The sequence below is a fragment of the Rhodanobacter sp. FW104-R8 genome, from assembly GCF_001617365.1.
In the GTDB taxonomy this organism is placed as follows: Bacteria; Pseudomonadota; Gammaproteobacteria; order Xanthomonadales; family Rhodanobacteraceae; genus Rhodanobacter.
The window spans coordinates 1-180,018 of sequence record NZ_LVJR01000028.1 but is presented as its reverse complement, the minus strand read 5'-3'; the positions used below and the strand labels follow the sequence as shown (position 1 = coordinate 180,018).

Sequence of the window (180,018 nt, the reverse complement as noted above, 5' to 3'; positions counted from 1 at the left end):
TCCGCGTCGGCGCGCGGACCAGCATCCAGGACGGCGCCATCGTGCACGTCGCCCATGCCGGCCCGTACGGGCCGGGCTACCCGTGCCTGATCGGCGAGGGCGTCACCATCGGCCACGCCGCGGTGGTGCACGCCTGCAGCATCGGCGACTACTGCCTGATCGGCATGCACGCCAGCGTGCTGGACGGCGCGGTGGTGATGAAACACGGCTTCGTCGGCGCCGGCGCGCTGGTGCCCCCGGGCAAGGTGGTCGGCGAACGCGAGCTGTGGCTGGGCAACCCGGCGAAGTTCGTGCGCCTGCTCAGCGACCGCCAGATCGAGCAATTGCACTACTCGGCCGACCACTACGTGCGGCTGAAGGACGAATACCTGGCGTCCGCCTGATCGCCCGGCGATCACATCCCCCCGCCGTTCGCCCGGCGGATGCGTTCGGCTTCCGCCTCGTGCTGCCGTGCCTCGATTTTGCGCGCGGCGGAAAGCTTGCCGCCGAGCAGGGCCAGCGTGAAATTGTCGCGATCGAACTCGCGCAACAAGTCGATCTCGCGGCGCGCTTCGTCCAGACCCTTCTGGTTGATGGTGCGCTCGATCTCCTCCGAGGCCTGCGGGAACGATTCGCGCAGGGCCTCGTTGGCGGACTTGTTGCTCGGCTCCAGCTGCAGCACGCTGAGGTAGAACTCGAATGCATTGCTGCCGGCCGGCGCGACCAGCCGCCCGTCATGCATCGCGTCGCGGGCCAAGCCGAGCAGGATTGCGGTGCCGCTTTGCGCGTCGTCGCCCGGCGCAGCCGCGGAGCCGGCCGTTGCGGGCCCGGCCACGTTCAATGCGGCATTCGCCGTCGCCCGGGTGTACCAGAAGACCCCACCGGCGGCAGCCAGCAGGAACAGACAGACGAGCGCGATCGCGTATCGGTGCGATACGGCGGAAAGAAAGCGGGGCATGACACCTGCTGCGCAAACCGATGCCGCGCGCTGGAGCTTCCGTCATCGGCGCGCTCCCGGCGGATGGCGGCACCTTAGCGGCGGCACATTGCAGTTATGTGGCGACGCCGCGGCGGCCAACCCCGCGGGCCGGCGCGCTCACGCCGCCCGCTGGCGCAGCGACTGGAACACCGGCTCGGTATCCGGCCGCCGGCCGTGCCACAGTTCGAACGCATCGGCGGCGGTTTCCACCAGCATGCCGAGGCCGTCGACCGCATAGCGGGCGCCGGCCGCCTGGGCCCAGGCCAGGAAGCTGCCGGCCGCCGCGCCGTAGGACAGGTCGTAGCACAGCGCGCGCGCGCCGACCAGCGAGAACGGCAGCTGCAGCGCCATGCCCAGCACGCCGGCCGAGGTGGCGTTGACGATCAGGTCGTAGCTGCCGATATCGGCGAGGTCTTCCCAGTAGCGCGTATGCGCCCGCAGCGGGTCGCCGATCGCGTCGGCCAGCACGTCGGCCGCCACCGGCGAACGGTTGGCGATGGTCAGCGTTTCCACGCCGGCATCCAGCAGGTTCCACGCCACGCCGTGCGCGGCGCCGCCGGCGCCCAGCAGCAACGCGGTATGGCCGCGCAGGTCCAGGTCGTGGCGTTCGGTGATGTCGCGCACCAGGCCGGCGCCATCGGTGTTGTGCGCGGCCAGCCGGCCGGCGGCCAGCGGGGTCAGCACGTTCGCGCTGCCGGCGCGGGTGGCCGCCACGCTGCGCTGGTCGGCCAGCGCGAACGCGGCGGCCTTGTGCGGCAGGGTGACGTTGGCGCCGCGGCCGCCGCCGGCGAAGAAGCGGTGCACCGCCGCGGCGAAATCGGCCGGCGCCGCGTCGATCGCGCGGTACTCCAGATCGATGCCGAACTGCCGCGCGAACGCCTGGTGGATCAGCGGCGACAGCGAGTGGCCGATCGGATGGCCGAACACGGCGAACTGGGCGGCTGGCATGAAGAAAAATTCCCCGGTGGTTGCTGGCGCCCATTCTACGTGGGGGCCTGCCGCAAAGGGGGTCGCAGCCGGTGAGATGGCGGCGCGCCAGCCTGCGCTCACCCATCACGACGAAACCACCGCCATGCGCATTCAAGCCTTGCCTCCCGCCCACCATCAACGCCTGCTCGGCGTCGCCGTGCTGTGGCTGCTGGGCGGCGGCGCCTTGCTGCTGAGCACGCTGGTGCCGGCGCACACCGACCTGCTCGGCTGGACGCCGGCGTTCTGGCTGGTCGGCGCGCCGCTGGTCGTGCTGCTGGCGCTGGAGCCGGCGCTGCCGCGGCAGCTGCTGGCGCTGTGCCGGCCCCGCCGGCGCATGGTCCGCGGCGTGGCCTGGCATTAGAGCAACCCCTCGCCTGAAGGACTCCCTTCGGTCGCCCAGCCCTCCCGCAGCTCTGCCAGGGAGGGCGCAGGCGTGCCGGTCAGTGGGTGGTGCCGACCTGGCGCTTGCGCTCCATCCGGCGCAGGAACTCCTGCATGATGCGCAGGTACAGCTCGTCGCCCAGATGGGCATCCTCGACGCCGGCGTCGACCGACGGGTTGTCGTTCACCTCGATCACCACCGGCTTGCTGCCGACCTGCTTCAGGTCGACGCCGTAGAGGCCGTCGCCGATCGGCTGGGTCGCCCTCAGCGCCAGCTTCACCACCTCGGCCGGCGCATCCTTCAGCGCGATAGTCTCGAAGCCGCCGGACTTCGCGGTGCCCTTGGCGCCGTGGTTGTAGATCTGCCAGTGGCCACGCGACATGTAGTACTTGCAGGCGTACAGCGGCTCGCGGTTGAGCACGCCGACGCGCCAGTCGAACTCGGTGTAGACGTATTCCTGCGCCAGCAGCAGCGCGCTGTGCTGGAACAGGCTGCTGGCCGCCTGCGCCAGCGATTCCTCGTCCTCGACCTTGACCACGCCGCGCGAAAACGAGCCGTCGGGGATCTTCAGCACCAGCGGAAAACCGAGCTTGGCGACGACTTCCTTCATGCCCTTGCTGTCGTCGCGGTAGAGGATCTCGGTGCGTGGCACCGCCAGCTTGCGCGAGACCATCAGGTCGTTGAGGTAGATCTTGTTGGTGCAGCGCAGGATCGAGCTGGGGTCGTCCATCACCACCATGCCTTCCTTCTCCGCGCGGTGGGCGAAGCGGTAGGTGTGGTTGTCGCTGGCGGTGGTCTCGCGGATGAACAGGCCATCGTACTCGGCCAGGCGCTGGTAGTCGTTCTTGCCGATCGGGTCGACCTCGATGCCGAGCTCCTTGCCCGCGGCGATGAAGGACTTCAGCGCCTTGCGGTTCGACGGCGGCATCTGCTCCTTCGGATCGACCAGCATCGCCAGGTCGTAGCGGAATTGCCGCCGCGCGCGCGGCTTGCGCCACAGCTTGCGCGAGAAGCGATCGAGCTCCTCGGCGAAGGCGTCCTCCTGCGCATCGACCAGGGTATGCAGGCCCACTGGCTTGATCGAGCTGACCTGCCACACGCGGTCGCGCTCGAACTCGATGCGCAGCAGCGGGCAGGGGAACATTTCGAACACCTGCCGCGCCAAGTCCTGCAGCGCCGGGTAGGCGGTCTCGCCGAAGTACACCAGGATGCCGAAGTCGGTGGTGTCGCGACCGCCGGCGGGCAGGAAGTGGGTGAGTTTCTGGTTGAGGTCGTCGATGTCCAGGCCGTACAGCGAACGCCGGCGCAGGTCGTTCACCGTGCGCACCGAGGGCATCACGCGGTGCCCGCGCGCTTCGGCCAGCAGCGACACGTAGTAGCCGGTGCCTAGGTACTTGTAGCTGCGGCACAGGTTGATCACCTGGGTGCGCTCATTGTCGCCGCCGACCGGGGTGCGCAGATAATCCATCGCGCTCATCACGTCGACGGAGGGGTAGTACGAAGCCCAGTCGGAGGCTTTTTCAACAACGATGACCAGACGGGCCATGACACCACCCAGACGATGCGGCACTAGCAGGGGAAATCCCGCGCGAAGCGCGGCGGGACAGGCAGGGGTCGAAGTTTGGCACAGCGTGGGCGTGGCACAAGGGAAAGCGCTGAAGCGTGAATGAATGGACCCCGGCGCGCCCGCCCGCGGGCGCCGGCGGCGCTGCGCGAAGGGCGCGCCGGCTGCTAGAGTCCGCGCGTGCCGACCATTCCCATACCCTCGTCCCCCGAGCACGCGCGCCGCCCCGCACCGGAGCCTGCCCGCCTGCCCGCCACGTCCGCCGGCGTGCGCGTACGCCGCGCCGACACCACCGACCTCGACGCCCTGGTCGCGATGGAGCAGCGCAGCTTCAGCAGCGACCTGCTGAGCCGCACGCAATACCGCCGCCACCTGGACAGCGATTCCGCGCTGGTGCTGGTGGCCAGCGACGGCCACCAGCACGTGCTCGGCGCGGCCGTGCTGTTCTTCCGCAAGGGCAGCGGCGTGGCGCGGCTGTACTCGCTGGCCACCCTGCCCGAGGCGCGCGGCCGCGGCATCGCCGCCGCGCTGCTGGAGGCCGCCGTGGCGGCCGCCCGCCGCCGCGGCTGCCGTGCACTGCGGCTGGAAGTGCGCACCGGCAACGCCGCCGCGATCGGCCTGTACGAGCGGCGGGGGTTTCGCCGCACCGGCCACCAACCGGGCTACTACGAGGACGGCGAAGACGCCTGGCGCTACGAGAAGCCGCTGGACTGAGCGCCCGGCTCAGCCGCCCAGCGGCTGTCCGATGCGCCGCTCGGTGGCCTCGTCCGGCCGCGCCACCAGCGCGCCGGTGCGCATCAGGCTGACGCTGTAATGGCCCTGGTCGACCAGCGGCAGGAAGGCGCCGCTGCCGTAGACAGTGTCGACCTCGGGCAGCCAGCGCGGATACTGCTTTTTCAGGTCGAGCAGGTCGAACGCGCCGGCTTGGCCGAAGCCGACCACCGTGCGCGGCGCCGTGGCCTCCTGCGCGGGATCGTCGTAACGGCCGGACAGCCGGTCGAGCCGGTACAGCGGCGGCACGCCGGCCAGCAGGGCGGGCAGTTTCCACTTCAGCACCACTGCCTCGAGGCGCCAGTCGTCGCCGGCCAGCGGCACCTGGCGAGTGCTGCCGTCGGGCCAGTTGAGGGTGAGCACCCAGCGCTGCGGCGACAGGATGCGTGCGTCGATCTCCACCACCGGCGCCTCCTCGCCGAGCAGCCGGTAGCCGCGCAGCGCATAGCCGGCACCGGCCAGCAGCAGGGTCAGCGCGAAACAGGCCAGGCACAGCAGCGCGCGCCAGCCGGCGGCGAGCGGGCGGCCGCCGTGCAGGCGCTGGCGCAAGGCCACCAGCTGCGCCAGGGTGAGCAGCGCGAAGGCCGCCGCCAGTATCAGCAGCACGGTCATCGGCATGCGCAGCAGCGCGCTCCAGTCCATCGCGGTTACCTCATCGCCTCGTCGGGCAATTCATCCGCGCATCATAACGGGCGCTGCCGCAGCCGCGCCGGCGCGGCTCGCTATACTGCGGGCGTCCACAGGAAACCCGCCATGCGCCGATCCCTCTTGCTGCTGCCGTTCTGCCTCGCCATCGCCACGCTCGCCGGTTGCGGCAACAAGGGCCCGCTGGTGCTGCCGACCCAACCCGCCGCAGCCTCGACCACGGCGAAACCCGCCGCGCCAGCGCCGCCGGCCAGCGCCGGCAACCCGCGCTGATCGCCCGGCCATGCCACTGCGATTCTCCAAGATGCACGGCATCGGCAACGACTTCGTCGTGCTGGATTGCCGCCATCGCCCGTTCGCGCTGGACGCCGCGCAGATCCGCGCGCTGGCCGACCGCCACACCGGCGTGGGCTTCGACCAGCTGCTCAGCGTCGAGCCGGCGCGCGACCCGGCCTGCGCGTTCTACTACGGCATCTGGAACGCCGACGGCTCGCCGTCCGGCCAGTGCGGCAACGGCGTGCGCTGCGTGGCGGCGTGGCTGCATCGCGCCGGTGCGCTGGCGATCGGCGACGACGTGCGGATCGAGAGCCCGTCCGGCCCGGTGACGGTGCGCCTGCTCGGCGCCGACGAGGTCACCGTGGACATGGGCGAGCCGGTGTTCGAGCCGGCGCGGATTCCGTTCGCGGCCGACGCGCCGGCGACGCATTACCCGATCGCCGTGGGCGGCGACACGCTGCAGATCGGCGCAGTGTCGATGGGCAACCCGCACGCCGTGATGGCGGTGCACGACTTGGCCGACCCCGCGCTGCAGCGGCTCGGCCCGCTGCTGTCCGGCCACGAGCGTTTCGCGCAGGGCGCGAATGCCGGCTTCGTGCAGCGGCTCGACCGCGGCCACCTGTGCCTGCGCGTGCACGAGCGCGGCGCCGGCTGGACGCTGGCCTGCGGCACCGGCGCCTGCGCCGCGATGGCGGTGCTGCACCAGCGCGGCGACGTCGGCGACACGGTGGCGGTCGAGCTGCCCGGCGGCAGCCTGCGCATCGACTGGGCCGGCCCCGGCCATACGTTGTGGATGACCGGTCCGGCCGCGTTCGCGTTCGAGGGCGAGTGGCCGGTTCCGGCCGCCGCCTGACGGGGCGGTTGAAGCGCGCCCGCGTCCATCGCACACTCCAGCCGGACGGCGCGCCTCCTTCGTGCGCCGCGCAACGGTTCGAGGACATTCGCGCATGACCGCCACCCTGCTCGACGACGCCACCCAGGCCCGCGTGGTTGCCGCCTACCTGAAGCGCCATCCGGAATTCCTCAGCGAATACCCGGAGCTGGCCGCCAAGCTGACCATGCCGCCGCGCGAGCAGGGCGGCGCGGTGTCTTCGCTGGCGGTGTACCAGCTGCAGAGCCTGCGCGACAAGAACGCGGAACTCGAACGCCAGCTGGCCGAGCTGATCGGGATCGCCGCCGAGAACGAGAAACTGATGGAACGCGTGCACGCGCTCACCGTGGCGCTGCTGCGCGCGAGCACGACGGAGGTCACCGCGCGCACCGTGGTCGCCAGGCTCAGTGCGGATTTCCATACCGAACAGGTGCGCCTGCTGCTGTTCGGCGACCAGCCGCCGCTGCCGCGCGCCGACTGGCTGCAGCAGGTCGCCGGCGGCATGGCCGCGCTGCCGGAGTTCGCCGAGTTCCTGCGCAAGAACGAACCGGTCTCCGGCCGGCTCTCCGCCGAGAAGCTCGCCCGCCTGTTCGGCGCCGATGCCGGGCAGATCCGCTCGGCCGCGCTGATGTGCCTCGGCGACTGCGGCATGCTGGCGATCGGCAGCACCGACCCGGACCGCTTCCAGCCCGGCATGGGCACGCTGTTCCTGAAAATGATCGCGGCCACCATCACCGCCGCGCTGGCCCGCTCGCGGGATATCGCCTGAGCCGGCCATGACGCCGGCACAACAGGTCGAGCGCTGGCTCGCCCGCCTCGCCGACGAGCGGCACGCCTCGCCGCACACGGTGGCCGGCTACCGCCGCGACCTGGCCAAGCTGCTGCGCTTCATGCAGGAGCAGCGGCTGGCGGCGTTCGACGCGCTGGACGCGAACCGGATGCGCACGTTCGTCGCCGGCGAGCACCGCGCCGGCCTGGCGCCGAAGAGCCTGCAGCGCCTGCTGTCCTCCTGCCGCAGCCTGTTCCGCCAGCTCGGCCGCGAAGGCGCGCTGGCGAGCGACCCGTTGCTCGGCGTGCGCGGCCCGAAGGTGCGCCGCAAGCTGCCGCAGGTGCTCGACGTGGACGAGGCCACCGCGCTGGTCGAGACCGGCGGCGACGGCGCGCTGGCCACGCGCGACCGCGCGATGCTGGAGCTGTTCTATTCCAGCGGCCTGCGCCTGTCCGAGCTGTGCGGCCTGCGCTGGCTCGCCCTCGACCTCGACGAGGGCGAGGTGCGCGTGCTCGGCAAGGGCGGCAAGACCCGCATCGTGCCGGTCGGCCGCCACGCCGTCGCCGCGCTGCGCGCACTCGGCGCGGAACACGGCATGCCGGCGGACGGCCCGGTGTTCCCCGGCCGCGGCGGTGCGCCGATCAACCCGCGCACGGTGCAGCTGCGCATGAACAAGCTGGCGCTGCAGCAGGGCATCCCCAAGCACATCCACCCGCACCTGCTGCGGCATACCTTCGCCAGCCACATGCTGGAATCCTCCGGCGACCTGCGTGCGGTGCAGGAGCTGCTCGGCCACGCCGACATCGCCACCACCCAGATCTACACCCACCTGGACTTCCAGCACCTGGCCAGGGTGTATGACGCCGCGCATCCGCGGGCGAAACGCAAGCCGTGACCGCCGTGCCCCCTCCCCTGTCATGCAGGGGGAGGAGCCAAAGCCCGCGACATTGAAGCCCCACCCCCGCGGCCCCATCTCCTGCGTTCAGACATCTTCCCGCGGAGCTCCCATGGAATCGTTCCACGCCACCACCATCGTCTGCGTGCGTCGTGAAGGCCGCGTCGTGATCGGCAGCGACGGCCAGGTCACGCTCGGCAACACGGTGATGAAAGGCAATGCGCGCAAGGTGCGCCGGCTGGGCAAGGCGGGCGAGGTGGTGGCCGGGTTCGCCGGCGCCACCGCCGATGCGTTCACCCTGTTCGAGCTGTTCGAGCAGAAGCTCGAGAAGCACAACAACAACCTCACCCGCGCCGCGGTGGAAATGGCCAAGGAATGGCGTACCGACCGCCGCTTCGGCCGGCTCGAGGCGATGCTGGCGGTGGCCGACTGCGAGGCGTCGCTGCTGATCTCCGGCAACGGCGACGTGGTGGAGCCCGAGCACGGCCTGATCGCAATCGGCTCCGGCGGCCCGTTCGCCCAGTCCGCGGCGATGGCTCTGCTCGAGAACACCGAACTGGACGCGCGCACGATCGTCGAGAAGGCGCTGAAGATCGCCGGCGACATCTGCATCTACACCAACCACAACGTGTCGATCGAAGAGCTGTAAACCGCCTCGGTCCATCGTCATCCCGGCGAAAGCCGGGACCCAGCGCCTGTAACCGCGACCACACTGGATCCCGGCTTTCGCCGGGATGACGGCCAAAGCCCCATCTTTCTGGTGAACCCATGTCCGAACTCACCCCCCGCGAAATCGTCAACGAACTCGACCACTACATCATCGGCCAGCACGACGCCAAGCGTGCGGTGGCGGTGGCGCTGCGCAGCCGCTGGCGGCGCATGCAGCTGGCGCCGCAGATGCGCAACGAGATCACGCCGAAGAACATCCTGATGATCGGCCCCACCGGCGTGGGCAAGACCGAGATCGCGCGGCGCCTGGCGACGCTGGCCAACGCGCCGTTCGTGAAGGTGGAGGCGACCAAGTTCACCGAGGTGGGCTACGTGGGCAAGGACGTGGAGTCGATCATCCGCGACCTCGCCGACGTAGCCTACAAGCTCACCCGCGAGCAGGCGGCCAAGCGCGTGCGCTCGCAGGCCGAGGACCGCGCCGAGGACCGCATCCTCGACGCGCTGCTGCCGCGCCGGCAGACGCCGGGCGACTGGAGCCACGACCATGCCGCCGCGCCGGCGATCGACAGCGACACCCGCCAGAAGCTGCGCAAGCAGCTGCGCGAGGGCGCGCTGGACGAGCGCGAGATCGAGCTGGATTTCGCCATGAACGTGGGCGTGGAGATCATGTCGCCGCCGGGCATGGAGGAGATGGGCGCGCAGCTGCGCCAGATGTTCCAGAACCTGGGCGGGGCCAAGACGCAGAGCCGCAAGCTCGCGATCAAGCTGGCGCGGCCGCTGCTGATCGACGAGGAGGCCGGCAAGCTGCTCAACGATGAGGAGGTCCGTGCGCAGGCAGTGGAAGCCGCCGAGCAGAACGGCATCGTCTTCATCGACGAGATCGACAAGGTGGCGCAGCGCTCCGACTACGGCCACTCCGGGGTCAGCCGCGAGGGCGTGCAGCGCGACCTGCTGCCGCTGGTGGAAGGCTCCACCGTGTCGACCAAGTACGGCCCGATCAAGACCGACCACATGCTGTTCATCGCCTCCGGCGCGTTCTCGCTGGCCAAGCCGTCCGACCTGATCCCCGAGCTGCAGGGCCGCCTGCCGATCCGGGTGGAGCTCTCCGCGCTCAGCGTGGACGACTTCAAGCGGATCCTGCGCGAGCCGCACAACGCGCTGACCAAGCAGTACGTGGCCCTGCTCGGCACCGAGGGCGTCACCATCGAATTCACCGACTCGGGCATCGACCGGCTGGCCGAGGTGGCGTTCCAGGTCAACGAGCGCACCGAGAACATCGGCGCCCGCCGGCTGCACACGGTGATGGAGCGGCTGCTGGAGAAGATTTCCTTCGAGGCGGCGGACAAATCCGGCGAAAAATACCTGATCGACGCCGAACAGGTAGACATAAACCTAAGAAAACTGGCCCAGGACGAAGACCTCAGCCGCTACATTCTGTAAACAAGCCGGCGACCCCCGTCTGCTAAAATAGACACCGTGAACAACGTTATTGAACTGAAAAACACCGGCCAGCGCGCCCAGTTGCGCGAGGCGCAGCAGAAGCAGACGCTGGTGCGGTTGTGGCGCGAGGAGCTTGAGCACGGCAGCTTCTGCGGCTACGTGGGCGGCGTGGGACGCGAGTTCTTCCTGCTTTGGGTGGTCGGCGACGGCATCACCTACGACGGCATGTACGTGATGCGCCATCGCGACGTCACCGAACTGGAAGCGCCGGACAAGCACCACGCCTTCATGGAGAAGGCGCTGGCGCTGAAGCGCATCCTGCCGCGGATGCCGCGCGGCTTCCCGCTGGACGGCATCCGCGAGGTAATCCAGGCCGCCGGCGCCCAGGCACCGGTGATCGGCGTACACGTGGACAGCGAGGACGAGTCCGAGGTCTGCTACATCGGCCGCCTGATCGACGTCGAGGAAGACGGCTTCAATCTGCAGGAACTGAGCCCCGACGCGGAGTGGATGCGCGAGCCCTCGTTCTTCGCCTGGGACGAGGTCTCCACCGTCAGCCTCGAGGACAGCTACGCGCAGTCCCTGCTCGCCGTGGCCGGTCCCGCGCCGGCCCTGCTGCCCGGCGACGCCGGCGGCATCGGCCGCGTACCCTCGCCCTGAGCTTCCCCTCTGCTTGAGCTCCGCTCCCTCCCCTGCAACGCAGGGGAGGGCTGGGGCGGGGTCGCTCTTGGCATCAAGCCCGCGTCAAGCGCGGCCCGCCTGCGCACCACATCGACCGTTTCGACCCAGACACGCCAGCGGTTAAGCTCGCACATCCACAGTGAAGCCAGCGCGTCATGGGAGGGGAGCAACAGATGTCGCGCATCGTCGTGGTCGGCAGCATCAACATGGATCTGGTCACCCAGGCGCCGCGCTTCGTCGGCCCCGGCGAGACCATCCTCGGCGAGCGCTTCCTCACCGTGCCCGGCGGCAAGGGTGCCAACCAGGCGGTAGCCGCTGCCCGGCTGGGCGCCGAGGTGGCCCTGGTCGGCGCCACCGGCGGCGACGCCTTCGGGAAACAGCTGCGCGTCGGCCTCGCCGCCGAGGGCATCGGCCTGGATCACGTCGTGCAACTCGCCGACAGCGCCAGCGGCACCGCCTCGATCACCGTCGCCGGCGGCGAGAACCAGATCATCGTGGTGCCCGCCGCCAACGCGCGCGTCACGCCCGCGCAGGTCGAAGCGGCGCAGTCGCTGATCGCTCGCGCCGACGCCGTGCTGGTGCAGATGGAAATCCCGCTTGAAACGGTGGAAGCCACCCTGCGCCTGGGCCACCGCCTCGGCGTGCCGGTGATCCTCAACCCCGCCCCCGCACAGAAGCTGCCGACCGACTGGCTGCAACTCGCCCGCTACCTCACCCCGAACCAGCACGAGCTCGCCATCCTGCTCGGCGCCGATCCGGCCGAGGATTTCCGCAGCCTGATGCAACGTTCGCCCTGTCCCGTCGTGCTCACCCGCGGCGGCGAAGGCGCCTGGTACCGCGAGCAGGGCAAACCGCTCCACCAGCGCGGCTTCAAAGTCGACGTGGTCGACAGCACCGGCGCCGGCGACACCTTCAACGCCGCGCTGGCGGTGTTCCTGCACGAAGGCCTGCCGCAAGCAGTGCGCAAGGCCTGCGCCGCCGCCGCGCTGTCGGTGACCAAGCTGGGCGCGCAGGGCGGTATGCCTCGACTTAGCGAAGTTCAATCGCTGCTGATACAGCAAAAGCTTGGTTGATTGCTTGGCCGCCACCCTGCGCGCCATGTCACCGCAGCAGCTGCTGGAATACCAGAACGCGCTGTCCAGCGTGAATACGTCGAACGATCCCGAGGCGGCCCTGGCCAATCGCGCGACGCTGAACCGCATCACGGGGCGCCTGCAGGGGCTCTCCCGCGGAGATGCCGGCAACGGCATGCCGATGATGGGCGGCATGGGCATGGGCACGGGCGGCGTACCGGGCGCCGCGGGCGGCACGGGCGGCTTCAGCACGAAGGATCTGATTACCCTGCACGGGCAGCAGCAAAAAGCCGGCGTGGACGCGGCGCGGCTCGGTATCGAGAAGGACAATGCGGATCGCGCAGCCGCTGCGCAGAAGCAACAAGCGTTCAAAGATTACGAGGATCAATACACCCGGAACGGGACAATGGACCCGTCAGGCAACCTGGCATCGCGGCAGCTGTTCGGGAGCATGCCCGAGCCCGGCGCGTCCGATGCCGAATGGAAAACCTACCTAGCCAGCGACAAGGGCAAGTTTGCCCAGCAGGCGCTCGATGCACAAATTTCCCAGTCGGACGGCGCGAATAGCGGCGCGTCACTCGGCACACTGCGTTTCGGTAATGATCCCAACAACTTCACGGTCGGCACGCCGAACTCGCTACTCCCCGACGACGAAGCGCGTAAGCCCTGGTATAACGTGAGCGGATGGGCAGGGCGAAACCGCTTCCCCAATCCGTATTACAACACCGCAAATGTCAGTAAGCTGCGGCGGTTGAGCACCCTGGTCGCGCCGTTGGAGGCAGAGAATGAATAGGGGGCTCCATCAGTACCCATAAGGGCTACTGTCGCGCGTCTGCGGGGCTGAATAGTGTTGGGGGAAAACCCAATCAAAAAGAGCGCCCGCCAGCGCAACGAGTAGCATCAAACCCACCAGCACAAGTACGATTTTCTTGGTGCGTCGGAGCCATGTCGCTGCGCAGCTCTTCATCGTATCGCGCGCCAATTCCTGCGCACGCAGTTGGATGTACTTGGCTTGTCGCGCGACGTTGTCGGCCCCGGGCATCTCGGCACCGACCTTGATCCACAGCGCCTGGTCGAGCTGGCCGCCGGCGACTTCGGACGCCGCGGTCTGGTAGTAAACCTTGTCAGTCATCGTGTCGCTCCTTAGTGGCACTCTACAAAGCCGCCGACATCTTGGCACCATTGACCCGTCGCTGCGTTGAACTTTGGTGTCATCTGCGCCGCTTGCTGCGCAGCCTCCTGCTGCATGCGCGCTACCTGCTGCGCAGCATTTCGCTGCCGTAGTTGTTCTTCGTACGCGTTTTGCTGCCGATCCTCTTCGTCTAGCAGCACTCGGTTCTGCGCGCTCAGTTGCGCGTTCCGATCCGCCAAGCCGGCTATGGCGGCTTGGCGGGATTCTTCGGCGTTCGTTACCGCGTCCTGCTGCTGAGCGACATATTGCTGCTGCATGCGCTGGACGCGATTCTGCAGGTTGGGCAGAAGTCCTTTGAGCTTCGCAAAAGACGTTGCGTCACCGAAGCGCCCCTGGCGAAGCAGATAGTTCAGCGTATCAATGTCCTGATGGCGCTGCGCGGCGGCGACTTCGCCTGGCGTTATTTGAAGGACGGGTTTTGATTTATGCCCCGGGCACGGCTCGCTGCTGAATATCGTATCGCCGGACGGGCCCGCGCATTTGTATATGTCAGAGGCGCGGCTTGCAGGAACGAATACCAGCATCGAAACACCTGCAACGAAGCAAATGACGCGCGTACGCATGGTTCCTCCCGTCGCCCCCTGGCTTCTGATATTTCCGGCCGGTAACCCCCCACCGACTTGCGGAGAGTAAACCTATTTCCCGATGCAGAACGAACTGAAGATCGCGCCGAGCAGGTCGTCGCTGCTGTAGCTGCCGGTGATTTCGCCCAGTGCGTGCTGGGCTTGGCGCAGTTCCTCGGCGGCGAGTTCGCCGGCGCGGGTGGTGGCGAGGATGGTGGCGGTGCGATCGAGATGCGCGCCGACCTGCTGCAGCGCGAGCACGTGACGGCGACGCGCGCTGAAGGCACCTTCGCCGCTGCCAGCGCCGGCCAGCTGCTTGAGGTGTTCGCGCAGGGCGTCGAGGCCTTCGCCGGTTTTCGCCGAGGCCCACAGCCAGGTCGCGCCGTCGCGCTCTTCGCGACGCGCAGCGATGCCGGCGAGGTCGATCTTGTTGATCAGCGCCACGCGTTCGGCGCTGGCGGGCAGGGCGTCGAAGAACGCGAGGTCGGCTGCGTAGTCGGCGGCAGTGGTGACCAGCAGGGCGACGTCGGCGCGCTGCAGTTCGCCGTGGGCGCGGCGCACGCCTTCGCGTTCGACTTCGTCTTCGGTGTCGCGCAGGCCGGCGGTGTCGGCCAGTTCCAGCGCGATGCCGTCGAGGCTGAGCGATTCGCGCAGCACGTCGCGGGTGGTGCCGGGAATCGCGGTGACGATGGCGCGGTCGCTGCCGGCCAGCGCATTGAGCAGGCTGGACTTGCCGGCGTTGGGGCGGCCCACGATGGCCACCTTGAGGCCATCATTCAGGCGCAGCCCGCGTTGCGCCTCGCGCAGGAGCTCGGCCAGTTCGGCGCGCAGGCTTTCGAGTCGTGCCGCGATCGCCGGGTCGGCGAGAAAGTCGATTTCCTCCTCCGGAAAGTCGATCGCCGCCTCGATGTGCACGCGCAAGCCGACCAGCGCCTGCAACAGCGTCCCGACCTTGCGCGAGAACACGCCTTCCATCGACTGCAGCGCGGCGCGCGCACCGGCCTGCGAGCGTGCCGCGATCAGGTCGGCGACGGCTTCGGCCTGGGCCAGGTCGAGCTTGCCGTTGAGGAAGGCGCGCTCGGTGAATTCGCCGGGACGCGCCAGCCGTGCGCCGAGCTCGCAGCAGCGTCGCAGCAGCGCGTCGAGCAGCACCGCGCTGCCGTGCCCCTGCAGTTCCAGCACGTGTTCGCCGGTGTACGAGGCGGGGGCGGGGAAGTGCAGCAGCAGGCCGCGATCGAGCAGCGCGCCGGCGGCGTCGCGGAACGCGGCGAAGTGTGCATGGCGCGGCTGCGGCGCGCGGCCGAGCAGGGCCTGCGCGATCGCCGGCACCGCCGGCCCCGACACGCGCAGCACGCCCACACCGGCCGCACCCGGAGCGCTGGCGATGGCGGCGATGGTGTCGGTGGGGCAATTCATGGCATCAGCGTAAACGAAGACGGCCGCGGCGGTTGCCCGGCACGGCCGCTTTAATTGAAAGTGCAGCCAGGGATGGCTGCCCACTTGACTTTCGCGATCAGGATGATCGCAAAGGTTTCCCTTGGGGTGCGGCCAGGGATGGCCGCCCGTTTGATTCTCGCGATCAGGGACGATCGCAGGAATCACGCATCAGGCGGCCTGGGGCTTGGCCGCGTCCTCGCGGTCGACGTGATGGGTGATCCACCACTGCTGGCCCAGACCGACGATGCCGTTGACCGCGTAGTACAGGCACAGGCCGGCGGGGAAGAAGGCGAACATCACCGTGAACAGTAGCGGCATCACCTTCATCATCTTCGCCTGGGTCGGGTCCATGCCCGCGGCGACCGGGTTCAGCCATTGCGTGCCCAGCATCACCAGCGCGTAGATGACCGGCAGGATGTAGAACGGATCGGGTGCGCTGAGGTCGGGGATCCACAGGAACGGCGCGTGGCGCAGCTCCAGGCTGTACTCGAGCACGAAGAACAGGCCGTAGAACACCGGCAGGGTGATCAGCACCGGCAGGCAGCCGCCCATCGGGTTGACCTTCTCCTTCTTGTACAGCTCCATCATCGCCATCTGCATCTTCTGCTTGTCGTCGCCGTAGCGCTCCTTGAGCGCTTGCACGCGCGGCTGCAGCTTGCGCATGCGGGCGCTGGAGCGGTACTGCATGGCGGTGAGCTTCCAGCTCAGGCCCTTGATCAGCAGCACCAGCAGGATGATCGCTACGCCCCAGTTCTTCGTGATGGCGTGGAACTGCGACAGCACCCAGTGCATCGGCACGGCGATGATCTTGAACATGCCGTAGTCGATGGTCAGATCCAGCCCCGGCGCGATCGCGTCCAGCGTGCCCTGCACGTTCGGGCCCACGTACAGGCGCGACTGGCTGGTGAGGCTCTGCCCCGGCGCCACGCTGAGCGCGGGGCCGACGGTGCGGATCAGGTAGCGCGGGTGCGCACTGTCCGGGTTGAGGGTCTGGGTGACGTAGTGTTCGGTCTGCCCGGCCGGCGGAATCCACGCGGTGACGAAGTACAACTTCAGCATCGCCGCCCAGCCGCCCTTGATATCGGCATCGAGCCGGTCCTTCGGCTCGGCGAAGTTCTTGAACGGCAGCTTCTCGAATTTCTCGCCGGTGTACCAGGCCGCGCCCTGGAAGCTGCGCGTCTCCGGATCGGTATAGTTCTTCAGCCAGCTGCCCGCTTTCGGCGGCTCGACCCGCAGCAACTGCTGGTAGGCGTTGCCCTGCCAGGCAGTGGCGCCGCCGTTGTCGATGCGCTGGCTCACCCCGATCACGTAGCTGCCGCGCTTGAACGTATAGGTCTTGGTGACCTTGAGGCCGGCGGCGTCCTGCCAGGTGAGGTCAACCTTCAGTTCGTCCTGGCCGTCGGCCAGCGTATAGGCAGTTTTCTCGGCGTGGAACAGCGCCAAGTGGTTCGGCTGGTCCGCCGAGGCGCTGTCGCTGCTGCTGACCAGGCCGTTCTGGGCCACCGCGTAGTGCGCGTCGTCGCTGGACAGCAGCACGGTCGGCGGCGGGTTCGGCGCCTTGTGCGTGCGCGGCGCCTGCGGGTAGGCGAGCAGGTCGGCGTGCACCAGGCTGCCGCCGCGGGTATCCACCGCGAGCTTCAGCACGTCGGTGGTGACGGTGACCAGCTGCGCCGTCGCCGGCGCGGCCCGACCACTGTCGCCGGCGATCGCCGGGGTGGCGGCGGCTGAAGCGGTTGCGCCCGGGATGGCGCCGGGCACGCTGCCGTCGGCCGGCGTCGCGGCCGTGCCGGCGGCGGCGCTGGCCGCCACGGCCGGCGGCGGGTTGGGCGCGTAGTCCTTCTCCCAGGCCAGGAACAGGAGGTAGGCCACGGCCAGCAGGGCGAACATGAGGAAGGTGCGCGTTTGATTCATCGCGTAGCAGATCCGGGTAACGCCACGACACTTGTCAACGCCGCGGAGACGGGAGGAATGAAGATCAGCGTTCGATTGTGCGGGTGTCGCCGGCGGGCTTCAATGGCCCGGAGGTCGCGGCATGGTTCGCCAGCAACTTCTTCCACAGGCCATCGAGCTCGGCCAGCAGCTGCGGCCCCGGCACGCCGGCGGCCTGCTCGCGCGCCATCACCATCATATCGACCGCCGGCAGCTGGTGACGAATGCGCCGGAATGACTCCCGCAGCAGCCGCTTGATCCGGTTGCGCTCGACCGCACGCTTGGAGACGCGCTTGGATATCGCCAGGCCGAGCCGGGCATGGCCGAGGTCGTTGTCGCGGTAGCGCATATGAAAACAGCGGCCGCCTGCGCGTCCGCTGCTGGTCCGCAAGGCGGCGAAGTCACCCGGCCGACGCAGCCGCGCTTCGCGCGGCAGACCGGCGGTGGACATGGCACCCGTCCCCAATACTGGATCGGTGTTTACGGGATCAGGCGCTTGCGGCCCTTGGCGCGGCGCGCGTTGAGGACTTTGCGGCCGTCGGCGGTGGCCATACGGGCGCGGAAACCGTGCGTGCGTGCGCGCTTGAGCTTGCTGGGCTGGAAGGTCCGCTTCATGGCTTACTCCGAAGGGAATGTGGATAAAAAGGTTGGAAAGTATGTGGGGTAGCCGCCGCCGCTGTCAAATGGCGCCACATGGCGGCCTGTGCATGTCCTGTGGATAGCGGTGTGGATATGTGGACGGCGAGGGCGGTCGGGCTGCTGCTAGACTAGTCCGTCCCGTGCGCGCAAGCGCCCAAAAGCTGTGGCTGATTTTATCCATGAGTGATCTGTGGCGGCGCTGCCTTGAGCGCCTCGAAGGCGAGCTGAGCGCCGAAGACCTGCACACCTGGCTGATGCCGCTGCAGGCGCGCGAGGATGCCGACGGCCTGCAGCTGTTCGCGCCGAACCCTTACACCCTGGACACCGTGCGCGAACGCTACCTGGAGCGGATCGGCGCCGTACTGCAGCAGCTGGGCGGCAAGCCCTGTCCGGTGCGGCTGGAAGTCGGGTCGAATTCGCCACGGCCGGCACCGACGGCCAGGCCGGCCGCCGCGCCCGCGGCCCGGCTTGCCAGCGCCCCGGCGCCGGCGTTCAGCCACAACCTGGACCCGCACTACACTTTCGAGACCTTCGTCGAGGGCAAGTCGAACCAGCTCGGCAAGGCCGCCGCGATGCAGGTGGCGACCAACCCCGGCCGCGCCTACAACCCGCTGCTGCTGTACGGCGGCACCGGCCTGGGCAAGACCCACCTGATGCACGCCGCCGGCAACCTGATGCGCGAGCGCAACCCGGACTGCAAGGTGTTGTACCTGCGCTCGGAGCAGTTCGTCGGCTCGATGATCGAGGCACTGCGCGCCAAGAGCATGGACCAGTTCAAGCAGCGCTTCCGCTCGGTAGACGCACTGCTGATCGACGACATCCAGTTCTTCGCCGGCAAGGACACCACGCAGGAGGAGTTCTTCCACACCTTCAACGCGCTGTTCGAGTCCAAGCAGCAGATCATCCTCACCTGCGACCGCTACCCGAAGGAAGTGGACAAGCTGGAGCCTAGGCTGAAATCGCGGCTGGGCTGGGGCCTGTCGGTGGCGATCGAGCCGCCGGATTTCGAGACGCGCGCGGCGATCCTGCTGGCCAAGGCACACGACAAGGGCGTAGCGGTGGACGAGCACGTGGCGATGCTGCTGGCCAAGCGCATCCGCTCCAACGTGCGCGACCTCGAGGGCGCGCTGAACACGCTGGCGGCGCGGGCCAACTTCTACGGCAAGCCGATCACCACCGACTTCGCCGAGGAGACCCTGCGCGACCTGCTGGCCACGCACGCCCAGGCGATCACCATCCCGAACATCCAGAAGATCACCGCCGAATACTTCAACGTGCGGCTGCAGGACCTGCTGTCCAAGCGGCGCGTGCGTTCGCTGGCGCGGCCGCGGCAGATCGCGATGACCCTGTCCAAGGAACTGACTGAACACAGCTTGCCGGAGATCGGCGAAGCGTTCGGCGGACGTGACCACACCACCGTGATGCACGCCTGCAAGACGATCCGCAAATTCATCGAGACCGACGCGCGGATGCGCCAGGACTGGGAGCAGCTGATCCGCACGCTGACCGGCTGAAACCGGCCGATGCGCAAAGTTTATGGATAAGCGGGAGGCCAAGCTGTGGATAATGGGTGGATGGAATCGCATCGGAAGTTATCCACAAACCGCCCACCGGCAGCCCGCCGTTCCAGACACACCCGTATCATCGTTCAATTATTTGATTATCAAACAAAAAATACGATATAAATCTTATCCACCGAACCAACAACAACCACTAAACTTCTTTTAAAGACAGAACAGCAGGTATAGGGGAAGCACAGCCATGCAATTCAGCATCCAGAGAGAAGCCCTGCTCAAGCCGCTGCAGCAGGTGGTGGGCGTGGTGGAGCGCCGGCAGACCCTGCCCGTGCTGGCCAACCTGCTGGTCAAGGTGGGTCATGGGCGGCTGTCGCTCACCGGCACCGACCTCGAGGTGGAGATGATGGCTACCGCCGAGGCCGAGAAGCCGGCCGACGGCGAGATCACCATCCCCGCGCGCAAGCTGTTCGACATCGTGCGTGCCCTGCCCGACGGCGTGCGGATCGACGTGAAGCTCAACGGTGACCGCGTGGCGCTCAGCGCCGGGCGCAGCCGCTTCACGCTGACCACCCTGCCGGCTGCCGAATTCCCCACCATCGACGAGATCGAGTTGGTGGAAAAGGTGAGCTTGCCGGAGGAGGTGCTGCGCGACCTGATGGAGCGCACCGCCTTCGCGATGGCGAACCAGGACGTGCGCTATTACTTGAACGGCATGCTGCTGGACCTGCAGGAACATACCTTGCGCTGTGTGGCCACCGACGGCCATCGCCTGGCGATGAAGGAAACCCAGCTGCAGAGCTCGGTGAGCACGCGCCGGCAGATCATCATCCCGCGCAAGGGCGTCAACGAGCTGGTCGGCCTGCTGGAGACCGGCGAGGGCCAGGTCGAGCTGGAGTTCGGCCGCAACCACCTGCGCGTGCGCCGTGGCGATGTGGTGTTCACCTCCAAGCTGATCGACGGGCGGTTCCCGGATTACGAGGCAGTGATCCCGCTGGGCGCGGACAAGACCGCCACGATCAATCGCGAGGTGCTGCGCGGGGCCCTGCAGCGGGCTGCGATCCTGTCCAACGAAAAGTACCGCGGCGTGCGGCTGGAACTCTCGCCGGGCAAGCTGCGCATCGTGGCGCATAACCCGGAGCAGGAAGAGGCCGTGGAAGAGGTCGAGGCCGACACCCACGTCTCCGACCTGGCGGTCGGCTTCAACGTGGGCTACCTGCTCGATGCGCTGTCCGCGCTGCGCGGCGACCAGGCCCGGCTCAGCCTGCGCGACGCGCAGTCGAGCTGCCTGGTGCAGGAGCACGACAACGAGCACGCCCGCCACGTGATCATGCCGTTGCGGCTCTGACATTCGCTGCATGGCCTGCGTACGGGGCGGTGGACAAGGGCAACGCCGGGGCGTCCGCGAGGACCCCCGGCGTTGCCGTTTATGGGAACTGCGCCCGTGAGGCTGGAGCAGTTGCGGGTGCGCGGGCTGCGTTGCCTGGGCGAAGTCGGCGTGGCGCTGGATCCGGCGCTCAACGTGTTCACGGGCGCCAACGGTGCAGGCAAGACCAGCGTGCTGGAAGCAGTATTCCTGCTCTCGCACGCCCGCTCGTTCCGCAGTGGCGCGAAAGAGGCGTTGTTGCAGCGGGGCGCTTCACAGCTGTCGATTTTCGCCGAGTTGCGCCATGCGGACGGGCGCGTCGGCCGGGTGGGCCTGGGCCGCGACGGCGTGCGCTGGGAAGCCAAGCTGGACGGCGCGAACGTGGCGATCGGCCAACTGGTGCGCGAGTGCGCGGTGGTCTGCTTCGAGCCGGGGTCGCATGCGCTGATCGCCGGTGCGGCGGAGGAACGCCGCCGCTACCTGGACTGGGGCGTGTTCCACGTGGAACACGAATTCCTGGCCGGCTGGCGTCGCTACCAGCGCGCGCTCAAGCAACGCAACAGCCTGCTGCGTTCCGCCACGCCGGGCGATGACGATTTGTTCGCGCCGTGGGAGATCGAACTCGCCCAGTCCGCGCAGCAGATCGACCAGCAGCGTGGTGCCTACCTGGATCTGCTGAAACCAAAGCTGCTTGCCAGCATCGGCGGCCTGCTGCCGGAACTGGGGGCGCTCGAGCTGCGATATCGCCGCGGCTGGCCGGAGGAGCAGGACCTGGCCCGGCAGCTGCGCGAGCAGCGGGGCAGGGATCTGGCCCGCGGGCATACCACGCTGGGCGCGCACCGGGCCGACTGGTCGATCGCGTTCGAGCATGCGCCGCTGCGCGAGCATTTGTCCCGCGGCCAGGAAAAGCTCACGGCGCTGGCCTGCATGCTGGCCCAGGCCGAGCTGTATGCCGAACACCGCGGCGAATGGCCGATCGTCTGCCTGGACGACCTCGCCTCCGAGCTGGACCAGGCCCATCAGGCGGCAGTGGTCGCCCAGCTGGCTGCAGCCCGGGCGCAGGTTCTGCTGACCGGCACGGAGTTGCCGCAGGCTTTGCAGGGTCTGCCGGCTCGTGTGTTCCACGTGGAACAAGGCGAGCTGACGCGCCTGCTATAATCAGCGGGTTGCATCTCCACCAAAGGGCATAACCCTGTCCGGCCTTTCACGGCGCCGCGTCGGGCGGGTTGCTGGCGCCAGGAAACGGTCGACGCATGAACGAACCCATCAACGAATCGCATTACGACTCCAGCAACATCAAGGTCCTGAAGGGCCTGGAGGCGGTGCGCAAGCGCCCTGGCATGTACATCGGCGACACCGATGACGGCACCGGCCTGCACCACATGGTGTTCGAGGTTGTCGACAACGCGATCGACGAGGCGCTGGCCGGCTACTGCGACAAGGTGGTGGTCACCATCCTCGATGACGGTTCGGTCAGCGTCAGCGACAACGGCCGCGGCATCCCGGTCGACATCCACCCGGAGGAGGGCCGTTCCACCGCCGAGGTGGTGATGACGGTGTTGCACGCCGGCGGCAAGTTCGACGCGAATTCGTACAAGGTCTCCGGCGGCCTGCACGGCGTGGGCGTGTCGGTGGTGAATGCGCTCAGCGATCACCTTTGGCTGACCATCCATCGCGACGGTCACGAATACCTGCAAGAGTACGCGCTCGGCGAGCCGCTGTACCCGTTGAAGCAAGTCGGTCCGTCGTCCAAGCGCGGCACCCTGGTGCGCTTCCTGCCCAGCCCGGCCACGTTCACCAGCAACATCGACTTCCACTACGAGATCCTGGCCAAGCGCCTGCGCGAGCTGGCCTTCCTCAACTCCGGCGTCACCATCGATCTGAAGGACGAGCGCGGCGAAGGACGCCAGGACACGTTTGCCTACGAGGGCGGCATCCGTTCGTTCGTGCAGCACCTGGCCCAGCTGAAGACCGCGCTGCACCCGAACGTGATCAGCCTGACGGCGGAGCAGGACGGCATCGTGGTGGAGGTGGCGATGCAGTGGACCGACTCCTACCAGGAGACGATGTTCTGCTTTACCAACAACATTCCGCAGCGCGACGGCGGCACCCACCTCACCGGCTTCCGCGCCGCGCTGACCCGCTCGCTGCAGAACTACATCGAGAAATCCGGCCTGGCCAAGAACGCCAAGGTGGGCGCGCTGTCCGGCGACGACATGCGCGAAGGCATGATTGCGGTGCTGTCGGTGAAGGTGCCCGACCCGAAGTTCTCCTCGCAGACCAAGGACAAGCTGGTTTCGTCCGAGGTCAAGACCGTGGTCGAGCAGGTCGTCAACGAAAAGCTCGGCGAGTTCCTGCTGGAACACCCGAACGAGGCCAAGGCGATCGCCTCCAAGGTGGTCGATGCCGCGCGCGCGCGCGAAGCTGCGCGCAAGGCCCGCGAGATGACCCGGCGCAAGGGCGCGCTGGACATCGCCGGCCTGCCGGGCAAGCTGGCCGACTGCCAGGAGAAGGACCCGGCGCTGTGCGAGCTGTTCCTGGTCGAGGGTGACTCCGCCGGCGGCTCCGCCAAGCAGGGCCGCAACCGCAAGACCCAGGCCGTGCTGCCGCTGAAGGGCAAGATCCTCAACGTCGAGAAGGCGCGCTTCGACCGCATGCTGGCCTCGGCCGAGGTGGGCACCCTGATCACCGCGCTCGGCACCGGCATCGGCAAGGACGAGTACAACCCCGACAAGCTGCGTTACCACCGCATCATCCTGATGACCGACGCGGACGTCGACGGCTCGCATATCCGCACCCTGCTGCTGACCTTCTTCTACCGGCAGATGCCGGAGCTGATCGAGCGCGGCCACATCTACATCGGCCTGCCGCCGCTGTACAAGGTGAAGCAGGGCAAGCAGGAGCTGTATATCAAGGACGACACTGCGCTGAACGACTACTTGATCTCCAGTGCGGTCGACAACGCCGCGCTGACCTACAACCCGGACGCGCCGCCGATCGCCGGCGAGGCGCTGGAAAAGCTGCTGCGCGGCTACCAGCACGCGCTGGACCAGATTGCCAAGCTGGCACATCGCTTCGATGCCGCCGTGTTGAACGCCCTGCTTGAACACACGCCGATGGCGCCGGCGCTGTGGGCCGATTCGCTTGCGATGCAGGCGTGGCTCGACGGCGCCACCCAGCGCCTGGCCGCCAGCGGACTGGGCAAGCCGCATTACCGCATGTCGCTGCGCCCGGCTCACGGCGAGCAGCCGGCCGCGATCGAGGTGGTGAAGGAACAGCACGGGCTCAGCCATACCTGGTTGCTGCCGCAGCCGTTCTTCGCCAGCAACGAGTTCCGCCCGCTGCTGGCGATCAGCCAGCAGATCGCCGGCATGATCCAGCCCGACGCCGTGGTGCGCCGCGGCAACGCCTCGCGTGGCGTGCTCAGCTTCCTCGACGCCCGCAACTGGTTGCTGGACGAGGCCAAGAAGGGTCGCAGCATCCAGCGCTTCAAGGGCCTGGGCGAAATGAATCCGGAGCAGCTGTGGGATACCACGGTGAACCCGGACACCCGGCGCATGCTGCAGGTCGGCATCGAGGACGCCATCGCGGCCGACCAGATGTTCTCGATGCTGATGGGCGAGGCGGTCGAACCGCGCCGCGATTTCATCGAGGCGAACGCGCTGAAGGTGGCCAACCTGGACATCTGACCATGCACACCGGCGCGCAGGCCGCGCCGATGTCCGGGATGGCGATCAAGTAATTGATTTTTAACGAGCTTTGATGCGGCAGTGCAACTTGTTATCGCTTGCCGGCTCGGGTTATCCTCCACAATTCCCCCGCGTCAATCGATCGATACGCGCAGACAGAAACGAGGATCACCATGAAGCATGCCCGAGGGTTAACCATGCTGGCCGGCGTTGCGCTGTTGCTCGGCGTGGCCAGCAGCCCGGCGCTGGCGCGCAAGAGCGATGACGCCAAACCCAAGAAGGAAGTGCTGTATCCGAACGCGACCCGCGTCGAGCCGAAGCTCGACCTGACCAGCGAGAAGGACCAGAAAAACCTCAACGCCGGCCTGGACGCCGTCAACGAGGGCGACAAGGCCAAGGCCGAGCAAGTGCTGCAGCCGATCATCGACGGCAGCAAGAGCAAGTACGCCCAGGCGCTTGCCCTGCAGGGCATGGCCAGCCTGCATTACAACGACGGCGACACCAAGGGTGCGATCGCCTCGCTGCAGCGCTCGCTGGCGCTCGGCGTGATGCCGAACGATACCTATTTCCAGCTGATGTACATGCTGGCGCAGTTCCAGATGGCCGACGAGCAGTACCAGCCCGCGCTGGACACGATCACCAAATGGCGCGCCGAGGGCAAGAAGGAAACCGCCGACTCCTACGCGCTCGAGGGCAACGCCGACTATCGCCTCAACAAGTATCCCGAGGCGATCGCCGCGATCACCAAGGCCAAGTCGCTGACCGACAAGCCGCAGCCGACCTGGGACCAGATCCTGATGGCCAGCTACTCCGAGTCCGGCCAGAACGACAAGGCCGCCGCGCTGGCGCAGAGCCAGCTCGGTGCCAACCCGGATGACCCGAACGCGCTCAACAATGCGGTGGCGGTGCTGACCCAGGCGCAGAAGTACCCGCAGGCGATCCAGATGCTGGAAAGTGCCCGCGCCGCCGGCAAGCTCACCAAGGACACGCAGTACGTGAACCTGGCCAAGCTGTACCTGATCACCGGCCAGGACAGTGCCGACCCGGCGCCGAATGCGACCAAGGCCGGCCAGGTGCTCGAGGAAGGCATCAGCAAGGGCGTGGTCAAGGCCGACGCGGATACCTACGTGCTGCTCGGCCAGTCGGCCGAACTGGCCAACAACACCGGCAAGGCGATCGACTACTACAACAAGGCCGAGCCGACCGCCACCGACGGCGAGCCCGCGTTGCGCAGCGGCCGCCTTCTGCTGAGCGAGAACAAGTACAGCCAGGCCAAGACCCTGATCCAGCGGGGCATCGACAAGGGCGTCAAGCACAAGGGCACGGCATACATGCTGCTGGCCGAGGCCGAGCGCGGGCTGAAGAACAAGCCGGGCGCGATCGACGCCATGAAGAAGGCGGCCCAGGATCCCGAGACGGCCGCGAAGGCCAAGGCATGGCTGCAGAAGAGCGGTGCGGGTTGATCCGCACCGCTGCGGCGTGCGCCACGGTGCGGATGGACGTCCATATTTCCTCCCCCTCGGTGCTATACAAATGCCATGCTCTGTTGTAACGTTGAAAACCTTTCCCTGCGTATCCCCAGCGGCAAGTTCTTTCCGGGTTCCGTCCATGCATCGGACGGTTTCGGGTCAAGCCCTGCGGCAACGTTCTCTTCCGTTGATCAGCTTCAGACAGTGACAGATGGCCTCAAGTAACGAAGATATCGGGCGCGAGCCGTTTAGCTGGAAGCGCACCTGGGCATTGGCAGTTGCCATCGGACTGCATGCGTTTGCGTTCCTGTTGATCGTGGCGCCAATGGCGCCCCCGCATCAGGACCACAAGGAAAAGGAACGCATCGTCCAGGTGAACTTCATCGAACCGCCGCCGCCGCCGCCGCCACCACCGCCGCCGCCGCCGGAGCCGCCGAAGCAGCCGCCGCCGAAGATCATCCAGCAGATCAAGCCGCCACCGACCCCGCCGCCGCCGACTCCGCCGCCGCCGGTGGAAGAGGTGTCGAGCAATGCAGTGGCCGCTGCGCCGCCTGCGCCGCCGGCACCGCCTGCGCCGCCGGCGGACATCACGGCCAGCTCGGATCTCAGCTACAACAGCCGGCTTCAGCCGAAGTATCCGCCGCAGGCCATTCGCCAGCGGCACGAGGGTACGGTCGTGCTGATGATCCTGGTGGGTGTGGATGGCTCGCCCAAGGACATCCAGATCGACCGGTCCAGCGGCTACCATGAACTTGATCGTGCCGCCATGGATGCCGCACGCCGTTGGCGCTTCAATCCAACGATTCGAAATGGACAAAAAGTTGAAGGGTACGCACGCGTTCCGGTCAACTTCAATCTCAGCCAGCTGTAATCGGGTTCGCCCGGTTACAGTTACAGTTCACGCTTGACTTCCCTAGGGTAGCGTTATGTTCCTACAGACTCCTGATACGACCGGTGCCGCGCAGGCGATGGGTGGCAACACCAATGCCGAAGCCATGAAGCAGATGGGCTTCGACAACCTGATCCAGAACTTCGACTGGCTAGGCTGGGTGGTCTTCGTGACCCTGGTCGCGATGTCGTTCCTGTCGTGGTACTTCATCATCGCCAACGGCATCCGCAATGCGACCGTGAAGGCTCGCGCCGACAAGGTCATCAACGGCTTCTGGGGCAACGGCTCCACCCAGGACGCGATTCGCGAACTGGAAGCCCAGCCGCGCAGCGAGCCGTTCTCCAAGATCGCGCTCGACGCCGCCTCGGCGGTCGCCCACCACCAGCAGGCCACCACGGCGGCAGGCACCACCGGCCGCCTGGCCGAATCGCTGAGCCGTTCGGAGTTCATCGACCGCGCCCTGCGCCAGGCCGTGGCCCGCGAGAGCCTGCGTCTGGAAGGCGGCATGACCCTGCTCGCCACGGTGGGTTCGGCGGCGCCGTTCGTCGGCCTGCTCGGTACCGTGTGGGGCATCTACCACGCCCTGATCCGCATCGCCGCTTCCGGCAACGCGTCGATGAACGCGGTGGCTGGCCCGGTCGGCGAGGCGCTGATCATGACCGCGTTCGGTCTATTCGCCGCGATCCCGGCGCTGTTCGCTTACAACTTCTTCAGCCGCTCGAACCGCGTGGTGTACGCCCGTTTCGACGAATTCGCGCACGACCTGCACGACTTCTTCGCCACCGGTTCGCGCGTCGAAAGCCAGAAGTGAGGGATTGACCCATGGCAGTCAGCCTAGGTGGCAATTCCGGCGGTCCGATGTCGGAAATCAACGTCACGCCGCTGGTCGACGTGATGTTGGTACTGCTGATCATCTTCATGATCACGGCGCCGCTGATGTCGCACTCCATCACGATCGACCTGCCCACCGCGAATCCCAAGACGCCGGATTCCGAGATGGCGGTGCCGCCGCTGGATCTGGCGGTCAAGCAGGACGGCAGCATGTACTTCAACGACCACCTGGTCACCGAAGCCGAGTTGCGGGCGCAGTTCGCGGTGAATGCACAGAAGTCGCCCCAGCCGGAGCTGCAGATCCGCGCGGACAAGGGTACCGAGTTCAAGATCGTGAAGAAGATCATCGGCGACGCCAAGGATTCGGGCATGGTGCATGTCGCGTTCATGACCACTGACGCGCCGAAGGGGTGACGAGATGGCTTTCACTACCAACACCAGTGGACCGATGTCGGAAATCAACGTCACGCCGCTCGTCGACGTGATGCTGGTACTGCTGATCATCTTCATGATCACGGCGCCGGTGCTCGCGCACCGGATCCAGGTCGACCTGCCGCAGCCGAATCCGAACGTGGTTCCGCCGACCAACCCGCCGGATCCGATCCACCTGAAGATCGACCAGGGCGGCGCGCTGTACTGGAACGATACGCCGGTGGACGAGCTGGGCCTGAAGGCGCAGTTTGCGGTGATCGCCCAGCAGAGCAACCAGCCGGAAATCCAGATCGCCGCGGCCGACGCGGTGGCCTACGAGCACGTGGCGCGCGTACTGGCTGACGCGAAGAGCTACAAGCTGGTGAAGATCGGGTTCACCGAAAACCTCTGATCCGGCATTCCGGGGCAGTATCAAGCACGAAACCCCCGCCTTGCGCGGGGGTTTTCGTATGCATGGGAAACGTCGCTCAGCGCAGGATCTGCAGGTACTTGTGCACTGTGGTGGCCAGCCCCTCGTACAGCGCTTCGCCGATCAGCGCGTGGCCGATCGAGACCTCGGCCAGGCCGGGGATCGCCGCCTTGAACGTGCCCAGGTTCGCCTGGCTGAGATCGTGCCCCGCGTTCACCGCGAGCCCGGCCTGCTGCGCGTGCCGCGCGGTATCGGCGCAGGCGGCCAGCGCGGCCTGGGGCTGGCCTTCGGCAAAGGCGTGGGCGTAAGGTCCGGTGTAGATCTCGATGCGTTCCACGCCGATCGAGGCGGCCAGCTCGAAACCCCGGCAGCCGGCGTCCACGAACAGGCTGACCCGGCAGCCGAGCGCACGCAGTTCATCGACCAGCGGCTGCAGCCGCGGGAGATCGCGCTGCAGGTCGAAGCCGTGGTCGGAGGTGATCTGGCCGTCGCCGTCGGGCACCAGGGTGACCTGGGCAGGGCGTACCTCGCGGGCCAATGCGAGCAGCCCAGGGTAGGCGCCGCGGGCGGCGGCGAACGGATTGCCCTCGATGTTGTACTCGACCCGGCCGCGCAGGGTCGCGGCCAGTGCGCGCACGTCGTCCGGACGCACGTGGCGCAGGTCGGGGCGCGGGTGCACGGTGATGCCGCCGCAGCCGGCCTCGATGCAGGTCTGCGCGGCGCGGCAGATGTCGGGTTCGTCGCCGCCGCGCGAATTGCGCAGCACGGCGATCTTGTTGAGGTTGACGCTGAGCAGGGTCATCGCGGACGGCGCTCCCGGGTAGAGCCGTGGACAGGGCAACGCCGGCGGCGATGCCGGCGGGGTCGGAAACAGTGCGCCGATCAGCCGCGGCTGGCAAGCGTGCCGAAGCGGACCTGCCGTTCGCCGCCACGCCACGCCAGCGTCGCGACCAGTCCGGGCGCGATGGCCAGCCGCCGCAACTGCCAGGCTGCGGCGTCGTCGCCCTCGAGACGCTGCAGGCTGGGCCGCTCGGTGGTGCCGGCGATGCTGAGGCGGTCCAGCCCGAACGCGAGGCCGCGTCCCAGAGCCTTGAGCACCGCCTCCTTGGCCGTCCACAGTTCGAGGAAGGCGGCGCTGCGCGCGGCCGGCGGCAGCGCGGCGAGCGCGGCGGCCTCCTCGGCGCTGAAGTAGCGCTCGGCGATCGCCAGCGCGCGTGGCCGCGGGCGCAGGCATTCGAGGTCGACGCCGGGGGCGACGTGCCGGCCCACCGCCACCAGCGCATCGGCGCCACTGTGCGACCAGTTGAAGTCGAGCGAGGGATCGTGCCCGCCGGCCAGCACCGGCCGGCCGTAGGCGCCTTCCGCCAGCACGACCCGATCCGCCGGCAAGCCGAGGTAGGCGGCCAACACCGCGCGCAGCGGTCCGCGTCCGTCCCGCGGGTGATAGTCCAGTCGCCACACGTGAATCTCGTCATCGCGCAGGTGCTCTGCTACGTTGGCAAGCGTCGGTAGGCGCGCGGCGGTCATCCGCGCATGGTGCCGCCCGCGCCGGCACCGCACAAGCGCATGCCCGGCTCCGGCGCAGAGCAGGAACGGCTTCGAGTGAGAGGGGTGAGGGCTTGATTCAGGGCTGGCTGCTGTTGCTGGTGTCGCTGCTGTACGTCGGGCTGCTGTTCGTGGTGGCCTACGCCGGCGACCGGCGGCCGCTGTACCCGCGCCAGCCGCGGCTGCGCCCGATCGTCTACAGCCTGGCGCTGGCGGTGTACTGCTCGTCGTGGACGTTCTACGGCGCGGTCGGCACGGCCGCGCGCGACGGCCTGGCCTACCTGCCGATCTATCTCGGCCCGATCCTGCTGTACGTGTTCGGCTTCGGCCTGCTGCGCCGGCTGGTGCAGGTGGTGAGGCAGCGCAACATCACCTCGATCGCGGACTTCATCGGCGCGCGCTTCGGCAAGTCGCACGGCCTGGCCGCGCTGGTGGCGGTGATCGCGGTGGTCGCGGTGGTGCCGTACATCGCGCTGCAGTTCAAGGCGGTGGCGATGTCGTTCGGCGTGCTCGGCGGAACCGCGCTGGGCGCGGTCAGGAGCGGCGGCATCGACAGCGCGATGTGGTGCGCGGTGCTGCTGGCGGTGTTCGCGATCCTGTTCGGCACGCGCAGCATCGACGCCACCGAGCACCACCACGGCATGATGCTGGCGATCGCGCTGGAGTCGCTGATCAAGCTGCTGGCATTCGTGGTATTGGCAGGCTACGCGCTGTGGCGGGGGCCGGGGCTGGTCGGCACCGTGCAACTGCCGGTTGCCCAGCTGAGCCACGGCCTGTCGCCCGGCTTCCTCGCGCAGACCATGCTGGCGTTCTGCGCGATGTTCTGCCTGCCGCGGCAGTTCCAGATCGGCATGGTCGAGTGCGAGGACGCCGGCGACCTCACCCGCGCGCGCTGGATGGTGCCGCTGTACCTGATCGTCGTCAGCGTGGCGGTGCTGCCGATCGTGGCGGCCGGCGCGCGCATGCCGCTGCTGCACTCGAGCGGTGCCGATGCGTGGGTGCTGACCCTGCCGATGGCGCACGGCGACCGCGGCATGGCGCTGCTGGCCTTCATCGGCGGCTTTTCGGCGGCCACCGGCATGGTGATCGTGGCCTCGGTGGCGCTGTCGACGATGATCAGCAACGACCTGGCGATGCCCGCGCTGCTGCGCATCCGCCGGCTGCGGCTGGAGCAGCGCAGCGATCTGTCGCAGCTGGTGCTGGGCGTGCGCCGGATCGCGATCATCGCGCTGGCGCTGATGGCCTACGCCTACTACCGGGTGGCCGCGAACGCGGAGAACCTGGCCGCCACCGGCCTGCTCGCATTCGCCGCGGTGGCACAGTTCGCGCCCGCGCTGATCGCCGCACTGTACTGGCGCGGCGCCAGCCGCCGCGGCGTGGTGACGGGTCTGGCCGGCGGTTTCGTGGTGTGGCTGTACACCATGCTGCTGCCTGCGGTGGTGCGCACGGACCAGTGGCTGCACCACGGACCGTTCGGCTGGGACTGGCTGCGCCCGCAGGCGCTGTTCTACCTGAGCGGCTGGGATCCGGTGATGCACGGCACGTTCTGGTCGCTGCTGGTCAATGCGGGCTGCCTGGTGTTCGTCTCGCTGCGCTTCCGGCCCAGCCTGGAGGAACGCCTGCACGCGGCGGTGTTCATGGACGCCGACCCGGCCAGCCGCGGCGGCGCCGGCGACTGGCGCGGTCGCGTGGCGGTGGCCGACCTGCGCACCATCGCCGAGCGCATCGTGGGCGAGCGCAGCAGCGTGCGCGCGTTCGAGGAGTACGCGCAGCGGCGCGACAAGCCGCTGCTGCCCGGCGAGGCGGCCGACCGCGCGCTGATCCAGTACACCGAGCGCCTGCTCGCCTCGGCGGTGGGCGCGGCCAACGCGCGGCGCATCCTGATCAGCGCGCTGTCCGGCAGCGGCCTCGACCTGGCCGAGTCGGTGGCGCTGCTGGACGAGGCCTCGCAGGAACTGCGCTTCAACCGCGAGCTGCTCTCCACCACGCTGGAAAACGTCTCGCAGGGCATCAGCGTGGTCGACGCGCAGATGCGGCTGGTGGCGTGGAACCGCCGCTACCTGGAGCTGTTCGACTACCCCGACGGCATGGTCCACGTGGGGGTGCCGGTGGCCGAGCTGATCCGCTGGAACGCCGAGCGCGGCGAGTGCGGCCCGGGCGAGGTCGAGGCGCACGTGGCCAAGCGCATCCAGTACATGCGCGCCGGTTCGCCGCACCTGTTCCAGCGCGTGCGCCCCGACGGCACGGTGATCGAGATGCGCGGCCGCGCGCTGCCCGGCGGCGGCTACGTCACCACCTACACCGACGTCACCGCGTACAAGCATGCCGAGCAGGCGCTGATCGAGGTGAACGAGACGCTGGAGCAGCGCGTCGAACAGCGCACCGCCGAGCTGTCCGAGGCGCTGGCCGCCACCGCGCAGGCGCGCCGCGCGGCGGAAACCGCGAACATCTCCAAGACGCGCTTCCTCGCCGCCGCCAGCCACGACCTGCTGCAGCCGCTGAACGCGGCGCGCCTGTTCACCTCGGCGCTGCGCCAGCATTCCGGGCTGGACGCCGAAGCGAGCGGGCTGGCCGAGCGCATCGACGCCTCGTTTCGGGCTGCCGAGGACCTGCTCGACGCGCTGCTCGACATCTCGCGGCTGGACGCCGGCAGCTACCATCCCGAAGTCGGCGGCTTCGCGCTGGCCGAACTGTTCGATTCGCTGAAGGCGCAGTTCGCGGTGGTCGCCGAGCAGCGCGATCTGCGCCTGCGCGTGGTGCCGACCACGCTCGCCGTGCGCAGCGATCCGCAGCTGTTGCGCCGGATCCTGCAGAACTTCCTTTCCAACGCGCTGCGCTATACCAGCCGGGGTGGCGTGCTGCTGGGCGCGCGGCGGGTGGGGGGCGAGGTGCGCATCGAGGTATGGGATTCCGGCCCCGGCGTCGCGGCAGAGCAGCGCGCGCGCATCTTCGATGAGTTCCAGCGGCTGGAACACCCGTCGCCGTGGGGCGAGAAAGGGCTGGGCCTGGGCCTGTCGATCTGCGACCGCCTCGCCGGCATGCTCGGCCACCGGCTCGACCTGCATTCGCGGGTCGAGCACGGCAGCTGCTTCGCGGTGACCGTGCCGCGCAGCGAGGCGGTGCCGGTGCGGCGCCAGCGGGTGGAGCGCGCCGGCCCGGACAAGCAGCTGCCGCTGACCGTGCTGTGCCTGGACAACGACGCCAGCATCCTCGACGGCATGCGCGCCCTGCTCAGCCGCTGGGGGGTCGATTGCCGCACCGCGCTGGACGTGGCGCAGGCCCGCGCCGAACTGAGGCGCGGGCCCATCGACCTGATCCTGGCCGACTACCACCTAACCGACAGTGTCGACGGCCTGCAGGCATTGCAGCAGCTGCGCGACGCGCTGGGCGAACTGCCGCCGGTGGCGATGATCACCGCCGACGGCAGCAGCGAGCTGAAGCAGCGCGCCCGTGCGCGCGGCTACCCGGTGCTGCACAAGCCGGTGCGCCCGGCCGCGTTGCGTGCGCTGCTGACCGCGCTGGTGCGGCGCCAAGGCGAGGACCGGCCCGCCTGAGCCGGCGGGCGGGTCAGCGCGGCAGGCTGGAATGGCCCATCAGGAACTCGTCCACCGCGTGCGCACACTGGCGCCCTTCGCGGATCGCCCAGACCACCAGCGACTGGCCGCGGCGCATGTCGCCGGCGGCGAAGACCTTGTCCACGCTGGTGCGATAGCCGCCGCGGGCCTCGGTACCGGCCCTGGCGTTGCCGCGTGCATCCTTGGCCACGCCGAACGCGTCCAGCACGCCCTGCGCGGGCGCGACGAAGCCCATGGCCAGCAGCACCAGGTCCGCCTGGATCTCGAACTCGCTGCCGGCCACCTCGTGCATCTTGCCGTCCTTCCACTCCAGCCGGACAGCGGTGAGGCTTTTGACCCGGCCCTTGCCGTCGTCGTTGAAGCACTTGGTGGCCACCGCCCAGTCGCGCTGGCAGCCTTCCTCGTGCGAGCTGGAGGTGCGCAGGCGGATCGGCCAGTACGGCCACACCAGCGGCTTGTCCTCCTGCCTGGGCGGCCGCGGCAGCAGCTCGAACTGGGTCACCGCCACGGCGCCTTGCCGGTTCGAAGTGCCCACGCAGTCGGAACCGGTGTCGCCGCCGCCGATGACGACGACCTGCTTGCCGGTGGCGACCAGCTGGTCGTTCAGCGCGTCGCCGGCCGCCACGCGGTTCGCCTGCGGCAGGAACTCCATCGCGAAATGCACGCCCTGCAGCGCGCGGCCGGGCACCGGCAGGTCGCGCGGGGTTTCCGCGCCGCCGGTGAGCGCCACCGCGTCGAATTCCCGCAGCAGCAGTTCGGGCGCGATCACGCTGACCTTGCCGTGGTGCCCGGCGTCGGCCGCGGCGCCCACGAACACGCCGGTGCGGAACTGCACGCCTTCGCCGCGCATCTGCTCCAGGCGCCGGTCGATGTGGCCCTTGTCCAGCTTGAAGTCGGGGATGCCGTAGCGCAGCAGGCCGCCGATGCGGTCGCTCTTCTCGAATACGGTCACCGCGTGGCCGGCGCGGGCCAGCTGCTGCGCGGCGGCCAGCCCGGCCGGGCCGGAGCCGACCACGGCCACCTTCCAGCCGGTTTTGCGCGCGGCCGGCTGCGCCACCACCCAGCCTTCCTCCCACGCCTTGTCGATGATCTTGTGCTCGATCGACTTGATGCCCACGGCATCGTCGTTGATGTTCAGCGTGCAGGCGGCCTCGCAGGGAGCGGGGCAGATGCGGCCGGTGAACTCGGGGAAGTTGTTGGTCGAATGCAGCACGTCGATCGCGCGCTTCCAGTCCTGCCGGTACACCAGGTCGTTGAAGTCCGGAATGATGTTGTTGACCGGGCAGCCCTGGTGGCAGAACGGCGTGCCGCAGTCCATGCAGCGCGCGGCCTGCAATTTGGCCTGGTCGTCGGACAGCTGCTGGGTGAACTCGTGCCAGTGCTTCTTGCGCTGCGCGGGCGCCTCGCTGGTTTCCTGCAGGCGCGGGTACTCGAGAAAGCCGGTGATCTTGCCCATCTGTGGTGTTCCCCCTGGACTCAGGCCGTGGCCTTCTCGGTGGATGCGGTCGCGGTTTCCCGCGGCGGTTGGGCCAGCGCGCGCTTGTACTCGTGCGGCATCACCTTGACGAAATGCGTGCGCGCATTGATCCAGTCGTGCAGGATCGCCCTGGCGCGGAAACTGCCGGTGTAGCGGAAATGCGCCTCGAGCAGCCGGCGCAGGATCGCCTCGTCGGTTTCGCCGGCGCCGCCGCGGGTGGGCGGATGCCACAGCGCCCGCGGCACCCGCAGCTCCTGCTCGACGCCGGAGAGCAGCGGTTCCAGGCCGACCATGGAAAGATTGCAGCGCGGCTGGAAGTGCAGCTCGGGGTCGTAGACGTAGGCCACCCCGCCGGACATGCCGGCGGCGAAATTCCGCCCGGTCTCGCCGAGCAGGACCACGGTGCCGCCGGTCATGTATTCGCAGCCGTGGTCGCCGACGCCTTCCACCACGGCCGTGGCGCCGGAGTTGCGCACGGCGAAGCGTTCGCCGGCGACGCCATTGAAGTAGGCCTCGCCTTCGGTGGCGCCGTACAGCACCGTGTTGCCGGCGATGATGTGCTCCGGGCCGAAGCCGTGGAAGTCGTTCGGCGAGCGCACCACGATGCGTCCGCCGGACAGGCCCTTGCCCACGTAGTCGTTCGCCTCGCCGACCAGGTCGAGCGTGATGCCGCGGGCCAGGAACGCGCCGAAGCTCTGTCCGGCGGTGCCGTCCATCTGGATGTGGATGCTGTCGTCGGGCAGGCCGGCGTGGCCGTGGCGGCGCGCCACCTCGCCGGAAAGCATGGTGCCCACGGTGCGGTTCACGTTGCGCACGCTGACGATGAAGCTGGTTCGTTCGCCGCGCTCCAGCGCGGGCCGGGCCTTCTCGATCAGGGTGTGGTCGAGCGCCTTGCCGGCCTGGTCGAGGCCGTGGTCCTGTGCGGACACGTGCCGCCGCGCCACCTCCGCCGGCACCTCGGGGCGGTAAAACACGCGGGCGAAATCCAGCCCGCGCGTCTTCCAGTGCGCGATGCCCTGGCGGATGTCGAGCAGGTCGGCGCGGCCGACCAGTTCGTCGAAGCGGCGGATGCCCAGCTGCGCCATGATCCGGCGCGCCTCCTCGGCCACGAAGAAGAAGTAGTTCACCACGTGCTCGGGCTTGCCGCTGAACTTCCTGCGCAGTACCGGATCCTGCGTGGCCACGCCGGTGGGGCAGGTGTTGAGGTGGCACTTGCGCATCATGATGCAGCCTTCCACCACCAGCGGCGCGGTGGCGAAGCCGAATTCGTCGGCGCCGAGCAGGGCGCCGATCACCACGTCGCGGCCGGTCTTCATCTGGCCGTCCGCCTGCACCCGGATGCGGCCGCGCAGGCGGTTCAGCACCAGGGTCTGCTGGGTTTCGGCCAGGCCCAGTTCCCACGGCGTGCCGGCGTGCTTGATCGACGACCACGGCGAGGCGCCGGTGCCGCCGTCGTGGCCGGCGATCACCACGTGGTCGGCCTTGGCCTTGGCCACGCCGGCCGCCACCGTGCCCACGCCCACCTCGGACACCAGCTTCACCGAGATCGACGCCTGCGGGTTGCAGTTCTTCAGGTCGTGGATGAGCTGGGCCAGGTCCTCGATCGAGTAGATGTCGTGGTGCGGCGGCGGCGAGATCAGGCCCACCCCCGGCACCGAGAAGCGCAGCCGGGCGATGTAGTCGGAGACCTTGTGGCCGGGCAGCTGGCCGCCCTCGCCGGGCTTGGCGCCCTGCGAGATCTTGATCTGGATCTGGTCGGCCGAGACCAGGTAGGCCGCGGTGACGCCGAAGCGGCCCGAGGCCACCTGCTTGATGCGCGAGCGCAGCGAGTCGCCGGCCTCGAGTTCGAGATCGCGTTCGATGTGCGCCTCGCCGAGCAGGCCGGCGACGGTGTCGCCCTGCTTGATCGCCACGCCGCGCAGCTCGCCCTGGTAGCGCGCCTCGTCCTCGCCGCCTTCGCCCGTGTTGGACTTGCCGCCGATGCGGTTCATCGCGATGGCCAGCGTGGTGTGCGCCTCGGTCGAGATCGAGCCCAGCGACATCGCGCCGGTGACGAAGCGCTTGACGATCTCGGCGGCCGGTTCCACTTCGTCCAGCGGAATCGCCGCGGCCGGGTCGAGGCGGAACTCGAACAGCCCGCGCAGCGTCATCAGGCGCCGGCTCTGGTCGTTGACCAGCTGTGAATACTCCTGGTAGGTCTGCGCGTTGTTGGCGCGGGTGGCGTGCTGCAGCTTGGCCACCATGTCCGGCGTCCACATGTGTTCCTCGCCGCGCACGCGCCAGGCGTACTCGCCGCCCACGTCCAGCGCGTCGGCCAGCACCGGGTCGTCGCCGTAGGCGGCGGCGTGCAGGCGCAGCGCTTCCTCGGCCACCTCGAACAGGCCGATGCCCTCGATGTTGGAGGTGGTGCCGGTGAAGTACTTGTCCACCAGCTCGCGGCTCAGGCCCACAGCCTCGAAGATCTGCGCACCGGTGTAGGACATGTAGGTGGAGATGCCCATCTTGGACATCACCTTCTGTAGGCCCTTGTCGATCGCCTTGATGTAGTTGCGGATCGCCTTGTCCGCGCCGATCCCGTCGCTGCCCGCGGCGAAGTGCTGCGCCAGCACTTCCATCGCCAGGTAGGGGTGGATCGCCTCGGCCCCGTAGCCGGCGAGCAGGGCGAAGTGGTGCACCTCGCGCGCCGAGCCGGTCTCCACCACCAGGCCGGTGCTGGTGCGCAGGCCCTTGGTGACCAGGTGCTGGTGGACGGCCGAGGTGGCCAGCAGGGCCGGGATCGCCACGCGCTCGCGGTCGCTGCGCCGGTCGGACACGATCAGGATGTTGTGGCCCTGGCGGATCGCGTCGGTGGCTTGCGCGCACAGCGAGGCGAGGCGCGCCTCGATGCCCGCCTTGCCCCAGGCCGCCGGATACGTGATGTCCAGCTCGAAGCTGCGGAACTTGCTCTTGGAGTAGCGCCCGATCTTGCGGATCTTGGCCATCTCGGCGAAGTCCAGCACCGGCTGGGCCACCTCCAGCCGCAGCGGCGGGTTGATGTTGTTGATGTCCAGCAGGTTGGGCTTGGGCCCGATGAAGGACACCAGCGACATCACCAGCTGCTCGCGGATCGGGTCGATCGACGGGTTGGTGACCTGCGCGAACAGCTGGCGGAAATAGTTGTACAGCGACTTGCTGCGCTCCGACAGCACCGCCATCGGCGAGTCGTTGCCCATCGCGCCGATCGCCTCCTCGCCGGCCTGCGCCATCGGCAGCAGCTGGAACTTCAGGTCCTCCTGGGTGTAGCCGAAGGCCTGCTGGCGGTCGAGCAGGCTGTCGACGGCGCGCGCTTCGGCGCGCGGCTCCGGCAGCGCGTCCAGCTTGATCCGGATGTGCTCGATCCACTGCTTGTACGGCCGGGCGTTGGCCAGCTGGTCCTTCAGCTCCTTGTCGTCGATGATGCGGCCCGCTTCCATGTCGATCAGCAGCATCCTGCCCGGCTGCAGCCGCCACTTCTTCACGATGCGCGATTCGGCGACGGGCAGCACGCCGGCCTCGGAGGCCAGGATCACCAGATCGTCGTCGGTGATCAGGTAGCGCGCCGGGCGCAGGCCGTTGCGGTCGAGCGTGGCGCCGACCTGGCGGCCGTCGGTGAAGGCGATCGCGGCGGGGCCGTCCCAGGGTTCCATCATCGCGGCGTGGTATTCGTAGAACGCGCGGCGGTTGTCGTCCATCAGCGTGTGGCGTTCCCAGGCCTCGGGAATCATCATCATCATCGCGTGCGACAGCGGGTAGCCCGCCATGGTCAGCAGCTCGAGGCAGTTGTCGAACGAGGCGGTGTCGGACTGGCCGGGGTAGATCAGCGGCCACAGCTTCGCCAGGTCGTCGCCGAGCACCGGCGAGGAGATCGCGCCGGTGCGCGCGTTGATCCAGTTCACGTTGCCCTTGACCGTGTTGATCTCGCCGTTGTGCGCGATCATGCGGTAGGGGTGGGCCAGTTCCCACGCGGGGAAGGTGTTGGTGGAGAAGCGCTGGTGCACCAGCGCCAGCGCCGACACGGTGCGCGGGTCGGCCAGGTCGAGGTAGTACTGGCCGACCTGGCCGGCCAGCAGCAGGCCCTTGTAGACCACTGTGCGGCTGGACATCGAGGGGACGAAGTATTCCTTGCTGTGCTTCAGGCCCAGCGCGCGGATCGCGTGGCTGGAGGTCTTGCGGATGACATACAGCTTGCGCTCCAGCGCGTCGGGCACCATGACGTCGGGCCCGCGCCCGATGAAGAGCTGTCGCACCACCGGTTCGGTCGCCTTGACCGCCGGCGACATCGGCATCCCGGCGTCGACGCGCACGTCGCGCCAGCCCAGCACCACCTGGCCCTCGGCCCGCACGGTGCGCTCCAGCTCCTGTTCGCAGGCCAGCCGCGAGGCGTGCTCCTTGGGCAGGAAGATCATGCCCACGCCGTATTCGCCCGGCGGCGGCAGCTGCACGCCCTGCTGCGCCATGTCCTCGCGGTAGAGCAGGTCGGGGATCTGGATCAGGATGCCGGCGCCGTCGCCCATCAGCGGATCGGCGCCGACCGCGCCGCGGTGATCCAGGTTGCGCAGGATCAGCAGGCCCTGCTGGACGATGTCGTGGCTTTTCCTGCCCTTGATGTGGGCGACGAAACCCACGCCGCAGGCGTCGTGTTCGTTGGATGGGCTGTACAAACCCTGCGCGCGCGGCTGAGCCATGTTCTCCACTCCCGGCATGGGGAGAATCGACTATAGTGCGCCGCAACAAAAGAAAGCAAGAAAATCAAATAGCCGTATATAAGGCTGATTGACGGCGTGCCCCGGCGCCGAAGAAACCGCGTCCGGGCCGCATCGGCGCAGGCGATACGGCGGGCGGCTCGGGATGTCCGGCCCAACCCAGGCCCGATCCGCTCGCCCGCAAGGGCTCAGTCGGGATCGTCCGCTATGGCCGGCAGGCTTTCCTGGTCGACCGCGAGCTGGCTGGCGAGCAGGGCCACCTGGGTGCGGTTGTTGACGCCGAGCTTGCGCATGATCGCGGTCATGTGCGCCTTCACGGTGGCCTCGGAGACGCCCAGCTCCCATGCGATCTGCTTGTTCAGCAGGCCCTCGGCGATCATCGTCATCACGCGGAACTGCTGCGGCGTCAGCGCGGCGACCTGCGCGGCGGCGGCCGCTTCGTCGGGCTTGAGCTCGGCGGGGTTGCCGAGCAGGGCCGGCGGCAGCCAGACGTCGCCGTCCAGCACGGCGCGGATCGCCGCCACGATGTCGGCGCCGGCGGTGGACTTGGGGATGTACGCCGAGGCGCCGTGCGCCAGCGCGCGGCGCGCCACCTGCGCCTCCTCGTGGCCGGAGACCACGATGGTCGGCAGCCCCGGGTACTGGCCGCGGATGTGCGCCAGCGCGGAGTAGCCGCGCGCGCCGGGCATGTGCAGGTCGAGCAGCAGCAGCTCGGCGTCGGGGAACTGCTCGATCAGGCCGAGCAGGGTGTGCACGCTGTCGGCCGTATGCACGCGCGCCTGCGGCAGCGCGGCCAGCACCGCGCGCTGCAGGGCATCGCGGAACAGCGGATGGTCGTCGGCGATCAGGATGTCGGGCATGGGCTTCGTCGGGAGTGCAGGAGCGCACCCTGTGCGCGATGCTTTTGTCCGGTGGTGGGGAAAGAGCATCGCGCACAGGGTGCGCTCCTACAGTTACCTCATTTGATCAATCGCTCGTCGACCAGGTTCTTCACCACGCCCGGGTCGGCCAGGGTGGTGATGTCGCCGAGCTGGTCGGGCAGATTCTCGCCGATCTTGCGCAGGATGCGGCGCATGATCTTGCCCGAACGGGTCTTCGGCAGGCCGGGCGCCCACTGCAGGTAGTCCGGCGTGGCGATCGGGCCGATCTCCTTGCGCACCCAGGCGATCAGTTCCGCGCGCAGCGCATCGCTGCCGGTCTCGCCGGCGACCAGGGTGACGTAGGCGTAGATGCCCTGGCCCTTGATCTCGTGCGGGCAGCCGACCACGGCGGCCTCGGCCACCTTCGGATGCGCCACCAGCGCGCTCTCCACCTCGGCGGTGCCGAGGCGGTGGCCGGACACGTTGATCACGTCGTCGACGCGGCCGGTGATCCAGTAGTAGCCGTCCTCGTCGCGGCGCGCGCCGTCGCCGCTGAAGTAGTTGCCGGGATAGGCGCTGAAGTAGGTGTCGATGAAGCGCTGGTGGTCGCCGTAGATGGTGCGCACCTGGCCGGGCCAGGAATCGGTGATCAGCAGGTTGCCCTCGGCCACGCCTTCCAGCACCTGGCCGTCGGCGTCGACGATGGCCGGCTTGACGCCGAAGAACGGCAGCGTGGCCGAGCCGGGCTTGGTGGCGATCGCGCCGGGCAGTGGCGAGATCATGATGCCGCCGGTCTCGGTCTGCCACCAAGTGTCGACGATCGGGCAGCGGCCCTCGCCCACCACGTGGTAGTACCACTCCCACGCCTCCGGGTTGATCGGCTCGCCGACCGAGCCGAGCAGGCGCAGCGACGCGCGGGAGGTCTTCTTCACCGGGCCCTCGCCCTCGCGCATCAGCGCGCGGATCGCGGTGGGCGCGGTGTAGAACAGCGTCACCTTGTGCTTGTCGATCACCTGCCAGAAGCGGCTGTGGTCGGGATAGTTCGGCACGCCCTCGAACATCACCGTGGTGGCGCCGTTGCAGAGCGGGCCGTACACCACGTAGCTGTGGCCGGTGACCCAGCCGACGTCGGCGGTGCACCAGTAGACGTCGTCCTCGCGCAGGTCGAACACCAGCTCGTGGGTGTAGCTGATGAACACCAGGTAGCCGCCGGTCGAGTGCTGCACGCCCTTCGGCTTGCCGGTGGAGCCGGAGGTGTACAGCACGAACAGCGGGTGTTCGGCGTCGACCGGGACCGGCGGGCAGTCGGCGGACTGGCCTTCCATCAGGGTGTGGTAATAACGGTCGCGCGGCGACTGCATGTTCACCGCGCCGCCGGTATGGCGCACCACGATCACGGTTTCCACGCTGTTGGTGCCGGGGCGCTCCAGCGCCGCGTCCACGTTGACCTTGAGCGGGATGTGCTTGCCCGCGCGCAGGCCCTCGTCGGCGGTGACCACCACCTTGGCCTGCGAGTCGGCGATGCGCCCGGCCAGCGAGTCGGGCGAGAAGCCGCCGAACACCACCGAGTGGGTGGCGCCGAGGCGGGCGCAGGCCAGCATCGCCACCGCCGCCTCGGGGATCATCGGCAGGTAGATCGCCACGCGGTCGCCCTTGGCCACGCCGAGGTGCTTCAGCGTGTTGGCGAACTTGCACACTTCGGCGTGCAGCTCGCGGTAGGTGATCCTGCGCGAATCCTTCGGGTCGTCGCCCTCGAAGATGATCGCGACCTTGTCGCCGCGCTTCTCCAGGTGGCGGTCGAGGCAGTTCGCCGACACGTTGAGCTCGCCGTCCTCGTACCAGCGGATGTGCAGGTCGTCGCGCCTGAACGAGACGTCCTTGATCCGGGTCGGCGCGCGGGTCCAGTCCAGCCGCTGGCCGACGCGGCCCCAGAAGCCCTCCGCATCGCGCACCGACTCGGCGTAGAGGCGCGTGTAATCGTCGTGGCGCAGGCGCGCGGCGGCGGCGAACGAGGGATCGACCGGGTAGAGCTTGGACATGGCTGGGCTCCTGCTGGCTGGGTGCCGGGAACGGCGAGGGGGATGCCGCGGCAGGCGACGGCGCCCGGCGGCATGCGGGCTTCGAGTGTAGCCCGATCGTTGCGGCGGAGGCGGCGCGGCGGCGTCTCGACTTTGGTCGAACTTCGACCAATGGCGAATAGTCGCCCGCGCCGCAGCATGGCCATGCTCGGCCCGTCATCGACCTTGGGGAGACGCACGCATGACGACGCGATACACGAACCGTTACAAGGCGCTCGCCCTGAGCATGGCCTGCGCGCTGGCCCTGCCGCTGGCCGCGCATGCGCAGAGCGACGCGCGCGAACAGCAGCTCGAGCAGCGCGTGGCGCAGCTGGAGCAGCAGTTGAACGAACTGAAGGCGATGATCAAGGCGCAGAAGGCCGCGCCGGCGCCGCAGGCTCCGGCCGCGCAGAGCGTGGCCGCCACGCCCGCGCCCACGCCGACCTTCAGCAGCGCGCCCGGCGTGTCGGTGGCGCTGCACGGCTTCATCAGCGCCAGCGCGTTCAGCCAGAACAAGAGCTTCACCTACGGCAACGGCCAGAACGCGCTGTTCCCGATACCCGGATCGAAGGGTTCGCTCAGCGGCGTCGACGTGCGCAACACGCGCTTCTGGCTCGACTTCAAGGGCGCCAAGTTTGCCGGCGACTGGAACGGCGGCGGCCGCATCGAGATGGACTTCTTCGGCGGCTTCAACGGCACCGGCGCCTACAGCCAGCAGCAGGCGACGCCGCGCCTGCGCCAGGCCTACATGGACCTGACCAACCCTGAAACCGGTACCACGGTGCGCATCGGCCAGCAGTGGGACCTGATGTTCCCGATCGACAACTCGCCCACCTCGCTGGCGCACATCGCGTTCCCGCTGGGCTTCGGTTCCGGCTACGGCGGCTGGCGCTTCCCCGGCGTGGTGGTGATGCAGGACATCAACCACGGCAGCACCGGTGCGCAGTGGCGTATCGACGTGGCGGCGTTCGAGGGCAACTGGAGCGGTCCCGGCAACAACATCAACTACCTCACCGCCGGCAACGCCGGTTTCCGGCCGCAGATCGAGGCGCGGCTGCACGTGCAGGACAAGAACTGGCTGGCGTACTTCGCCGCTCACTACAGCAAGGTCGACCTGCGCGGCGTGGATGGCAACGCGCCCACGCCGATCCGTTCCGAGGTGACCAGCGTGGGCTACGAGGTCGGCGGCCAGTGGAAACCCGGTCCGTGGACGTTCAAGGGGCTGGCCTATGCCGGCAATGGCCTCGGCGAGATCTTCGGCGCGATGTCGCAGTTCGGCGACATCAGCGAGCGCGGCGGCTTCGTGCAGGCCGGCTACAGCTTCACGCCGAACTGGAGCCTGTACGCGTTCTACGCGTACAGCAAGCCCGACAGCAAGGACGTGATCACCTGGATGGGCCATGGCGCGACCGGCCTGCTGCGCAACCGCCAGGCCGCATTGAGCCTGCAGTACACCGCCGGCTCCTACGACCTCAGCGCCGAATGGATGCACGACAAGATCGACTCCACCAGCAACGGCACCGACCGCAAGACCACCACCGGCAACCAGGTCAGCCTCAACGCGCTGTATCGCTTCTGAGGTTCATGGCGGCGTGCCTCGGCACGCCGCCGCCCAACCTCCCGCGAGACCGGGAGGATGACGAGGTGCGGCCCGGGGCAAGGGACGGTCCGCACCTTCCGACTTCTCCCCAGGGTTCCGGGCAGAGGCAATTCACTTATTTCGGGAGGGGAAACACATGGCCACCAATGCCATCGACGCCATCGGCAGCCGTGCCGACAACGCGCTCGACGTCAGCCACAAGCGGGTGATCCTGGCATCCAGCCTGGGCACCGTGTTCGAGTGGTACGACTTCTACCTGTACGGCTCGCTCGCCGTGATCATCGGCCACCAGTTCTTCTCGGGGTTGAACGAGGCGAGCCAGCTGGTGTTCGCCCTGCTCGCGTTCGCCGCCGGCTTCGCGGTGCGCCCGTTCGGTGCGCTGGTGTTCGGCCGGGTCGGCGACCTGGTCGGGCGCAAGTACACGTTCCTGATCACCATCGTGATCATGGGCCTGTCCACGTTCTTCGTGGGCCTGCTGCCCAGTTACGGCTCGATCGGCATGGCCGCGCCGGTGATCCTGATCGCGTTGCGCATGCTGCAGGGCCTGGCGCTGGGCGGCGAGTACGGCGGCGCGGCCACCTACGTGGCCGAACACGCACCGAAGGGCAAGCGCGGCCTGTACACCAGCTTCATCCAGATCACCGCCACCTTCGGCCTGTTCCTGTCGCTGCTGGTGATCCTGGGCTGCAAGTGGATGCTCGGCGACAAGTTCGACGACTGGGGCTGGCGCATTCCGTTCCTGCTGTCGTCGCTGCTGCTGGCGGTGTCGGTGTACATCCGCCTGCAACTAGCCGAGTCGCCGGTGTTCAAGCAGATGAAGGCCGAGGGCAAGCAGTCGAAGGCGCCGCTGACCGAGTCGTTCGCGCGCTGGGGCAACCTCAAGCTGGTGATCCTGGCCCTGCTCGGCGCCACCGCCGGCCAGGCCGTGGTGTGGTACTGCGGCCAGTTCTACGCGATGTACTTCCTCGGCAGCACGCTGAAGATCGATGCCACCACTACCCAGCTGATGATCGCCGCGGCGCTCGTGATCGGCACGCCGTTCTTCGTGTTCTTCGGCTGGCTGTCGGACAAGATCGGGCGCAAGCCGGTGGTGCTGGCCGGCTGCCTGCTCGCCGCGCTGACCTACTTCCCGATCTTCAAGGCGATCACCCACTACGGCAACCCGGCGATCGAGGCGGCCAGCGTGACGGCGCCGGTGCGGGTGCAGGCCGATCCCGCCGGCTGCAGCGTGCAGATCGACCTGATCGGCAAGAAGGTCTTCACCAGCTCCTGCGACGTGGCCAAGAGCTACCTGGCCAAGCGCGGCGTGCCGTACGAGAACGTCGTCGCCGCGGCGGGCACGCCGGCGGTCGTCTCGATCGGCGGCCAGCAGTTCCCCTCGTTCGAGGGCGGCGCCCTGTCCAAGGCCGATTTCACCGCCCGCAGCAAGGCCTTCGGCGACAGCGTCGGCAAGGCGCTTGCCGCGGCCGGCTATCCGGCCAAGGCCGATCCGGCGCAGACCAACAAGCCGATGCTGGTGCTGCTGCTGACGATCCTGGTGCTCTACGTGACGATGGTCTACGGGCCGATCGCCGCGTGGCTGGTGGAGATGTTCCCCACCAAGATCCGCTACACCTCGATGAGCCTGCCATACCACATCGGCAACGGCTGGTTCGGCGGCTTCCTGCCCTCGGTGTCGTTCGGCATCGTCGCGGCCACCGGCAATTTCTACGCCGGCCTGTGGTATCCGGTGGCGATCGCCGCGATGACGTTCGTGATCGGCATGCTGTTCGTGCGCGAAACCAAGGACGTGAACCTGCACGACTGAACCCGCGTGTGCCACGGGGAAACGCAGCGGCCCGCGCCGCTGCGTTTTCCTTTGCCGCCATGGGCAGGATGAACCGTCAGGCGCGCTTGACCAGGCCGATCACCACCAGCAGCACGATCGCGCCAATCATCGCGTAGACGATGCTGGTGAGGATCGGGCCGCCGAGGCTGAAGCCGACGCCCAGCGTCGGCAGCAGCCAGCCGGCAAGAAACGCACCGATGATGCCGACCACGATGTTGCCGAGCAGGCCGAAGCCGAAACCACGGACGATCATGCCGGCGAGCCAGCCGGCGATCGCGCCGATGACGAGGAATATGATCAGGCCACTTGCCGTCATCGTGAACTCCCGTTTGGACAAAGGGGCAGGGTCGACGCGTTGTCCACCCAGGTCGCGGCCAGCGTGGGGGAGCCGGTGTGCAGCGATCGTGACGGATATGGAGGCATGATGTCGGTGGCCACGTGGCAAGCGACGGATATGGGAAAACCTGCGTGAAGGCGGCAGCAAGCTATGTCCATGGTGCCAGCCCGCAACCGTTGCTGGGCGACACCGTGGGTGCGCTGATCGACCGCATCGCCGCCGCCTATCCCGAGCGGCCGGCGCTGGTGGTGCGCGCGCAGGGCGTGCGGCTGAACTACCGCGCGTTCCATGCCGCGGTGGAGCGCGCGGCCGCCGGCCTGCTGGCGCTGGGCCTCGAGCGCGGCGACCGCGTCGGCATCTGGTCGCCGAACCGCGCCGAATGGGTGCTGCTGCAGTTCGCCGCGCCGAAGGCCGGGCTGATCCTGGTCAACATCAATCCGGCCTACCGTACGCATGAGCTGGAGTATTCACTGAACAAGGTGGCTTGCCGCGCGCTGGTGCTGCCGCGCCGCTTCAAGACCTCGCACTACCTGGACATCCTCGCCGAACTGGCGCCGGAACTGGCCGCCGGCGCGCCGGGCGAGTTGCACGCGGCGCGGCTGCCGGCGCTGCGCGAGGTGATCCTGCTCGACGACGAGCCGGCGCCCGGGACGCGCGGCTGGCGGCAGCTGGTGGAGCTTGGCGACGCCGCGGCGCTGGCGCATCTGCACGCGACCGAACGCGAACTGGGCTTCGACGACCCGGTCAACATCCAGTTCACCTCCGGCACCACCGGCGCGCCGAAGGGCGCCACCCTGACCCACCACAATATCGTCAACAACGGCTGGTTCATCGGCGAGGCGATGCGCCTCACCGAGCACGACCGGCTGTGCATCCCGGTGCCGTTCTACCACTGCTTCGGCATGGTGCTGGGCAACCTCGCCTGCGTCACCCATGGCGCCTGCATGGTGATTCCCGGCGAGGGCTTCGACGCGCTGGCCACGCTGGAGACCGTGGCGGCGGAAAAGTGCACCGGCCTGCACGGCGTGCCCACCATGTTCATTGCCGAACTCGAGCACCCGCGCTTCGCCGAGTTCGACCTGTCCAGCCTGCGTACCGGCATCATGGCCGGCTCGCCGTGCCCGATCGAGGTGATGCGGCGGGTGGTCGGCGAGATGCACCTGGGCGAGATCACCATCGCCTACGGCATGACCGAGACCAGCCCGGTGAGCTTCCAGACCGTGCCCGACGATCCGCTGGAACGCCGCGTCGACAGCGTGGGCCGGATCCATCCGCAGCTGGAGGTGAAGCTGGTCGACGAGCGTGGGCGCATCGTGCCGCGCGGCATGCCGGGCGAACTGTGCACGCGCGGCTACTCGGTGATGCTGGGCTACTGGGAGGACGAGGCGCGCACCCGCGAGGTGATCGACGAGGCGCGCTGGATGCACACCGGCGACCTCGCGGTGATCGACGCGGACGGCTACTGCCGCATCGTCGGCCGGCTCAAGGACATGATCATCCGCGGCGGCGAGAACGTGTACCCGCGCGAGATCGAGGAGTTCCTGTACGCCCACCCGAAGGTGCTCGACGTGCAGGTGTTCGGCGTGCCCGACGCGAAGTTCGGCGAGCAGGTGTGCGCGTGGATCCGACTGCGCGAAGGCGTCAGCGCCAGCGTGGCCGAGATCCAGGATTACTGCCGCCACCACCTCGCCTACTACAAGGTGCCGCACTACGTGCGCTTCGTCGATGCCTTCCCGATGACGGTGACCGGCAAGGTGCAGAAGTACCTGATGCGCGAGGCGATGGCCGCCGAGCTGGGGCTGTAGGAGCGCACCCTGTGCGCGATGCTTTGAGGCCAATCGGGCCAGGAGCATCGCGCACAGGGTGCGCTCCTACCCGTCAGTACCTTACCGATCCGGGCGTTCGTGCTTCAGCGGCACCTTGCCCTCGCGCAGCCGCTTCAGGTCGTACTCGGACAGGCTGTCCCCGCGTGCGCTGCCGGCGATGCGCGCCTGCACGAAGGCCAGCGTGGTGGCGAAGACGCCGATCAGCCCGACCAGCAGCCAGAAGCCCCAGGCGCCGGCGCCGTGGCGGGTGAAGCACAGCATGAACGCGAACACGGTAAAGGCGAGCAGCAGCCAGCGCATGAAGTAAGCCCCGACAGGTGAAAGCGCGCCGCCGGCAGCGGCGGACGGCCGCATCATAGCGTCGCCATGGCGCGTCCGGCGCGCGCCGGATCACGCCGCGAAAAGATGTCGCGGCGACTGAGACGTCGCCGCGCGACACTGCTCCGATGGATCGCTCCTCGCCATTGCCGACCTCCCCGGAACAGCTCCCCGCGACGCGCCCGCTCAAGGGCCGCGGCGCCGCCTCCAATCCGGAAGGCCGCTTCGAGAATATCCGCCACCAGGCCGAGGACGACGGCTGGCAGAGCGCGCTGCTGGACGGGGATGCGCCACGCCCGCGCACCGAGGTCACCGAGGAACGCGCCAAGAGCGTGATCACCCGCAACGACTCGCCCGACATCGCCTTCGAGCAGGCGATGAACCCGTATCGCGGCTGCGAGCACGGTTGCATTTATTGCTTCGCGCGGCCCACGCACAGCTACCTCAACCTCTCGCCCGGGCTGGACTTCGAGACGAAGATCCGCGCCAAAGGCAACCTCGCCGAGGTGCTGCGCGTGGAACTGGCCAGGCCGGGCTACCGGGTCAGCCCCATCAATATCGGCAGCAACACCGACCCCTACCAGCCGATCGAGAAGAAGTGGCGGCTGACCCGCGCCGCGCTGGAACTGCTCGCCGAATGCCACCACCCGTGCACCATCGTGACCAAGAACGCGCTGGTCGAGCGCGACCTCGACATCCTGCAGCCGATGGCGCGCGAGAAGCTGGTGCAGGTGTTCGTCTCGGTCAACTCGCTGGACAACCACCTCGCCGCGAAACTCGAGCCGCGCGCCAGCGCGCCGCACCGGCGGATCCAGGCCATCGCCGCGCTCGCCGCTGCCGGCGTGCCGGTGGGCGTGCTGGCGGCGCCGATCATCCCGGCGCTGAACGACAAGGACATGGAAGCGGTACTCGAACGCGCGCACGAAGCGGGTGCGCGCTGCGCCGGCTACACCACGCTGCGCCTGCCGTGGGAACTGAAAGCCTTGTTCCGCGAATGGCTGGCCCTGCACGTGCCGCAGCGCGCCGAACACGTGATGAGCCTGGTGCGGCAGATGAACGGCGGCCGCGACTACGACAGCGACTTCCGCACCCGCATGCACGGCCAGGGCGTGTTCGCCGACCTGCTGCGCCGCCGCTTCGAAGTCGCCTGCCGCAAGCACGGCTTCATCCGCGCCCGCGAACTCACCCTCGAAACCTCGCGCTTCGTGCCGCCGCGCAAACCGTCGCCGCAAGGCGAGTTGTTTTGACGCGGTGGCCGCGGATGGACATCCCTCCGCGGCTTCGGCTCAGGGCTGCGCCAGGAACGGATGCGGCAGTCGCTGCATGCCACGCCAGCCGCGTCGGCCGAGCCAGACCATTGCCGCGCCGAACAGCAGCCAGCTCAGCACCAGCGGTGGCAGTGTCGAGGCCGCGCCATGCAACGGGTGGCGACCCAAGGCCAGCACGGGCAGCAGCATACTGAGCAGGGTCAGCGCGATCGCGATCGTCAGCAGCAGGCCGGCGCCCCAGATCGGCAGCGCGCGGCCACCGAACAGGTTGAGCACGGCGGCCATGGTGATCGTGGCCGCACCCAGCTGCGCCAACAATAGGAACGACAGCATCGCCGCATGGTCGTGCCAGCACAACATGGCCACGCCGACCAGGAGCAGTACCAGCGCATGCATCAGCAGCGGCAGGCCGAGCGCGGCGCGCAGCAATTGCCAGCGGACGTGGGCGTGCCCGCCCAGCCCGGGCAGCAGTGCCAGCAGGGGCAGTTCGCCGTTCACCCGCTGCCAGCGCTTGCCCAGTCACAGCAGGCTCAGCGCGCTGATCATTGGCCCGGCCATCACGCCGAGCGTGCCGAGGCCGCCGACCAGGCTACCCTTCAGTAGATCCGTATTGTCGCGATCGTGCGGGCCGAGATAATCCAGCAGCAGGATCGACAGTACGGGTACCGCGACAATGCCAAGCAGCAGCGCCAGCTGCCGGACGTGGCTGCTCAGGGTCAGCGGCAGGTACCAGCCGCCCAGCGCAACCCGCAGTGCGCGGTGCGGCCGCGTCGGGCCAACATCATCCAGATCGACGGCCGGCTGCAGCCAGCCCGGCCGCTGGCACAGCAAGCGCTGCTCGCCGACCTGGCTCCAGAGGCCCCAGCTGCCGTTGCGGAACTGCAGCACCATCGGCGAGCTCCAGCCGCTTGCCTGGCCGTTGCTCACGCGCAGCAGCTGTCGCCAGCGCCAGGCACAGCACAGCAACAGCACCGGGATCAGCAGCAGCATCACCTCGACCGTGCGTGGATCGGTGAAGCCGGGCAGGTCGAAATGGCGCCACAGCCCGTTGAGCAGCGAGGGCGTCAGGCCGATCACGATGGCGAGATAGCGCGGCATCAGCGCGAACAGCAGTCCGCCGGTGCCGAGCAGGGCCAGCAACGCGGTGGCGGGCAGCAGCGGCTGCCCGGCCCGTGCCAGCACGGCCAGCGGCAAGCCGAGACCCAGCGCGCCGTACAGGCACAGGCTGGCGAGGATCGGGCACTGCACCCCCGGCACGCGCAGCAGCCGGGCGTCGATCGCCAGCAGCAGGCTGAGCGGCAGGAAGAACGCCCACACGAAGAACAGGCCGATGCCATACAGCATCGCCGCGCCCCGCCAGGCATCCGGCCGACCGGCGAGCAGGCCGAGCGCGAGCGCGCCTGCACTGCACAGCGCGAACACCAGTACAGTCATCCAGCGCAGCTGGCGGTGCGCCGAGTACCAGGGTATCTGCAAAAGCTGTGCGAGATTCATCCAGCGATCTCCACGAACAGGTCTTCCAGGCCCAGCGCGTCGATGCGCGCGCCGGCCAGCTCGGCGGCTTCCGGCCAGCAGCCGCGGGAGTCGCGTTCGACGACCAAGCTAAGGCTGCCGTCGTCGTGGCGGTGTCGGCTGAGGCTTTGCGCGGGTGCGGCCGCGCTCATCCGCGCCGGCAGCCACAGTCGCGCATAACGTTCCTTGGTGTCGTCCACGCCGCAGCGGAACAGCAGCCTGCCCTGGTGCAAGAACGCCACCTCCGAGGCGGCGCGTTCCAGGTCCGACACGATGTGGGTGGAGAACAGCACGGTGGTGCCCGCGTCGCCGGCGCGCAGCGCCACCTCGCGCAACAGCTCGCGGCGCGCCACCGGGTCGAGCGCCGCGGCCGGCTCGTCCAACACCAGCAGCTCCGGCTGCGAGGCGAGTGCGCGGATCAGGTCCACTCGCTGGCGCTCGCCCGGCGACAGTTTGGCCAGCAGCTTGTTTTCCGGGATCTGCCAGCGCTCCAACATGTGCTTCGCGAACACCTTGTCCCAGCGCGGGTAGAAGCGGCCGACAAAATCGAGCATCTGACGCGCGCTGAGCCAGGCCAGCGCCTCCGGCTGCTGAGGCACGTAGGCGATACGCGCCTTGGCGGCGTCGGACAGCGTCAGCGCCGGCTCACCGAACACGCGCGCCTCGCCAGCACGCGGCTCGAGCAGGCCGAGCATGACGCGGATCAATGTGGACTTGCCGGCGCCGTTGCGGCCGACCAGGCCGAGCACGCTGCCCGGTTCCAGGACCAGGTCGACCCCGTCGAGCGCGTTGCAGCCGTCGTAGCGATGGACAAGGCCACGCACGGCGAGTGGGGCGGTGGCGGATTCCGTTTCACGCAGCATGGCGTTCATCTCACTCTCCCAGCAGTTTGGTCAGTCGCCGCAGCACCGGCTCGGCGGGCAGTTCGAGTTCACCGACGTGACGCGCCAGTGCCTGCAGTTGCGGTTCGAGCAGGGCGAGGCGCTGGTGTTCGGTCCGGTTGGCGAGGCGCGTGGCGGCCACCGTCATGCCCTTGCCGCGCAGGCGTTCAAGCAGGCCCTCGCTTTCGGCAATGCCATAGGCACGCGACACGGTCATCGGATTGATCGCGTGGAATGCGGCCACCTCGCGTACCGACGGCAGAAGCTCTCCCGGCACTAGCTGGCCGCCGGCGATCAGCCGGCGCAGCTGTTCCGCGATCTGCCGGTAGATAGGCTCGCTGGCGGCGGGTTGTATGTTGAGCAGTGATGCATCCATGTGTATCAGTACAGCAATACACTTGGCGCTTGTCAAGCATGATTTGCGGCGGCTGCCGCAACCCAGGCGAGTCCGGCATGAAAAGCCGCCGGTTGCGTTGGCCAGGCTTGCGCCGTGGATCGGCTAGTTAGTGGCCGGCAGGTACTTTCCGAACCACGCCAGCGCCCGCTGCAGCACGTCGCGCTGGTGCGCCGGGTTGACGAAGTGGTGGCCTTCGTTCGGGTACACCACCAGAGAGGTCGGCACGCCCTGCGCGCGCAGCGCGTGCCACATCTCGAACGATTGCGGCGCCGGGCATTCGGCGTCGCGGTCGCCGACCACGATCAGCATCGGCGTCTTCACCTGCTTGATGAAGTTGATCGCTGAACTCTTCGCGTACACCGCCGGGTCGTCGTAGACGCTGGCGCCGAAGAACGGCGGCATCCACTGGTCGATCAGGTTCTGGCCGTAGTAGCTCTGCCAGTTCGAGATGCCGGCGCCGGCCACCACGGCGCGGAAGCGCTGCGTCTGCGTGGGCGCGAACATGCTCATGAAGCCGCCGTAGCTCCAGCCGGTGAGGCCGAGCCGCTGGTCGTCCACCGGGACCTTCTTCTCCACCGCGTCGACGCCGGCGAGGAGGTCGCGCAGGTCGCCGTGGCCGAAGTCCTTGCGGTTCGCCTGCACGAACCGCTCGCCCTGGCCGAAGCTGCCGCGCGGATTCGGCATGAACACGAAATAGCCCAAGGCCGCCAGCGGCGCGCCGCCGTAACCGACGCCGGGCCAGCGCGGGATCACCGCGCTGGACGGGCCGCCATGCACCACCACGATCATCGGGTAGCGCTTCTTCGCGTCGTAGTTGGCCGGGTACAGCAGCCAGCCCTGCACGTGGAAGCCCTCGTTGTTCCACTCCACCGATTCGGCCTTGCCCCAGGCCGGTTTCAGCGCGGCGTTGAGCGCGGTGACCGCCGGCGGCGGCGTGCGGTCGAACGCGCCGGCGTGCACTTCGGCGGCGGTCGCGTAGGAGCTTTGCACGAACGCGATGCGCTTGAGGTCGGCCGACAGCGACATCGCCATCGACGCGCTGCCGTCGCCGATGCTGGCCGGCACCGTGAAGTGCACACCTTGCTGCTGCGCGCGGTCGCCGGTGACGGCGTAATCCGCCAGCTGGCTCTGGCCGTTGCTGACCTGGCTGACCAGCAGCGATTGCGGCCCGCTCCAACGCAGCCACACGGGCGTGACGCGGATGCCGGGGGTGAGTTCGACCGGCGTGCCGCCATCGGTGGCTGCCGCGTAGATGTCGCCGCCGGTGGCGCCCTGGTCGCTCATCAGGCCGCCGATGAAGGCGATCCGCGACGCATCCGGCGACCAGCGCGGCAGGGCGATCTGCAGGCCATGCAGCGAGCCGCTGGCGGCGTCGGCGGGATCGACCAGCACGCGGGCGTCGGCGCCGGACTGCGCCGGCTGCACGTAGAGCTTGGCGATCCACCAGTTGTTGTCGCCCGGCGGCGGCGCGGCGGTGTAGGCGATGCGCGAGCCGTCCGGCGACCAGTCGAATTCGTAGGCGTACAGGCTGGCCGGCGTGAGTTCGTGCAGCGCGCCGCTGGCCACGTCGAGACTCGCCACGCGCTGCACTTCCACCCCGCTCACGCCGATCTCGCCGGCGGCCGGCTTGGCCGCGGCCACCGCGCTGGCGTGGCGGGTGGCGCCGGACACGTAGAGGAAGCCGAGCGACTTGCCGTCGGCAGTCCACTGCAGCGAACGCACGTAGCCTTGCAGCTCGGCCAGCCGCGCCGGCGCGCCGTTGCCGCGCGTATCGGCGAGATAAATGGCGTTCTGCATGACCCTGGTGCTGGTGAGGTCGACATGGCAGTTGGCGATGAAGGCGAGGTGGCGCGAATCGGGCGCCCAGGCGATGCCGGATTCGGCGCATTCGCCCGGCTTGGCCGCGGCGCTCACGCGATGCGCATGGCGGCCGTCGGCGTCGGCCCGCTCGATCGCCGGCTTGCCGTCGCGCTCGATCACCCACGCCAGCTGCTTGCCGTCCGGCGAGATCGCCACCGCCTGGATCGACTGCGCCTTGCCCAGCTGGGCCAGCACCTGCTCGATGCGCGGGTCGACCGCAGGTGCGGCGGCGAAGGCGGGCGGCGCCAGCGCAAGGGCCAGCAGCAGCAAGGGAGCGGGCAGGTACGCGCGTTTCGGCATGGGGGGATTCCGGCGTGGGGAAAACCCGACGCTACAGCCCGGGCATCACCCGCGCCAAGTGCGGGAAGGCACGGCCGGCCGCGCTCAGCGCGCGGCGGTGGCGGCGGCCTGGCGCGTTGCCGTCAGCGCGGCGAGCTTGGCGCGGATCGCGGGGATCGCCGCCAGTGCGGCCTTCTCGCCGGCCAGGATGGCCTGGTTCTTCTGTTCGAAATCGGTGGGCCCGATGCCGCGCAGGTCGGGCCGGATCACCACGTCGGCGCGCGCGCTTTCCTGCGCGGCCAGCTGCCGGCCCATGATGGCGATGGACTGGCCGACGATGCCCACCATGCCTTGCGGGTTGCTGCCGTCCGGCGCGGCGGAGATGTCCACCGCGATCACGAAGTCGGCGCCGAGCTGGCGCGCCGCATCGATCGGGATCGGGCTGACCACACCGCCGTCGACGTAGTGCTTGCCGCGGATCTCGACCGGCTCGAACACGCCGGGAACCGCGGACGACGCGCGCACCGCGCGGCCGGTGTCGCCGCGCACGAACATCGTGCGCGCGCCGGTTTCCAGCTCGGTGGCCACTGCGGCGAACGGCAGCTTCAGCTGCTCGATCGGCTGCCTGTGCAGCAGCTGGTTGACGTAGTCCTGCAGCGCCTGGCCCCGCACCAGGCCGCCGGAAAACAGCCGCACGTCGCGGATCTTCGCCTCGTCCAGGCCGAACGCGGTCTGCTGCAGCGCGAACGGATCCATGCCGCTGGCGTACAGCGCGCCGACCACGCTGCCGGCGCTGGTGCCGGCGACCACGTCCGGGTGGATGCCACTGGCCTCCAGCATCTTGATCACGCCGATGTGCGCGAAGCCCTTCGCCGCGCCGCCGCCGAGCGCCAGGCCGATCTTCAGCTTCACCGGCGCCGGCGCCACGACCGGCGGTGGCGCGGGCTTGCTGGCGTGGAAACAGGCGCTCAACAGGAGCGCGGCAAGCACCGGCAGCAGGCGATGGAAGGGCATGTGGTGGTCTATTGGGAAGAGAGTGGTTGCGAGTCTATGGCTGGAACGTGGCGCTGACAGGGCACAGGACAGGCCGCGTTGTTGCTTTGGCTCCTGCCCCTGCTTGCCCCAAAGGGACTTCCTTAGGTCGCAGGGGGAGGCAGGCGACTGAAGGGAGTCCTTCAGGTGAGGGGGTGAAGCTTTTGATCTTGGCTCGAGGCGAAGAGCGACCCCACCCCAACCCTCCCCTGCTTGCAGGGGAGGGAGCAGAACTAGAGAGCAAAACGTCAGCCCAGCGCGCCGTCGGCCTCCCGGTGGTAGTGCGTGGCCAGCTCGACCTCCTGCTTCGAGCCGAGGAACACCGGCACGCGCTGGTGCAGGCCGGTCGGCTGCAGTCCCATGATGCGCTGGCGGCCGGTGGTGGCGGCGCCGCCGGCCTGTTCGACGATGAAGGCCATCGGGTTGGCCTCGTACATAAGGCGCAGCTTGCCGCCCTTGTCGACGATCTTCGCGTCCAGCGGGTAATAGAACACGCCGCCGCGGGTCACGATGCGGTGCACGTCGGCCACCATCGAGGCAACCCAGCGCATGTTGAAGTCCTTGCCGCGCGGGCCTTCCTTGCCGGCCAGCAGCTCGCCGATGTAGCGCTGCATCGGCGCCTGCCAGTGGCGCTGGTTCGACATGTTGATGGCGAACTCGGCGGTCTGCTCGGGAATGCGGATGCCGCGGCGGCTGAGGATGAAGCTGCCGACCTCGCGGTCCAGCGTGAACTCGTGGGTGCCGTGGCCGAAGGTGAGCACCAATACGGTGGACGGGCCGTACACCACGTAGCCGGCGGCGAGCTGGGTGGTGCCCGGCTGCAGGAAGTGCTCGGCCTTCGGTTCGGTCACGCCGTCCGGGCAGCGCAGCACCGAGAAGATGGTGCCGACCGAGATGTTCACGTCGATGTTCGAACTGCCGTCCAGCGGGTCGAACAGCAGCAGGTGCTGGCCCTTCGGGTAGCCGTCCGGGATCTGCTGCGGGTCTTCCATCTCCTCCGAGGCGCAGGCGGCGAGGTGGCCACCCCAGGCGTTCGCCTCCAGCAGGATCTCGTTGGAGATCACGTCCAGCTTCTTCTGCGCCTCGCCCTGGATGTTCATGCTGACGGAATCGGCGGTGCCGGCCATGCCCAGCACGCCGCCCAGCGCGCCCTTGCCGGTGGCCACGCCGATGCGCTTGCAGGCGCGCGCGACCACTTCGATCAGCAGCGAAAGTTCGGCGTTGATGTGGCCGGCGCGGCGTTCCTCGATCAGGAACTGGATCAGCGAGACGGGTTTCATGTCGGGTCCATGGCAAGAGGAAGCGCCATTGTCCCGGCTCCGGCTGAACGGTGCCAGCCCGGCGGCCCGCGCGCCCGCATCCGGCCCGGCTGCTGACATCACGTTGGCAGCAAGAGGTGGGCAAGCTGTACCTCCATAGCGGAGGGACACGACATGCGCGACACGGTTTATTTCCTGGTGTTCGACGGCTTCGCCGACTGGCAGGCCGCGCTGGCACTGTGCGAGATCCGCCGGCCCGGCGACTGGCAGGTGCAGGCGGCGGGCTTCTCGATGGCGCCGGTGGTCTCGATGGGCGGCCTGAGCGTGCAGCCCGAGCTGTCGCTGGCCCAGCTCGACCCCCGGCGCGCGGCCTTGCTGATCGTGCCCGGCGGCCACCTGTGGCAGCGCGGCGAGGGTGCGCCGGCGGTGGCGGCGATCCGCCAACTGCACGCCGCGGGCGCGCCGGTGGCGGCGATCGACAGCGGCGTGCTGGCGCTGGCCCGCGCCGGCCTGCTCGACCATTGCCGCCACACCGGCAACTGGAACGGCCAGATCGCGGCCCAGGTGCCGGGCTACGCCGGCGCCGACCAGTACGACAGCGAGGTGCTGGCGGTCAGCGACGGCGGCGTGATCAGCGCCAGCCATCTGGGCAGCGTGGAGTTCGCGCGCGAGGTGATCCGTACGCTGGACCTGTACAGCCCCGGCGACCGCGAGCACTGGTACCGCCTGTTCAAGCACGCCCAGCTGCCGCCGTGGTGCGTCGGCGAAGCCGTGGCGACGGCATGAGGAGCCCATCATGAAACCGATGCTGCAACGCGTACTCATGGCCTACCGCCCGCTCTATCTCAACGGCCTGCTGCTGGACGGGCAGTACAAGCTGCCCAAGGCGGCCCCGGCGGATGCCGCCGGCACCCCGCGTGCGCGCCGGCGCAGCCTGCTGGCCGCGCTGACCCACATCGTCTTCCACCCCCGCGGCCAGTGACGCCCGGGACCCGCCACGACGACCGGGTGCCGGCGCCGTACCTCCGATTCCGACCACGCCGACCCGCGGGGTTTTCATGATCATCGACCACATCAGCCTGCCGGGCAGCGACCTCGCCCGCAGCCACGCCTTCTTCGGCCAGGCGCTGGCCCCGCTGGGCATCGCCGTGGTGAAGGAATACCCCGGCACGATCGGGATGGGCCGCGACGAGCCGGAGTTCTGGCTGGTCGAGGGTCCGGCTGCACCGACCCCGCTGCACGTGGCCTTCGTCGCCAGCAACCGCGCACAGGTGGATGCATTCCACACGGCCGCGCTGCTCGCCGGCGCCAGCGACAACGGCGCGCCGGGCCTGCGCACGCACTATCACGCGAACTACTACGCCGCCTTCGTGATCGGCCCGGACGGGCACAACATCGAGGCGGTCTGCCAGCTTCCGCAGGACTGAACCTCCACCTCGACCAGGAGTACCCGGCATGGACACGACACCCCGCGTCACCTTCTTCCATTCGCCACAGAGCCGCTCCGCCGGCACCCGCGCGCTGCTCGAGGAACTCGGCGTCGACTACGACCTGCACGTGCTCAACCTGAAGGCCGGCGAGCAGCGTGGGCCGGCGTATCTCGCGGTCAACCCGATGGGCAAGGTGCCGGCGATCCATCACAGCGGCGCGCTGATCACCGAACAGCCGGCGGTGTTCATCTACCTGGCCGATCTCTACCCTTCGGCAAAACTGGCACCGCCGCTCGGCGACCCGCTGCGCGGGCCGTACCTGCGCTGGCTGGTGTTCTACGGCTCGTGCTTCGAGCCGGCAGTGCTCGACAAGGCGATGCAGCGCGAACCGGCACCGCCCTCGACCTGCGGCTACGGCGACTACGGCACCATGCTGAAGACGCTCACCGACCAGCTCGAACGCGGTCCCTGGCTGCTCGGCGACACGTTCAGCGCGGCCGACGTGCTGTGGGGTACCGCGCTGAACTGGACGGTGATGTTCAAGCTGGTGCCGGAGTTGCCGGTGATCCGTGCGTATATCGATCGGGTGCTCGCGCGCCCGGCGATGCAGCGCGCCGCGTCGAAGGATGCCGAACTGGCGGCCACGCAGGCAGCCTGATGCCGATCGGGCTCGGTGCGATGAGTCGTGACATTCGGCGCTGTTCGCCGCCGCCGGTCTCGGCGATGATGCACGAATGCGTCGAGCCGATCGCCTGTTCCTCATCATCCACGCCCTGCGTGGCCGGCGCACCGCGCTGCAGGCGCGCTCGCTGGCGCAGACGCTGGGCGTGTCGCTGCGCACGGTGTACCGCGACGTCGCCGACCTGCAGTTGTCCGGCGTGCCGATCGAGGGCGAGGCCGGCGTGGGCTACGTGCTGCGCAAGGGTTCGGACATCCCGCCGCTGATGTTCACCGCGAACGAACTCGAGGCGCTGGTGGTCGGCACGCGATTCGTGCAGGCCTTCGCCGGCGACAGGCTGGCCGGCGATGCCCGGGCGGCGCTGCTGAAGATCGAGGCGGTGCTGCCGCCGGAGCTGCGCGAGCGCGCCGCGCGCACGCGCATCTATGCGCCGGTCTGGCGCGACGAGTACAAGCTCGCGTTCGCCGCCCGCATCGACCGGCTGCATGCGGCCATCGAGGCGCGCCGGGTGCTGCAGCTGACCTACAGCGATGAAGGCGGCAACGTCAGCCGGCGCGAGGTCGAGCCGCTGTGCCTGGCCTTCTGGGGCGGCAAGTGGACGCTCGGCACGTGGTGCCGGCTGCGCGAGAATTTCCGCAATTTCCGCCCCGACCGCATCGACGAACTCGCCGAGACCGGCGAGGTGTTCGCCGACCGGACCGGCCGCAACCTGGACGCCTACCTGCAATCGATGCGCGGCTACTACGCCGGCATGGAATAGCCGTCCGTCCGCGCAGAAACTTGCGCGGCGCAGCGGGCTCTTATCGGCACGACCCGGCTCGGGTACGCTCGGCGGCACGGCATCTGCCCGGAGGAGTCATGCCATGTCGTCAGGCCTGCGTCACCCGTTGTTGTCGATCGCCCCGACCAAGCTGCGGCCGACCCAGCTCACCGTGGGCCAGGCCGAGGTCGCGGGCAAGCGCGCGGAGTGGGAAAAGCTCGGCAGGAAGAAGCGCAAGGAGCTGATCCAGCAGCACTGGTTCCCCGGCGTGCTGGGGCCGAAGCAGCGTGTCTACATCGTCGATCACCATCACCTCGGGCTGGCCCTGCTGGAAGAGGGGGTGAACAGCGTGCCGGTGATGATCCAGCGCGATTTCTCCTGGCTGGAGCCGGACGTGTTCTGGCGCACGATGGAGTTCAACCGCTGGGCGCATCCGTACGACCAGCACGGCACCCGCGTCGACTACGCCGCGATCCCGGCCAGCCTCGCCGAGATGGCCGACGATCCCTACCGCACCCTCGCCGCGCGGGTGCGCACGGCCGGCGGCTGCGCGAAGGACGCCACGCCCTACGCGGAGTTCCTGTGGGCGGATTTCTACCGCCGCCGCCTCAAACTGCCGGGCGGCAAGGTCGGCGCGAAGGTGCTGCAGCAGGCCTTGCTGCTGGCGCATAGCCATGACACGGCGTACCTGCCGGGCTGGAGCGGGCTGATCGAATGAACGTGGGCCCGGCACCTGCGTCCGCGGCGGGTTCCACTTTCGGCGTCGATGTCTTGGCCGGCGTGTCGATCGCCGGCCTGCTGCTGCCCGAGGCGGTGGCGTACTCCGGCATCGCCGGGCTGCCGCCGCAGGCCGGCGTGATCGGCCTGTTCGCCGGCCTGGCCTGCTACGGCCTGATCGGCCGCAGCCGCTACGCGGTCGTCTCGGCGACCTCGTCCTCGGCAGCGGTGCTGGCGGCTGCGACGCTGGCGCTGGCCGGCGGCGACGGCGCGCAGCGCCTCGCCACCGCGGCGATGCTGGTGGTACTGGCCGGCGCCAGCTTCCTGCTGGCTGGGGCGGCCCGGCTGGGTGCGCTGTCGAACCTGATCGCGCGGCCGGTGCTACGCGGCTACGCGTTCGGCCTGGCCTGGGTGATCGCGGTGAAGCAGCTGCCGCACGTGTTCGGGGTGTCCACCCGGCACGGCGATGTCGCGCGGGTGCTGGTCGAACTGGTCGAACAGTTCCGGCAGTGGCAACCGGCCGCGATCGCCGCCGGCGCGGCCGCCCTCGGCCTGCTGTTCCTGTGCGGGCGGCTGCGGCGGCTGCCGGGCAGCCTGCTGGTGATCGTGCTCGGCATCGCCGCCTCCGGCTGGCTGGCCGGGCAGGGCGTGGCGCTGGTCGGGCCGGTGCATCTGGCCCTGGCGTGGACGGCACCGGCCTGGCCGGACTCGTCGCAGTGGCTGCCGAACGTCGAGCTGGCGGCGGCGCTGATGCTGATCCTGTACGCCGAGTCGTACAGCGCCATCCGCAGCTTCGCGCTGAAACACGGAGACGAGGTACGGCCGAACCGCGACCTGGTCGCGCTCGGCGTGGCGAATGTCGTCTCGGGCCTGTTCCACGGCATGCCGGTCGGCGCGGGCTACTCGGCCACCTCGGCGAACGAGGCGGCCGGCGCGCAGTCGCGGCTGGCCGGGCTGGTGGCGGCGGCCACCGTGCTGCTGCTGGTGTTGCTGTTCCTGCGCTGGATCGAGCGCATCCCCGAGCCGGTGCTGGCGGCGATCGTGATCCACGCGGTGAGCAAGTCGTGGCGGCTGGCGGTGTTCCGGCCGTACCTGCAATGGCGGCGCGACCGGCTGGTGGCGCTGGCCGCCGTGCTGGCCGTGCTTGCCCTGGGCGTGCTGAACGGCCTGCTGTCCGCGATCGCGTTCAGCCTGGTGCTGCTGCTGCGCCAGCTGGCGACGCCGCGGATCAGCGTGCTCGGCCGGCTCGCCGACAGCCACGATTTCATCGACACGAAGCAGCACCAGGCGGCGCGCGAGCAGCCCGGCATGGTGATCCTGCGGCCGGAGGAACCGCTGTTCTTCGCCAATGCGGAACCGACGCTGGCGCTGGCGCGCGAGCGGGTCGGCGAGCGCGGCGGCATCCGGGTGGTGGTGCTCAGCCTGGAGGAGTCGCCGGACCTGGACGGCACCACCGTGGAGGCGCTGGCGGATTTCGCCGCCTGGCTGGAGGCTCGTGGGATCGCCCTGCGCGTGGCACGATTGAAGGATGCCGTGCACGCGCTGCTGCTGCGCGCGGCCTTGCCCCAGCTGCCGCCCGCGGCGCTGGCCTATTGGAGCGTGGCGGATGCGGCCAAGCCGCCTGCCACGCCGTCACCGGCGGAAGGAACGGATTCGTGAGCATGGCAACGAGAATGGCGTGGCTGGGCCTGGCCGCGCTGGTCCTGGCGGCGCCGGCATGGGCCGGGCAGGACGCGGCGGCCCGCTTCCGGCAGATCTACCAGCAGGAATGGAGCTGGCGCAGCGCGCAGTCCGGCGTGCTCGCCTCCGGCGAGGCGCAGCCGAACGATGGCCGGCTGGACAACGTCGACGCGGCCAGCCAGCAGCGCCGGCTGGACTACTGGCAAAAGGTGATGGAGCGGCTCGACGCGATCGATCCGCAGCAGCTCTCCGCCGAAGACCAGGTCAACTACGCGGTGTACCGCGCGCAGATCCGCAACCTGCTCGCCGCGCAGCGGTTCAAGGCGTGGCAGATGCCGTTCAACAGCGACTCGGCGTTCTGGTCGGACATCGGCTACGTGCTGGGTGGTGACCGCCTGCGCACGGCCGACGACTACCAGCGCTACCTCGACCGACTGGACCAGATCCCGGCCTATTTCGACCAGCAGATCGCCAACATGCGCGCCGGCCTCAAGCGCGGCTTCAGCGTGCCGCGCGCGGTGCTGCGCGGGCGCGACGCGTCGATCGTCGCGGTGGCCGAGCTGAAGGATCCGACCCGGAGCAGTTTCTACGCGCCGTTCAAGCAGTTGCCGGCGACGATCCCCGCCGACCAGGCGCAGGCGCTGCAAGGCCGGGCGCTGCAGCGCATCCGCGACGAGGTGATCCCCGCCTACGCGAAGCTGCTGGCGTTCTTCCGCAACGAGTACGTGCCGCGGGCGCGCACCACGCTGGCGGCCGAGGCGCTGCCCGACGGCAAGGCCTACTACCGCCAGCAGATCCGCGAGTACACCACGCTCGAACTCGACCCGGACGAGATCCACCGCATCGGCCTCGAACAGGTGGCGAAGATCCACGCGCAGATGCTGGAGGCGATGCAGGACACCGGCTACAAGGGCAGCTTCGCCGGCTTCCTGAAATTCCTGCGCACCGACCCGCAGTTCCACGCGAAGACGCCGGACGAACTGCTGATGCGCAGCGCCTGGGTGGCCAAGCAGGTGGACGGCCAGATGCCGCGCTACTTCGGCCACCTGCCGCGCGCGCACTTCACCATCCAGCCGGTGCCGGCCGACATCGCGCCGTACTACACCTCCGGCCGCGGCGGCGCCGACGTCTACCTGGTCAACACCTACGACCTCGGCTCGCGGCCGCTGTTCAACGTGCCGGCGCTGACCCTGCACGAGAGCTATCCCGGCCACGCGCTGCAGCTGGAACTGGCCGACGAGCAGCACGACCAGCCCGGGTTCCGTCGCAACGGCTACATTTCCGCCTACGGCGAAGGCTGGGGGCTGTACTCGGAATACCTCGGCAACGAGATGGGCATCTACCACACGCCATACGAGCGCTTCGGCTACCTCACCTACCAGATGTGGCGCGCCTGCCGGCTGGTGGTCGACACCGGCGTGCACCACCTCGGCTGGACCCGCGCGCAGGCGATCGACTACCTCACCGTCAATACCGCGCTGTCCGCGCGGGAGATCGCCAACGAGGTGGACCGCTACATCAGCTGGCCGGGCCAGGCGCTGTCGTACGAGCTGGGCTACCTGAAGCTCCGCGAGCTGCGCGCGAAGGCGGAGCAGGCGCTGGGCGCGAAGTTCGACCTCCGCCACTTCCACGACACCGTGCTGCAGCTGGGCTCGGTGCCGCTGCCGGTGCTGGAGCAGCGCATCGGTCGCTTCATCGCCGAGGGTGGCCCGGAGCCGGACTACGGCTGCGACTGCGCGAAGGCGAGGGGCGTTTCAGGGCATTGAACCCGAAGCGGCGGCTCGCTGGCTTTTACTACATCTATGAAGTAATATTTCACACAACTTCACAGGGAGAGCGAGTGCCATGGCTGCTCATTCGACCCGCATCACCGAAGCCGCGCCACGGTATGCAGCGCCGGATACGCTCGCCGACCCGGCGCTGCGCGCGTTCTTCAAGCTTGCCGAGCACTGGAAGCTGCGCATCGCCGACCAGCGCAAGCTGCTCGGCGACCCGCCGGAATCGACCTTCTACAAGTGGAAGCGCCAGCAGGGCGGCGCCCTGGGGCGCGACACGCTGGAGCGGATCAGCTACCTGCTCGGCATCTGGAAGTCGCTGCAGATCCTGTTCCCCGACCCGGCCCAGGCCGATGCCTGGCTGCACAAGCCGAGCACGGCGCCGCTGTTCGGCGGCCACTCCGCGCTGGAGCGCATGCTGTCGGGCAACGTGGCCGACCTCTACGTGGTGCGCCAGTACCTGGACGCGCAGCGCGGCTGAGCGGCGCTGTGCCGCGCGTCGCGGTGAGCGAGACAGGAAAGCCACACGCTTTGCTCCTCCCCCTGCAAGCCCCAACGGGACAAGCAGGGGAGGGCGTTCGCCTTGCCCGATTCGGAATCTCGATGCCAACCGAGTTGCCACCCGTCAAACGCATCCGCTGGAGCCACGCCTACCGCATCGTGCCCAGCCGCTTTCCGCCGGTGGGCGTGTACGACCGCATCGCCGATCCGGCCGATCTCGACGCGGTGTTCGCGATCGAGGCGCTGACCAACCCGCGCCTGCGCGAGGAGGCCGGCGCGCTGGCACTGGTGCCGAAGGAGCACCGCATCAGCGGACCGGGCTCCACCCCGGTGATGGCTGCCTTCACCCACCTGAACCCGGAAGGCAGCCGCTACTCCGACGGCAGCTGGGGCGTGTTCTACGCCGCGCACAGCGTGGCCACCGCGGTCGAGGAAACCGTGTACCACCGCGAGCGCTTCCTCGCCGCCACCGCCGAGCCGGCCTGCGAGATCCAGATGCGCTGCTACCGCACCGGCGTCGACAGCCGGCTGCACGACATCCGCGGCGGCTGGGTCGCCGCGCACGATCCGGACAGCTACGCCGCCAGCGTCATGCTGGCCCGTGAACTGCGGGGCGCCGACTCCAACGGCATCGTCTACGACAGCGCACGGCATCGCGGCGGCGAATGCCTGGCCGCGTTCCATCCCGACGTGGTGGCGCCGTGCGTGCAGGCGCAGCATTTGGTCTATCGCTGGAACGGCGCGCGCATCGCGCAGGTGCTGTCGGTTTCGGAATTGCCGCGGCCGCGCTAGCCTGCGGGCGGAACCGACGAGGCGAGCCGATGAAGATCCCGCGCAAACTGCTGCTGATCCTGTTGCTGTGGCCGTTGCTGGCGGCGGCGCGCGACAACCGCGAGAACGACCACGCGCAGTGGAACGCGGAGATCGCCGCGTTCCAGGCCGGCGACCGCATGCATCCGCCGCCGGCCGGCGCGGTGCTGTTCATCGGCAGCTCCTCGATCCGCATGTGGACCTCGCTGGCCGCGGATTTCCCGCGGGTGCGCACGATCAACCGCGGCTTCGGCGGCTCCGAGATCGACGACGCCACCTTTTTCGCCCAGCGCATCGTGGCGCCGTACCACCCGCGCGCGATCGTGATGTATGCCGGCGACAACGACCTGCAGGATGGCGACAGCCCGACGCACGTGCGCGATGACTTTGCCGCCTTCGTGCGCAAGGCGCGCTCATTCGATCCCGGCGTGCCGATCGCGTTCATCGCGATCAAGCCCAGCGTGGCGCGCCGGGCGCTGCTGCCGAGGATCCGCGAGGCGAATGCGCTGGTGCGCCAGTATGCGGCCACCCAGCGCGGTGTCGCCTATCTGGATGTGTTCACGCCGATGCTCGGCAAGGACGGCAGGCCGCAGTCGCAGTGGTTCATCGCCGACGGCCTGCACATGAACCGCCAGGGCTATGCGCTGTGGGTCGAGGTGGTGAAACCGTGGCTGGACGCGACGCTGCGCTGACCCGGCGGCTCAGGTATCCGCGTTGGTGGCCCAGCCCACGCGATCGCCGCGAGTGAACACGCGATCGCCGCCCAGCACGTCGCCGGCCGCATGCACGGGCTGTTGCCTGAGCTTCGCGTAGATCGGCGTGAAGTCGGGATGCGTCGCCTCGAACAGCTGCTCGAAGCTGTCGATCACGAAGTAGGTCTGCTGGTAGGTGTCGATGCGGTAGCGCGTGCTCATCACGCGCTCCAGGCCGAAGCCGATGCGGTTCGGCGAGGGCGAGTCCAGGCAGTAGATCGACTCACCCTTGGAGCTGACGATGCCGGCGCCGTAGATGCGCATGCCTTCGCTGGTGTTGATCAGGCCGAACTCCACCGTGTACCAGTACAGCCGGGTGAGGTTCATCAGCGCCTCGGGGCCGATCGCGAACGCCTTCATGCCGCCGCGGCCGTAGGCCTGCATGTAGTCGGCGAACACCGGGTTGAGCAGCAGCGGCACGTGGCCGAACAGGTCGTGGAACAGGTCCGGTTCGCTGAGGTAGTCGAGCTGGTCGGGCTTGCGGATCCACCAGCTGACCGGGAAGCGGCGGTTGGCCAGGTGGTCGAAGAACACCTCGTCCGGCAGCAGGCCTTCCACCGCGACCAGCTCCCAGCCGGTGCTGGCGCCGAGCACCTTGTTCAGCTCGGCGAACTTCGGGATGCCGCCGTCGCCGAGGCCGAAGCGCTCCGCGCCGGCCATGAACTCCTTGCAGGCACGCCCGGGCAGCAGCTCGCGTTGGCGCTTGAACAAGGTGTCCCACACCTCGTGGTCGGTCTTGCTATAGCTGGCCCATGGCTGCTCGACCACGCCGGTGGCGTACACCGGCACGTAGCCGCGGTCGGTCTGCTGATGTTCGACTTTGCGTGGCGTGTCCATGGGCTCGACTCCGGTGCGGCTTGGGGCAAGCCACAGCATACGGCGGTTTCGTCGCAGCAGGGTTGTTTTATTGCCTTGATTCGCCGGTTTAATGCACTATTCTTGCATCTGATAACGAAGCAATTGAGGTTTATTGCGCATGACGATGCTCGACCGTACCGACCTGCGCATGCTGGCCGTGCTGCAGGGCGAGGGCCGCATCACCAATGCCGAGCTGGCCGAACGGGTCAGCCTGTCGCCATCGGCGTGCCTGCGCCGGCTGCAGCGGCTGGAGGCGGACGGAGTGATCACCGGCTATGCCGCCCAGGTCGACCCGCAGGCGGTGGGGCTGGGCCTGCAGGCCTTCGTGCGCGTGCAGCTGGTGAAGCACGAGGCAGCGGTGATCGAGCGTTTCGTCGAGCGCGTCAACGGCTGGGACGAAGTGGTGGCCTGCCACGCGCTCACCGGCGACATGGACTACCTGTTGCACGTCCACGTGGCCGACCTCAAGGATTTCTCGCGCTTCCTGCTCGACCACCTGCTGAACGCGGCGGGGGTGGCCGATGTCAACTCCAGCTTCGTGCTGCGCACGGTGAAGCGCTCGCCGTCGCTGCCATTGGCGCAGCTGGAGCGCTGAAGCTCAGGCGGCCTCGACGACCGGGATCAGCGGCGCGCCGTCGTGGCGCCGACGGATGCGCAGGGCGAGGAAGGCGGCAACGACGCCGGTGGCGCCGGCAATCACGAAGGGCGCGAGATAGCTGCCCAGCTGCACGCGCAGCACGCCGGCCATGAACGCGGCCACGGCGGCGCCGACCTGATGGCCGGCCACCACCCAGCCGAACACCACTGGCGCGTCGCGCTCGCCGAACGCATCGGTGGTGAGGCGCAGCGTGGGTGGCACGGTGGCGATCCAGTCCAGCCCGTAGAACACGCCGAACAGCGACAGGCTGTACAGCGAGAAATCGGAGTACGGCAGATAGATGAGCGATAGCCCGCGCAGGCCGTAATAGGCGAACAGCAGCTTGCGCGGATCGACGCGATCGGTGAGCCAGCCCGAGGCGGTCGTGCCGAACAGGTCGAAGATGCCCATCATCGCCAGCAATCCGGCCGCGCGCACCTCCGGAATGCCGTGGTCGCCGCACAACGCGATGAAGTGCGTGCCGATCAGGCCGTTGGTGGTGAAGCCGCAGACGAAGAAGGTGGCGAACAGGTACCAGAACGCGCCGCGCCGGCTGGCCCGCCGCAAGGTACCCAGGGTCAGCGCCAGCAGGTTGCCGCCTGGCGCCCCGGCGTCGGCCGGCTCGTCCGGACCGGCGCCGTAGCGGGTCAGGCCGATGTCGGCAGGCCGCTCCGGCAACAGCCACAGCACCAGCGGCACCAGCGCGGCACAGCAGGCGGCGATGGTCAGCACCACCGTGTGCCAGCCGGCGTACTCGGCGATGGCGGCCAGGCCCGGCAGGAAGATCAGGGTGCCGGTGGCGGTGCTGGCGGTCAGCAGGCCCATCATCAGGCCGCGATGGCTGCTGAACCAGCGGCCGACCACGGTGGCGCCGAGCACCACCGCGACGCAGCCGGTGCCGGTGCCGGACAATACGCCCCAGCTCAGCAGCAACTGCCATGGCCGGGTCATCGCGGCGCTGCCGGCGGCCGCCAGCGCCATCATCGACAGCGCGCCGAGCAACACGCGGCGGATGCCGAAGCGCTGCATCAGCGCCGCGGCGAATGGGCCCACCAGCCCGTACAGCAGGATGCCGACCGCGGCGGCGGTCGAGATGCTGTCCCGGCTCCAGCCGAAGGCACGGCCCAGCGGCAGCATCAGCACGCCCGGCGTGGCGCGCATGCCGGCCGAGACGAGCAGGGCGAGGAACACCACGGCGACCACCACGAACGCGTAGTTTTGGCCGAAGGGCCGTGAGCGGGGTATAGTCATGTTACCGACCGGTACGGGTAAGCGCGCAGCGTACGTACCGATCGGTAACATTGTCAACAGGCCAGGCCATGTCCCGTCGTTCCAAATCCGCCGCGGCACCTTCCGCCGACGCGCCGCGCCGCGCGGCGGACCGCATCCGTGATACCGCTTTCGAGCTGTTCTACCGCGAGGGTATCCGCGCCATCGGGGTGGAGGAGATCGTCAACCGCGCCGGCGTCACCAAGCCCAGCCTGTACCGCGCCTTCGAATCGAAGGACGAGTTGGCGGCGACCTACCTGCGCGATTACGACCTGCGCTTCTGCCAGCGCTTCGAGGCCGCGGTGGCCGACCATCCCGGCGACCCGCGCGGCCAGCTGATGGCCTACCTGGAGGGTCTTTCTACGCGCGCCGGCCGCGACGGCTACCGCGGCTGCGGGCTGACCAATGCGGTGATCGAGTATCCCGACCCCGGGCATCCGGCGCACCGGGTCGCGGTGGACAGCAAGCGCGCCCTGCGCGAACGCCTGCGCCGGATGAGCGAGGCGATCGGCGCACACGACCCGGCGGCGCTGGCCGACGGCCTGCTGTTGCTGATCGAGGGCAGTTACGTCTCCGGGCAGACCTTCGGCGAAGGGGGGCCGGCGCGCGCCCTGGCCGGCGCGGCGCGGTGCCTGATCGACGCCAGCCTCGAAGGCTGAGCCGCGGGGTTCCGGGCGCCGGTTCCGCTGTCCGGCACGAGAATGCGCACGCGTACTGCCGAAGCGGAGTCGCATTGACGCTAAACTTGCCGGACTGATGAGCACCGATACTGCTTCCGTCCCCGAGCGCGACCCGCTGCGCCCGCTGCGTTACCTGTGGCGGGTGCCGCTGGTGCTGCTGCACATCGTGCTTGGCGTCGCGCTGTGCGCGCTGGTCCTCAGCTGGAACCAGCAGGCGGTGATGAAGGACGGCCGCGAGCCGTTCGCGCATCGCATGATCCGCTGGTGGTCGGTCAGCCTGCTGCGCATCATAGGCCTGCGCTCGGTGCGCTTCGGCCAGCCGCTGCGCGACCCGGTGCTGTTCGTCGCCAACCACACCTCGTGGATCGACATCGTGATGCTGCACAGCCAGCGCGCGGCCTGCTTCGTGGCCAAGGCGGAGATCGCCGGCTGGCCGCTGGTCGGCTGGCTGGCCAGCAACGGCGGCACCATCTTCCATCGCCGCGGCAGCAACCATTCGCTGTCCACGGTGATGCAGGCGATGGTCGAGCGGCTGCGCGCCGGACGTTCGGTGGCGGTGTTCCCGGAGGGCGGCACCGGCTACAACGGCGTGCTCAAGGTCTTCCACGCGCGCATCTTCCAGGCCGCGCTGGATGCCGAGGTGCCGGTGCAGCCGGTGGCGCTGCGCTTCGCCCGCGCCGGGCGCCGGGTGATCGACGCCGGCTTCCGCGAGAACGAGAGTTTCGTGCACAACATCGTGCGCATGCTGGGCGAGGCGCCGCTGGACGCCGAGGTGCGCTTCCTGGCGCCGGTGCCGGCCACCCCGGAGGCACGCCGGCGCATGGCCGAGCTGTCGCGCGAGCGTATCGCCGCCGCGCTGGAAGTTCACCCCGGATGAACCTGCTGCACGGAAAGGATTTCCGGCCACCCTGGCCGCTCACCAGCGGCCACATCCAGACCATGCTGTCCTCCAGCGGCGTGCGCCGCATGCTGCTGCCGCGCGCGGCAACGGCCGTGCAGCGCGGCGCCGAGGCGGTGGTGGTGGACGGCGGCGGCGGCGTGCGCCTCACCGGCGCGTATACCGCGCAGCAAACCCGGCCGCAGCCGCGCGGGCTGGCCGTGCTGTTCCACGGCTGGGAAGGCAGCGTCGATTCCACCTACGTGCTGCAGACCGGCAGCCGCCTGCTCGCCGACGGCTGGGACATCTTCCGGCTGAACTTCCGCGACCACGGCGACAGCCACGGGCTCAACGAGGCGCTGTTCCATTCCTGCCGCCTCGACGAGGTGGTGCACGCGCTGGGCGACGTCGCCGCGCGCTGGCCGGCGCGGCCGATGGCGCTGGCCGGCTTCTCGCTGGGCGGCAACTTCGCGCTGCGCGCCGCGATGCAGACCTCGCGGGTGGGCATCCCGCTGAGCTATGTGCTGGCGGTGTGCCCGATCATCGACCCCGGCGAGGGCCTGTTCTCGCTGGAGGAATCCGCGCCGTGGTTCTACCAGGCGTATTTCATGCGCAAGTGGCGCCACTCGCTGCTGGCCAAGCAGAAGGCGTTCCCGCAGTACCGGTACTTCGAGATGTCCGAACTGAAGCAGCACCTGCGCGGGCTGACCGAGTCGCTGGTGCTGCGGCATACCGACTTCAACACCCTGCAGCAGTATCTGGACGGCTATTCGGTGGCCGGCGGCATTATGCAGGCGATGCAGATTCCCGCCACCATCCTCACCGCGAAGGACGATCCGGTGATCCCGGTCAGCAGCTTCGAGAAGCTCGAGCTGCCGCCGAACGTCGAGCTGGACATCGCGCCGTACGGCGGCCACTGCGGCTTCATCCGCGGCTGGGGCATGACCAGCTATACCGACGACTACATCGCCACGCGCTTCAACGCGGCGGCGGGCGCCGGCACCATCGCTGGCTGAATCGGTGCGGCCCGCGCCGGCCGGGCATGTTGCGACGCGGTTTGACAGGTTCGGTTTAGATCGATACAAATCGTGCCATACCGGCGTTCCTCCTTCCCGTTCCCGTCGCGTCGGCATCCGGCGCGAACGGCATGAAACGCCGCCACCGCCGCACCGAGGCAGAGGGCTGGCCGTGTCCGGATCGCCGTTGACGAAATTCGCGCATGCCGGCCGGAGCCTGCGGCGCGGGCTGTGGCTGGCTTGCCTGCTGCCGGCGCTGGCGATCGCGGCCGCGCCGGCGAGCTTCCAGAGCTCGTTCGAACCCGGGCAACCGATGCCCCCGGCCATGCCGGCCACGGCGCCGTTCTCCGTCGACGTGGCCGGCGGCCCCGGCGCGGCGGCGGCGCTCACCGCCATGCCCGGGGTCGGCTTCAGCGGGCTGCATTCGCTGCACTACCGCGGCGCGACGGACGGGCGGCAGACGCTGGCGCTGTACACGGTGAACCTGCCGGTGCAGGCGGATACCCGGCTGTCGTACCTGCTGTTCCCGGTCTCGAACGCGGGCGACCTGCGCAACCCGGCCAACTACGTGGCGGTGGACCTGCTGTTCGACGACGGCAGCCGGCTGTCCGCCCGCGGCGCGCTCGACCAGCACCGGGTCGGCGCCGCGGCGCGCGCGCAGGGCGAGGGCCGCACGCTGTATCCGGACCAGTGGAACTACCTTTCGATCGACGTGGGCGCGGTCGCCGCCGGGCGCACGATCCGGCGCATCGAGCTGAGCCACGACGGCCCCGCCGCCCGCTTCGAGGGTTACCTGGACGACCTGCGCATCGGCGCCGCGCCCGCCGACGCGCGCCGGCGCCCCAGCGATTTCGTCGACACCCGCCGCGGCACGAATTCCAACGCGCGCTTCTCGCGCGGCAACAACTTTCCCGCGGTGGCCGTGCCGCACGGCTTCAATTTCTGGACGCCGGTGAGCGACGCCGGCTCGAACTGGATCTACCAGTACCAGCAGCGCAACGGCGCCGACAACCGGCCGCGGCTGGAGGCGCTGGCGCTGTCGCACGAGCCGAGCCCGTGGATGGGCGACCGGCAGACCTTCCAGCTGATGCCGGCCGCCGTGGCGCAGGGCGCGCCCAGCGCGAACCGCGCGGCGCGCTCTCTCAGCTTCAGCCATGCCAACGAGACCGCGCACGCGCACGCCTACCGCGTGGCGTTCGACGACGGCATCGTCGCCGAAGTGGCGCCGACCGACCACGCCGCGATGTTCCGCTTCACCTTCGCGGGCAACCGCTCGCAGCTGGTGTTCGACAACCGCGACGACCACGGCGGCATCGTGCTCGATCCCTCCGGCCGCCGCTTCAGCGGCTGGTCCGACGTGAAGAGCCGGCTTTCCGCCGGCGCCACGCGGCTGTTCTTCTACGGCACGGTGGACCAGCCGGTGCGCGAAAGCGGCCGGTTGACGGGCGAAGGCCGCGACCACGTGGCCGCCTGGTTCGGCTTCGACACCACGCGGCAGAGAGTGGTGCACTTGCGCATCGCCACCTCGCTGATCAGCCTGGAACAGGCACAGCGCAACCTGGCGCTGGAGATCGCGCCGGGAGACACGTTCGACGACGTGCGCGAGCGCGCGCAGGAACAGTGGGACGCACAGCTCGGCATCGTGCAGGTGCGCGGCGCCAGCCGCGACGAGCTGACCACGCTGTATTCCAGCCTGTACCGGTTGTTCCTGTACCCGAATTCCGCTCACGAGAACACCGGCACGGCGGCGCTGCCGCACTGGCGCTACGCCAGCCCGTTCTCCGCGCCGGCCGGCCCGGACACGCCCACGCAGACCGGCGCGCGCGTGGTCGACGGCAAGCCCTACGTCAACAACGGCTTCTGGGATACCTACCGCACCGCGTGGCCGGCCTACGTCCTGCTCACGCCGACGCAGGCCGGCGAGATGATCGACGGCTTCGTGCAGCAGTACCGCGACGGCGGCTGGATCGCGCGCTGGTCGTCGCCCGGCTACGCCGACCTGATGGTCGGCACCAGCGCCGACGTGGCGTTCGCCGACGTGTGGCTGAAGGGCGTGCGCCACTTCGACGTGCGCGCGTTCTACCAGGCCGCGCTGAAGGACGCCACCGTGGTCAGCCCGCTCGCCGGCACCGGCCGCAAGGGGCTGCAGCGCTCGATCTTCAACGGCTACACCGATACCGGCGTGGACGAAGGGCTGTCGTGGTCGATGGACGGCTACATCAACGACTTCGCGATCGGCAACCTCGCTGCCGCGCTGGCGCGGCAACCCGCCGCGGACGACCCGTATGCCGCGCACTACGCCGACGACGCGGCGTACTTCCGCCGCCGCGCGCTCGGCTACGCCAACCTGTTCGACCCCGCCGTCGGCTTCTTCGTGGGCCGCGACGCGGCGGGCAGGTGGCGCTACGACGCGAAGGATTTCGATCCGCTGCGCTGGGGCGGCGACTACACCGAGACCAATGCGTGGAACATGGCCTTCCACGCGCCGCAGGACGGCGCCGGCCTGGCCGCGCTGTACGGCGGCCGCGCCGGGCTGGCGGCGAAGCTCGACGCGTTCTTCGCCACGCCGGGCGAGTTCCACGTCGGCAGCTACGGCGAGCCGATCCACGAGATGCTGGAGGCACGCGACGTGCGCATGGGCCAGTACGGCCACAGCAACCAGCCCTCGCACCACATCATCTACATGTACGACGTCGCGGGCCAGCCGTGGAAGGCGCAGGACAAGGTGCGCGACGTGCTGAGCCGCCTCTACACCGGCAGCGAGATCGGCCAGGGCTACCCGGGCGACGAGGACAACGGCGAGATGTCCGCCTGGTACCTGTTCAGCGCCGCCGGCTTCTATCCGCTGCGCATGGGCACGCCTGAGTACGTGATCGGCGCGCCGTATTTCCCGCACATGGACATCGCGCTGGAGAACGGCAAGCACCTGGTGATCGACGCGCCCGCGGTGAGCGACGCCAACCGCTACGTGCAGGGCCTGCGCGTCAACGGCCAGCCGTGGAACCGGCTGACCCTGCCGCACGCGCTGCTGGCGCAGGGCGCCACGCTGGAGTTCGCCATGGGGCCGCGGCCATCACGCTGGGCTGGAGATGAGGACGCGCTGCCGCCGCCGCTCACCGTGCGGGACAGGCCGCAGCCGCTGCACGACTTCACCGATGGCGGGCGGGGCAGCGCCCGCAGCGCGCCGGCCATCGCACGGCTGTCCGCGTTGTCCGACAACGATTCCGCTACCGAAGCCGCGCTGCCCGCCGCGGCGACCACGATCCGCTGGCATTTCGCGCAACCGCGCGAGGTCGCGGTGCTCACGCTCACCTCGGGCGCCGGCGCCGCGGCGCCATCCGGCTGGCAACTGCAGGCCTCCCGCGACGGCCGGCACTGGCGCACGCTGGATGCGCGGCAGCACGAGCGCTTCGCATGGCCGCAGCAGACGCGTGCCTTTGCCGTGCCTGCACCGGGCAGCTACACGCATTACCGGTTGCGTCTCGAACCAGCGACGGATGGCACGCCGCGGGCCCTTGCCGAAATCGAGCTGCTCGGAGCGGCGCCGCCGTAGGAGCGCACCCTGTGCGCGAATGCTCTTGGCTTCGCTCGACATCAGAGCATCGCGCACAAGGTGCGCTCCTACATGCGGCAACCGAGCGCCCGCTGGCGCATCCAGCAGGCGATGCTCATGCGGTTGCGCGTGGCCGGCAGCACCTCGTGCTCGAACTGCGCGGAGAGGAACAGCAGCAGGCTGCCGGCGTGCGGAAGGATGTCGCGGTGCGAGCCGCCCTCCAGGTACAGCCGCAGCGCGCCGCCATCGGCCTCCTGCCAGTCCGCGTTGAGGTAGAACACCGCCGACACCACCCGCGCGTCGCTGTCGCGCAGGCGGTCGAGATGGCGGGTGTAACCGGCGCCCGGCGGGTACACCGCGTAGTGCGCCTCGCATTCGACCAGGCCCAGCATCAGCTCGCGGTTGAGCGCGGCCCGCAGCGCGTCGAGGCGATCCATGAACGCCTGTTGCGCCGCGCTCATCGCCCCGGCCTGGAACCATTGCGTGCTGTCGCCGCGCAAGGGCGTGGCCGTGCGCGCGGCGCCCACCCGCGCCGGCGTCAGCCGGCGCGCCTCGTGCAGGGCGCGGCATTCGGCGGCCAGCGCCTGCGTCTGCACGCCCGGCAACAGGTCCGGAAGCACGCACCAGCCAGCCGCGGCCAGCGCGTCCGCCGCGCGCCTGAATGCATCCGGGTCATCGTTCATCGCGCCAGTGTAACCGTGGAGGATCGCGCTATCGCTTGCGCAGCGGGTCGAGCAGCGCGGACAGCCCGTTGTGGTCCAGCTCCAGCATCAGCGCCAGCAACCGGCCCAGCTCGCCCGGCGGGAAGCCCTTGCGCGCGAACCAGGCGAGGTAGGCGCCGGGCAGGTCGGCGATCAGCCGGCCCTGGTACTTGCCATACGGCATGCGCACGCTCACCAGCTTCGGCAGGTCATCCGCTTCCATCGTCGCCGCTCCCGCCGCGCTGCATCGCGGACAACTGCGCGGTCCGCGAACGGCTTGAACTCCGGCGTGTTGCCGCAGGAACCCGGCAGGAACATCGTGGCCTGTTCGCCCGGCCGGCCCTTGAAGTGGATATGCGGTTCCGCCATGTAACCACCCCTCACGGCTTCACGAACCTCAACGTCATCCGGTCCGATTCGCCGATCGCCTTCATCTTCGCGTGCTCGCTGTCGGGCCCGGCCAGGTCCGGCGGCAGGCGGTGCACGTTGATGTCTTCCGGGTCGTTCGGGTTGGCATTGATCTGCGACACGCCGGCCACGCGGAAGCCGGTCTGGAGGGCGAGCGCGATCAGGTAATCCTCGGGCAGGCGGTGCAGGGCCTTGCTGCTGTCCGCGGCATCGGCGAACGGCTTGGCGCGGTGTTCGGTGACGCCGAACACGCCGCCGGGCTTGAGCACGTTGAACGCGGCCTGGAATACCGCGGCCAGGGTGGCCGGGCCGTGGTTGAGCCAGTCGTGCGTGTTGCGGAAGGTGAGCACCATGTCGGCGGAGTTGTCGGCACCGAGGTTCACCGGGTCCGGCGGCGCGAACGGGATGATTTTCGCGATGTGCCCGTATACCGCCGGGTCGGCCTTGAGCTTGGCGCTGAATTTCGCGGCCGTCGGCGGCGCTGCTTCGATCAGGTGGCCCCGCGCGTGGAGGAAGGGCGCGAGGATCTCGGTATACCAGCCGCCGCCGGGCGACAGTTCGATCACCGTCATGTCCGGCCTGATGCCGAAGAACTGCAGGGTCTCGACCGGATGGCGATATCGATCGCGCGCCTGGTTGGCGGCCGAGCGCCAGTGGCCGTTCACCGCCTGCTGCAGCGCCGCGGTGGTGCTCTCGGGTGCGCTGGCAGGCGCGGCACCGGCGACGGCGGGAAGCAGCAGGGCAACAGCCAGCGGGACAAGCAGCTTGCAGGTGCGGCGAAGCATGGTTCGACCCTCCTGACGATGGGCGTCCAAGACTACGCCGAAACGCGCGGGGCGGGCGTGTGGGCCAGGCGTGCCTCCCGACGCCCGGGCGATGCGGCGCCCCTTCGTGCTTCGCGCGCGCCGGTATACGCTGTGCGTTCCCCACGGTTGCGGAGCCTTGCCATGCGCCTGCTGCTGCCGTTGCTGCTGGCCCTGTCCCCGCTGCCGGCGCTGGCCGCGCCGCCGCTGGGCCGGCTGACCCTGCCTGAGGGTTTCCACATCGCGGTGTACTCCGGCCAGGTGCCGGATGCGCGCGAGATCGCGCTGGGCGCGAAGGGCACGGTGTTCGTCGGCTCCAACGATGCCGGCAAGGTCTATGCGCTGACCGACAGCAACGGCGACGGCGTGGCGGACAAGGTGCGGGTGATCGCCAGCGGGTTGCAGCTGCCGGTGGGCGTGGCGTTCAAGGGCGGCGACCTGTACGTCTCCGCGGTGAGCCGCATCCTGGTGCTGCGCGACATCGAGAACCACCTGGATGATCCGCCAAAGCCCGCCGTGGTCACCGACCGGCTGCCCACCGAGACCTACCACGGCTGGAAGTTCATCGCGTTCGGCCCGGACGGCAAGCTGTATGTGCCGATCGGCGCGCCGTGCAACATCTGCGATCCGGGCCCGGACCACGGCAAGCTGATCCGCATGAACGCCGACGGCAGCGGCTGGCAGGACGTGGCGCGCGGCATCCGCAACTCGGTCGGCTTCGACTGGCAGCCGGGCGCCCACCGCCTGTGGTTCACCGACAACGGCCGCGACATGATGGGCGACGACATGCCCAGCGACGAGCTGAACGAGATCACCCGCCCCGGCGAGCATTTCGGCTATCCGTACTGCCACCAGGGCGACACGCTCGACCCCGAGTTCGGCAAGGGCAAAAGCTGCAAGGATTACGTGCCGCCGGTGCTGAAGCTCGGCGCGCACGTGGCCGCGCTGGGCATGCGCTTCTACGAGGGCGGCCAGTTTCCTGCCGGTTACAAGGGCGCGATCCTCGTCGCCGAGCACGGCTCGTGGAACCGCACGAAGAAATCCGGCTACCGCGTGATGACCGTGCGCCTGAACGGCAGCAAGGTGGTCTCCTACGAGCCGCTGGTCACCGGCTTCGAGCAGGACGAGCAGGCCTGGGGCCGCCCCGTCGACGTACAGCCGCTGCCCGACGGCAGCGTGCTGGTCAGCGACGACCTGGCCGGGGCGGTGTATCGGGTGACGTACGAGCCATGAGCCCCATGTCATTCCTGCGCGAAGTGCGATTCCTGCTTTCGCAGGAATGACGAAAAAGGAGAGTGGCATACCCGTGAATCACCTACACCGCCGTCATTCCTGCGAAAGCAGGAATCGCATTACAACACTGGAGAAAACGCTATGGACAGGCGACAACCTTGCGTCTACATGCTGGCGAGCAAGAAGAACGGTGTTCTCTATATCGGCGTCACCAGCGATCTGATCAAGCGCATCTGGCAGCACAAGAACGACGTGGTGGAGGGCTACACCAACCGCTACGGTGTGCACACGCTGGTCTGGTACGAGCTTCACCCGACGATGGAGTCGGCGATCCTGCGCGAGAAGATGCTCAAGCGGTGGAAGCGCGACTGGAAGATGCGCTTGATCGACGAGGGCAATGCCGGGTGGCGGGACTTGTATCCGACTATTCTGTAGCCGTTGAAGTGCGATTCCTGCCTTCGCAGGAATGACGAAGGTGGGCGCAAGTCGCATCTTTTACCGTCATTCCTGCGAAGGCAGGAATCGCACTTCGTACGCAACATGCAACCCGAGCGGAGACACACCATGCAACTGCGTAGCGACAATTTCGAGAACGGCCGGACGATCCCCGCCGAGTTCGCCTTCGGCAGGCGCGCCGATCCGGTCGCGCTGTCGGACAACCGCAGCCCGCACCTGGCGTGGAAGGACGCGCCGCCGGCCACCCGCTCGTTCGTGCTCACCTGCATCGACGCCGACGTGCCCAGCCGCGGCGACGACGTGAACCAGGCCGGCCGCACGGTGCCGGCGGATCTGCCGCGCGTCGAGTTCGTGCACTGGCTGATGGCGAACATCCCCGCGGAATGCGGCGAGCTGGCCGCAGGCAGCTGCAGCGACGGGATCACCGCGCGCGGCAAGCGCGAGCCGTTCGGGCCGCCGGGCAGCGTGCAGGGCGTCAACGACTACACCGGCTGGTTCGCCGGCGACGCCGACATGGGCGGCGACTACCTCGGTTACGACGGCCCATGCCCGCCGTGGAACGACTCGCTGCTGCATCACTACCGCTTCAAGGTGCACGCACTCAACGTGGCCGCGCTGCCGCTGGCCGGCGGTTTTTCGTTGGCCGAGCTGCGTGCGGCGATGGCCGGCCACGTGCTGGCCGAGGCGGAGCTGGTCGGCACCTACAGCCTCAATCCCGTGCTCGCCGGTTGAATGCAGGCCGGCGCATGCGTCGGCGTCGCGTGCACGATGAGGCGGGCACCCTTCACGTTTGCGTGCCGCGGGCTATGGATGAATGGCGACATGCGGCTTCCCCTGCAGCCGCCGTTCATCGCAAGAGGTCGTCCCCATGCTTCACTACGCCCTGGTTTTCCTGATCATTGCCATCATTGCCGCCGTGTTCGGTTTCGGCGGCATCGCGGGCGCCGCCACGGGGATCGCGAAGATCCTGTTCATCATCTTCCTGGTCCTGGCGGGCATCGCGTTCTTCCGTCGTGCCGGTTGACGGTCGTCGCGGCAACGCGGTTTCGCCATACTGAAGTCCTTCCGGAGCAAGCCATGAACAAGCAGGTCCAGACCCCTGAACAGTCCGCCGGCGATCGCATCGACGAACGCGCCGAACGGATCAAGCAGGCCACCTCCAGCGCCGTCGACAGCACCAGGGAAGCGGTGGAACGAGCTGCCGACCGCGTCGAGGAAAGCCTGCACCACGCCACCGACAAGGCTGCCGGCGCGGCGCACAAGGCCAGCGACAAGGCCGCACAGGTCGGCGAGCGCAGCCGCGAGGTCTACGACGAGACGATCGATCGCGCCGACGCGTGGCTGGAGCAGGTGCGCGACTACGTGCGCGAGAAGCCGGTGCAGTCGGTCGCCATTGCGATCGGCGCCGGCTGGCTGCTCGGCCGCATCCTGCGACGTTGAGCGTCGCGGCGCAGGGGTCGGGCATGCATGACGAGGGTGAACCACCTCGCGCCGCGACGGCGCCGGAACCGGCGCCGTCATCGTCCGGGCTGCTGAAGGAAATCGGCCAGCTCGGCCATGCGGTCAGGCGTCTGTTCGGCGCGCAGATGCATTTGCTGGCGGCTGAACTGGGACTGGCGCGCAGCGCGGTGTCGTGGATGCTGCTGGCGGGACTGGCTGCGACGGTGGCCGGTGTCGGTTTCGGTCTGACCGTACTTGGACTGCTCGGCGTGGTGCTGGCGGCGTGGTTCGGCTCGTGGATCTGGTCGCTGCTGGTGCTGGCGATGCTGCAGGTGCTGTTCCTGTTCGGTTCGATCCTGCTGTTTCGTCGCTGCATGCACTGGATGAGCCTGCCGGCCACGCGTGGCGAATGGCATGCGATGATGCGCGACACCTTGCGCAAGGCCGAGAGCGAGGTCGCGGCGGAGAGCCGGCAGGGCAACGGGGAGGAAGGTCGCTCGTGAGCGTTTTCGATCAGTTCGCCAAGGTGCAGGCGGCGCAATTGCGCATGAGCGCAGCGCGGCAGGAGTTGAGTACGCCCGCGGCGGCCCTGCTGGCACGCGGGCATACGCATCCGTTGGCCACGGTGGGCGCGGCGGCCGGTGCCGGCTTCGTGCTGGGCAGTCTCAAGGTGCATCCGTTGCGGGTGCCGGGCATGGGTCCGCTGCTCGGCGGCGGACTGGCCGATGCGGTGGCCTTCGGCACGCGCCTGATCGCCGAGCTGGGCGCGGCGGGTCTCGCCGGTGCCGGACGAGACACCCGCGCACCCGATGCGGAAGATGACGAGCGCTCATGAGCGAGCCCGAACCGTTCCGGCCGCAGGGTGATGCCGTGGGTGACGGCGGCGACGTCACGTCGCCGATCCGGGTCGAGGAAGTCGCGCCGGGGTGCCCGCCGCGGCAGCTGGCGCGCGGACTGCAGGCGACGCGTGGCATCCGCCGGCACCTGCGGGCGATTCGCGGGTTGTTGAACGTGTTGCTGTTCCTGGCGTTGATGTACACCATCACGCTGACCAAGGCGCTGCTGATTCCGCTGGTGCTGGCGGCTTTCCTCGGGCTGGCCCTGAATCCGATCGTCGCCGCCGGGACACGCATCCGCCTGCCGCGCTGGCTGACCGCGAGCGTGCTGATGGTCGGCCTGATCGTCGGTATCGGCAGCGGCGTCGGCCTGCTGGCGCAACCGGCGGTGGGCTGGTTCCATGGCGCGCCGCAGGCGATCAGGAATTTCGTGCCGAAGCTGAAGCACCTGACCCAGCCGCTGGAAGCGGCGAACCGCGCCACCCAGACCCTGGTCGGCGGCAACACCGGCACCATCCACGCGCCGGCCACGCCAGCTCCGCCGATGGCGATCAGCGCCTGGGACGTGGTCTCCACCACGCCCAAGGTGCTGGCCGCGGTACTCAGCGTGGTGCTGCTGGTGTTCTTCTTTCTGATCTATGGCGACACGATGTTGCGCCGGCTGGTGGAGATCACCCCGAGCTTCGGCTACAAGCGGCATGCAGTGGTGATTGTGCGCGGCATCCAGACCCAGGTATCGCGCTACCTGCTGACCGCATTGCTGATCAACGCGGGGCTCGGCGCGGTCACCGCCGGCATGCTGTGGCTGTACAAGGTGCCCGACCCGCTGCTGTGGGGCACGGTGGCGATGTTCGCGAACTTCATTCCGTACGTCGGGGCGATCGTCACCACCGCGGTGCTGGCGGTGGTGTGCATGCTCTATGCGAACGAGATGAGCCTGCACGTGTTCCTGCCGGTGCTGACCTTCGCCGGCATCGTCGCGCTGGAAGGCAACCTGATCACGCCGATGATCCAGGGTCGCAGCATGCAGCTGAGCCCGATCGCGATCCTGCTGTGGCTGCTGGTATGGAGCTGGCTGTGGGGCATTCCCGGTGCATTGCTGGCGGTGCCGATGCTGACCTGCACCAAGCTGATCGCCGAGCGCGTGCACAGCTGGCACTGGTTCGCGCTGATCGTGCAGCGCTGAGCAGCCACGATCGGGGTAACCTCACCGTGATGTGGCCTCACCGTCGCGGATGAACCGTGCGGTTGCCGCCGGGATGGCTCGAATCGCTGCCACGAGCAGCTGTACACAGACAGGGGGAACAACGATGGAAACCAGCAATACGATCCACCTTGGCCGCCGGCGCTTCCTGCAGGCTTCGGCCATGGGTGCGGCGGCGTTGTCGACGAGCCTGCTGGCAGGCGAGGCCGTGGCCCGGCAGGGCGCCGACTGCGCCGGCTTGCCGCCTTCGATCATGGCGCTGCAGCCGGTGCAGTCGCAGATCGTCCCCATCACCGACGCCGAACGCAGGGCCCGCCTGAACCGGGCGCAGCAGCTCATGGCCGAGAACAAGATGGATGCCATCTTCATGGATGGCGGTGCCTCGCTGAACTATTTCACCGGCATGCACTGGTTCACCAGTGAGCGGACCATGGGCATGCTGCTGCCCCGGTCGGGGGACCCGATCTACATCACACCCGCATTCGAACAGAGCCGCGCGCTGGAGCAGATCAGGTTCGGTCACGACGTGCGTGCCTGGCAGGAGCACGAGAGCCCCTACGAGAAGATCGCGCAGATCATGGCCGAGCTGCACGCGTCCACCGGAACGCTGGGCGTCGAAGACCAGGTACCGTTTTCCCGCGCCACCAACATCGGCAACGCGATGCCGCACGTGCGGCTCGTGTCCGCCATGCCGGTCACCGCCGGCTGCCGTTCGGTCAAGAGTCCGGCCGAACTGGCCCTGATGCAGGTCGCCAACAACGCGACGCTGGCGGTGTACCACGCCGTGTGGAAGGCGCTCGAACCCGGCATGACGCAGCAACAGGTGCTGGACTGGATCGGCGCCGCCTACGGACGCCAGGGGCTGGTAGGCGAGGCGATCGTCAACGTCGGAAAATACACCGCCCAGCCGCACGGCTCGATCGCTCCGCAGAAAATCGTCGAAGGTACGGCAGTGCTGATCGACGAGGGCTGTTTCGTGGAAGGCTATCAGAGCGACATCACCCGTACCTTTGTCCTGGGCAAGGCCTCCGACAAGATGAAGAAGGTATTCGGCATCGTGCAGAAGGCGCAGCAGGCGGCACTTAAGGCGGCGCATCCGGGCGCCACGATGGAGTCGGTGGATGCCGCCGCCCGCAAGGTGATTGTCGACGGTGGCTATGGACCGGACTACAAGTATTTCTCGCACCGCCTCGGTCACGGCATCGGCATGGACATGCACGAGTGGTACTACCTGGTGCGCGGCAACAAGCGGAAGATCCTGGCAAACATGACCTTCAGCGATGAACCGGGCATCTACATTCCCGGCGAGTTCGGCGTGCGGCTCGAGGACATCATGTATGTCACCGATGACGGTGCGCGCTGGTTCACGCCACAGAGCCCGTCCATCGAGCAGCCTTTTGGCTAGGCGTTCCGCCGGACGATCCCCCTTTGATCAAAACCGGGAGGGCAGGCGCCAGCCGGTACCAGCCACGGCAGCGCCACGCCGATCGCGATGAGGCAATCGCGAACGCGCTGGCGCTGGTTCGCGGTGATCGTGACGCACCGAGGTTCACCATGGGATCGCTTCGCCGTCGCGGAAGAAGCGTCCGGTCGGTGCCGGCACCGGCAGGCTGGCGGCCCACACGATGCCGGCGGCGCCGACGCTCACCGGCCGGCCGCCGGGGCCGCCGAGCTCGGTGGCGACCCAGCCCGGACATACCGCGTTGACCGCGATGCCGCTGCCCTCCAGCTCCGCCGCCAGCGTGCGGGTGTACGCGTTGAGCGCGGACTTGGAGGTGCGGTAGCCCACGCAGTGGCCGCCGTTCGAATCGCTGGCGCCGCAGCCGCTGGAGACATTGACGATGCGGCCGTAGCCGTGCCGGCGCATCAGCGGCAGCATCGCGCTGCTCAGCCGCCAGGTGCCGAACAGGTGGGTCTGCATCGCGTCCAGCGCCGGCGCGAGGTCGGCATTGCTGGCGCGCGCGTCGTGGTCGTAGTGGCCGCCGGCGTTGTTGACCAGCACGTCGAGCCGGCCGTAGGTCACCTCGATCCAGCGCGCCAGCGTGTCGACCTGGTCCTGGCGGGTCACGTCCAGTTGCACCGCGATCACCTCGCCGGGCGTGCCGGCCAGCTTGCGCGCCGCGTGCAGGCCCTTGTCCGGGTCGCGTGCGCCGAGCAGCACGGTCATGCCGTATTCGCTGAGCTGGCGCGCCACCTCGAAGCCGAGGCCGCGGTTGGCGCCGCTGACCAGCGCCACGCGATAGACCGGCGTCGCCGCCGGCAGGCGACGGGCCGGGCGGCTCATGGCGCGTCGGCCCGGGCCACCGCGCTGCAGCGCTCGTCGCCGCAGGCCTGCCAGCCGCCGCCGAGCGCCTTGTACAAGGCCACGGCGCGGGTGTTGATGGCCGCCTCGGCCTGGGCCAGGTCATCCTCGGCGACAAGCTGGGTGCGCTCGGCGTCCAGCAGTTCGAGGAAACCGGTGGCGCCTTCCTGGTAGCGGATGCGGGCCAGGTCGGCGGCGCGCTTGCTCTGCGCGCCCTGCTCGATCAAATGGTCGACGCGGATGCGCTGCTGGTTGAACCCGGTGACCGCGTTGTCGATGTCCTCGATCGCTTCCAGCACGCTGCGCTGGTAGTTCGCCTGCGCCGCATCGGTGCGCGCCTCGCTGGCGTGCAGGTTGGCGCGCACGCGCTGCACGTTGAGGCCGGCCCAGCTGATGCTCGGCGCCAGCGACCACGCGCGCGTCGCCGGGCTGCCGAAATCGTTGCTGCGCCCCGACAGGAAACCGAGGAAGCCGCCCAGCATGATGTGCGGGAAGAAGTCCGCCTTGGCCACGCCGATGCGCGCGGTGGCGGCGGCGTATTCGCGTTCGGCAATGCGCACATCGGGTCGGCGCGACAGCACGTCGCCGGCGTCGCCGATCGGCAGGTTCGCCGCGATCGGGGTGAAGCTCTTCGGCGACACGTCGACGTCGAGTTCGCCGGGACGTTCGCCCAGCAGCACGGCGAGACGGTATTCGCTGGCGCTGGCCTGGGTCTGCAGCAACGGCAGCTGCGCCTGCACCGCGGCGAGGCGGGCCTTGGCGCTGGCCACGTCCTGCTCCGCGCCGGAGCCGAGCTGCTGGCGCACCTCGGTGAGGTGCACGGTCTGCTGCTGGTTGTCGATGTCGCGACGGGCGATGTCCAGCCGCAGCTGACTGCCGCGCAGTTCGAAATAGTTGCGTGCGACCTCGGCCAGCAGGCTGACCTGGGCGTCGTGCAGCGCCGCCTCGCTGGCGTCGAGATCGGCGCCGGCCGCTTCCACCGAACGGCGCACGCCGCCGAACAGGTCCAGTTCCCATGATGCGTCGAAGCCGGCCTGGTAGGTCGTCACCGTCCGGCGCTGGGTACCGAAACCGGGCTGCTGGCCGCGGCTGCGGGTGTAGTTGACGTCGGTATCGATGGTCGGCAGCTGATCGGACTTTGCGCCGCTGAGCAGCGCGCGCGCTTGATGCAGCCGCGCCACCGCGATGCGCAGGTCCAGGTTGTTCGCCGCGGTGCGCCGGATCAGCGCGTCCAGCGTGGGGTCGTTGAACTGCTTCCACCATTCGGCCTGGAACTGCGCGTTGTTCTCCTGCGCCGCGTCCAGTCCCTGCAATTGCGGTGCGGCGGGTTTCGCTTCGTGGTAGTTCGGGCCGACGCTGGCGCAGCCGGCCAGTGCGAGGGCGGCGGTCAGCAGTGCGCCTCGAACCACTATCGTCATCCCAGCGAAAGCTGGGACCCAGCGACTTTCGCCACCACCCATTGCAGTCACTGGATTCCTGCTTTCGCAGGAATGACGGTCAAGAGCATCCAGCGCGTTCTTGCGAGTGAAAATTTTCATCAGTGGTTCTCCAGCGCCGGCAGCGCATGCGCGGCGGCGCGTTCGGCCGCGCGCGCCTCGCGGCGCTCGACCAGGGCGCGAATGACGACGTAGAACAGCGGCGTATAGATCAGCCCGAAGATGGTCACGCCGAGCATGCCGGCGAACACCGCCACGCCCATCGCGTGGCGCATCTCGGCGCCGGCGCCGTGCGAGGTGACCAGCGGCACTACGCCCATGATGAAGGCGAACGAGGTCATCAGGATCGGGCGCAGCCGCAGGTGCGCCGCTTCCAGCACCGCCTCGTGGCGGCTCATGCCTTCGTGCTGGCGTTCGCGGGCGAACTCCACGATCAGGATCGCGTTCTTGCACGCCAGCCCGACCAGCACGATCAATCCGATCTGGGTGAAGATGTTGTTGTCGCCGCCGGACAGCCACACGCCGGCGATCGCGGACAGCAGCACCATCGGCACGATCAGGATCACCGCCAGCGGTAGCGACCAGCTCTCGTACAGCGACGACAGCACCAGGAACACCAGCAGCACGCACAGCGGGAACACCAGGATCGCGGTGTTGCCGGCGAGGATCTGCTGGTAGGTCAGCTCGGTCCACTCGAAGCTGATGCCGTTCGGCAGGTTGTCCTTCGCCAGTTTTTCCATCGCCGCCTGCGCCTGGCCCGAGCTGAAGCCCGGCGCGGGGCCGCCGTTGATCTCGGCGGTGGCGTAGCCGTTGTAGTGCTGCACGCGATCCGGGCCGGCGCCCTGCTGCACGGTGACGAACGAACCCAGCGGCACCATCTGGCCCTGCGCGTTGCGCGTCTTCAGCGCAAGGATGTCCTGCGGCGAATGGCGGAACGCCGGGTCGGCCGACACGTTCACCTGGTAGGTGCGGCCGAAGCGGTTGAAGTCGTTGACGTAGAGCGAGCCCAGGTAGGCCTGCATGGTCTGGTACACGTCGCCCAGGTTCACGCCGACGGTCTTGGCCTTCTCGCGGTCCACGTCGGCGTCCACCTGCGGCACGCTGATCTGGAAGCTGGAGAACAGCCCGGCGAGTGCCGGATCCTTGCGGCTGGCGGCGATCAGGTTCTGGGTCTGCTGGTACAGCTCGGCGAAGCCGCGGTCGCCGCGGTCCTCGATCTGCATGCGGAAACCGCCGATCGTACCCAGCCCCATCACCGGCGGCGGCGGGAACACCGCGATGTACGCATCCTGGATCGCGGCAAACTTCTGGTTCAGCGCACCGGCGATCGCGCCGGCCGACAGCGATGCGTCACGGCGTTCCTCGAACGGCTTCAGCGTGACGAACACGATGCCGGAGTTGGTGGAGTTGGTGAAGCCGTTGATCGACAGACCCGGGAACGCCACCGCGTGCTCCACGCCCGGCTGCTTCAGCGCGATCGCGCCCATGCGTTGGATCACGTCTTCGGAGCGATCCAGCGAGGCCGCGTCGGGCAGTTGCGCGAACGCCACCAGGTACTGCTTGTCCTGTCCCGGCACGAAACCGGTCGGCACGTGCGAGAAGCCGAACCAGGTCAGCGCGATCAGGCCGGCATACATCACCAGCGCCAGCTTGCCCTTGCCGACGATGCGCTTCACGCCGCCGACGTAGCGTTCGGAGCCGCGATGGAACAGCTTGTTGAACGGACGGAACAGCCAGCCGAACGCGCGGTCGATCCCGCGCGTGAGGCGGTCCTTCGGCGCGTCGTGGCCCTTCAGCAGCACGGCGGCCAGCGCCGGGCTCAGGGTCAGCGAATTGAACGCGGAGATCACCGTGGAGATCGCGATGGTCAGCGCGAACTGGCGGTAGAACTGGCCGGTGAGGCCGCTGACGAAGGCGGTGGGAATGAACACCGCGCACAGCACCAGCGCGGTGGCCACGATCGGCCCGGTGACCTCGTGCATCGCCTTGCGCGTGGCTTCGCGCGGCGTCTGGCCGAGCTCGATGTGCCGCTCGACATTCTCCACCACCACGATGGCGTCGTCGACCACGATGCCGATCGCCAGCACCAGGCCGAACAGCGACAGCGCATTGAGCGAGAAGCCGGCCAGGTGCATCACGGCGAACGTGCCGATCAGCGACACCGGCACCGCCACCAGCGGGATGATCGAGGCGCGCCAGGTCTGCAGGAACAGGATCACCACCAGCACTACCAGCAGGATCGCTTCCAGCAGCGTGTGCGCCACCGCCTCGATCGAGCCGCGCACGAACACGGTGGGGTCGTACACGATCTGGTAGTCGACGCCCTGCGGGAACTCCTGCTTCAGCTGCGCCATGGTGGCGCGCACCTCGTCGGAGATCTGGATCGCGTTGGAGCCCGGCCGCGCGAAGATCGGCAGCGCCACCGCCGGCTTGTTGTCGAGCAGGCTGCGCAGCGCGTAGTTGTTCGAGCCCAGGTCGACCTTGGCCACGTCGCCCAGGTGCGTCACGCCGCCGTTCGCGTCGGTGCGCACGATGATGTTGCGGAAGTCGTTCTCGCTGACCAGCCGGCCGCGGGTGTTGATGTTGAGCTGGAACGCCGAGTTGCCCGGGCCGGGCGGCGCGTTCAGCGCGCCGGCGGCGACCTGCACGTTCTGCTCGCGGATCGCGTTGACCACGTCGCCGGTGGTGAGCGAGCGCTGCGCCAGCTTCCGCGGGTCCAGCCACACGCGCATCGAGTATTCGCCGGCGCCGAAGATCTGCACGTCGCCGACGCCGTCGAGCCGGCCCAGCACGTCCTTCACGTGGAGCCGCGCGTAGTTCGACAGGTACAGCATGTCGTAGCGCTGGTCGGGCGAGGTGAGGTGCACCACCATCGTGAGGTCCGGCGAACTCTTCTGCGTGGTGACGCCGAGCCGCTGCACTTCCTCGGGCAGTTTCGGCAGCGCCTGCGCCACGCGGTTCTGCACGTCGACCTGGGCGGTGTCGAGGTTGGTGCCGAGTGCGAACGTCACGGTCAGCGTCATCGCGCCGTCGCTGGTCGCCTGCGAGGAGGTGTAGAGCATGCCTTCGACGCCGTTGATCTGTTCCTCCAGCGGTGTGGCGACGGTCTCGGCGATGACCTTGGGATTGGCGCCGGGATAGGCAGCACGCACCACCACGGTGGGCGGTACCACTTCCGGGTATTCGCTGATCGGCAGCTGGAACACCGCGATGGAGCCGGTGATCACGAACAGCAGCGACAGCACGGCGGCCATGATCGGCCGGTCGACGAAGAACTGGGCGATGTTTTTCATGGAGTGAATCCTCGACGAAGCCGTTTCGCGGCCTCGGCCTGCTTTGCTCCTCCCCCTGCATCGCAGGGAGAGGTGGGGAGGGGATGACGCTCTTGCTCTTGGCTTCGCCGGAGGGCTTCACCCCTCCCCAGCTGCACGTCCCGCAAGGGGACTTCCTTCGGTCGCAGGGGAGGGAGCGGTGTTCAGCCTTGCGGGCGATTCTGCGGAGCTGTCGTGCCGGCTTGCGCGGTGCGCGCATCGGCATCCGGCGCATTGCCCCGCTCGACCAGCGCCCTGTCGGCGGCGTCGAGGCGGTAGCTCATCGCCACCTGCTGCGGATTCACCTGGGCGCCGGGACGCACGCGCTGCAGGCCGTTGACGATCACCACGTCGTTGGCGTCCAGGCCGCTGTCGATCACGCGCAGGCCATGGAACAGCGCGCCGGTGTCGACCTTGCGGTATTGCACTTTGTGCGCCTTGTCGACCACATAGACGAACTGGTTGCCGAGGTCGGTGCCGACCGCGCGGTCGTCTACCAGCACACGCGGGCGGGCCTGACCGCTCTGCAGCTGCACGCGGGCGTACAGGCCGGGCGTGTACAGGCCGTCGGCGTTGTCGAACACCGCGCGCAGGCGCATCGTGCCGGAGCCGGCATGCAGCTGGTTGTCGACGAAGTCGAGGCGGCCCGCGTGCGGGTAGCCGGTCTCGTCGGCCAGGCCCATCGCGGCCTCGATCCGCGCGTCGTGGCCGGCCTGCTTCGCACCGGCGCGCAGGTGGTCGAGCTTGAGCCAGGTCTGTTCGTCCACGTCGAAGTAGACGTAGACCGGGTTCACCGAGACCACGCTGGTCAGCACGTCGTTGCTGGTGACCAGGTTGCCCGGGGTGACGCGGGCGTTGCTGACGCGGCCGTCGATCGGCGAGCGCACCCGAGTGAAATCCAGGTTCAGCCGCGCGGCGGCGAGCGCGGCGGTGGCGGCGTCCAGCTGGGCCCGCGCACTTTGCGCGGTGGTAGCCTGGCGATCGGCTTCCTGCTGCGCGATGGCATGCTGGGCCAGCAGCATCTCGGCGCGGCGCTGGTTGGTTTGGGCCAGGCTCAGCTCGGCGCGGGCCTGCGCCTGGTTGGCGACCAGCCGGTCCACTTCCGCCTGGTACGGGCGGGCGTCGAGCTGGAACAGCACGTCGCCCTTGTGCACCAGCGCGCCTTCCTGGAAGTGCACCGATTCCACGAAGCCGCCGACCCGCGGCTGCACCTGTGACGTGTTGACCGCTTCCAGCCGCCCGGTGAATTCGGCGCTGTCGCTGACCTTGCGGGTCAACGCCTGCGCCACCGTCACTTCCGGCGGGGCGCCAGCGGCGGGGCCTTGCGCACGGCTGTCACCGCCGTGCAGCAGCATCCAGCTGCCGAGTGCGCCGGCCGCGACCAGGGGAACCAGCATCCATTGTTTTTTCATCACGCGCTCCCAAAACCTTGTAGACCAGGCACGGACTCCCGGCGAAGGGTCGAGAGAATAAGTGCACTTTCCGGTATAGAAAATCCGTTTCTTGCGCACTACACTCGTGCGCCGCAGTCACGAATCGACGAGGAATTGAAACAATGGAAGACTTTTCCGCCATTTCGACCTTCGTCCGCGTGGTCGAGGCCAAGAGCTTCGCCGCTGCCGCCAGCCAGCTGGGCATGACCCCGTCCGGGGTCAGCCGCGCCGTGTCGCGGCTGGAGAGCCAGCTCGGCGCGCGGTTGCTGTTCCGTTCCACCCGGTCGCTGCGTTTGACCGACGATGGGGCCGCTTTCCATGCACGTTGCAAGGAGATTCTCGCCGACCTGAGCGAGGCGACCGAGGCGCTGAACTTCGCCAACAGCAAGCCGACCGGCAAGTTGCGCGTAGGCATCTCGCTGTCGGTGGGCCGCGCGGCGGTGATCCCACGGCTGACCGAGTTCGAGCAGCGCTATCCGGATATCCGGCTGGAGCTGTCGATGAGCGACTCGCCGGCAGATCTCAACGGCGAGGGCCTGGATTGCGCGATCCGGGTCGGCCAGCTGGAGGATTCCAGCCTGATCGCGCGCAAGATCGGCTACCTCAGCAACGTGGTGTGCGCCTCGCCCGAGTACCTGCGCAAATACGGCGCGCCGCGCAGCATCGAGGATCTCAAGGATCATCGCTGCATCAACTACGTCTACCCGAACGGCCGTCCGCGCCAGTGGCAGTTCGACACGCCGGGCGGGCAGATGAGCGTGGACATCGACGCGCACATGCTGATCAACGACGGCGAGTCGGTGTTGCAGGCGGTGGCGGCCGGCCTGGGCATCACCCAGGTGCCGCGCATGCTGGCCGCGTGCATGCTGGAGAAGGGCATGCTCGAACTGGTGATGACCGATACCAACTCGACCGGCAAGCCGGTGTGGATCGTCTACCCGCAGAAAAAGCATCTGTCGGCCCGCGTGCAGGCCTTCATCGAGTGGGTGCGCGAGCTGTTCGACCGCACCAACCAGCCGGGCCAACACGCGGTCGGCGCGCTGAAGGCCGTGCCGAAGCCGGCGCCCAGGATGGCGCCGGTCGAGGCGGCGTAGACGCCGCGCCTGGCCGCTTCCGCCTCAGCCGCCGGCCGGCACCAGCAACAGCAATGCCGCGCCGAGCGCGATGCGGTAGACCGCGAACGGGGTGAAGCGGTGGCTGCGGATGTAGCCGAGCAGCCACTTCACCGCGACGAAGGCGACGACCGCCGAGACCACGAAGCCCACGAGCAGCGCGGTCCAGTCCTCGTGCGCGGCGCCGCCGCCCTTCACCACCTTGAGCAGCTCGTAGCCGGTGGCTGCATACATGGTGGGGATGCCGACCAGGAAGGCGAACTCGGTGGCCGCCGCGCGGTTGCTGGTACCGAACAGCATCGCCGCGAAGATCGTCGCGGCCGAGCGCGAGGTACCGGGGAAGATGCCGGCGACCATCTGCGCGACGCCGACCAGGATCGCCACCTTCCACGTCACCTCGCTGCGCTCGGGCTGGCGCGCGGCCAGCCGCTCGGCGGCGATCATCCAGAAGCCGCCGATCACCAGCGCCCAGGCGACCGGCGTCACCGTCTCCGGCAGCTTGAAGCCCAGTTTCACCGCCGCGAAGCCGATCCCGGCGGTGATCAGGAACGCCACCGCCAGCTTCAGCAGGTAGTCGCGGTTGGCCGGGTCGCGCCACTGCGTGAACAGCTGCCAGATGCGTTTCCAGTAGATCAGCGTGACCGCCAGGATCGCGCCGGCCTGGATGCCGATGTTGAACAGGTCCGAGCGCGCGCCCAGCCCGAACTTCTCGGCGATCAGCAGGTGGCCGGTCGAGGAGATCGGCAGGAACTCGGTGATGCCTTCGATGATGCCGAGCAGGATGACGTGGAGCAGGTCGGTCACGGGCGGGTCCGTTGAAGGTGGAAACGGGCCGGCGGAAAGGTTCGCCGGCATGAAGCGCCATAGCTTACGGGTTTTGCCGCCGCAGGGAACGGTCGCCGCCGCGACGCACTGGAACAGTGCAAACCGGCCATGGCGGCGGGTGCCGATGGTGCTAACGCCGCCGCGCCGGCGCGGCGGCCGGCTGGCCGGGGCTGCTGCAGCAACGGTTGCGGCCCGTGGCACGTGCATTGCTGAGATGGCTTGGGCGCCATGCATGCGCACGGCCCCGCGGCGACGGCATGCGGACGTCTGGACGTCTGGATGGCCATTGCCGAAACGCCACGCCACGAGGGGAACCAGTCACATGAGACGAAGCTCGATATCCGTGGTTGTCCTGCTGCTCGGCGTTTCCGGCCTGGTCCGCGCAGGCGGGGCCCCGGCCGGCACTTGGGTCGGCAACGCCGGCGCGGTCAGCGATTACCTGTTCCGCGGTCTCTCGCAGACCAATCGCCAGCCGGCGGTGCAGGCCGGCCTCGAATACGACCACGCCGGCGGCTGGTACGCCGGCGGCTGGGGCAGCAACGTGAGCTGGCTGTCGGATGCCTCGACCTCCGCCGCGCCGATCTCCAGCAGCGTGGAACTGGACCTCTACACGGGCTGCCGCGGCAGCTTCGGCGGCGGCTGGAGCTGGGACGCGGGCCTGTACCGCTACCAGTATCCGGGCAGCTATCCACGGGGGTTCACCCGGCCGCACACCACCGAGGGCTATGCCGCGCTGGCCTGGAAAAGCGTGTCGCTGAAGTACTCGTACGCGTTCACCAACCTGTTCGGTTATGCCGGCAGCAGGCACAGCAGCTACGTGGACCTGTCGTGGAACCAGGAGTTCGCGCCGGGCTGGCTGCTCAACGCGCATGCAGGGCACCAGCACGTGGCGAACGTGCCGGGTGCGTCGTACAGCGACTGGAAGCTGGGCGTGACGCGCAACTTCGCCGGGCAGTGGTCGGTGGCGCTGGCCTATGGCGACACCGACGCACGCCGCGCCGCCTACACCAACGCCGAGGGTCACTACTTGGGCCGCGCCACCGCGGTGCTGGGCGTGACCCGGTCGTTCTGATCCACCGCATCACCGTCATCACCTCCGGGAGTCACCCATGAAAATGGTCACCAGCATCATCCGTCCGTACAAGCTCGACGAGGTCCGCGATGCGCTCGCGCACGCCGGCGTCTCGGGCATCACGGTGACGGAAGTCCGCGGCTTCGGCCGCCAGAAAGGCCACACCGAGCTGTACCGCGGCGCCGAGTACGTGGTCGATTTCCTGCCCAAGCTCAAGGTCGAGGTGGTGGTGCCCGACGACCAGCTCGACACCGTGCTGGAGGAGATCCAGCGTGCGGCCCGCACCGGCAACGTGGGCGACGGCAAGCTCTTCGTCACCGGCGTGGACCAGGTGATCCGCATCCGCACCGGCGAACTCGACGCCGACGCCCTCTGACCCGAATCCCGCGAGGTAGGCCATGAAAGATCTGATGTTGTTGCGCGGCATCCGCAGGTGGCTGCCGCTGTTGTTGCTGGGCCTGACCGCGCCGGCGCTGCACGCCGCCACGCCCGCGCCGGTGGTCGACAAGGGCGACGTGGCGTGGATGCTCACCTCCACCTTGCTGGTGCTGCTGATGACGGTGCCGGGGCTGGCGCTGTTCTACGGCGGCCTGGTGCGCTCGAAGAACGTGCTGTCGGTGCTGATGCAGGTGATGACGGTGTTCTCGCTGCTGCTGCTGTTGTGGGTGGCGTACGGCTACAGCCTCGCGTTCAGCGGCGGCGGCGCGGTCATCGGCAATTTTGACAAGCTGTTCCTGCGCGGGGTGACGAAAGACACGCTGGCGGCGACGTTCACCGCAGGCGTGTCATTGCCCGAGTACGTGTTCGTGGCGTTCCAGGCCACCTTCGCCGGCATCACCGGCGCGCTGATCGTGGGCTCGTTCGCCGAGCGGATGCGCTTCCGCGCGGTGCTGCTGTTCGCGGCGATCTGGTTCACCTTCGCCTACCTGCCGATCGCGCACATGGTGTGGGCCGGCCCCGGCGGCTACCTGTTCGCCAAGGGCGCGCTGGATTTCGCCGGCGGCACCGTGGTGCATATCAACGCCGGCGTCGCCGGCCTGGTCGGCGCCTACCTGGTCGGGCCGCGGCTGGGCATCGGCCGCGAGCCGATGAAGCCGCACAACGTCAGCTTCACCATGGTCGGCGCGGCGCTGCTGTGGGTGGGCTGGTTCGGCTTCAACGCCGGCTCCAACCTGGAGGCGAACGCGGGTGCGGGGCTGGCCTTCATCAACACCCTGCTGGCCACCGCGGCGGCGGTGCTGGCGTGGCTGGCGGCGGAGGCGGTGATGCGCGGGCACGCCTCGATGGTGGGCGGCGCCTCCGGCGCGGTGGCCGGCTTGGTCGGAATCACCCCGGCCTGCGGCACGGTGGGGCCGATGGGCGCGATCGTGATCGGCGCGCTGGCCAGCTTGTGCTGCGTGTGGGGCGTGACCGGGCTGAAGAAGCTGCTGCGCGCGGACGACGCGCTGGACGTGTTCGGCGTGCACGGCGTCGGCGGCATCGTGGGCGCGTTGCTGACCGGCGTGTTCACCGCGCCGGGGCTGGGCGGCACCGGTGCGGCGGACTATTCGGTGCTTCACCAGCTCGGCGTGCAGGCGCTGGGCGTGGGCATCACCGTGCTCTGGAGCGGCGTGGTTTCGGTGCTGGCCTACCTGGCGGTGAAGGCGGTGTTCGGCCTGCGCGTGCCGTACGAGGCCGAACGTGAGGGACTGGACATTACCTCGCATGGCGAAAGCGCCTACGATGCGTGAGGCGGGCGGTCGCCGGGTGTGATAGGCGACCCATGATGGTGCAATGCGCCAGACATCTTGCACCATCATGCTGCTCGCGGCGCCTGTCACCGCCGCCGTGGCATCCGCCAGGCCCTTGTCGGGCAAGGGTTCTGTCCGCTGGCATGGACCTTGCCAAAGACCAGTCACCATCCACCTTCGAGGTTGTCCCATGTCCGCCAACAAAGTGCTCGACCTGATCCAGGAGCATGAGGTCGAGTTCGTCGACTTCCGCTTCGCCGACATGCTCGGTACGCATCACCACGTCACCTTCCCGGCCCACGCGATCGACGAGTCGACGTTCGAGGACGGCAAGATGTTCGACGGCTCCTCGATCACCGGCTGGAAGGGCATCAACGAGTCGGACATGATCCTGCTGCCCGACCCGGATACCGCCCACCTCGATCCGTTCAGCTCGCACACCCAGCTGATCCTGCATTGCGACGTGCTGGAGCCGAGCACCATGCAGGCCTACGGCCGCGACCCGCGCTCGATCGCCAAGCGCGGCGAGGCGTACCTGAAATCCACCGGCATCGCCGACACCGCGTTCTTCGGTCCGGAGCCGGAGTTCTTCATCTTCGATTCGGCACGCTGGCAGAACGACCCGGGCCGGGTGTTCTACGAGATCGGTTCGGAAGAGGCGGCGTGGTCGTCGCGCTACAAGTACGACGGCAACAACAGCGGCCATCGACCGGGCGTGAAGGGCGGCTACTTCCCGGTCAGCCCGGTCGATTCGCTGGGTGACCTGCGCGCGGACATGTGCAAGGTACTGGAATCGCTGGGCCAGAAGGTCGAGGTGCACCACCATGAAGTGGCCAACGCCGGCCAGTGCGAGATCGGCGTGAAGTTCAACACGCTGGTGAAGAAGGCCGACGAGCTGCTGACGATGAAGTACGTCATCAAGAACGTGGCGCACCAGAACGGCAAGACCGTCACCTTCATGCCGAAGCCGCTGGTCGGCGACAACGGAAGCGGCATGCACGTGCACCAGTCGCTGGCCAAGAACGGCGAAAACCTGTTCGCCGGCGATCTCTACGGTGGCCTGTCGCAGACCGCGCTGTGGTACATCGGCGGCATCTTCAAGCACGCCCGCGCGATCAACGCGTTCGCCAACTCCACCACCAACAGCTACAAGCGCCTGGTGCCGGGCTTCGAAGCGCCGGTGATGCTGGCGTATTCCGCGCGCAACCGCTCGGCGAGCTGCCGCATCCCGTACGTGGCCAGCCCCAAGGGCCGCCGCATCGAGGTGCGCTTCCCCGACCCGATGAACTCCGGCTACCTGGTGTTCACCGCGCTGATGATGGCCGGCCTCGACGGCATCATCAACAAGATCGACCCCGGCGCGCCGGCCGACAAGGACCTGTACGACCTGCCGCCGGAAGAGGAGAAGAACATCCCGCAGGTGTGCTCCAGCCTCGATGCCGCGCTGGAAGCGCTGGACAAGGACCGCGACTTCCTCAAGGCCGGCGGCGTGTTCACCGACGACTTCATCGACGCCTACATCGAGGTGAAGATGAAGGAAGTGACCAAGTACCGCGCCAGCACGCATCCGCTGGAGTTCCAGATGTACTACTCGCTCTGATCAAGGCCGGCTGCAAGCGCGCTGTCCGTGTGAACAAAGCAACGGGCGCCTCGGCGCCCGTTGTCGTTGGTGCAGCGGCGGGATCGCATTCAGAACGTCACCTGCGTGTACAGGCCGATCACGAAGGCGTCGGGGATCTTGCCGGTGCCGTTGGGGCGGATGATGTACTGCAGGTTGGGGCGCAGCATGAGCCACGGTGCGATCTTCGCGCCGTAGTCCACTTCCAGCACGGTCTCGTAGGTCTGGATCGGCACGGCGCCGGGCTTCACGCTGTCGCGGTCGCGCTGGTAGCGGGTCAGCCGCGGGTTGATCCGCGCCGAGGCCGCCATGAACGAGACCACGTCGTTGTCGCGGCCCGGGAAGGTGCCCTGGTAGTGGCCGCCGACGACCCAGAAGTAGCGGAAGCGTGCGGTGGCTTCGTCGCCCACGCCGGCCATCGCGCCGAGGGTGAGCCCGCGGTTGGTGTCGGGCCCTTCGCGATAGACCATCTTGTCGGCGATGAAGTAGCCGCCCGAGCGGCCGTCGTGATGTTCGAACGCCGCGCCGGTGAGGCCGGCGGGCTGGCCGTTGACGTCGCTGGACACGTCCGGCGTGCCGGAGGTGTTGTAGTACGCGCCGAGCTTGAGATTGCCGGGCAGCTGTCCGCTGCCGCCGCCGGTGGCCCAGCCCACTTCGACCGGCACGAACACGCCGCGGTGCTTGAGGCTGAGGTTCCAGCCCTGGTCGCGGTTGCCGCCGTTGGGGTTGTCGAGGTAGGCGCCGACGGTGGCGTAGAAGTCCGGCGTGACGTGCCACTTCACGTGTCCACCCCATTGCGCGGTGGGGAAGTTGTGTGCGCCGCTGTTGGTGGTCATCGCGTTGGCATGGCCGCAGATGATGCCGTTCTGGAAATTGCAGAACGCCGGCAGCCGTGCGAAGTCGTCGCCCACCGGCGACCAGCCCAACTGCAGGAAAATCCGGTGGTCGAGGAAATCCTGCTGCCAGTTCAGCTCGGCCAGGCGGAAGTTCTGGCCGGCGCCGTAGAGTTCCTGCACCGAGAACTGGTTGCCCAGCGCGTCATTGCTGAGGCTGCGGCCGCGGCGGTCGGTGACGGTGAACTGGATCTTCGCGTCGGGCACGCCCCACAGCTTGTCGAGGTCGAAGTCCGCGCCGAGGTCGAGCTGCTGGGTGTAGCGCGCGGTCTGGCGATGGCCGCCGGAAACGTTGCCCGCGCTCTCGGTGGTCCAGTGCGCGCGCAGGGCGATGCCGTCGTCCTGCAGCTGCGTGCGCGTGCCGCCCCAGTCGCCGGTCAGCGTGGGCCGCCCGAGCCAGCCGCCGGCCTGCTGCGCCAGGGCCGGCAACGTGCACAGCCACAACGCGCTGCCGAGCACCAGGCCGGGGATGGTGCAGGGTGGATGGCGCATGAGGGTCAGGCCTGGCCGGAGGAAGTCCGGCGCCGCTTGCGCCGGCGCCACAGAACGAGGATGGCGAGGATCAGCACCACCACCACGACCATCGCCAGCCGGACCAGCGCGGCCAGGTGCGATGGCGCGCCGCCGGCGCGCAGGCTGGCGACCTGGGTCGCCGTGATCCGCGCGACGGGATTGCCGTAGCGCAGCGTCAGGTAGTTGGCCAGGCTGGCGACCTGGTGGTCGGACAGCGCGTGTGCGAAGCCCGGCATGTGCACGCCGGAATCGTTGGTCCAGCGGATGCCCTCGAGGATCACCATCACCAGGTTGCCGGTATCGGCGCGCCCGGTGGCGGTGTTGTGGAACAGCGGCGGCAGGCCGCCGTCGAAGCTGCCCTCGCCGCTGGCCTGGTGGCAACTGGCGCAGTGGGCGTCGTACAGCTGCGCGCCGGTCCACTGCGCCGTGTCGTCGGGCAGGGCGGTGCCGCGCTGGTCGGCCATCCCGTTGAACGCGGCGCCCCAGCTGCCGACGGCGCGGGTGTCGGCCGGGTCGTGTTGCGCGGGCACCGTCTTCAGGTAGGTGGCGATCGCCTGCAGGTCGGCGGGTTCGAGGTACTGCAGGCTGTGGTCGACTGCCTCGGCCATCGGTCCGGCCGCCTGCGCCTTGCCGCGGGCATGGCCGAGCTTCAGGTAGTCGACCAGGTCCTGTTCGCTCCAGCCGCCGATGCCGCTGTTCACGTCGGAGGTGATGTTCGGCGCCCGCCAGGTGCCGACGGCGCCGCCTGCCAGTTCGCGCGACGACTGTTCGGCCATCAGCAGGTTGCGCGGCGTGTGGCAGGTGCTGCAGTGGGCCAGCCCGCGCACCAGGTAGGCGCCGCGGTTCCATGCCGCGCCCTTGGCCGGGTCGGGCGTGAACGGCTTGCCGTCGAGGAACAGCAGGTTCCACGCCGCCATCGACAGGCGGAGGTTGAACGGGAACGGCAGCCGGGTCGGCGCCGGCTTGCTGTCCACCGGCGCCACGCCGTGCATGAAGTACGTGTACAACGCATGCACGTCGTCGTCGGTGACCTGCGCGTACGACGTATACGGCATCGCTGGGTACAGCCGCGCGCCGTCCGCGCGGATGCCCCGGCGCAAGGCATCGCGGAACTGCTGCTCGGTGTAGTTGCCGATGCCGGCGTTGGTCGACGGTGTGATGTTGGTGCTGATGATGTTGCCGACCGGCGTGGGCACCGTCAGCCCGCCGGCGTACGGCTTGCCGCCGGGCGCGGTATGGCAGGCCACGCAGTCGCCCGCCGTGGCGAGGTACTGGCCGCGTTGCAGCAGCGCGGCATCGGTGGCGTCGGCGGCATGGGCCGGCGCGGCGACGAGCAGGCCGAGCAGCAGAAGGCAGTGGATCGATGCGTTCATGCCAGGCTCGCTTCGTGGCTGCTATGCGCGGTGGCTGCGTGTGCGTTTTTCGCCGGCAGGATATGCTCGGCAGTGCGCAGCGCCAGCGCCACGCCGGTGAGCGTGGAATTCATCGTGGCCGCAGTGGGCATCACGCCGGTGCTGCAGACGAACAGGTTCTCGTGGTCATGCGTGCGGCCGAACGCGTCGACCACCGAGCTCGCCGGATCGTTGCCCATGCTCATGGTGCCGGTGATGTGCTGGTTGTTGGCGAACTGGCCCTCCGCGCTGTAGCGCAGGCCGGTGCCGCCCATCAGTTCGGCGATGCGGGCGAAGTCGGCCTTGGACACTTCCGCGGCGCGGCGCGTGTAGTCGTCGATCGCGTAGTGCGCCTCCGGTTTCGGGATGCCCATGGCATCCTTCTCCGCGCTGAGCGTGATGCGGTTGTCGGGATTGGGCAGCACCTCCAGCACGTTCTTCACGTTGACCTGGCGCGCGGCGCGCCAGCGCAGCTGCTTCTCGAACTCCGCGCCGTACACGCCCTCCTTGATCAGGTCGCCGGTGACGTTGAGCACCTGCGAGATGTTGGTGAAGTCCAGCCGGTACGGCGCGTGCTGCGAGCGGAACGCGCCGTCGCGCAGGGTGTTGATCGAACTGGGGCTCTGCGGGCCGCGGCCCAGCCACAGTTCCTCGTCGGCGTAGAAGGTGAGCGAGGTGCTGGGGTGGTCCATCAGGTGGCGGCCGACCATGCCGGAGCTGTTGGCCAGCCCGTTCGGATACTTGTCGCTGGCCGACAGCAGCAGCAGCTTCGGGCTCTCGATGCCGTTCGCGGCGAGGATGAAGGTGGCGCCGGTGACACGGTGTTCGCTCTTGTCCGGCGCGTAGTAGTGCACCGCCGCGATGCGCCCCTTGGCGTCGTGCTCGATGCGGAAGACCACCGCATTGGGCACCACCTTCGCGCCGGCGGCCTCGGCCGCCTCCACCGCGTTGATGCCGAGGTACTGCGCGTTGACCGGGCAGATCGGCTGGCAGCTGTTGTTGCCCACGCAGGCGGGGCGGCCGTCGTAGCCGCGGCTGTTGCGCGCCACGGTGTTGGCGACCACCGGATAGGCCGGCGCCAGCCGTTCGCGGAAACGGCGCATCGACCACGGCTCGGCCACCGGTTCCATCGGGAACGGATGCTGGCGCGGCGAGCCGGTGTTGTCGGCGCCGGCCACGCCGAGGATCTCCTCCGCCTCCTGGTACCACGGATCGAGTTCCTCGTAGCTCAGCGGCCAGTCCACGCCGACGCCGTACAGGCTCTTGATGCGCACGTCGTTCGGCACCAGCCGCCACGCCTGCGCGGCCCAGTGCCAGGTGGTGCCGCCCACGGCACGGATGTACTCGGCCGGGTAGGGATACGGCCCGGCCTGCTTCAGGTAGCCGTTGTCCTGCGGCACGTAGATAGGATGCGGCGCCCACGGCGAGGGCGGGTACGGCGCCATCCAGTTGCCCTTGATCGGCGAGTTGCGGAACGCGGCGACGACGCGGGCCCGTTCAAGTCGCGGTCCCGCCTCGAGGATCAGTACCGAGGCGCCTTGCTGCGCCAGCCGCCGCGCCGCCAGCGAGCCGATGATGCCCGAGCCGATCACCACGATGTCAGCCGATAGCTGTCCGGACATCGGATTGCACTCCTGACTAAAGAGGTTTGCTGGCCCAGCTGCCGTACGCGCCGTAGGCGTAGGTCGGCGGCTTCAGCACGTCGGCCACGATCACCGCGTTGAGCGCGGTCTCGTAGGCGACGCAGCGCGCGCCTTCGCCGCTGCCGACCACGCCGAGGGTCCAGGCGCCGAGGATCTGCCGCGGCAACGGCGCCAGCGGCGAATGCTCGCCGTCCAGCACGCCTTGCAGCTGTTGCGGATCGATGTGGCGTTCGTTGAGCAGGGTCAGCAGCGCCTGCACGTCGGCCGGAAAGTTCGGGTGCGCGGCAGCGAGGGCGTCGTAGAGGCGGGTTGCCTGTGCGGCATCCAGCGCCTGCCGGCCGACCAGGATCGCGGAGAGCGCGGTGAACGCGCCGCGGTCGGCATGCGGTGCGGGTTGCGCCAGCGCCCAGGGAATCAGCGAGGCGGTGTACGCGGTGAGCAGGCCCGCCAGCAGGCGGCGACGCGAGGGGTCGACGGGGCCGTTGCGGCGCGCGGCGACGCTGTCGGGTTCTTCCGGTGCCATGACCCTCCCCCTTGCGGATTGCCGTGCAGCTGGCGACTGGGACAGTCGCCAAGGCGGGCCGACCTTACTCTGGTTACGGTGCAAGGCGACGTGAAGATTCGAGATGGTTGGGGGAACGTGGCGGAACGCATTGCCGCAAGAAATAACGGGATGCTGTCGACAGGCGTGGAGAGTGCCGAACCCTCGGCGGGTGTCGACCGCATTCGATGGCTATTCAGTGGGCGCACCGGCCGATGAATGAAGAAAAGACCATCCCGCAGGTGTGCTCCAGCCTCGACGCCGAGCTGGAAGCGCCGGACAAGGATCGTGATTTCCTCAAGACCGGCGGCGCGTTCACGGACGCCTGCATCGAGGTGAAGATGAAGGCGGCCACCACGCGCCGCGCCAGTACGCATCTGCCGGAGTTCCAGATGTATTGCCCGCCCCGATCGCGGAGACATCGGGGGATTGAAAACGACGGGCGCTGCGGCACCCGTCGTCATTGGCGGTCGCGCGATAGGCGCCCCGTGGACCGGGGCGGCGGCCGGTCGCGTGTCTGCATGCTGAATCGGCGCGAGGCCTTGCGCGGCACCTAGGCGGGCCGTTGAAAGTCGATTTGCACGGCGAGGCCGGGTTCGCCATCGCCCAGGCTTACCGTGATCTCGTGCAGCTGGGCGACTGCGGTCACGAGCGCGAGTCCGAGGCCGCTCCCGGGCGTGCTTCGAGAGGAATCCAGGCGGACGAAGCGTTGCAGTACGCGTTCGCGCTCGTGCTTCGGGATGCCTGGTCCCGTGTCGCGAACAATCGCCCGGACACATCCGGGCATCGGCAGCAACGACAGAAATACGGGCGTGTGGGGCGGGGTGTGATGCAGCGCGTTTTCGACCAGGTTGGCGAACATCTGCGTCAACAGCATCGCATCGCCGCGCACAATCGCGCCCGGATGGACTCGGGCATGAAGACTGCGGCCCTGATCCTCGAATACGGGTGCGAAATCGCCGACCAGCACGCCAAGCAAGCCCGAGAGATCAACATCAGTGAAGTTTTCCTGCTGCTTCTGGTTCTCGATTTGCGCGATCCTGAGCAAAGCCGCAAAGGTAGCCAGCACATGGTCGACATCGGCCAAAGCCGTCGTGCAGGATTCCCGGTAGCCTTCGACGCTGGTGACCTGAAGCGTCGTGGCTTCAAGCTTGTGGCGCAAGTGCGTCAAAGGTGTACGCAGATCGTGGGCGATGTCGTTGGAGACCTGGCGCATGCCCTCCATCAGTGACTGAAGTCGGGCCAGCATTCGGTTCAGCGAGCGGGCGAGGCGGTCGAATTCGTCGTCGCGATCCGTTATCACGATTCGCGTGCCCAGATCGCCCTTGACGATGTTCGAGGCGGCCTGAGTGATCGTCTCGACCTTGCTCAGGTAACTTCTGGCCGTAAGCACGCCACCGGCCAGTGCCAGCACCACGGCCGCGAGCCCGGCCCAGATGAAGGACTGCAACAGGAGTTCATTCAGTTGGTCCGCCTGCAACGTCCCGTGGGCCACCGCCAGGATGTTGCCGTCCTCGAGACGGGACGAATTGATCAGAAGGTGGCCGGGCACGGAGTGCTTGCTATCGATGTGGCGAAGTTCGTGCAACCTGGTCCAACCGAGTGACGGCGGCATCTTTGTCAGACTGCCCGCGATGCGATCGCCACGGGGGGAAAACAGTCCGTAGAAGAACGTTCCCTTTTGCGCATGAGCAACGGCTTTGTTGATCGAGGCCACGCGAATGCTGCCGGGCACGGCGGCCATTTCGCTCGATTCGTCGCTGATTTCCTGACGGAGTTGTGCGGTGACATAGCCGCTTACGGAAACCCAGGTAATCGCAAACAGCACGAGTGCCGCGAAGGCGAACGATGCGGCTTGCAGAACGCCGAGTCGAAATGCGGCGCTGTGCAACAGCCGGGAGATCTGCTCCTTGGTGCGGATGTTCACGATTCAGTGTCTGTCCGGCAAGCGCAGTATGTAACCTGCGCCCCGCACCGTATCAATGAGTTCGCCGCCGGGGAAGCCGCGGTCGATCTTGGCGCGAAGCCGGCTCATGTGCGTCTCCACGACGCTGGTCCGTGGATCGAATTGATATTCCCACACGTTTTCGAGCAGCATTGCGCGGGTGACGATGTGGCCGGCATGACGCATGAGGTATTCGAGCAGGCGGATTTCACGCGCCTGCAGGTCGATGACGTGACCGCCCCGGCAGGCCTCGCGCTTGAGCAGGTCCAGTTCGAGATCGGCCACGCGCAGCAACGTCTCCGAAGGCGCCACCATTTGCATCCGCCTTGCCAGTGAACTGACGCGAGCCGCCAGTTCGCTGAATGCGAAGGGTTTCGAAAGATAGTCGTCGGCGCCGGCGTCGATGCCTTCGACGCGCTGATCCACGTCGCCCAACGCCGTCAGCATCAAGACCGGCGTAACCACGCGCGCCGACCGCAACGCTCTCACCAGGCTCATGCCGTCAAGTCCCGGCAACATGCGATCGATGACGAGTACGTCGTGTTCCTGCGATGAGGCGCGTTGCAACCCTTCCCGGCCGTCCATCGTCTGTTCGACCACATGGCCAAGTTTCGTCAGCTCCCTGGTGATATAGGCCTGGGTCTCGGCGTCGTCTTCGATCAGCAGGATGTTCATGAGGCGATTGCTTCGCTGCGTCGGGCACGGCTATCCAAAGTGCGCTCAAGGGCCAGCCGGCGTGGAAGCCGACTCCAATCAGACCGGCACGGCATGTGGAAGGATCGCCACACGCCCGTGGACCGGCCCGTTGAAGTTGGCGCGGTCCACGATGGCTGGCGCGGCCGGATACCGGCATGTCGTCCCGAATCCGATCAGAACTCGAAGCGCACACCTGCCATGTAGGTTATCCCATAGAACTCGCGCTGGATCGGACGGTCCGGAGTGCCCTGATAGAATGCATGGGGCGTATCGAGCAGGTTCTTGGCGTAGAAATAGATCGACCAGTCTGCCGGAAACTCGTAGCTGGCGCTGAAGTCCATCGATGTGCGGCGTGCGTTGTAGATGTCGCTGGTGCGATCGGTGCCGATACCGAACAGGTCGGACGATACCGAATAGGCCGCCAGGTTCAGCGAGAGACCAGCGCGCTTGTAGAAGATCGAGGCGTTCCAGGTGTTCTTCGATGTCGACGGGAGCAGCGAATACTCGCCGGGACGGATCTGGATGCGCGAATTGACCCAAGTGTAGTTGGCGCTGGCACCCAGGCCATCGAGCCATCCCGGCAGGTTGCGGAACTGTTGAACCCAGTTCAGCTCCAGGCCGCGTGCGTATGCGGAGTCGATGTTTTCGAACGTGAAGATATGGAACGGCTGCGGGCTGCCCGGGTACAGGTTGTCGTTCGGCAGTGTCTGGGTCGTCTCGATTGGGATGATGTAGTTGGAGATTTCCTTGTCGAACACCCCGGCGGACATGATGCCGCCACCGTCCAGGTAGTGCTCGACGCTGAAATCGAAGCTGTTGGCCGTCGCTGGTTTCAGCGACGGGTTGCCGGTGGTGACGATGCCCGAGCCAACGTCGATCGCCAGCGCCGGATTGGCCTGGTTGAAGCCCGGACGGCCAATGGTCGACGAATAAGCCGCGCGCAGGATCGTGTCGGGCGCCAGTTCATAGCGAAACTGGAGGCTTGGGAAGAAATTGTCGTAGTTGTGCTTGATGTTGATCGGATACGCGAATGGATTGCCGGCGGCGTCCATGCCGGCGGAGAATGCGCCGCTTCGATCATGCGTCTGTTCGAAACGAACGCCGGCGAGTATGCCGAGGTTGCCGTAGCTGCCCGTGTATTCGCCGTAGGCCGCGGAAATGTCCTCATGCGCGTCGAGGTACTGCTGCTGGGCGCTCAATACATCGCCGGCCTCGATCGTGCCTTGGCCAAAGATGCCCCGCAAGGCGCCGGGGGCGATATCCACGCCGTTCTGGTAGAGCCCGTCGTAGTAGGTTTCGTTGGAGCCGCTTGAGACGGCGGTCAAAGGCAGGGCAGTGGGATTGAGCGTGTACGGTTGTGCCGTCGTCCGTTTATGCCGCTGGCGCACGCTCAGGCCGAACCGCAGGTTTTGATCCGTCAGGCTCCCCCAATTCACCGGCGTATCGGAATTGATGGCGTACGACATTTCACGGTCGAAGTTGTACGCCTTGCTGTTGCTGAGGCTGGTCAGTGCGTAGTTGGCCGGATCGAGGTAGCCCGGCGCGTTCGAGAGCGTGTAGACCGGAACGTGGCCGGGACCCGTCGGGCTGTACGTGATTTGCCCCGCTGGCGTGGAGGGGGAGTTGTACGTGAACGTGGAGCTGTAGTCGAAGGGCTTCTTGTACGTGCCCTCGACGTAGGCGACGTGATAGTCCACGGTCGTGTCGCCCAGGATGTTCTTGCCGCCCAGCATGTAGAGTCGCTCGGTGGACGTTTCCTGCTCGTCGCGCAGCGATTTGGTGATCGCGCCAGGGAAAGAGAGGGTGTCCTGCAGCGTTCCGTTCGACAGCACCGTGGTGTTGCCGTCAGGCAGGATGTCCATGAACTGGCGCTTGTATCTTTCCGTGTAGCCCGCATCGAAGGCACGGAAATACCAGTCGTTGTTGTCATCGGGCTGATAGTCGATATCCATCGCGTAGCCGTGGCGCCGGCGATGCAGCTCGTAATCGCGCTGCTCGATATCGTTCACCGCCTGGTACGGATGCGCCGAATCGTTGAAATAGGCGGGCTCGACGTCATCGATGCCGCGTGAATCGTTGTGGCCCGATGCCGTCAGGACGATCGAGAAGGGACCGAATCGGCCACCCCCCACCAGCGAGAATTCGCTGATCGGCGTGCCGCGCAGCGGCTCGTAACCACCGCCCGCGCTGCCCTCGAAAAACGCGCCCTGCTCATCGGGGGCCCGTTTCGGCAGCACTTCGATCGTGCCGCCGAGGGCCTCCGCATCCTGGCTCGGCAGGTTCGACTTCGTCACCTTGACGGCGCCGATGAAGCCCACCGGGATGGAATCCAGGGCCACGCCGCGATAACCGCCGAACGGCGAGGCATTGTTGGTGGGAAGAAGCCGGACACCAGCGTAGGTGGTGCTGTTCAGATCGGCGTCGAATCCGCGGATATTGACGTAACGACCTTCGCCCTCGTCGGTTTCCAGCGAGATGCCGGGAATGCGGCGAACGGCTTCGGCGGCACTCACGTCGGGCAGCGCCCGGATTTGTTCCTCGGTACGGATATTGATCAGGTTGGGCGCGTTTTCCTGCGTCTTGCGGGCAATGTCATCGGACGTGCGTGGGGCTACAACACTGACTCCCTGCAGGTCTTTTACTTCCTGCTTGGACTTCTGCCTGCGCTGGCGATCGGCGCCACTTGCGTTGGCAGTGTCGCCCGCTATCGAGCCGTCATGCGCCGGGGCCGGCGTATCCGACGCCGTAGTCGCAAAAGCAAGCACATCCGTCGGCGCGCTCAGTGCCCCGAGACACGAGAGGATGGTGCAACTAAGCAGGGCAACGCGTAATTTTGAACGGTGCATCGAGCTGGCCTCAATCGGGGAAAAACCATCCGTTCCACCGCGCGGAGCGTGGTGGGGCTGGGGAGTGGGAAGTCCCTCGAAGCTAGGTGGGGGCTGTGACAGACAAGTTGCTGCGCACTTACCGATCCGTAAGCTGCCGATGCGTGGTCCTTCTGGCTAGACTCGCCACCGGCGTGTCAGTCAACTTGCGTAGCTGAGGATGATCAATTGAAGACAATGGCATGGGTTCTGGCCCTCGCGTGCATGGTCGTGGCTCCGTCATGGGCTGCCGCACCACCGTCGGGCAACTACCGGGTTACGCATCAGTACGCGCTGGGAGGATCGGGTGGCTGGGACTATTTGACGCTCGACCCTTCCACCAATCATCTCTTCGTCGCTCGCGACAATCGGGTCATGGTTGTCGACACGAAAAGCGGCAAGGTGGTCAAGGAGATCCCGGGGATGAAACACGCACATGGCGTTGCGCTGGTGCCGGATCTGCAGCGTGCCTACGTCACCAACGGGGACGCGAACGATGTCAGCGTCGTGGATCTCAAGACACTCGCCGTGGCAGGCAGCATTCCCGTTGGCGGAAAAGATCCCGACGCCATCATTTACGACAGCGCGACGTCGCACGTCCTGACGATGAACGGGGACAGCAACAGCATAAGCGTGATCGATCCCAGGCTCGGCAAAGAGCTGCAGACCATCGCCCTTGCGGGCAACCCCGAATTCGCCACAAGCGATGGGCATGGAAACGTGTACGTCAATCTCGAGGACAAGGGCGAGCTGGCGCATATCGATACAAGGGCCAATGCCGTAAAGCAGACCTGGTCCCTGTCGCCATGCGAAGGCCCGACCGGTCTCGCACTGGACACGGTGAACCAGCGGCTGTTTTCCGTGTGCGCGAACGGATGGCTGATCGTCACGGATGCCGGCTCCGGCCATCAGGTCGCCAGGCTGCCGATCGGCAAGGCCCCCGATGCGGTCGCCTACGATGCTCGGACCCACACTGTTTTCAGTTCGAGCCGGGAAGGCGTGCTGGACGTGATCCACCAGGTGGACAAAGACCACTACTCCTCCGCAAAGGCCGTCCCGACGCTGAAAAGCGCGCGTACCTTGGCACTTGACCCCGCAGCGCACGAGATTTTCCTGGTGGGCGCGAAGAGTGCGGTAAAGGGCAAGCCGGTAAGCGGATTCACGATGCTCGTTGTGGAACCGCATTGATCGACAAGTTTGCCGCATGACCGTTCTGCCCACCTGCCGGCCATCACACGGTCGCTTCACGGATGGGGGCTGGCGTCCGGTGCGGGTCCGGGCAAGGCATGCCGGGTGACCTGGCGCGCGAACCAGGGCATCCCTGGCTCGCGTCCCAAAAACAAGTTTGAACAAGGTTGGCCGTTGCCCGCGCAAGCTTGGCGAGAATCGTGCCGGCGCTCTTGTGCCGGACGAAAGGCCTGGGATCGGCGTTGCGCCGGTCGACGTACTCGCGAATGTATTGCTCCAGATCTGCCCGCGGGTGCGTGTGCTGCGCCTGATCCTTTGCTCGCTGATCTTGCCGGGAGAACGTTCGACCCGAGTGAGCCAAGGGGCACAGGCGGAGATGAAGTTCGCATGGAAACGCAGGCGCCTTGCGGATCGCCAGCCGTGCCATCAGCTCCGCGCGCCCCGCGTCGGTCACCACCAGTTCCGTTCATTCCCCAATCTGGTGCCACCTGTTTTTGAGACACCCCGCCAGGGGGCTTGCTGGTCCAACTGCCGTACGCGCCGCAGGCGAAGGTGGGCGGCTTCAGCACGTCGGCCACGCGAGGGGTCGGCCGGGCTCTCGCGGCGCGCGGCAACGCTGTCGAGGTCCTCCGGTGCCGTGGGTTTCCCCGTGGATGGGCGTGCGGCCGGCGACCGGGCGGGCTGCCGGTTCGGAAAAACCATGCCACCGGCGGTACAAGAAAGGTGATGGTCCGGAGCGGCCAGGGGCAAGGCGCGGACGGGGTGCCTTGCCGCAGGAAATAGCGGAAGGCCTTCCCTCATCGGAACCCGCGGAACACCCGCAACCGTGGGCAACCGCGTTTACCGTCCGGGCCTGCGGATGGATTGCGTGCCGTCGTCTCCAGGGTGATGATCGCAGCCGGATGACGTGTGTGACCGCTGGTCATCCGGCCATGTTGATGTTGCGAGGTTCAAGCCCAATCCCGGCATGCCGCCCGTCCTGGACGAGCCGGGATATTCAATCTGACGAGATCCGAGGAGAACGTCGTGGACAAGTTGATCAGCGTAGTGGCACGCCTCCTGATGGCGCAGCTTTTCATCATCTCCGGCTGGCAGAAGCTGACCGGGTTCAGCGGCACGGAAGGCTATTTGGCCTCGATGGGCATCCCCATGGTCGGCCTGGTGACGCCCCTGGTGATCCTGATCGAACTGGGTGGCGGGCTGGCCCTGCTGTTCGGTTTCAAGACCCGTTGGGTGGCGGCCGTGATCGCGTTGTTCAGCGTGGGCTCGGCGCTGGTCGCGCACACGCATTTCGCCGACCAGGCGCAGGCGATCAATTTCATGAAAAACCTCTCGATCGCCGGCGGCCTGCTGTGGTTCGTCAGGAATGGCGGCGGCACGGCAAGCGTCGACGCACAGATCGGAAGCAAATAGGGCGCAAGCCGGAGGAGCACGATGACCGTCGCCCGGCCTTCGCCGGGCGGCGGTCATCCGGTTTCCGGAGGCTCGCCTGCCCGGCGGTGGACGCTTTCCCGGAAAGCCCGGTGGGTCTGCGGCTTCACGAACAGTGCCACGACCTCCGGGTGGAGCCGGCGAATCCGCAGTTCGAGCGTGCGCACCAGTTCCTCGATGTCGGAAGCGCGGATGTCGTCGGCAAACGCCAGGCTGAGTGCGGCGACGATCTGGTTGGGCGCGAGCTGCACGGTGAGCAGCCCGTTGGCGCGGGAGACCGGGCCCTGCGCTTCCGCGATGCGCATGATCGAAGCGCTGAGGCGGCGATCGGCACGCTCGCCGATCAGCAGGCTCTTGCTTTCACGCGCGAGCAGGGCGGCGGTACCGGCGAGCACCAGGCCGATCAGGATCGAGGCGATGCCGTCGAATACGGGCGCGTCGAGCGTGGTGGCCGCGAACGTGCCGAGGGCGGCGATCGCGATGCCGAGCAGGGCCGCGCTGTCCTCGAACAGCACCATGAAGGACGGCGGATCCTTGCTGCGGCGGAAGGCTTCGTAGTAACCGAGCGGACCCTTGGCAGCCTTGAACTGGCGCAACGAGAGCAGCCACGACGTGCCCTCGAACAGGAAGCACAGGCCGAACACCGCGTAGCTCGCCAGCGGGTGGCTGATCGGCCGCGGCTGGCGGACATGCAGGATGCCCTGGTAGAGCGACACGCCCGCGCCGAGCGCGAACACCAGCAGCGCCACGATGAAGCTCCAGAAATACAGCTCGCGGCCGTAGCCCAGCGGATGCTCCGGGTCGGCCCGGCGTCGCGAGCGGCGCATGCCGTACAGCAGCAGGATCTCGTTGCCGGTGTCGACGAAGGAATGCACCGCCTCGCTGAGCATGGCCGAACTGCCGGTCCATGCCGCCGCCACGGTCTTGGTGGCGGCGACCAGCAGGTTGCCGGCCAGGGCGGCATGCACGGTCAGGCGCGTGGACGGAGTCCCTGCCATGGCGGATCCGGCCATGCGCCCGCCGCGGTTTCGCTCAGCCCTCGCGCGGCAGCACGGTCAGCACGCGCTCGATGAACAGGTGCAGCTCCTTCATGTAGTTGCTCAGGAACTCGGCAGTGGATTCGTCGCTGACCGTGCCGTCCTCCGCGATCAGCCCCGGCTTGAACTGGATGTACGCCTCCATCGTGTTCATCAGCGGCGAGTTGCAGAAGCACAGCACGCCGCGCAGCTGCTGCTGGGCCACTGCGGTGCCGATCGCGCCGGGCGAGGTACCGATCACGCCGGATGGCTTGCGCGCGAACGAGTTCTTGCCCCACGGGCGGCTGGCCCAGTCGATCGCGTTCTTCAGCGCACCGGGGATCGAGCGGTTGTATTCCGGCGTGACGAACAGCACCGCGTCGACGTCGGCGATCGCCTGCTTGAACGCGCGCGCCACCGGCGGGTAGTCGGCGTCGTAGTCGTAGCTGTACAGCGGCAGGTCGCGGATCGGGATCTCCACCAGCGCCAGCCCCGGCGGCGCGAGGCGGGTGAGCGCCTTGGACAACAGGCGGTTGATCGAGCCCTTGGCGAGGCTGCCGACGAGATAGCCGACTTTGTAGGTCTTCATGGGGATTCCTTGGAGTGGGTGGTGTTGCCGCGGAAGTGCGGAGGGGCCTTTCAGTGGCCGGTCGAATCGCCGCGACGGGCGGTCTCGAACAGGAACCAGGTGCGCCGCTCGGTCTCGTCGATCCAGTTCTCGATCAGGCTGGCGGTGGCGACGTCATGGCGCTCGTCGCAGACTTCATGGGCTTCGCGCAGGCGCGCGGCCAGCGCCTGGTTGTCCTCGCGCAGCTCGGCCAGCATGTCCTCCGGCTCGACGTACTCGGCGTCGTTGTTGGCGACCCGCTGCAGCCGAGCGACGTGCCCGATCGAGCGCAGCGTGGTGCCGCCGATCTTGCGGACGCGCTCGGCGATCGGGTCGGTCATCGCGAACAGCTGGTCGCCCTGCTCGTCGAGCATCAGGTGGTAGTCGCGGAAGTTCGGGCCGCTCATGTGCCAGTGGAAGTTCTTGGTCTTCAGGTACAGCGCGAACACGTCGGCGAGGATCGCGTTCATCGCGCCGGACACGTCGCGGGTGGCGCGCGCATCGAGATCGGTGGGCGTGGTCAGCGGCGCGCGCTGCCTGCGCAGCAGGGTGGCCTTGTCGGCGGCGGGTTTCTTCTTCATGGCGGGATCCTTGGGGTGGTGGGCTTGCCGAGGGACGGGTCCGGTACGGGATGGGATGTCAGTAGCCGACGGTGAAGCGCTGCCGGGAATGCTTCGATGCCTCCAGTTCGTCGACCATGGCGATCGCGAAGTCCTCCATCGAGATCCAGCTGTGGCCGTTCGCGTCGGTGAGCAGCATGTCGCCGCCGAGGCGGAACCTGCCGGTGCGATCGCCGGGCACGAACTCGGCCGAGGGCGACAGGAAGGTCCAGTCGAGATGCGGCTCCTTGCGCAGCGTGTCGAGGAAGTGGCGCCCGGCCTCCGCCTCCGGCTTGTAGGCCGCCGGGAAGCCGGGGGTGTCGATCAGCGCCTGGCCCGGCGCCATCTCCAGGCTGCCGGCGCCGCCGACTACCAGCAGCCGGGGCACGCCGGCCTGCTTCATGGCGGCGATCAGCGCCGCCGCATCGGACGTGGCGAATTTCGTGGCGCTGATGGTCGCGTCATGGCCGGCCAGCAGCGGCGCCAGTTGCGCCGGCCGGGTGGCATCGCCGTTCTTCAGCAGCAAATGCGGCCGTGCGGCCACGCCGCGGGTGTCGCGGGCGATGCCGGTGACCTCGTGCCCGCGCCGGAGCAGTTCCGCCAGCAGGCGCGAGCCGACGAGTCCGCTGACGCCGATCAGTGCGACTTTCATGTTTGTCTCCGCCTGGGCCGTGTCCGCCCCCGCAAGGTGATGTGCGCGTTGCCGAGCGCTGGTGCCGGGGTGCGACGGACCGGCGTGCGGGTTCCGGCAGGGCAGGTCTGAGGAATGGATGTCCGTTCGTCGACACCGGCGCTCACGTCAAGCTAACGCGTCGAATGTCATCACAGCGTGGATGCGTATGCTCGCGAGTATGCGCACGGGAATGCATGCAGGAGATGCCATGAATGCACGTATGCCGACGGTCTTCCTCGGGCACGGCAACCCGATGAACGCGCTGCACGACAACGACTGGAGCCGGGCCTGGGCGGCGCTCGGCCGGCGCCTGCCGCGGCCGCGTGCGGTGCTGTCGGTATCGGCGCACTGGTACCTGCCGGTCACCGCGGTCACTGCGATGGCGGCGCCGCGCACGATCCACGATTTCGGCGGCTTCCCGCGCGCGTTGTTCGAGGTGCAATATCCTGCGCCTGGCGACCCGGGCCTGGTGCGCCGCGTGCGCGAACTGCTGCAGCCGCTGGACGTGCGCGCGGATCTCTCGTGGGGGCTGGACCACGGCACCTGGTCGGTATTGCGCCACGTGTTTCCCGCCGCCGACGTGCCGGTGGTGCAGCTCTCCATCGACGAGTCGCAGCCGCCGGCGTTCCACTACGGGCTGGGCCGGCGGCTGCGGCCGTTGCGCGACGAGGGCATCCTGCTGCTCGGCAGCGGCGACATCGTGCACAACCTGCATACCTACGCCTGGGGCCGGCACCCGGCGGAGCCCTTCGACTGGGCGCTGCGCTTCGAGACGCGAGCGCGCGAGCTGATGTTGCGGGGCGACCACGAACCGCTGGTGAACTACGAGTCGCTGGGTGAGGACGCGGAGCTGTCGGTGCCGACGCCCGAGCACTACCTGCCGCTGCTGTATGTGCTCGGCGCCTGCCACGAAAGCGAAGCATTGACGTTCCCGGTCGAGGGTATGGACGGCGGTTCGATATCGATGCTGTCCGTGCAGTTCGGCTAAACGCGCGCGGTCTGGTCACACCTGCCGCAAAATTTCCTAGATCAGTGGGCCGTGCGCGCGCCGTCGATGGGGTAGACGGCACCGGTTATGACGCTGGCCAGGTCGGATGCCAGGAACAGCACGAGGCCTGCGATGTCGTCGGGTTCGGCTGCGCGCCGGATCGGCGAGTCCGCGAGGACCTTTTCCCGCATCTCCGGATCGTTGAGCCAGCGCTCGGTCATGGGCGTGCGCACCAGGCCGGGCGCAATCGCGTTGATCCGGATACCCGCGGTGGCGTAATCGATAGCAGCGGCCTTGGTCAGCCCCACCACCGCATGCTTCGCGGCGACGTACGGAGCCATGCCCGGATCAGCGCGAAGTCCTGCCACGGAAGCTGTGTTCACGATCACGCCGCGACCGGCCTTGTTCATCTGGGCAAGTTCGTGCTTCAGGCACAGGAACACGCCGGTGACATCGACGCTCATGATGCGTGCCCAGTCCGCTTCGGTCTGCTCGGCAAGCGGTGCAGTGGGCGGCAGCAGGCCGGCATTGTTGAACGCCATGTCGAGCGAGCCGAACTCCGCTACCGCCCGCGCCACCAGGGCCTCGACCTGCGCGCTGTCGGACACGTCCGTTTTCTGGAATACGGCCTTGCCGCCACCGGCGATGATGTCGCGAACGGTGTGCTCTGCCCGCGCATCCACGTCGCCAATCAGGACCGCCGCACCCGCCGCCGCAAAAGCCAGCGCGGTGGCCCGGCCGATGCCCGTCGCAGCGCCTGTGATAAGCACGGCACGGCCGTCAAAATCGAGTTTGAGACGTTTCATGAGAATCATCCTGCATGCAGAAAAAGTCGGAACGCACAATCGGTGTGTTTAAGCGAACCTTCCGGCTGACTACTTCGGCGCCAATTCCACCGCGCTCATGCGCCGCCAGGCGAGGTGCGAGTTGACGATCTTTCCGCCTGACGAAATCGGACTCGCCGTGCTCAGGAAGAGCTGGTCACCTTCGATCCGAACGACCCGCGGTTGCGTCTGGCCGATCCAGTTCGGGAACAGCGACACGAACATCGAATGCGTCAGGGTTTGCGCCTCTTCGTTCGTGTGGAACGGGCCGGAGTAGGCGATATAGCCTGACGCTTCCTCCCTGATCTCCTCGTCGGTGCCGCGGAACCAGTCACCGGAGGCGAACGCAGGCCGACCGGGGCGCATGAGTTGCGCCGACATGTAGCCGTCGGGCGTGTACATGATGATGCCCCGCGGTTCCTCACCCATCGGATAGAACGGCTCGGAGCCATCGACGGGTTTCTCGATGTAGGAAACCAGTTTCCAAGCGCCCACCAGTTGTTCGCGCAATGTCCTTGCCATCAGTGTCTCTCCCGGTCCGGTGTGGTCAGCGCTGTCAGTAAGCCGAGGTCTGGGCGTCGTTGTCGATCGGAATGACCTGTCCGGAAATCGACTTGCCCGCGTCCGATACCAGGAACACGATCAGGCTGGCGATGTCCTTCGGGTCGACGAAACGCTTGAGGGACTGGACGCCCATCATGGCCGCCCGCTCTTCTTCCAGCGTCTTGTGGTCCGCGTCGGCGCGGCCCTGCAGAACGCGCTCCATGCGCTCACCGCCGACGGCGCCCGGCGCGATCGCGTTGCAGCGGATGTTGTACGGGCCCAGTTCGCGCGACAGCGTCTTGGCGAAGCCGATCAATCCCATCTTCGCGACGCAGTAGGCGCTGCGATTCGGGTAGCCGTAGCGCCCGCCGAGCGACGACATCACCACGATGCTGCCGGCCGCCGATTTCTTCAGGTGCGGGATGGCCAGGCGCGTGACGTGGAAGGTGCCGATGACGTCGACGGCCATGACCGCCTCCCACTGGTCGGGATCCGCCGTCTCGACCGGTGCAGTAGGACCGGCGATGCCGGCGTTGTTCACCAGCACGTCGAGTCCGCCCAGCGCTTCGGCGGCGGCGCCGACCATGCGTTCAACGTCCGACCGCTTCGACACGTCGCAGACGAGGGTCACCAGACCGGCGATGTCCTATGCCGCCGTTTCCAGCGCCTGCGCATTGATGTCGCAGACGCAGACCATGGCACCGTTCGCCACGAACGCCTTGGCGATCTCCTTGCCGATGCCGCTCGCGCCGGCAGTTATCAAGACACGTTGGGTCATGTTCGTTCTCCCGGGTTTAAAGACTTGTTGCCGGGGTGCGTTGCGGACTGCGGTAGATACGGCCGCTCTTCATCACGAAATCCACCCTGGCGGTGACGCCGATGTCGGCCAGCGGGTCGCCCGGCATGGCCACGATGTCGGCGTGCTTGCCGGCCGCGAGTACGCCGATGTCGTCCTGCCCGAGCAGTTCCGCCGCGACGCTGGTGGCGGCCTTCAGCGCGCGCAGCGGCGTAAGGCCCGCCGCCACCATCGCCTGGAATTCGAGGATGCCGTGGCTGAAGGGGAACATGCCGCAGTCGGTGCCGTAGGCGATCTTCACCCGGCTCTGTGCGATCAGCCGCTGCGATTCGACGATCGAGCCGCTGTCGCGGCTGAATTTCCAGATCGCCTGGCACGGCAGGGTGTGCTCGTGCAGGGCGTGCAGGTCTTCCTGGGTCATCTGCATCGTCGGCACCAGCCAGGCACCGGCCCGCTCCGCCATCGCCAGTGCCTCGGCATCGATCAGGTAGGCGTGTTCCAGGCTGCGGGCGCCGGCGCGGATGGCCTGCCGGCAACCATCGGCGGCGCCGGTGTGCACCGCCACCGGCATGCCCAGCTGCCGCGCGGTGGCGGCCAGCAGGTTCATCTCGTCGTCGAACCAGGTCACGCGGGCCGGGTCGTCGCCAGGGCTGAAGTAGCCGCCGGTGTTGGTGGTCTTGATCCAGTCGCTGCCAAAGGCGTGCTCGCGGCGCACCAGCGCTTTGATCGCGCCCGCATCGTCGGCGATGGCGGAGACGGGGATGTCCCAGCGCGGTCCGTAGAATCCGCGCAGGTCGCCGTGCCCGGCTGACGAGCTGATGATGTGCGCGGCGACGACCAGCCGCGGCCCCTCGACGAGGCCGGCGGCGAGCGCGTTGCGCAGGTCCACGGTGGGGAAGTCCGGATCGACGCAGCCCATGTCGCGCAGGGTGGTGAAGCCGTAGCGCATGTACTCGCGGGCGATGCTCAGCCCCTTCAGCGCCTTGGTTGCGGACGAGGCCAGCGTCTGCCGCGCCAGGTCGGCGGCATCCATGGTCAGGTGGACGTGGCAGTCGATGAAGCCGGGGCTCACCGTGTGCCCGGACAGGTCGATCGTCTGCACATCGGGCGGGTGGCGCACCGTGGGTCCGATCTGGGCAATGCGATCGTCTTCCACGAGGATCTCGACCGGGCCGCTCAAATGGTCGGCCACGCCATCGAACATGCCGCCGCACAGCAAGACGCAGGCTCCCATGTCAGTTCTCCTCGTCGTGGCGTCCGCGCTGCGGCGCGTCCGCTGCTTCGGCCTCTGCCGGCCGTGCCGTGGGCAGGTGCCAGCCGTGGCGGATGGCCATGAAACGCAGCGCGAAGCACACGCCGCCGCCAGCCAGCGCGGCCGCCATCGGCGACAGGTGCAGCAGATGGGCACTGACCACCACGCTGGCGCCGGCCAGCGCCGCCAGCGCATATAGGTCGGTGCGCAGCACGCTGGGGATGCCGGACACCAGCACGTCGCGCAGCATGCCGCCGCCGATGCCGGTGAGCATGCCGAGCAGGGCCGCCATCACCGGGTCGATGCCGTGCAGCAGCGCCTTCTGGGCGCCGGCCACCGCGAAGAAAGCCAGCCCCACGGCATCCAGCCACAGCACGTCGCGGCGCAACCGGTTCGTCACCGGATACCAGAAGAAGGTGAGCAACCCGGCCAGCGCGGACATGCCGGCGTACGTCAGGTCGGCGATCGCCGCCGGCGGCACCGCGCCGATCAGCAGGTCGCGCGTGATACCGCCCGCGTTGCCTGCCGCGAACGCCAGCACCAGCACGCCGAACACGTCGAGCCGATGCCTGACCGCCACCACCGCGCCGCTGATGGCGAACACGAAGGTGCCGCCGAGGTCCAGCACCAGCGGCAGCACGTGCAGCACGGCCCGGGTGGCTTCGACCGGCTGTTCCATGGGTTCAGGGCGCCGCCGCCAGCCACGCCCGCGCGGCCACCATCAGCGTCTCCACGCCGGTCTCCAGCGTGGGGTGCAGTACCGGCAGGAAGCGCGGATTGTGGTTGGTGGGGATCTCGTTGAGCCGGTTCGCCGCCTTGGCCTTGGCGTAGGTGCCGGGATCGGTGCCGCCGACGAACCAGAATACCGACGGCACGCCCCATTCGGCGCCGAAAGAGCCGAAGTCCTCGCTGGCCGAGGTCGGCCCGGTCTGCCGGATGCGCTCGGCTGGGAAGTGCCGGCGGAAGGCCTCGACCACGGTCGTAGTCGCCGCCTCGTCGTTGCTCACCAGCGAGTAGCGGTCCAGCGGCGTGATCTCCGGCGGCTTCGGCGCGCCCGAGGCGGCCGCCTCGGCGTTGACGATGCGGGTGATCGCGGCGAGCACACGCGCGCGCACGCCCTCGTCGAAGGTGCGCACGTTGAGCTTGATGACGGCCTCGTCGGGAATCACGTTTTCCTTGGTGCCGGCCTGCAGCGAGCCGATCGTGAGTACCGCCGCCTCGGTCGGCGCCAGCTCGCGGGCGACGATGGTCTGCAGCCGCAGCACCGTCGCCGCCGCCATCACCACCGGATCGATGCTGGCCTGCGGCATCGAGCCGTGCGCACCGCGCCCGAACAGACGGATCTGCAGGCTGTCGGCGGCCGAGGTGATCACCCCCTTGCGCCCGCCGACGGCGCCGGCCGGGCCCACCATGACATGCTGCCCCAGCACCACGTCGGGTTTGGGGAAGCGCTTGAACAGCCCGTCGTCGATCATCGCCTGGGCGCCTTGGGCCGTCTCTTCCGCCGGCTGGAACACCGCCATCAGCGTGCCTCGCCAGCTGTCGCGGGTCTGCGCCAGCAGTGTCGCGGCGCCGACCAGCCAGGTGACGTGCATGTCGTGGCCGCAGGCGTGCATCACCGGCACCGTGTTGCCCCCGTGGTCGGTCGCGGTGACCTTGCTGGCGTACGGCGCGCCGGTGGCTTCCTCGACCGGCAGCGCGTCCATGTCGGCGCGCAGCATCACGGTCGGCCCCTCGCCGTTGCGCAGCAGGCCGACCACGCCGGTCTTGCCGACGCCGGTAGTCACTTCGTAGCCGGCCGCGCGCAGGTGGTCGGCCGCCAGCTTGGCGGTGCGGGTCTCCTGCATCGACAGTTCGGGATGGGCGTGGATGTCGGTGTACAGCGCTTCGAGTTGCGGCAGCAGCGCCTGGAGATTTCCCGGCAATGGTTCGATGGAGGGCATGGTCTTCTCGTTCGTGGTGGTTGGCGTTTCGGGTGCCGGCCGCATGCTGTCACTGCTGCCGCGCGATCACCCGGCCGATGGCGTGTACCAGCGAATCGAAGTCGCCCTGGTACAGGTAGCCGTTGACGTAGAAGCTGGGCGTGCCGTTGACGCCGCTGTGCACGCCGCCCATGAAGTCGCGGCGGATGCGGGCGTCGATGTCGGGGTCGCGCAGCGTGGCGGCGATCGTGGCCTCGTCCAGGTCCAGCGCGCGCACACCGGCCTCCAGGCCGGCGGCGCCACGCGGGGCCCAGGCCGCCTGGTTCTCGTACAGCCAGTCGTGCATGGCCCAGAACCGGCCCTCGACCGCCGCGGCCTCGGCCAGCTCGGCCGCCAGTTGGGCGTACGGGTGGGCCTGAGCCAGCGGGAAGTGGCGGAACACGAACCGCAGGTTGCCGGCGTAGCGGTGCTGGATCTGCTTCACCAGCGGGTAGGCGCTGCCGCAGGCGGGGCACTGGAAATCGCCGTACTCCAGCAGGGTCACCACCGCGTGGGCGTTGCCCTGGACGTGGTCGTGTGCGGAGACCGGCACGGCCAGGATCGCATCCTCGTGCAGCATCACGGGGCCTCCTGCGCGCCGTCGGCGGGCAGCGTCTTCTGGATGTTGTTCGAGGGCAGCGCCTCGAGCGCCTTGACGATGCCGGCGGCGCCGGGGTTCACGCCCATCGGCGACAGGTAGCTCCAGCGGATCACGCCCTCGCCGTCGATCACGAACAGCGCGCGCTGCGCCAGGCCGTGCTGCTCGTCGTACACGCCGTACGCGCGGGCCACCCGGCCCTTGGGCTCGAAGTCGGACAGCAGCGGGAAGTGGTACTTGCGCTCGCGCGCCAGCGCGGCGTGGCTCCACACGCCGTCGACCGAGATCGCCAGCAATTGCGCGTTGAGGCGGGCGAACTCGTCGAGCAACTCGTTGTAGAGAGCCAGCTGGTCGCTGCACACCGGGCTCCAGTCAGCGGGGTAAAACGCCAGGATCACGTTGCGGCCGCGGAATTCCTTCAGCGCCACGCTCTGGTCGGGAGTGGCGTGCAGGGTGAATTCCGGGGCGGCGGTGCCGGCGGCAAGCAGGCTCATGGCGGGCTCGTTTCGGGCGTTGTCGATGGATGGGTCATCCGCGGGCTTCGCGATCGCGCTCTTCTTGCACGGTGAGCACGGCTTCGGGCGTGGTCTCCAGCCGGGCCTTCGGGATCGGCTTGCCGCTGAGGTCGGACAGGCCGTAACTGCCCTCGTCGATCTTCTGCAAGGCGCGCTCGATGTTCGCCACGCGGTGATCGTCCACGTCGTGCAGGGCCTGGTCGACTTCGCGCTGCGACAGATCCTGTGCGTCGTCCTCTTCTTCCTCGGCCTCGTCGCCGTGCTGCAGCCGGAATGCCCGCTTGCCGGCCAGGTCGGCCTCCTCGCCGCCCAGCAGCTGCTTGCGCAACGCCAGCAGGCGCAGGCGTTGCTGCTCGACGAACCCCCGGCTCAGGCCGGTGTGCCCCTTCGACGACATGGAATGCTCCTGACCGCGGCCCCGCTCATGGGCGCCCGGCTACATTGCGATCAGTCGGGTGAATGCGCTGTAAAAAATCGACTGGCGAACGGCCGCACGGTGTTGCGACGCCGGATCAGCGGGTGGCTTCCCGCATGCTGCGCAGATCCGCCACGGCCGACGCGGCGTTCACCTGGAGGACCCCGCCGGAAACCTTGCTGCTGCGTAGCAGGAGATCATGGACCGTGCGCGTCTCCAGTCCGGGCACGAGGGACAGCAGCAAGGCGGCGATCCCGCTCACGTGCGGCGCGGCCATGGACGGCCCGGAAGTGAAGTCGTAGCTGCCCCCGGGCTGGGTGGTCAGGATGTCGTTTCCAGGGGCGCTAAGCACGCCGGGCGGCGCCGTCGACGGGCCGCTCACGCGCACGAGGATGACCCCCGGCGTGGCGTCGGGGAATCCGTCGACGTTTCCCTCCGGCGGGATCGCGGCGACCACGATGCGGCCCTGTTCCAGGATCTGCACCAGCAGCAGGCTGAGCAGCGGGTCCGCGGGGCCGCCCAGGCTCAGGTTGACGATGCGCGCGTCGGTGTCGAGGATCGCCGCCAGCGCCTTGGCCAGCGTGAAGGAGTTGCAGCGTGCGCCGGCATGCGGCGCGGGCGGATACCAGCAGGCCTTGTAGACGCTGAGCGTGGCCTTGGGCGCCATCCCCACGATGCCCTGATGGTTGTCGCCCACCGCGGCGATGACGCCGGCGACTTCCGTGCCGTGGCTGTCGCGGTTGAACGCTGCCGCGTCGTCGTCGACCATGTTGTGCGCATCGTGGATGCGCCCCTGCAGATCGGGATGCACCAGGTCGACGCCGGTGTCGACGATCGCGATGCGCACCCCGCTGCCCTGGCTGAAGTCGTGCGCGCGGGCGGCATCGGTTTCGACGAAACCGCGCTGCAGGCTGACGTAGGGATCGTTGTACCGGTGTCCGCCGCCGGGTCCCTTTGCATAGACGGCGTAGTCATGCAGCGGCTGCGCGAGCCGCACCCGGCGGTCCCCGGCGAGCACCTTGAGCAGGCTGTCGCGGCTCGCGCCGGGCGGCGGCTGCAGCACGATACAGTACAGGCCGAGGGTCTTGATCGGCCAGCCGGCGACCTCGCTGAACCGGTAGTTTTTCTTCAACGCGGCCAGGGTGGATGCCGCCTGCTGGCCGGCGCCGTAGTACCTGGAAGGGGCATAGCCGAGCAGGCTGGAGCCGGCATGCAGCGGCGGCGGCTCCAGCGGATTGGCGACGGCCAGGATGATGTCGCGCCGGCTGTCCATCGCGGACGCGCTGGCGACCGCCATGCGGCCGCCGCCGGCGCGGTTGTCCGGGGTTGCCATCGGGCGCGTGCGCGCACATGCGCCCAGGGCAGCCGCCATCACGACCAGGAGGAGGGTGCCGTGCTTCATGGCGTGGCGGCGACGGGCTCCGCCAGCAGGATGCCTCGCGTGGTGCGCAACTGCTGCAGCGCGTGTTGCGCGGTCGAGGCAGGGCTCACCGGGGCGACCATGTAGGCGCCGACGTCGTTGGGACCGCCCACCACCTGCAGCCGCAGGGCATGCAGCAGCGCGTTCCAGTCGGCCAGCGTCATGCACGCATCGGGCACGACGCGGATCGCCCCCGGGGTCGCCGCCGGCAAGATCTCCCGGGGTTCCTGGCTGAGCGTGCGATACGCGGGGTTGTCGCCCGCCGACCACAGCTTCACGCCCAGGATGCCGATGCCGAGCGCCTGCACCAGCACCGCGGCGACCAGTGCCCGGCTCAGCCAGTTTCCCGCCCGCGAACGCGGGCGGGCTTCCTGCGGCTCGGGCGTGTCGAGGCGGGCCAGCAGGCGCCCCAGTCCGGCCTCGACGTCGACCGGAACCTCCGCCGGCAGCGACAGGGCGAGTCGCAGGCGGCTTTGCTGAGCGAACTCCGCACGGCACGCTTCGCATTGCGCCAGGTGGTCTTCCAGCCAGGCGCCCTGTTCCCGCGTGGCGCTGTCCTGCAGCACCCACGGCATCATTTCCCAGGCGCGGACGCAGTCCTTGCCCGAATCCATCGGGAACGTCATGGTGCGCTCTCCGTGTGTCTGGCGGAGTCGCCCGCCAGGCCCGGCAGCACGTTGCGCAGCTTGACCCGCGCGTGGAACAGGCGCGCCTTCACCGTACCCACCGGGCACTGCATGATGACGGCGACGTCGTCCAGGGTATGCCCCACGCCGTAGACCAGCTCGATCACGACGCGCTGGTCCGCCGACAGGCGTTCCAGCCCCTTGCTCAGCCAGTCGCGCAGCTCGCGATCCTCGTCGAGGTCGTGCGCCGGGGTGCGTTCTTCATGCCGGGGGTCATCTTCGACGGGTTCGTCGCCGTGCTGGCGCAGCGCCTTCAGTCCGCAGCGATAGGCAATGCCCATCAGCCAGGTGGAGACGCGCGAATCCCCGTGGAAGCTGCCGGCTTTCTGCCAGGCGATCCAGAAACAGTCGTTGATGACTTCCTCGATGACGTCGGCGCGCCGCGTCAGGCGGGTCAGGAAGCGGCACAGCCTGCCGTGGTAGCTGTGGTACAGGATCCCCAGCGCGACGCGGTCACCCGCCGACATGCGTTGCAGCAGCATGCGGTCGGTGACGTCGGAGTCGGTATCGTCGTCGTTCATGGCCTGGAGGAAGTACGCAGGACCGGACCCGGTCGCGAGGTAAGTACCGCAGCAGTGCAAAAAGGTTGCCTCCGGATCAGAAGGACCGCGAGACGGTGGCGACCCAGGGCGAGGCGTCCATGGCGTCCCATTGCCAGCGCGTCTCGGGGTCGGCCAGGATGCGGTCGAGCTCGATCCGCCAGGGTCCGTCGCTCCACGACAACCCCACGTGGCCATAAGTCCGGATGCCCGTGCCGACACGTTCATAGGCACCGGCATGATCGTACTCCCGTCGGCTCGCGTGACCGTAGCCGTAGGCGTCGTAGGGTGCAATCGGGAATTGCGCGGCACCCGCTCCGGCGGACAGGGAGACATGGTGCGCCAACGGCCAGTGGAAACTGATGTCCGCGGCGCCGCGCAGCCGGTGCCGCCCCTCGCTGCCGATGACATGGATGGCCGACAGGCCGAAGGTCAGCACGTCCCGATAGGTCCAGCCGAGTCCCGCTTCGGCGCGGTCGAAGGCCCTGGAGCGGGACGTGCCGGCATAGCGGTAGTAGAGCAGGTTGGCCTGCATCTGCCAGTCGCCGGCAAGCGACCAGTGGCGGGACGCCTGGGCGAGGGCCGCCACCAGGCGACCTGGCGAGCGCACCTCGGCGCTGCCCGACAGGCCCAGCGACCAGCCGGCCGGAAAAGTCCACGAGGCAGCGCCCTGCCATAGGGGTGTCTGGCGGGTGATCGCCTGACCCCGGTCCACCAGCTGCGAGCTGAGGGCCACGGTGCCATTGAAGGTGGCCGACTGGGCATGCAGGGCCGGCGGCAGGCACGCGCCGACGAGCAGTGCCGCGAAGCCGGCCCGGATGGTCTGGCCGAAGCGGGCAGGGCGGCGCCGCGCCTGCGCCGCGGGCGGGTCAGGCGCCTGCGGCCCGCGCCCGCGGAACCGTGCCGGCCACGGCGCGGAGCGATCCGGTAACGCATGCCAGTGAGTCGTTGGACGCATCGGTTCGTGGTGGAACGGCCAGGGTAGACGGCGGCGGCGTTCGCGCTTTCCCGGGTGGGACGGCGCGGGGAGCTTCAGGCGGTCGGCACGGGCTGCAGCATGTCACGGATGGAGGGTGCCCAGGTACGAGACAAGATCGTCCGGATCCACGGAGCCGGCAAGTCCGTCGCGTGACGCTCCGCAGGTGCCTGCCGCCGCCGAGGCAACCTTTCGTTCGCCGGGCGGCACACAGACAGGTCGGTTCTCCTCGATGTCACCGCCGGGCCCGGAACATGGAAATCGAACGCATCCCGTTGCAGAAGCACGGCGACAGCCGCGGCATGCTGGTCGCCCTGGAACAGGGTCGCAACGTGCCCTTCGTGATCCGGCGCGTGTATTACCTGTTCGCCACCCACGGCGGCGTGCATCGGGGCCGGCATGCGCATCGCCACCTCAACCAGCTGGCGGTGGCGGTGCGCGGCTCCGTCACCTTCCTGCTGGACGACGGCAGCGGGCCGGTGCAGGTGGTGCTCGACGACCCCTCGTACGGCCTGCACCTCGGCAGCATGGTGTGGCGCGAGCTGTACGACTTCAGCGAGGATTGCGTGCTGATGGTGCTGGCCGACCATCTGTACGACCCGGCCGACTACATCACCGACTACGCCGCGTTCCTGCGCGAGGTCCGCGGCCCGGTGTACCAGGAGGGCATGGCGGCATGCCAAAGCCTCTAGTCCTCGTCGGCGCGGGCGAGTTCGCGCAGATCGCCTGCGAGTACTTCGAACACGACAGCGACCATGACGTGGTCGCCTTCAGCGTCGAGCGCGACTACCTCGCGCAGCCGCTGCTGGCCGGCCGTCCGGTGGTGGCCTACGAGTCGCTGGAGGCGCACTACCCGCCGGGCGAAGTCGACGTGTTCGTCGCCGTGCCGGCCAGCCAGCTCAACCGCCTGCGCACGCGCCTTTACCAGGACGCGAAGCGCCGCGGCTACCGGCTCGCCACCTACGTCAGCTCGCGCGCCTTCGTGTGGCGCAACGCCGAGGTGGGCGAGAACAGCTTCATCTTCGAAGGCAACGTGGTGCAGCCGTTCGTGCGCATCGGCAACAACTGCGTGCTGTGGAGCGGCAACCACGTGGGGCATCGCACGGTCGTGCACGACAATGTGTTCGTCGCCTCGCATGCGGTCATCTCCGGCTACTGCGAGATCGGCGAGAGCAGCTTCGTCGGCGTGAACAGCACCTTCAACGATCACGTGAAGGTCGCCCCCGACAACGTGATCGGCGCCGGCGCGCTGGTCACCCGCGATACGGAACCGGGCCGGGTCTACGTCGGCTCGCCGGCGCATGCGGTGCCCGACCGGTCCAGCCTCGACGTGAGGCTTTGACGAGCGCATGTTCGCCTGGACCAAACGGGGGCTGGTCTTCGACACCGCGCGGCAGGGCGTGGGCGGCTGGATGCGCCACTCGGCGCTCACGCCGACGCCGTATCGCCTCGACGATGAGCTCATCCGCGTCTACGCGGGGTTTCGCGATGCCGACGGTGTCAGCCGGATCGGCTACGTCGACGTGCGGGCGGATGACCCCGCGGCGGTCGTGCGGGTCAGCGCCGAGCCGGTGCTGGACATCGGCCGGGGCGGCTGCTTCGACGACAACGGCGTGATCCTGGGCGACCTCGTCGATGCGCCGGGCGGCCTGCACCTGTTCTACGTCGGCTTCCAGCGCGTGGCCAGGGCCAAGTTCCTGGCCTTCAGCGGCCTGGCCGTTTCCGGCGACGGCGGCAACAGCTTCCGGCGCACGCAGGAAACCCCCATCATGGATCGCGCGCCCGGCCGCAGCACCATCGGCGCGGTGCATTCGGCCATGTACGACAACGGCCGCTGGCGCCTGTGGTACGCCGTGGGCGACGACTGGGAGACCATCGGCGGCCAGCCGTTTCCGCGCTACCACATCCGCTATGCGGAGACGGCCGATCTCGCCGCGATTCCGCGCGCGGATCATGTCTGCCTGCGGCCGCGGGGCAGCGAGTACCGCATCGGCCGGCCGCGCGTGTACCGGCGTGGCGGCCGCTACGTCATGGTCTTCACGCGGGGCAACGTCACCGGCGAATACTTTCCCGGCGTCGCCAGCAGTGATGACGGCATCGCCTGGGAACGCCACGACGAGGTGCTGGGCATCGCGCTGTCCGCCAGCGGCTGGGACTCGCGCATGCTCTGCTATCCCGCGCTGATCCGCGGACGCGACAAGCTGCTGATGTTCTACAACGGCAACGACATGGGCGTGGACGGCTTCGGCGTAGCCGAGGCCGACTACGGCGACGGTGGTGCCGATGTGCAGCGTTAGGCCCTACGCCCCCGCCGACGTGAATGCGTGGGATGCGCTGGTCGGGCGTTCCCGCAACGGCAACCTGCTGCATCGGCGCGGCTACATGGATTACCACGCCGACCGCTTCGTCGACCAGTCGCTGATCGTCGAACGGCACGGCGAGGCCGTGGCGGTGTTCCCCGCGAACATCCGGGATAACGTGGTGACCAGCCACGGCGGCCTTACTTATGCCGGGCTGATCACCACGCACGCGTTGCGCGCCGAGTCGACGCTGGCCGTGTTCGAGCAGATCGCCAGCCACTATCGCGCGCTGGGCGTGCAACGGGTGATCTACAAGGCGGTGCCGCACATCTTCCATGCCTATCCGGCCGAGGAGGATCTGTATGCCCTGCATCGGCTGGGTGCGCGGCTGCAGCGCCGCGACCTCTCTTCGGTCATCGCGCTGCGCGAAGCGTTCCACTTCACCCAGGGCCGCCAGCGCGCCGTCGACAAGGCCAGGAAAGCCGGCATCGGCCTGCAGACCAGCACCGATCCGGCGGACTTCCACGCGCTGCTGACCGAGGTGCTGCACAAGCACGGCACCCGGCCGACCCACAGCCTGGCGGAGCTGCGCCTGCTGCAGACGCGCTTCCCGCGGCACATCGTGCTGCACGAGGCGCGCCGCGAGGGCGCCCTGCTGGCGGGCGTGCTTGTCTACGATTTCGGCAGGACCGTGCACACCCAGTACATGGCCGTCTCGGAGGAAGGACGGCGGCTGGGCGCGCTGAGCTTCCTGCTGGCGCAGCTGATCGGCGGCGTCTATGCGGGACGGACGTATTTCAGCTTCGGCGTCTCGACCGAACAGGAAGGGCGGGTGCTCAACGGCGGCCTGGTCACGCAGAAGGAATACTTCGGCGCCCGCGCCGTGGTGCACGATTTCTACGAGTGGCCGCTGTGATGGGGAGCGCGCTGATGGAAGCTGGCCTGGTGGACGTCCCGTTTCTCGACGTCAGGGCGATCAACGCGCGCCATGCCGACGAGCTGAAGGCGGCGGCCGCACGGGTGATCGACTCGGGCTGGTACATCATGGGCGAGGAGCTGGCGGGCTTCGAGCGCGAGTTCGCCGCCTATTGCGGCGTGCGCCATGCCGTGGGCGTGGGCAACGGGCTGGACGCGCTGTCGCTGATCCTGCGCGGCTACCGGCAGCTCGGCGCGCTCGGCGAGGGCGACGAGGTCATCGTGCCCGGCAACACCTTCATCGCCAGCTTCCTCGCCGTCAGCGAGAACCGGCTGGTGCCGGTGCCGGTGGAACCCGATCCGCTGAGCTTCAACCTCGACCCGGCCCGCGTGGAGGCGGCGATCGGGCCGCACACGCGCGCGATCATGGCGGTGCACCTGTACGGCCAGCTGGCCGACATGCCGGCGCTGGCGGCGCTGGCCCGGCGGCACCAGCTGCTGCTGATCGAGGATGCGGCGCAGGCGCACGGCGCCGGCAGCGATGGCTGCAAGGCCGGCGCGTTCGGCGACGCGGCGGCCTTCAGCTTTTTCCCCGTCAAGAACCTGGGCGCGCTGGGCGACGGCGGCGCGGTGGCGACCGGCGACGCCCGGCTGGCGCAGCGGATCGCGGCGCTGCGCAACTACGGTTCCGAGGTGAAGTACCGCCACCTGTATCAGGGCGTCAACTCGCGGCTCGACGAGATCCAGGCGGCGATGCTGCGGGTGAAGCTGCGCCATCTCGACGAGGACGTCGCCTGGCGCCGCCGCGTGGCGCGCCGCTATCGCGACGGCATCCGCCATCCGCAGATCCAGCTGCCGCAGGTGGCGCACGAGGAGCAGCATGCCTGGCATCTGTTCGTGGTGCGCTGCCTCTGCCGCGACGCGCTGCAGCGGCATCTGCTGGTGCACGGCATCCACAGCCAGGTGCACTACCCGGTGCCGCCGCATCGGCAGCCGGCCTACCCGGCCCTGCACGATCTCCAGCTGCCGCTGACCGAGCGCCTGCACGAGGAAGTGCTGAGCCTGCCGATGGGGCCGACGCTGGGCGAGGACGCGGTGGAGCGCGTGATCGCCGCCTGCAACGCGTTTGCGTGTCCGGCATGAACATCGTCCGCGCCGGCTTCTATTCCGCGCTCGCCACCGGGGCGCGGCTGCTGGCGGCGCTGGTAGCGGTCAAGCTGGTGGCGTGGTTCGCCGGACCCGAGGGCGTGGGCAAGCTGGGCCAGTTCATGAGCCTGATGTCGCTGCTGGCCGTGCTCGCCGGCGGCGGCATCGGCGCCGGCATCGTGAAGTACGTTGCCGAATACCGCCACGATCCGCCGCGCCTGGCGCGCCTGCTGGCCGCGGCGCTGTGGTACGCGCTGTGCGCCTCCGTCCTGATGGGTTGCCTGGCGCTGCTGTTCAGCCGGCAGCTTGCCCTGTGGCTGCTGGACGATCCCGCCTACGCGGGCCTGATCCGCGTGCTCGCGGTGGCCCAGCTCGGCATCGCGCTGGTCAACTACATCCTGGCCGTGATCAACGGTTTCATGGACGTGCGCCGGCTGGCGCTGATCCAGGTGCTGGGCTCGCTGCTCGGCATCGTGATGGTGGTCTGGCTGGCGCGCTGGCTGCATCTGTACGGCGCCCTGCTGGCGCTGATCGTGGGCCAGCTGCTGTGGCTCGTGATCGGCCTGCCGGCGTGGTGGCGCAGCCCGTACTTCCAGCGCAGCATGCTGCGGCTGCGCTTCGACCGCGAGATGACCCTGCGGCTGGCGGCCTTTTCGGTGATGACGCTCACCGCCGCCCTGGTCTCGCCGCTGGTGAATATCGCGGTGCGCGACCATCTCGCGCTGCAGCTCGGCTGGCAGCAGGTCGGCTACTGGCAGGCGGTGAGCAAGGTGTCGGACGCCTACCTGCTGTTCCTCACCGCGGCCATCAACATCTACTACCTGCCCAAGCTCGCGTCGATCCAGGGACGCGCCGCGCTGATGGCCGAGCTGCGCAACGCGTACCGCTACATTCTGCCCGTGGTGGTCGCGCTGGCGGCGGCGGTGTACGTGCTGCGGGAATGGGTGACGCGCCTGCTGTTCAGCGCGGACTTCGCGCCTGCCAATGCGCTGTATGGGCCGCAGCTGGCGGGCGACGTCATCAAGATCGCCTCCTTCATCCTTTCCTACGTGATGCTGGCCAAGGCCATGACGCGGCTGTTCGTGATCTCCGAGTGCGTGTTCGCGGCCAGCTACCTGGCGCTGGTCTACGCGTTCACCGCGCACTTCGGCCTGGTCGGCGCGATGTACGCCTTCGCCGCCAACTACCTCGCCTACCTCGCGTTCAACGTGCTGGTCGTGCGGCGCTACCTGGGAGGGCAGTGACGATGGCGCACGACGTATCGAAAGGCGCGGCGCCGCCGCTGGTCTCGGTGCTCATCCCGGCGTTCAACCACGAGCGCTTCGTGCGGCGTTGCCTGGACAGCGTGCTGGAAGATCCCTATCCGGCGAAGGAGCTGATCGTCATCGACGACGGCTCGACCGACCGCACCGGCGCGCGGATCGCCGACTGGGTGGCCACGCATTGCATGGACATCCCCATCGAGTACGTGCGGCGGGATAACCGCGGCATTGCCGCGACCCTCAACGAGCTGGCGGCGCGCGCGAACGGCGAGTTCCTGCGCCCCGGCGCCAGCGACGACTACCTGCTGCCCGGCGGCCTCGATGCCCAGGTCCGCTACCTGCAGGCGCACCCGGGCAAGGGCGCGGTGATCGGCGATTCGGTGGTGGTCGACCAGGACGGCAGGAAGCTGCACGACAGCGGCATGTGCGACCTGCACGGCGCCGACAAGAGCCTGTACCGCTCCGACGACGGCATCCGCCGCGCGGTGATCCGGCAGTGGGCGGTCGGCGGGCCGGTCGCGCTGATCAGGAAGAGCGCGCTCGACACCGTCGACCGCTGGAGCGAGGGGCTGCGCATCGAGGACTGGGACCTGTTCCTGCGCCTGGCCGCGCGCGACGCGCTCGGCTTCGTCGACGTCGGCGTCTGCGCGTACCGCATGCACGAGGCGAACCTGAGCCGGACGCGGCACATCGAGACCCGCCTCGGCAACCTCGTCGAGTCGAGGCACATCGCGCTGCGCCGGGTCGGCCTGTTCGACGAGCCGTACCGGACCCTGCTGCGCGCGCAGTCGCATTACATCGGCGCCAAGATCTCGTTCCTGGAACGCAGGCCGGGGCCGTTGCTGCTGCACATGACGGCCTACCTGTCGCTGGTCGTGGCCGCCAGGGCCAGGCAGCCGCCGACGGTCCACGGCGCGGAGGGAACATGAAGCGGCTGCTGCGCCTTCCCTCCATCTGGCTGGGCCCGCCGATCCTGCTCGCCTGCGGGCTGACCTGGCTCACCTACGATCTTTCCGCCGACTACCTGCAGGGCCTGCTGCTGCTGGCCGTGCTCGCGGCGGCCATCATCCTGTTCGACGTGCAGGCGGGGGTGCGGTTGCCGGAGCTGGCCCGGTTCCGCGTGCGCCATTACGCCGGCACCCGCGAGGCGTTCCTCGCGCTGGCGCTGGCCGGGCTGATCGTGGTGTTCTGCCTGCTCGACCTCGCGCTGTTCCCGATCCCGCTGTTCGACAAGCCGTCGGCCTATGCCTCGATGGACGGCGGCCGCGCGCACATCCGGCATGTTTCGGACATGTGCTGGGTGCTGCCGCCGATCGGACTGCTTTGCGCCAGGAGCCGGCGGCTGCGCATCGCGCTCATCGCCATCGGCTTCGTGTTTCCGGTGCTGGTGATCGACCGCAACCGGCTGTTCGCCACCTTCTTCTCGTTCGGGCTGGTGCTCGTGCTGCGCCGTGACGAGGCCAGGCCGCTGCCGTGGAGGACCCTGCTTGGCCTGGCGCTTGCCGGCAGCAGCATCTTCTCGATCCTCGGCATGCTGCGCTCCGGGCCGCTGGAGCACATCACGCTGCCGTTCAGCGCGACGTACCACGCCGCCCCGCAAGGCATCAAATGGCTGCTCCTGTACGCCAGCGCGGGTCCCTACAACTTCAGCGCGATCCTGGCCAAGGGCTACCGCAACGCCGACTTCCTGATCAACCAGCTGGTGCCGCTGCACGGCTCGGTGGCGACGGCCGGCACGGGCATCCCGCTGGATGCGCCGAACATCAACGTGGGCACCGAGTTCTTTCCTTTCCTGATGGCGTTCGGCCCGTTCGGCGCCGCGCTGGCGGTGTTCGCGCTGTACGCGATGCTGCTGTGGAGCGTGCAGCGGCTGCGCCCGGCGGTGCCGCTGTTTTCCCTGCTGATTTTCCTGCGCGTCGCCTACGTCTGCGTGATGTCGCCGTTCGGGCCGCAGGCCTTCACCTGGACCAACGCCGGCTTCATCGGTATCTGCCTGTTGCTGCCGGCCATGGCGACATGGCTGCCGAACCGGAGGGTGCCGGCCGTCGCGCCCACCCCGTCTCCACCTTCTCTCCAGCGAGTAGCGGACCATGGAACACGATGAAATCTATCTGATCGACCTGTGGCGGATCTTCACCCGCGAGTGGAAGTGGTTCGTGCTCGTGCTGGTGCTGACCCTGGCCAGCACCTACGCCTTCGCGCACCTGGTGAAGCGCCAGTGGGAGGCGACCGCGTGGATCCAGATCGGCCAGGTCGGGCAGGTGCCGCCGGGCCAGGACCCGAAGGTCGAGCCGCTGCAGCGCGTGATCGAGCGGCTGCAGCTGGTGCCGTTCGAAAACGAGATCCTGCACGGCGCCGGCTATGCGAAGACGTCGTCGGTGGCCCAGCTTTACCGCAAGAGCCTGAAACTGGAGCCGCTGCTCTACGCGGGCTCGCTGGTCAAGCTGAGCGTGCGGGGCTACTCCCGGCAGCAGGCCAGCGAGCTCGCCGCGGCGACGGTCGCCCGGCTGCGCATGGTCCACCAGGGCCTGGAGGAGGCGCCGCTGCGGGCGGCGCGCGCGCGGCTGGCCCAGGTCGAGGTCGACCTGCAGACCGCCGAGGCCGACCGCGCCCACTATGAGCAGGCCGCCGCGCCGGGACACAGGGGCGGGACGGGCGGCAAGGACATCGCGGATCCGGTGCTCGCCAGCCTGCTGCTGGCCAACAAGAACGAGGAGATCCGCGGCCTGCGCCAGCTGCGGATCGATCTCGTCGAGCGCCTCGGACCTACCTACACCTACCAGACATCGATGATGTGGCCGGTCTATGTCCCCGACAAACAGGCGTTTCCGAACCCGGAGCTGACCTGGGGGATCGGCCTGCTGCTGGCGGTCTTCCTGGGTTCGTCCGCGGCCCTGGCGAGGAACGTCGCGCGGCGCCCTGCGCGGGGGTAGCCCGCTTTCGCCTGCGCCGGCCGGGCATTCAACCAAAGCGGCCCGTACCGGCACTCACCACGGTGGGCCATGGAGACCCGGGCCGACCGGCGGCTGGCCCGGTCGTGGCGGCGAATCGCTGGCGGCATGGCGGTGGACGAGAGATCGGCATGAACGGGCAGCACACACTTGAATGCGGGAGCACGGCCGGACCCGCCCCGGACGCTCGCCGGCCGTGTGCCGACCTGTCCCTGGACGAGGCGCAACTGCTCGACACGCAGCGCGCCTTCGACAGCGTCGCCGCCGATTACGACGGCCCGCGCGGCAACAACGAGCTGGTCCAGCGCATGCGGCTGGCCCTGTGGGACGCCGTGCAGGGCGAGTTCCCGAGCGCCTCGCGCCTGCTCGACCTGGGCTGCGGCACCGGCATCGACGCCCTCGAATTCGCCCGGCGCGGCCACCAGGTCGTCGCCAGCGACTGGTCGCCGCGGATGGTCGCGCGCACCTGGGCACGCGCGGTCGCCGAGGATCAGCAGGCCCGCGTCAGCGCGATCCATCTCGGCATCCAGCAGCTCGACCGGCTCGACGACGCGTTCGACGGCATCTACTCGAACTTCGGCCCGCTGAACTGCGCGCCGGATCTCGGCAGCGTGGCGGGCGAATGCGCGCGCCTGCTGCGGCCCGGCGGCCGGCTGGTCTTTTCGGTGATGGGCCGGATCTGCCCGTGGGAGCTGGGGCACTACGCGCTGCGCGGCCGCTTCCGGCGCGCCGGCGTGCGCGCCGCGCGCGGCGCCACCGCGGTGGGCATGAACCGCCACACGATCTGGACCCGCTACTACCTGCCGCGCGAGTTCTACCGCGCATTCGCCGGGCACTTCTCGTTGGCGGGCTACCGCGCGCTGAGCCTGTTCATGCCGCCGCCCTACCTGGTGGACTACTACCGCCGCCACCGCCGCTGGTGCGAGCGGCTGGGCTGGCTCGACGACCGCTTGGGCGCGCTGCCGCTGCTGCGCGACATGGGCGATCACTTCCTGATCGTGATGCGGCGGCGCTGAGCGATGGACGTACTCCAGGCCGCGTTGGACGTCAGCCTGTGCCGCGCGGTGTCGATCGCGCCCGCAGGCGCCTCGCGCGCGCCGTTGCCGATCCGGGCCGGGCGGATCGGCTCCTCGCTGGCCGCGCGGGCCTGGCGGATCGACCTGCACGACCACCTGATCTTCCCCGGCATGATCAACGCGCACGAGCATCTGCACGTCAACGCCGTGCCGCCGCTGCCCACGGCGGCGCCGTTTCCCAACAGCTACGCCTGGATCGCGGCGTTCCAGGCGCACTTCAAGGAGCCTGCCGTGGCCGCCGCGCTGCAGGTGCCGAAGGCGCTGCGGCTGCGCCACGGCGCGCTGAAGAACCTGCTCGCCGGCACCACCTGCGTGGCGCATCACGATCCCTGGCACCCGGCGCTCGACGCGATGGATTTTCCGGTGGCGCTGCTGCGCGATTACGGCTGGAGCTACGCGCTGGGCTGGCCCGGTTATGGTCCGCCGGTGCAGTCGAGCTTCGCCGCCACGGCCGCCGATCGCCCGTGGCTGATCCACCTGGCCGAAGGCACCGACGCGACGGCGCAGGCGGAACTCGATCAGCTGGACCGGCTGGGTTGCCTGGCGGCGAACAGCGTGCTGGTTCACGGCGTGGGCCTGCGCAAGCGCGACGTCGACCGGGTGATCGCCAGCGGTGCGGCGGTGGTCTGGTGCCCGACCAGCAACCGCACCCTGCTCGGGCGCTCGCTGGACCCGCGGCGGCTGTGCGCGGCCGGGCGCCTCGCGCTGGGCAGCGACTCGCGGCTCAGCGGTGCGCGCGACCTGCTCGACGAGATGCGCGGGGTGGTCGCCCGCGGCGAGCTCGGCCCCGCGCAGCTGCTGGAACTGGTGACCACCGCGGCCGCGCGCATCCTGCGCCTGCCCGGGCGCGGCAGCCTCGCGCCGGGCGCGCGGGCGGACCTGGTGATCGTCGAGGACCGCGGCGGCGACGCGGAAAGCAGCCTGGCGGGCATCCGGCGCAGCGACATCCGCGCCGTGGTGCGCGACGGCGTTCCGCGCATCGCCGATCCGGATTTCGCCGAATGGTTCGCGGCCGCCGGCGTGGACGCCGTGCCGGTAACGCTGGACGGCAAGCCGAAACTGCTGGCCGGGCCGCTGGCCGAGCCGGCGCTGCTCGCGCTCGAGCCCGGGCTCGAGTGTGAGCGGGTCGCCGGGCACAGCGGGCGCGCGTGTGGTGCCACCGTCGAAGCCGGGTGCTACTGATGTCCGGCCCCTCGATGCTCGAACCGCGCGCGGCCTACGCACTGTGGGCGCCCAGCTATCCGGCGCATGCGCACAATCCGGTGATGCAGGCCGAGGAGCGCGCGATGCTCGGGCTGATGCCCGCCGCATTGCACGGACAGGCGGTGCTCGACGTCGGCTGCGGCAGCGGGCGCTACATGCTGCATGCGCTGCGCCGCGGCGCGGCACGCGTGGCCGGCGTGGATCTATCGCCGCAGATGCTGGAACGTGCCGGCTCGGAGCTGGCCGCGCTGCACGCCGACGCGCCGGTCGTGCTGGTGCAGGGCAGCCTGACCGCGCTGCCGCTGCCGGATGCCCGGGCGAACCTGACGGTGTGCGGCCTGGTCGTCGGACACCTCGACGACCTTGAGCAGTCGCTGGCCGAGCTGCGCCGGGTGACCCGGCCCGACGGCACGCTGCTGTGCAGCGACGTGCATCCGATCGGGCATGCGCTGGGCTGGCGGCGCGATTTCAAGTCCGGCGGCCTGAGCTACGCCGTGCGGCACACGCCGCATCTGTACAGCCACTGGCATCGCGCCTGCGCGGTGCTCGGGCTGCGCATCGAGCGCGTGCTGGAACCCATGCTCGACCCGGCCGACATCCCCGCCGGTGCGCACTTCGACCGCAGGGCGCTGGAGGTTCCCGTCGCGCTGGTGTTCCAGCTGCGACGGACGCCTGACGCCGCCTGCCTGCAGGCCTGCCCATGACCCGGCCGCGCACCTTGCTGATCAATCCCACCATCACCTCGCGTACCAGCGCGCGGTTCCCGCTGGCGCTGCTGCACCTGGCGGTGGCGCTAGACCGCAGCGGCAGCAGCCGGATCATTGACGGCAACGTGGACCGCGACTTCGTCAACGACACCCTGCGCGCGATGGAACAGGAGCGCTTCGACGCCGTCGGCATCGGCGTGATGGGCGGCCCGCAGGTGGCGCCGGCGATCGCCGTGTCGCAGGCGATCCGCGAACGCTTTCCTGCGCTGCCGATCATCTGGGGCGGCTACTTCCCCACCCTGCACACGGAGGCGACGCTGGCCGCGCCCTACGTCGACTACGCGGTCCGCGCGCAGGGCGAGGACACCCTGTCGGAGCTGGTCGCCACGCTTGGCGGCAGCGGCCCCGCACTGGAACGGATCGCCGGGCTGTCCTGGAAGAACGCCGGCACGGTGGTGCACAACCCGGCCCGCCGCATCATGCGCAACGACCCCGCGGGGTTGCTGCCCTACGACAAGCTCGGCGATCCGCGCCGCTACCTGGCGCGCACCTACCTCGGCCAGCGCACCGTCGCGCACCAGGCGGCGATCGGCTGCCGCTACCACTGCACCTTCTGCGGCGTGGCGGCGATGTTCGGCGGCGCCACCTTCCTGCCGGCGGCCGCGCGGCTCGAGCGCGAGCTGAGCTATCTCAAGCACGAGCTGGGCGCCGATGCGGTGCAGTACTTCGACCACAACTTCTTCGACCGCGAGGCGGACATGGTGCCGCTGCTCGAAGTGATGGCCCGGTTCGAACTGCCGTGGTGGTGCTTTGCCCGCGCGGACGCGTTGCTGAAGCTGTCGGAGCGCTCGTGGGAACTGGTGCGCAAGAGCCGGCTGCGGATGGCCTACATCGGCGCGGAATCGCCCAGCGAGCAGATGCTGCACGACATCCGCAAGGGCACGCGCCCGGACCAGACCCTGGCGGTGGTCGAGCAGTGCCGCCGCTACGGCGTGATCCCCGAGCTGTCGTTCATGGTCGCGCCGCCGGAGAACACCGAGGAAGAGACCGAGCGCACTTTCGAGTTCATCCGCGAGCTGAAGCGGATCAATCCGCAGACGGAGATCGTCATCTACATCTACACGCCGCTGCCGGAGCACAGCCGCCACGAAAAGGACCGCAGCAAGCGGCCGGGCGTGCCGCTGCTCGACCTCAACGGCGAACCGGTGGTGTTCCCCACCACGCCGGACGAGTGGACCCGGCCGCGCTGGGTCGACTACGCCTGCCACGTCGATGCGCCCTGGCTCACCGACCGGCTGCGCCATCGCATCAACGACTTCGTCACCGTGCTGCGCTGCCGCTATCCCACGGTGCAGGACCTGCGAGCGCCGCCGTGGGCCAAGCGCAACCTGAGCGCGATGGCCGGGTGGCGCTACCGCTTGCGCAAGTACGACCGGCCGTGGGAACTGAACCTGGCGAACCGGCTGGTGCGCCTGCGCATGCCGCAGGTGTCGGGCCTCTAGGCGTGGGGACCACAGAAATGTTCGAGGCGAAAAGTTCTGGCTGCGAGGACAGTTTTTCGACGATTCGCCGGCCCATGGTGGTTCCATGGGCCAAGAGGCGGCGGAAAAATGGACCGTAGGCAGGACTTTGCAGCCCGGACAGTTTCTGTGGCCCGCGCGCCTAGGCCGGTGCCGGCCGTGCACGTGGCGCAGATCAATTTCCTGCCGCTGCCGGCGGGCCTCGCCTCGGCCGACGTCTTCGAGCAGTGGCCTTCGCTGGCCGATATCGCCGAAGCGGTGGCCAGCGCCGGCACCCGCGTCTCGGTGATCCAGCTGGCGACGCGCCCGGAGCGCGTGCTGCGCAACGGCATCGACTACCGTTTCGTCGCGGTGCCCGGCGCGGAGTGGACGCGCCGCCTCGCCGAGGTGCTGGGCGAGATCGGGCCCGACGTGCTGCACGTGCATAGCCTGGGTTTTGCCGCCGATGCGTTCGCCCTGGCGCGACACCTTCCGTTGCTGCCGATCGTGATCCAGGACCACGCCGACCGGCCGCCGCGCCGGTGGCGGCGGCCGTGGTGGCGGCGCTGGTACGGGGCTGCCGCAGGCGTCGCCTTCACCGCGGTCGAACTGGCGCAACCGTTCACCCGCGCCGGCCTGTTCGCGCCGCGCACGCGGCTGTTCGCGATACCCGAATCCAGCAGCCGCTTCATGCCGGGCGATCGCGCCCGCGCCCGCGCCGAGACCGGCCTGCACGGCGATCCCGGCGTGCTGTGGGTCGGCCATCTGAACTCCGGCAAGGATCCGCTGGTGGTGCTCGACGGCGTAGCCCAGGCCGCGTTGCGCCTGCCTGGCCTGCAGCTGTGGTGCGCGTTCGGCAACGCGCCACTGCTCGACGCAGTGCAGCAGCGCGTCGCGCGCGACCCGCGGCTGGCCGGGCGCGTGCATCTGCTCGGCAAGGTGGCGCACGCGCAGGTCGAGACGCTGCTGCAGGCCGCGGACCTGTTCGTCGCGGGCAGCCATGCCGAGAGCTGCGGCTATGCGTTGCTGGAGGCGCTGGCCTGCGGCGTGGCGCCGGTGGTCACCGAGATCCCCGCGTTCCGCGCGCTGACCGGCGACGGCCGCGTCGGTCGCCTGTGGCCCTGCGGCGATGCCGCAGCACTGGCCGAGGCGCTGGTCGATGTCGCGGCGAACCGGCCATCGCCGGCACAGGTGCGCGCCCACTTCGACGCCACGCTGTCGTTCGCCGCGCTGGGCCGCCGCTGGGCGGATGCCTATGCGCAGCTGCTCGACGACCGGCGGCGGAGGGCGGGATGAAACTCGCGCTGGTGGTGCCGGGCGGGGTGGATCGCAGCGGCGAGTTCCGCGTGATCCCGGTCTTGCTGGCGCTGATAGGGCGGCTGGCGCGCGCGCACGACGTGCATGTCTTCGCGCTGCGCCAGGAAGCAGCCGCGGGTCGCTGGCAACTCGCCGGCGCCACCGTGCACAACATCGGCGACGGCTGGACCCGGCTGCGCGCGATCGCGGCGATCCGCGCCGAGCATCGCCGCGCACCGTTCGATGTGATCCAGGCGATCTTCTCCGGCTCCTGCAGCCTGGTCGCCGTCGCCGCGGCGAAATGGCTGCGACGGCCGAGCCTGGTGCATGTCGCCGGCGGCGAGCTGGTCACGCTGTACGCGATCGGCTACGGCGGCCGGCGCAAATGGAAAGGGCGGCTGCGCGAGGCGGTGGTGCTGCGCGGCGCCGATGTCATCACCGCGGCCAGCGCGCCGATCATCGATTCGCTGCAGACGCTCGGCCTCAAGGCCCGGCGCGTGCCGCTCGGCGTCGACCTGCGGACATGGCCGCCGCTCGCGCCGCGCGAGCGCAGCGCGAAGCAGGCGCGGCTGATCCACGTCGCCAGCCTCAATCGCGTCAAGGATCAATCGACCCTGCTGCAGGCGCTGGCCGTTCTGGCGGAGGCAGGACTGGACTTCCGGATGGATATCGTGGGCGAGGACACGCTGCAGGGTGAAATGCAGCAGCTGGCGCGCCGGCTTGGACTGGAACAGCACGTGCGCTTTCATGGGTTCAAGACCCAGCGCGAGTTGCGCCCGCTCATGGAGTCCGCCGATCTGTTGGTGATGTCGTCGTTGCACGAGGCCGGGCCGCTGGTGGCGCTTGAAGCCGCGGCGGCCGGCGTACCCACCGTGGGCACGGCGGTCGGACACATCGCGGAGTGGGCGCCGTCGGCGGCGTTGGCCGTACCCATCGGAGAGGCGCCGGCGCTCGCGGACGCCATCCGCCGGCTGCTTGGCGACGAGGAGCTGCGGCTGCGATTGGCCGCGACGGCGCAGTGCCGAGCGATCCGCGAGGACGCCGATCACACCGCCCTCGCGTTTGAAGCGATTTATCTACGGTTGCTCGCCGCATGCGAATGAAAGGCGCCCCGGGCTCGTCGGACCGCCGGGCCGGCATGCTCGGCGATACCCCGCAACGCGATTACGCGGAGAAGCTGCGGCTGTTCAACGCCTTCGCCCGACCCGAGCTGTGCGAGGCGATCGACGCGTTGTCGCTGCCGGCGGGTTCGCGCGTGCTCGACGCCGGTTGCGGCACGGGCGAGGCGGTCGCCTGGTTCCACGCGTCGATGCGGGGCCGCGCGATGGTGGTGGGGATGGATCTGGCGACCGCGCATGTCCTTGCCGCTCGCCGTAGCGCGCCGGCCGGCGCGCCGATCCTGCAGGCCGACATGATGCAGCCGCCCCTGGCGGACGGCAGCTTCGATCTCGTCTGGGCCGTCAATGCCATCAATCATCTGCGCGATCCCGTCGCCGGCGTGCGGGTCCTCTCGAAGCTGCTGCGCCCGGGTGGGCGCCTCGTGCTGGGGCAAAGCTCGCTGGTGCCGGACATGTACTTCGCGTGGGACGCGCGCCTCGAAAAATGCGTCAACGAGGCGGTACGGGCGTATTACCGGGAGCGTTACGGCCGCAGCGAGCGCGAATTCGCCGCGGTCCGTTCGCTCGTCGGATGGTTGCAGCAGGCCGGACTGCGGGACGCGACCGTGCGAACGCGGATGATCGAGCGCACGCATCCGCTCACGGACGCAGACGAGCGTTATTTGCTGGAGTGCATCTTCCGCGATTCGTGGGGGGAGCGCCTGCGAAAGTACATGGACGCGGAGGATTTCGACGAACTCGGGCGCCTGTGTACGCCCGACGATGAACGCTACGCGCTGCGACGCCGGGATTTCCATTTCCTGCAAAGCCTCACGATCGCGGTGGCGACGAAATAGGAAGCCGTACCTTCCCATTCGCCGCCATCGCTCCTCCCGGGCGGCGCGGGCTAGACCTCCGTAAACGGCATGCCCTGCCGGCGGCGATAGGCTTGATGAAAGCCTGCCGTGTGATGCAGCTGGGCGCCTTCCGCCAGGTTTTCGTCGGAAGCGATACGGCAAAGGAAAAACGTGTGCGAGCCGATCTCCTGGCTGTGCACGATGGCCAATTCCCGGATGCGCAACGCCGCGGCCACCGCGGGAATGCCGAACTCCCGCGACGGGCGAACCGGGAACGGGAATTCGTTCCAGTCCGGCAGCGGCTGCTTGTGATGCTCGCTGAGCTTGTACACGGCCGCCTTCATCGTCGCGGGGACGCCGGACAGGGCAACCCTGCGCACGTCTCGCATGACCGGTACGGAGACGTTGGTGCTGCGCAACGCGAGCGAAAAAAGTCCGCTCCGCTGCAGCGGGCCGATCAGGTCCATCGGGAAGATGTTCCGGTGGCCCGGCGCATCGACCGAGACCAGGACGACCGGCCGCGGGCACAGGTAGGCGATCATCAGCTGCTGTACCGCGGCAGGCTCCAGCGCGGAGTGGGGCGACGAGCGGTTCTTCCGCATCAGGCGGTTCTGCAGCCATGCGTTCCACGGGCGCCGCGGCCAGCCCAGACAGCGGTGTTCGCCGGCGGCGACGCGGTAGAGGGCGAGCGAGGCCGTTCCGGCCGCGACGGATACTGTCTGCTCCAGGTGCAAGACGCCGAGCAGCCTTCCCGTGGCGCTGTCGACGTACTCGAGCAGGGGGTGCGGGCCGGCCTCGACACTGGTCGCGATCATGAGCGGCTTGAGCGAGGCCACGGTATGGTCCGCCGTGACGTCCGCCGCGTTGCCGCCCCAGCGCAAGCTGGCGCTGACCGCCTGCTGCGGGGGCGCAACGGCCACCACCGACCATTGCGGCAGGGGGCGTACGAACGGCCTTATCCAATCCTTCCACATTTCAGATCCGCCGAAAGAGCAGGAACGTGTAGAGCTGGGTGATCCATCCGAAACCGCGCGGCACGAGCCGTTCCAGCCGGAAATACGGCGCCGCCGCCTGCGCCACGACACGCGGCGCAAAACGGTGGATGCGGCTTTCGCTGGGGATGGCGTAGCGACCGGTTCGCGCGAGGTTCATGACGTTCGCCCGCCACCAGCGGTAGCGCGCATCACCGAGGTAGTAAGGGTTGAGCATGCTGGCCAGGACGAAACCGCCCGGGCGGACCACGCGCGACAACTCTTCGAAAAGCGCTGCGTGATCCGCGAAATGGTTGAGTACCGCGAAGTCCGCCGTGACCGCGTGCACCTTGCACGCGAGCGGCGACGCCACCGCGATGATGCTCCTGCGGGCGAGTTCGCCGTGGCAGTACTGCGCCAGGTACTCGCGCATCGCTTCCGCAGGTTCGTACACGAAAGTCAGGTGTCCGCTGGCGGCATATGCCTTGGCGTCGATGCCGGTGCCGGCACCGAAATCCAGCACGTCGGCTCCCGCGGGCAGCAGGTCCAGCGCCATCTTCTGGAACCGGTCGCGCACCGCCCGGTCCCGCTGCGAGGCCAGGATGACTTGGTGGTACTGCTCTCCGCTGTGCACGTCGTCGACCGCCTTGCTGACCCACCCACTGGCTGATGCCTGTCGCCGAAGCCCGGGCGTCGGGCAGGCGCCCACTCGCACAAGCTTCCAGACCCTATCTCGAAATGACCAGGGTGAGTTTCTTGCTCGTCTTTGGAGCGAGAGGTTCCAATGCCGCGCGTACCACGTACATGGTGTCCATCCGCGGCACCGGCCGGGTGAGCCAGGTCAGGATGCGCCGGCGGTGCGGCGAGGTGACCCAGCTTTGCCCCTGCAGCCAGAGCTGGGTGCGCACCATGTCGGCGCGCTCCTTGCGTGCTTCGTCCGGAGGGCTCACGCGGTTCCTGAGGTAGCGTCCGGCTTCGCGGACGGAGCGCGACCACTCGATGCCGGGCAGCGCGTGCAGCCACAGTTCCGAGCACGAAACCCGGGTCAGCGTCTGCCGGCGCGAGATCGCCCGCAGCAGCGACGGGCAGTCGCGTGCGAGCCGGGCCAGCACGGCGGCGGGAATCACTTTCGGGTAGTGGCGCGCGACCAGCCGCAGCGGTGGCAGCGCCCACCACGGCGGCTCGGCGGCATCGCCATGCCACAGCACGTTCCAGTCGTCGTCGGTCATGCGCGCCGCCAGCAGCGCGATGTCGTGCAGGTGCAGCAGGCGCAGGCTGCGCCCGCACATGTTGCCCGCCGCGTGCAGCAGCAGGTGGCTCATCAGGGCGCCGCTCGACGGATAGGGATTCAGGCCGGGCCGCGGCTCGCGCGGTTGGATCCGCGCGGTGATGTCGACCGCGGATACCGGCAGCCGCTCGCGGATGCGGGTATGCAGCTCGATGTTGACCGGCGTGTCGCGGTGCTCGCCCAGTCCGGCGTAGGGCCGGCCGGTGGCCGGCTTGAACACCCGGTGCTTCCACTGCGCGAACGACTCCACGTAGCCGAGTTCCAGCAGCAGCTCGATCGCCGCGGCGGCATCGTCCTCGCGCACCAGCAGGTCGATGTCGGCCATCGGCCGTTCGCCCGGCGCGTAGATCCCCAGCGCGTGCAGCGCGGAGCCCTTCAGCGGCACCATCGCCAGCCCGGCGGCGCGGGCGTCGGCGTCGATGCGCTGCAGCAGCGCCGCGATGCGCCGGTGGCGCTGCTCGACGTGTTTGCGCTGGCTTTCCAGGAAGCGCCGCCACGGCGGGTTCTCCCACGCGCAGCATCGGCACAGCAGTGGCGATACGCCATGCGCGACGGCGACGGCCGCCGCCAGCCGCCAGTCGAGCTCGCTCCACGCCGGCGTCGCGCCGCCCGGTCGCGCCAGTTCCGCCGCGAGTGCCTCGGTGGTTCGGCGCAAGCCGTGCCGGACGATCCTGAGTGGCGGCAGCATGGCGCGGTCAGTGCAGCTGCAGGGCGATGTGCCGCGCCGCGGGCGGCGGCGACGCGGCGTTCGGGTTGCGGTGCGCGCCCTCGCCGGCGATCAGCGCCTGCCACTGCGCATCGAGCGCGGCGCGGCGCGCCGCCTGTTCGGCGGGCTCCGCCCGCCGGATGGCGACCTGCTCGTGCAGCAGGTCGCGCACGCTACGGTAGAAGTCCGTGTCGTAGGCGCCGCGGAACATCATGGCCAGGTCGCCGCTGTCCTGCCAGTGCGTCTTCGGGCCCAGCTGGGCCTTCACCTGCTCGTAGAACTTCGTGCCCGGCAGCGGGTAGGACACGCTCACGCCGATGTCGTCCGGCGCGGTCTGCGCAATCAGCTCGCGGGTCGCCAGCAGGTCGTCCAACTGCTCGCCGAGATAGCCGAGCTGGATGAAGAAGCCCACGCGGATGCCGTGTTTGCCCAGACGGGCGCGGGCGGTGGCGAGGTCGGCGACCTTGGTGCCCTTGTTCATCGCGTCCAGCACGCGCTGGCTGCCGCTCTCCGCGCCGAGCCACGCCTCCGCGCAGCCGGCCTGGCCGAGCGCGGCGGCCATGCGCTCGCTGATCAGGTCGGCGCGGGTCTGGATGGTGAACGGCACCGGCCCGTCGGCGGCGTGCAGCTGCGCGGCGAACTCCGCCACCCAGTCGACGCGGAAGCCGAAGATGTCGTCCGCCAGCCAGACGTGGTCCGGCTTGAACGTCCGTTTCAGGTAGCTCATTTCCGCGGCCACGTCCTCGGCGCTGCGCTGGTTGTAGTGGTTGCCCCAGATCGGCTTGGCGCACCAGTGGCAGCGGAACGGACAGCCGCGCGACGCCGCCATGTTGAGGCTGAAGTAGCCGTGCCGCTCGTGCCACATCGCGCGGTAGCGCTCGATGTCGACCAGGTCCCAGGCGGGGTGGCCGGCCAGCCGCGGGTCCGGCGGCAGCGCGCCGAGCCGGGTCAGTCGGGTCTGCCCATTCGTCAGCGTGGCGACGCCGCCGAGGCCGTCCGTCCAGTCGTCGCCGGCCTCCGGGTGGCGCTGCAATCGTTCGATCAGTTCGACCAGGGCGGCGATGCCTTCGCCCACCAGCACCGCGTGCGCACCTGCGGCGAGGAAGGCGTCCGGGCGGTCGGAGGCGTCGGAGCCGGCGACGATCACCCGGGCGCCGCCGGCGCGCGCGGCGGCGATCATCCGGCAGGCCGCTTCGCGCATGCGGCCCAGGCACATCTTGGTCAGGAAGTTGAAGTTGTCCTCGTACAGCACCACCACGTCCGGCCGGGTAGCGCGCAGGGAAGCCTCGAAGTCGCCGACGCCGTCGGCGAGCATCGCGTCGAACAGGCTGACCGCGTGCCCCATCTGCCGCAGCAGGGCGGCGACCTGGATCGTGGCGAGCGGCGGATACGGCTTGCCGCGCTCCCACTGCTTCGGGTCGAACCGCAGGAAGTAGGAGTGGCCGACGTGAATCCTCAGCATCTCGGGGTAGCCTCGATCGTAGCCATGGGACCGACGCGCGGCGCCATCGCTCGACGCTGCCGGGACGTAAGTGCCCCGGCGCGCGCCTTCGGTTGCCTGGTGCGGCAAAAAACATCCGGCCGCATGCGTGACGGCAGGCGCGCAGGCACAACCTTTGTCGCCGGAAGCCGCACTTACCGGCCAGCGTGTCGGCACGCACTGCCGCGCCACCGACGACAGTGGAAACCCGCGATCGGCGACGATGACCCCGAACCCACAGCGCAGTACCCCCGACGCCGCTTCCGACCCGTTCGGCGAGCGCACGCGCGGGCAGGTTTCGCTGCGCCGGCAGATCATGGGCGGCCGCTTCCGCTTCGAGAGCGCCAGCGCGGCGCTGCTGGACCTGGTCGAGGCCGCCTATGCCGGCCTGCCGTCGCACCGCTTCCCGATGGTCGCGCCGGAGTTCCACATCGAATTGCGCCTGCTGCCGCGCCGGGTGTCGCCGCCTGCCGCCGAGCCGCCGCCGGTGCGGATGCAGTCCGGCGCCGGCCTGCTCTGCGGCGTGATGGACGTGTCGAACTACGTGGTGCTGGCGCCCGCGCAGCGGCAGGCCCTGGTGGTGGCTTCCGAGGACATGCTCGAGCGCCCCTATTACCTGCGCTACGAACTCATCGAGTTCGCCGTGTTCACCCTGGCCACGCGCGGGCTGGGCCTGGTTCCGCTGCACGGCGCCTGCGTCGGCCGGCAGGGGCGCGGCCTGCTGCTGCTGGGGGGCAGCGGTTCAGGCAAGTCGACCCTCGCCTTGCACAGCCTGTTGCAGGGCCTGGATTTCCTCGCCGAAGACGCGGTCTTCGTGCAGCCGGACAGCTTGCTCGCCACCGGCGTCGCCAACTACGTGCACGTGCAGGCCGATGCGCTGCGCTTCGTCGACGACGAGGCGGTCCGCCGCTGGATCGGCGGGGCACCGCGCATCCGCCGCCGCAGCGGCGTCGAGAAGTTCGAGGCCGACCTGCGCCAGGGCCCCGGCCGGCTGGCCGCGGCGCCGCTGCAGCTGGCTGGCGCGGTGTTCGTTTCCGGCCGGCCGGCCGACGATCCCGACATCTTGTTGAGCCCGATCCCGCGGGGCGAAATCGCCGCACGGCTGGCGGCCGATCAGCCGTATGCGGCCGGCCAGCCGGGCTGGCATCGCTTCGAACAGCAGCTGGCCCGGCAGGGGGTTCATCAATTGCGCCGCGGGCGCCATCCGCGGGCCGCCGTGGACGCGCTGCGGCAGTTGCTCGACTGACGCATTCGCGTGCCCGCGGCGACGGTGCAGGCACAACCTTTTCGGCCGCGCATCGCACTTACCGGCATGCCAAATTCCGGGTCGGCAGAAGCGGCAGGTGATGGTGCGCAGGGTCTGCTGCGTTCGCTGGCGCGCACGCTTACCGGCGTCGAGCGGGTGGAAACGGTCGCGTACGTGGTGCTGTCGCTGGGCGCGGCGTTCGCCGGCAGCCTTGCGGCCCTGCTGCTGGTGCCGCTGGTGCAGCCGGGACAGGCGTTGCCGTTCGGCGGCGTGCTGCTCGACCCGCGCCGCAGCGTCGAGACGCAGGCCGCCGCCTTCGCCGCCGCGACCGGCGCCTTCGCGCTGCTGCGCTGGCAGGCGGCGCGGATGGGCGCGCGCCTGGTCGGCCGCTACGGCATGCACCTGCGCCGCGCGGTGCATGCGCGCCTGATCGAGGCGCCGCTGACCTCGCTGGCGGATGCGACGTCGGCGGAAATCGCCAACGTGCTCACCCACAACGTCGAACTCATCGTGCAGGGTTTCAGCGCCCTGCAGCAATTGCTGATCGCCGGCGTCAGCGCCGCCGTCAGTCTGGGCTTCGCGTTCTGGGTCTCGCCGCCGCTGATGCTGGCGACGCCGTTGCTGGTGGGCCTCGGACTGCTGGCGTCGCGCGCCTACGGCCGCGAGCAAGCGCTGGTCGGCCGCCAGTACGTCGCCGACATGACCCGATTGTTCTGGCACAGCGAGGATTTTCCGCGGCGCCTGCGTCATGTCCGCTCGTTCGAGCGCGAGGCGGCGGAGCAGGCGAGTTACGGCGCCATCTCCGCCCGGCTGTGCGATGGCTACCGGCGCCAGCTGGAGCTGGTGGCCTCCGGCCGGTTGATGCTCGAACTGCTGGCGGCGGCCGGGATCGCCGCGCTGTTCGTGCTCGCGCACCGCTGGCACGGGGTCGAGCAGTCCGCGCTGATCGCGGTGTGCCTGCTGCTCGGGCGCCTGCTGCCCTACCTGGTGACCACGCGGCAGAGCTTCCAGCAGCTGCGCTCGGCCGCGCCGGCCTTCGAACTGTGGCGGCGCTACGTGAGCCTGGAGTCCGTTCGCCCGTCTGCAGTGCCCTCGCCCACGGGCACGTCGAGCGCTGCGCTGCACATCGAGCGGATGCGTCTGACGCCGCCGCCCGGCGGGCTCGAGGTTGGCGAGCTGGTGCTGGCGCCCGGCGAACTGACCCTGATCAGCGGCGACTCCGGCATCGGCAAGAGCAGCCTGGTCGACGTGCTGGCCGGCATGATGGCGCCCGAAGTTTTCTTGGCGCGCCGCGACGGCCGGTCGATCGGTTTCGACGCGTACCGCGAGCTGGTGCGCCACGGCGCCTACGTCAGCCAGAACGTGCGGCCGTGGCAGCAGTCCGTGCGCGAATGCCTGCGGTGGGCGGCGCCCGAAGCCACCGACACGATGTTGCGCAGCGCGCTGGCCGACGTCGGTCTCGACCGGCGGCTGGCCGATTCGCCGCACGGCCTCGACACCGCGCTGCACAGTGCGTCGAGCCGGCTTTCCGGCGGCGAACTGCAGCGCCTGCTGCTGGCCCAGGTCATCCTGCGCCGGCCGTTCCTGGCCGTGCTGGACGAGGCCACCAGCGCACTCGACGCCGTCGCCGAGACTGCGGTTCTCGCGGCGATGCGGCGCCGCCTGCCGCAGACGATCCTGATCGTCGTGTCGCACCGGCCCGGCGTGGCGGCGATCGCCGACCAGTGCCTGACCATCGGCACCGACCTCGTCACCACGGTGGCCGGAAGGCCGGCCTGTGCCGTAGTGGCGGCCGGCTCATTGGGTCGCAGCGAATGAGCGCCGCCGGTGATCCCGAACTCGAAGACCGCGCAGGGAAATCACCCATGCAGTCGGTGCGGTCAGGCATCGATCTGCTCGAGCGGGATGAAGAAAGGCCAAACGTTGGTACAAAACCCGAGGAAAAGGCTACTGGAGCTACCTGTCATACATGCAGAACTGGGGCGCGCAGCGAAGTTTATCCATCAGCGTGACACGGGCGCCTGTTGATTCGACGGGGGTCTCGGAATGCCAGCCATGAATGGATGGGCTAGTGGCGATATCGGCGTATCAGTCAGCATGCAGCGAAGCGATCAACGGGCATGAAACGCTGCCACGCTGCGTGCAGCACTGCTCGACCAGGGCCGATAGTGCTGTCTTCATGCGGGTGAGGTCGGCCAGGCGTGCACGCACGTCAGCCAGCCGCAATGCAGCCAGTTCGGCAGCTTCGCTGCAGTGGGTGCCGTCGTCCAGCTTCAGCAACTGCGACACTTCCTCCAGGTTGAACCCGAGGCGTTGCGCTGATTTGATGAACTTCACCCGGGCTACGTCCGCGCTCCCGTAGCGGCGAATGCCGCCCAGCGGCCGGTCCGGCTCAAGCAGCAGGCCCTTGCGCTGGTAGAACCGGATCGTCTCGACGGTGACCCCGGCGGACTTGGCGAAGGCGCCGATCGGCAGGTTGTTCCGCTCCGACTTCATGCGCTTGACTCCGTACTTGACTACGGGAATACGGTATCGCATCGACGACAAACCCGAAAGGAGGGAGCTGCATGTCCGAATCCGCACACCGCAAGGGCGCGCTGGCCTTGGGCGGCCTGGCCGCGATCCTGGCCTCCACGTGCTGCCTTGGCCCCCTGATCCTGGTCCTGCTGGGCTTTTCGGGCGCATGGATCGGCAATTTGACCGTACTGGAGCCGTATCGGCCGCTCTTCATTGCCGTGGCGGTAGGGCTGCTGTTCTTTGCGTACCGCCGCATCTTTCGTCCCACCGCTGCCTGCCGGCCGGGTGAGGTGTGTGCCATCCCCCAAGTACGGGCAACCTACAAAATCGTCTTCTGGGTCGTCGTCGCGCTGGTGCTGGTCGCGCTGGCGTTTCCCTACGTTCTGCCACTGTTCTACTGAAGGAGACATCTCATGAAAATGCTTTCTAAGCTCATCGTCCTTGCCGCCGCCGTCAGTGCGCCTGCATGGGCGGCCACGCGGACCGCCACCCTGTCGGTGCCGGGCATGACGTGCCCCGCCTGTCCGGTTACGGTCAAGAAGGCGCTGTCCAAGGTACCCGGTGTCGAAAAGACCCAGATCCTTCTCGAACAGCGCCAGGCCGTCGTTACCTATGACGATGCCAAGACCGGCCTCGCCGATTTGACCAGGGCGACCACGGATGCCGGCTACCCGTCGACGCAGGTGCGCTGATGGCCTTAGCTCGCGCGCGTGGCCGACAAGGCTGGCCTGATCGGCAGCGTCGTTTCGGCGGCATCCTGCGTGAGCTGTTTCCCGGCAGTGGCAAGCCTGGGGGTGGCGGCGGGACTGGGTTCGCTGCGTCCATCGGGCCACCGCTCCGGCTAGCTGCTGTATCCGGGGCTGGCGCTGATGGCGGGGGTATCGATCTTCGACCTGTTGCGGCCAGCAAGAGTCTGCGTGGTACCCCGGGCCGGCAAGTGCTGATTTCCATGTGCGGCCCCCAAACACGGGAGCGACCCACCAGGGCTGAATTTGCATGACTGAAACATACGGTTTGAACAAACAGGCGCTCGAGGTCAGTGGCATGACCTGCCAGGCGTGCGCTCGCCACGTGCAGGAGGCGCTGTCCAGCGTGGATGGCGTGACCAGCGCAAGCGTGGACTATCCGGCGGCTACCGCCCAGGTGGTGGCCGGTGCGGCTCTGTCCGTCGCCGCGCTCAATGCCGCACTGCCGCCACCCTATCGCGTACGAGCGCTGGCGCCGTCGCCGGCCGCGGATCACGCGGCAAGGCATGGCGGGCCCGTGGCCGGCCATGACGCTCGTCTGCGTGTGGCGGTGATCGGCACCGGCGGCGCGGCCATGGCTGCGGCGCTCACGGCCGCCGAGCGCGGCGCGCAGGTGACGGTGATCGAACGCGGCATCGTCGGCGGCACCTGCGTCAACATCGGCTGTGTGCCTTCCAAGATCATGATCCGCGCTGCTCACGTCGCTCATACCCGCCGTCACAGCGCGTTTGACGGCGGCATCGACGCCCACGCACCGGCGATCCGCCGCGACGTGCTGCTGGCCCAGCAGCAGGCGCGGGTGGAGGAGCTGCGCCACGCCAAGTACGAGCGCATCCTCGACGGCAATCCGGACATCACTCTGTTGCGCGGCGAAGCGCGCTTCGTCGACGGCCACACGTTGGGCGTGCGCCTGGCCGAAGGCGGCGAGCGTACGCTGGCGTTCGACCGTTGCCTGATCGCCGTCGGCGCGCGGCCGGCCGTGCCGCCGATCCCGGGCCTGGCCGGTACGCCGTACTGGACCTCCACCGACGCGCTGGCAGCCGATCACATTCCCAGGCGCCTGCTGGTACTCGGCGCGGCGGTGGTCGCCGCGGAGCTGGGCCAGGCTTATGCGCGGCTGGGCAGTGACGTGACGGTGATCGCCCGCAGCGAGCTGTTCTTCCGCGAGGACCCGGCCGTCGGCGAGGCGATCGGCCGGATCTTTGCCGACGAGGGTATCCGCGTGCTGCGTCAGACCCAGACCCGCGCGGTGCGCCATGAAAACGGCGAGTTCATCCTCGACACCAGCGCCGGCCAGCTGCGCGGCGATGCGCTGCTGGTGGCAACCGGCCGCACGCCCAACGGCGACACGCTGGAGTTGGCCAAGGCCGGCGTGCGCGCGGCGGAAAGCGGTGCCATCGAAGTCGATGCGCAGCTGCGCACTTCGGCGGCGCACATCTACGCCGCCGGCGACTGTACAAACCAGCCGCAGTTCGTCTATGTCGCCGCCGCCGCCGGCACCCGCGCTGCCATCAACATGACGGGGGGCGATGCCCGTCTGGATCTTTCTGCCATGCCGGCCGTGGTGTTCACCGAACCGCAGATCGCCACGGTGGGGCTGAGCGAGGCCGAGGCGCGCCTCAAGGGTATCGAAACCGATAGCCGCACGCTGAGCCTGGACAACGTGCCGCGGGCGCTGGCCAACTTCGACACGCGAGGCTTCATCAAGATCGTGGTGGAGGCGGCCAGCGGCCGGCTGATCGGCGTGCAGGCGGTGGCCGACGGGGCCGGCGAGCTGATCCAGACCGCGGCCATCGCGTTGCGCGCAGGCATGACGGCAGCCCAGCTGGCCGACCAGCTGTTCCCGTACCTGACCATGGTGGAAGGACTGAAACTGGCCGCGCAGACCTTCAGCAAGGACGTCAGGCAGCTGTCCTGCTGTGCAGGTTGATGGAGACCATCGCATGAAAGATCTTCTCAAGCAGCTTGGCAGCCTGCTTGGCGCGCTGTTGGCGGCGGCCTGTTGCCTGGGCCTGCCGCTGCTGCTCAGCGCACTGTCGGTGGCCGGCCTGGGCTTTCTCATCCATGACGCGATCTTGATCCCGCTGCTGGCAGCCTTCGTGGCACTGAACCTGTGGCTGCTATGGCGGGCCACCGGCCGTCATGCCAAGCGGCAGCCATTCGTGCTCGGTGTATTCGGCGGCGTACTGGCCGTGGTCGGCCTGTACATCCACCCGCTGGCGGCGACGCTGGGCCTGCTGATGTTGGTGGTCGCCAGTTTATGGGATTTTGCCAACGGCCGGCGTGCGAGGACCTGCGCGCACTGAATGCGCTTTGTCGCCGCTGCCCTCATCGCCAGGAGTCCTGCGTGAGCCAACAAAACTACGACCTCGTCGTCATCGGCAGTGGCACCGCTGCCAACGTCACCGCCTTCAATTGCCGCAAAGCCGGCTGGTCGGTGGCGATCATCGATCATCGGCCGTTCGGCGGTACTTGCGCACTGCGCGGTTGCGATCCGAAGAAAATGCTGATCGCCGCCACCGAAGTGATCGACGGCTTTACGCGTATGGGCGCCATAGGCACCGTGCAAGGCGAGTTGCACATCGACTGGGCTGCGCTGCAGCGGCACAAGCGTTCGTTCACCGACCCGGTGCCGGGTCATCGCGAACAGGCCTACGCCAAACTGGGCATTGATGCGTATCACGGCCGCGCCCGTTTCATTGGACGCAACACCGTTACGGGGAGCGATCGGACGCTCAGTGCAAAGCACATCGTCATCGCCGCCGGCGCGGAACCGGTTAGGCTGCCGATCGAGGGCGCCGCGCACCTGGCTTTGAGCGACGACTTTCTGAATCTTGAATCGCTGCCCAGGCGCATCGTGCTGGTCGGTGGCGGCTACATCGGTTTCGAGTTCGCCCATATCGCCGCGCGCGCCGGGGCCGATGTCTTGATCCTCAACCGAGGCATGCAGCCGCTGGCCGGCTTCGATCCAGATCTGGTCGGCCTGTTGGTTGAACGCACCCGCGCGCTCGGCGTGGCGGTACATGTCGGCCACGAGGTGAAAGCGGTGCGCAAGCACAGCGACGGCTTTGAAGTCGAGGCGCAGGGCCCGGACGGCCGCGTGGTATTTGCCGCCGATCTGGTGATCCACAGTGGCGGGCGCGCGCCCGTGCTGGAAGCGTTGGACCTGGACGCGGCCGGCATCGCGCACGACCACGGCCGGCTGACGCTGGACAAGACCTTCCGCAGCACCTCCAATCCTGCGGTATATGCCGCGGGCGATGCGTCCGGCGGCCCGTTGCCGCTGACCCCGGTGGCCGCACTGGAGGCCCACGCCGTGGTCGACAACCTCTTGCATGACAAGCGCGCCACGGTCGACTACACCGGTATTCCCAGTGCCGTGTTCACCCTGCCGGTGCTGGCCCGCGTCGGTCTGCTCGAAGCCGAAGCCAGGGCGCAGGGTCTGCGCTTCAAGCTAAGCCACGCCAGCGTGCCGGGCTGGTTCACTGCACGCCGTGTCAACGAATCATGCTACGGCTACAAGGTGTTGGTGGAGGAGGGCAGCGATCGCATCCTCGGCGCCCACCTGATCGGTCCGGATGCGGCCGAGGTGATCAACCTGTTCGGTTTCGCCATGCGTAGTGGGCGCGGCGCCGACGCGATCCGGCACGCCACCTTTGCCTACCCCACCGCGGCATCGGATATTGAATCCATGCTGCCGTGACTCAGGAGCCTCAGCGTCGGTCGCCGTCCAGTGATTCGAGAATCGGACAACCGTCTTCGCTGCCGGCGCACAGGTTCAACAGCAGTCGCAGCTCGTTGCGCAGCAGGCGCAGCGACTTCAGCCGGGTTTCCACCTGGGCCAGTTTTTCTCCGGCCACGCGGCGCACATCGGCTCGCGTCTGCTGCGGGCGTTCGCGCAAATGCAGCAGGTTGCCGATCTCGGTCAGCGAAAAATTCATCGCCTGCGCGCGCTGAATGAACTGCAGGCGTGCCAGATCGGCATCGCCGTAACGACGACGTCCGCCGCCGTCGCGCAGCGCCCGCGGCAGCAGGCCGATCTTCTCGTAATAGCGCAGCGTATCCGTCGGCATGTCGACGCGCGCAGCCAGCTCACCGATGCTCCAGCTGCTCATGACGCGCACATGCGGCGCAGCTTGACCACCGCCGCATGGCCTTGTCCGAACAGGCGGCCGTCAATGACTACCGCCGGTGGCCGGGTGATGCCGAGGCGAGCGGCGTGCTCGAGATGCTCCAGCACATCCTTCACTTCGGTATCGGCATCGAACTGGCGACCCATGTCGATCAGCTCGGCGGATACGCGCCGGCACACCGGGCAATACGTCGATTGGTAGACCACAATGTGCATGTGCGGGGATCCCGGTACGACCAGGAGTTTACGCCGGACGGCAAGGGCATGTACGACGAGCGGCGGCTTACGGAGCCTGCGTCTCCCGCTCCAAAAATTCGCAAGGCCCGGGTTCATGGCTCATGATCCTGGGGAAGGTTCTTGCGATCCAGTTGGTGCGTTGGGTTCGGCAGCGATGACCCGCTGAGCGGGTTCGCCAGCGCCCGGCACCAGATTTGGCGCGGCCGCCGTCGGTGTATAGGCAGCAGCCTTTGGCGCATCGGGGCTGCGCGAAATCCGGCCCAACCGTCGTGCACCCGCCCGGTGCTGTAGCGCGGGCGATGGCCGTCATGCGCAAAAGCTTGCTGAGTCGCTGCTGGGCAGGTGGCTGCGGGTGCTCACTGAAAGTGCGCCCTGAAGCCGATGTGGAAGATGTAGCGATCGCGCAAGGCGTGGCCGTTCATGTCCTGCGCGATCGGAATCTGCACGGCGGTTTCCAGTATGTAGTTCATGGTGACGAACTGCAGCCCCGGACTGACGAACCATTGGGTGCCTCCGCTATCGGGGACATCGAGGCCGTCCGTGCGGTCGCGATCCGTGCGGATCAGGTTGGTTTCCAGCACGCCGTAGAGGAACCGCGGGACACCGGCTCCCAACCGGCTCGGCCATAGCCGGTACTGGAACGAACCGTCGAGTTGGCTCACGGCGCCGGCCTGGTAGCCGTCATGCGTACCGGTAGCCTGGTAAGTGGCGCCGGCGTCGAACTCCCACGCCAAGGTCTGGTAGGTCGCGACGACCCCGGCCAAACCGCCCCAGGCGCCGGTACCGTTCTGGAATGGGCGCGGCAACGGGCCGAAACGATCAACCGTATGACTGCTGCCCGTGGGCGCGATGACGCCGGCCAGCGGTGCGATGCGAAAGGACCGTCCCGGTGCGTCGAGCTGGAACAGCGTGTAGCGCGCAAACAGCTGCGTGTCGCCAATCCCCGAGGCGGTAAGCCGCATACGGCCCATCGGGGTGGCCGCGTTCAGCGTCTTGTTGAGATACCAAGGGGCCATGGCAAACAGCGTCAGCCTGCTGGTGACACCATAGGCCAGCACGTTGCCCAGAACTCCGGCGTGCACGTCGAGCCCCGGGCCCGCTGTGTCATCGCTGCGATAAAGCTGAATGTACTGCTCACGCATCAGCCATTGGCCTTTGGCCACCGGTAACGCGGTATTGAAGGTGATCGGGCCGGCCGCGGCCAGAGCCGGCAGCAGGCAGGCCATCAGCCCGGCCAGTCTTCGTGTCACGCGGTGGCGCGTCAGTGTGATCGATGTCATGTGGGCGACTCCATCAGTGAGGTTCAAATCGGCAGCGCATCTCAGTGGGATGCCCATTCGCCAGGACTTCGAGAACCACGGTAGTTCTTGGAGTCAACTCCATGTCAAGTTTTTTGCAGACAGCTGTTGACATGGAGTTGACTCCAAGTGACACGCTTCCCATGCCTCGTCCTTTGACAGGCGTTGATCCCAGGAGAATTTCAATGAGCAGCAACCTGCGTCACCGCGTTTTGAACATGCCCAGGATCGCTTTCGCCTCGGCGCTGCTGGTGCTTGCCATGACTTTTGGCGCGGCCTTCCCGGCTCAGGCGGCGACATCGACTCCGGCGCAACAGGCCTGGCCCGCCGACGCCTACGTCGTGAGCGTGGACGGATTGGCCTGCCCGTTCTGTGCCTACGGCATCGAGAAGCAGTTCAGCCATCTTCCGGGCGTCACCGGCACCGACGTCAACCTCGCCAGCGGGGTGATCATGGTCCACGTCAAACCCGGCACGCGTTTCGATCAGGCGCAGATTACCCAGACCGTGAAACAGGCCGGCTTCACGTTGAAGGCGGTCATGTCGCAACCCGCCGGAGGGTACTGAGATGCGTCGCATCGTCAGGTGGGTCGCGATCTTCGGCGCGGGATTGGTCGGGTTGCTCGCCGTCGCCGCGCTGGTCATCGGGTTCGGCTTTGTACCCAGCGCGAAACAGCCGCCGTACCGGCGGGTTGCCAGTTGGGGCGGCCCCGGCTCGGCACCGGGACAATTCGACGGCCCCAACGGCATCGCGGTTGCCGATCATCGTGTCTATGTAGCCGATTCGCTGAACCACCGGATCCAGATCTTTGACTTGCAGGGACACTTCCTGAGCGCCATCGCGGTCGGTCCACAGGGTCTGCTGCCGCAGGCACGACCCATGAACTTGAACATCGCCGGCGACAAGCTCTACGTCGGCGACTACTGGAACGACGCGGTGCAGGTGTTCACGCTCGACGGGCGCCTGCTGCGCACCTTGGGCGGCCAACAGGGATCGGCACCGGGGCAGTTCCGCGCGCCCGGCGGTGCCAGCGCCGAGCCCGACGGCACCATCGCCGTGGCCGATTTCTATAACCAGCGCGTGCAGATGCTGTCGCCGCAAGGACGTTTTATTCGCCAGATCGGCATCACGGGACACAAGGGCTATGTGGCCGGCGGCAGCTTCAATTATCCGATGGATGTGGCTGTCTCTCCCTCGAACGGCCATGTCTACGTCGCCGATGGCTACAACGACCGCATCCAGGTGTTCGATCGGGATGGCCGCTTCTTGCGGATGTGGGGCGGCCCGTTCGGCCTGCATCTGCCCGCGTCGATCAACTTTCTCGGCGGACTGCGTGGCTGGTTCCGGACGCCGACTTCCGTAGCCATCGGCCCGCAAGGCGATGTGTTCGTGGCTGACCAGGAAAACAACCGGATTCAGAAGTTCACCGCCGATGGCCGCTTCCTGACCGCCTTCGACCAGCCGCCGCGGGCACCGGGGTATGGCGTCGGTGCGGTAGCCGTGACGGCGGACGGCGATGTCTATGTCACCGACCTAGCAGACCAGCACGTGGAGCGGTGGCAGCAGGGCATGCCCGCTCATCGTTGAACTCCTGACGGAGACGGGTCTCGGACGGTATCAGGCGCACGCAATCGGATCTGCTGAGTCGGGTATTGAACGCCGTGCTGATGTCGACTACGGCTTATGCATACCGTCGGTGCGCTCTGGCCGGGCATTGATCGGATAGCTGTGCACCGGCCCGCGAAATGGCTGCCAAAGCATGCGGTCCAACCGCAGCTCGCACGGGTCGCGGAACTGATTGATACCTATCGTCATACCGATCTGGCCGTCCCGCGGCTGGGCGCAGTAGGTGCCGAAGAGGCGATCCCACCAGGGCAGGTTGAAGCCGAAGTTGGAGTTGGTCTCGTGCGGATACCAGGAATGGTGCACGCGGTGCATGTCCGGCGTGACGAGAAGCCAGCGCAGCACGCCGTCCAGCCGCTGCGGCAGGCGAACATTGCCGTGGTTGAACATGGAGGTGGCATTGAGCAGCACTTCAAAAGCCAGCACGGCTACTGCCGGCGCGCCCAGCGCCGCGATCACACCTAGCTTGATGACCAAGGAAAGCACGATCTCGAACGGGTGGAAACGTGCGCCGGTGGTCAGGTCGAATTCGAGGTCGGTGTGGTGCACCCGGTGCAGTCGCCACAACAGCGGCACTGCGTGAAACATCACGTGCTGCAGATAGACGGCCAGATCCAACAGCAGTACGGACGAGACCAGAGCCAGCCCGTCGGTTACTCCCAGCGCCTGAAGCAACCCTCCGCCATGGGCGGCGGCAAACAAGGCGACACCGACCGCCGCGGTGGGGAAAATCAGCCGCACGAGCACGCTGTCGAGCACGACGATGCCCAGATTGCCGGGCCAGCGCTTCCATCGGCCGATGGCTTGGCGTCGCCTTGGCGCCAGCACTTCCCATAGCGCCATCACGGCGAAAATGCCGGAAAAGGCGCCGAGCCGGATCGCGGGTTCGTGGATGAGTAGAAACCGGGTCATGGTTGGGAGCTCCGATCAGAAGGTCCGGCGAATCGGTTTCGCCCCGATTGGATCCGGCGTCTCGCCTGCCGGCTGGATAGGGTGGATGGCATGTGCCGTGCGGCCAGCCCTGTGCATGTGGATCCCGATTTTCGCGACGAGGTCACCCGGCCTCGTCAGAGTCTGATCCGACCTGTCGAGAGATCAGGCCGAGGTTGGCCACGGTAAACGGGGTCAATACATTCATGGCGATCTTGATCGCCAACGGCAGATCCCAAGGCCCGGCCAGCAGCTGCCCACCGACATTGAAAGCGCTCAGCCAGATCCCCACGAGCAGAGCCACCATGCAGGTTCGTTTCAGATGGGGCGGATGCAGCACGATTGCCCGGGTTCGGCGCAGGGTGATCATGATCCTGTTCATCCGGCGATCCGACATGGAACGATGCGCGATGGCACGACGTGGGCGAGCGGCCATGGCGGCGACGGAACCGGAAGGCGGTCGGACATCATGCAGTATTCCTCCGGATCGACATGTCGTTTGCGGAACATTTTCCGTGTTCCGGGCCACAGCCGCCAGCTCAGGGCGGGGCGTGCCGATCGGGGAGCGGTGCGCCCCGCGGGGCATCATGGGTCCGTGCACCGGCGGCGGGCGATTCTCTCATCTGGCGTAACCTGCAACCTCTTGCGCGTCGGCTTCGACGCCCAAACCCAACGCGATCCGGTTGACGAAATTGAAATAGGCGGTGACCAGGTTGATGCGCAGTATTTCCGCGTCGGTTAGACCTTCGGCGCGCAACGCGCCTACCTGTTCCTCGTCCATCGTCGAGGGAGAGACGGTGAGCCTGCGCGCGTAAAGCAGCATCGCGCGCAGCCGCGGCGCAGCGAGCCGGTCCGGCGCGTCGCGCACCGTAGCCAGCATCCCTTCGTCCTTCTCGTAGCATCGAAGCGCCTCCAGATGGTGCGCCACGCAGTAGGCGCAGCCGTTGGCGGCCGAAACCGTGACCGCGATGGCCTCACGCTCGCGCCGGCTCAACGGACCGGCCGAGAACATCAGGTGCATGTAGAGATCGAGATGATGCTGCAGCCCACCCGGGTCGAGGCTGTGCGCGCCGAGGATACGTGCCACCTTGCCGCGCTGCGCCTTCACGGCATCATAGATCTGCCGCAGCGGGCCTTGCGCTTCGCTGTCGGGGATTTCGCTGATCCAGCCCATTCAGGCGCCCTTTTGTCCGGTGTTGCGGATGGCATCGACGGCGGTCGAGGCTTCGATACGTGCCAATGCCTGACCAAGGCCGGACACCGCCGGTACATCCATCCAGGGGTATTCCCGCGGCAGTCCGGCGCGGTTGATCCAGAGTGTGCGCCATCCGCACGATGCGGCACCGGCCGCGTCCCAGCCGTTGGACGAATGGAACGCGATGGATGACGGGACTGCCCCGAACGCCTTCGCGGCTGCGGCGTAGACCCGTACATCGGGCTTGAACATCTCCAGTGCATGCACCGAGTAAACGATGTCGACCAGATCATCGAGACCGGCCGCAGTCAGCGCCGTGTTCAGCATGGCCGTGGTGGCATTGGAAAATACCGCCACGGGCAACCCCAGGCGACGACAGGCGCCAAGCGCCTCGCGCACGTCCGGATAAGCATCCAGCTTCCGGTAGGCGTCGAGCAAAGCTTGCCGAACCACGCTGTCGCGGCGACCGAACGAGGCCAATGCATGGTCGAGCGCCTCCTCGGTGACCTGCCAGAAATCGGCGTACCGCCCCATCAGGCTACGCGTCCAGCTGTATTCAAGCTGCTTCTGTCGCCACAACGTTGATATGCGTTCGGCGTCCGGGCCAACGATCCCGGCCAGGCGGGCCATGGCCGAATGCACGTCGAACAGGGTTCCGTAGGCGTCGAAGACCGCGATGGCCGGAGGTGCTGTGTTCACCCTCTGTACGTCAGGAATATCGTGGTCATGGATGGGCATGGCGGACACCGTCGACGGTAAACCCATCGCTGTCGCGCAGCAGGTACAGCGCCACGCACGCTGCCAGCATGGGCCATGCCGTGAAGAACAGCAGGTTGGCGCCTTCGTGGGGATGCAGGTACTGGTGCCACGACGACAGCGTGGAGCCCGCGTGCAAGAGCACTACGGCGCCATAGGAGAAACGGCGCAAAATCCCCATGACGAAGGCCAGCAGGAGCAACAGTTCAAGCGCGCCCAGGATGGTGAACGCCGAGGCACCTAGTCCTGCCACGGCGTAGAAGCGCTCGAATACACCGGCGGCGTGCCCGGGCCGGATGAACTTGTCCAGGGCCCACATCAGCATCACCAGGAACACCGTCAGCCGCAACCCAAGCAGGGACAGGCTCAGACGATTCGTGAAGTTCATGGGATGGCTCCTCGGCAGGTAGATGTATCGGTAGAGTGCGGCGGAGCACGGCTTCGTTGCCGGGCACCTCGAATAACCGTTTTTGCGCGTCATGCCTGATTCCACCGGGTGGAACGGTCCTCCTAGCCCCGCTCCACCAGGACTTCGCTGATCTGGATCACCGGGGCAACATCGGTGAAGTTGCGCAGATCTTCCAGCAGTTCGGCGGCGTGCGGCCCGAAGCCGTCCTGGAACGCCTCCACCGAGTCGCAGAAGATGTGGCTCATGCCGAGATAGGTCGGTGCCGTATCGGGCGATCCGCCGGCCAGCCCTTTGTCGATCGAGTAGTACCTGCAGCTCTCGCCCATGCGGCGCTTCACGAGGGGCATGTGTGTCTCGCGGTAGTACGCATGGTCGAACCTGGCTCCAGGGGCGTACGGGTACATCACGCTTGCTTTGATCATTCGTGCTTCCTAGGAAGGGCGGGCAGTGCGGCACGCGCGGATGGCACTGCCCAATCGGAGTGGTGGCGATCGGGTTGACCGACCTGTCCACATAACGGCGTTCGGGTACCGCGCTTACGCTGGGCGATGCCAGGCTTCGCTGGAGAATTCCTTGTTGGTCAAGGTCCCGGTCAAGTGGTTGGCGTAGTTGCTCAGCGTCTTCATGCTGACGCCCAGCACGACTTCCAGCGCCTGCTGATGGGTGAACCCGGCCTTGAGAAAGGCTTCCAGCGGCGCCCCCGCGACCCAGCCGCGCTCCTTCACCATGCTGCGGGTGAACGAGGACAGCGCCTGCAGCCGCGCGTCCGGCACCGTGGTGCGGTTTCGCAACGCATCGACGACGCCATCGGGAGCCTTGGCCACCTTGCGCGCGATCATCGAGTGGGCGGCGACGCAGAATTCACAGCCGTTCTCCACGCTGGCGGTCAACAGCACCACCTGGCGTTCCACCGGGTTGAATGACGTCTTGTCGAACTGCGAAGACAGGCCGAAATAGGCCTCCAGCGCCGCTGGCGCATTGGCGAGGTTGGCATACAGGTTGGGCACGAAGCCCATCTGCTTTTGCACGCCCTGCAGCAGCGCGCGCGCCGCCCCGGGAGCCGTGTCGGGAGTTTGCAAGGTGAATTCGCTCATGGGTCATACTCCTTGGTGGTTGGATGTGCGGCCGATCGGATGTCGCGTCGGCCCCGGGCATACTTTGACAACCGGCCGGGGCGGCAGCCATGCCCGCAGCGCGCGCATGCTTGTCCCTGCGTCTTGATCTGGAGCTGCCGTGGACGAACTGAGCGAATTGATGCGCCATCTGCGCCTGCAGACACGCGTGTTTCATCGGACTGCCCACTGCGGGCAGTGGACCCTCGACGGTGAGTACGAGCGCAAGGCGATGTTCCATCTGGTGGCTGGTGGCTCCTGTGTGCTGCGCACGGACGATGGCGCGGCCGACGTGGCGCTGCAGGCCGGCGACGCGGTGTTGTTCATCCGCCCGCAGGACCACTGCCTGATCGCTCCGCGTGACGCTGACGACACCGTCGGCACGCTGCTGTTGTGCGGTTACTTCGAGTTTGACTCGCCACTGGCCGAAGTGTTGCTGGCTTCATTGCCGGCGCAGATGCTGCTTCGACACAACCCGACGCCGGAGAATATGGCGTCCGGAGCGCCGGCGGCGCTGCTGCAGTTGATCATCGCCGAGGCCGAGCAGAACGGCCCCGGCGCCATGCTGCTGATGGACAAGCTGTCCGATGCGCTGTTCATGTACGCACTGCGACAGTGCGTGACCTCGGGCACCGTGGAACGGGGGTTGTTGAGCGCGATGTCCGATCCTTCCCTGGGTGCGTCGCTGCTGGCCTTGCATCATGATCCGCAGCATCCCTGGACGGTTGCCGCCCTCGCCGACACCGCACATTTGTCGCGGGCCGCGTTCGCGCGACGGTTTGTCCAGGCGGTCGGGGTCACTCCCATGGACTACGTCACCGGCCTGCGCATGCAGCAGGCACAGTCGGCGCTGGCCGAGCGTGGCGTCAGCGTGGCCGAGGCGGCGGTGATCGCCGGCTATGCGACGGAGGCCGCGTTCAGTCGCGCCTTCAAGCGCATTCACGGGCGTTCGCCGGGCGCCTCGCGGTCGTCGTGAGGCGCCAATGAATCCGATGGGTGGTTTGCCTGCTCTATGCGGGTGAGGGCGTTGCACAGCGGCAGAGGGAGTTCACCGCCATCCCCCCGTGCTCACGGACTGTGAATTCCGAGCCTACCGGACCCGCTGTGCGCGCCCTCGCCCATCGTCGGTCGTCTGATCGCGCTGGCGGGGCCGGATACTCGATGCACGATGGACTGGGTACCACGCGCTCATGGAAAGGCCTCGAAGTGCAGCCCGACATGGGACTCTCCTACGTGGCGGCCCGCCGGCACCAGGGAGGAGATTTCGACCGCAGTGTCTGGGTTGCTGCGGCAGGCATTCGTCTGCCGGAGCTCTGGCACCACATGTTTTTCAGCTTTCAGCTGGGGGCAGCGGCGCCACGGACGAAAGCCTTGAGCAGCACTCAGCAATTTGTGAGTTCGTTGGGCTGGTCCCGGCACGGCTTCGCCATCCTGATAAGGCATGTCTCCAACGGCGGCACCCGGAAGCCGAATCTCGGCGAGACGATGCTGCTGGTCGGCGTGGACATGAAGACGCCATGACGAAGCGCATGAACCGTCGCGGCGCCGATACGTGAAGATTCTTCGTGATCTGCCCGCCGTGGTGAATCCTTTTGCTTGCCCGTCGACTCTACGAAGCAGGCTTCGCCTCTTGGCCGGGTGGCGAGGGCCATCCTTCGGATTACTCGCCTGCCGGCCGGTATGCTGCCGGCGCGGGAATCTTCCGATCTGATTTGAGGTGGTTGCGTTCGTTGGAAGTACGAGTGCGCCTGGCGTTGCCGGGAAGGATCAAGGTGCATATGCCATCCAGCAGTGGACCGTGGGCGCCGAATGGTGCGCCGTCAGCGAGGAGAAGTGTCATGCGTGCAGTGTGGAAAGACACCGTCATTGCAGAAAGCGCCCATACGATCGTGGTCGAGGGCAACCACTACTTCCCGCGCGAATCGCTCAAGCGGGAGAACTTTCGCGAAAGCGACCACCATTCGGTGTGTCACTGGAAAGGTACGGCCAGTTACCTGGATGTCATCGTCGAGGGTGACATCAACTCCGACGCGGCCTGGTACTACCCGGATCCGAAACCGGCGGCTGCCGAAATCCGCGGTCACGTCGCGTTCTGGCGAGGGGTCAAGGTGCAGTCCTGAAAGGGGACATGCGCAAGAGGGCATCATGGCGGATTCAGGTGAAGGGCCTGCCAGGAGGGACGCGACGCATGACTTGTTGCGCGGCCTGTCCAGACTCTTGTTGCTCGGCTTGCTCCTGGCCGGGCCGACGGGTTGTGCGACGCGCACGTGGAATACCCGGATCAAGCCGGTCGGAGTGGAGGATCGCTACGAGTTCGGGACGCGCTTTCCACACGCCATCCGCGATACCTTCGTCGTACTCGCTTTTTCCGGCGGTGGTACCCGTGCGGCCGCCTTCAGCTATGGCGTGCTGGAAAAATTGCGCGATACCGAGGTGATGGCAGGAGGGCAACGGACGCCCCTGCTGAATCTGGTGGACGTGATCACGTCGGTTTCCGGCGGGAGCTATACGGCGGCCTACTACGGCCTGTTCGGCGACCGCATCTTCCGTGACTTCCGGTTCCGGTTTCTGTACCGCGACTGGCAGGGCGAACTGCTGGGCCTGTTGTGGCGCCCCGATCACCTGCTATCGATCGCCGGTCGCCATTACAGTCGCAGCGACCTGATGGCCGCCTACCTCGATCGTACTTTGCTCGAAGGGAAGACCTTCGCCGATATGTCGCCGGCCGGATTGCCGATGATCATCCTCAACGCGAGCGACCTGAACAACGCCACGACGTTTTCCTTCATCCAGCAGCAGTTTGATTTCCTGTGCTCGGACCTGTCCACCTATCCGGTGGCCAACGCGGTGATGGCGTCGGCCGCCGTACCGGGGCCGTTTGCGCCGATCGCCCTGCGCAATTACCCCGATTGCCCGCAACGCCACCAGTCGTGGGTGACCGAGTCACTGGCGCATGACGACATGCTGGACCGTCGCTACGCCGTAGCCCGCGCGCTTTCGCGCTACGACGATCCGCAGCAGATGCCGATCCTGCGCCTCGTCGATGGCGGCGTGACCGACAACCTCGGCGTGCGTGGTTCGATGATGAGCCCTGTCGCGCAATATGGTGATGTGCCGAACATGGCGGGTGCGTTCACGCCGGAACAACTGCACCGCGTGCGGCACGTCCTGGTCATCGTCGCCAACGCGCAGGTCTACGCGCCCTATGCGTGGTCGGTGGAGGGTCGCGCACCGGGTCTGATCAATACGGTGCGCGCCTCATTCGATGCGTCACTGGGCATCCTCAACACCGAAACCGTCTCCCTCGCCAAGAATGGCTTCCTGATGTGGGCCCGGCACGTCAGTGCCATGCGCCCACCGGGCGAACCCGGGGTCAAGGTCGATTTCGCCGTACTGACGTTCAACCAGATCGCCGACCCCGCCGAGCGGCAGCGCTTCAATGCGATGCCGACCGCCTTTCATCTGCGCTCCGCCCAGGTGGATGCCCTGCGCGCCCTGGCGGGGCAGTTGCTCGGAGAGTCACCGGAATTCCAGTCGTTCCTGCGGGATATGCGGCGCGATGAGCATTGATGTTCGTTCGAGGTTTGAATCTTTTCGTCGCAAGGCCGCCTCTCTCCTTCGAGACCAAAAAGTCTCTGCCTTGTTTCGACACCTCAACCTGGAGATCCCTATGAAAAATTCCTTGAAGCTGGCTTCGCTGGCCGCCTTGACCGCCGCCATCGTCGCCCTTCCTGTTGCGGCGACCAGCATGGGCGGCGCCCAGGAAACCTGCCATCCCGCGTCTGGCATGGCCGCGTGCGGCGCGAAGTGCGCAGGCAAGTGTGCTCCGAACAAGCGCCACGCCATCAAGAAGCATGCCTCCATGCACGCGAAGTGCGGTGCCCAAAAATGTGCGCCGAAGTGCGGTGCCCAAAAGTGTGCGCCGAAGTGTGCGGCCCAGCACTGATGGCCTCCGCGCCTGGCCGGCGATCGCCGAACCCGGCCGCGCGCCGGACAGGGCTCGCCGGCCGGCGCTTGCTCGACACGTACGCGGTACTCGCGACGCGCGGCGAACACCTGCTGCACGATCTGCTCGGGGGCCAGGTGCCTCGCCAGTGGCAGCATTATCCCGAGGACGATTCGATCGACCCGGACGGCGGCTACCAGTGGTTCTACCACTCGCATTCGCCGGAGGATCGGCCGGCGGCTGCCGAGCACGGCCATTTCCACCTGTTCGCCCGCCGCCCACTCTGGTCCCGGCGCATGCAGTCAAAGGCGGAGCGGACCTTTGCGGCCTTGACAGGCAACCCCGGCAGGCAGGTCGCCACGCGGCACTTGCTGGCCATCGGGATGGATGCCAAGGGGCTTCCGGTCAGCCTGTTCACGGTCAACAGCTGGGTCACCGGCGACCTGATGCTCAGCGCATCCGCCACCGCGCGGATCCTCGCCGACATGCGCCTGCGCACCGGCCATGATGCGATCGACACCGTGCTGGAGTGCGTCGTCGCGCTCTGCATGGACGAGATCCGCATGATCCTCGGAGCGCGTGACACGATGCTGTCCGCCTGGAAAGGGCGTGCGGTACTCGAGGACACCCGGCTGGAAATCCTCTCTCACCAGGCCATCGCGCTTGACGCGAAGCTCAACGCGTAGCGCCGTCGGACCAAGGCGACGAGGGGTGGATTGCCGCGGGCAGCGGAATCACTTCGATCGTTTGCGGCGTCCGCGGGGACCGTCGCGATGGAACCCCATGGGTCGACTTGCGGCTCCCGCAAAGTGCGCGGCATTCGAACCGATGCATCCGATTCACGAATGCACGGCGAACCGGGTTCCGGGCGAATGAATCCTTTCGCCTGATCAGGTGCTCTATGGGTTGCCGGAAAGATCCGGTTCACTCTACGGAGATGCGCATCATGAACAGCCAGAACCTGCTGAAAACGGCCCTGGTCGGCGCCCTGACGCTCGGCGTCGCCGCGATGGCCACTGCTGCGCCGGCACCTGCCGGTGCCGGCGGCGCGAAAGCCGGCGACATGGGCATGACCAAGTGCTACGGCATCAATGCGGCCCACAAGAACGACTGCAAGTCGCCGGGGCATTCCTGCGCCGGCCAGGACAGCAAGGCGCGCGACCCGAGCGCGTTCGTCGCGGTACCGGCCGGCCTGTGCGAGAAGATCGACGGCGGCTCGACCAGTCCGGCCGACAAGGGCTGAGCAACGCGATGAACCCTGTGCTGCCCTTCGTGCAGCGACCGGTCCCGGCGGCTGCCGGGATCGGGTTGCGCGCCCCGCACATTGAACGCGTGCTGGCCGAGCGGCCACCCGTACCCTGGTTCGAGGTGCACAGCGAGAACTATTTCGGCGCAGGTGGCGCCATGCACGCCGCGTTGGAGCGCATTCGTGCCGACTATCCGCTGAGCCTGCACGGCGTCGGCTTGTCATTGGGCTCGGCCGATGCCCTCGACCAGGCGCATCTCGCCACCTTGCGCAGACTGGTTGATCGCTACGAACCGGCGCTGGTTTCCGACCATATTTGCTGGGGGGCGTTCGGCGGCGCGCACATGAACGAACTGCTGCCATTGCCCTTCACCGAGGAAGCGCTGGCGCTGATGGTTTCGCGGGTGTCGCAGGTACAGGAGGCGCTGGGGCGCGAGTTCCTGGTAGAGAACGTGTCGAGCTATCTGGGCTTTCGCGACGCGGACATGCCGGAGTCCGCGTTTGTGGCGGAATTGGTCCGTCGCAGCGGTTGCGGGCTGTTGCTGGACGTGAACAACATCTACGTCAACAGTATCAACCACGGGTTCGACCCCCATGACTATCTGCGTGCCATGCCGCATGCGTCAGTGCGCGAAATACACCTGGCCGGCTTCATCCGGAAGGGACATCTGCCCGTTCCCATGCTGATCGACAGCCATAGCCGGCCGGTGGCCGACGAAGTCTGGGCCCTTTACGGCGAGGCGCTGGAGCTGTGCGGTGCGCAGCCTACGTTGATCGAATGGGATCAGGACATTCCCGAGCTGGAAGTTCTGCTGGCCGAAGCCGGCCGGGCCGAGGAGAGGCTGCATGCCTGCCGCACCGCGATTGCGTGAGCTGCAGCGAGGTTTCGTCGACGCCCTGCTGGGGCGAGGCGACGCCGCGGCAACGTGGGTCGATGGTGCCGGACTCGAGCCTTCGGCGCGATTGCGTATCTACCGGCACGCGGTGGCCGGAACCCTGACGGCGGCCTTGCGCGACAGCTATCCCACCGTGCTGGCCCTGGTCGGCGAGGCGTTTTTCGAGGCCATGGCGGAGCGCTATCGACTGCAGCACCCTTCGACCTGCGGCAACCTGCAGCAGTTCGGCGGCTCGCTGGCCGGGTTCATCGCCACCATGCCGGAGGTGCGGGCGCTGGGCTATCTGGCGGATGTGGCGCGCCTGGACTGGTTGCGCCAGGTCGCTGCCCTGGCACCCGATGCCGTGTCCGTCAGTGCCGCCATGGGTGCCGACGCGGCCGCGGTGGCGCCGGACCGGCTGCGCGTCCGCCTGCATCCGAGCCTGCAGAGGCTGCGCAGCGATCACGCCGTACTGACGATCTGGCACTGGTGCCGGATGCCGGATGGACCAGCACTGAAACTCGAGGGCAACGGCGAACATGTGCTGCTGTGGCGCGACGGCGGCGACGTGGCGATGACGACCGTCGATCCGGCCACCTTCCGCTGCATCGAGGCGCTGGCCGATGGGCGTGATATGGCGTCGGCTTGTCGGGTGGCATCCGAGGTGGACGACGGCTTCGATCCGGAACCCTGCCTGCGGGATCTGCTTGCGCAGGGGTTGATCGTGGCATTTATCGACGAGGAGAGCGGGACATGAACAAGTTTCTTGCCTGGACAGGGGATCGCTATGAGCGACTCGTCCACGTGTTTTCGGGGCTGGGGCCGCTCGCCCTGCTGCTGTTCCGGGTCTGGGTGGCGTTGGCGTTCTGGCGGGCCGGCGTGGTGAAGTTCGAAGATCCCTCCGGCACGTCCTACCTGTTCAACAACGAGTATCACGTGCCGCTGCTGTCCGGCGACGCTGCGGCATTCCTCGGCACCTGGATCGAGTTGATCCTGCCCTGGTTCCTCCTGTTGGGGCTGGGCGGGCGACTCACCGCCGCGTTCTTGTTCATCTACAACATCATGGCGGTGACTTCCTATCCCGATCTGTGGCCGCACGGTTTCTGGACCGGGCTGATGGGTAGCGATTTCAACGACCACAAGATATGGGCCCTGATGCTGCTGGCCCTCGTGGCATGGGGGCCGGGCAGCCTGTCGCTCGATCGGTGGCTGGTGAGGTTCTGGCCCATCGGTCGCCGCCCGGCCCTTTAGGCCAGACCCGGATGTGTTTCACCGCGGCGTGGCGGCTCGACGCCGATTTTGAATCCTTTCGGGTATTGGTTCCCTCTATAGGGTGAATGTGGTAGGGCCATTCCTGCACCACATCATCGAGCTGCCATCGCGAGGTGCCCCATGCAACATGACCCCATACTGCTGGAATCCGCACGTCAGGGCGACCTCGCTGCCGTGGAGAAGCTGTTGATTTTGTGCCGTCCCGGCCTGCGCCGTATCGCCCAGTCGCAATGCGCGAGCAGCGTGGATCCGGACGATGCGGTGCAGGAATCACTGCTGTTGATCTACCGACGCATTGGCGCGTTGCGCACGATCTCTGCGTTCCCGGCGTGGACGTTTTCGATCGTACGACGGGAATGCCAGCGGTTGCTGCGTTCGATGCGCGGGCAGGTCGAACTGCCGGAGTCGGATCACCCCATTTTCACTTACACCGACCGCTTCGATCTGCGCCGCGATCTGGCGGCCGCCATCCAGTCGTTGCCGGACAAGTATCGCGAAGCGATAATCCTGCGCGATTTCGAGGAATTTTCGATTACCGAGATCGCCGACCGGCTGCTGCTGACGCGCCAGGCAGTGAAGAGCCGCATTCACCGCGGTCGCCAGATGGTCCAGGAGTATCTGAAGGATTGAGTTGCCCCGCGCCGCCCCAGCGCATGGCGGAGAACTCCATGAGCGCCGGTCGGTCGTGTTGACGCCATTCGGTTTCCTTCGGTCATTCGACGCATGAAAAACAAGACCACGCTCATCCGGTCACTGATTCTCGTCGGGCTGCTTGGCGTGGTAGTCGCCTTCTTCGCGCTGGGTCTGCAGCATCAGTTCAGTCTGGAGGCGCTGAAGGGCCGGCAGCACGCGCTGGATGGCTATCGCCAGGCCCATCCGGTATCCCTCGCGGCAGCCTTCTTTCTTGTGTATGTGGCGTTTGCGGCCTTTTCGCTCCCCGCCGCGACGTTGCTGACGCTCGCGGGCGGCGCCTTGTTCGGGCTGCTGGAGGGCACGTTGCTCGTATCTTTTGCCTCCAGCATCGGGGCGACACTGGCGTTCCTGGCCAGCCGCCTCGTATTCCGCGATGCCGTGCAGCAGCACTTCGGCAAACGCCTGCATGCGATCAACGAAGGCATCCGGCGCGAAGGCGGGTTGTACCTGTTCACGCTGCGGCTGGTTCCGGTGATTCCCTTCTTCGCGGTCAACCTGCTGATGGGGCTGACCATGTTGCCAACGCGCACGTTCTACCTGGTCAGTCAGGTCGGCATGCTGGCGGCGACGGTGGTCTTCGTCAATGCGGGTACGCAGTTGGCTGCGCTGCAATCCATGTCGGGTGTCCTGTCGCCCCGGATGCTCGGATCGCTTGCGCTGCTTGGCGTATTTCCGCTGCTGTCACGATGGATCGTCGCCCGCATGAAAGCCTGCCGGGCCTATGGGCGCTGGCCGAAACCGAAGCGGTTCGACCGCAACCTGGTAGTGATCGGCGCGGGTTCGGCGGGGCTGGTCAGTGCCTACATTGCCGCGACGGTGCGCGCGAAGGTCACGCTGGTCGAAGAGCAGGCGATGGGGGGCGATTGCCTCAACACCGGCTGCGTGCCGTCCAAAGCGCTGATCCATGCCGCCCGGATGGCGGCGCAGGCACGTGGTGCCGCGCGGGCCGGTGTGGAGACGGGCCAGGTGCGGATCGATTTCCGGGCGGTCATGGAGCGCGTGCGGAAGGCGGTGGCCACGGTGGTGCCGCACGATTCGATCGAGCGGTACCGTGCACTGGGTGTCGACGTGCGGCGCGGCCACGCGCGCATCGTGTCGCCCTGGGTGGTGGAAATCGACGGCGAGCCGATCAGCACGCGCGCCATCGTGATCGCTTCCGGTGCCGAGCCGCTGGTGCCTCCGATTCCAGGCCTGGCCACTTCGGGCTATCTGACCTCGGAGACGCTGTGGCAGTTGCGTGAACTGCCCCGGCATCTGCTGGTACTCGGCGGCGGGCCCATCGGTTGCGAGCTGGCGCAGGCCTTTGCGCGGCTGGGGTCGGCCGTGATCCAGGTCGAGGCCTTCGACCGTCTGCTGCTGCGCGAGGACGACGAAGTCTCCGCCTTCGTGCAGGCCCGACTGAGCGCCGATGGGGTGGACGTGCGCATCGGCCACAAGGCCGTAGCCGTCGAGCCGCTCGGCGATGGGCATGTGCTGGTGTGTGAGGCCGGAGACCAGCGCGCACAACTGTATTTCGACACGTTGCTGGTGGCGGTGGGTCGCAAACCACGCACGGCTGGCCTCGGCCTGGAGGCACTGGGCATCGCTGCCGCGCCCACGGTGCCGACCGACGCGTACCTGGCCACGCTGTATCCCAACATCCATGCCTGCGGCGATGTCGCCGGCCCGTACCAGTTCACGCACACCGCCGCGCATCAGGCCTGGTATGCCACCGTCAACGCGCTATTTGGCCAGTTTCGTCGCTTCCGCGCCGACTACTCGGTCATTCCGGCCGTCACCTTCGTCGATCCCGAGGTGGCGCGCGTCGGCATCAACGAGCGCGAGGCGCGGGAACGGGCGACCGCTTACGAAGTCACCCGCTACGAACTGGACGAGCTGGATCGCGCCATTACCGAGGATCAGGCGCACGGCTTCGTGAAAATCCTGACCCCGCCCGGCAAGGACCGCATCCTCGGCGCGACCATCGTCGGCCAGCATGCCGGCGAGATGCTGGCCGAGTTCGTGCTGGCCATGCGCCACGGGCTTGGCCTGAACAAGATCCTGGGCACCATCCACGCCTATCCGACCTGGGCGGAGGCGAACAAGTACGCCGCCGGCAACTGGAAGAAGGCGCATGCGCCCGAGCGGGTACTGGGCTGGCTGGCGCGCTATCACGCCTGGCGGCTGAAGTGAGCCTGCCGTGATGTGTCGAAGGGTCCACCTCCACATGTTCGCCGTTCCGATGCTGCCCGGCGTAGTGGCGGTGACTGAGCCGATGCCGTCGAGCGCGTCGACATCGTTGCTCCAGCGTCTTGTGGCGGCGTCGACGCGACTCGTGCAGGACACCATCGACCCGGATCGTTGGCGAATGGCCCAAGCATACTCAGTGAGGCATATCTAACGTGAACGCTGTTCTTGCTTTGTCACTGCCATCGTTTGCCCGCACCCTGCGGGAGCATGGGCTGGCGTTGCCGCGCCTGCCGCTGGAAATCCTGCAGGTCAACGTCGGCAAGCTGTGCGACCTGGCCTGCCAGCACTGCCACGTCGAGGCGGGCCCCAAACGCACTGAAATCATGCAGGCGGCAACCGTTGATCGCATCCTTGAACTGATGGCTCATGCGCCTGCGGTGCACACGCTGGATCTGACTGGCGGCGCGCCCGAGCTCAACCCGCATTTCCGCACCCTGGTGCGCGAGGCGCGCGCGCTGGGCAGGACCGTGATCGACCGTTGCAACCTGACCGTACTGTTTCGCCCGGGACAGGAGGACACCGCGGAATTCCTGGCCGCGCAGGGCGTCAAGGTGGTCGCTTCGCTGCCGTGCTACAGCAAGGCCAACGTTGAAAGGCAGCGCGGTCAGCATGTGTTCGATCCCAGCCTGCGCGCCCTGCGCCAGCTCAATGCGCTCGGCTACGGCCACGCTGGCTCCGGGCTGGAACTGGATCTGGTCTACAACCCGTTGGGCGCCAGCTTGCCCCCGGCGCAGGCGGTACTGGAGACAACCTACCGGCGCGAACTGGCCGAGCACTTCGGCATCGTGTTCAACCGCCTGTTCACCATCACCAATATGCCGATCAAGCGTTTCCTGCATCTGCTGGAACGCGAGGGTCGTTACGAAACCTACATGCACACCCTGCTCGATGCGTTCAACCCGCAGGCCGCGCCGGGCGTAATGTGCCGCAACCTGCTGTCGGTGAGCTGGGACGGCCAGTTGTACGACTGCGATTTCAACCAGGCGCTGGACCTGCCGCAGGGTGGCCGGCGGCGCAGCATCTGGGACATCGCGGGGCTGACGGACATAGAACGCGAGCCGATCGCTTTTGCCAATCATTGTTATGGCTGCACCGCCGGTGCGGGCAGCTCCTGTGGAGGATCGTTGACATGAACATGGACCTGGAACACGAAATCGGCGGCGCTGCCGAAGAGCAGCAATCGGCGGTGCGCCGCTATTACGGCGAAACCCTGCAGTCCAGCAACGACTTGCGCACCGCGGCGTGCTGCAGCATCGATGCGATACCCGTACACCTGCGCGCGATCCTGGCCCAGTTGCACCCGGAAGTACGCGACCGTTTCTACGGTTGTGGCTCGCCACTGCCGCCGGCGCTGGACGGCATGACGGTGCTGGATCTGGGGTGCGGCAGTGGTCGCGATGCTTACCTGATGTCGAAGCTGGTCGGCGAGCGGGGTCATGTCATCGGCGTCGACATGACGGCGCAGCAGCTGGTCGTCGCCGAGCGGCATCGCGACTTTCACGCGCAGGCCTTTGGACATGCCCGTTCCAATGTCACGTTTCGTCTGGGCGATCTGACCGACCTCGCGGCAATCGGCGTTGCTGACGCGTCGGTCGATGTGGTGGTATCCAATTGCGTGCTGAACCTGGTGCCGGACAAGCGCCGCGCATTTGCCGAGATCCTGCGTGTGCTCAAACCCGGCGGCGAGCTGTATTTCTCCGACGTCTACAGCGACCGCCGGCTGCCGCGCGAGCTGCTGGCCGATCCGGTATTGCTCGGTGAATGCCTGGCCGGCGCGCTGTACGTGGAGGATTTTCGCCGCCTGCTGGGCGAACTCGGCGTGGCCGACGCACGGGTGTGCGTGCGCAGCCCGATCGCACTGACCGACGAGGCGATCGAGCAAAAGATCGGTTTTGCCCATTTCGAGTCGATCACCTGGCGGGTTTTCAAGCTGTCGCTGGAGGATCGCTGCGAGGACTACGGCCAGTCTGCGACCTACCTCGGCACAATACCGGCGCATCCGCACCGGTTCGCGCTGGACGACCATCACCTGTTCGAAAGCGGCAAGCCGTTGCGGGTCTGCGGCAACAGTGCCGACATGCTGGCCGGCAGTCGTTACGCGGCCCATTTCCGCATCGACGGCAACAAGCGCCGGCACTTCGGCCTGTTCGACTGCGCACCGGCCGCGTCAGCGAACACATCGACCTGTTGCTGACGCGATGCCGATGAACACTCGTCATCGCGGTGATCGACGCTCGCTGTCGGTGGTGGTGCCGTTGGCCCCCGGGGAGACCGAGTGGCAGGGCCTGCTGCTGCAGCTGGCGGCCTTGCCGGCCGGCAGTGAAGTGATCGTGGTGTGCGCCGACGACGAATCCCGGCCGCCGCCGAAAAGCTGGCCTGCACGGCTACGCTATCGCGAGTGTCGTACCGCACCGGGCCGCGCGCGGCAGCAGAATCTGGGCGCGCGCCTGGCCAGTGGCTACTGGTTATGGTTCCTGCATGCCGATTCTCGCCTGCGCTCCGACACGCTATGCGAACTGCAACGGTTCATGGCCGAGGATGCCGACGCGCTGGGCTGGTTCAAGTTGGCCTTTCGCCGCGATGGCCCACGGTGGACCGTATTGAACGCCATCGGCGCGAATTGTCGTGCCCGCTGGCTCGGACTCCCGTTCGGCGACCAGGGGCTGGTATTGCCCCGGCATCGGTTTCAGGCCCTGCATGGGTTCGATGAGCTGGCCCGCTATGGCGAAGATCACCTGCTGGTATGGGCAGCACGCCATGCTGCCATCCCGTTGCGCCGGATTCCCGCCTCACTGGAAACCAGCGCGCGCAAATACGCCCGGCAAGGTTGGCTGTCCACCACCCTCAGGCACTGGCGGCTGACTGCGGCCCAGGCATGGCCGGCATGGCGCGAGCTGCGCAGAAGGCGGGCATGACACCGGCGCTGGCCATTTTCGTCAAGACGCCCGGGTTCTCGCCGGTGAAGACGCGCCTGGCCGCCACGATCGGCGCGGCGCAAGCCACGCATTTTCATCGGCTGGCTGCTGCAGCCACGGCTGCCGTGGCGCGCAGTTGCCGGCCGGCGCTGGTTCCGTATTGGGCGGTTGCCGAAATCGAACCGGCGGCGCACCGGATGTGGTCGGGTTTTGCGCATGTCTGGCAGGGAGAGGGCGGCCTTGGCGAACGCCTGCACCATGTCTATAGCGAGCTCCAGGCTCGCCACGGGCGCGTACTGCTGATTGGCGCCGATGCGCCGCAGCTGACGCCGGCCTTGCTCGGGCGTGCGCTGGCCGTACTGAATGCCGGGGACAGTCCGTTCGTGCTGGGCGATGCCGCTGACGGCGGTTTCTGGCTATTCGGCGGCCGCGAACCAGTCGACCGCAACGCCTGGCTCAGCGTGCTCTATTCACGGCCGGATACCGCCATGCAGTTGCGCGATGCATTGGCGGCGCGCGGCCATCTCGGCACTTTGCCCATGCTCGCGGATACCGACGACGCAGCGGATTTGCCCGTACTGATCCAGGCACTGGCGGCGCTGCCCGACCTGCTGCCGGCACAGCGCACGCTGCACGCCTGGCTGCTCGCCATCACAGATGAAACCTCGTTGGCGGGAGTCCATGCATGACCGTTGCCCTGTTCATTACCGTACTGCTGCTGGCCGCGACCAACGGCGCCAACGACAACTTCAAGGGCGTAGCCACCTTGTATGGCAGCCGCACCGTGGGTTATTGGGCCAGCCTTGGTTGGGCCAGTATCACCACGCTGGCTGGTTCGTTGGGTTCGCTCTACCTCGCCCAGACGCTGCTCAAGACATTTACGGGTGTCGGCTTGGTATCCCCCGACATCGCCGCGCAAACCGGCTTCGCCTTCGCGGTAGCAGGCGGTGCCGGCCTGACCATCACACTGGCATCCTGGCGCGGACTGCCCATCTCGACCACGCATGCGTTGATCGGTGCGATGAGCGGTGCCGGCCTGGTCGCCGCCGGGATGGACGTGCATTTCGCCTCGTTGGGCAAGAGTTTCCTGCTCCCGTTGCTGGCCAGTCCGCTGATCGCAATCGTTCCCGCGTTCCTCATCGCTCCGCTGACGCGCTGGCTGGCGGCACACGCGGCGAAGAAACGTGTCGATTGCCTGTGCGTCGAGCAGGGCGCGATCACCACATCCGAAGGCGTGATGGTGCGGGACACAGTCGTTCTGCGTGCCGGAAGCACGACGGAATGCGTCAACGACGGCACGCGCGTCTTCGTGCGCTTCGATGCCACCGGGGTGGTCAACGCGCTGCATTTCCTTCTCGCGGGCGCCGTAGGCTTCGCTCGCGGGCTCAACGACACACCGAAGATTGCCGCCCTGTTGCTGCCCATCGCATTGCTCGACAGCCACACGGCAGTGTTTGCCGTGGCGATCGCGATGCTGTTGGGGGGCCTGCTCGGCGCACGCAGGGTGGCTCGTACCATGAGCGACAAGATCACCCATCTGGACCTTGGCGCTTCGCTCGCGGCGAGCATGACGACCAGCCTGCTGGTCAGCACGGCGAGCTTCAATGGCCTGCCGGTATCAACCACGCATGTCGCCGTTGGTGCATTGGCCGGCGCGGGGGCCAGCGGGCCGAGCGGGGTGAATCGCAAGGTGGTTGCCGGTATCGCGCTCGCATGGGTGGTCACCTTGCCGAGCGGAGCCCTGTTCGGCGCGCTCCTCTATATGTGGGTGCGATAAACGCACTGGGCGCGTCGGTCGCGGGAGACGCTTTCAGCGTTGCCATGAAGCGGCTGTCGCTCGGCTCCGACTGCGCGTGGGGACACACAGCCGGAACCGGGACATGCGCCCTACTTCATATCTTGGCCTTGAAGCCGATGAAGTACGTGCGTCCCACGACATCGTAGGTCGCTGCATCCGTCAGCAGTGGTGCGCCCGCGATCCGCGGCGGGGCCTTGTCGGTCAGGTTTGTAACGCCCGCTGTGAGCATGATGTTGTGCGTCGCCTGCCAGTGAGCATCCAGGTCGAAGTAGTTGTAGGCCGGCACGCCCGGATAGCCGCTACCTGCACCGCCCATCAGGTCGGCCATCCCAGAGATGTAGCGCCAGTGCAGCGCCGCCGATACCGGCCCAATGGAGTAACCGAACGTCGTGTTCGCCTTCCACCTCGGATGCGACAGATCGGAGATGCTCGAGCCATCGGCGGCCAACGCCGTACTGGTATCGGCGATCGAGCCCGCGTAGTTGCTGGCCGCAACGCCGGGCACGCCGGAGATCGTCAGCGAGTGCACGTACGATAGGAACGTCTGCAGCTTCACCCGGCCACCGAGGGGTAGCCCCAGATCATGCAGCGGGAACCCCCAGTGAGCCTCCATGTCCACGCCTGTCGTGACATACGAACCGATGTTCTCCGAGGACTCCCGGCCAAGCGTGATAGCTCCGGTGTTCGGATCACGCGTGATCCGCTGGCAGAAGGCGTTGCTCTCCGAGTAGATCGGATTGGAGTTGTTTGCGTTGTAGCAGTTCTGCAGGACCGTATCGAGGGTCACGCCCGCGATCGCGCCCTTGATCGAGGTGTGGTAGTAGTCAAGGGACATGCCGATGTCACGCGCCATCGGCGCCTCGAAGTGCGGCGTCAGCACCCAGCCCAACGTGTAGGTATCGGACTTCTCCGGCTGCAGGCCGGTGTTGCCGGTGATGATGCCGTTCGCCGAATTGAGACCGTAGGTGAACGACGGATACACCGACGCGGGCACGCCCTGCGCCTGGCACAGTGCCGCCACCTGGCCGGCGTTCGGACCGCTGCGCTGCAGACTGCCGACTTCGCATGGATCGCCATTGATGCTGTCTTGCGCCTGCACGGTCGGGTTGTACAGCTCCTGCAGGCTTGGCGCGCGAATCGCGCGGTTGAACCCTCCACGAAACATCAACGCATCGTCAACCTGCCAGCGCAGACTCGCCTTCCAGGTGTTCTCGCCGCCGAACAGATCGTAATGCGAATAACGTTCGCCGAGGTCGAGCGAAAGGTTCTTCACGAACGGCTTTTCGCTCAGCAGCGGCACACTCAGCTCGCCGAACACCTCGCCCACATTCATCGAGCCACCCGTCGAACCGATCAGGTCGTATGACGGGGAAATGATGTCCGGAGGGATCGGCGAAGGCATCACGTTGAACGCCGGATTCAGAGCCGAATCGGCCTGGTAGTTGAACCGGTCAGCGCGGTAATCGACGCCGAATGCGGCCTCAACAGTCCCTGCCCACAGGTCCCCGAGGTCCCCGCTGACGGTGCCCTGGAAGTAATCCTGCGTGAGCACCATGTTGTTATGCGCGGTGCCCGTGACGTACGCCAGACAGCCGGGACTCAGCTGGTGGTTACCGAGTGGATTCCAGGCGTAACCGACGCAGTTGTTGCCATTGGAACCAACGTAGTTCGCCGTGCCGTACAAGACATTCTCGAGCGCCGGCAGATTGACGTTGTTCTGCTGATCGTTGTTGAAGTTGGTCTGGCCGTACGACGCGAACGCGTTCCACTTCCAGCTCGACCAGCCGAACCAGCCATTAAGTCCGGCGGTCAGCTGGTAGTTGTTGTAACGGAAGCTCTCGATGCGCGGCCCGAGCCCGGTCAACCAGGCTTCCATCTCGAGCGGCCCGGTGCTCGGGGAGCCGCCAGCGGTCGTCGCGGTGCGGGCATTGAGTAGGGACATCAGCGCCGCATTGCCCGTCACGAATGGATTGTTCTGCGGCACGTAGACGAACTTGCCAGGACCGGCGAACGCAGGGCCGTTGTTATCCGTGGCAGTCGATCTCATGAAGTTTATCTGCGCATAGGCCTCAAGGCCTTCGTTGATTTTGTAGGTGACCTTCGAGAACAGATTGAGGCGATGCGACGGGACCTGCACGAAGAAGTATTTCCCGAGGTAGTTCTTGATCGTCGTGCAGTTCGGGGAAATCGCGAGCCCCGGGATCTTGCCCACCGGCCCTTGGTAGTTCTGCACGCAGTTGCCCGGGGCGCGCGTGGTGAACAGGGTGCCGTTACTATTCAGACCGATGTAGCCACCGTAGTTGCCGGTGCCGGCGATCGGCGTCGTGCCCGGGTAGCCGGCCAGGATGGCGTTGACCGCGGAAACCGGAATATTTCCACCAAGCTCGCCGGCGCTGAAGATACCTTCCGGCGCGCGCGGCACGGCACGATTGAAATTCAAGGGGTCGGAAAAGAAGGTGCGGTCCGCACCGGTGATCGCATCGCGCTGGTTGTACTCGAGGTCGATGACCGCGTTGCCCTTGTTGTCCGCGAACTTGCTGCCCATGAGGACGCTGGCGCTGTTTTCCTGGCCACCGCCTTTGGTGCTCCCCCCAGTCTGGGCGGAGAGCTGGATGCCCTGGAAGTCCTGACGCAGGCGGAAGTTGACGACACCTGCTACGGCGTCCGAGCCGTACGTGGCCGAGGCGCCGCCGGTGATCACGTCGACGTTCTCGAGCAGCGCCATCGGAATCAAGTTCAGGTCGACGGCGCCGTTCGGGTTGGTCGGCACCAGGCGCTGCCCGTCGAGCAGTACCAAGGTGCGCTCGGCGCCGAGGCCGCGCAGGTCGGCGTAGGACTGGCCGCCCTGAAAGCCGGTGGCACCCTGTACGTCGCCGACCTCGCTCTGGCCCTGTGCGGCCGCGAACTGCGGCATCCGGCCGATCGCCGAATCGAGCGAGACCTGGCCGGCGGCGGCGATCTGGTCGATGCCGATCGTCGCCAGCGGGCTGGAAGATTCTTCGCTGCGGCTGTGGACCTGGATCAGGCTACCGGTGACCGTGACGGCTTCTAGCCGCTTGACTTTTGGCTGCTCGACGGGCGGCGCGACCGAGCCCGCCGCAGCGGGCGGCTGCGCGGCATCGGCAGCCTGAGGGACCGTCCCGCCCGCGGCCGCGGCGGCCAGGGAATCGCTGGTGAGGTCCGCGGCGTGCGCAGCGGCGGCGGTGGCCATGAGCCCCGCCACGATCATGAATATGGCGCGCGCGAGCGGCCGTTGTAGGAATGGTCGGGTGTGGGTACCCATACCCGATAGCGACTCTGGATCATCCACGAACTTAGGCACCGAGACAGACCGTGACGAAAATGCCGTCACAACCGGCAGCATCGCAGATGCGACGGTATGCTTGCTTTTCATGATTTAACCCCTTCCACGGTATGTCCGAATGGTTCCAGACGGGACACTACGATCAAAGATTCCGGTCGCCCGACAACGACAATCTGCTCCCCCGGTAACTTCGACTACACGAAACCAGTCGCCACCTAATAGCCGCTCGACCTAAAAGCAACCTGAAAATAAAATGAATTTTCGTTAAGGGAATTCGCCGGCATCCCATTTCGGGGCATCTTGATTTTTGTGCAATTTGTGGCGACCTGGCAGGCTGTTGAGAAGCACCGTCCTGCGTCAGACTTCATAGCCATGATCTATGGATGGTCGGCTTTGCGGCAGCC

Annotated in this window: 175 protein-coding genes and 2 pseudogenes; 102 read left to right on the top strand and 75 right to left on the bottom strand. The window is 68.0% G+C overall.

The features are described from left to right. A partial coding sequence (locus RHOFW104R8_RS09690) for a gamma carbonic anhydrase family protein (protein WP_068205430.1) occupies nucleotides 1-383 on the top strand: 383 nt, incomplete at its 5' end. An 11-nt stretch (nucleotides 384-394) separates the two neighbouring features. On the opposite strand, the gene RHOFW104R8_RS09685 is transcribed toward RHOFW104R8_RS09690, so the two are convergent. Further along, a complete protein-coding gene (locus tag RHOFW104R8_RS09685) occupies nucleotides 395-937 on the bottom strand; it encodes an energy transducer TonB (protein ID WP_068093600.1) in 543 nt (180 codons plus the stop codon). Nucleotides 938-1,075: 138 nt separating this feature from the next. After that, nucleotides 1,076-1,906, bottom strand: coding sequence for a shikimate dehydrogenase (gene aroE, locus RHOFW104R8_RS09680; protein ID WP_068093605.1), 831 nt, complete (start codon nucleotides 1,904-1,906; stop codon nucleotides 1,076-1,078). Nucleotides 1,907-2,030: 124 nt separating this feature from the next. Here aroE and RHOFW104R8_RS09675 point away from each other — a divergent pair, with 124 nt between their 5' ends. Beyond that, nucleotides 2,031-2,288 carry a hypothetical protein gene (locus RHOFW104R8_RS09675; protein WP_068094023.1) on the top strand — a complete coding sequence of 86 codons (258 nt, stop codon included), beginning with the start codon at nucleotides 2,031-2,033 and terminating at the stop codon, nucleotides 2,286-2,288. 79 nt (nucleotides 2,289-2,367) lie between these two features. On the opposite strand, the gene RHOFW104R8_RS09670 is transcribed toward RHOFW104R8_RS09675, so the two are convergent. Next, nucleotides 2,368-3,855 carry a RimK family protein gene (locus RHOFW104R8_RS09670; protein WP_068093608.1) on the bottom strand — a complete coding sequence of 496 codons (1,488 nt, stop codon included), beginning with the start codon at nucleotides 3,853-3,855 and terminating at the stop codon, nucleotides 2,368-2,370. 198 nt (nucleotides 3,856-4,053) lie between these two features. On the opposite strand from RHOFW104R8_RS09670, the gene RHOFW104R8_RS09665 reads away from it, so the two are divergent. Further along, the gene (locus tag RHOFW104R8_RS09665; RefSeq protein WP_068093611.1) at nucleotides 4,054-4,587 is read left to right on the top strand and encodes a GNAT family N-acetyltransferase; all 534 of its coding nucleotides are present in this window, start codon (nucleotides 4,054-4,056) and stop codon (nucleotides 4,585-4,587) included. Between the two features lie 9 nt (nucleotides 4,588-4,596). Here the strand turns inward: RHOFW104R8_RS09665 and RHOFW104R8_RS09660 are convergent, their stop codons facing one another. Continuing rightward, a complete protein-coding gene (locus RHOFW104R8_RS09660; protein ID WP_068093615.1) occupies nucleotides 4,597-5,286 on the bottom strand; it encodes a hypothetical protein in 690 nt (229 codons plus the stop codon). A 111-nt stretch (nucleotides 5,287-5,397) separates the two neighbouring features. Between RHOFW104R8_RS09660 and RHOFW104R8_RS09655 the strand changes: the two genes are divergently transcribed. The 9 genes from RHOFW104R8_RS09655 to RHOFW104R8_RS09615 all read left to right on the top strand — a co-directional run bounded on the left by RHOFW104R8_RS09655 (nucleotide 5,398) and on the right by RHOFW104R8_RS09615 (nucleotide 12,756). Further along, nucleotides 5,398-5,562 carry an LPS translocon maturation chaperone LptM gene (locus tag RHOFW104R8_RS09655; RefSeq protein WP_068093616.1) on the top strand — a complete coding sequence of 55 codons (165 nt, stop codon included), beginning with the start codon at nucleotides 5,398-5,400 and terminating at the stop codon, nucleotides 5,560-5,562. Between the two features lie 10 nt (nucleotides 5,563-5,572). After that, on the top strand, nucleotides 5,573-6,418 hold the full coding sequence (gene dapF, locus RHOFW104R8_RS09650; protein ID WP_068093617.1) for a diaminopimelate epimerase: 846 nt from the start codon (nucleotides 5,573-5,575) through the stop codon (nucleotides 6,416-6,418). A 94-nt stretch (nucleotides 6,419-6,512) separates the two neighbouring features. Next, on the top strand, nucleotides 6,513-7,205 hold the full coding sequence (locus RHOFW104R8_RS09645; protein ID WP_068093619.1) for a DUF484 family protein: 693 nt from the start codon (nucleotides 6,513-6,515) through the stop codon (nucleotides 7,203-7,205). A 7-nt stretch (nucleotides 7,206-7,212) separates the two neighbouring features. Continuing rightward, nucleotides 7,213-8,100: a tyrosine recombinase XerC gene (gene xerC / locus RHOFW104R8_RS09640; protein WP_068093621.1), complete on the top strand. Its 888-nt coding sequence runs from the start codon at nucleotides 7,213-7,215 to the stop codon at nucleotides 8,098-8,100. A gap of 112 nt (nucleotides 8,101-8,212) precedes the next feature. After that, complete coding sequence (hslV, locus tag RHOFW104R8_RS09635) at nucleotides 8,213-8,749, top strand: ATP-dependent protease subunit HslV (RefSeq protein WP_068093625.1); 537 nt, start codon at nucleotides 8,213-8,215, stop codon at nucleotides 8,747-8,749. A 119-nt stretch (nucleotides 8,750-8,868) separates the two neighbouring features. Then, a complete protein-coding gene (gene hslU, locus RHOFW104R8_RS09630) occupies nucleotides 8,869-10,209 on the top strand; it encodes an ATP-dependent protease ATPase subunit HslU (RefSeq protein ID WP_068093630.1) in 1,341 nt (446 codons plus the stop codon). Between the two features lie 36 nt (nucleotides 10,210-10,245). Beyond that, complete coding sequence (locus RHOFW104R8_RS09625) at nucleotides 10,246-10,869, top strand: hypothetical protein (protein ID WP_068093635.1); 624 nt, start codon at nucleotides 10,246-10,248, stop codon at nucleotides 10,867-10,869. A gap of 194 nt (nucleotides 10,870-11,063) precedes the next feature. Further along, entirely contained in the window at nucleotides 11,064-11,963 is a 900-nt protein-coding gene (rbsK, locus tag RHOFW104R8_RS09620; protein WP_068093638.1) for a ribokinase, read from the top strand. Between the two features lie 4 nt (nucleotides 11,964-11,967). Continuing rightward, nucleotides 11,968-12,756 carry a hypothetical protein gene (locus RHOFW104R8_RS09615; RefSeq protein ID WP_068093641.1) on the top strand — a complete coding sequence of 263 codons (789 nt, stop codon included), beginning with the start codon at nucleotides 11,968-11,970 and terminating at the stop codon, nucleotides 12,754-12,756. A gap of 9 nt (nucleotides 12,757-12,765) precedes the next feature. Here the strand turns inward: RHOFW104R8_RS09615 and RHOFW104R8_RS09610 are convergent, their stop codons facing one another. The 6 genes from RHOFW104R8_RS09610 to rpmH form a co-directional block, all read right to left on the bottom strand. Then, entirely contained in the window at nucleotides 12,766-13,095 is a 330-nt protein-coding gene (locus RHOFW104R8_RS09610; RefSeq protein ID WP_068093645.1) for a hypothetical protein, read from the bottom strand. 11 nt (nucleotides 13,096-13,106) lie between these two features. Then, nucleotides 13,107-13,718 carry a DUF4124 domain-containing protein gene (locus tag RHOFW104R8_RS17360; RefSeq protein ID WP_153021685.1) on the bottom strand — a complete coding sequence of 204 codons (612 nt, stop codon included), beginning with the start codon at nucleotides 13,716-13,718 and terminating at the stop codon, nucleotides 13,107-13,109. Nucleotides 13,719-13,790: 72 nt separating this feature from the next. Continuing rightward, nucleotides 13,791-15,134, bottom strand: coding sequence for a tRNA uridine-5-carboxymethylaminomethyl(34) synthesis GTPase MnmE (gene mnmE / locus RHOFW104R8_RS09600; protein ID WP_068093652.1), 1,344 nt, complete (start codon nucleotides 15,132-15,134; stop codon nucleotides 13,791-13,793). Nucleotides 15,135-15,323: 189 nt separating this feature from the next. Beyond that, a complete protein-coding gene (yidC, locus tag RHOFW104R8_RS09595) occupies nucleotides 15,324-17,066 on the bottom strand; it encodes a membrane protein insertase YidC (protein ID WP_068093654.1) in 1,743 nt (580 codons plus the stop codon). Between the two features lie 64 nt (nucleotides 17,067-17,130). Continuing rightward, complete coding sequence (rnpA, locus tag RHOFW104R8_RS09590; RefSeq protein WP_082823581.1) at nucleotides 17,131-17,535, bottom strand: ribonuclease P protein component; 405 nt, start codon at nucleotides 17,533-17,535, stop codon at nucleotides 17,131-17,133. A 29-nt stretch (nucleotides 17,536-17,564) separates the two neighbouring features. Further along, entirely contained in the window at nucleotides 17,565-17,699 is a 135-nt protein-coding gene (gene rpmH, locus RHOFW104R8_RS09585) for a 50S ribosomal protein L34 (protein ID WP_007510029.1), read from the bottom strand. 203 nt (nucleotides 17,700-17,902) lie between these two features. On the opposite strand from rpmH, the gene dnaA reads away from it, so the two are divergent. The 9 genes from dnaA (at nucleotide 17,903) to RHOFW104R8_RS09540 (ending at nucleotide 28,304) form a co-directional block, all read left to right on the top strand. Beyond that, nucleotides 17,903-19,237: a chromosomal replication initiator protein DnaA gene (gene dnaA / locus RHOFW104R8_RS09580; protein WP_068093655.1), complete on the top strand. Its 1,335-nt coding sequence runs from the start codon at nucleotides 17,903-17,905 to the stop codon at nucleotides 19,235-19,237. Between the two features lie 247 nt (nucleotides 19,238-19,484). After that, nucleotides 19,485-20,585: a DNA polymerase III subunit beta gene (gene dnaN, locus RHOFW104R8_RS09575; protein ID WP_068093660.1), complete on the top strand. Its 1,101-nt coding sequence runs from the start codon at nucleotides 19,485-19,487 to the stop codon at nucleotides 20,583-20,585. An 81-nt stretch (nucleotides 20,586-20,666) separates the two neighbouring features. After that, a complete protein-coding gene (recF, locus tag RHOFW104R8_RS09570; protein ID WP_153021686.1) occupies nucleotides 20,667-21,761 on the top strand; it encodes a DNA replication/repair protein RecF in 1,095 nt (364 codons plus the stop codon). A gap of 95 nt (nucleotides 21,762-21,856) precedes the next feature. After that, nucleotides 21,857-24,292 carry a DNA topoisomerase (ATP-hydrolyzing) subunit B gene (gene gyrB / locus RHOFW104R8_RS09565; RefSeq protein ID WP_068093665.1) on the top strand — a complete coding sequence of 812 codons (2,436 nt, stop codon included), beginning with the start codon at nucleotides 21,857-21,859 and terminating at the stop codon, nucleotides 24,290-24,292. Between the two features lie 173 nt (nucleotides 24,293-24,465). Next, nucleotides 24,466-25,755 carry a tetratricopeptide repeat protein gene (locus RHOFW104R8_RS09560; RefSeq protein ID WP_407071436.1) on the top strand — a complete coding sequence of 430 codons (1,290 nt, stop codon included), beginning with the start codon at nucleotides 24,466-24,468 and terminating at the stop codon, nucleotides 25,753-25,755. 217 nt (nucleotides 25,756-25,972) lie between these two features. Next, nucleotides 25,973-26,632, top strand: coding sequence for an energy transducer TonB (locus RHOFW104R8_RS09555; protein WP_068093672.1), 660 nt, complete (start codon nucleotides 25,973-25,975; stop codon nucleotides 26,630-26,632). A 55-nt stretch (nucleotides 26,633-26,687) separates the two neighbouring features. Further along, nucleotides 26,688-27,461 (top strand): MotA/TolQ/ExbB proton channel family protein, encoded by a 774-nt coding sequence (locus RHOFW104R8_RS09550; RefSeq protein WP_201028733.1) that lies wholly within the window; start codon nucleotides 26,688-26,690, stop codon nucleotides 27,459-27,461. Between the two features lie 11 nt (nucleotides 27,462-27,472). Continuing rightward, complete coding sequence (locus RHOFW104R8_RS09545; protein ID WP_068093678.1) at nucleotides 27,473-27,895, top strand: biopolymer transporter ExbD; 423 nt, start codon at nucleotides 27,473-27,475, stop codon at nucleotides 27,893-27,895. Nucleotides 27,896-27,899: 4 nt separating this feature from the next. After that, nucleotides 27,900-28,304 carry a biopolymer transporter ExbD gene (locus RHOFW104R8_RS09540; protein ID WP_068093679.1) on the top strand — a complete coding sequence of 135 codons (405 nt, stop codon included), beginning with the start codon at nucleotides 27,900-27,902 and terminating at the stop codon, nucleotides 28,302-28,304. Between the two features lie 76 nt (nucleotides 28,305-28,380). On the opposite strand, the gene RHOFW104R8_RS09535 is transcribed toward RHOFW104R8_RS09540, so the two are convergent. Continuing rightward, on the bottom strand, nucleotides 28,381-29,124 hold the full coding sequence (locus tag RHOFW104R8_RS09535; protein WP_068093683.1) for a pyridoxine 5'-phosphate synthase: 744 nt from the start codon (nucleotides 29,122-29,124) through the stop codon (nucleotides 28,381-28,383). Between the two features lie 80 nt (nucleotides 29,125-29,204). Next, on the bottom strand, nucleotides 29,205-29,783 hold the full coding sequence (locus RHOFW104R8_RS09530) for a 4'-phosphopantetheinyl transferase family protein (protein ID WP_407071435.1): 579 nt from the start codon (nucleotides 29,781-29,783) through the stop codon (nucleotides 29,205-29,207). A 158-nt stretch (nucleotides 29,784-29,941) separates the two neighbouring features. Here RHOFW104R8_RS09530 and RHOFW104R8_RS09525 point away from each other — a divergent pair, with 158 nt between their 5' ends. After that, nucleotides 29,942-33,421, top strand: a complete 3,480-nt coding sequence (locus RHOFW104R8_RS09525) for a PAS domain-containing hybrid sensor histidine kinase/response regulator (RefSeq protein WP_068093689.1) — start codon at nucleotides 29,942-29,944, stop codon at nucleotides 33,419-33,421. A 13-nt stretch (nucleotides 33,422-33,434) separates the two neighbouring features. Here the strand turns inward: RHOFW104R8_RS09525 and RHOFW104R8_RS09520 are convergent, their stop codons facing one another. The 4 genes from RHOFW104R8_RS09520 to acs all read right to left on the bottom strand — a co-directional run bounded on the left by RHOFW104R8_RS09520 (nucleotide 33,435) and on the right by acs (nucleotide 42,539). Beyond that, nucleotides 33,435-34,898 carry a glutamate synthase subunit beta gene (locus RHOFW104R8_RS09520; RefSeq protein ID WP_068093693.1) on the bottom strand — a complete coding sequence of 488 codons (1,464 nt, stop codon included), beginning with the start codon at nucleotides 34,896-34,898 and terminating at the stop codon, nucleotides 33,435-33,437. 20 nt (nucleotides 34,899-34,918) lie between these two features. Next, nucleotides 34,919-39,622 carry a glutamate synthase-related protein gene (locus RHOFW104R8_RS09515; RefSeq protein ID WP_082823583.1) on the bottom strand — a complete coding sequence of 1,568 codons (4,704 nt, stop codon included), beginning with the start codon at nucleotides 39,620-39,622 and terminating at the stop codon, nucleotides 34,919-34,921. Nucleotides 39,623-39,828: 206 nt separating this feature from the next. Then, nucleotides 39,829-40,500 carry a response regulator transcription factor gene (locus RHOFW104R8_RS09510; RefSeq protein ID WP_068093699.1) on the bottom strand — a complete coding sequence of 224 codons (672 nt, stop codon included), beginning with the start codon at nucleotides 40,498-40,500 and terminating at the stop codon, nucleotides 39,829-39,831. A gap of 98 nt (nucleotides 40,501-40,598) precedes the next feature. Continuing rightward, the gene (gene acs, locus RHOFW104R8_RS09505) at nucleotides 40,599-42,539 is read right to left on the bottom strand and encodes an acetate--CoA ligase (RefSeq protein WP_068093702.1); all 1,941 of its coding nucleotides are present in this window, start codon (nucleotides 42,537-42,539) and stop codon (nucleotides 40,599-40,601) included. Between the two features lie 220 nt (nucleotides 42,540-42,759). Between acs and RHOFW104R8_RS09500 the strand changes: the two genes are divergently transcribed. Further along, the gene (locus RHOFW104R8_RS09500) at nucleotides 42,760-44,136 is read left to right on the top strand and encodes a hypothetical protein (RefSeq protein ID WP_068093705.1); all 1,377 of its coding nucleotides are present in this window, start codon (nucleotides 42,760-42,762) and stop codon (nucleotides 44,134-44,136) included. A gap of 157 nt (nucleotides 44,137-44,293) precedes the next feature. Further along, the gene (locus RHOFW104R8_RS09495) at nucleotides 44,294-45,964 is read left to right on the top strand and encodes an MFS transporter (protein ID WP_068093708.1); all 1,671 of its coding nucleotides are present in this window, start codon (nucleotides 44,294-44,296) and stop codon (nucleotides 45,962-45,964) included. Nucleotides 45,965-46,040: 76 nt separating this feature from the next. Here RHOFW104R8_RS09495 and RHOFW104R8_RS09490 read toward each other — a convergent pair whose 3' ends face one another. Beyond that, nucleotides 46,041-46,301, bottom strand: coding sequence for a GlsB/YeaQ/YmgE family stress response membrane protein (locus RHOFW104R8_RS09490; protein ID WP_068093710.1), 261 nt, complete (start codon nucleotides 46,299-46,301; stop codon nucleotides 46,041-46,043). A 152-nt stretch (nucleotides 46,302-46,453) separates the two neighbouring features. Here RHOFW104R8_RS09490 and RHOFW104R8_RS09485 point away from each other — a divergent pair, with 152 nt between their 5' ends. Further along, nucleotides 46,454-48,127, top strand: a complete 1,674-nt coding sequence (locus RHOFW104R8_RS09485; protein WP_068093712.1) for an AMP-binding protein — start codon at nucleotides 46,454-46,456, stop codon at nucleotides 48,125-48,127. Nucleotides 48,128-48,208: 81 nt separating this feature from the next. On the opposite strand, the gene RHOFW104R8_RS09480 is transcribed toward RHOFW104R8_RS09485, so the two are convergent. Continuing rightward, nucleotides 48,209-48,448: a hypothetical protein gene (locus RHOFW104R8_RS09480; protein WP_068093713.1), complete on the bottom strand. Its 240-nt coding sequence runs from the start codon at nucleotides 48,446-48,448 to the stop codon at nucleotides 48,209-48,211. Between the two features lie 146 nt (nucleotides 48,449-48,594). On the opposite strand from RHOFW104R8_RS09480, the gene RHOFW104R8_RS09475 reads away from it, so the two are divergent. Beyond that, nucleotides 48,595-49,713 (top strand): PA0069 family radical SAM protein, encoded by a 1,119-nt coding sequence (locus tag RHOFW104R8_RS09475; RefSeq protein ID WP_068093716.1) that lies wholly within the window; start codon nucleotides 48,595-48,597, stop codon nucleotides 49,711-49,713. Between the two features lie 39 nt (nucleotides 49,714-49,752). Here the strand turns inward: RHOFW104R8_RS09475 and RHOFW104R8_RS17810 are convergent, their stop codons facing one another. The 7 genes from RHOFW104R8_RS17810 to RHOFW104R8_RS09445 form a co-directional block, all read right to left on the bottom strand. Beyond that, on the bottom strand, nucleotides 49,753-50,232 hold the full coding sequence (locus tag RHOFW104R8_RS17810) for a hypothetical protein (protein ID WP_235604378.1): 480 nt from the start codon (nucleotides 50,230-50,232) through the stop codon (nucleotides 49,753-49,755). A gap of 21 nt (nucleotides 50,233-50,253) precedes the next feature. Continuing rightward, nucleotides 50,254-51,228, bottom strand: a complete 975-nt coding sequence (locus tag RHOFW104R8_RS09470) for a hypothetical protein (RefSeq protein WP_235604377.1) — start codon at nucleotides 51,226-51,228, stop codon at nucleotides 50,254-50,256. Further along, the gene (locus RHOFW104R8_RS09465; protein WP_068093719.1) at nucleotides 51,225-52,118 is read right to left on the bottom strand and encodes an ABC transporter ATP-binding protein; all 894 of its coding nucleotides are present in this window, start codon (nucleotides 52,116-52,118) and stop codon (nucleotides 51,225-51,227) included. Before RHOFW104R8_RS09465 ends, RHOFW104R8_RS09470 begins: the two co-directional genes overlap by 4 nt. Nucleotide 52,119: 1 nt before the next feature. Beyond that, the gene (locus RHOFW104R8_RS09460) at nucleotides 52,120-52,503 is read right to left on the bottom strand and encodes a GntR family transcriptional regulator (protein ID WP_063089723.1); all 384 of its coding nucleotides are present in this window, start codon (nucleotides 52,501-52,503) and stop codon (nucleotides 52,120-52,122) included. A 123-nt stretch (nucleotides 52,504-52,626) separates the two neighbouring features. Continuing rightward, nucleotides 52,627-54,684 carry a S9 family peptidase gene (locus RHOFW104R8_RS09455; protein WP_068093723.1) on the bottom strand — a complete coding sequence of 686 codons (2,058 nt, stop codon included), beginning with the start codon at nucleotides 54,682-54,684 and terminating at the stop codon, nucleotides 52,627-52,629. A gap of 84 nt (nucleotides 54,685-54,768) precedes the next feature. Continuing rightward, complete coding sequence (locus RHOFW104R8_RS09450; RefSeq protein WP_068093729.1) at nucleotides 54,769-55,677, bottom strand: patatin-like phospholipase family protein; 909 nt, start codon at nucleotides 55,675-55,677, stop codon at nucleotides 54,769-54,771. Between the two features lie 266 nt (nucleotides 55,678-55,943). Further along, nucleotides 55,944-56,975 carry a class 1 fructose-bisphosphatase gene (locus tag RHOFW104R8_RS09445; protein ID WP_068093732.1) on the bottom strand — a complete coding sequence of 344 codons (1,032 nt, stop codon included), beginning with the start codon at nucleotides 56,973-56,975 and terminating at the stop codon, nucleotides 55,944-55,946. A gap of 153 nt (nucleotides 56,976-57,128) precedes the next feature. Between RHOFW104R8_RS09445 and RHOFW104R8_RS09440 the strand changes: the two genes are divergently transcribed. The 11 genes from RHOFW104R8_RS09440 to RHOFW104R8_RS09390 all read left to right on the top strand — a co-directional run bounded on the left by RHOFW104R8_RS09440 (nucleotide 57,129) and on the right by RHOFW104R8_RS09390 (nucleotide 65,998). Then, entirely contained in the window at nucleotides 57,129-57,740 is a 612-nt protein-coding gene (locus RHOFW104R8_RS09440) for a DJ-1/PfpI family protein (protein ID WP_068093734.1), read from the top strand. Between the two features lie 10 nt (nucleotides 57,741-57,750). After that, entirely contained in the window at nucleotides 57,751-57,936 is a 186-nt protein-coding gene (locus RHOFW104R8_RS09435; RefSeq protein ID WP_068093736.1) for a hypothetical protein, read from the top strand. Between the two features lie 76 nt (nucleotides 57,937-58,012). Further along, complete coding sequence (locus tag RHOFW104R8_RS09430) at nucleotides 58,013-58,381, top strand: VOC family protein (RefSeq protein ID WP_153021687.1); 369 nt, start codon at nucleotides 58,013-58,015, stop codon at nucleotides 58,379-58,381. A gap of 28 nt (nucleotides 58,382-58,409) precedes the next feature. After that, on the top strand, nucleotides 58,410-59,042 hold the full coding sequence (locus RHOFW104R8_RS09425; RefSeq protein ID WP_068093740.1) for a glutathione S-transferase family protein: 633 nt from the start codon (nucleotides 58,410-58,412) through the stop codon (nucleotides 59,040-59,042). 76 nt (nucleotides 59,043-59,118) lie between these two features. After that, nucleotides 59,119-59,823 carry a YafY family protein gene (locus RHOFW104R8_RS09420; RefSeq protein WP_068093742.1) on the top strand — a complete coding sequence of 235 codons (705 nt, stop codon included), beginning with the start codon at nucleotides 59,119-59,121 and terminating at the stop codon, nucleotides 59,821-59,823. Nucleotides 59,824-59,926: 103 nt separating this feature from the next. Further along, nucleotides 59,927-60,541, top strand: coding sequence for a ParB-like protein (locus RHOFW104R8_RS09415; protein ID WP_068093745.1), 615 nt, complete (start codon nucleotides 59,927-59,929; stop codon nucleotides 60,539-60,541). After that, on the top strand, nucleotides 60,538-62,199 hold the full coding sequence (locus RHOFW104R8_RS09410) for a SulP family inorganic anion transporter (protein WP_068093750.1): 1,662 nt from the start codon (nucleotides 60,538-60,540) through the stop codon (nucleotides 62,197-62,199). Before RHOFW104R8_RS09415 ends, RHOFW104R8_RS09410 begins: the two co-directional genes overlap by 4 nt. A gap of 2 nt (nucleotides 62,200-62,201) precedes the next feature. Beyond that, entirely contained in the window at nucleotides 62,202-63,986 is a 1,785-nt protein-coding gene (locus RHOFW104R8_RS09405) for a DUF885 family protein (protein WP_068093753.1), read from the top strand. A gap of 79 nt (nucleotides 63,987-64,065) precedes the next feature. Next, entirely contained in the window at nucleotides 64,066-64,476 is a 411-nt protein-coding gene (locus RHOFW104R8_RS09400) for an MbcA/ParS/Xre antitoxin family protein (protein ID WP_068093755.1), read from the top strand. A 122-nt stretch (nucleotides 64,477-64,598) separates the two neighbouring features. Beyond that, a complete protein-coding gene (locus tag RHOFW104R8_RS09395) occupies nucleotides 64,599-65,288 on the top strand; it encodes an RES family NAD+ phosphorylase (protein ID WP_068093756.1) in 690 nt (229 codons plus the stop codon). Nucleotides 65,289-65,317: 29 nt separating this feature from the next. Beyond that, nucleotides 65,318-65,998 carry an SGNH/GDSL hydrolase family protein gene (locus RHOFW104R8_RS09390; RefSeq protein WP_068093757.1) on the top strand — a complete coding sequence of 227 codons (681 nt, stop codon included), beginning with the start codon at nucleotides 65,318-65,320 and terminating at the stop codon, nucleotides 65,996-65,998. 9 nt (nucleotides 65,999-66,007) lie between these two features. On the opposite strand, the gene phhA is transcribed toward RHOFW104R8_RS09390, so the two are convergent. Then, nucleotides 66,008-66,895 carry a phenylalanine 4-monooxygenase gene (gene phhA, locus RHOFW104R8_RS09385; protein WP_068093765.1) on the bottom strand — a complete coding sequence of 296 codons (888 nt, stop codon included), beginning with the start codon at nucleotides 66,893-66,895 and terminating at the stop codon, nucleotides 66,008-66,010. A gap of 139 nt (nucleotides 66,896-67,034) precedes the next feature. Between phhA and RHOFW104R8_RS09380 the strand changes: the two genes are divergently transcribed. Then, nucleotides 67,035-67,511 carry an Lrp/AsnC family transcriptional regulator gene (locus tag RHOFW104R8_RS09380; RefSeq protein ID WP_068093767.1) on the top strand — a complete coding sequence of 159 codons (477 nt, stop codon included), beginning with the start codon at nucleotides 67,035-67,037 and terminating at the stop codon, nucleotides 67,509-67,511. 3 nt (nucleotides 67,512-67,514) lie between these two features. On the opposite strand, the gene RHOFW104R8_RS09375 is transcribed toward RHOFW104R8_RS09380, so the two are convergent. Beyond that, nucleotides 67,515-68,804 (bottom strand): MFS transporter, encoded by a 1,290-nt coding sequence (locus tag RHOFW104R8_RS09375; protein ID WP_068093770.1) that lies wholly within the window; start codon nucleotides 68,802-68,804, stop codon nucleotides 67,515-67,517. Nucleotides 68,805-68,872: 68 nt separating this feature from the next. Here RHOFW104R8_RS09375 and RHOFW104R8_RS09370 point away from each other — a divergent pair, with 68 nt between their 5' ends. The 4 genes from RHOFW104R8_RS09370 to RHOFW104R8_RS09355 all read left to right on the top strand — a co-directional run bounded on the left by RHOFW104R8_RS09370 (nucleotide 68,873) and on the right by RHOFW104R8_RS09355 (nucleotide 74,948). Then, a complete protein-coding gene (locus RHOFW104R8_RS09370) occupies nucleotides 68,873-69,481 on the top strand; it encodes a TetR/AcrR family transcriptional regulator (protein WP_068093772.1) in 609 nt (202 codons plus the stop codon). Between the two features lie 97 nt (nucleotides 69,482-69,578). Further along, nucleotides 69,579-70,379, top strand: coding sequence for a 1-acyl-sn-glycerol-3-phosphate acyltransferase (locus tag RHOFW104R8_RS09365; protein WP_068093773.1), 801 nt, complete (start codon nucleotides 69,579-69,581; stop codon nucleotides 70,377-70,379). Continuing rightward, nucleotides 70,376-71,395 carry a YheT family hydrolase gene (locus tag RHOFW104R8_RS09360; RefSeq protein WP_068093774.1) on the top strand — a complete coding sequence of 340 codons (1,020 nt, stop codon included), beginning with the start codon at nucleotides 70,376-70,378 and terminating at the stop codon, nucleotides 71,393-71,395. The genes RHOFW104R8_RS09365 and RHOFW104R8_RS09360 overlap by 4 nt, the downstream gene beginning before the upstream one ends. A 313-nt stretch (nucleotides 71,396-71,708) precedes the next feature. Then, a complete protein-coding gene (locus RHOFW104R8_RS09355) occupies nucleotides 71,709-74,948 on the top strand; it encodes a GH92 family glycosyl hydrolase (protein WP_235604381.1) in 3,240 nt (1,079 codons plus the stop codon). Nucleotides 74,949-75,016: 68 nt separating this feature from the next. Here RHOFW104R8_RS09355 and RHOFW104R8_RS09350 read toward each other — a convergent pair whose 3' ends face one another. From RHOFW104R8_RS09350 to RHOFW104R8_RS09340, 3 genes are all read right to left on the bottom strand, one after another. Then, nucleotides 75,017-75,631: a 2OG-Fe(II) oxygenase gene (locus RHOFW104R8_RS09350; RefSeq protein WP_068093775.1), complete on the bottom strand. Its 615-nt coding sequence runs from the start codon at nucleotides 75,629-75,631 to the stop codon at nucleotides 75,017-75,019. Nucleotides 75,632-75,659: 28 nt separating this feature from the next. Then, entirely contained in the window at nucleotides 75,660-75,872 is a 213-nt protein-coding gene (locus RHOFW104R8_RS09345; RefSeq protein WP_068093777.1) for a DUF3820 family protein, read from the bottom strand. Nucleotides 75,873-76,029: 157 nt separating this feature from the next. Further along, the gene (locus RHOFW104R8_RS09340) at nucleotides 76,030-76,842 is read right to left on the bottom strand and encodes a class I SAM-dependent methyltransferase (protein ID WP_068093779.1); all 813 of its coding nucleotides are present in this window, start codon (nucleotides 76,840-76,842) and stop codon (nucleotides 76,030-76,032) included. Between the two features lie 162 nt (nucleotides 76,843-77,004). On the opposite strand from RHOFW104R8_RS09340, the gene RHOFW104R8_RS09335 reads away from it, so the two are divergent. The 9 genes from RHOFW104R8_RS09335 to RHOFW104R8_RS09300 all read left to right on the top strand — a co-directional run bounded on the left by RHOFW104R8_RS09335 (nucleotide 77,005) and on the right by RHOFW104R8_RS09300 (nucleotide 83,434). Beyond that, nucleotides 77,005-78,093: a sorbosone dehydrogenase family protein gene (locus RHOFW104R8_RS09335; RefSeq protein WP_068093782.1), complete on the top strand. Its 1,089-nt coding sequence runs from the start codon at nucleotides 77,005-77,007 to the stop codon at nucleotides 78,091-78,093. Between the two features lie 141 nt (nucleotides 78,094-78,234). After that, the gene (locus RHOFW104R8_RS09330) at nucleotides 78,235-78,528 is read left to right on the top strand and encodes a GIY-YIG nuclease family protein (RefSeq protein ID WP_068093784.1); all 294 of its coding nucleotides are present in this window, start codon (nucleotides 78,235-78,237) and stop codon (nucleotides 78,526-78,528) included. Between the two features lie 129 nt (nucleotides 78,529-78,657). Then, nucleotides 78,658-79,281 (top strand): YbhB/YbcL family Raf kinase inhibitor-like protein, encoded by a 624-nt coding sequence (locus tag RHOFW104R8_RS09325; protein ID WP_068093787.1) that lies wholly within the window; start codon nucleotides 78,658-78,660, stop codon nucleotides 79,279-79,281. Nucleotides 79,282-79,417: 136 nt separating this feature from the next. Then, on the top strand, nucleotides 79,418-79,573 hold the full coding sequence (locus RHOFW104R8_RS16945; RefSeq protein WP_082823579.1) for a DUF1328 domain-containing protein: 156 nt from the start codon (nucleotides 79,418-79,420) through the stop codon (nucleotides 79,571-79,573). A 53-nt stretch (nucleotides 79,574-79,626) separates the two neighbouring features. Further along, on the top strand, nucleotides 79,627-79,989 hold the full coding sequence (locus RHOFW104R8_RS09320) for a YqjD family protein (protein WP_068093790.1): 363 nt from the start codon (nucleotides 79,627-79,629) through the stop codon (nucleotides 79,987-79,989). Between the two features lie 23 nt (nucleotides 79,990-80,012). Next, entirely contained in the window at nucleotides 80,013-80,492 is a 480-nt protein-coding gene (locus RHOFW104R8_RS09315) for a hypothetical protein (RefSeq protein ID WP_068093792.1), read from the top strand. Further along, entirely contained in the window at nucleotides 80,489-80,824 is a 336-nt protein-coding gene (locus tag RHOFW104R8_RS09310; protein WP_068093794.1) for a hypothetical protein, read from the top strand. Before RHOFW104R8_RS09315 ends, RHOFW104R8_RS09310 begins: the two co-directional genes overlap by 4 nt. Then, nucleotides 80,821-82,011, top strand: coding sequence for an AI-2E family transporter (locus RHOFW104R8_RS09305; protein WP_068093796.1), 1,191 nt, complete (start codon nucleotides 80,821-80,823; stop codon nucleotides 82,009-82,011). The genes RHOFW104R8_RS09310 and RHOFW104R8_RS09305 overlap by 4 nt, the downstream gene beginning before the upstream one ends. A gap of 49 nt (nucleotides 82,012-82,060) precedes the next feature. After that, nucleotides 82,061-83,434 carry a Xaa-Pro peptidase family protein gene (locus RHOFW104R8_RS09300; protein WP_201029460.1) on the top strand — a complete coding sequence of 458 codons (1,374 nt, stop codon included), beginning with the start codon at nucleotides 82,061-82,063 and terminating at the stop codon, nucleotides 83,432-83,434. Between the two features lie 144 nt (nucleotides 83,435-83,578). Here RHOFW104R8_RS09300 and RHOFW104R8_RS09295 read toward each other — a convergent pair whose 3' ends face one another. The 4 genes from RHOFW104R8_RS09295 to RHOFW104R8_RS09280 all read right to left on the bottom strand — a co-directional run bounded on the left by RHOFW104R8_RS09295 (nucleotide 83,579) and on the right by RHOFW104R8_RS09280 (nucleotide 90,490). Next, nucleotides 83,579-84,313 (bottom strand): SDR family NAD(P)-dependent oxidoreductase, encoded by a 735-nt coding sequence (locus RHOFW104R8_RS09295; protein WP_068093802.1) that lies wholly within the window; start codon nucleotides 84,311-84,313, stop codon nucleotides 83,579-83,581. Next, entirely contained in the window at nucleotides 84,310-85,749 is a 1,440-nt protein-coding gene (locus tag RHOFW104R8_RS09290) for an efflux transporter outer membrane subunit (RefSeq protein WP_068093804.1), read from the bottom strand. Before RHOFW104R8_RS09290 ends, RHOFW104R8_RS09295 begins: the two co-directional genes overlap by 4 nt. A 119-nt stretch (nucleotides 85,750-85,868) precedes the next feature. Beyond that, nucleotides 85,869-89,060: an efflux RND transporter permease subunit gene (locus RHOFW104R8_RS09285; protein WP_068093807.1), complete on the bottom strand. Its 3,192-nt coding sequence runs from the start codon at nucleotides 89,058-89,060 to the stop codon at nucleotides 85,869-85,871. A 182-nt stretch (nucleotides 89,061-89,242) separates the two neighbouring features. Next, nucleotides 89,243-90,490, bottom strand: a complete 1,248-nt coding sequence (locus RHOFW104R8_RS09280) for an efflux RND transporter periplasmic adaptor subunit (RefSeq protein ID WP_153021688.1) — start codon at nucleotides 90,488-90,490, stop codon at nucleotides 89,243-89,245. A 143-nt stretch (nucleotides 90,491-90,633) separates the two neighbouring features. Between RHOFW104R8_RS09280 and RHOFW104R8_RS09275 the strand changes: the two genes are divergently transcribed. After that, nucleotides 90,634-91,605 carry a LysR family transcriptional regulator gene (locus RHOFW104R8_RS09275; RefSeq protein ID WP_068093814.1) on the top strand — a complete coding sequence of 324 codons (972 nt, stop codon included), beginning with the start codon at nucleotides 90,634-90,636 and terminating at the stop codon, nucleotides 91,603-91,605. A 24-nt stretch (nucleotides 91,606-91,629) separates the two neighbouring features. Here RHOFW104R8_RS09275 and RHOFW104R8_RS09270 read toward each other — a convergent pair whose 3' ends face one another. Next, on the bottom strand, nucleotides 91,630-92,427 hold the full coding sequence (locus tag RHOFW104R8_RS09270) for an undecaprenyl-diphosphate phosphatase (protein ID WP_082823578.1): 798 nt from the start codon (nucleotides 92,425-92,427) through the stop codon (nucleotides 91,630-91,632). 343 nt (nucleotides 92,428-92,770) lie between these two features. Between RHOFW104R8_RS09270 and RHOFW104R8_RS09265 the strand changes: the two genes are divergently transcribed. The 4 genes from RHOFW104R8_RS09265 (at nucleotide 92,771) to glnA (RHOFW104R8_RS09250) (ending at nucleotide 96,850) form a co-directional block, all read left to right on the top strand. Then, on the top strand, nucleotides 92,771-93,520 hold the full coding sequence (locus tag RHOFW104R8_RS09265) for a TorF family putative porin (RefSeq protein WP_068093822.1): 750 nt from the start codon (nucleotides 92,771-92,773) through the stop codon (nucleotides 93,518-93,520). 37 nt (nucleotides 93,521-93,557) lie between these two features. After that, complete coding sequence (locus tag RHOFW104R8_RS09260) at nucleotides 93,558-93,896, top strand: P-II family nitrogen regulator (protein WP_068093825.1); 339 nt, start codon at nucleotides 93,558-93,560, stop codon at nucleotides 93,894-93,896. A 22-nt stretch (nucleotides 93,897-93,918) separates the two neighbouring features. Continuing rightward, the gene (locus RHOFW104R8_RS09255; RefSeq protein ID WP_068093829.1) at nucleotides 93,919-95,250 is read left to right on the top strand and encodes an ammonium transporter; all 1,332 of its coding nucleotides are present in this window, start codon (nucleotides 93,919-93,921) and stop codon (nucleotides 95,248-95,250) included. A gap of 190 nt (nucleotides 95,251-95,440) precedes the next feature. Continuing rightward, nucleotides 95,441-96,850, top strand: coding sequence for a type I glutamate--ammonia ligase (glnA, locus tag RHOFW104R8_RS09250; RefSeq protein WP_068093831.1), 1,410 nt, complete (start codon nucleotides 95,441-95,443; stop codon nucleotides 96,848-96,850). Between the two features lie 89 nt (nucleotides 96,851-96,939). On the opposite strand, the gene RHOFW104R8_RS09245 is transcribed toward glnA (RHOFW104R8_RS09250), so the two are convergent. The 4 genes from RHOFW104R8_RS09245 to RHOFW104R8_RS09230 are packed head-to-tail and all read right to left on the bottom strand — an operon-like array spanning nucleotide 96,940 to nucleotide 101,831. Next, on the bottom strand, nucleotides 96,940-98,253 hold the full coding sequence (locus tag RHOFW104R8_RS09245; protein ID WP_068094034.1) for a carbohydrate porin: 1,314 nt from the start codon (nucleotides 98,251-98,253) through the stop codon (nucleotides 96,940-96,942). A 5-nt stretch (nucleotides 98,254-98,258) separates the two neighbouring features. Continuing rightward, on the bottom strand, nucleotides 98,259-99,647 hold the full coding sequence (locus RHOFW104R8_RS09240) for a cytochrome c (protein ID WP_068093832.1): 1,389 nt from the start codon (nucleotides 99,645-99,647) through the stop codon (nucleotides 98,259-98,261). Next, nucleotides 99,644-101,287, bottom strand: coding sequence for a GMC family oxidoreductase (locus tag RHOFW104R8_RS09235; protein ID WP_068093834.1), 1,644 nt, complete (start codon nucleotides 101,285-101,287; stop codon nucleotides 99,644-99,646). Before RHOFW104R8_RS09235 ends, RHOFW104R8_RS09240 begins: the two co-directional genes overlap by 4 nt. Before the next feature lie 16 nt (nucleotides 101,288-101,303). Continuing rightward, nucleotides 101,304-101,831, bottom strand: coding sequence for a sugar dehydrogenase complex small subunit (locus RHOFW104R8_RS09230; RefSeq protein WP_068093844.1), 528 nt, complete (start codon nucleotides 101,829-101,831; stop codon nucleotides 101,304-101,306). A 230-nt stretch (nucleotides 101,832-102,061) separates the two neighbouring features. Between RHOFW104R8_RS09230 and glnA (RHOFW104R8_RS17355) the strand changes: the two are divergent. Beyond that, nucleotides 102,062-102,247, top strand: a pseudogene (glnA, locus tag RHOFW104R8_RS17355) (glutamine synthetase); the annotation flags it as partial. 155 nt (nucleotides 102,248-102,402) lie between these two features. Here glnA (RHOFW104R8_RS17355) and RHOFW104R8_RS09220 read toward each other — a convergent pair. The 3 genes from RHOFW104R8_RS09220 to RHOFW104R8_RS09210 form a co-directional block, all read right to left on the bottom strand. Next, entirely contained in the window at nucleotides 102,403-103,776 is a 1,374-nt protein-coding gene (locus tag RHOFW104R8_RS09220; RefSeq protein WP_068093849.1) for a HAMP domain-containing sensor histidine kinase, read from the bottom strand. 3 nt (nucleotides 103,777-103,779) lie between these two features. Next, nucleotides 103,780-104,469, bottom strand: a complete 690-nt coding sequence (locus RHOFW104R8_RS09215; RefSeq protein ID WP_068093852.1) for a response regulator transcription factor — start codon at nucleotides 104,467-104,469, stop codon at nucleotides 103,780-103,782. A gap of 194 nt (nucleotides 104,470-104,663) precedes the next feature. Continuing rightward, nucleotides 104,664-107,336 (bottom strand): TonB-dependent receptor, encoded by a 2,673-nt coding sequence (locus RHOFW104R8_RS09210; RefSeq protein WP_068093856.1) that lies wholly within the window; start codon nucleotides 107,334-107,336, stop codon nucleotides 104,664-104,666. 216 nt (nucleotides 107,337-107,552) lie between these two features. Between RHOFW104R8_RS09210 and RHOFW104R8_RS09205 the strand changes: the two genes are divergently transcribed. Together RHOFW104R8_RS09205 and RHOFW104R8_RS09200 are read left to right on the top strand one after the other, a co-directional pair. Then, nucleotides 107,553-108,542, top strand: coding sequence for a YncE family protein (locus RHOFW104R8_RS09205; RefSeq protein WP_235604380.1), 990 nt, complete (start codon nucleotides 107,553-107,555; stop codon nucleotides 108,540-108,542). Nucleotides 108,543-109,568: 1,026 nt separating this feature from the next. Continuing rightward, complete coding sequence (locus RHOFW104R8_RS09200) at nucleotides 109,569-109,955, top strand: DoxX family protein (protein ID WP_068093857.1); 387 nt, start codon at nucleotides 109,569-109,571, stop codon at nucleotides 109,953-109,955. A gap of 53 nt (nucleotides 109,956-110,008) precedes the next feature. Here the strand turns inward: RHOFW104R8_RS09200 and RHOFW104R8_RS09195 are convergent, their stop codons facing one another. From RHOFW104R8_RS09195 to RHOFW104R8_RS09180, 4 genes are read right to left on the bottom strand one after another with little or no spacing between them, the layout of a single operon-like run. Next, nucleotides 110,009-110,971: a cation diffusion facilitator family transporter gene (locus tag RHOFW104R8_RS09195; protein ID WP_068093858.1), complete on the bottom strand. Its 963-nt coding sequence runs from the start codon at nucleotides 110,969-110,971 to the stop codon at nucleotides 110,009-110,011. Nucleotides 110,972-111,005: 34 nt separating this feature from the next. Next, entirely contained in the window at nucleotides 111,006-111,578 is a 573-nt protein-coding gene (locus RHOFW104R8_RS09190) for an NADPH-dependent FMN reductase (RefSeq protein WP_068093859.1), read from the bottom strand. Nucleotides 111,579-111,628: 50 nt separating this feature from the next. Continuing rightward, nucleotides 111,629-112,177 carry a Dps family protein gene (locus RHOFW104R8_RS09185; protein WP_068093862.1) on the bottom strand — a complete coding sequence of 183 codons (549 nt, stop codon included), beginning with the start codon at nucleotides 112,175-112,177 and terminating at the stop codon, nucleotides 111,629-111,631. Nucleotides 112,178-112,235: 58 nt separating this feature from the next. Beyond that, complete coding sequence (locus tag RHOFW104R8_RS09180; protein WP_068093863.1) at nucleotides 112,236-112,847, bottom strand: NAD(P)-dependent oxidoreductase; 612 nt, start codon at nucleotides 112,845-112,847, stop codon at nucleotides 112,236-112,238. 229 nt (nucleotides 112,848-113,076) lie between these two features. Here RHOFW104R8_RS09180 and ygiD point away from each other — a divergent pair, with 229 nt between their 5' ends. After that, a complete protein-coding gene (gene ygiD / locus RHOFW104R8_RS09175; protein ID WP_068093866.1) occupies nucleotides 113,077-113,856 on the top strand; it encodes a 4,5-DOPA dioxygenase extradiol in 780 nt (259 codons plus the stop codon). 41 nt (nucleotides 113,857-113,897) lie between these two features. Here ygiD and RHOFW104R8_RS09170 read toward each other — a convergent pair whose 3' ends face one another. The 13 genes and pseudogenes from RHOFW104R8_RS09170 to RHOFW104R8_RS09110 form a co-directional block, all read right to left on the bottom strand. Beyond that, a complete protein-coding gene (locus RHOFW104R8_RS09170; RefSeq protein WP_153021690.1) occupies nucleotides 113,898-114,662 on the bottom strand; it encodes an SDR family NAD(P)-dependent oxidoreductase in 765 nt (254 codons plus the stop codon). Nucleotides 114,663-114,731: 69 nt separating this feature from the next. Beyond that, nucleotides 114,732-115,202 carry a lipocalin-like domain-containing protein gene (locus tag RHOFW104R8_RS09165; RefSeq protein WP_068093876.1) on the bottom strand — a complete coding sequence of 157 codons (471 nt, stop codon included), beginning with the start codon at nucleotides 115,200-115,202 and terminating at the stop codon, nucleotides 114,732-114,734. A 34-nt stretch (nucleotides 115,203-115,236) separates the two neighbouring features. Next, nucleotides 115,237-116,001: pseudogene (locus RHOFW104R8_RS09160) on the bottom strand (SDR family oxidoreductase). Between the two features lie 16 nt (nucleotides 116,002-116,017). Next, nucleotides 116,018-117,253 (bottom strand): amidohydrolase family protein, encoded by a 1,236-nt coding sequence (locus RHOFW104R8_RS09155; RefSeq protein WP_068093879.1) that lies wholly within the window; start codon nucleotides 117,251-117,253, stop codon nucleotides 116,018-116,020. Between the two features lies 1 nt (nucleotide 117,254). Continuing rightward, on the bottom strand, nucleotides 117,255-117,917 hold the full coding sequence (locus RHOFW104R8_RS09150; RefSeq protein ID WP_407071437.1) for a trimeric intracellular cation channel family protein: 663 nt from the start codon (nucleotides 117,915-117,917) through the stop codon (nucleotides 117,255-117,257). Between the two features lie 37 nt (nucleotides 117,918-117,954). Then, the gene (locus RHOFW104R8_RS09145; protein ID WP_068094039.1) at nucleotides 117,955-119,214 is read right to left on the bottom strand and encodes a M20 family metallopeptidase; all 1,260 of its coding nucleotides are present in this window, start codon (nucleotides 119,212-119,214) and stop codon (nucleotides 117,955-117,957) included. A 49-nt stretch (nucleotides 119,215-119,263) separates the two neighbouring features. Next, nucleotides 119,264-119,812: a DsbA family protein gene (locus tag RHOFW104R8_RS09140; protein ID WP_068093883.1), complete on the bottom strand. Its 549-nt coding sequence runs from the start codon at nucleotides 119,810-119,812 to the stop codon at nucleotides 119,264-119,266. Beyond that, nucleotides 119,812-120,324, bottom strand: a complete 513-nt coding sequence (locus RHOFW104R8_RS09135; protein ID WP_068093885.1) for a redoxin domain-containing protein — start codon at nucleotides 120,322-120,324, stop codon at nucleotides 119,812-119,814. The genes RHOFW104R8_RS09140 and RHOFW104R8_RS09135 overlap by 1 nt, the downstream gene beginning before the upstream one ends. 34 nt (nucleotides 120,325-120,358) lie before the next feature. After that, on the bottom strand, nucleotides 120,359-120,742 hold the full coding sequence (locus RHOFW104R8_RS09130; protein WP_068093888.1) for a conjugal transfer protein TraR: 384 nt from the start codon (nucleotides 120,740-120,742) through the stop codon (nucleotides 120,359-120,361). 115 nt (nucleotides 120,743-120,857) lie between these two features. After that, nucleotides 120,858-122,162 (bottom strand): S8 family serine peptidase, encoded by a 1,305-nt coding sequence (locus RHOFW104R8_RS09125; protein WP_068093892.1) that lies wholly within the window; start codon nucleotides 122,160-122,162, stop codon nucleotides 120,858-120,860. Further along, nucleotides 122,159-122,806, bottom strand: coding sequence for a hypothetical protein (locus RHOFW104R8_RS09120; RefSeq protein WP_068093894.1), 648 nt, complete (start codon nucleotides 122,804-122,806; stop codon nucleotides 122,159-122,161). Before RHOFW104R8_RS09120 ends, RHOFW104R8_RS09125 begins: the two co-directional genes overlap by 4 nt. Further along, nucleotides 122,803-123,387, bottom strand: coding sequence for an RNA polymerase sigma factor (locus tag RHOFW104R8_RS09115; RefSeq protein WP_068093898.1), 585 nt, complete (start codon nucleotides 123,385-123,387; stop codon nucleotides 122,803-122,805). The genes RHOFW104R8_RS09120 and RHOFW104R8_RS09115 overlap by 4 nt, the downstream gene beginning before the upstream one ends. 76 nt (nucleotides 123,388-123,463) lie before the next feature. Further along, nucleotides 123,464-124,363 (bottom strand): hypothetical protein, encoded by a 900-nt coding sequence (locus RHOFW104R8_RS09110; protein ID WP_235604376.1) that lies wholly within the window; start codon nucleotides 124,361-124,363, stop codon nucleotides 123,464-123,466. A 272-nt stretch (nucleotides 124,364-124,635) separates the two neighbouring features. On the opposite strand from RHOFW104R8_RS09110, the gene RHOFW104R8_RS09105 reads away from it, so the two are divergent. The 16 genes from RHOFW104R8_RS09105 (at nucleotide 124,636) to RHOFW104R8_RS09030 (ending at nucleotide 140,690) form a co-directional block, all read left to right on the top strand. Beyond that, nucleotides 124,636-125,073 carry an FdtA/QdtA family cupin domain-containing protein gene (locus tag RHOFW104R8_RS09105; protein WP_068093900.1) on the top strand — a complete coding sequence of 146 codons (438 nt, stop codon included), beginning with the start codon at nucleotides 124,636-124,638 and terminating at the stop codon, nucleotides 125,071-125,073. Continuing rightward, nucleotides 125,058-125,723, top strand: a complete 666-nt coding sequence (locus RHOFW104R8_RS09100) for an acetyltransferase (protein ID WP_063089809.1) — start codon at nucleotides 125,058-125,060, stop codon at nucleotides 125,721-125,723. Before RHOFW104R8_RS09105 ends, RHOFW104R8_RS09100 begins: the two co-directional genes overlap by 16 nt. Before the next feature lie 7 nt (nucleotides 125,724-125,730). Next, the gene (locus tag RHOFW104R8_RS09095) at nucleotides 125,731-126,678 is read left to right on the top strand and encodes a hypothetical protein (protein ID WP_068093903.1); all 948 of its coding nucleotides are present in this window, start codon (nucleotides 125,731-125,733) and stop codon (nucleotides 126,676-126,678) included. Beyond that, the gene (locus tag RHOFW104R8_RS09090) at nucleotides 126,665-127,597 is read left to right on the top strand and encodes a GNAT family N-acetyltransferase (protein ID WP_068094045.1); all 933 of its coding nucleotides are present in this window, start codon (nucleotides 126,665-126,667) and stop codon (nucleotides 127,595-127,597) included. The genes RHOFW104R8_RS09095 and RHOFW104R8_RS09090 overlap by 14 nt, the downstream gene beginning before the upstream one ends. Nucleotides 127,598-127,611: 14 nt before the next feature. Next, nucleotides 127,612-128,739, top strand: coding sequence for a DegT/DnrJ/EryC1/StrS aminotransferase family protein (locus tag RHOFW104R8_RS09085; RefSeq protein WP_153021691.1), 1,128 nt, complete (start codon nucleotides 127,612-127,614; stop codon nucleotides 128,737-128,739). Then, on the top strand, nucleotides 128,736-129,986 hold the full coding sequence (locus RHOFW104R8_RS09080; protein WP_068093907.1) for an O-antigen translocase: 1,251 nt from the start codon (nucleotides 128,736-128,738) through the stop codon (nucleotides 129,984-129,986). The genes RHOFW104R8_RS09085 and RHOFW104R8_RS09080 overlap by 4 nt, the downstream gene beginning before the upstream one ends. A 2-nt stretch (nucleotides 129,987-129,988) precedes the next feature. Continuing rightward, nucleotides 129,989-130,933 (top strand): glycosyltransferase family 2 protein, encoded by a 945-nt coding sequence (locus RHOFW104R8_RS09075; RefSeq protein ID WP_068093908.1) that lies wholly within the window; start codon nucleotides 129,989-129,991, stop codon nucleotides 130,931-130,933. Next, nucleotides 130,930-132,108, top strand: coding sequence for a hypothetical protein (locus tag RHOFW104R8_RS09070; protein WP_068093909.1), 1,179 nt, complete (start codon nucleotides 130,930-130,932; stop codon nucleotides 132,106-132,108). Before RHOFW104R8_RS09075 ends, RHOFW104R8_RS09070 begins: the two co-directional genes overlap by 4 nt. Further along, entirely contained in the window at nucleotides 132,095-132,937 is an 843-nt protein-coding gene (locus tag RHOFW104R8_RS09065) for a Wzz/FepE/Etk N-terminal domain-containing protein (protein ID WP_068093910.1), read from the top strand. Before RHOFW104R8_RS09070 ends, RHOFW104R8_RS09065 begins: the two co-directional genes overlap by 14 nt. Before the next feature lie 149 nt (nucleotides 132,938-133,086). After that, the gene (locus RHOFW104R8_RS09060; RefSeq protein ID WP_082823577.1) at nucleotides 133,087-133,971 is read left to right on the top strand and encodes a class I SAM-dependent methyltransferase; all 885 of its coding nucleotides are present in this window, start codon (nucleotides 133,087-133,089) and stop codon (nucleotides 133,969-133,971) included. Nucleotides 133,972-133,974: 3 nt separating this feature from the next. Further along, nucleotides 133,975-135,213, top strand: coding sequence for an amidohydrolase family protein (locus RHOFW104R8_RS09055; protein WP_068093913.1), 1,239 nt, complete (start codon nucleotides 133,975-133,977; stop codon nucleotides 135,211-135,213). Beyond that, nucleotides 135,213-135,938: a class I SAM-dependent methyltransferase gene (locus RHOFW104R8_RS09050; protein WP_068093915.1), complete on the top strand. Its 726-nt coding sequence runs from the start codon at nucleotides 135,213-135,215 to the stop codon at nucleotides 135,936-135,938. The genes RHOFW104R8_RS09055 and RHOFW104R8_RS09050 overlap by 1 nt, the downstream gene beginning before the upstream one ends. Next, entirely contained in the window at nucleotides 135,935-137,443 is a 1,509-nt protein-coding gene (locus RHOFW104R8_RS09045) for a B12-binding domain-containing radical SAM protein (protein ID WP_068093918.1), read from the top strand. The genes RHOFW104R8_RS09050 and RHOFW104R8_RS09045 overlap by 4 nt, the downstream gene beginning before the upstream one ends. A 177-nt stretch (nucleotides 137,444-137,620) precedes the next feature. Beyond that, nucleotides 137,621-138,736, top strand: a complete 1,116-nt coding sequence (locus RHOFW104R8_RS09040) for a glycosyltransferase family 4 protein (RefSeq protein WP_068094049.1) — start codon at nucleotides 137,621-137,623, stop codon at nucleotides 138,734-138,736. Continuing rightward, nucleotides 138,733-139,839: a glycosyltransferase family 4 protein gene (locus RHOFW104R8_RS09035; protein ID WP_068093920.1), complete on the top strand. Its 1,107-nt coding sequence runs from the start codon at nucleotides 138,733-138,735 to the stop codon at nucleotides 139,837-139,839. Before RHOFW104R8_RS09040 ends, RHOFW104R8_RS09035 begins: the two co-directional genes overlap by 4 nt. Nucleotides 139,840-139,874: 35 nt before the next feature. Beyond that, nucleotides 139,875-140,690, top strand: coding sequence for a class I SAM-dependent methyltransferase (locus RHOFW104R8_RS09030; protein WP_161487797.1), 816 nt, complete (start codon nucleotides 139,875-139,877; stop codon nucleotides 140,688-140,690). A 50-nt stretch (nucleotides 140,691-140,740) separates the two neighbouring features. Here RHOFW104R8_RS09030 and RHOFW104R8_RS09025 read toward each other — a convergent pair whose 3' ends face one another. From RHOFW104R8_RS09025 to RHOFW104R8_RS09010, 4 genes are read right to left on the bottom strand one after another with little or no spacing between them, the layout of a single operon-like run. Then, entirely contained in the window at nucleotides 140,741-141,664 is a 924-nt protein-coding gene (locus RHOFW104R8_RS09025) for a flavin reductase (protein ID WP_068093923.1), read from the bottom strand. 1 nt (nucleotide 141,665) lies between these two features. Next, the gene (locus RHOFW104R8_RS09020) at nucleotides 141,666-142,370 is read right to left on the bottom strand and encodes a class I SAM-dependent methyltransferase (protein ID WP_235604375.1); all 705 of its coding nucleotides are present in this window, start codon (nucleotides 142,368-142,370) and stop codon (nucleotides 141,666-141,668) included. A 19-nt stretch (nucleotides 142,371-142,389) separates the two neighbouring features. Further along, the gene (locus RHOFW104R8_RS09015) at nucleotides 142,390-143,637 is read right to left on the bottom strand and encodes a nucleotidyltransferase family protein (RefSeq protein WP_068093925.1); all 1,248 of its coding nucleotides are present in this window, start codon (nucleotides 143,635-143,637) and stop codon (nucleotides 142,390-142,392) included. Nucleotides 143,638-143,644: 7 nt separating this feature from the next. Beyond that, complete coding sequence (locus RHOFW104R8_RS09010; RefSeq protein WP_068093926.1) at nucleotides 143,645-145,117, bottom strand: B12-binding domain-containing radical SAM protein; 1,473 nt, start codon at nucleotides 145,115-145,117, stop codon at nucleotides 143,645-143,647. A 241-nt stretch (nucleotides 145,118-145,358) separates the two neighbouring features. On the opposite strand from RHOFW104R8_RS09010, the gene RHOFW104R8_RS09005 reads away from it, so the two are divergent. Further along, on the top strand, nucleotides 145,359-146,381 hold the full coding sequence (locus tag RHOFW104R8_RS09005; RefSeq protein WP_153021693.1) for a serine kinase: 1,023 nt from the start codon (nucleotides 145,359-145,361) through the stop codon (nucleotides 146,379-146,381). A gap of 66 nt (nucleotides 146,382-146,447) precedes the next feature. Continuing rightward, nucleotides 146,448-148,199 carry an ABC transporter ATP-binding protein gene (locus RHOFW104R8_RS09000; RefSeq protein ID WP_068093928.1) on the top strand — a complete coding sequence of 584 codons (1,752 nt, stop codon included), beginning with the start codon at nucleotides 146,448-146,450 and terminating at the stop codon, nucleotides 148,197-148,199. Nucleotides 148,200-148,469: 270 nt separating this feature from the next. On the opposite strand, the gene merR is transcribed toward RHOFW104R8_RS09000, so the two are convergent. Then, the gene (gene merR / locus RHOFW104R8_RS08995) at nucleotides 148,470-148,877 is read right to left on the bottom strand and encodes an Hg(II)-responsive transcriptional regulator (protein WP_068093930.1); all 408 of its coding nucleotides are present in this window, start codon (nucleotides 148,875-148,877) and stop codon (nucleotides 148,470-148,472) included. A gap of 71 nt (nucleotides 148,878-148,948) precedes the next feature. On the opposite strand from merR, the gene merT reads away from it, so the two are divergent. From merT to RHOFW104R8_RS08970, 5 genes are all read left to right on the top strand, one after another. Continuing rightward, nucleotides 148,949-149,299 carry a mercuric ion transporter MerT gene (gene merT, locus RHOFW104R8_RS08990; RefSeq protein WP_068093932.1) on the top strand — a complete coding sequence of 117 codons (351 nt, stop codon included), beginning with the start codon at nucleotides 148,949-148,951 and terminating at the stop codon, nucleotides 149,297-149,299. Nucleotides 149,300-149,311: 12 nt separating this feature from the next. Beyond that, the gene (gene merP / locus RHOFW104R8_RS08985; protein WP_068093941.1) at nucleotides 149,312-149,590 is read left to right on the top strand and encodes a mercury resistance system periplasmic binding protein MerP; all 279 of its coding nucleotides are present in this window, start codon (nucleotides 149,312-149,314) and stop codon (nucleotides 149,588-149,590) included. 304 nt (nucleotides 149,591-149,894) lie between these two features. After that, nucleotides 149,895-151,574, top strand: a complete 1,680-nt coding sequence (gene merA / locus RHOFW104R8_RS08980; protein ID WP_082823575.1) for a mercury(II) reductase — start codon at nucleotides 149,895-149,897, stop codon at nucleotides 151,572-151,574. A gap of 13 nt (nucleotides 151,575-151,587) precedes the next feature. Next, a complete protein-coding gene (locus RHOFW104R8_RS08975; RefSeq protein WP_068093943.1) occupies nucleotides 151,588-151,950 on the top strand; it encodes a MerC domain-containing protein in 363 nt (120 codons plus the stop codon). Next, nucleotides 151,905-153,347 carry an NAD(P)/FAD-dependent oxidoreductase gene (locus RHOFW104R8_RS08970; protein WP_235604374.1) on the top strand — a complete coding sequence of 481 codons (1,443 nt, stop codon included), beginning with the start codon at nucleotides 151,905-151,907 and terminating at the stop codon, nucleotides 153,345-153,347. The genes RHOFW104R8_RS08975 and RHOFW104R8_RS08970 overlap by 46 nt, the downstream gene beginning before the upstream one ends. Nucleotides 153,348-153,357: 10 nt before the next feature. On the opposite strand, the gene RHOFW104R8_RS08965 is transcribed toward RHOFW104R8_RS08970, so the two are convergent. The 3 genes from RHOFW104R8_RS08965 to RHOFW104R8_RS08955 all read right to left on the bottom strand — a co-directional run bounded on the left by RHOFW104R8_RS08965 (nucleotide 153,358) and on the right by RHOFW104R8_RS08955 (nucleotide 155,293). Further along, entirely contained in the window at nucleotides 153,358-153,759 is a 402-nt protein-coding gene (locus tag RHOFW104R8_RS08965; protein WP_068093948.1) for a MerR family transcriptional regulator, read from the bottom strand. Continuing rightward, nucleotides 153,756-153,992: a glutaredoxin domain-containing protein gene (locus tag RHOFW104R8_RS08960; protein ID WP_063089503.1), complete on the bottom strand. Its 237-nt coding sequence runs from the start codon at nucleotides 153,990-153,992 to the stop codon at nucleotides 153,756-153,758. The genes RHOFW104R8_RS08965 and RHOFW104R8_RS08960 overlap by 4 nt, the downstream gene beginning before the upstream one ends. A gap of 377 nt (nucleotides 153,993-154,369) precedes the next feature. Further along, nucleotides 154,370-155,293: a transporter gene (locus tag RHOFW104R8_RS08955; RefSeq protein WP_068094056.1), complete on the bottom strand. Its 924-nt coding sequence runs from the start codon at nucleotides 155,291-155,293 to the stop codon at nucleotides 154,370-154,372. A 203-nt stretch (nucleotides 155,294-155,496) separates the two neighbouring features. Here RHOFW104R8_RS08955 and RHOFW104R8_RS08950 point away from each other — a divergent pair, with 203 nt between their 5' ends. Further along, nucleotides 155,497-155,877: a heavy-metal-associated domain-containing protein gene (locus tag RHOFW104R8_RS08950; RefSeq protein WP_068093952.1), complete on the top strand. Its 381-nt coding sequence runs from the start codon at nucleotides 155,497-155,499 to the stop codon at nucleotides 155,875-155,877. 1 nt (nucleotide 155,878) lies between these two features. Continuing rightward, nucleotides 155,879-156,898, top strand: coding sequence for an NHL repeat-containing protein (locus RHOFW104R8_RS08945; RefSeq protein ID WP_068093954.1), 1,020 nt, complete (start codon nucleotides 155,879-155,881; stop codon nucleotides 156,896-156,898). An 87-nt stretch (nucleotides 156,899-156,985) separates the two neighbouring features. Here the strand turns inward: RHOFW104R8_RS08945 and RHOFW104R8_RS08940 are convergent, their stop codons facing one another. From RHOFW104R8_RS08940 to RHOFW104R8_RS08910, 7 genes are all read right to left on the bottom strand, one after another. Then, entirely contained in the window at nucleotides 156,986-157,846 is an 861-nt protein-coding gene (locus RHOFW104R8_RS08940; RefSeq protein ID WP_068093956.1) for a sterol desaturase family protein, read from the bottom strand. Nucleotides 157,847-157,988: 142 nt separating this feature from the next. Beyond that, nucleotides 157,989-158,234 carry a hypothetical protein gene (locus RHOFW104R8_RS08935; RefSeq protein WP_235604373.1) on the bottom strand — a complete coding sequence of 82 codons (246 nt, stop codon included), beginning with the start codon at nucleotides 158,232-158,234 and terminating at the stop codon, nucleotides 157,989-157,991. A gap of 249 nt (nucleotides 158,235-158,483) precedes the next feature. Next, nucleotides 158,484-159,038: a peroxidase-related enzyme gene (locus RHOFW104R8_RS08930; protein WP_068093959.1), complete on the bottom strand. Its 555-nt coding sequence runs from the start codon at nucleotides 159,036-159,038 to the stop codon at nucleotides 158,484-158,486. Further along, a complete protein-coding gene (locus RHOFW104R8_RS08925; RefSeq protein ID WP_068093963.1) occupies nucleotides 159,039-159,797 on the bottom strand; it encodes a haloacid dehalogenase type II in 759 nt (252 codons plus the stop codon). Next, entirely contained in the window at nucleotides 159,784-160,203 is a 420-nt protein-coding gene (locus tag RHOFW104R8_RS08920) for a hypothetical protein (protein WP_068093967.1), read from the bottom strand. The genes RHOFW104R8_RS08925 and RHOFW104R8_RS08920 overlap by 14 nt, the downstream gene beginning before the upstream one ends. Nucleotides 160,204-160,325: 122 nt before the next feature. Beyond that, a complete protein-coding gene (locus RHOFW104R8_RS08915; protein WP_068093970.1) occupies nucleotides 160,326-160,646 on the bottom strand; it encodes an EthD family reductase in 321 nt (106 codons plus the stop codon). 114 nt (nucleotides 160,647-160,760) lie between these two features. Next, complete coding sequence (locus tag RHOFW104R8_RS08910) at nucleotides 160,761-161,318, bottom strand: carboxymuconolactone decarboxylase family protein (protein ID WP_068093972.1); 558 nt, start codon at nucleotides 161,316-161,318, stop codon at nucleotides 160,761-160,763. Between the two features lie 139 nt (nucleotides 161,319-161,457). Between RHOFW104R8_RS08910 and RHOFW104R8_RS08905 the strand changes: the two genes are divergently transcribed. The 17 genes from RHOFW104R8_RS08905 to RHOFW104R8_RS08825 all read left to right on the top strand — a co-directional run bounded on the left by RHOFW104R8_RS08905 (nucleotide 161,458) and on the right by RHOFW104R8_RS08825 (nucleotide 176,289). Beyond that, the gene (locus tag RHOFW104R8_RS08905; RefSeq protein ID WP_068093975.1) at nucleotides 161,458-162,312 is read left to right on the top strand and encodes an AraC family transcriptional regulator; all 855 of its coding nucleotides are present in this window, start codon (nucleotides 161,458-161,460) and stop codon (nucleotides 162,310-162,312) included. Between the two features lie 185 nt (nucleotides 162,313-162,497). Continuing rightward, complete coding sequence (locus RHOFW104R8_RS08900) at nucleotides 162,498-162,857, top strand: acyloxyacyl hydrolase (protein WP_068098852.1); 360 nt, start codon at nucleotides 162,498-162,500, stop codon at nucleotides 162,855-162,857. 317 nt (nucleotides 162,858-163,174) lie between these two features. Next, nucleotides 163,175-163,456 (top strand): DUF427 domain-containing protein, encoded by a 282-nt coding sequence (locus RHOFW104R8_RS08895; RefSeq protein WP_068093981.1) that lies wholly within the window; start codon nucleotides 163,175-163,177, stop codon nucleotides 163,454-163,456. Between the two features lie 25 nt (nucleotides 163,457-163,481). Further along, nucleotides 163,482-164,906: a patatin-like phospholipase family protein gene (locus RHOFW104R8_RS08890; protein ID WP_068093983.1), complete on the top strand. Its 1,425-nt coding sequence runs from the start codon at nucleotides 163,482-163,484 to the stop codon at nucleotides 164,904-164,906. Then, nucleotides 164,896-165,282, top strand: a complete 387-nt coding sequence (locus RHOFW104R8_RS16935) for a hypothetical protein (RefSeq protein ID WP_235604372.1) — start codon at nucleotides 164,896-164,898, stop codon at nucleotides 165,280-165,282. The genes RHOFW104R8_RS08890 and RHOFW104R8_RS16935 overlap by 11 nt, the downstream gene beginning before the upstream one ends. 68 nt (nucleotides 165,283-165,350) lie before the next feature. Continuing rightward, nucleotides 165,351-165,968, top strand: a complete 618-nt coding sequence (locus tag RHOFW104R8_RS08885) for a DUF6969 family protein (RefSeq protein WP_235604371.1) — start codon at nucleotides 165,351-165,353, stop codon at nucleotides 165,966-165,968. A 260-nt stretch (nucleotides 165,969-166,228) separates the two neighbouring features. Further along, nucleotides 166,229-166,525, top strand: coding sequence for a DUF2282 domain-containing protein (locus RHOFW104R8_RS08880; protein WP_068094061.1), 297 nt, complete (start codon nucleotides 166,229-166,231; stop codon nucleotides 166,523-166,525). A gap of 8 nt (nucleotides 166,526-166,533) precedes the next feature. Beyond that, on the top strand, nucleotides 166,534-167,400 hold the full coding sequence (locus RHOFW104R8_RS08875) for a DUF692 domain-containing protein (RefSeq protein WP_068093989.1): 867 nt from the start codon (nucleotides 166,534-166,536) through the stop codon (nucleotides 167,398-167,400). Then, nucleotides 167,393-168,160 (top strand): DUF2063 domain-containing protein, encoded by a 768-nt coding sequence (locus RHOFW104R8_RS08870; protein ID WP_235604370.1) that lies wholly within the window; start codon nucleotides 167,393-167,395, stop codon nucleotides 168,158-168,160. Before RHOFW104R8_RS08875 ends, RHOFW104R8_RS08870 begins: the two co-directional genes overlap by 8 nt. Next, entirely contained in the window at nucleotides 168,157-168,654 is a 498-nt protein-coding gene (locus RHOFW104R8_RS08865) for a DoxX family protein (protein WP_068093995.1), read from the top strand. The genes RHOFW104R8_RS08870 and RHOFW104R8_RS08865 overlap by 4 nt, the downstream gene beginning before the upstream one ends. 141 nt (nucleotides 168,655-168,795) lie before the next feature. Beyond that, complete coding sequence (locus RHOFW104R8_RS08860; protein WP_068093997.1) at nucleotides 168,796-169,305, top strand: RNA polymerase sigma factor; 510 nt, start codon at nucleotides 168,796-168,798, stop codon at nucleotides 169,303-169,305. Between the two features lie 93 nt (nucleotides 169,306-169,398). Continuing rightward, entirely contained in the window at nucleotides 169,399-171,540 is a 2,142-nt protein-coding gene (locus RHOFW104R8_RS08855; RefSeq protein WP_068094001.1) for an FAD-dependent oxidoreductase, read from the top strand. A 209-nt stretch (nucleotides 171,541-171,749) separates the two neighbouring features. After that, nucleotides 171,750-172,730, top strand: coding sequence for an arsenosugar biosynthesis radical SAM (seleno)protein ArsS (gene arsS / locus RHOFW104R8_RS08845; RefSeq protein WP_068094007.1), 981 nt, complete (start codon nucleotides 171,750-171,752; stop codon nucleotides 172,728-172,730). Further along, a complete protein-coding gene (locus RHOFW104R8_RS08840) occupies nucleotides 172,727-173,791 on the top strand; it encodes a methyltransferase domain-containing protein (RefSeq protein ID WP_068094010.1) in 1,065 nt (354 codons plus the stop codon). Before arsS ends, RHOFW104R8_RS08840 begins: the two co-directional genes overlap by 4 nt. A gap of 10 nt (nucleotides 173,792-173,801) precedes the next feature. Next, entirely contained in the window at nucleotides 173,802-174,512 is a 711-nt protein-coding gene (locus RHOFW104R8_RS08835; protein WP_068094066.1) for a glycosyltransferase, read from the top strand. After that, on the top strand, nucleotides 174,509-175,201 hold the full coding sequence (locus RHOFW104R8_RS08830) for a DUF2064 domain-containing protein (protein ID WP_235604369.1): 693 nt from the start codon (nucleotides 174,509-174,511) through the stop codon (nucleotides 175,199-175,201). Before RHOFW104R8_RS08835 ends, RHOFW104R8_RS08830 begins: the two co-directional genes overlap by 4 nt. Further along, complete coding sequence (locus RHOFW104R8_RS08825) at nucleotides 175,198-176,289, top strand: inorganic phosphate transporter (protein WP_068094017.1); 1,092 nt, start codon at nucleotides 175,198-175,200, stop codon at nucleotides 176,287-176,289. Before RHOFW104R8_RS08830 ends, RHOFW104R8_RS08825 begins: the two co-directional genes overlap by 4 nt. Nucleotides 176,290-176,404: 115 nt before the next feature. On the opposite strand, the gene RHOFW104R8_RS08820 is transcribed toward RHOFW104R8_RS08825, so the two are convergent. Continuing rightward, on the bottom strand, nucleotides 176,405-179,704 hold the full coding sequence (locus RHOFW104R8_RS08820; protein ID WP_082823573.1) for a TonB-dependent receptor domain-containing protein: 3,300 nt from the start codon (nucleotides 179,702-179,704) through the stop codon (nucleotides 176,405-176,407). Between the last annotated feature and the right edge of the window lie 314 nt (nucleotides 179,705-180,018).

Coding starts and splice junctions, on each gene's coding strand:
- RHOFW104R8_RS09685 (WP_068093600.1), bottom strand. CDS start 937: ATGCCCCGCTTTCTTTCCGCCGTATCGCACCGATACGCGATCGCGCTC.
- aroE (WP_068093605.1), bottom strand. CDS start 1,906: ATGCCAGCCGCCCAGTTCGCCGTGTTCGGCCATCCGATCGGCCACTCG.
- RHOFW104R8_RS09675 (WP_068094023.1), top strand. CDS start 2,031: ATGCGCATTCAAGCCTTGCCTCCCGCCCACCATCAACGCCTGCTCGGC.
- RHOFW104R8_RS09670 (WP_068093608.1), bottom strand. CDS start 3,855: ATGGCCCGTCTGGTCATCGTTGTTGAAAAAGCCTCCGACTGGGCTTCG.
- RHOFW104R8_RS09660 (WP_068093615.1), bottom strand. CDS start 5,286: ATGGACTGGAGCGCGCTGCTGCGCATGCCGATGACCGTGCTGCTGATA.
- RHOFW104R8_RS09655 (WP_068093616.1), top strand. CDS start 5,398: ATGCGCCGATCCCTCTTGCTGCTGCCGTTCTGCCTCGCCATCGCCACG.
- dapF (WP_068093617.1), top strand. CDS start 5,573: ATGCCACTGCGATTCTCCAAGATGCACGGCATCGGCAACGACTTCGTC.
- RHOFW104R8_RS09645 (WP_068093619.1), top strand. CDS start 6,513: ATGACCGCCACCCTGCTCGACGACGCCACCCAGGCCCGCGTGGTTGCC.
- xerC (WP_068093621.1), top strand. CDS start 7,213: ATGACGCCGGCACAACAGGTCGAGCGCTGGCTCGCCCGCCTCGCCGAC.
- hslV (WP_068093625.1), top strand. CDS start 8,213: ATGGAATCGTTCCACGCCACCACCATCGTCTGCGTGCGTCGTGAAGGC.
- hslU (WP_068093630.1), top strand. CDS start 8,869: ATGTCCGAACTCACCCCCCGCGAAATCGTCAACGAACTCGACCACTAC.
- rbsK (WP_068093638.1), top strand. CDS start 11,064: ATGTCGCGCATCGTCGTGGTCGGCAGCATCAACATGGATCTGGTCACC.
- RHOFW104R8_RS09610 (WP_068093645.1), bottom strand. CDS start 13,095: ATGACTGACAAGGTTTACTACCAGACCGCGGCGTCCGAAGTCGCCGGC.
- RHOFW104R8_RS17360 (WP_153021685.1), bottom strand. CDS start 13,718: ATGCGTACGCGCGTCATTTGCTTCGTTGCAGGTGTTTCGATGCTGGTA.
- mnmE (WP_068093652.1), bottom strand. CDS start 15,134: ATGAATTGCCCCACCGACACCATCGCCGCCATCGCCAGCGCTCCGGGT.
- yidC (WP_068093654.1), bottom strand. CDS start 17,066: ATGAATCAAACGCGCACCTTCCTCATGTTCGCCCTGCTGGCCGTGGCC.
- rnpA (WP_082823581.1), bottom strand. CDS start 17,535: ATGTCCACCGCCGGTCTGCCGCGCGAAGCGCGGCTGCGTCGGCCGGGT.
- rpmH (WP_007510029.1), bottom strand. CDS start 17,699: ATGAAGCGGACCTTCCAGCCCAGCAAGCTCAAGCGCGCACGCACGCAC.
- dnaA (WP_068093655.1), top strand. CDS start 17,903: ATGAGTGATCTGTGGCGGCGCTGCCTTGAGCGCCTCGAAGGCGAGCTG.
- dnaN (WP_068093660.1), top strand. CDS start 19,485: ATGCAATTCAGCATCCAGAGAGAAGCCCTGCTCAAGCCGCTGCAGCAG.
- recF (WP_153021686.1), top strand. CDS start 20,667: ATGGGAACTGCGCCCGTGAGGCTGGAGCAGTTGCGGGTGCGCGGGCTG.
- gyrB (WP_068093665.1), top strand. CDS start 21,857: ATGAACGAACCCATCAACGAATCGCATTACGACTCCAGCAACATCAAG.
- RHOFW104R8_RS09560 (WP_407071436.1), top strand. CDS start 24,466: ATGAAGCATGCCCGAGGGTTAACCATGCTGGCCGGCGTTGCGCTGTTG.
- RHOFW104R8_RS09555 (WP_068093672.1), top strand. CDS start 25,973: ATGGCCTCAAGTAACGAAGATATCGGGCGCGAGCCGTTTAGCTGGAAG.
- RHOFW104R8_RS09550 (WP_201028733.1), top strand. CDS start 26,688: ATGTTCCTACAGACTCCTGATACGACCGGTGCCGCGCAGGCGATGGGT.
- RHOFW104R8_RS09545 (WP_068093678.1), top strand. CDS start 27,473: ATGGCAGTCAGCCTAGGTGGCAATTCCGGCGGTCCGATGTCGGAAATC.
- RHOFW104R8_RS09540 (WP_068093679.1), top strand. CDS start 27,900: ATGGCTTTCACTACCAACACCAGTGGACCGATGTCGGAAATCAACGTC.
- RHOFW104R8_RS09535 (WP_068093683.1), bottom strand. CDS start 29,124: ATGACCCTGCTCAGCGTCAACCTCAACAAGATCGCCGTGCTGCGCAAT.
- RHOFW104R8_RS09520 (WP_068093693.1), bottom strand. CDS start 34,898: ATGGGCAAGATCACCGGCTTTCTCGAGTACCCGCGCCTGCAGGAAACC.
- RHOFW104R8_RS09515 (WP_082823583.1), bottom strand. CDS start 39,622: ATGGCTCAGCCGCGCGCGCAGGGTTTGTACAGCCCATCCAACGAACAC.
- RHOFW104R8_RS09510 (WP_068093699.1), bottom strand. CDS start 40,500: ATGCCCGACATCCTGATCGCCGACGACCATCCGCTGTTCCGCGATGCC.
- acs (WP_068093702.1), bottom strand. CDS start 42,539: ATGTCCAAGCTCTACCCGGTCGATCCCTCGTTCGCCGCCGCCGCGCGC.
- RHOFW104R8_RS09500 (WP_068093705.1), top strand. CDS start 42,760: ATGACGACGCGATACACGAACCGTTACAAGGCGCTCGCCCTGAGCATG.
- RHOFW104R8_RS09495 (WP_068093708.1), top strand. CDS start 44,294: ATGGCCACCAATGCCATCGACGCCATCGGCAGCCGTGCCGACAACGCG.
- RHOFW104R8_RS09490 (WP_068093710.1), bottom strand. CDS start 46,301: ATGACGGCAAGTGGCCTGATCATATTCCTCGTCATCGGCGCGATCGCC.
- RHOFW104R8_RS09480 (WP_068093713.1), bottom strand. CDS start 48,448: ATGCGCTGGCTGCTGCTCGCCTTTACCGTGTTCGCGTTCATGCTGTGC.
- RHOFW104R8_RS09475 (WP_068093716.1), top strand. CDS start 48,595: ATGGATCGCTCCTCGCCATTGCCGACCTCCCCGGAACAGCTCCCCGCG.
- RHOFW104R8_RS09470 (WP_235604377.1), bottom strand. CDS start 51,228: ATGAATCTCGCACAGCTTTTGCAGATACCCTGGTACTCGGCGCACCGC.
- RHOFW104R8_RS09465 (WP_068093719.1), bottom strand. CDS start 52,118: ATGAACGCCATGCTGCGTGAAACGGAATCCGCCACCGCCCCACTCGCC.
- RHOFW104R8_RS09460 (WP_063089723.1), bottom strand. CDS start 52,503: ATGGATGCATCACTGCTCAACATACAACCCGCCGCCAGCGAGCCTATC.
- RHOFW104R8_RS09455 (WP_068093723.1), bottom strand. CDS start 54,684: ATGCCGAAACGCGCGTACCTGCCCGCTCCCTTGCTGCTGCTGGCCCTT.
- RHOFW104R8_RS09450 (WP_068093729.1), bottom strand. CDS start 55,677: ATGCCCTTCCATCGCCTGCTGCCGGTGCTTGCCGCGCTCCTGTTGAGC.
- RHOFW104R8_RS09445 (WP_068093732.1), bottom strand. CDS start 56,975: ATGAAACCCGTCTCGCTGATCCAGTTCCTGATCGAGGAACGCCGCGCC.
- RHOFW104R8_RS09440 (WP_068093734.1), top strand. CDS start 57,129: ATGCGCGACACGGTTTATTTCCTGGTGTTCGACGGCTTCGCCGACTGG.
- RHOFW104R8_RS09435 (WP_068093736.1), top strand. CDS start 57,751: ATGAAACCGATGCTGCAACGCGTACTCATGGCCTACCGCCCGCTCTAT.
- RHOFW104R8_RS09430 (WP_153021687.1), top strand. CDS start 58,013: ATGATCATCGACCACATCAGCCTGCCGGGCAGCGACCTCGCCCGCAGC.
- RHOFW104R8_RS09425 (WP_068093740.1), top strand. CDS start 58,410: ATGGACACGACACCCCGCGTCACCTTCTTCCATTCGCCACAGAGCCGC.
- RHOFW104R8_RS09420 (WP_068093742.1), top strand. CDS start 59,119: ATGCGTCGAGCCGATCGCCTGTTCCTCATCATCCACGCCCTGCGTGGC.
- RHOFW104R8_RS09415 (WP_068093745.1), top strand. CDS start 59,927: ATGTCGTCAGGCCTGCGTCACCCGTTGTTGTCGATCGCCCCGACCAAG.
- RHOFW104R8_RS09410 (WP_068093750.1), top strand. CDS start 60,538: ATGAACGTGGGCCCGGCACCTGCGTCCGCGGCGGGTTCCACTTTCGGC.
- RHOFW104R8_RS09405 (WP_068093753.1), top strand. CDS start 62,202: ATGGCAACGAGAATGGCGTGGCTGGGCCTGGCCGCGCTGGTCCTGGCG.
- RHOFW104R8_RS09400 (WP_068093755.1), top strand. CDS start 64,066: ATGGCTGCTCATTCGACCCGCATCACCGAAGCCGCGCCACGGTATGCA.
- RHOFW104R8_RS09395 (WP_068093756.1), top strand. CDS start 64,599: ATGCCAACCGAGTTGCCACCCGTCAAACGCATCCGCTGGAGCCACGCC.
- RHOFW104R8_RS09390 (WP_068093757.1), top strand. CDS start 65,318: ATGAAGATCCCGCGCAAACTGCTGCTGATCCTGTTGCTGTGGCCGTTG.
- phhA (WP_068093765.1), bottom strand. CDS start 66,895: ATGGACACGCCACGCAAAGTCGAACATCAGCAGACCGACCGCGGCTAC.
- RHOFW104R8_RS09380 (WP_068093767.1), top strand. CDS start 67,035: ATGACGATGCTCGACCGTACCGACCTGCGCATGCTGGCCGTGCTGCAG.
- RHOFW104R8_RS09375 (WP_068093770.1), bottom strand. CDS start 68,804: ATGACTATACCCCGCTCACGGCCCTTCGGCCAAAACTACGCGTTCGTG.
- RHOFW104R8_RS09370 (WP_068093772.1), top strand. CDS start 68,873: ATGTCCCGTCGTTCCAAATCCGCCGCGGCACCTTCCGCCGACGCGCCG.
- RHOFW104R8_RS09365 (WP_068093773.1), top strand. CDS start 69,579: ATGAGCACCGATACTGCTTCCGTCCCCGAGCGCGACCCGCTGCGCCCG.
- RHOFW104R8_RS09360 (WP_068093774.1), top strand. CDS start 70,376: ATGAACCTGCTGCACGGAAAGGATTTCCGGCCACCCTGGCCGCTCACC.
- RHOFW104R8_RS09355 (WP_235604381.1), top strand. CDS start 71,709: ATGCCCCCGGCCATGCCGGCCACGGCGCCGTTCTCCGTCGACGTGGCC.
- RHOFW104R8_RS09350 (WP_068093775.1), bottom strand. CDS start 75,631: ATGAACGATGACCCGGATGCATTCAGGCGCGCGGCGGACGCGCTGGCC.
- RHOFW104R8_RS09345 (WP_068093777.1), bottom strand. CDS start 75,872: ATGGAAGCGGATGACCTGCCGAAGCTGGTGAGCGTGCGCATGCCGTAT.
- RHOFW104R8_RS09340 (WP_068093779.1), bottom strand. CDS start 76,842: ATGCTTCGCCGCACCTGCAAGCTGCTTGTCCCGCTGGCTGTTGCCCTG.
- RHOFW104R8_RS09335 (WP_068093782.1), top strand. CDS start 77,005: ATGCGCCTGCTGCTGCCGTTGCTGCTGGCCCTGTCCCCGCTGCCGGCG.
- RHOFW104R8_RS09330 (WP_068093784.1), top strand. CDS start 78,235: ATGGACAGGCGACAACCTTGCGTCTACATGCTGGCGAGCAAGAAGAAC.
- RHOFW104R8_RS09325 (WP_068093787.1), top strand. CDS start 78,658: ATGCAACTGCGTAGCGACAATTTCGAGAACGGCCGGACGATCCCCGCC.
- RHOFW104R8_RS16945 (WP_082823579.1), top strand. CDS start 79,418: ATGCTTCACTACGCCCTGGTTTTCCTGATCATTGCCATCATTGCCGCC.
- RHOFW104R8_RS09320 (WP_068093790.1), top strand. CDS start 79,627: ATGAACAAGCAGGTCCAGACCCCTGAACAGTCCGCCGGCGATCGCATC.
- RHOFW104R8_RS09315 (WP_068093792.1), top strand. CDS start 80,013: ATGCATGACGAGGGTGAACCACCTCGCGCCGCGACGGCGCCGGAACCG.
- RHOFW104R8_RS09305 (WP_068093796.1), top strand. CDS start 80,821: ATGAGCGAGCCCGAACCGTTCCGGCCGCAGGGTGATGCCGTGGGTGAC.
- RHOFW104R8_RS09300 (WP_201029460.1), top strand. CDS start 82,061: ATGAACCGTGCGGTTGCCGCCGGGATGGCTCGAATCGCTGCCACGAGC.
- RHOFW104R8_RS09295 (WP_068093802.1), bottom strand. CDS start 84,313: ATGAGCCGCCCGGCCCGTCGCCTGCCGGCGGCGACGCCGGTCTATCGC.
- RHOFW104R8_RS09290 (WP_068093804.1), bottom strand. CDS start 85,749: ATGACGATAGTGGTTCGAGGCGCACTGCTGACCGCCGCCCTCGCACTG.
- RHOFW104R8_RS09285 (WP_068093807.1), bottom strand. CDS start 89,060: ATGAAAAACATCGCCCAGTTCTTCGTCGACCGGCCGATCATGGCCGCC.
- RHOFW104R8_RS09280 (WP_153021688.1), bottom strand. CDS start 90,490: ATGAAAAAACAATGGATGCTGGTTCCCCTGGTCGCGGCCGGCGCACTC.
- RHOFW104R8_RS09275 (WP_068093814.1), top strand. CDS start 90,634: ATGGAAGACTTTTCCGCCATTTCGACCTTCGTCCGCGTGGTCGAGGCC.
- RHOFW104R8_RS09265 (WP_068093822.1), top strand. CDS start 92,771: ATGAGACGAAGCTCGATATCCGTGGTTGTCCTGCTGCTCGGCGTTTCC.
- RHOFW104R8_RS09260 (WP_068093825.1), top strand. CDS start 93,558: ATGAAAATGGTCACCAGCATCATCCGTCCGTACAAGCTCGACGAGGTC.
- RHOFW104R8_RS09255 (WP_068093829.1), top strand. CDS start 93,919: ATGAAAGATCTGATGTTGTTGCGCGGCATCCGCAGGTGGCTGCCGCTG.
- glnA (WP_068093831.1), top strand. CDS start 95,441: ATGTCCGCCAACAAAGTGCTCGACCTGATCCAGGAGCATGAGGTCGAG.
- RHOFW104R8_RS09245 (WP_068094034.1), bottom strand. CDS start 98,253: ATGCGCCATCCACCCTGCACCATCCCCGGCCTGGTGCTCGGCAGCGCG.
- RHOFW104R8_RS09240 (WP_068093832.1), bottom strand. CDS start 99,647: ATGAACGCATCGATCCACTGCCTTCTGCTGCTCGGCCTGCTCGTCGCC.
- RHOFW104R8_RS09235 (WP_068093834.1), bottom strand. CDS start 101,287: ATGTCCGGACAGCTATCGGCTGACATCGTGGTGATCGGCTCGGGCATC.
- RHOFW104R8_RS09230 (WP_068093844.1), bottom strand. CDS start 101,831: ATGGCACCGGAAGAACCCGACAGCGTCGCCGCGCGCCGCAACGGCCCC.
- RHOFW104R8_RS09215 (WP_068093852.1), bottom strand. CDS start 104,469: ATGAACATCCTGCTGATCGAAGACGACGCCGAGACCCAGGCCTATATC.
- RHOFW104R8_RS09210 (WP_068093856.1), bottom strand. CDS start 107,336: ATGCACCGTTCAAAATTACGCGTTGCCCTGCTTAGTTGCACCATCCTC.
- RHOFW104R8_RS09205 (WP_235604380.1), top strand. CDS start 107,553: ATGGCATGGGTTCTGGCCCTCGCGTGCATGGTCGTGGCTCCGTCATGG.
- RHOFW104R8_RS09195 (WP_068093858.1), bottom strand. CDS start 110,971: ATGGCAGGGACTCCGTCCACGCGCCTGACCGTGCATGCCGCCCTGGCC.
- RHOFW104R8_RS09190 (WP_068093859.1), bottom strand. CDS start 111,578: ATGAAGACCTACAAAGTCGGCTATCTCGTCGGCAGCCTCGCCAAGGGC.
- RHOFW104R8_RS09185 (WP_068093862.1), bottom strand. CDS start 112,177: ATGAAGAAGAAACCCGCCGCCGACAAGGCCACCCTGCTGCGCAGGCAG.
- RHOFW104R8_RS09180 (WP_068093863.1), bottom strand. CDS start 112,847: ATGAAAGTCGCACTGATCGGCGTCAGCGGACTCGTCGGCTCGCGCCTG.
- ygiD (WP_068093866.1), top strand. CDS start 113,077: ATGAATGCACGTATGCCGACGGTCTTCCTCGGGCACGGCAACCCGATG.
- RHOFW104R8_RS09170 (WP_153021690.1), bottom strand. CDS start 114,662: ATGAAACGTCTCAAACTCGATTTTGACGGCCGTGCCGTGCTTATCACA.
- RHOFW104R8_RS09165 (WP_068093876.1), bottom strand. CDS start 115,202: ATGGCAAGGACATTGCGCGAACAACTGGTGGGCGCTTGGAAACTGGTT.
- RHOFW104R8_RS09155 (WP_068093879.1), bottom strand. CDS start 117,253: ATGGGAGCCTGCGTCTTGCTGTGCGGCGGCATGTTCGATGGCGTGGCC.
- RHOFW104R8_RS09145 (WP_068094039.1), bottom strand. CDS start 119,214: ATGCCCTCCATCGAACCATTGCCGGGAAATCTCCAGGCGCTGCTGCCG.
- RHOFW104R8_RS09140 (WP_068093883.1), bottom strand. CDS start 119,812: ATGCTGCACGAGGATGCGATCCTGGCCGTGCCGGTCTCCGCACACGAC.
- RHOFW104R8_RS09135 (WP_068093885.1), bottom strand. CDS start 120,324: ATGAGCCTGCTTGCCGCCGGCACCGCCGCCCCGGAATTCACCCTGCAC.
- RHOFW104R8_RS09130 (WP_068093888.1), bottom strand. CDS start 120,742: ATGTCGTCGAAGGGGCACACCGGCCTGAGCCGGGGGTTCGTCGAGCAG.
- RHOFW104R8_RS09125 (WP_068093892.1), bottom strand. CDS start 122,162: ATGAAGCACGGCACCCTCCTCCTGGTCGTGATGGCGGCTGCCCTGGGC.
- RHOFW104R8_RS09120 (WP_068093894.1), bottom strand. CDS start 122,806: ATGACGTTCCCGATGGATTCGGGCAAGGACTGCGTCCGCGCCTGGGAA.
- RHOFW104R8_RS09115 (WP_068093898.1), bottom strand. CDS start 123,387: ATGAACGACGACGATACCGACTCCGACGTCACCGACCGCATGCTGCTG.
- RHOFW104R8_RS09110 (WP_235604376.1), bottom strand. CDS start 124,363: ATGCGTCCAACGACTCACTGGCATGCGTTACCGGATCGCTCCGCGCCG.
- RHOFW104R8_RS09105 (WP_068093900.1), top strand. CDS start 124,636: ATGGAAATCGAACGCATCCCGTTGCAGAAGCACGGCGACAGCCGCGGC.
- RHOFW104R8_RS09100 (WP_063089809.1), top strand. CDS start 125,058: ATGCCAAAGCCTCTAGTCCTCGTCGGCGCGGGCGAGTTCGCGCAGATC.
- RHOFW104R8_RS09095 (WP_068093903.1), top strand. CDS start 125,731: ATGTTCGCCTGGACCAAACGGGGGCTGGTCTTCGACACCGCGCGGCAG.
- RHOFW104R8_RS09090 (WP_068094045.1), top strand. CDS start 126,665: ATGTGCAGCGTTAGGCCCTACGCCCCCGCCGACGTGAATGCGTGGGAT.
- RHOFW104R8_RS09085 (WP_153021691.1), top strand. CDS start 127,612: ATGGAAGCTGGCCTGGTGGACGTCCCGTTTCTCGACGTCAGGGCGATC.
- RHOFW104R8_RS09080 (WP_068093907.1), top strand. CDS start 128,736: ATGAACATCGTCCGCGCCGGCTTCTATTCCGCGCTCGCCACCGGGGCG.
- RHOFW104R8_RS09075 (WP_068093908.1), top strand. CDS start 129,989: ATGGCGCACGACGTATCGAAAGGCGCGGCGCCGCCGCTGGTCTCGGTG.
- RHOFW104R8_RS09070 (WP_068093909.1), top strand. CDS start 130,930: ATGAAGCGGCTGCTGCGCCTTCCCTCCATCTGGCTGGGCCCGCCGATC.
- RHOFW104R8_RS09065 (WP_068093910.1), top strand. CDS start 132,095: ATGGAACACGATGAAATCTATCTGATCGACCTGTGGCGGATCTTCACC.
- RHOFW104R8_RS09060 (WP_082823577.1), top strand. CDS start 133,087: ATGAACGGGCAGCACACACTTGAATGCGGGAGCACGGCCGGACCCGCC.
- RHOFW104R8_RS09055 (WP_068093913.1), top strand. CDS start 133,975: ATGGACGTACTCCAGGCCGCGTTGGACGTCAGCCTGTGCCGCGCGGTG.
- RHOFW104R8_RS09050 (WP_068093915.1), top strand. CDS start 135,213: ATGTCCGGCCCCTCGATGCTCGAACCGCGCGCGGCCTACGCACTGTGG.
- RHOFW104R8_RS09045 (WP_068093918.1), top strand. CDS start 135,935: ATGACCCGGCCGCGCACCTTGCTGATCAATCCCACCATCACCTCGCGT.
- RHOFW104R8_RS09035 (WP_068093920.1), top strand. CDS start 138,733: ATGAAACTCGCGCTGGTGGTGCCGGGCGGGGTGGATCGCAGCGGCGAG.
- RHOFW104R8_RS09030 (WP_161487797.1), top strand. CDS start 139,875: ATGCTCGGCGATACCCCGCAACGCGATTACGCGGAGAAGCTGCGGCTG.
- RHOFW104R8_RS09025 (WP_068093923.1), bottom strand. CDS start 141,664: ATGTGGAAGGATTGGATAAGGCCGTTCGTACGCCCCCTGCCGCAATGG.
- RHOFW104R8_RS09015 (WP_068093925.1), bottom strand. CDS start 143,637: ATGCTGCCGCCACTCAGGATCGTCCGGCACGGCTTGCGCCGAACCACC.
- RHOFW104R8_RS09010 (WP_068093926.1), bottom strand. CDS start 145,117: ATGCTGAGGATTCACGTCGGCCACTCCTACTTCCTGCGGTTCGACCCG.
- RHOFW104R8_RS09005 (WP_153021693.1), top strand. CDS start 145,359: ATGACCCCGAACCCACAGCGCAGTACCCCCGACGCCGCTTCCGACCCG.
- RHOFW104R8_RS09000 (WP_068093928.1), top strand. CDS start 146,448: ATGCCAAATTCCGGGTCGGCAGAAGCGGCAGGTGATGGTGCGCAGGGT.
- merR (WP_068093930.1), bottom strand. CDS start 148,877: ATGAAGTCGGAGCGGAACAACCTGCCGATCGGCGCCTTCGCCAAGTCC.
- merT (WP_068093932.1), top strand. CDS start 148,949: ATGTCCGAATCCGCACACCGCAAGGGCGCGCTGGCCTTGGGCGGCCTG.
- merP (WP_068093941.1), top strand. CDS start 149,312: ATGAAAATGCTTTCTAAGCTCATCGTCCTTGCCGCCGCCGTCAGTGCG.
- merA (WP_082823575.1), top strand. CDS start 149,895: ATGACTGAAACATACGGTTTGAACAAACAGGCGCTCGAGGTCAGTGGC.
- RHOFW104R8_RS08975 (WP_068093943.1), top strand. CDS start 151,588: ATGAAAGATCTTCTCAAGCAGCTTGGCAGCCTGCTTGGCGCGCTGTTG.
- RHOFW104R8_RS08970 (WP_235604374.1), top strand. CDS start 151,905: ATGGGATTTTGCCAACGGCCGGCGTGCGAGGACCTGCGCGCACTGAAT.
- RHOFW104R8_RS08965 (WP_068093948.1), bottom strand. CDS start 153,759: ATGAGCAGCTGGAGCATCGGTGAGCTGGCTGCGCGCGTCGACATGCCG.
- RHOFW104R8_RS08960 (WP_063089503.1), bottom strand. CDS start 153,992: ATGCACATTGTGGTCTACCAATCGACGTATTGCCCGGTGTGCCGGCGC.
- RHOFW104R8_RS08955 (WP_068094056.1), bottom strand. CDS start 155,293: ATGACATCGATCACACTGACGCGCCACCGCGTGACACGAAGACTGGCC.
- RHOFW104R8_RS08950 (WP_068093952.1), top strand. CDS start 155,497: ATGAGCAGCAACCTGCGTCACCGCGTTTTGAACATGCCCAGGATCGCT.
- RHOFW104R8_RS08945 (WP_068093954.1), top strand. CDS start 155,879: ATGCGTCGCATCGTCAGGTGGGTCGCGATCTTCGGCGCGGGATTGGTC.
- RHOFW104R8_RS08940 (WP_068093956.1), bottom strand. CDS start 157,846: ATGACCCGGTTTCTACTCATCCACGAACCCGCGATCCGGCTCGGCGCC.
- RHOFW104R8_RS08935 (WP_235604373.1), bottom strand. CDS start 158,234: ATGATCACCCTGCGCCGAACCCGGGCAATCGTGCTGCATCCGCCCCAT.
- RHOFW104R8_RS08930 (WP_068093959.1), bottom strand. CDS start 159,038: ATGGGCTGGATCAGCGAAATCCCCGACAGCGAAGCGCAAGGCCCGCTG.
- RHOFW104R8_RS08925 (WP_068093963.1), bottom strand. CDS start 159,797: ATGCCCATCCATGACCACGATATTCCTGACGTACAGAGGGTGAACACA.
- RHOFW104R8_RS08920 (WP_068093967.1), bottom strand. CDS start 160,203: ATGAACTTCACGAATCGTCTGAGCCTGTCCCTGCTTGGGTTGCGGCTG.
- RHOFW104R8_RS08915 (WP_068093970.1), bottom strand. CDS start 160,646: ATGATCAAAGCAAGCGTGATGTACCCGTACGCCCCTGGAGCCAGGTTC.
- RHOFW104R8_RS08910 (WP_068093972.1), bottom strand. CDS start 161,318: ATGAGCGAATTCACCTTGCAAACTCCCGACACGGCTCCCGGGGCGGCG.
- RHOFW104R8_RS08900 (WP_068098852.1), top strand. CDS start 162,498: ATGCACGATGGACTGGGTACCACGCGCTCATGGAAAGGCCTCGAAGTG.
- RHOFW104R8_RS08895 (WP_068093981.1), top strand. CDS start 163,175: ATGCGTGCAGTGTGGAAAGACACCGTCATTGCAGAAAGCGCCCATACG.
- RHOFW104R8_RS08890 (WP_068093983.1), top strand. CDS start 163,482: ATGGCGGATTCAGGTGAAGGGCCTGCCAGGAGGGACGCGACGCATGAC.
- RHOFW104R8_RS16935 (WP_235604372.1), top strand. CDS start 164,896: ATGAGCATTGATGTTCGTTCGAGGTTTGAATCTTTTCGTCGCAAGGCC.
- RHOFW104R8_RS08880 (WP_068094061.1), top strand. CDS start 166,229: ATGAACAGCCAGAACCTGCTGAAAACGGCCCTGGTCGGCGCCCTGACG.
- RHOFW104R8_RS08875 (WP_068093989.1), top strand. CDS start 166,534: ATGAACCCTGTGCTGCCCTTCGTGCAGCGACCGGTCCCGGCGGCTGCC.
- RHOFW104R8_RS08865 (WP_068093995.1), top strand. CDS start 168,157: ATGAACAAGTTTCTTGCCTGGACAGGGGATCGCTATGAGCGACTCGTC.
- RHOFW104R8_RS08860 (WP_068093997.1), top strand. CDS start 168,796: ATGCAACATGACCCCATACTGCTGGAATCCGCACGTCAGGGCGACCTC.
- RHOFW104R8_RS08855 (WP_068094001.1), top strand. CDS start 169,399: ATGAAAAACAAGACCACGCTCATCCGGTCACTGATTCTCGTCGGGCTG.
- RHOFW104R8_RS08840 (WP_068094010.1), top strand. CDS start 172,727: ATGAACATGGACCTGGAACACGAAATCGGCGGCGCTGCCGAAGAGCAG.
- RHOFW104R8_RS08835 (WP_068094066.1), top strand. CDS start 173,802: ATGAACACTCGTCATCGCGGTGATCGACGCTCGCTGTCGGTGGTGGTG.
- RHOFW104R8_RS08830 (WP_235604369.1), top strand. CDS start 174,509: ATGACACCGGCGCTGGCCATTTTCGTCAAGACGCCCGGGTTCTCGCCG.
- RHOFW104R8_RS08825 (WP_068094017.1), top strand. CDS start 175,198: ATGACCGTTGCCCTGTTCATTACCGTACTGCTGCTGGCCGCGACCAAC.
- RHOFW104R8_RS08820 (WP_082823573.1), bottom strand. CDS start 179,704: ATGAAAAGCAAGCATACCGTCGCATCTGCGATGCTGCCGGTTGTGACG.